Source organism: Streptomyces angustmyceticus (assembly GCF_019933235.1).
Lineage (GTDB): Bacteria > Actinomycetota > Actinomycetes > Streptomycetales > Streptomycetaceae > Streptomyces > Streptomyces angustmyceticus.
On sequence record NZ_CP082945.1, the window covers coordinates 567009 to 783472 of the forward strand.

Consider the following 216464-nt stretch of genomic DNA (forward strand, 5'->3'; position numbering starts at 1 on the left):
CTACCCGGTGTGCGTTACGGCTACAGGCTGTTGACCTGCATAGTTACCCGTTCGGTACGAGCGGCTCCCGAGGAGCTGGCCGCGCGGTGGCTGACATTGCCGCAGGTCAGGGGCCTTGGGAACCCGTACACGGGGTCAGGTGCTATACGGCCCCGATGGCCAAAAGATCATGATCATGGGATATTCCCCCAGGTGATCATGGTTATTTGATCAAGGAAAAGTTGATTTGGATCATGAAATTTCAAGCCCTATGAATCTTGATCTCCAAGATCGCTTAGCCTTTTCGATCACCACTCGACGATCTTCATCTGCCGAACTCTCAAGAACCTTGATCAGCAGTAATCGATCAAGCTCGACGATCGCAACTCACGCACAAGATGACCATGACCGCGTTGGCCTGCCTGCCCAGCCGGCACCGCACCCCATGCCCCGCCCACCCGGGTGGGGCGGCAGGTGGGGCACGCCCTGCCCTACCGCCTGCGCCTGCCTCCACCCCTCAGCGCCTTGGCGTGCTGCGAGGTGGTGGTGTCTGTGGCCTGCATGTGCCTCAGCTGGCAGTAGCCCTTGGCCCTCGGTCCCATGAACTTGGACACGGCTCGGACGCAGCGCTTCCAGTCGCCCGGCGTTCCCCATCTGATCTTGGCCGCGCCGGCTCCAGTACTCCAGTAGTTGCGGAGGGTCTGGGCGTTGCCGCCTCGACCACCGCCCTTGCTGCCTCGTCCCTTGCTGGCCACGTGGATCACTCCTGGGTGGGCTGGTCTTCGTCTGGGTCGATGCGGGTGATGGTGGCGCCGCTGTCTGCGGGGATGGCCATGCAGGGGCCGTGCTGGTCGGAGAGGACTGCCCAACCGTGGTCGAAGGAGAGGGTGAGCTCGGGGTCCTCGACGAGAACGTCTTCGCCTTTCCCCTTGGGGTGGACGACGAGGTAGGCGGGCATCGGGTCACCTCAGTGCTGGTATACGCGCCGGATGAGCTGCCCGCTCCATGTGCGCAGTTCCGTGGTATCGGCGGCGCAGTTCTTGACGAGGCAGACGGGATTCGGGCGGATGCCGCGCTCACTCTGGCGCTTGCCCATGCCGAGTTCGCGTTCGAGCTGCGCTATGCACTGGTAGTCCGGGCGTTGTGGGCTGGTCGCCATTGGTCCCCCCGTCTAGAGGAGTCCTGGGTGTTGCTCGGGTGGCCGCTTCCGTCCGGGCATTTTTCGCTTGGCGGCGTGGCCTTCGGCACTGCTCTTGTAGCGGTGGCAGTGCGGGGGTACGCGGTCGTGGGCCCAGTCGAGGTTGTCGAGGCTGTGGTCGTCGCCGGGGTTCTTGTGGTCGAGGTAGTCGCCGCCGGGCCGTCCGCATAGGTGGCAGATGTGTTCGGGGTTGCGTGCGTGCGCGGCGGGCCGGAGTTCACTGCGCCAGTTCGCGGGCAGCCGCCGCCATCGCGAGCTGCCTTGCCAGCCGCCGCTCATCAGTCGTCTCCGACTGCCCGGTAGTGGCCTTCGGTGAGTTCGAGGGCGCTGTGGAGGAGGCCCTTCTGGTTGATCCAGTCGGTGCTGTCGGTGGTGCCGATGGACATGGCGATGGTGCCGTCGGCCTGCAGAACCTTGAGGAGGACGATGCAGTCGGTGACCATGTCTTCGTCGTCGAGGTCTGCGGTGACGCCAAGGGCGTCGACGGTCTGTCCGATCCTGTGGTCAGCCATGGCGCGGGCCTTCCGGGTGGGGTGTCAGGTGTTGAGCGCCCGCTGTATGCCCTCTTCGAGGGTGACGCGGGGCTGGTAGAAGTCGAGCATCCGTGTGGGGTCGCAGACGCGGTGGTGGACGCCTTGGGGTGCGGTTGCCAGGTACTTGAGCTGCGGCGTGTAGCCGGCTTGTTTGGCGACGAGGTGGGCGAGTTCGTTGAAGCTGGTGGCCCGGCCCCAGCCGAGGTTGATCGGCCCAGTGATGCCCCATTCAACGGCCGCGATGGTGGCGCCGACGAGGTCGTCGATGTGGATCCAGTCGCGGGTGCTGTCGCCGCTGCCCCAGATCTCGAAGGGGTCCTGCCGCCGCTTCGCCCGCTGGATGAAGGCGGGGAACGGGTAGCAGTCGGCCTGGTCTTCGCCGTAGCCGGAGAACGGCCGGAGCACGGTCATCTGGATGCCTTCGGCTGCCGCGTACTGGCAGAGCTGCTCGCCGGTGAGCTTGGCGAGTCCGTAGGTGGCGTCGGGCTGGCCAGGGTTGGCGTAGTCGATGTCGGTCTCGGCGAGCCGGTGGATCTCGCCGGGCTCTTGGAGTGCGACCGGATATGCCGCAGATGAGCTGAAGAACACGGCGCGCGGAGTACCGGTGCGGACCAGCCACCGCATGTACCAGGCGTCGAGTGCGAGGTTGGTGGCGACGCCGAGGGGGCTGCCGTCGATGCTGGCCCGGCCGCCGACGATTGCCGCCGCGTGGATGGCGAGGTCGTAGTGGGTGTCGTCCTCGCGGAAGAAGTCGAGGGCGTCGCATTCGTATACGCCCGGCGTGGGCTCCAGATCGATGGCCGTGACATCGTCGCCTCGGGCGCGGAGCGCTTGGTGCAGGTGACGGCCGACGAACCCGGATGCTCCGGTGAGGAGAACACGCATGGCGCCTCCTCAGCGCTTGAACAGCACGGGCAGAGCGATCTTCAGGTGCTTCAGTCGTGACCAGCGGGCTTCGGGCTCAGCTCGGCAGTCCATGTTCAGGACGCATCCTCGGAAGAATCGCCACCGGCAGCGAATCAGGTTCGGGAGATTGCGCAGCTTGGGGAACCACCCCGGGCGCTTGCCTGTGCCGTGGCACTGGGGGCAGGTGACGAAGTGCCATCCGTCGGCGGCGTGCGACTCGGCTTCTGCCTGATTCCAGAGGGCGATCAGTGCAGGATCCATCTCGTCCTTGGGCTTGCAGATCGTGCGCCCTTGCTTCTTGAGTTCCGTGTTGACCGTCGGGCTGTCCATGAAAACGGGTACGACTCCGACGCCTTCGCACTGTCCTCGGCAGACGGTCAGGAGGCTGGGCGGTTGCATGCCGAGGGCTTCGTACCGGTCGGTGAATTGGGTGTTCATGTTGCCTCCCGAGATGGCGGAAGCCCCGGAGCTCGGGGCCTCCGGGGCTTCCTTCCTGCGGGGATCAACCGCAGGCGTTCTGGGTGGTGCGGGGTCAGATGGCCTTTACGGCCCGGTAGACGCCCCACGGCAGTTCGCTGTCGATGGGCTCCAGGCCGATCCGGGCGCAGGCGTCGGTCTGCTGCTGGCGGGTCCAGGTGGTGACGCCGATCCAGCTGTCGGCCTCTGCGGGCTGGTCGCTGACGGGCCAGTCGAGGACGAGGATCCCGCCGAGCTTGGTGGCTGCTCGGAGTGCGGTGATGATGTCGAGGCAGTCGATGTAGCTGTGGTGGATCAGGACGGCGAGGCTGTAGACGGCGTCCATGCGTCGGCGGCCGAGGTGTCTGGCGATGCCGTCGGCTGCGGCGTGCACGGTGGTGAGGTCGGGGGCGCGTTCGGTGAGCCGGTCGAGCATCTTCTGGGAGGCGTCGACGGCGGTGATCTCGTATCCGTGCTCGGCCATGGGGATGGCGACGCGGCCGTCGCCGCAGCCGAAGTCGAGCACCTTCGCCCCGTCGGGGATGACGGTGGCGAGCATCTCCGCCTGGGCCTGCCCGGACTCCCAGTACGCGTCCTCGGACACGCGGCGGAGCGGGTGGATCGCTTCAGGGTCGGCCTGGTCCCAGGCCTGGATGACAGTTTCGGCGGTCACGTCTGCCTCCTAGAGCCACATCACGGCGGCAGCGTTGATCGCGAGGTGGATCGCATTGTCGGCGATGATCATCAGCCAGACGGTCAGCCATGCAGGCGCCTCGCCCGGGTAGCCCGTTGCCGAGCACTCCGCCCAGGGCTTTCGGTACGCCTTCGGGGCAACGAGATTTTTGGCCCAAACGACGTGCCGCGCCAGCCGGTAGTGATCGATGAGCGCGTGCGTGATGACGATGGCAGCCAGCGCGATCGGCGAACGCGTAACGAGCAGGTAGGGCAACCCATAGGTCAGAGCGTGTGCCCAGGCAGGCCACCAGTGCTTTGTCTTCTCGCTAGCCATCCAGTGGGACTGGATCAGGTAGTCGCCGACAAGATGTGCGAGCAGAAGCCCAAAGGCCGTCGCCCCAGTCACGCTGCCCCCTCGACGAGCTTCCACAGTTTGGCCAGGTCGGCTTCGAGTCCGCCGTTGTCCCGGTAGTTGTAGTAGGCGGCGCTGTCGGCGGAGACCTGCTCGCTGCTGTTGCATTCCTCGTAGCCGGCGTCGACCTCGGCCTTGCCGTTGGCGGGGTGAAGGTGCTCGATGACCATGTCGTCGAGGTAGGTGATGCGCTTCATGCCCGTCCCCCAGTCGAGCCAGACAAGGTCGAGGCAGAGGTGCACCAGGCAGTCGGGCGCCATGAACCCCAGCGCGCTGACGATGTCCGCGGTCATCGCTACCGCGGTCGGCATCCGCTCCCCCATGAGGAGGTCGTTGCCGTAGACGATGCCGGGTCCGCCGCTCAGGCATTCGCGGATGCGGGCATCCCACGGCATGGCAGCGGGGCGGGGCCGGTGGTCGTCGCCCATGAACGCGAGGTAGCGGTACTGCTTGGCCGCCTTCACTGCCTGCTGGTTGAGGGTGCCGCAGAGGCGGCGCCGCTTGCCGAACGTGAACCGGATCCGCCCGTCGCCCTTCAGCTCGGCGGCGTGCTGCTTGTATTCGGCGAGTTCGGGGTCGTCGGTGTCGACGGCGAACAGCAGGTCGGCGGTGGCGCCGGTCTGGTTCCAGGCGTCGACGATGGCGGGCACGGCCTGGGGCCGGCCGCGGGTGGGGATGATGACGAGCAGGTCGTCGGCCATGGCGCGGGCTCCGTGGGTTAGGCGCGTTGGATGCTGATGGTGGGCGTCCCGGCCGAGATGACCTTGACGACGGTGCTGCCGGCGGTGGGTGGCTGTACGGTGACCGCCCCGATCGCCGCGGGCATGACGCGGGTGCTGGCGCCGCCGACGGTCGGGATGCGGCCGTCGACGGTGAAGTAGAGGGCGGCCCCGCCATCCATCGACACGATGGTGACCTCGTCGAGGTCTTCGGAGAACGTCGTCGTCTCGACGGTGTTGGCGACGAGGGTGATTGCGTGGGCTCCGAGGTCGCCCTTTGCGACGGTGTGCGTGGCCATGTCGCCTCCTATGCGGGCATGAGGGCGGTGATGGCCGCGGCGATTCGGCGGGCGAGCCCGATGTGTCCGGTGTCGGTGGGATGCACGCCGTCGGAGCTGATCCAGGTGTCCGCGATGCCTGTACCCGTCGTCGCGAGCACCTTGCCGGTGCCCGTGATCCACGGCCCCTGGGTGGTCACGAGGGCGCCCGAGGCGTCGTAGCAGGAGCCCGTGATCGGGCTGATGAACGGCAACCCGGCGGCGGCGGCCTGGGTCCGCAGGGTGGCATCAGTGTTCGTGATGCTGCCGGCCGGGGAACCGGTGGGTGACCAGCAGCCGATGACGTACATCTGGCACGCGGGCAGAGCGCTCTTCAGCGCGCTGTAGAGGCTGGCCGCCGCAGCGGCGATCGCGGACTGGCTGCCCGTGTTGTCGTTGAAACCGCCCCAGATGATCAGCCTATCCGGGGCGTAGGGGACGATGTCCAGCGCGATGCGGTCTTGGAACACCGCGTAGACAGGGCTGGTCCCAGGGCTGATGTAGCCGGTACCGCCGCGGCCCTGCTCCCAGGCGTCCGTGCTGCCCAGCAGCCGGGCCGCGCGGGCGAACCACGTGCCGGCCCCGCCACCGACGTTGCCCGCGGAGCCGTCGGAGATGCTGTCGCCAAGGACCATGAGCCGGCCACCCCGAAGAGGCACCTGCCAAATGCCGGCGCCGGGCGGGAGGTAGACGCCGCCAAAGGGGACGTTCGCAAAGTCGATGCGTACCCGGCGGGTGGCCGCCGAACCGAGGTCGATGGTCAGCAGGTGCCCGTTGCCGGTGGTCCCGATCCCTGACACCGCGGACATCAGCTGGATGAGGTCGGTGACCTTGCGTCCGTCGATGCTGAGCCGGAAGCCACTGGCCGTCGTCGACATGTACTTGAACCGCACCTGCAGCAGCTGAGTGTCGGTGCCGAACTCGATGCTCCAGATGGACTGGCCGCTGCTGTATGTGTTCGGGTACTTGCTGGTCGGGAGCACGTAGTTAGTGTCGGGCGAGGAGGCGCCGATGGTGAACGCTCCGGCGCCGGCGTACTGGAACGGGCCGGTCGAGTCACTGCCGGTGAGCGTGACGCCGGCCGGGGCGTACTTGAGGTAGCCGGTGGTCGGGGTGGTGGTCTGGGTGGCGGTGATGGTGGGTGTGGTGCCGGCGTAGAGGGAGTCGGCCAGGGCCTGGTCGGGCATGTCCCGGCGGCGCCAGGTGGTGGTGGAGAGGGCGCCAATGGCCGCGGGGGTGATGGGGTCGCTACTGCCGGTGGCGTGGCTTGCGGCGTGTGCGGTGGGGGTGCGGGAGTTGCTGAATCGGGTGTCGTCGCCGGCGGCGAGGGTGCCGTTGGTGGTGCCGATGCTGCGGGTTGCGGCGTTGCCGAGTCCGAGGTTGGTGCGGGCGTTGGTGGGGTTGGTGAGGCTGGCGAGGTTGTCGGCTTTGACGAGGGCGGTGTTTTCGACGGTGGTGACGCGGGCGGCGAGGGCGTCGCTGGCTGCGGTCGAGGTGCCGTAGAAGGCGTAGTTGGCCATGCCGCCCCCGTTCTTGTCGCTGGATGTTGTGGGTCCGCCCGGCTGTGACGAGGCAGTCGGGCGGACCGGGGGCCGAGCGCTGGGGCGCTTCAAGGTCCCCTGCCTGCCCCCACTTGGCAGGCGTTGGTCCTCGCGGGCGGGAGCGGGCCGCCACAGCCGCTCGACCGGGCCCCGCGAGGGTCTTAGGCGGCGTTGGCCGCGGGGATGGACGTGATGGGCGGTGCGGGTCCGTGTTCGACAACGTGGCCGTTCTCGTCACGTTTGGCTGCGGGGAGTTCCCACACGTCGTAGCGGATGCCGTTGCGTCGCTGGCTGTGGTCTTCGTGTCGGGTGATGCGGCCTTCGATTCCCCAGCGCCGGATTGTGGAGGCGGGGCGCCCGGTCCAGTAGGCGGCGAGGTCTTCGGTGACGAGGTGGAGTTCAGGCATGTTCACCCCCGGCATGCGAAAGGGGTCACCCAGTGGTGGGTGACCCCTTCGACGCAGCTAGATCGATCGAATCAGACGATAAGCTCATTTTGGTTCTACGGTCAAGTACTTCTCTGTCTCCGCGCGAGGTCGCTCACGCTGCTGCTCCTGTCTCGTTGGCGGCTTCCTGTGCTCGGCGAAGGTCGCGCCATGCAGCCATGTCGGACCATTCGGTGCCGCAGGTGCCGCATTGGATGCGGGGTGATCCGGCGCTGGCGGTGAGCTGATTGCCGCAGGCTTTGCCGGACTCGTCGGCCACGGGGCAGAGTCCGACGTTGACGCGGCCGGGGCGTCGTTCGCCGGTGAGGGCGGCGTCGCATTCGACGTGGAGGCGGCGGATGTCGTCGATGTCTTGGTCTATGGAGTCGTAGGCGTCGGCGGCCCACGGCAGGTTGTTGATCAGGAACCGGGTGTGCTCGGGTACGGCTTCCGCGGGCGATCCACGCCAGGGGGCGACGGTCCAGCCGAGGGCAGCGCGCCAGGAGTCTTCGATGTCGCGGAGCCGTGTGGCCACTCCCCCTGCGGCAACGAGGGACAGCACTTCGAGGCGGGGCGGGATGGGCGGCACCCGCGATCCGGAGGTGGCGGCACCGACCTTGCGGGCGCCGCGCATGAGGCTCGCCGTGGTGTTGAGCTGCCGGAAGAGGCTGGGCAGTTCAGCGAGGCGCTTGACTGTCTTGTCTTCGCAGGGTCGACAGGCTTGTCGGCCGGCTTCGCTCACCCAGAGTTCGTGTCCGCAGGCCATGCACGTGGGCCAGGAATAGTCGGCGGCGGTGTCGTTCACGGTGGGCTCCTCGTGGCAGCGCGTGGGTCTGAGGGGCTAGGCGTTACACACAGTGTGCATTGGGGTCCCGACAATCCTGGATGCGCGATCGGGTTGTCGACCTGTCGGCATGTCGCGAAATGCCCGCAACTGGGGCTGCTGGCAGTCACAATGAGCGCATGGCGACTGTTTTCACAGTGCTGGCGGATACGGAGGCCGACGCGACCGCGGATTTGTCCCGCCTCTGCCGGCTGCTGGGCCTGCAGCCGTTGGGCGCCCCGTCGGTGATCCTGGGCCGGGGCCGGTGGCTGGCCCGCGCTGTGCCCGCTGAACGGCCGGCGGAGGTCGAGCAGTCGGCCTGACTCCCATCTCGCGCATGCGAGCGCCCCGACCCGGTAGTCGAGTCGAGGCGCAGCGGCGGCCGGCGGAGCTATGCCGTCGGGGCGTGCTTGAGGCTGGGGCAGTCGAGGCTGTGGACGGTGCGGCCGCAGGTGCACCGGCTGTTGGCGGCGGCGGAGAGCTGGTCGACGCGGCGGCGGGGCGCGTTGTCGTGCCAGGGGAACGGGTCGATGAAGCCCGCGGCCTTGTGCACGCGAATGGCGGCGGACTCAGGGGCGTTGGGGCTGGGATATACCCGGCCGCCGTCGAGGGAGGCGAGCAGCCGGGCGCTGTGGTGCTCGCATCCGGTGGCGCCGGCGCCCTCGGCGTCGAGGACGGTCACGGCATCGCGCGGCCCGTCGTCGCACGGGGTCTTGTCGTCGGGGTGGTTGGCGGCGCAGCGGGCGGTGTCGGTCAACTGGGCGCGAGCCGGTCGGCGTAGTCCTGCGCGGTAACGCCGAACACGTCGGCGACGCCCATCGCCAGGTTGGCGGCGCTCACGTCGGCAGGGTCGGGCCTGCCGTTGTCCAGCTGGTCGAAGACCTTGCTGAGGGCCTGGGCTGCGGTGTCGGCGGCGTCGTCCTTGAGGTTCACGCGGGGTTCCTTTCGTGGTTCAGCGGGTGGTGGCGTGGGTGAGGGCGGGCCAGAGCTGGTTGTCCCGGCCCCATTCGGTGTCGATGAGGGCGAGGAAGGTGGCGGTACGCAGTTCGTGGAGGGCGTGTCTGCCGATGCCAGGCCATTCGGTGGCGATGAGTCGGCGGTGGCCGATGTGGTGGCCTACGCCGGTGCGGCATTCGCCGTCCGCCTCGGTGATCGGGACGTATTCGCGTGACCGGGAGCCGGGCTGGTGTGTGATGACGGTGATGCCCTGCCGCTTGGCGGCAGCCTTGATGTGTTCGAGGAGGGCCGTGTCAGTGATCCAGCCCTCCACCCAGGCCCGCTGGCGCCACATGCGGCCGTCGTATCCACGGGTGGGGGTCAGACCGGGCTGGGAGTTGGTGGTGACGTAGCCGGCGCGGCAGGCGGCTGCCAGGGTGGGAATGAGGTGCCGGGTTTCGTCGTCGGGTCGGGTGTCGCCGTATCCGGGCCAGGTGCGGATACGGCCCTGGAGCCAGTCGGCCATGAGTTGGCCGAGGTCGGCGATGGTGGTGGCGTATTTCCAGGGGTTGGCCATCAGCGCCATTCCCAGGGCTGTCGAGCCTTGGCGGCGCGGTCTGCGGCGTCGGCGAGTTCACGGGCGAGTTGCGCTCGGTCATGAGGCATCAGGCGGTGCCCTGCGGCGACCCGCAGGAGTCCGGCAATATGGGCGGCTTTCGCGGCGGGAACGGTGAACGGATCGCCAGAGCGCTTTCCGAACGCTGGCGCCATCGACCGCCAGTCGCGGGCTGGCAGGACGTATGCGAGGTGTTGGTCGAGTACGGAGATGCTCCTGTACGAGGGGCTGATCAGGCCGTTGGCTTCGGTTCCGTGCGAGATGGTCCAGCCCATGAGGGCTCCCTTCGGTCTGGGGTGGGGTGATGGTGGGGCCCGCCGTGTCGGCTCGGACGGGCCCCGGGGTGGCTAGTCCTGGGTCACGTGGCCGGGGAGTGCATCGCGCACATGCGCGGGGAGCTTGAACGCGTTGCGCACGTAGTCCTTGTCCGACAGTTCGGTGCTGCCTTCCAGCGCGCCTCGGACCCGGTTGGTGTCCATGAGGCTTCCGGCGTCGGCGACGCGCAGCCACAGTTCCTGGATGACGGCGCGCAACTGGCTCACTTCGTCGCGATACTGCTGGATTTCGGATTCGACGCTGGTCGGGGCTCTGTCGGTCATTGGTTTCCTCCTGTTCACTTGCCGGTCGGTCGCGGAGTGTGGTCGTCCTCGCAGTCGGCAGCCCAGCTCTGATGCGTCCAGCACGTTTCGCGGTCGTCGGCGTGCATGCCGGCTTCTTCACGCTGGTTGTCGCGGTCGATTGCGGCGGCGAGCTTCTTGTTCATGTCGGTCCTTTCAGTGGCCAGGGAGTTGCCGTGCGAGGGCTTCGAGGTTGGCGGCCTGCGTTTCGCGGGTGTCCATGAGCTGTTCGTATTCGCGCTGGTCGGTCTTGCTGTGCGGGGTGATGCCGTACTGCTGGCGGAGGTAGGCGATGTGCCGGTCGCGGGCGCCGGGCTGGTTGAGCTGGACGGTGTGCCCCAGCTCGTGGATGAGGGTGCGGTCGAGCTCGCCGAGGTCGCGGTGCATGGCCTCGTTGATGGCGACGAGCGCGCCGTGCGGGGTGAGTGAGGTGGCGGCGCAGGCGTGCCGGGCGTGCCAGTCGCCGATGAGACGGTCGACAGCACGGCGGCGCCAGTTGACGTGGCCGGCGAGGGAGAGGTCGGCGCGCTGCCTGGCGGCGGCTACGCCGCGCCCGTCGGTCAGCAGCACCTCGACGGCGGGGAGTCGGCTGCCGATGCGCTGTGCGGCGAGCTTCCCGGCGTGGTCGCCGATTTCCCGGATGCGGTCCTCGATGCGGCGGGTGTTCCGGCCGCGGCGATCGATGGTGATGTTCACGGGTTCCCTTCAGGTGCTAGCGGAGTTGGGCGCGATGCCAGGCGAGGCAGCGGGCGGCGGCGTACTGCTCGTTGCGGTAGGCGGTGTCGTAGATGGTGTTGAGCGTTTCGCGTGAGAGGCGGGCGACGGCGCGGAGCCAGGCCTCGTCGTCGGCGGTGTGGTCGGCTCGCTCCTTTCCCCAGATCTCTTCGAGCTGCTGGATGAGCTCGAGGTGCATGGCGGGCTTTGCGGTGATTTCCTGCGCGATGGACTGTGCGGCGCTGGCCGCGTGGCTGGCCAGAAGGGCGGTGAGTGACATGGGATTCCTCTCGGTCAGCGGCCAGCGGCGAGGGCGCGGCGCTGGCCTGCGTTGACGAGTTCGATGGCCTGCTCGGGGGTGCGGCAGACGCCCTGGTTCCAGTCGCCGATCAGCGCGTTCCAGCCCCTCCCCCGCAGCTCGGCGAGGACATAGCCGGCGGCCTGGTGGGCTGAGCCGATCGTCCCGACGCCGAGCCCGGCGACGGTGGTGCAGATGGCTCCGCAGATGCAGCGTCTGCCACGTCCGTCGCGGAGGTGGTGGGGCTTGTTCTGCCAACCCCACTTGCGCAGGATTTCGGCTGCGACGGCGAGTTGGGCGCTGGGCTTGTGCGAGAGGTCGGCGCGGGTGCGGTGTGCCCAGTCGGGCAACGCTCGGGCGATCCGGCCGGGGAGCTTCACGTCGATGGCGGGGCGGGTGCCGTGCTGGGGCAGGGAGCGGAGGGCTTCGTCGACGAGCTCGGCAGTGGTCTTGCTGACGAGGTCACGGGAGTAGCCGGCGGTAATGTCGGCCCATGCGTCGCGTTCGGGCGCGGTCAGGGTCGGGACGATGCGCGCGGCGGCCTGGTCGAGGCTTGCCGGGTCGAGGGTTGCTGTGGTCACCTGCTCGTGCTCCTTCATCTGAGGATGGGGCGGGTGGCAGGGGCGCCCGGACGCCTGGCAGCAACTGGGGTGCCCCTGCTGGTTACTTGTTTGTGGCGCGAGCGACGATGGTTCGGCCGCCCTTCAGGTGCAGCCGTCGAGGGCAGGTGACCTTGCGGGGTTGCTGCCGGCGGCCCAGGTCACCGGACCGGCGTCGGGTAGAAGTTGACGATGGTGAACCCCACACCCTTGGGAATCTTCGGCTTGATGGCTTCGATGACGTGGGGCAGCAGGTCGTCACCAGCAGCGACGGAGACGTTGGCCCCGCCGTCGAAGGTCAGCTCCTGACCTGAGCCGACGAGCTTGATGACGATGGCCCACTTCCAACGGTCCTGGTTACTCATGAGTGATCTCTCCTTCGATGCAGGCGGGTGGGGCGCTCAGCGATCCACGACGGGCTTGTCGAGGTCGCGGTGGGTGATGGTGGCGGTGATGCCTTCGTCGGCGAGTGCGGGCTTGAGGGCCATGGCGAAGGCGGCGGCCCTGTGTCGGCCTCCGGCGCATCCGACGGCCACACGGACGGGGCCAGCGCTGGGGCCGCGGGTGAAGGCGACGATCGCGTCGGCTGTGGCCTCGATGAGGGCGGGGATGCCGGGCGTGCTGCGGACTGTCTGGCGGACTGCCGCGTCGTGGGCGGTCATGTAGCGCAGTTCCGGGCTGACGTGCGGGTCCCGGAAGTGGTGGCGGAGGTCGAGGGTGAGGTGCGCGGCCGGCGGGTCGCCGTGCAGGTAGCCGAAGCTGACGAGTTCGACGGTGGGCATCAGGCGTTCACCCGGGCCTTGCCGGTGCCCTTACAGTCGGGGCAGACGACCTTGACGTGTTCGCTGCGGAAGGCGGTGAAGAGGGCGCCGATTCCGGAGCAGTGCCAGCAGAGGCCGCGAGCTCGGGCGGTGTCGGGGTGGAGGGCGCCGTTTTGGGCTTCCCACTGCTGGTCGGTCATTCCGGTTCGGGGGTTCTTGGTGGTCATCGGGGTCTCCTTCAGTGAAGGTACATTCGTGGATCTTTCGGGCATTCGTGGCCGTGATGGTGCCCGTGATGGACCGTGATTGCGCAGGTCAGGCGTGTGATGGTGGGCGTGATGGAGGCGTGATGCATCACGGGCAGATCGGCCCCATCACGCCCCCATCACGGGTGGCATCACGGCCCTGACCTGCGGCATCACGCCCGCCACATCGGCGGATCAGCCCTCTTCGGGCGCCTCTTCGCCAGCCAGCTCGGTGATCGTCGTGAGGTAGTAGCCACGCCCGCCGAGCCACTGCTTGGTCTTCATATCGACCTTGGGGGCGATCACGGCTGCCGTCTCGCGCAGTTCCTTGAGGTAGCGGCGCCGGGCCGCCTCGACCTCCTCGTCCTCCCGCGGCGCCCAGTTCTCCGGCGCGGCGTCGGCGACGTACTCGTACAGCTCCTCCGTCGTCATACGCGCCGGGTCTTCGGCGGCGGTGAACGCAGCCCTGGCGAGTTCGACCACCTCGGGCAGTTGGGCGCGGGGCTGGACGGCGTCAAGGGCATCGAAGTCGACACCGGCCAGGTCCAGGGACTCCGCATCGAACCAGGGTCGGCCAGCGGCGGCGCGCGCGGCGGCCCGCTGCTTGCCCTCCTCGTAAGTCGTGGGGATGAACTTGTGGATGAGGGGGTCGGTGGAGCCGCCGCCCATGATGTATGCCTTGCCGGCGTCTGCCGGGTCCAGGCCCTCGGCGGGGTGCAGCCGGTCGGGGCGCCAGCCGTTGGCTCCGGCTCCGGCGCCGAAGACCTGCACGATGTCTTGGTGCCGCGAAGGGCCGACGATCTTCAGGGCGATGGAGTCGGCGATGGCCGCGCCGATCGAGTCCTTCGTGGCCTCCTGGGCGGCAAGACCGACCTGCACGCGGGACTTGCGGCCGACGCGGAGGATCGCAACGACGAGGGCCTTGGCTCGCTGCGACAGCTGCGGATACTCGTCGATCAGCGTGACGATCGCCGGGTAGCGGGGCGAGGGGATCCAGTTGTCGCCCATGCCGAGCTTGCCGAGGAGCATCGCCCGAGCTTTGGCGATCTTCAGGAGCTTCTCCAGTACCGCCTCGATGATGTGCATCTGGTCGGCTCCCACAACCCGCACCCCGACCGCGGCGGCGAGGGGCTCCAGGCCGTTTCCGCCCGGGTCGAGATCGACGACGATGACGTCTTCGCAGTCGGTGAGGGTGTCACCGATCGTGCGAAACGTCACCGACTTACCGCCACCGGAGCTTGCGATGACGATGAAGTGCTGGCCGAGGAACGTCAGCATGGTGTGCTGCCCATCCATGCGCTTGGCGACCAGGGCCTTGTCGCGCATGGCGAGGCTGTTGGGCTTTCGGGTGGGCAGGGCCGGCATGTCCTCGAACGGGTCGCTTTCGACCAGGCGCAGTACGACCTGGGCGCGCTTCTGCCTCATGGGTTGGCACAGCAGCCCGTCGGTCGGCAGGTCGAGCGGGGTTTCCAGCTCGGGCGCTTTGGCGATCAGGTCGGCGGGAGTGCCCTTCTTGAGCCGGACGGTGATCTCCCAGCCCCAGGGGTAGCGGCGACCGGCCTCGATCGCGGCGACGTTGATGCCTTCGGAGACGAGGGCGCGGCGCACGCACTCGGCGGCCTCGTCGCGGGTGTTGGCGTCGGCGATCGGGAACGGGTCGTCCTCGGCGGGCTCGATGGCGATCAGCCCGCTGGTCGAGTCGGTGAACGGGGCCGCCTCGGCGCCGGGTCGTCCGTGCCACGTGCCGACGGCGTAGGTGCCGACAGCGAGCAGCACGTCGACCCATCCCCCACCGACGACCACCGCGGTGGTGAGTCCGGTGGTGCCGGCGGCGGCCCACCCGCCGGTCTTGATCCAGTGCCAGCGCCTGTGGAGCCGGTACTCGGCGCGACGCTTCTGGACGAGTTCGTGGGCGGCGGTCTCGGCTGCCGTGTCACTGGCCGCCGCCTCCCGCTCCGCCTTCGCGGACTGGATCATCTGAGGGTGGCCGTCCCGTCGAGCTTCCAGCCAGCGCCGGCCGAGGGTGCGGTAGCCGCGAACACTCCAGCCGATGTAGAGCCGGTTCTCGGCGGCGTGCTCTCGGGCGCGGGCGGCGAGCTCCTTGCCGGACTCGATCCATGCGGGCCGCAGGGTCTCGCCCTGGTGCTCGACGACCGCGCCTTCGATGGGCTTTACGAGGCTGAGGTTCGGCCGGTCGCTGGCGGTTTCGGTGCGCATGAATTCCGGGACGTCGAGGTCGTTCTGGGTGTCCGCGGAGGGGGTGTGAATAGCCATTGGTCCACTCCTCAGATGGTCTTGTTAGCGGGCTGCGTGTCGGCCTGTTCGAGGGCAGCCTGCTTCTTTGCGGCATCGCAGTACGGGAGCGCGTCACCGGCCCGCCTGAGGGGCGGCGTGCCCCCGTTGAAGCGGCGCCCATCGGGGGCCCCGGGGGCCTTCTTGGCGCCGGGTGCCTTTTGGGATCCGACCTGCGACAAGTCGCCCAACACCGGCAGCTCGGCGATGGCCTTCATTCGGGCCTGGGCAGCCCTGCTCTCAGCCTCCATCTCGGGCCGCACCCCGACCACCTTCGAACCGGTGACCCGGTACCAGGCGTCCGCCCAAATCTGCTCGGTGACGTACTGGGAACCACGCGCGGAACGCAGGGCCTCGGCAACCTCCCACACGTCCGGGTGATGCTCGCGACGGTCGGCGTCCTTGCGCTTCTGCTCTTCCTCGGCCTGCATCTGCTGCTTGGCTTTCTGTGCCGCAGCATTCGTTTCGGCCGCCGCCTTTTCCGCCTTTGCCTTTTCCCGGGCCTCGGCTTCCGCCTTCTTCTTGCGCTCGGCGTCGCGCTTCTCCCGCCACGACGGAATCCCGTCGGCCTTCTGGGCGATGCCGTGTTCGTAGGCCATGAGGACGATCGGGCCGCCGAGGGAGGCGAGGGCGCCGATGGAGCCCGCGTTGGGGCCGATGGAGTTGTCGGTGATGCCGTGCCACAGGTTGATGCCGGCAGCGATGAGCGCTGCGATCATGATGCCGACCCTGTAGGGCATGACGTCACGCCGGTGGGCGACAGCCCACGCCGCGCCGAAAGCCAGGGCCAGCGCCAGACCCTCCAGCAGTGCCGGGGCCGCGACAAGGAACGGGCGCTCCTTGTCCCAGAAGGCGAGGAACTGGATCGGGGCGGCGATCACCAGGCCGACGCCGTAGATCCCGCGGGCGCCCCACTTCCAGATGTTCTCGCTGCGCCGCTGCTCGGCAGCACGGGCTGCTTCCTTCGCCTCCGCCTCGTCTTCTGTCTTGCGCGCCTTAGCGGCGGCGGCCTCGGCGGCGTCCTTCCGGCGCTTGTGCTCGGCAATGAAGGTGGCGTGGCTGGCCTGGTCCTTCTCCAGCTTGAGGCGGTTCCGTTCGTTGGCCAGGCGCTGCCGCTCCGCTTCCTCGGCCGCCTTGATCTTCTCGGCGTCGGCCTTGCCTTCGGCTTCGATCCGGCGAGCGTCGGCTTCGGCGGCGGCGCGGGTACGGATCGCCTCCGCCTCGGCCAGGGCTACCGGGTCGAACCGCGGCTCGTCGGCAACGGGCTGGCCGTTGACCTTGGTGATGGCGGTGGTCACCGTGATCATTCCTTTCTGGGTGAGGGGCGGCGTGTTAGGCGTTGGCCATCCGGTCGAGGCTGTAGCCCTTTTCGAGCAGGGCAGCGCCGAGTGCGTCCTTGGCCTCGTCGACGGTGATGCGGATCTGATGTCGTCCCTGCACCAGGACGACTACGTCCTCGGGGCTGAGGCGAGCGGTGCGGTCGACGATCAGGCTGGGGGTGATCAGGTGGTAGGCGGCGTTCATGATCTGCCGGTGGCGGCGCTTGGCTTCGCGGATCTCGTTGTGCTTCTTGAACATGGCTGGCTCCTAGGCGGCGGTGTCGTAGCGGGTCGGCGCGGGTGCGGGGATCTTGGTGCGCTGGTCTTCGACGAGCCCGTCGGCGGCGATGCCGGCCAGGATCAGGAGGGCGATCAGGGTGCGGATGCCGATCGGGGCGTCGAGGCCGACGAACCAGGCCAGGCCGGCGATCAGGAGGGCGACCCGGGCGCGGGTGAGGCCGATGAGTAGTCCGAGCTGCATGACGGTTTCCTTCGACGGGGGTGAGGGTGGGTGCTGCGTCGGATCTCCAGGCCGCCGGTACCAGTGCGGGACCGGCGGCGTGGGCTACCGGCGCGTGGTCAGCGGCACTTGTTGCAGGTGCAGTCCGTGTTGCAGCGGGCGCGGAGCCCGCCGAGGGCGGCGGTGGCGATGGCGTCTCCGGCCCGGCCGCCTCGCTCGCCGCCGACCTTCTTGCCGGCGCGGTGGAGCTTCCCGGCGGCGGCATCGAGCTTCTCTGCGGTCTTCTTTCCGAACATGGGTTCCTCCTGGTGGCTGTTCGTGATCGGTTGGCGGACTGGGCTGCCCGTCAACGGGCGGGGCTGAGCTCTTCCGGGTAGAAGCCGGGGGTGCCCTTGACGGCTTCGGCGAGGCGGCCGTCGATGCCCTTCACGGCCATGAGGCCGGACTTGGAGCCGTCGTCGGTGACGGTGCCGGTCCGGCCGCGGAACCGGGCGTTGCCGGGGTTCGGGTTGGTGACGGTGACGCGGTCGCCCTTGCTGAAGTTCATGTGAAGTCCTCTCGGTTGGTGGGTGCTGGCCGGCTGGCCGGCTCCCTGCGGGCCCGGCGCCAGGTGGTGCGCGGTCTGGCGTTGCTCCGGGGCCACAGGCAGCGGTCAGGTCAGAGGCTGGAGGCGAGCGATGCGCTGCTGCCGTTCGGCGATGCCGTGTTCGAGCGTGTAGATCTCGGTGTCGGGCACCTGGCCGGAGGCGATCTCGACGCGCATGTTCGCGATGTCGGTCTTCCACTGGGCGACGGCTTCGCGGGCTTGGGCGGCCAGCACTTCGTTGTCCGTGTCGACGGCAGTTACGGTCATCAGCGGCGGACCTTCTCGCGCCGACTGTTGCGGACCTGCAGGATGTCGGCGGGCGTGGCATACACCTGGTCGTCGTCACACTCGAACATCGGGCGGATGTGGCGGCCGGGCTTCTCGTCGTAGACCGGCCCGTAGTTGAGGCACAGGCCCTGGGCGGACATGGAGCCGGTCATCGCCCCGCCGGTGAACATCTGGCGGTGGTCGAAGACGTAGCTCACCCAGACCTTCTCGTCGCCCCACGGGTAGGTGGCGGTCAGGACGACGTAGTAGGTCTTGCCGATCTCGACCTCGCGGGCAAACTTCTTCGCGCCGCGCTTGCTGGACTCCCATTCGGCCATGACTGTCTCCTTCGGTGGTGTGGGCTGGGGGCTGGGGCGGGTCAGGCGGCGGCGAGCTGGTGGAGTCCGCGGATCTCGTCCATCAGGCGGGGCCCGTCGGGATCCGCCTGGTCCAGGTCGATCGCGGCGAGCTGGATCTCCAGCTGGCGGGGCAGGTCGTTCTTCGCGACGGCGTGCCGGTACTCGTTCAGGTAGGCGATGCGGGTGTTCTCGGGCATGACGGTGGTCCTCTCGGAAATGTGGGCGGTGGCTGGGGGTGTTGGGGGGTGTTTCAGGCGCGGTAGACGGCCGGGCGGACGCCGGCGCGGAGTTCGCGGATGATCGAGCAGGGGCCCTTGGTCGCGCAGTACACGTCGTCGGTGTCCGGGAGAGGGTTGCTCGTCATGCCGAGGCGGTTCTTCGCTACGGCGTTGACTGCGCGCAGCATCTCGCCGCCGTTCGGCCGGCAGGAGCTGTTCTTGTCGCCGACGCCGTGGCGGTGAGCGCTCACAATGTGCTGGCGGGCCTGGCGGGCCGCCCAACGACGGCGGTCGGGGCCGGTGTTCTCGTGCACGTCGCCGCCGTGGGCCGTGTCCATGTGGCAGGCGGTGCAGTGGTAGGTGACCATCTGGGTCGGGTCGCTGTCGTGCGTCCACTTGCCTTCGAACTCGTAGACGATGACCTCGGCGCCCGGAACCTCGGTGTGCGCGAAGGCGGTGACGAGGCCGACGCCGTCCGCGATTGCTCCGCGGGCTGCCTGGTTCCAGAAGACGCGGGGCAGGAACTCGTCCCAGCCCTTGCCGTGGGGCCACTGTGCATACGTAACGCCCTGCTGGGCATCGAACGTCGCCGTGCCATCGACGTTCTCGCGCTTGTACTTCTCGATCTGCTCGATCGACCCGAAGTAGGTGGCACTGAACTCCTCGGACTCCAGGAAGATCAGCCCGTAGCCCTCGGGGCGGGTGTCATGGCCGTTGTCCTTCAGCATCTCGACCATGTCCTCGTAGCCGGGGTTTCCGGGAGCGATGGTGCCGACGAGCGGCAGCCGGTAGCGGTCGCAGCTCGTGACGTGGGCCGGGTTCGTGTCGCTGACGTTGTGCGGCGTGCCATAGGTGTTCCGGATGGTGACGCTCATGACGGCATGGCCTTTCGGCGAGTGATGCACGAATGGGGTGGAGTGGTGGCCGCGCCCGGGGCGCCGGGGGTAGTCAGCCCACGGGCGCGGCGGTCAGTGGGGAGGCTCGGTCACTTGTAGGCCTGGGCGCGGCACTTCTCGGCGTGGGCCTGGGCCCACTCGCGGGCCTTCTGCACGGCGGGCTCGGCGCCTTCCGCAAGTTCTTCGGCGTACTTCTCGGAGTCGAGCGGGACTGCGGCGGCGAGCGGCTCCTCGTGGGTGGAGTCGGCGCAGCCGTAGCCGTGGCAGGTAACGGAAGCGCCGAACTGGATCACTCGGTACTCCGGCTCGCCGTAGACCGTCCGCCCGTTACGGCTCGGGCGCTCCTTCCCGTACTGGACGATTGCTCGCACCTCGACGGTGGCGCCTGCGGCTGCGGTGAACTGGCCGACGGTCAGGCGGTCCGTCCCGTACTCGCTGTAGTACCGGCTACCGGTGGCCCCGCGGTGGTAGCTGATCGACTCGGCGACGGTCTCGATGACGGACGGGGCGGTGCTGATGTACGGCATGACGGCATGGCCTCTCGGTAGGCAGTGCACGAACAAGATGGAGGTGGGGAGCCGCGCTCGGGGGCTGGGGGTGGACACCCCGAGCACGGCGGTCAGTGGCGGCGGGGCCGCGGAATGTCGACCGGCTGCTCGGTGGCGACAGCAGCCTCAGCGAACAGGTGGCGGGCGATCTGCTGCATCCGCGCCACGTACAGCGGGTCAGCACCACGAGCCAGCAGATCCAGCACGGTGGCGACACGGTCACCGGCACGCTGCTCATGCAGAGCCGCCGACACCTCCGACTGCGCCGCACGACGAGCGGCCTCAGCGAGAGACGGATCCGAATCGCCCGGGAACGGGGCGGGAGCCGTGCTCACCGGGTCACCGCCGAACCCGCGTCGACCAGGTGCAGCAGCCCGGCCTGCTCCAGAACCTGCCGGGACTCGGCCATCGTGTCCTGCGCAAGGGCCAGCGAATCGAACTGGGCGCCGGTCATGTGCCGGGCGTCCAGCCCGGCGAGTTCCTCGACCCGCAGCGCGGCCACCTCGTAGCGAGCCACAGCACGGCTGATCTCCGGCGACACGCGGACGAACGAAGCGGCCTCGTGAGCCGCGCGGTCAGCGGCAGACATCGGGATGGTCGGGGTACTCATCGCGCACCGCCCGAGATGGCGGCGGCGAGGGCGCGGAGGGCGTGGCCGTGGGCGATGACCTGATCGGCGATCGCGGTGACGGCCTCGGGGGTGAGCTGGGCAACCTCGTCGCCGATCGCGTCGAACGCGACGAAGGGGGCGGCAGTCTCCGAGTCACCGGCGAACGGCCAGCTGGCCACGTGAGCCGTAAGCACCGACTCGATCTTCCCGTTGTAGGACGGGACGAAAAGCGAGACCGTGTCGCCGTGGTGCGACACGTCCTCCAGCGACCGGTACGCCTCGGTGTGTGGGTGGGTGCACCACGGCGGGCAGTCGACGGTGACCTGCTGGCCACGGACGAGGACGGCGGCCGTGCCGGCGGAGCGGGTGGGGCAAGCGTCGACCTGGTGGTCGGCGCCGTTGCGCTGCCCAGTAAGCTGGGATGTGGCCATCAGGATCTCCCTAGACAGGACCTGTTGGTTACGGCGGGTCGGTGCGTGCGCGATGTAGGAGTCGCAAGCGTCCGGCCCGTCTTCTTTTGTTGTGGCGTCGCCCGCGGACTGGGTCCGGTAGGAGTGGGCGGCACCTCCAAGCGCTGCTTGGAACTGCTGCTGAGGAAGACAGTAGGCCGCCATCGAGCGGGCGTCAAGCACATGCTTGAAGTGGCCAGGAATCGGCCCTACTCTCTTGGCATGACCCCCGCCATGGAAGAAGCCGTCGACACGCTGGTCGAGACCGCAACCGAGACCAGCGACCTCGTGGAGCGCTACCAGGGGATCAAGGAACTCGAGGAGGTCCTCGACGTCCGCCTGCGAGAAGCCAAGGCCGAGATCGCGAAGACCCTCTATGAAGGACGCTCCTGGCGGCAGGTAGGCGATCTGCTCGGCGTTACCGGTTCGCGGGCCGAGCAGATCTCCCGAGGGGCTAGATGAACTGCAATTCGTCATGGCTCCAGCGAACGCCCAATAGGGCGTCGCGGCGATGACGCGGCAATGAAGGAGCGGCGTGCCCAGCAGGCAGCCGCAGTGCAGATTCGGAATCACGACGGGGCGGGGCCACGTGGACGTGATCGACGTGTGGAGCGGCCGGCATGCGGTCGCCTTGCAGGCCGCGACGCGGTCAACGAATGAGGAGTTCGCCCGGACGCTGGGCGTAGCGGTCCGGACCGTGGCCGCCTGGCACGCGGACCCCGCGATCGTGCCGCGAAGAGAGATACAGCGCGCGCTAGATACCGCCCTTGAGCGGGTAACTCCCGCCGAGCAGCGCCGCTTCGGGGTCCTGTACCGGCATGCCTCCGAAGTGCAGACACAAGCGCTGCGAGTGGCTATCGCGGTGGTCGTCCGCGGGGCCGAAGTGCTGCTCGTCTGCCGGCGCGGTGAGGACTCCCTCACGTGGCAGTTCCCGGCCGGCGTCGTGAAACCCGGTGGCAGCGCCAGTGCAGTTGCAGTGCAGGAAACGCTCGCCGAGACGGCAGTTCACTGCTCTGTCCGCAAAGCTTTGGGTAGCCGGGTCCACCCGGTGACCGGGGTGCTCGCCGAATACGAGCTCTGCGATTTCCTCGCCGGTGAGGCCCGCAACCAGGACGCGGTCGAGAACCTCGACGTGGCTTGGGTACCGATCAGCAACCTGACGAAATTCATTCCGACCGGCAAGATCTATCCGCCCGTGCTGGCGGCCCTGGAGGGGACCCATGACTGAGCAGACCGCCGATCAGCCGGGCATCAGCGCCGGGATCATCGTGCAGGGCGACCGTGTCCTGATGGTTCGCCGCCGCGTGAAGGAGGGCGAGCTGATGTGGCAGTTCCCCGCCGGCGCGATCGAGGCCGGGGAGACTGCGGAGGAAGCCGCGGTACGCGAGACCCAGGAAGAGACAGGTCTGACCGTCGAGGCCGTCAAGCTGCTCGGCGAGCGGGTCCACCCGAAGACGGGCCGGCTCATGTCGTACACGGCATGCTCGCCGATCTCCGGGGAGGCGCACGTCGCCGACGAGGAGGAGCTGGCCGAGGTCGCGTGGGTGGCGCACGGGGAGATCACGGACTATGTGCCGTACCCGCTGGCGCCGATGGTGCAGGAGTACCTGGACGCCGAGTTGACGCCAGCCGAGTAGTCGCTGGACGGCACGAAGGAGCCCCCGCCCGGGATCTCTTGGGCGGGGGCTTTCGCGTGTATTCGGCTCCGGCTACTGGTCGCTGCTCTTCTTGCGCGGGGTGCGGCTGTGGCCGCGGGCGATGCCGGAGACGCGTTCGGGTTTGACGCCGAGCGTGGGTGCCATGTCGGTGTAGCTGATGCCGTCGCGCTCATGCACGGTGCGGACGACGCGTTGACGCTGCTCTCGTAGCCACTTTTGCAGGTCGGGGATGGCGGCGAGTGCTGCGGTGAGGGCGACCGCCTGGTCGAGGGTTGCATCGCCGGCGGCTAGGTCGGCGAGCTGCTCGAAGGGTGAGGGTGGCTTGTCCATGTGGCGAGGTTAGTGGCCACCCGTCGAAGAAATCCAGTGGGTACCCACTTGACGAAATTGATGGGTACCCACTAAGTTGGAGTCATCGCAAGGGCCAGACGCGGGCAGGGAGCCAGCAATGACGAAAACCACGAGCATCAAGGCCAGCACCTGGGTTCGCGTCTTCGCCGGCTTCTACAAGCGCATCGGCAGCGACGGCGCCACCGTCCTGGCGGAGATCAGCCGCGACGACAACGGGACCTGGTCCTACATGGTCAAGCCGTTCGGCAAGGCCGGCCTTGCTTGGCAGGTGACCGGCTTCGGCACGCTGACCGAGGCCAAGCGCATGGCGGAGGTCGGCTACCGCAGCTATCTGCGCGAGCACACCGCGATGAACGTCCGCAGCAGCTGACCAAGGAAAGGGAATCGACATGGCCGCCAGCTACTCCACCGTGCGGAACTACCTAGGCAAAGAGTTCCCCCTCAGCGAGACGTCCACCGGCCGCAGGGCCGGGCAGCGTTGGTCCGAGGGGGTTCAGGTACGGACCTCCCAAACCCTCGGCGTGATCGTGGACTACACCGAGTCTCACGCCGAGTGGAGGTCCGACGGATCGCTGCGTAAGGCCAAGCTGAACACGGTGCGCGAGTACCTAGAGCAGCGCTTCACCGTGGACGACCACCCGGCCCGCGACGGCCGCATGGTCGTCTCCGACTGACCGTGACAGAACAGCGGCCCCCGGCTGAAGGAAGCAGCCGAGGGCTTCTGCGTTCTCCGCACCGATGTTCACCCCCACGCACCCCTGCCGAATGAGGCGTTCCGCTGGCAGGCTGTCTCTCTTCTGACTGAGGGGGGCTCATGGCGTTGGCGTGTCCGCGGTGTAAGGGGTCGGGGCAGGTGCTGCATTTGCCGGAGTTTGTGGCGTCGTTGCCGGCCGAGTCGCCGTTGCGGGGGAAGTACGGCCAGCCGCCGGAGTACGTCATGCAGTGGCTGCTGCCGGTGGGCGCGGTCGTGGCGGGGGTGCTGCTGTTGCTGTCGGGTGCGCCGGCCGCGGGCGTGCTGCTGCTGACTGTCGGGGCTGGGCTGGGCTTCCTGTTCTCCCGGCTGGCAGCAGCCGCGGAGGAGGCGCGGGAGCGTTGGGCGCGGTCCCTGTATTGCCGACAGTGTCCGGCGACGTTCCCGCGGGAGGACGCGGTGACGGTCTGAGCGAGCGTTCGGGCCCCTGCGATCATCGCTCAAGGCCGGCTCGTCGCCGGATCTCCACTGCCTCTTCGGTGCCGCCGAGGAGGACTGTGCTGGCGGCGTCCGTGAAGGCCGTGAACGCCCGCCCCATTTCACGGCGGCTCGCATTCACCTTGCCTTGGATCTCCGCCAGCTGCGGTGAACCTCCGGCCATCGAGTGCATTCCGAGCTCGCGGTGGGCCTGCGCGTCTTCGCGACCAGCTTCGGCAAGCGGCTTCACAATGTCGGCGATGACGGGCGGGCCGAACAGTCGGGTGTTGTAGCACGCGACGTGCAGCAGGCTCTGCTGCACGTCGATGCTGTCAAGGAGTTCGCCGGTTGGCGCCTCGTCGTGGATGGCGACGCGAAGTCGGGCGAGGGTGTGGGCGAGCTGGCTGTAGGCGCGGATGACGTCGCCGTATGCCTGCCGCTGTTCTTGCCGTATCCACTGGGCACGCTCGACTGTTGCTTGATTTGCGACTTGTTCGGCGCTGGCTTTGGCGGCGATGTTGGCACTGTGGCGGGCGGCGAGGTAGCTGACGGCCGCGGTGATGAGGGTGCCGATGAAGGCCCCGATGCCGACGTAGTAAGCAGCAAGTCCCTGGTCCATGGCCTCCCCTTGGATGGTGCGTGGCGGGAGGCTATCGGCCGTAGCGGCTGTTGCGTAACCGTCCTGTTCAGGTGCCGTTGGTCAGATCATGAGTGATATGGACGATCGGCTGCTGGGTCTGGTCGATGGCGTGGCGGATGCGGATGAGCGGCGCCTTCCGTTGCTGACCATGCGGGAGGCGCAGGCGACGGTGGAGCTGTTGCAGATGCTGGCCGCGCGTGACGGCGAGGGGGCGTATGCGGCGCGGCACCTGGCGGGGAGCTTGGCGCGCCGTCTGCCGGCCGAGGGGTGAGCGCGCGAATGCCGTGCCGTGTCAGCCCTCCCGGTACCTGCGTAGGCCGCGCTTCCAACGCCAAAACTCGCCATGCGGACAGGGGTCGTACTCGGTGGGCTTGTAGGCGTGCTCAAGCTCCCGGAGATTGTTGAACTGGCCTGGGGACTCTCTGACTTCTTTCCACACTTGCTTGGTGGGCCATCGGGTGAGCCAGCCGGCCATTCGCTCAACCCATGCGTTCCAGGTGCGGTCTGAGACGTCGCCTCTTCGGCGCATCTCGCATTGGCTCTCGCAGAGGCGCAGGTAGAGGAGGCAGGCCTTCTTGAGGTCCCCGTCGATCACATCGGTGCGACAAGGTATGCAGTAGGCAAGGGCTTCGTAGGGGCAGTCGTCCAGCAGCTTCCAGTAGCGTTCGAGGTGGAACTCTTCGAACTGTCGGACGTGGACTCTGCGGGCTTCGAGGTTGTGGTGAGCCACGGCGATTATGCCCGCGACTAACGTGGCAATGACCCCTGCGATGGTGGCTGCGAGCATGGCGGACCTGCCTGGTACCTGCCGCCCCGAGTTCGTTCTTCCATTCTCTCCGCCTCGAGGCGGCGTCGCGACCCGCCGGCATGCCTCGGTCTGACGGATTACCCCCGCCGGGACGTTCCGAGCGGGGGCTCTGCGTGTCGCCAGCGGCTGGTAGCCGTCAGCCGTCGGTGTCCTCGTCGTCGACGTGCTTCAGCGCCATGCGTGCCTTGACGAGCTCGGGTCCGCTGAGTGTGTCCCAGTGGGGGTGTCCGTGGAGCTGGGGGATCAGCTCGTGGAGCCGCTGCCGCAGTTCGACAACGCGCTGCTTGTCGTCGCTGCTCCAGCCGTCCGAGGCTTCGCGCTGCCGGTCGCGCCAGTACCCTTCGCCGGGCTTGTCGCGCCAGCCGTCGACGGGTTCGGGCGGTTCGGGGTGGGCGTCGAGGAAAGCCTTGTAGTCGGCGGTGGCGGCGTGGACGTCGCGCTGCAGCTGTACGAGATCGTCGGGGAAGTCTGTGCTCACGGGGCGGATGCTACTCCGCGGGTCGAACACGCGGCCGATAGGGCGCGCCGTCAGGCCAGCCATGCTCTGCGTCACGGATCGGTCACATGGTCAGCTTGCCGTGCCGGCTACTGGGATGCTCCGGCCATGACCGACACCTCCGAACCTGACCAGGGTCCCGCCAATCCACCTGCCTCCGCCGATGCCCCACGCTCCCAGGCCCCGGCAGCCTTTGTCTGGGTGGGGGTCTTGGGTGTGGCTGCTCTAGTCCTCGGCGTGATCCTCGGCTTCTCACCTGTCGGCGACTGTGGTTCGCCGTGGGCGCCTGACACCACCAAGGTGGAAAGCGAGCAGCGCGTTGACGCGTTGACGGACGCGATGGCGGGGTTCCCCCGGGAGCAGCAGACGGATCCTGTCGTGCTCTGCGATGCCGAATACGGGTCCCGCGGGACTCTGGCTACGGGCCTGGCAGTACTCGGTGGGGCGATGGCGGCCGGCGCCGTGACGGTCAGGTACCGCGGGCAGGGGTCGGGGCCGTCGGGTAGCTAGACGTGGATGAGCCCCACCTCGGATGAGGCGGGGCTTTGTCAGCTGAGGTCGAGGATTTCGAGGACGGCGAGGGTTTTCTGGCCGTAGCTGACGAAGATCATGGCGAGTGCTCCGTCGACGCGGATTTGGCGGTTCCATTCGTCGGCGTGGCCGCGGGGTTCCGTGTATCCGATGGGGTCTTGGCAGGCGGCGTCGAGGGCAACGGTGAGGGCGTGGCTGACGGCCGGCGGAAGCTGGTCGTGGAGGGGTTCCACGCCGGGGTCGTAGATGAGCCGAAACAACGCGCTGACCTCCTACGGTCGCCTGGTCACTGGGTGAGGTCGGCGTTCAGCAGAGTATCGGATCAGCGACGGTGCGTGACCAGCTTCTAAAAGTTAGGCGGCGCCCCGGCTAGACCGGATCTTGGCGGCCTCCTGCTGGACCCATTCGGTGCGGTCAATCCACTCGCCGGGCAGCTCCTCGCCTCGCGCGTCTGCGGCGGCAAGTTCTCGACCCCGCTGTTCGGCGGCTTGGATCCGGCCGGCGCGGTCGGCCCACTTCTCGACGGTGGCAACGAGTTGGTCGACGGGCGCCTTGTTGATCTCTTTGAGGCACTTCTTTGTGAGGGCGGGGTCGCCGAGGGCTTCGCAGATGGTTTCGATGGTCCACGGCGCGGCGTCCATGCTGCCCTCCTGGTGTGGAAATGCCATTCGTGATTCGGGACGCACCTTAGCGCACTGAGCAGTACGCAACCCGAAAGAATATGCCATGGGCATGGGCCACTCCAGGCCGTGAAACCTTGGGCAGTAGGCGCAGCAAAACCCCGCCCAATCATGCTGGGCGGGGCCGGTCAGTGGCCGTCCCCGTCGGCTTGCCGCGGGATGATCGGCCACGCTCCTTCGACGACAGCGTCGGGGTTCGTCTCCCGGAAGTGGGCTTGCAGGGATGCGGCCTGCTCAGCAGCCCACCCGCTCGCCCCATGGGAAGACCCGGCAGAAGTCCTCCGGCATGCGTGCGTCCTCGGGGAGCTTGTGGTGCTCCCGGTACCGAACCCAGGCGGCGGCGACTGCCTTGTCGACCTCGGCGAACGTGGTGCCCCAGGGTTGGGGTGCGGGCACGGTGTACGTAACCCGGCGGGAGATCTCCTCGAAGGAGCTGTAGTCCGCCATCACGCCTCCTTGGCTCGGTCGAGGACCTGCTGGAGTCCGGCTTCGACGTCGATGACCTCGTCGAGCTTGGCGAGCATCCGGTCGTTGTCGGCAACGAGCCGGTCGAGCACGTCATCTGCCTCGGTGTGGGCGGTCGGATCGGTCACGGGGTCTCCTCGATGGCGTCGATGGTGGGGCAGGGGTGCGGGATATACGCCACCCACTCCTCGGTGTCCGGGCCGGTGCGGCGGCGGGTGGAGCAGGTGGTGCACCAGGTCTGTCCCATGTGTTGGGTGGGCTGGTGCAGGGCTCGCATGCGGGCGATAGCGGCCTTGGCGCTGGTCAGTTCCTGGTCGTAGCCGTCGACCTGATCCCGGGACCTGCGGATGTTGCGCTTGAGGTAATCGACCTCCTGGTTCAGCCGGTCCAGCTCGGGATGCACGACGCCGAAAACGGCGTCGGCGAGGGCTTCGGGTGTGAGCGTCCGGCAGTCGTCGATCGCCTCGCTGAGACGCTGCCGCAGGTCATCGGTCATGCGCCGCTCCAGTCGCTCCAGGATGTGGCGCTGGCGGGAAGGTCGTAGGGCGGGTTCGGCGAATCGTCGCATTCGTCGCCGCAGAAGGCGTGCTCGCCCTCGGCGTGGGCTTGCCTCCGCTCGCACGGGCCGCAGGGCTCACTATCAGTGTGCTCGCGGGGGACGCAGTCGCTGTCGGTTGTGCCGGTCATGCTTCTCCTTGTGGTGTGGGCCCGCCGCGGGATGCGGCGGGCCGGGGGTCAGTTGAAGGTGACGACCATGGCGTCGACGGAAACTTCCTCGTCTTCCTCGGGGTGCTGGGCGTCGTATCGGTCGTTGCAGGCGCGGCAAGCGAATCCGGAGGCGGCGAGGTTGGCGTTCATGTGGAGGTGGTTGCCGCAGAAGTAGCCGCCGCAGCCGTGCTGATCGCCACCCGGAGTCTCGCCGCAGAGGTGCGCGAGCCCCCGGTCGATCTGCTCGTTGCAGCTGGTTCGCTCGCAGGTGGTGGGGACGCTGTAGCCGGCCTGGATCGTCTGGCCGTTGCGGATGATCTCGTAGTGGGCGTAGCCCATGGTCACTTCTCCTTCTCGGGTGTCCAGTACGGGGCGTCGGGCCTGGCCTTGCATCCGTTGCTGCAGGTGAGGACTTGGGTGCCGGACGGGTAGCGTTCCCCGGTCGGCCGCCAGGGGCCGCGCTCGTCGCCGCAGGTAGCGCAGCGCGGCAGGGCTGGCTCGGGGCAGGGTGCGGTCACCACTGCTCCACGGGCTTGACGGTCTCGAAGTGCCACCAGCGACCGCTCTCCCACTGGTTGATGCGGATCGCGGTCGTCTCCGTCTCGCCGGCCTCGGCCTTCCGCAGCTCTTCGCGGACGTATGCGTAGGTCTTGGCCTCGCTGGTGAACTCGGCCTCCGGGCTGGGGCCGGTCGGGGCTTCGAGGACGACACGCCACGGGTGGCGGGGACGGGTGCTCATCACTGTTCCTTCGCGAGGCGAGCCAGCATGGCGGTGTGGTCGCCGCTGCTGGTGACGTAGGCGCCGGTCGGCCCGTAGCCCACCGCCGGGCCGCTGGACGGGATTAGCAGTGACCCGCAGAACCCGTCGTCGGACGGCCTGTCGCCCTTGAACAGCCACACCCGGACGCCGAGCGGGTCCATGCCGGTGGCGAGGCAATGACCCGGCGGGGTGGTGTCGTCGACGCCCGACCAGCGGACGTCCATGTTGGCGAGACGGAACTCCATCGGCTTCTCCTCGAGATGGGTGGCCCGCCCCAGACCGGGGCGGGCGTGGGGCTTAGGCGGCTTCGCGGTCGTCGTAGTCGTCGGGGTCCAGGTCGTAGCGGTCGTTGAAGTACTCGCGGTCCTCCCGGGCTATCTGGCGGAGCGATGGCTCCGGCGGGCAAGGCGCCACGTATCCACGCTCGGTAGCGTGCAGCGGGAACCACTTGATGGACTCGAACGGCACGGCGGGCTCCTTCGGGGTGGAGCTGGCGGGAAGCGGGGCCGCCCCACGGCGGGGGCTTGGGGCGGGCGGGGATGGGCGGCTGCGATTCAGGGGCTGGGCTTCCCAGCTACGTCCGAGCCGTCCGAGGGCAAGGGCATGGCGACCACCATCAGCCGATCCGCGATCGCGCGAACGTCATCGCTGGACAGGTTTGGGTCGGGCCCGCCCCTCGGCCAGATCAGCCTGAGCATCTCGTCGTACACGTCGTCTGTTGCGCGCAACCACTTGCGGTATGCCACACGGTCGACTGCCCGCCGCCGATCCATCTCCGCGCCCATGGCCTCCAACGACGCAGCACCGGCGGATGTGTGGTGGAGGTATTCCACGATGTCCCGGCCCCAGCGGTATCCAGGCTGGCGCGTCGGACGCGAGCGGGGTTGCCCCTGCTGCTTGTTAGCCTTCCACTGCTTCCAGTACACCCAGGAATACCCATCCATTTTTCGGTCCCAGGCGTCCATGCAGTCAGCGGTCAGATGCAGGGCGGCGATCAGTAGACCGAGGTCACCGCGGCGGGCGAGTCGCGCACGCCGCTGGATCCGGAGACGGGTGAGGAGTTCGGCCTTCGCGGTCGGGGTCATCTGCAGCTCCTTGCTGGTACGAGCGGGCTGGGCGGTGGAGTTGGTTTAGCCGACCTCCACGAGGCGGTGGTCGACGATGCGGTCGATGCGGAACGTGCGGTCCTCGCCCCGCAGCCGGTCAAAGCCGCGAACCGTGATAGCGCCGGTGGAGGCGACGACCAGTTCGGCCGGCTCGACGATGCGGGTGGACTCGGTGCCGTCCGCCTTCACGTAGACGATCTCCACGGCGCCGCCCGAGTCGATCGCCCGGTACAGGTCGGTAAGCAGGCGGAACACCCGGGACAGGGCGCTGCGGGCAACGCTCCAGCCGAACCCCAGGGCGGCGGCGATCGTGCGGCGGATGGTGGTGACGGTGCGGGTCATAGAGTCCCCCTCGGACGGTGCGGGTTGTGACATGGGCCCGGCCCCGAAGGGCCGGGCAGCGGGTCAGGCGGCGCGCCCCATTCGCCCGAGGAGTGCGGCTGCGACGGTCGCGGCTTCGGCAGGGCTGGTGTCGCGGAGGTAGGCGAGCATCACCGTCTCTGCGCGGGCGATCGTCCACTGGTTGGCCTTGGCGACCTCGTCAGCCTTGGCCTCGAAGGCGGCCAGGACGTCTGCATCGGTGGCGCCCTCAGCCTCGACCTCGGTCTCGGTCTCCTCGGCGGGAGCGTGGGCAGTGATGGCCGCCTCTACGTCCTCTTGGTCGACGTACATGCCGAGCCAGTCCAGGCCGTCCCACACGTGGTAAGCGGCGGGCATGCGCTCGACCTTGTAGGTCTTGGCGCCCAAGGTGACGGCCCAACGATTGGCGCTGGCGTAGGGGCGCAGTCGACGGTCAGTCTCGTCAGTCCACGTGATGGCGTTCATATCCGTCTCCCCTGCGGTTGATTCACGGCTCCCCTTGGGGCGCTGTGCATATACACAAGCTAGCAGCCGTGCATATACACTGCAACCCCTTCGCTAGACGAGATGCATATACACGTCTAACCTGGGGTCATGGCCAAACAGAGCACCGAACACCACACGCCGCTCCGACAGCTGCGCATCCCCGACGAGGAGTGGAAAGCGCTCGGTGCCTACGTAGGCGACCGGGAGCGCACCCGCGTCGTGCGCGAATTCATCCGCTGGTACCTGCACTGGCCCGGCGCCAAGGCCCCCGACCCGCCGCGCGCCAAGGAACCAGTCACCGTCGACGAGCAACCTGCCGACGCCTGACCTGCCCCGCCCGAGCCGCACGCCGATCGGGGGCGTGCGGCTCTCGCATGCCCCGGTCACGGCCGGCCGTCCACCACGGGCGCCCGTATCTCCAGCCGCACCGGATGCAGCACCGGGCCGAGCACCAGGTAGGCGAACAGGGACGCCAGCAGCGCGCATATCGCCCTCACGCCGCACCCCCATCGGACGGGTTTCTGGGGCTGTGACCTGCGACGGAAGGGTTCCACGCGCGCGGCCCGGAGGCTGACCGGTCGCCGGCTTCCTGGCCCCTACCGAGTACGGCGTCGAGCCGTCGGAGGGCGGTGTCGAGCCCGGCCGCGACACCTTCGTTGACGAGCTGGACGTGTTCGTGGCGGGCGTCTCGCGCGTTGCGTGCCGCCTGGTCGCGGTCGGCGGTGAGTTGGCCCCGGAGGTACTCGAGGACAATCGCGTCGACGGTGTGGTCAGTGGCGGTCACGGTGGGCTCCTTGCTGCCGCGGCCGATAGTCGGTGAGCGGCGGTCCGACCTGCGTGAGCGGGCATGGCGTGTCGTTGGGGCAGGGTTCGTCGCGGGCCTGCTGGCAGAGTTCGAGGCGTTGGCGGCCGGCGGTGAAGCTGAGGCCGGTCCATTCGCTGTCGGGGTTTCGGGCGACGATCCAGTCGGGGCCGACGGCTTCGATGTGGACGCAGTGGTAGTGGTCGCGGCCGAACGCCCCGTAGGCGAATCCGTGGATGGCGTCGCCGACTGCGAGGGGGCGGGCAGGGTTGGGCATGGGCACTCCAGGGTTCGGTGCCCGGCCGCGGTCGGCGGCCGGGCGGGGACAGGTCAGTTGGCGTCGTCGGCTGGCTGGGCAGAGGGCGCGATCAGGCGCAGCCGCGAGGGGTCGTGTTCGTCGTCGTGCACCCTGATGCCGTTGGGGGCGATCCAGCGCGGTTCGTCGCCGGCCGGGGCGACGCGGAGGAGGTTGCGGCTGCCGTCCCAGACGACATCGCCGGGCTGGAAGCCGGGCCGGGTCACCTCGATCTGGACGTCTTTGCTGCGGTAGGTGACGCGTGTGCCGGAGACGAGTTCGATCTCGCCGGACTGCGCGGACTGGACGATGCCCTCGCTGGTGATGCGGACGTGGGCCCCGGGGGTGGGTGGCTTCATGGGTGTCTCCTGGGGTTGGTGAGGGTGGTCAGTTGGTGCCGAGGTAGCGGTAGCCCCTGCGGGGGCGAAAACGGTGGAGGCGGACGCGGGTACGGCGTCCGGACGTTGCGCTTCCGAGGCGTTCGTGGAGTACGACGACCGCGTGGGTCTCGCTGATCTCAACGATGCGGACCGTGCGGCCATGGCTGCGCGGGTCGACGTCCTGCCAGATCTGGCCGACAGCAGGGGGCGGGTTCTCGATACGCCTCAGCGCCTCTCGTTGCGCTCGCAGCGCTCGGCCCTGATCACGTCGGCGCTCGGCCCTCTCCTGCAAGCACGTGCGGCACTGCCGGCCTTCCTTGCACCGGACCGTGTTCGCTTCGTCGTAGGGGTGGCCTTGCGGGCAATGGGTGCGACGCGCCGCGATGGCGAACGGGCTGTTGCTGCGGAGGGCGTTCTCCCGCGGCGTCACGGCTTCGAGGTGATCTGGGTTCACGCAACGCCGATGCAGGCAGCCTTTGCCCCCGGCGCATTGGGCATCCCGCGTGTGGCAGACGTGGTCCAGATGCATCCCGTCGGGTATCGGACCGGCCGTGATCAAGTAGGCGTAGCGATGCGCGTAAAAGTGCACCTTGTCGACGACGAAGCGCCCGTAGCCCTCACGGTCGAGGGGCGGGAGCCATAGCCAGCAGCTCCCCGTCCGATCGGTCTTTGCCCAGAACGCTTCTGCTCGTCGCATCAGCGCCGCGATCTCAAGCTTGCTCATAGGTGCACTCCGATGCAGTGTTGGGCGTGCACCGCCCGGATACGCCCCGGGCGGTGCGCTTGCGTGATCACGGGGTGGGGTGCAGCTGCAGCGGCGGCGTGGTGGGCTTCTTGTTCGCGCCAGGGCGCGCCTCGCCGAGCCAGCCGCGGTGCATCGGCAGCCGGCCGTTCTTCAGCGGCTTGAAGAGGCCGCGCATCCCGGATGGGCTGACGCACTTGTTGCGTGCCGGGCACAGGACGTAGCCGACGGCCCACTCCTGATCGGTGAAGCCGGTCTCCAGGGCGGTGCGCATCTGCTCCTCGCGACTGACCTGCTCGCCACTCATGGTCATCAGCTGGTCTCCTTGCCGGTGGCGCGGGCGGCTTCGGCCCGGAACCAGTCCTGCTGCTGCGGGGTGAGGTCGTCCCAGGGGCCGGTGTCTCGCTGGTGGTTGATGTGTTCGGCACCGGCCAATGCGCGGGCGAGCTCCTCTGTGCGGGCGTCTGACGGCCTGTCGCGGGTTGCGGCGTCCTGGGTGTCGTCGGCGGGCTGTTCGGCGCCCTGCGGGCGGCTGGTGGCCGTGGCGGGGGTTTCCTGCCGGTGGGTCATAGATGCGTCTCCAATACGGCTGTACGGCCGTCTCGCGGCCTCGGAAGGTGGAAGTGGGGAACGGGAGCCCCGCGGGCAATCGCGGGGCTCAGGCGGCTTGCCGCTTGGTCTTCGGCAGCTCGGCCCGCAGCCGGCTCGTGCTGACCGACGGCAGCAGCCGGGACTCCGCATCGGCGACGAGCGCCTCGACCGCGGCCAGCTGCTGGCGCATCGTGTGCATCCGCTGCTGCATGCCGCCGTTGGAGCGGCGCGCAGCGTCAAGGGCGGTGATGCCCGCCTGCAGATCGTCGAGCTCGGCCGGCAGGGCCACGCCGCGGCGGGCCCGGTCGACGAGGTGCAGGATCTGCTTGAGGGTGAGGCTGCGGCTGTCGGTCATCGGTTCCTCCTGGCTCGGGCTGCGGCACGGCGGGTGGCACGGTTCGGGCGGGGCTCCGGCCGGTCGTCGGCGACGATCTGCTCGCCGGTCCAGCGGAGTTCGGTCTCCCAGCGGGCGCCGGGCTTGCCGACGCGCTCGCCGCGGGGGCTACTGCTCGGCGCGGTCATGCGGCCACCTCCAGCTGTGCGGCCGGGGCCAGGTTCGCGGCGGCCGAGACGACGGCGTTGCCGGCCTGCAAGATTTGCTGGCCCTGCCCTCCCGCGAAGCGGAGCTCGGGTCGGAATCCTTGGAGCCGTGCGCACTCGGCGACGGTCGGCCGCAGGTGCGGTAGGTCCCGGTCGAGCCACAGCGGGGTTCCGATGTGCCGCTTCATGGCCTGCCGGGTGCCGTTGCCGAACGGCTCGGCGCCGCCGGTCGCAGTGCCACCGCCGGTGACGGTGGGGGCGGGCCGCTGGGTGTAGCCCCAGCCGATGACGTCCGCCATGGCGACGTGCGGCGGCTGGCCGAGTCCGCCGTGGGTCGGCGCCGGCAGGGCGACCTCGGCGACACGGGAGGCGACGAGCACTGCCCGCTTACGGACCTGGCCTAGCCCGTAGTCCGCCGCGTCCAGCACGCCGGTCTCCGCGGAGTAGCCCCAGCGGCCGAGGATCTCGGCGTACTGCTCCCACACGGGCAGCACTGACGGCACCTGCTCCATGCAGATCCACTCGGGCTGCAAGTCGTAGTGCCAGCGCATGGGTTCGGCGGTGAGGATGCTGCGCCAGTCCCGGCACGCCGCGTTGATTGCGGCCCGGGTGTCCTTGCCGCGGGACAGATCTTCGATCGCCTGGTGGACGAGCGGCAGGTCGAGCAGTCCGAGCTTCTTGCCGGACTTGCCGAAGCCGGGGCACGGAGGGCTGTCGATCTTCCCGCCGGTGCGACCCTTGAAGACCCAAGTCGGGTACTGGGCGACGTCGCACTGGATCGTCGCGTGCCCCGCACCAACCCGGGTCCGGCAGGCCGCCGTGTTCAACTCCAGGCCGACGTCGGCCAGGCCCAGATCACGCAGCGCCTCAGACCAGCCGATGCCAGCGAACCCATGCACGATCAGCTCGTCGCTCATGCCGCGCTCCGCTCGTCGGACGTGACTGGCAGGACCGGAGCAGCAGCCATCAGCCCAATCGGCCGAGGAGCCGACAACGTCGCCGCGGCGATCAGCTCCCGGTAGCCCGCGATGGCCTGCAGCGTGACCACCGAGTTGCCGGCCCGCTTGATCTGCTCCGTGCGCGGCATGCCTCGATGCCCGGTGATGAGTCCCTCGTCGAGGCCCATCACCCACTCCGTGAACGCCGGCGAGAGGCGCAGGTTGCCGCGCGCGTCCGGTGCCGTCGGGGCGGGCGCGGGACGGCCGAGGGCCTGCTCCCAGCGGCGGATGACCGGACCGTAGTCGCGGCCGAGTTCCGGCGCCCTCCACTGCTCGTCCAGGCGGACGGCGAGACCGGGCAGGTAGTAGTTCCCTTGGCCGTCACGCTGATTGGGCCCGCCGTTGGGGCCGTCGCTGGCCTTCGGCGTGGGCAGCAGAGGGCCGATCTTGCCGCAGGCGGGTGCTGGCGCCGGCACCTCCACCGTCACACCCCGGCCGGGGGTGGCGTAGCCGAGGAACCGGGCCCGGGGCATCGGGGCGCCGATCGACGACGCGTAGGTGATCGTCCAGTACAGGTCGTAGCCCACCCGGTTCAGGTGATCCGAGACCACGTCGAGACCGCGACGCTTCAAAGCCGCCACGTTCTCCAGGAACAGCTCGTCCGGGCGGATGGCGTCGACAGCCTGAACCACGTTCCGCCACAACCCCGAGCGTGGATCATCCAGCCCGAGCCGATGCCCGTTGTTGCTGATCCCCTGGCACGGCCAACCGGCGACCACCTTGCGCACGTTCGGGTAGCCGGCAGCCACCGCACGCCAGTCGACGTGGTCGATACCGCCCAGGTTCTCCACCCCGGGCAGCAGGCCAGCCATCACAGTCGCCGCCCACGGGTCCTTCTCCGCGTAGACACTGGTCTCGGCGCCGGTAACCGCCTCGACGGCCTTGTCGAGAGCCCCGACACCGGAGCACAAGCTGAGGATGGTCATGCGGCACTCCGGTCGGTTGAGGTGATGGGAACGGCCAGCACGGTCTCGTCGCCGGGCGCGACGATGAGCGGCAGGCCCTTGACGGAGGCCACGTATCCGGCCGGCTCCTCGCAGGCATCGGCCGCCGCCCGGTAGCCGGCCGCCGACACATGCCCGCCGTCGTCGACGTGCCGCTGCCAGCAGGCACTGCACGGCAGATGCGCGGTGACCACACCGTCACCCACCACGTGGGGGCGGCCGCGTCCGAGCTTGCGCTGCTCGCCCTGGGCCACCCAGACAAGGGTGCCGATCGGCAGGATCTGGATCATGCGACGGCTCCCGTCTGCGCCCGGTGTTCGGCGGGCAGGTCGGTGTCGCACCAGAAGCTGATGGTCAGGTGCAGGCCGTGATCTTCGACGACCTTCCACACGGTGGTGGCGGTGCAGGCGGGGCGTCCGTCCTGCTCGCGGTGGAAGTTGCTGGTGCAGTCCGCAAGGTCGCTGTAGTCGGGCAGCACCCAGCCGGTGTCATCGCGGAAGACGCGGGTCTCGGGGCCGAGCGGCTCAAGTTCGGGGTGCAGGGGCATCATGCGGCTTCCTTCCTGGTTCGGCGCTGGGCGCGGCGGGCGTGCAGTTCGGAGTAGGCGGTCAAGTCCCGGACCGTGGCCCAGGCGTGGCCGCAGCGGGGGCAGCGGTAGCCGTCGACGGTGCGGTCGCCGCGGGTGCGGGACTCGGCGGGGGCTATGTCGCGGGCCAGGCAGGACGGGCAGGAATCGTTCATGACGCCAGCGCCCCCTCGCTCTCGGGCAGCAGGCCGATCAGGTGGCTGATGGCCGCATGCCACGCCTCCTCGGTCCGCAGCTGAGGGGCGTCGGCGCCAGACCGCTTCCAGCCGACGAGCAGGGTGACGGCGGGCCGCAGGGTGTAGGACCAGTAGGCGGAGAAGGACCATTCCGGGTCGCCCTGCGCCTTGATGGCCTCGGCTCGGGCTTGCTCCTCGAGGTCGCGCAGGCGCGGCTCGGCGAGGACGAGTTCGTTCCAGGTGATCACGCTGAGCTCCTTGTCAGGCGGCGCGGCCGAGGGACCGCAGGCGGGCGTAGTGGCCTTGGAAGACCAGGGGGACGATGCGACCGGAGGCGCCGTTGCGGTTCTTCGCGACGATCAGGTCGACCTCACCGGCGCGGGGGCCGGTGTCGGTGCCGTCCTCGGCAAGCTCCCGGTGCATCAGGACAATCACGTTCGAGTCCTGCTCGATCGCTGAGCTGTCCTTGAAGTCCGAGACGATCGGCTGCCGGCCGACGGCGTTGCGGTTGAACTGGGCGAGCGCCACGACGGGGATCTCGAACTCCATCGCCAGCAGCTTCAAGTTGCGGGACAGTTCGGCAACCTCGACGGCCCGGGACTTCTCGCCGCCGCCTTTGCTGTTCTCGGGGGTGAGGAGCTGGAGGTAGTCGGCGACGACCATGGCGGGAGGCGTGCCGCGGGAGGTCATCCACCGCATACGGGCCCGGATCTTGCTGACGGTGAGGCTGGGCGAGTCGTCGAGGATGAAGTTCTCTGCGTGCTGCAGCCGCTCCGAAGCCTTCGCAATCTTCGCCCAGTCGGCGTCCTCAAGCTTGCGGCGGATGAGCCGGTCCAAATTCACGGACGCTTCGGCAGCAGTGAGGCGGGCCATGAGCTCCGAGCCGCCCATCTCCATGGAGGCGACGAGTACGGGCCGGGCCCGGGTCATGGCCACGTGCGCGGCAAGGTTCATGCCGAGCAGTGACTTGCCTCCACCGGTGGCGGCTCCAATGGTGACCAGCTGGCCGGGCTTCAACTCAACGATCTCGTTGAGGTCCTGCCACGGCGTGTCCAAGGCCCGCGGGTCTTTGCCGGCCTCCAGCTCATCGAGGAATCCAGCCCACCGGTCGCTGACGCTGAGCTTGACCTCGATCGCGGAGATACCGGTCGCCGCACCCTGCAGTTCAGCCATGGCGTCATCGACGATGTCGGAGGCTTCGCCCTGCGAGGTGTAGGCCCGGGAGGCGGCCCTGCTGGAAGCCTCGATGACCCGCCGCAGTTGTGCCTTCGCGTAGACGATGTGTGCGTAGTAGTCCGCGTTGGCAGTAGACGGCACGGTCTGCACAAGCGTGTGGAGGTAGGACGCACCACCGATCTTCTCGATGAGTCCGGCACCGGTCAGCTCAGCGGCGATGGTGATCGGGTCGATCTTCGGGTCGCGACCTCGCCCGTACACGTCGCAGATCGTGGTGAAGATGATCTCGTGGGCCGGTCGGTAGAAGTCGTCCGACTTGACGACGGGCATCACCTGGTCGATAACGCTCCTGGGGCTGAGCATCATCGCGCCCAGGACGGCCTGCTCGGCCTCGAGGTGCTGCGGCGGGATGCGCTCAAAGTCTTCGAACTCGTCGGTCATGCGGCTCGGTTCTCCTTTTGGGATGGGTGACAGTTCGGGCAGGGCACGAGGGACCTGATGCCGTTGTCGTTCTCGATCTCGCGGTAGCGGGTCTTCTCGTCGCAGTCCGGGTCGCCGCAGTGCGGCGGCTTGTCGGCATCGGCGCGGTGCTGCTGCTCGCGCTTCGACTGGGTGTCGGGGTGCCAGGGCGATCCGGGTGGCGGCGCCGAGTACTCACGCCAGATTTCGATCAGCAAGGTCCCGAAGCGGATCGGGTTGCGCGGGTTCCAGCGGGTGGTGGCGATGTTGACGAGGTACGGCACGCCGTGGCTCTTCATCAGCTGCTGGACGGTGATCCAATGCAGGTCGCTCATGCGACCCCAGCTGACGGTGATGCCCTTCATCTGGAGGGCGTCCATGAGGGGCTGCGACCAGTCCGGGATCCGACTCCCGTACTGCTGCATGCCTACGTAGTTAGAAAGCTTTGGTGGAAGTGTGCTTCCGGTCGTTCCTTCCTGACCTGCGGTTTCGTCGTTCCGTGAAGGGCCCGACCGGGTGGAAGTGTGCTTCCGGTCGGTCCGGGTGGAAGTGTGCTTCCGGTCGTTCTTCTCTGACCTGCGGGTTTGCCGGTTCTCAGGGGTGTTACCGGCGGTTGACCGACCGGAAGTGGGCTTCCGCCCGGTCGACCGACCGGAAGTGGGCTTCCAGTCGGTCGCCTGCAAAATCCGCCTCTTTTCCAAGGCCAGGTCCCATACGAGAGGCCTGCGGTCCGGGGGAAGGTGCGCGACCAGCGACTCGTCCCCGGGCCGGATGAGGCCGGCCTCCTCGAGCGCCTTGAGGTCGTTGCGAACCGCGCGGTCGCTCTTCCGGGCGTACTCAGCCAAGAGCTCCTGCGACGGGTAGGCGCCGCGACCGTGAGCATCGGCATGCCGCGCCAGTCCGAGGAGTACAGGGATCCAGTGGGGCGACACCTCAGGCGCCGATTCCACGACCCACAGCAGGGGCTCTTTGTACACAGCGGTTCCTCTTCTGGCGTTGCAACGGGTTGGTCAGGGCTGGGTGTTCAGCCCGCGGGTCCAGCGCGCGGCAGCCGCGTTCGATCTGGTGCAGGGCTCCTCTCTTCGAGGGCGTTCAGGCATGGGGAACCAGGCCCATCAGGCGGTGTCGTCAGCGCCTCTTCGACAGAAGTTCGATGAGCTGCCCGACCTGCTCGCTGGTGAGGTTGACCCGAAGCTTTTCGGCAATCGCCGGGATCTCCCGATCCAGACGGATGTGCGGAACCCTGGGGCTGGGCGGAGGCTTCGGCATGATCCGGTCGCGGACGGCATACGGCTTCCTGCTCCGTATGCACTCCTCCGCGAGTTGCAGCTCCTCCGCGCTCGGGGCGCCAAAGGCGTTGCGGTGGTAGGTCTGTGCCTGTTCGACCCACGGGAGCGAGGAGGGGCCCCATGTGGTGGTCCGATCGTGCCGAGACATCACCGCGTTGCACTTGTCGCAGAGCAGTCCGCGCACGAAGAAGACGCCACCGCCCTCGAAGTGATCTATGACCAGTGATCCGCGGACCGTCTTCTTCTCTGGCGTTTTGCAGAGCTCGCAACGTCCAGCTGCCCGGAGTCGAAGTCGGTCGTACTCGTCGCAGGTCATGCCGTACTTCATGAAGTGGGTACAGGCATTCCCCGGGGTGGCATGACGGTTCTGGGTGCGCCTGTTGGGCTTGGCCACGGGGTCCGTTTCCATGATGACGAGAATAGCGTTCGCGGTCCGCGTTCACAATGCGCGTTGGCGTAGCGCGTCCACGAGATGTCGTGGCACTATGTGCAACATGGACACCCTCGACACGGAGATTCAGGCCGCAGCCAAGAAGCGAGCTAAGGCCGAGGACGCCTTCAAGCGCGCCGACGAAGAGCTGCGAGACCTCCTGGTCAAGGGGCGGGCGGAGGGGAAGGGCCCGTCGCACATGGCGAAGCTGACCGGCTTCACCCGCGAGTGGGTCGCGAAGATCGCCCCCGATCCGAAGAAGGCCGGCTACCACGCTGCTGTCGTGCGCCGCATGAACAAGTCCGACGACTGACATCCCTCTCCCCTCCCTTCTCGCCCCGCGTTTGCCGCGGGGCGTTGGTGTGTCTAGGCGGCTGGCTTTCGGCTGCGGCGGTGTATGGCGGCGCGTTCGCGCGGTGTGGTGCCTCCTCGGACCCCGCAGCGGAGCGCGGCGGGCAATCCGCGCTCTTCGACGAGCGCCGTCTCGAGGCAAATGGCGATCACGGGACAGTGGTCGCAGACCTCCCTCAGCTCCTCGACGACGGCGGGCAGGCACACGTCGGGGACGAATTCGTCGGGGTCGTGGTGGCGGCAGAGGGCCTGGTTGCGCCAGTCGCGGGGGCTCATGCGGCGGCCTCCAGCCCGTCTTGGGGGTGTTCGCGGAGAGCCCGGTCGACGCTGAAGCGCGAGACGTTGAGGCGTTCGGCGGCTTGGTCGCGGTCGAGGCCGTTGGTGGTGATCAGCCAGTGGGCGTCCTGGGCGATGATTTCGGCCCGGAGGAGGCCGTGCATGGGCTCGAAGTCGGGGTCGTCGATTGCCCCGGGGTGCTGGTCCCAGTACTTGGGCGGGGCCCAGTTCTGGCGTGCGGCGTAGGTGCGGGTCCGCTTGGCGACGGTGCGGGTGATGCCGTTGCGTTGGGGCCGCTTGTGTCGCAGTTCGTCGTAACCGTTGGAGACGGCTTGGGCTGTGCGGCCGAAGACGGCTTCGCGGTGGGCGAGGTGGCGGGCGTAACCGGCGGCGATGCCGATGTGGCTGCCGACAGCGGCCAGGGGCCAGCCCATGGCGGCGAGGGCTTGGACGCGGCGGCGGGTGCCGGTGGCATCAACGCGACCGGGCACAAGGTCGTCGAGGCGGACGGCGAGGATTTTCGCCGCGGTGTCGGGGGTGGTGCGCTTCGTGATGCCGCGGCCTTGGCCGAGGTGGGGCTGGGTGAAGAGGCGGATGCTGCACCAGTCGATGCCGGTGATCTGCTCGATCCGGTGCGGGGTGATGCCTGCGGCGTGAAGCTCGAGGAGGTGTTCGCGGACGGGGGCTGCGTCGACGAAGGGCTTCCAGGTTCCGGCAGCAAGAGCGTGCGCTCGGGCGCGGTACCAGTCGTTGTAGCGAGTGACGCAGTCGGGGCGCCGGCAGCGGTAGTCGGTGTAGCAGGTGAGGGCGTTGTGGTGCGGGGCTTCGCGGACGGCGGTCGTCACGTTCGGGGCTCCTTCCGGGTGTTGCGGCGGCTGGCGGCGGGTGCGTGGTAGAGGGCTTCGAAGGCGGCGAGTCGGGAGTCCAGGCGGACGGGCCGGGGGCGGCGGAGGCGGGCGGCGAGCGCCCGGAGCCGGTTCATGCGGCGGCCTTCCGCGGCCGGCGGGCCTCAGCTATCACCAGGCCCTTGACCGACAGGCGCCAGACTCCGAGCCGATGCCCGTGGGTGGCCGGCGAGGTGGAGGGCACGACCTGCCCGGTGTGCTCGATGATTCCGGCGGTGCGCAGGCTGTTGATGGCGGAGCCGATGTAGCCGTGCCCCATCTCAGGCAGCAGGTCGCGGAGCAGGTTGGCGCTGAAGGTGTCGTTGGCGAGGCCGACGGCGAACACGGCCTGCTCGACGAGGAACCGGTCCCAGGTGCTGGCGGCGGCGATCTGCTCGAGGGTGGCGTCCTTGTCGGCGGCAGCGAGACGCTCTGCCGGGGTGAGGGGGCGAGGCATGCGGTTCTCCGATCAGGTGTGATGCTGGAGGGGTGGCCGGCCCGCACTGCCCGCGGGCCGGCCGGGGGTCTTACTGGGCGTTGCTGTGCGCGTCGAGTTCGGCGGCCCGCGATTCGCGCCGCCTGGTGGCGCGCTCGTTGAACTCGGCGATCCACTGGTCGGGGTCGAAGCTCAGCGCCGTGGCGATTCGGTATGTGGGGCCAGCCAGGTCGCCTCGGACGAGCGTGTCGTGCAGGTGCTCGGCCAGCTCTTCGGCGGCCTTGGGGGCGTGCCGGCGGAGCATCTCCAAGGCCAGAGCGGCGACGTAGCCGTTGACCGCTCCGTGAGTGTGGGCTTCACGGAGCCAGCGGTCATTGATGCGCTCATCGACGAGGAGGTCCGCTTCGATAGCGCTGCGGATCATCGCTTCAACGAACTCGCGGGGCTTCTTCGGCGTCTCGGGAATGGTCACGTGTGGTCTCCGATCGGTTGTGGTGTGCTTGGGTGGGGCCCCGCCCGATTTGGGCGGGCGGGGAACCCCGAGGCGTCGACTAAGCGGCGGACTTGAGCGCGGTACCGCGCTCCTTGATGTAGGCGCCGAGATTGGTCGGCTTGCCCGTCTGCGGATGCATCAGCGGCGTCGCGAGGGCACTGGATGCCTCGACCTCGCGGTAGAGGGTGAGCAGGCTGTCCGGGGTGGCGTCGGTGGCCTTGGCGGAGTCGATCCACGCGGTGGCGTCGATCTCCTTGCCGCCGTCGCGCAGCCAGTCCAGGTAGGGCTTGGCGATGTCACGCGCCCCGTTGGGCTGGTTGAGGACGAGGCCCCGGAAGGAAGGGCAGCGGGACTTGATGAAGCGGAGCCGGTTGGCCTCGTCCATCTCGGCGGCCACGCCGAACTCGAACTCGATGCCCTTGCGCTGCTCGGCGCGCATCCCCTTGTTGACCGGGGAGCCGTTCTCCAGGACCCAGTGCACGTAGGACCGCATCGTTACGACGACGTGGCCCGGGTAGGCCATGAGCGATTCGATCATTTCGTTCTGGAGCGGGGTGCCGTCCTTCCAGCCGGCGAACTTGTTGCCGCCGTACTTGGACTTGGCCTTTTCGACCTGGTCGAGGGTGCCGTCGGTGCCCTTCCAGTAGTGGGACAGGGAGTCGACCATGACGACGGGGTAGCGTGCCTGCGCTGCGGCGGCCAGGGCTTTCTGCAGGTCGCGCGGGTCGTACCGGTGCATCGGCAGGGTGTCGAAGGAGACGTCGAGGTCGTTGACGTACAGGGCGGCGGCGCCACGCTCGGTGTCGATGACGGCGAAGCGCTGGCCTTCGGCCAGGCCGCTGGCGATGGACAGCCCGGTCCATGTCTTCCCGGAGCCGGAGGGGCCCTGGATGGCGACGGTGGCGTTGAAGCCGTCCTTGGTGGCGGGCCGGAAGGTGAAGGGGCCGTCGTCGTACTCGTCGGTCTGCGGCTGCTGCTGGCGGCCGGCGCGGACGGGAGGGGGAAGCTGGCTCATGGGTGACTCCTAGGCGTACTGGCGCTCAACCCAGGTGGGGAGCGCGGTGAGAGGTGCTTCGAGATATCCGGGCCATTCGCCGGTCTCCCGGCAGTGGGCGTAGGTGTAGAGGGCCCGCTCGTTGAGGTGCCGGCCTATGTCGCGTGCGACCTGGTCGCAGGTGGTGACGACCACCAGGTACGGCGGGTCCTTCTCCTGGATCACGAACTGCATGGGCAGTTCGGGGTCGATCAGGTCGAGGGCGATCCCGCCGTCGGTGTAGAACTCCTGCTGCTGGTGGTAGCCCCAGTCGTGGAACATGCGGCCGAGGTCGTCGGGGTTCGCGGACTTGGTCGTCTTGTAGTCGACGATCTGGCCTTCGTTGCGGAGCCAGTCGAGGCGGGATCGGCGCCAGATGCCGCGGTCTTCCCAGAACAGGGACTGTTCGGCGACGCCGCTGCCGGGCTCGAGGAGGGCGGCGGCTTCGGGGTTGGCTCGGAGGGCGGCCGCCATGGCGTGGACCTGGTCGAAGGCGGCCCGCTTGAGGGGGATGTTCCCTTCGGCGCGGATCGCCGCGACCTCGGCCTTTGTGACGTTGCTGTCCCAGCGGGCGGCGTCGACGAGGACGAGTTCGGGGCCGTCGTCGAGGACGAGTTTGTGGGCGGCGGTGCCCAGTTCGAGGTTCGGCTTGGTGGGTTCGGGGTGGTCGAGCCAGTACTTGAACTTGGCGGGGCATTCGGTGGCGAGCTTGCGGGCTCCGGTGGAGGAGAGGCTGCCGCCGGGGATGGGGTCGGAGTGATACAGCTCGGCGTCGATGTCGTAGAGGCCGGGCTCCACCGCGGTCTCGGCGGCGACGGCGGTCACGACGAGGCCTTCTTGATGCAGCCTTCGCAGCGGTACGAGCCGTCGGGCCGCCGCTCGAAGGGGCCGTCGGTGTCGCCGCAGCCGGTGCAGCGGATCATGTCGTCCATCAGCTGGCCACCTTCAGGCTGGCGCGGTCGATGGAGCAGGGCCCGCAGTCGGGGTGTCCGCAGTCGTTGCCGAGCTGGTGCTCAACGGCCCGGTTCCAGGCGTAGCCGTGGTGCAGGACGACGGCGTAGCAGGTGGGGCTGTACTTGCCGTCGAGGAGTTCGACGAAGCAGGCGTTGTGTTCGGCGGCCACCTCGAGGGCGGTGACCAGGTCGGGCTGCTTGAGGACGTCGTCCGGGCCGAGGACCCACACGGCCCACTCGATCTCGGGGATTCCGACCATCTGCCGGTCTGGGCCGAAGAGGCGGATGCGGGATTGAGGCATTGCTGTTCTCCTTGGTGGTGGCCGCCCCGCACTGCCCGCGGGGCGGCCGGCGGGGTCAGGCGGCCGTGGCCTTGTGCGGTTCGCGGATCGGGATGACGAGGTACCGGTAGGTGTCGTCGCCCGGGTCGTGCAGCAGGGCCGGCTTCGCGGCGGTCGTCAGGTCCATCTCGATGCGGCCGGTCAGCGCCGACAGTCCGTCGAGGAGGAACCGCGGGTTGATCGCGAGTTCGAACTCGTCGAGGTCGCCCTCGTAGTCGGCGGGCGTCTGGAGGTTGGCGGCGCCGTTGTCGCGGGCCCAGATCGAGGCGTTGCCGCTGGTGTTGAACCGCATCCACACCGGCTTGCCTTCGCCTACGACGGTGGTGACGCGCCGCATCGTGTCGGCCATCTCCTCCGCGTCGAACCAGGCAGTCCCGGCGAACTCCTTCGGGAAGAGGCTGTCGATGCGCTGCGGGAACGTGGACGGTTCGATGAGCATCGTGGTGACCTGCCGACTGGCAGTGGCCATGCCCGCGGTGCCAGCGCCTGCGGCCGGCAATGCCAGGTGCAGTTGACCGGTGGAGAAGGCGCGGACGTTGTCGGCGAGCACCTTGCCGGGCACGACACCCATGCCGCCGGTGGTCTCGCCGGTCGGCTCCCAGGGGATGTAGGCGTCGGCGATCCGGTATCGGTCGGTCGCGGCGATCTGTAGCTGGTCGCCGCGGGCGGTGAGCCGAACCCCGGACATGCCGTAGGTGGAGCCGGTCGCCTTGGGGTCGACTGCGGCCTTCACCCGGCCGTAAGCGGCGGCGAACTCGGCGCCGTCGACGGTCCCGATCATGGCGGGCATCGGCGGCAGCGTCGGATAGCTGTACCGGTCGAGGGCGTCCAGGTTGAAGGCCGCGCCGTGGGCGGTGATCTCGGCTTGCTTGTCGGTGATGTTGAGGGTGATGTCGGTCTTGCCGAGGGAGGCGACGATGTCAGCGAACAGCCGGCCAGCCAGCACTGCGCGTCCTTCGGTTTCGACGTCGGCGTCGATGACGCTGTGGGTAGCGGTCGTCCCGTCGAAGGCGCTGACCTTGAGCCTTCCAGAGGTCGCGTCGAGGAGGAGACCGAGGAGCGTCGGATCCAGGGGCTTAGTGGGGAGCTGCCGGGCCGCCCACTGAGCAGCCTCGGCGAGCTCCGGCTGGGGAACGCGGACCTTCATCAGGCGGCGCTCCGCATCTCGTCGCTGTCGAACGGCAGCTGCTCGGCCTGCGGGGCGCCGGGCTCGTCGGCGGCGAGCACCTCGACGAGCGTCGGCCGGTCGATGGGCCAGGCCGCGCAGAGGCGCCTTCCTGTGCCGGTGACGGCGGTGTCGGGGAAGAGGGCAAGCTGGTCCATGAAGTACTCCTGTGGGGAGGTGTCGAATGTGTGCGGGTTGGGGTCGCGGATCAGCGGACGATGTGGTCGTCCATGTTTCGGACGGTGACGGTGCCGTCAGCCTCAGCCAGGTGGCGGCCGAGCAGGTGGCGATGGTGACTGCCGCAGCCGTAGCGGAGCCGCCAGCGGCCCTCGACCTGGTACCGGTACTGGTAGACGCCGTCGTGTCCGCCCCCGCCTAGGCTCCTGGTGCTGCCTGCTCCGCAGGGCCGGTAGGTGCCTGCCGGGTAGCGGGGCAGGGTGCGGCGCTGGACGAAGTGGTGGCCGTCATCGTGCTCACCGCAGTCGTCGCCGTGGGTGCGGCAAAGGAGCGTGAACTCGGGCAGCCACTCGTCGACGGTGAAGTTGTCGCCGCCGAACAGACGGTCAGGGGTGGAGTATTCGGTCAGCTCCCGCACGGCGGCGTCCCAGGTGTGCGGGAACGTCAGTACGCTCGCTGGCCCGCCGACGTTGCCCTGGAGGATCGACCAGTCCCCACTTCGCCAGCGGCCTACCCACATGGCGTGACGCCCGTTGGGTCCGTCGTAGGAGATGCGCAGGGCGTGCGCACGGGCGGCGGCCAGCTGTGTGCGGGTCAGGGTGGCGCCGGAGTGTGCCGGGGTGATGGGCCAGTCGGCCGGCAACGCCGGCTCTGGCAGTGACGGCTTCGGAATCGGAGCGAGCGCGGCGCGGGCGTCCGCGAAGAAGGCGGCGGCCTCGGAATCGTCCGTGGCGAGCAGGTCGATGCTCACTGCGACTCCTTCCGTGCGGGAGGCTGCACTGCAGGGGTTTCAGGCATGGCTGTCCCTTCAGAGGTGCGCGGTGGGGTGTGTCAGGCGGCTTCGGGGCCGCGCCGCTGAAGCGGGATGACGCGGGCGACCGGGCGTTTGAGGCCGGCGAGTTCGCGGCGGAGACGCTCGTTGTCGGCGGCCAGGTGCCGGTTCTGCTGCGCGATGCAGGCGTTGGCCCGATCGACTTCGGTGGCCCAGCCGACGGCCTGCTGCAGCTTGCCGAGGATCCGGGCACGCTCGACGTTGTGCTGCTCGATGACCGTCACGGCGTCGAGGCGCCATTCGAGTTCGACCTGCGCCTCGGCACGGAGCTCGGTGTTGGCGGCCCGCACATCGGCGATCTCCCCGTCGAGACTGTGGAGCTCGCCCTCGAGACGGGTGTTCTCCCGGCGGGCGTCGGCGAGTTGTCGGCGGAGGTGGAGCGTGAGGCGAATGTTCACTGGTCCTCCTTCCTGTTGCCTCGCTGGGAGGCGGCGATCATTGCTGCGGCGGCGATGCCGCAGAGTGCGGCGATCCATTCGGGGCCGGTCACGGGGCGACCTCCTCGACGGCCGATTCCGTGGCGTCCTGGCCGGCGGGAGTCTCGCCAATCCGGTCGCACCAGGCCTCGTAGGACTCGGTCAACCCATCGGCCAGGGACTGGGCGAAGTTCGGGTCGACGGCGCGCGGGGTGTTCATGCGGCCACGCCCTCTCGCCAGGTGCGGTAGATGCTCCGCATCAGGGCCTCGCGGTCGTGTACGCACCGGCGGCAGGGGCAGTCGTCGGGGTGCTGCGGCAGGCGCTTCCTGGCGTCGGCTGCGAGGCCGTGCAGGTAGCCGGCGGCGGACGCGAAGTCCCCGCGCACCACGTGCGTCTTGAGGACGTTGTCGGTGTCCTCGCCACGCTCCAGCGCGGTCTGCCCTTCGCGGTACGCCTGGGTCAGCTGGTCGGGGTTGGAGGTTTGGAGGGTCAGGCCGTCGTCGATCGTCACGATGTTCATGCGACCGCCGCCAAGATCCGGGCCGGCGGGGCTTCCTGCCGGTGGTGGACGGTGAGGATGATCGCGACGCCCAGCTGCGTGGTGTGGGCGGACGACACCCAGCCGCCCAGCGACAGCTGCCGCTGCTGCACAGCCTCGGGGGCAATATCCAGGGCCTGCCGCCACGCCTCGAAGCCGTCCTCGTCGCCGTGCAGCACGACCTCGACGGTCAGCATGGCGCTGAGGGAGATGTGGCCGCGGATGTGGATCTCGGGGGCGGGCAGGTCGGGGTTCTCGTCGACCAGGGCGGTCAGCGTGTGGAAGACGCGGGCCTGGTCGGATGCCTTGAGGATCATGCTGCTACCTCCGGGAGGAACGGGACGCCGGTCGCGTCCATGCACTGCTGGTATGCGTGCCACTCGTCGACGGTCCAGGTGGATTCGGGGCCGTGCTCCTCGACGAACTCGGTGTCGATCCGGGTCCGTTCGGCCTGCTCGGCGTCCTCGACGCGGACGAACCGGGCTGTCATGAGACGCCCTCGGCCCACTCGCCCCAACTGCGGAAGGCATGCGTGCCAGCCAGCAGCGCGTCGTACAGGGCGATCGTCGGTGTTGCCCGGTCGCCCAGCGGGAGGCTCACGGCATGTGCGACCGCATTGCACAGGTCACAGCAGCAGCAGTTAGGGGTGCCGTCACCTGTGAGTTCGGCCTCGAAGCGCCTGAAGTCCATCGGGTCGTACTTGAGGCACGTTCGGCTGAAGCCGTTGCCCGTCAGGCACGGGTGGTCTCTCTTCTCCTGGCCGCATCGGCAGAGCGGGGACCGCGCGCTCACGAGACGCCGCCTTCATCGGGCTGGGCGCCGATCACGTCCACGTGGGTGAGGCAGATGCCGCCGGCGTAGCCCTCGACGGACACGACAGGCTCGCCGTGGCCGAGGATCCAGGCCGGGGTGCGGGTCGTGGTCTCCAGCCGCGTGCAGGGGTCGGTGTCCCCGTAGGTGCGGCCTTCCTCGACGCGCCTCTGGTGGGCGGCTGCGACCGGATGCTCCGGCCGGATGCCGGGGTACGCCATCACACGCGTGCCGATCGGGTGGCGGGCGTTCCAGGCGTCAGCCTCGCGCTGCCCATTCTTCTTCGCCGCTTCGAGCTTGGCGCGGTAGCTGCTCATGCCGTCACCTGCTTCGCGGCGTCGTACTTGGCGATGCCGAAGAGGACGGCGTGGCAGGCGAACAAGTACTCCCACGAGTAGTCCTCGAAAGACTTCTCCCAATCGTTCGGGATGCGCAGACGGAACCCGGAGTGGTTGAACGCCGCGACCGCGTACTCAGCAGTGCCCTGGTACTCGGTGCTGTGCTCGTCCGAGTGGAGGATCTGCTTGATCACGGCCTCGACGGCGCCTGGATAGCGGGCCTCGGCCTCCGTGGCTTCGGCCAGCGCCCAGGTACGGAACAGCTCCTCGGACCAGTCGCGGACCTTCCCGGCGGTGACCTTCTCCTGCCAGTAGCCGGGGTTGATGCCGCCGCTAATCGATCCCCGGAACATGTCGAAGATGTCCTCGGTCGGGTAGATCGAAAAGCCGAAGGAGAATCCGTCACCGCGCAGGAAGGCGTTGTGCGGCCAGGTGATCAGGTCGAAGCGGTAGAAGCCGCCCGACGGATCGGCGAACTTGAGGTGCCGGTACAGGCCGTCGCCGTGAAGGACGGTCATCTGGTGCTGGGCGGTCTCGCGGGCGAAACGGGCCGCGATCTCCGGGTAGTCGTCAGCCACGGCGGGTCTCCTTCGGGGTCGTGAACTGGGCGAGCCACTCCGGGTAGTCCTCGTTCTCCGAGACCCGAACCTCCGGGTGCTGCACGAGATACAGGGACATCGAGGTAGCCGAGACGGCCGCGTCAGAGTGAGCCGGATCCGCGAGAAGCCGCTGCTGCACTTCGAGGAGGACCGCCGGATCCCCGTGCGGGGCAACGTCGCCGGCGGGAGGGGGCGGTGTCTGGGGGTTCGGGATGGGTGCAAGGATGGCGTTCATGCGCCTGCCCTTCTGTGATGTGTGGGTGGTGCGCTAGGGCCCGGTTGCCGGTGTGTGAGAGCCCGGCGGCTGGGCCCGTTGGCCGCGCTAGGCGGCGGGGGGATCAGCCGGCGAGAGCGAGCTCGGAGTCGGCCGGCTTGATAGCCGACCCGCTGCTCTTCTTTCGGGCCGCCGCGGTGCGCGCTCGACGGGCCTTGGCCAGCTCCGCAGGCTTGGCCTTCTCGCGGTTCATCGCCTTGATCTCGCGGCAGTCCTGGAGGCTGAAGCGCAGGAACCTGCCGAGGCGGTGGTGGGGGAACCCGCTGTGGTTAGCTCCGTCTCGGAGCCAACGGTCGCCGCAGCCGATGATCAGGGCGGCTTCCTTCGAGTTGAGCAGCACTTCGTCTCGTTCAAGGGCCTTGATGGCGGCCTCGATGATGACCTCGCGGTTGGCGCCAGTGGGGGTGGCCTCGGGACTGGACATGTCACCTTCTCTCTCTAGGTCTCCTCGTGGGGGACGAGGAGTTCGTCCTCTTCTGCGTGAAGCGTTCTGCGGAGTGCGGCGTATGTGGGCGGTCGCATTTGCTCTCGGATGCCGGTTTCCAGCCGTTGCCAGTAGCTGCGGCTGATCCCTGCTGCCTCTGCTGCCTCACGGATGCCGAGGCCCTGGCGTTTGCGTGTCGCCCGTATCGCCGCCCCGTTCACCTGGTAGGTGGCTGGGGGTCTGTGCATGAAGAGAATGTACGTGCTCGCACTCGTAGAAACTAGCAGTACGACGCAGTAACTTGCAGATACTTGTAACGATTGAGCGGTGAACCTTTGGCCAGAGTTACGAGAGCATCAAAGTTCCAGCCATAAGATGGGTGTTCCTGGCTGTTCCTGGGAGTTCCTGGGACCATGTGGCCATGCCTCCCCCTACAGACGACACAGCGCTCCGCCGGCTCGCCGACCACGTCAAACGCCGCCGGGTCGGCCTGGGCATGAACAAGATCGACGTGGCCAAGGCCGCCGACATCACGATCAACACGTACATGAAGATCGAGGACGGCAAGCCCCTTCGAGACCTCACCTACGGGAAGGTCGAGGCAGCGCTCGACTGGGCTGCCGGCTCATGCCAGGAAGTACTGCGCGGCGGCGAGCCCACCCCCATCCAGGGGCTCGAAGAGGGCGTAGCCACCTCTCCCGTCACCGACTCCGACCTTGAGGGCGACGTCGGTCAGGCTGTCACCAACGCGCTCATCGGCGTGGCGGACGACATGTCGGCAGCTGACATCCGGGCGTTGAAGCAGCGCGTAATCGACGAGTGGCGCGAGCTACGACGCAACAGAAGGGGGTCTTCTGGTGGGAATTGATTCCTCCAGAGGTGCAACCATTACGTTTGACCGTCCCTTTGCCTTAAATCGGCGGATCAGTCCGCCCGAACATGGTCACGAGACTCGTTCAATGTGCGACTATCGGTAGTCACTTGGGAGGTCCCTCGTCCCGAAAGGGGGGACCATGCACGACATGGTCACCGCAGATCACGGCCCCGACTTCCATGGCTTCCGGGGTCAGATCGACGGCCAGCTCGTGTGCGTAATACCCCGCCAAGCCCTGCACGAGGAAAACGAACGGCGCATCGTTCGGGGCGTCATGAGGCGACAGGGGGCAGACTGCGGTCAGTGTCGCGGCTGCGTCATCGGGCGGCACGCCGACTAGCGGCGCACGTGGGGGCCACGGCGGGGTCAAGACCCCGCCGTGCCACCGCGAGGGGAGCCCGAAGAGGGGATGCAGTTGCCACCCGCGTCCCCCGCTCCTCGACCCGGCCAAGCGGGAAACTGGGAAACCAATGGGAAAACGATCATGCAATCCTCTGCGACGTACTGCGTGAAGATGCAGCGAACTACCCGAACGTGCATGCTGCGTCGCAGGTCAGGCGATGGCCACTCCTCTGATCTGCCGCTTCCCGGCCCAGCGTGCTCTTCTGCGGCATCAATCCCGGGCTGATGACGGCGGCCACCGGCCACCACTTCGCCCGGCCCGGCAACCGTTTCTGGCCGGCCCTGCACGCCGCCGGGTTCACCCCGCGCCAGTTCCGGCCCGCCGAGCAGGAGGAACTGCTCGCCCATGGCCTCGGCATCACCAATGTCGTGGCCCGGGCGACGGCCAGGGCCGACGAGCTGACCGCCCAGGAGTACCGCGAGGGCGGCCGGCTGCTGGCCGAGAAGGTGGCCCGGCTGCGCCCACGCTGGCTGGCCGTCGCCGGGGTCACCGCCTATCGCGTCGCCTTCGACGACAAGCGCGCCGCGATCGGCCCGCAGGAGCGCACCCTGGGCGACACCCGGATCTGGGCGCTGCCCAACCCGAGCGGGCTCAACGCCCATTGGACGCCGACGGCCCTGGCTCAGGAGTACGGGCGGCTGCGCGCGGCGGCGTTCACGGAGGACGACGGCGCATAAGGTCGTCCACCGTTCGGCCGTCGGCCACCTTGAAGGCATGTACATGCCTACCCGACGGCTCTACTCTGACGCCGCCCGCGCAGCCCCCACTCCCCTACGGAGACTCCTGTGCCTGCCTCCGCGTCCCCCTCCCCCGCAGCGTCCCCCGCCTCCCCCCGCGTCCGCCGCTCCCGCCGCCGCAGAGTCACCGCGCTCGCCGGGGCGTTCGCCCTCGCCACCACCGGACTCGGCGTCTGGGCCGGCGACGGCTTCGGCGCCGAGCCGGCCGCGGCCGCCGTGCCCACCCCCGACCATGTCGTCGTGGTGGTCTTCGAGAACCACGCCTACGGCCAGGTGATGGGCAGTTCCAGCGCCCCGTACCTCAACTCCCTGGCCTCCGGCGGCGCCAGTCTGACCGCGTCGTACGCCGAGACCCACCCCAGCCAGCCCAACTACTACGCCCTCTTCTCCGGCGACACCCAGGGCGTCACCGACGACAGCTGCGTCGACCCGGGATTCAGCGACGCTCCCAACCTCGCCTCCGAGGTGACGGCGGCCGGCAGGACCTGGGCGAGCTACAACGAGTCGCTGCCGTCCGAGGGCTCCACCACCTGCAAGAGCGGCAAGTACGCGCAGAAGCACAACCCGTGGTTCGGCTTCGGCAATGTCTCCACCGCCTCGGCGCACACCTTCGACGCGTTTCCCACCGACTTCGCGAAGCTGCCGACGGTGTCGTTCGTCGTGCCGAACCTGTGCAGTGACATGCACGACTGCTCGGTGTCCACGGGTGACACCTGGCTGAAGGACCACCTGGGGAGCTACGCGGACTGGGCCAAGAGCCACAACAGCCTGCTGCTGGTCACCTTCGACGAGGACAACCGGCTGAACGGCAACCGCATCCCGACCGTGCTGTACGGCCAGCCGGTCAAGGCCGGTGCCACCTCGGCCACCACCTACAACCACTACGACGTCCTGCGCACCCTGGAGGACATGTACGGCACCTCGCACGCGGGGCGGGCCGCCGACGCCAAGGACATCAGCGGCGTCTGGGCCGGCTGACGTGTACCTAGCGGACCGCCGCGCCGCCTCCCCGCCCGCCGCCCCGCCCGGCGGCGGGCGCGCCGGAACGGACCGCCCTCCGGGCCGGCGCCGCGTCACCGCCCTCCCCTCGACGGTGCTCGTGCTGGGCGCCGTCAGCCTGATCACGGACATCTCCTCGGAGATGGTCACCGCCGTGCTGCCGCTGTACCTCGTCGCCGAACTCGGCCTGTCCCCGCTGGGATTCGGGGTGCTCGACGGGGTCTACAACGGGGTCGGCGCGCTGGTCCGGCTGGTGGGCGGGCGGCTGTCGGACCGGGGCGGCGGAGGGCACAAGGCGGTGGCGGCGGTGGGGTACGGGCTCTCCGCGCTCTGCAAGCCGCTGTTGCTGCTGGTGCACTCGCTGCCGCTGATCGGGGCGGTGCTGGCGGTGGACCGTACCGGCAAGGGGCTGCGGACAGCGCCGCGGGACGCGATGATCTCCCTGGCCGCCGAACCGGCCGTCCGCGGGCGGGCGTTCGGGGTGCACCGGGCCATGGACACCGCGGGCGCGCTGTGCGGTCCGCTGGTGGCGTTCGTGCTGCTGCGGGCGGCGGCGGAGGGTTATGACGCGGTCTTCCTGGTCAGCTTCTGTGTGGCCGTCCTGGGCGTGGTCGTCCTGCTGCTGTTCGTGCCGCGCAGGGTCGCCGCCTCGCGGGGCGCCGCCCAATGGGCCGTCGCCGCCGAACAGGCTCCGGCCGGGACCCGGACACCGGTGCGCGCCCTCCTGGGACGGCCGGAGGTGCGCCGGCTCACCGGGTGTGCGGTGCTGCTGGGGCTGACGACCCTCAGCGACTCGTTCCTCTATCTGACCCTGCAGCGGGGCCTGGAGCTGCCGACGGGGTGGTTCCCGCTGCTTCCCCTGGGCACGGCCGCGGCGTTCCTGCTGCTGGCGGTGCCGTTGGGGGCCGTCGCCGACCGGATCGGGCGCCGACGGCTGTTCCTCGCCGGGCACCTGGCGCTGCTGTGCGCCTACGGGCTGCTGCTGGTACCGCCGGGCGGCGGGGCGGCCCTGGCCGGTGCCGTACTGGTGCTGCACGGCGCGTTCTACGCGGCGACCGACGGGGTGCTGGCGGCGGCGACCGCCGATGCGGTGCCCGAGGACGCCCGCGGCAGCGGGCTGGCCGTGGTGCAGACCGGCCAGACCGCCGCCCGCTTCGTCTGCTCGCTCGCCTTCGGTGCCGCCTGGACCGCCTGGGGCGCCCGCACCGCCGTGCTGACCGCGGCCCTCGGCCTGACGCTCGCCGCGGCCGTCAGCGCCTTCCTGCTGCGCCGTGCCGTCCCGGCGCAGCCCCCGAACTCCCCCTCGGAGCCCGCGTGAACCACTCCCCCCTGAGCCGCAGCGCACGCCTGTCCCTCCTGCTCGTCGCCGTGTTCGTGCTCGGCGGGGTAGCCGTCGGCGCGACCCTGCACGCCGCGGGGCGCGCCGCCCGCTCGCAGCACCCCCGGGCCGGCGGTCCCGCGGTCGCCTCCGGAACCGTGCGCCTGGACGATCCGCGCCGCGCCCTCTTCCGCTCCATGGCCTGGGGCCCGCACCGCGACGAGATCACCGCCGTCCCCGCGGACCGTCCCGACGGGCCGCGCACCGCCTCCGGCGTCCGCTGCCTGCGCTTCCACGCCGCCGCCGGCACCGGCATCTGCCTCCAGGCCGTGCACGGCACGCTCCGCGACACCTACCGGGCGGTGGTCCTCGACCACCGGCTGCGCCCGCTGCGCCGCTACGACCTGGCCGGTACCCCCACCCGCGCCCGGGTCTCCCCCAGCGGCCGGACCGTTGCCTGGACCGTGTTCGTCAGCGGCGACTCCTACGCGGGGACCGCGTTCTCCACCCGCACCTCCGTCGTCGGCAGCGACGGACGGGGGCTGGACGCCAACCTGGAGACCTACGCGCTGACCGTGGACGGGCACCGGGTGCACGCGGCCGACATCAACGTCTGGGGCGTCACTTTCGCCGACGACACCCGCTTCTACGCCACCGCCGCCACGGGCGGGAAGACCTATCTCGTCCGCGGCGACCGCACCACCCGCACCCTGAAGGCGCTGCACCCGAACGTCGAATGCCCCTCGCTCTCCCCCGACGGCACCCGCCTCGCGTACAAGAAGCGGGTCGAGGGCGCCGACCCGGACGCGCCCTGGCGGCTGTACGTCCTCGACCTGCGCACCCTGCGCGAGTCCCCGGCGGGAGAGCACCGCAACGTCGACGACCAGGCCGTCTGGCGCGACGACCACACCCTGGTCTACTCCCTGCCGGGCGACTTCGGCGCGGACCTGTGGACCGTCCCCGCCGACGGCTCCGGCACCCCGCGCCGGCTCGCCGGCGCGGCGCTGGCGCCCGTCTTCCCCCGCTGACACCACGCCCGCTTCACCCCGCTTCCCCCACCGCCGCCAGGAGTTGGAAGGGCAGCCCGGGACCGCCCTGTCCCACGCCCACCCCGATCCACCGGCCCGGCACCCGCCAGCCGTGCATCCACGGGACGTAGCCGCACAGGGTGTCCAGCGGCGGGCGGACGGGCAGGCCCCTCGCCGTCCGCTCCAACGGGCCGGCGAGATCGATGGTGCGGGGCTCGCCCCACCGTAAGGAGAGGGCCGTCGCCAGCGCGGTCAGCTCGGCCTCGAACTCCTCCGCGGCCTCGGCCACCTCGGCGGGGTCCGCGTCCCCGAGTTCCTGACCGATCCGCAGGCCGGCTATGTGGAACCCCGGCCCGCTCTCGACCATGGCGGACCGGCCCGGAACGGCGGGGAACTCCCGCCGCCGCAGCCGGTCGATGGTGCCCAGATACGCGTCGATGGTCATGCCGTCAGTAAACCGGCCGGGTCTGACAATTGGCCCCGCCGGACCGCGCGGACCGCGGTCCGCCCGCGGCACCTGGGTCGCCGGTGCCCGTCATGTCGCCGCCGTCAGCCCGTTGATCATGCGGTCGAGCAGGCGGTCGAAGACGGCCTGCGGGGCCGGGTCGCCGCTCGTCTCCTCCAGGGCCTGCGCGAGGTGGGGCAGGTTGCCCGCGGCGGCAGCGGATCGGAGGTGGCGGGCCTGTGCGTCGAGGAGGCCGCCGGCGGCATCCCCGGCCCCGATCGCCCGCTCCTGGGCGAGTTCGTACAGGACGTGGCTGGAGACGAACCCGGTGAGCAGGCTGAAGGTCTCCAGCCGCGCCCGCGCGTCCAGGCCGGCGGGGGCGAGCGCGGCGAGGGTGTACTCCCAGACGGCGAGGGTGTTCGGGCCGATCGTCCGCTGGGCGGGCAGCGCGCCCGGCAGCCAGGGGTGGCGGTGCATCAGCGCACGCTGCTCGTGGGCGAGCTGCCGGAGGTCGGCACGCCAGTCGCCGGAGGGCCCGGACGGCAGCCGGTGGTCGCCGCTCACGTGGTCGATCATGAGCTCCAGCAGCGTCTCCTTGTTGGGGACGTAGCTGTAGAGGGACATCGTCCCCGCGCCGATCCGGCCCGCGACCGCGCGCATGGTGACGGCGGCCAGCCCTTCGGCGTCGGCGAGGGCGACGGCCTCGGCGGTGATCGCGGCGCGGTCGTGGGCCGGCGGCCTGCCCCGCCGCGGGCGTTCGGGCCGCGCCCAGAGCAGTTCGGGATCCACCCCGGCGTGACGGCCGGACGAGCCTCCAGTACGGGCCACGGCAACCTCTCCTCAGTTCTGGGGCCATCCCACCACACGCTATTCTCGTACAACGTACTGGAAATGCTGCGGAGACCGCTCCGGGAATCGAGGCACCATGACGACGGCGACGCACCACTCGTCCGCGAAGAAGCCGCCCCTGCTCACCCGCGCGCTGCGGCGCACCATGCGGGGCCTGCCGCCCGCGCGCCACGACGTCGCCCACGAGCCCGGTCTCGTGGTGCCCGCCGCCGACGGCAGCCCCCTGCTGACCGACCACTACTTCCCCCTGGCCGACGGCGACTTCCCCACCCTGCTGATCCGCTCGCCGTACGGCCGCGGCTTCCCCTGGGCGCCGATGTACGGCGTGCTCTTCGCCGAACAGGGCTTCCACGTCGTCCTGCAGAGCTGCCGCGGCACCGGGGGCTCCGGCGGCGAGTTCGCGCTGTGGCAGCACGAGGCCGCCGACGGCCTGGCCACCGTCGCCTGGCTGCGGGAACAGCCCTGGTTCCGCGGCGCGTTGGGGACGCTCGGCGCCAGCTACCTCGGCTACGCGCAGTGGGCGCTCGCCCTGGAGCCGCCGCCGGAGCTGCGCGCGATGGTGGTCCACGTCGGCCTGCACGACCTGTACGGCTACTTCTACTCCGGTGGCGCGTTCGCCCTGGAGAACACCCTCACCAGCACCATGGGCCTGACCAGTCAGCACCGCGGCACACGGCACCTGCTGCGGGCGTCCCTGCGGCTGCGGCGTCACCTGCCGGCGATCGGACGGACGCTGCCCCTGGGCGAGACGTATGTGCCCGGTCTCGGCGGCCGGGTGCCGTTCCTGGAGGAGGTGATGGCCCACCCCGACCGGGAGGACGCGCACTGGCAGGGCGTGGACGCGGGGGTGGCGGCCGAGCGCCTGACCGTACCGACCAGCCTGATCACCGGGTGGTACGACGTGGGCCTGGACCAGACCCTGCAGCAGTACGGCAGGCTGCGGCGGGCCGGCTGCGACGCCGCCCTGCTCGTCGGCCCCTGGACACACCACTCCGCCCTGCAGCAGGGCTGGCCCGAGGTCTTCGCCGAGAGCCTCGCGTGGCTGCGGGCCCACCTGTGCGACGACCCGTCCGGCCTGCGCGGGACGCGGGCGCGCGTGCACGTGGGCGGCCGGCAGGCGTGGCAGGACCTGCCCGACTGGCCCCCGGCGACGACGGACCGGCACTGGCACCTCGACGGCGACGGCACCCTGCGCACCCGGCCGCCGGAGCACCCCTGGGCGCCGGTCCCGTTCCGCTACGACCCGGCCGACCCGACCCCCTCGGTCGGCGGGCCCGTGCTCTCCGGCAAGGCCGGCTCCCAGGACAACACCGCCCTGGAGGCCAGGGACGACGTCCTGACGTTCACCACCGCGCCACTGACCGAGCCGCTCGACGTCCTCGGACCGGTGCGCGCCGAACTGCGGGTGCGCACCGACACCGGCCATGCCGATGTCTTCGCCCGGCTCTGTGACGTCGACCCCCGGGGCCGCTCGGCCAACATCTGCGACGGGGTGCTGCGACTGCGCCCCGACGACGCCGCGGACCCGGCCGGCAGCGCCCCGGCCGCGGTCACGGTGGCGATGAGCTCCACGGCCCACCGCTTCCCCGCCGGACACCGCATGCGGCTGCAGGTCAGCGGCGGCGCCCACCCCCGCTTCGCCCGCCACACAGGCACCGGCGAGCCGCCCGCGACCGCCACCCGGCTCCGGCCGGCCGAGGTCGCGCTCCAGCACCCGTCGCGGCTCGTCCTGCCAGTCGCGGACGAGACGACGGACGAGACGGCGGACGAGACGTACGCGCGCGCCGCACCGGAACGCTGACGCACCGCCGGGGCGCTTTCGCCGTCCACGGCGGCGAGGGCGCCGGGCCGCTCCCGCCGGCGCTCACCCGGTGAGTCCGACGGCCCGCCCGGCCGCCTCCCGTCGGGCTCGCCGCCCACCCCGCGACCGGCTACGATCCGCCACACACGCGACGCGAGGGAGACGGACGTTGGGGCGGCTCACCGGCGGGGATCCCTCCCTGCTGCGACGGATCAACTCCGCCGTGGTGCTGCACGCGCTGCGGGCCGCGGACTCCCCCACCCTGACCCATCTCGTCCAGGTGACGGGCCTGTCCCGGCCGACGGTCGAGGGCGTGGTCGAGGGCCTCATCGACGCCGGTCTGGTGGTCGAGGCGGCGGCCGAGGAGGGCGCGACCCGCCGTCAGGGGCGGCCGGCCCGGCGGTTCCGGTTCCGTACGGAGGCCGGCCATCTGCTGGGCATCGAGATCGGCCCGCACCGCGTCGCCGCCCTGTTGTCCGACCTCAGCGGCCGGGTGCTGGACTCCGCGCAACGCCCCGTCGCCGAGGACGCACCGGCCGACGAGCGGCTGGAGCGGGTCCGCACCGTGGTGGCCGACCTGCTGCGCCGTGCGGGCGTGCCCCGCGATTCGCTGCGGGCCGTCGGCGCGGCCGGCCCCGGCATCGTGGAGGCGGACGGCACCGTACGGCTGAGCACGGCGCTGCCGGGCTGGACGGGGCTGCCCCTGGGCGAGCGGCTGCGGCGGTCGTTCCGCTGCCCGGTGCTGGTCGAGAACGACGCGAACGCCGCCGCGGTGGCCGAGCACTGGCAGGGCGCCGCCACCGCGTCCGATGACATCGTTTTCGTGCTGGCGGGGCTCAGCCCGGGAGCCGGCTCGCTGATCGGCGGACGTCTGCACCGCGGATTCGGCGGCGCCGCCGGGGAGATCGGCGCCCTGCACCTGCTCGGCCGCGAGGCAACGCCGGAGAAGCTGCTGTCGACGACCGGCGAGCCGCTGCACCCCCTGGACGAGGCGCAGGTCGCGGCGGTCTTCGCGGCGGCGCGCAAGGGCGACGCCCAGGCCGGGGAGGCGGTCGGCCGGTTCATCCGGCGACTGGTGCACGACGTCGCGGCGCTGGTGCTGGCGCTCGACCCGGAGCTGGTGGTGATCGGCGGCTGGGCGGCCGGACTGGACGGCGTACTGGAGCCGCTGCGCACGGAGTTGGCCCGCTACTGCCTGCGTCCGCCGCGGGTCGCCCTGTCGCAACTGGGCGAGGCGGCGGTCGCCACCGGGGCCCTGCGGCTGGCCCTCGATCATGTGGAGGGCGAGCTCTTCGCCGTGGAGAGCACGGTCACGGGCCGCCGCACGAGCCCGGACGCGGTGACGGGCGGGCGCTGAAGCGGGGGCCGTTGGGGCGGTCGCTGAACCAGGGGCCGGTGCGGGCCCTCCCCGCCCGGCGGCCGCCGAGTCGCCGCCGGCCCTGTGGCCACAGCGCGGGCCGCCCGGCCCGCGGCGCCACGCGAACGGGCTCCCGCCGGAACACCGTCCGGCAGGAGCCCGTCGCACGACCGTCGGGCGGCTCAGCCCGCGAGCAGGGCGACCGCCTCGCTCTCGCCGAAGGTCAGCCGGCAGGTGTCCGCCCGGTAGGTGGAGACCGCCACGGCAGCCGGACGGCCCCCGGAGACATAGCGGGTGGTGACCACGAGCACGGGCGCGCCGGGCAGCCGGTCCAGTTGCCTGGCGTCCTCCGCACGGGCCGAGCCCAGCTCGACGGTACGGTCCTGGCCGTCCAGTTCCAGCGCCTGCAGCGCGTGCAGCACCGCGCCGGCCCGGGCCGGGTCGCTGAGCGAGGCGGCCGGCGCGCAGTCCGGAACCGCGGCCGCCGGGACGTACAGCAGCTCGGCGGCAACCGGCCGGCCGTCGGTGACCCGGCTGCGGCGCACGATGTGCACCGCCTCGCCGGGCGCCGTCGCCAGCAGGGCGGCCACCGCGGCGGGCACCGTGTCGCTCTCGACGGCGTCGACCGGCTGCCAGTCGTCCCCGGCGGCGCCGGGCCAGGTATGGCGGACGGGGTCGACGGCGACGCCGACCCGCGGCGGCGCGACCGTGGTGCCGACACCGCGGCGGCGCTGGAGTCTGCCCTCCAGCTCCAGCTGTTCGAGCGCCTGGCGCAGCGTGGCCCTGGCGACGCCGAACCGGGCCGCCAGATCACGTTCGTTGGGCAGAATCTCGCCGACCGCGAACTCCGAGTCCAGCGCCTCGCTGAGCACGGTCTTGAGGTGCCAGTACTTCGGCTCCGGCACCGTTTCGAGCTGCGTGGTCCCCACCCTGTCCTCCGCATCGGCCGTGACCGGAACTGCGCCCGCATGGGGCTCGGGCCCGCGCACGAGGCGCTGCTCCGGCGGGCCCGCCGGGCGCGCTCGATGACGAACGCTTCTTTATGAAAGGTTGTTGCAGTATCCCGACGATATGGCCGCCCCCACCCTTGGTCAAGACCAATCCGGCATGACGTACGGATCCGGACGACCCCCGCACGGCGCGGTCCCGACCGCGCCCGGCGCCGCGCCGCTCGCTACAGTCACCGGCATGCTCACGCTCCTCCATACCTCTCCCCTGCATGTCCCGGCCTTCGACGCCCTGCGCGACGAGGAGGCCCCCGGCCTGGCGCTGCATCACGTCGTACGGCCCGAACTCCTCGACCGGGCAAGGGCGCAGGGCCCCGGGAGCGTGGCGGAGGACGTCGCCGCAGAGCTCGGCGAGGCGGCCCGCGACGGGGCGCGGGCGGCGCTGTGCACCTGCTCGACGATCGGTTCGGTCGCCGAGGCGGCCGGTGCGGTGCTGGGCCTCCCCGTGCTGCGGGTGGACCGCCCGATGGCCGCGGCCGCCGTCGCCACCGGCCCGCGCATCGCCGTCCTCGTGGCCGTGGAGAGCACCCGCGTCCCCACGGAGGAGCTGCTCGCGCAGGAGGCCGACCGGGCCGGGCGCGAGGTCGAGGTGCGTACCGTGCTGGTGCCGGGCGCCTGGGAGCGCTTCGAGGCCGGTGACCGCGACGGCTATCTGGCGGCCGTCGCCGCCGCGGCACGGGAGATCCGGGACGCCGATGTGATCGTCCTGGCGCAGGCCTCCATGGCACCGGCGGCCGACGGCCTCGACCTCGACGTGCCGGTGCTGGCCGGACCGCGGACCGGCCTGCGCGCCGCGGCTCAGTCGGCGGCCGCGAGCGACCCCAGCTTCTCCGGGTTGCGGACGACATAGACCGTCTGGATCCGGCCGCCTTGGACCCCGAACTGGATGACGGTGTCCGGGACACCGTCCTGGCGCGCCAACAGCGCCATCTGGCCGTTGAGTTCGAGGAGGCCGAACTCCATGCCGGGCGGCACGGACCGGGTGACGCCGATGAGGAAGCGGGCGACCTTGTCCGCGGACTCGATGATCCGCCGCGGGGCCTTGGCCTTCCCGCCGCTGTCCCCGACCAGCCGCGCGTCGGCCGCCAGGAGGCTCAACAGCCCCGCCAGATCGTTGCCGGCCGCGGCGGCCAGGAACCGCTCGGTCAGCTCGCGCTGCCGCTGCTGGTCGACCTCGAAGCGGGGGCGGCCCTCCTCGACGTGCCGCCGTGCGCGGCCCGCCAGTTGGCGCACCGCCGCCTCACCGCGGTCGAGGACGGCGGCGATCTCCGCGTACGGATAGCCGAAGGCCTCGCGCAGCACGAACACGGCGCGCTCCAGGGGGGAGAGCGACTCCAGGACGACGAGCACGGCGAGGGTGACGGACTCCCGGAACACCGCGTGCTCCGCGGTGTCCGGAGCGGTGGACCCGATGTCGGTCGCCAGCGGCTCCGGCAGCCAGGGGCCCACGTAGGACTCGCGGCGCGACTGGACCTGGCGCAGCCGGTCGATGGCCAGCCGGGTGGTGATCCGTACGAGGTAGCCGCGCGGCTCGCGCACCTCCGCGCGGTCGGCCCCCGACCAGCGCAGCCAGGCGTCCTGCACCACGTCCTCGGCGTCGGCCACCCGGCCGAGCATCCGGTAGGCCACCCCGAACAGGACGGGGCGGTGCTCCTCGAAGACATCGGTGAGGTCGGTCACGGCATCGCTCGGCACCCCTCCATCCCACCGGCCCGCCGCCGCCTTGTCCAGCGGAATCCGCGCGGTGGGGCAGTGGGTGTGCCCGGGCGGGGCGCGGCGCGTTCGTGCGGGTGCGGCGAGGCGGGTGTGTACGGTGCCGTACCTCCCGCACTCGCCCCTGCTGCCCCGTACCACTCACCCGCCTCACCTGGCATCGTGTCAGCCCACGCCCGGCACCACCGCACCACCGCACCCCCGAGGAGTTCTGATGGCCACCCCGGTCTCCTTCGCCCGTGTCACCCCCGAGGACCGGCCGCCCTTCACGGTCGCCTACGAGCGCAAGGGCGCGGGCGATCCCGTCGTCCTGCTGCACGGCATAGGCCACCATCTCCAGGCCTGGCGCCCGGTGTGCGACATCCTCGCCGCGTCCCACGAGGTCATCTCCCTCGACCTGCCGGGCTTCGGCGCCTCCCCCGCGCTGCCCGAGGGGTCCTCCTACGAGCTGTCGTCGGTCGTCCCGCTGCTCATCGCGGCGTTCGGGGAGCTGGGCGCCGACCGCCCGCATGTGGTGGGGAACTCTCTGGGCGGCCTGCTCGCCCTGGAGCTGGGCCGGGAGCGGGCCGTCCGGTCGGTCACGGCGCTCTCCCCGGCGGGCTTCTGGACCCCGGCGGAGCGGCGGTACGCCTTCGGGGTGCTGCGCGGCATGTACGCCGGGGCGCAGGCGCTGCCCCAGCCGGTGGTGGAGTCACTGGCCCGGTCCGCCCTCGGCCGGGCGTCGCTGACCGGCACCATCTACGCCCATCCCGCCCGCCGTTCGGCGGCGGCCGTCGTGGCGGAGACCAGGGCGCTGCGCGAGGGGCCCGGGTTCGTCCCGACGCTGGCGGCCGGCCGGGAGGTGCGGTTCACCGCGGATGTGCCGGACGTCCCGGTGACGATCGGCTGGGGCAGCCGGGACCGCCTGCTGCTGCCCCGTCAGGGCGTACGCGCCAAGCACACGATCCCGGGCGCGCGGCTGGTGCGGCTGCCGGGCTGCGGGCATGTGCCGATGCACGACGATCCGGCGCTGGTGGCGCGGGTCATCCTCGACACCATGAGCCGGGGCGCTTCCTACTAGGGTCCGCCGGCCACACCCCGCCGGCCGGGGCGCGGCCCCGCCCGTTCGATGCGACGGCCCCGGTGGGCGTACCGGAGGCGTAAACGTCCCGTCCGCATCCTGGCGATCGGGCGGGGGGCTTGCGACGATGGCCCGGGTCCGGTGGGCCCCCAGGGCCCGGAACACGCTCCCGCGCGGGCGTGCCGCCGGCCGCGAACGGGCCGCTGTTCACCGTCCGTTCGGCTGCGGGGCACCGGACAGCGATACGAACGAGGCGGCAGGAAAGTCGGTCGACGCATGGAGGTTGGAGATGGCGCAGGGATCCGGCGGCGGCTTCGGACGGCGGTCGCTGCTGCAGGGCGCGGCGGCCGGCTCGGCGGCACTGGCGCTGCCCACCCTGTCCTGTGCCGCGCCGGCGCAGGCCCGCAGCGGGCGGCCGGGCGCCGACTGGGGCGTCCAGGTCGGGGATGTGACCACGTCCTCGGGTCTGGTGTGGGTCCGGTCCGACCGGCCGGCCCGGATGCTGGTGCAGACCGCGGCGACCGAGTCGTTCCGCGACGCCCGGACCTGGCACGGCCCGGTGATCGGCGCGGGGACCGACTTCACCGGCGTGACCTCGCTGCACGGTCTGCCGTCCGGTGAGCAGATCCACTACCGGGTGCTGCTCGCGGACCCGGACGACCCCCGGCGCACCGGCAGACCGGTGACCGGCACCTTCCGCACGGCGCCCGCGCACCGCGGCCCCGCCGGTGCCTCGCGGAACGCGGGGGCCGGCGGGCGGCAGGAGGGCGTCCGCTTCCACTGGTCGGGCGATCTGGCCGGGCAGGGCTGGGGCATCAACCCCGACCGCGGCGGCTACCGCGTCTACGAGGACATGCGGCGGCGGAATCCGGACTTCTTCCTGTGCAGCGGCGACAACATCTACGCCGACAGCCCGATCCCGGAGCGGGTGACACTGCCGGACGGCCGGATCTGGCGGAACGTGACGACCGAGGAGAAGTCGAAGGTCGCCGAGACGCTGACGGAGTTCCGCGGCGCCTTCCGCTACAACCTGCTGGACGACAACCTGCGCCGCTTCAACGCGCAGGTGCCGACGATCACCCAGTGGGACGACCACGAGGTGCACAACAACTGGTACCCGGGACAGCTCCTCGACGACGACCGGTACACGGTGAAGGAGACGGACGTGCTGTCCGCGCGCTCGCTGCGCGCGTTCGGCGAGTACTTCCCGATCCGTACGCTGCGGCCCGACCGGGGAGGCCGGGTCTACCGCGTGGTGCGCCACGGCCCGCTGCTCGATGTGTTCGTCCTGGACATGCGCCGCTACCGGAACGCCAATTCGCCCGGCCGGCAGACCGACGACCGGCAGGGCATCCTCGGCGCCGAGCAGCTGCGCTGGCTCAAGCGGGAGCTGTCCCGCTCGCGAGCGGTGTGGAAGGTGATCGCCTCCGACATGCCGCTGGGGCTGGTCGTACCGGACGGCAAGACCGACTTCGAGGCGCTGGCGCAGGGCGATCCGGGCGCTCCCCTGGGCCGCGAGCTGCAGTTGGCGGAGCTGCTGCGGCACATCAAGCACGACCGGGTGACCGGCACCGTGTGGCTGACGACGGACGTCCACTACACCGCGGCGCAGCACTACGCACCGGAGCGGGCCGCGTTCAAGGACTTCGCACCGTTCTGGGAGTTCGTGTCGGGGCCGCTGAACGCGGGCGGGTACCCGGCGTTGAAGCTGGACGGAACCTTCGGGCCGGAGCAGCCGTTCAGTAAGGCGCCGGACCGTGCCAACACCTCACCCGCGGAGACTCCGCAGTACTTCGGCGAGATCGACATCGACGGGGACAGCGGGGAGATGACGGTGCGGTTGCGTCAGGAGGGCGGCGAGGTGTTGTTCAGCAAGGTGCTGCAACCGGGACAGGTAGGACAGTAGAGGCTAATGCGTCGATTGCGTCTTTTACCCGTCGGACACAATGTGTTGGCGATCAGGCAACACCTGTGCGCCAGGCTTGTGTGCATGACTGAAGCATCCTCTGCCCGTTCCACCCGCCGCCACCACTGGCGGCGGGAGATCATCGAGCTGGCCGCCCTGTTCAGCGCCGTGGCGGTCGCCGACGTCCTCGCCGACTCCCTCGTCCACGGCCCGTCGGGCCCCGTCCTGCTGTGCTCCGCCGCGGTGGTCCTGCTGGCCACGGCCGGCTTCCACGCCTGGTGGTCACGACGCCACGAAAACGCCCCGCCGCCGACCGATACCGGCGCCACGGCGGCGTCCCCGTCCACCGCGGCCCCCGGGGCCGCCGGTCAGGAGACGGTGCTGTGGCGGATGCGGACCACGGTCCGGGACGAGCCCGGCAGCCTGGCCGCCCTGTGCACGGCGCTGGCCGCACGGCGGGTGGACATCCTCAACCTGCAGACCCACCCGCTGTCCGACGGCGCGGTCGACGAGTTCCTGCTGCGCGCCCCGGAGGCGCTGGCGCCCGAGGAGCTGACCCGTACGGTGGCCGGTGCGGGCGGTGCGCACAGCTGGCTGGAGCGCGCCGACGCGCACGACCTCGTCGACACCCCGACCCGGATGCTGGGCCTGGCCACCCGTACCGCGCTCGACTCCGCCGAACTCCCCCTGGCGCTGCGCCAGTTGCTGGGGCGCTGCACGATCCATTCGGTTCCCGCCCGCTCGCTGAGCGGTCAGCCGCTCGCCGAGCAGGTGCCCACGGAAGGCGTACTGGAGGAACACCGCATGAAGTTCCGCGACCCCTCCGGGGGCTCGCTCACCATCGAAAGGCCGCAATTGCCGTTCACCCCGACCGAGTTCGCCCGGGTACGCGCCCTGGTCGACCTGGACGCCAGACTCGGCCAGCGGGTGCCCCCGCGGCGTGATGTGCTGACGCTGCCCGAGGGCAACGAGATCACGGTCCGCCGCGCCGACACCTCCGACCTGGCCGCGGCTCGCGAGATGCACGACCGCTGCTCCCCGAAGACCCTGGGGCTGCGCTACCACGGCCCGGTCGGCGACGCGGACCGCTACCTCGGCCATCTGCTCAGCCCGCGGTTCGGCCGCACCCTGGCGGTGGAGACCGCCTCCGGCCGGCTGGTGGCGCTCGGCCATCTGCTGTGGGACGGCGAGGAGACCGAGGTCGCCCTGCTGGTCGAGGACGCCTGGCAGCAGCGCGGCATCGGCGCCGAACTGCTGCGCCGGCTGGTGACGATGGCGGCCGAGACCGGCTGCGAGAGCGTCTATGCGATCACCCGGGCCTCCAACACCGGCATGGTGGCGGCGATGCGCGGCCTCGGGCTGCCGCTCGACTACCAGATCGAGGAAGGCACGCTGGTGATCACCGCACGCCCCATGGGAGTGCCCGCCCGCCGGGAGTCCCTGGAGAGCGTACGGGTCCAGGACGGCAGCGGTCGCCGCTGAGCACCGCCCCGTGGTGCCCGGCCGGGCATCGCGGCCGCCGGCCGGGTGCGCCGACGCCCGGCCGGCGCCGTCGTGCGGAGGCAGGACCGTCGTACGGGGGCAGGACCGTGCGCGAGCAGGGACGCCGTCGTAAGCGGAGGCAAGGACACCGCAAAGCGACAGGAACGTACCGCCTGATGATGGTGACGCGGCGGGGCCGTTCGTACGAGGATGGCGGTATGTCCAACACCACTACTTCCGGGGGCGGTCCGCTGCCCCGCCAGGTCGCCGATGCCTACGTCGACGCCCTCGTCGAGCTGGACCCGATCACCGGCACCTTCCTCGGCGTCGCCGAGAGTTCCGGCAAGCTCCCCGACTTCTCACCGACGGGCCAGGAAGCGGTGGCCCAGCTCGCCCGTACGACGCTGGAGAAGCTCACCGAGGCGGAGTCCCGGCCGGGCGCGGAGCAGTCCGCCGAGCAGGTCTGCGCGCGGCTGCTGCGCGAGCGGCTCACCGCCGAGCTGGCGGTCCACGAAGCGGGCGAGGGCCTGCGCACGGTCAGCAACCTCAGCTCGCCGCTGCACCACGTCCGCGAGGTCTTCACGATCAGCCCGGCCGAGACCGAAGCGGACTGGACGGCGCTCGCCCAGCGGCTGCGCGCCGTACCCGCCGCGCTGGAGGGCTACCGCGCCGCGCTCGACGCCGGCCTCAAGCGCGGCCTGCCCGCCGGACCGACCCAGGTCCGCACCGTCATCGGCCAGTTGGACGAGTGGATCGGGACCGACCGCAGCTGGTTCGCCGAGTTCACCGACGCCGGCCCGGACGCCCTGCGCGCCGAGCTGACCGAGGCCGCCGGGGTGGCGACCGGCGCCCTGGGGGAGCTGCGCGACTGGTTCCGTGACAGCTACGCCCCGGCCGTCGAGGGCGCACCGGACGTGGTGGGCCGGGAGCGCTACGCCCGCCTCGCCCGCTACTTCAACGGCGCCGACATCGACCCGGACGAGGCGTACGCGTACGGCTGGTCCGAGTTCCACCGGCTGCTGGCCGAGATGGAGTCCGAGGCCGAGAAGGTGCTGCCCGGCGCGAAGACGCCGTGGGAGGCGCTGGCCTGGTGCGATGAGCACGGCGAGACGGTGGAGGGCGTCGAGGAGACCCGTGAGTGGCTCCAGTCGCTCATGGACGAGGCCATCGACGGGCTCGACGGCACCCACTTCGAACTGGCGGAGCGGGTGCGCCGGGTGGAGTCGCGGATCGCCCCGCCCGGCGGCGCGGCCGCCCCGTACTACACCCCGCCGTCGCTGGACTTCTCCCGCCCCGGCCGGACCTGGCTGCCGACGATGGGCGAGACCCGCTTCCCGACGTACGACCTGGTCTCCACCTGGTACCACGAGGGGGTGCCCGGCCATCACCTCCAGCTGGCGCAGTGGGTGCATGTCGCCGACTCCCTCTCGCGCTACCAGACGACGGTGGGCATCGTCAGCGCGAACGCCGAGGGCTGGGCGCTCTACGCCGAACGGCTCATGGACGAGCTGGGCTTCCTGACCACCGCCGAACGGCGTCTGGGGTATCTCGACGCGCAGATGATGCGGGCGGTCCGGGTCATCATCGACATCGGGATGCACCTGGAGCTGGAGATCCCGGCGGACTCCCCCTTCCACCCGGGCGAGCGCTGGACGCCGCAGCTGGCGCACGCGTTCTTCGCCCAGCACAGCAGCCGCCCGGCCGACTTCGTCGAGAGCGAGATCGTCCGCTACCAGGGCATGGCCGGCCAGGCGATCGGCTACAAGCTCGGCGAGCGGGTCTGGCTGCAGGGCCGGGAGGCGGCCCGCGCCCGGCACGGCGCGGACTTCGACCTCAAGACCTGGCACATGGCGGCCCTGTCGCAGGGCTCCCTGGGCCTGGACGACCTGCTCAGCGAGCTGTCGGCGCTCTGACCACCGCTCGGCAGCGCGGTGGCCGGCCACGCCGCGGGGTATGGCCCGCCACCGCCGTCCGCAGGGTCGGCCGGTCTGACAGCGGCCCCCGCGGCGGACCGGCCGGTTCTTGCTGTCCCCGGCGCCCCGCTGCGTCCCACTGGCGGCCGGGGACGCGGCAACGGCGGTGGCCCGGGTCCCGTACGGTGCCGGACCCGTCCGGTACCGCGGCCGGGCGGGGCGCGGCACGGCCGCCGTCACCGCCGGAAGCCTCCCTCGGAGTTGATGACCTGCCCGGTGATCCACGCCGCCTCGTCGGTCGCGAGCCAGGCGATCAGCCGGGCCGGGTCGTCGGGCGCGCCCCACCGTCCGCCCGGGAAGCGCCCGGCGACCTCCTCGCGCAGCGCGCCGACCGCGTAACCGGTGTCCACGGGGCCCGGGTTGACGGCGTTCACGGTCACCCCGAGGCCGGCGAAGGTGGTGGCCAGACTGCGGGTCGCCGAGGCCAGCGCGCCCTTGGCCAGGCCGTAGGCGATCTCCTCCGGCATCCCGTCGCCCAGGTCCTGGCCGGAGGTCATCAGCACGACCCGGCCGCCCGGCATCTCCTTCGTGCGCCGGAGCGCATAGGCCTGGGCCAGGAGGATCACCGAGCGGGTGTTCACCGCCCAGTGGGCATCGAGCATCGCCGCGTCGAGGGCGTCCAGGGGACCGTCACTGCCGCTGAGGGCGTGGTTGGCGACGAGGATGTCCAGCCGGCCGCCGAGCGCCTCGGCCGCGGTGTCCACGAGACGGGCGGGGGCGTCCGGTTCGGCCAGATCGGCGGGCCCGTGAGCCACCATCGCGCCCGGGGCGGCGAGCGCCCGCACCCCGTCGGCGACGGCATCAGGGCCGCCCGGATCCGCTCCCCAGGGCTGGCGGGCGTCGTGCGGGACATGGTGGTGCAGATAGACGCCGGCGCCGTATGCGGCCAGCCGCCGGGCGACGGCGCAGCCGATGCCGCGGCGGCGGCTCGCCCCGGTGACCAGGGCGGTGCGCCCGAGAAGCGGCAGCGGGTCGCGGCGGGGCACGCCGGAGTCCGGGGCGGTGCCGGAGGTCTCTGCGGGGCGGATGCTGTCGTAGGTCATGGCACAGCAGGCTGGTGGCCGCCCGGTGGCGGTGTCACCCGGTTTTCCGGCGGGCTGCCCCGTCAGGGCGCGGTGCCCACCGTCGTCGGCTCCTCCGCACCGCTCGCCCGCCGCCCCGCCCCGGCCGGTGGCCTGCGCCCGGCGGGCTCAGCCCCGTACGCGGTGCCGGACCGTGGATCCCGACCGGTCCTTGACGACCTCCAGCTGGGCGGGGATCCGTGCCTTGAGGTCGGCGACATGGCTGACGATGCCGACGCTGCGGTCGCGTTCGCGCAGCGAGTCCAGGACGTCCAGCACCTCGTCGAGGGTCTGTTCGTCCAGGCTGCCGAACCCCTCGTCGATGAAGAGGGTGTCGAGCCGGGTGCCGCCCGCCTCGTCGGTGACGACATCGGCGAGACCGAGCGCCAGCGCCAGTGAGGCGAAGAAGGTCTCACCGCCGGAGAGGCTGGCGGTGTCCCGTTCCTGCCCGGTCCAGGAGTCGATGACGTGCAGGCCGAGGCCGGAGCGCCGGGCGCCGCCGGCCCGTTCGTCGCTGTGGACGAGGGTGTAGCGGCCGCCGGACATCCGCTGCAGCCGGGCCGTGGCGGCCGCCGCCACCTGTTCGAGCCGGGCGGCGAGCACATACGACTCCAGGCGCATCCGCCGCTCGTTCTCCGCGGACGTGCCGGAGGCGAGTGCGGCGAGGCCGGCGATCCGGTCGTGGGCGGTGCGCAGGGGGGCGAGGGCGCGGGCGTCGGCCTCGGCGCGGGCGGAGAGCCGGTCGAGTTCGGCGCAGCGTTCCCGGGCCGCGGCGTGGCCGGCCGCGGCGGTGCGCAGCCGCGCTGCCGCGGCCTGCCGCACGCTCTGGGCGGTGGCCGGGTCGGCGGGCGGCAGCGCCGCGGCGGCGGCCGTCCCGGGGTCGGCCAGCTCCGCCTGCACAGCGGCGGATTCCGCCTGCCAGTCGTCGAGCCGCCGCTGCAGCTCCCGCCATGCGTCGTCCCGCAGCAGTGCCCCGGCGGCGTCCTGCGGGGTGTCGAACCCGGCGCGGTAGGCGGCGTCGGACAGCGCGGCGTCGGCGTCCTTGAGCCGCTGGGCGCAGCCGTCGGCGGTACGGGCCGCCTCCGCCGCCGCGGCGAGCAGGGTCACCTGCCGCTCCAGCCGGGCGGCCCGGTCGGCCACGCTCGGGCAGTCGCCGCGCGCCCGGGTCAACTCCTCTTCCAGGGCGGCCCGTTCGCGGTCCAGCGCGTCGCGGTGGGAGGTACGGGCAGCGGCCCGGCGTTCGGCCTCCTGCTGCTCGGCGCGGCGCCGTTCGTAGGCGCGCTCGGCGCTGTCGAGGGCCTCGCGGGCGGCCGGGAGGTCGGCGCCGAGCGCGCGGGCGCGGGCGAGGTCGGTGCGCAACTCCTCGACCTCCGAGGCGAGTTCACCGGCCGGGGTGTCGCCGGCCGTGGCGGCAGCGGCGGCCAGTGCCTCCTTGGCCGACTGGCGGCGCGCCTCTGCCTGTTGCCGTGCCTCCTCGGCCCGGCGGTGGGCCTCCAGTGCGGCCTCCTCGGCCGCCCGGTCCACATGACCGGCTCCGGCACGGGCCGGGTCGGGGTGCTCGGTCGCCCCGCACACCGCGCACGGCCGGCCGGCGCGCAGCCCCTCGGCGAGCTCGGCGGCGATCCCGCGCAGTCTGCGGTCCTTGAGGTCGAGCCAGTGCTCGTGGGCCGTCGCGGACCGCTCCCGGGCGGTGAGCAGCGCGCTTTCCGCCGACTCCACGTCGGCGCCGAGGCGGTCGCGACGGCGGGCCGCCTCCCACCGTTCGGCGGCGGGCTCGATCCGGGCGGCGAGCTGTTCGGCTCGGGTCGCGGCTTCCTGGGCGGTGTCGATGCGCTGCCGGTGGGCGCGCTGGGTGTCGCCCCATCCGGCGAGCCACTCGGCGGCGTCCCGCAGGGTCTGCTCGTCGGCACGGGCCGCACGGTCGAGGGCGGTGCGCTCCCGGGCGATGCCGTCGGCCCGCTGCTCGGCCCGCCGTGCCGCGGCGAGCGAGCCCAGATCCTCCCTCACCTGGCGTTCCGTCGAGGCGAGTTGATCGCACTCGGCGTCGGTGAGGCCGGCCGGCAGCGGGCTCCGGTGCTGCCGCTCGGCGCGCTGGGCGGCGTCCAGTTCGTGCCAGGCGGCGTCGCGCAGGGCGAGCGCGGGCGCGACCTCCGCGGCCGCGCGGGCCCGGTCCAGCCGCTCGCGGGTGCGCTCCCGCTCCTCGGCACGAGCTTCGAGCCGCGCGGCCCGCTGCCGGGCGTCCGCGTGGCGCTGCTGGAGCCGGTGACGCTCACGGGCCTCTTCCCACCCCTGAGCCGCCTGCTGCTCGGCCGCCTCGGCGGCGCGCTCCGCGGCCCGGGCGACGGCCAGTCGCTCCCGCGCGCTCACCCGGGCGACGGCGGCCCTGACCAGCACCGCTTCTGCGAACCCGGGCTCGCCGGGGCCCGGTGCCCGCAGGGCCTCCTCGGACGCGGTCCGGCCCGCCCCGCGTCCGGCGCCCTCCACGGGTCCGGCCTGCCCCGGTACGGTCGCCCTCCTCGCCGCCGCCGTCGCCGGGGCCCGGCCGCGGCCGCGTGCCGGTGCGCCCGGTGCCGCCTGCCCGGCCCGGTCCGGCGCGGGGACCGACGGATCGGTGAGATCAGCGCTCTCACCGGCCGCCTGCGCCATCCGGTGCACCAGCGCCAGCAGCCGTTCGTCGCCCGCCGTGACCGTGTCCGCGGCGGCCTTGCGGCGCGCGTTCAACTGCTCTTCGAGGGCCGCGAACCGCCGGGTGTCGAAGAGCCTCCCCAGCAGCCGGGACCGGGCCTCCGCATCGGCCCGCAGGAAGCGCGCGAAGTCGCCCTGCGGTAGCAGCACGACCTGGCAGAACTGCTCCTTGCTCATCCCGAGGAGCTGGCCGATCTCCTCACCGATCTCCTGGTGCGAGCGGCTCAGCGCCTTCCAGTGACCGCCCGTGCCGTCCCCGGGCCCCTCGCCGCCCGCCGGCCCGTCGCCGTCCGCCGCTCCCCCGGCGTCCGCCCCGGCCGGCACGAACTCCCGCAGCCTGCTCTGCGCCTTCTCCTTGGTCGTCCCGCTGCCCCGCTTCTTGGGGCGCGGCTGCTCGGGAAGCCGGGTGATCTCCAGACGCCGTTCGGCCACGGTCAGTTCGAGGACGACCTCGGTGAGGGTCAGCTGGTCGGCCAGATCGCTGCGCAGCGCCTGCCCGCTCTGCCGCGCCCCGGGCACCGACCCGTAGAGCGCGAAGCACACCGCGTCCAGGACCGAGGTCTTGCCCGCGCCGGTCGGGCCGTGCAGCAGGAACAGGCCGTCGCGCGACAGCCGGTCGAAGTCGATGGTCTGGGTGCCGCCGAACGGGCCGAAGGCGGTGAGGGAGAGCCGGTGCAGCCTCAACGCGCCACCTCGGCCGCCGTGTCGTCGACGCGCACCTCGTCGATCGCCGAGCGCAGTTCGCTCCGCTCCTGCTCATCGGCCGCCCGGCCGGAGCGTACGTGTTCCACGAAGTCCTCGGCGATCTCCTGGTCGCTGCGCCCGCGCAGCCGCTGCGCGTACGAGGCGAGCGAGCGGGCGGGTCCCTCGTCGGGGTCGAAGACGAGGCTGACGATGTGCGGGAAGCGCCGGGCGAGCCGGGCCATGGGCTCGTGCGGGCGGACGGCGTCGGTGAGCGTGACCTCGACCCAGGACTCCTCGTGCCGGGCGTGCTCCGGGTCGTCCAACACCTGCTCCAGCGGCCCCCGCAGACGCGCCAGCGGCCGCGGCACCGGGCAGTCCACCCGCTCCGCCCGCACCGCCCCGTCCGCGTCGAGATCGACGATCCAGGACGACTTGCGGTGGCCGGCCTCGGAGAAGGAGTAGGCGAGCGGCGATCCGGAGTAGCGGACCCGCTCGGTGAGGGTCTGGCAGCCGTGCAGATGCCCGAGGGCGGCGTAGTCGACCCCGTCGAACACGGCCGCGGGCACGGAGGCGACCCCGCCCACGGTGATGTCGCGCTCGCTGTCGCTGACCGCGCCGCCGGTGACGAAGGCATGCGCAAGCACGACGGAGCGGGTCCCCGCGGGCCGCCCGGCGAGGTCGGCCCGCACCCTGTCCATCGCGGCCCCCAGCACCTCCGCGTGGTCGGCCCGCCGCGCGCCGAGCGTGTCGCGCACCATGGCGGGTTCCAGATACGGCAGGCCGTAGAGGGCCACCGGGCCGTGGGCGTCGGAGAGCAGCACGGGGGTGCCGCAGCCGGCCGGGTCGGTACGGAGGTGGATGCCGGCCTGCTCCATCAGCCCCGCACCGACGCCCAGCCGGCGCGCGGAGTCGTGGTTGCCGGAGATCATCACGGTCGGGACGCCGAGCGCGGAGAGCCGGTGCAGGGCGTCGTCGAAGAGTTCGACCGCGGCCAGCGGCGGCACGGCACGGTCGTAGACGTCACCGGCGACCAGCACCGCCTCGATGTCCCGCGCGCGGACCGTCTCGACGAGATGATCGAGGAACGCGCGCTGGGCCGAGAGCAGGCTCACGCGGTGAAAGGACCGCCCCAGATGCCAGTCGGACGTGTGCAGAAACCTCACGTGGCGACTCCGCCCTGCATCCTCTTCCCCTCCCTCGACCACGAGCCGGCACGACCGGCACCGCCCGCGGCACGCCCCCGCTCCTTCACGGCCCTCATTCTCGCACCCGCCTCTGACATCACAGGTCCGTGGAGGGAGGCCGTGATCCACGCGCCGCCGCGGACCGCCCGACGCCCCCGGCTCCGCGCGGCGGTGACCCCGGGACCGCAGGCGGCCGCTCTGAACACAGGGACGGCCGCTCCGAACCGGGGGAAGCATCGAACGAGCGACCGACTCCGGAGGCCGGCCAGGGGCTGCAGGGGGGCGAAGGAGCCACCGGAATCGGCCCACCGCCGTTCACCGGATGGGCACACGCCTCACGGTTAGCGGCGCCAGGCTTGGGTACTGTCGGCACCCCGCCCCGCGGCCGGGCCGCACACGCCAAGGCCCCGCAAGCCGCCGACCGAGGGAAGCCGGTCCCGGAGGGGCCGAAGATCGGGCGGCACGCCAGCCCCCCTGCTCCAAACGCCACGGCATCAAACCACATTTATGCCCTGAAAGTGTGAAACGTTTGAAAATTCCCTCACGCTCCGGCCGCCCGCGCCGATGTGAAGTAACAGGAAGCGGCAGTGAGCCGCTTGGATCGATCGGGAGATTGTTATGTCACGGATGACGCGGGTGGCTGCTGTGGCCGCTCTTGCGGCCAGTACTGCCCTGGGCGGCGTTTCGGTTGCGTTCGCAGACAGTGGCGCGGCCGGCGGCGCGGCCAACTCACCTGGAGTGTTGTCGGGCAATGCCATTCAGGTCCCGGTCCACATTCCGGTCAACGTGTGTGGCAACACCGTCAATATCGTGGGGCTCCTCAACCCGGCCTTCGGCAACACCTGCATCAACGGCCTCCACCGTCAGGTGATTGTCCGCCACCACAAGGTCGTGAAGCGCGTCGTCAAGCACGTCGTGCACAAGAAGCACCACAAGAAGCACTACCCGGCCGGTGGTATCCACACCGGCGGCGGCGGTATGGCCGGCTAGATCAGGGACCGTCCCGGGCGTGGCCGGTGATCGCGCCACCGCCCGGGACAGCCACTGACCCTTCGCAGCATCAGGCCCGAGGCCGGGCCGTATCCACCGATAGCCCTTCCACCTTCATCGGAGGAGACGCCCCGGCCTCGGGCTTTCTGCTGCCTTCCGGCAGCCGGGGCCCGGCCGTCCGTGAGGCACCCGGCCGGCGCCCTCACCCTGCCGTCGGTGTCAGCTCCCTCCGGCAGCCCCCACCGTGCCCTCGATGCCCCGCTCCCCCTCGTCCCCGCCGGGGCGCTCGGCGTCCGGGTCGGCGCCGTGCAGGTACTCCTCGCTGATCCGCTTCGGGCCGAACGGCCACTCCTTCTCGTAACGGGCCCAGGCGAGGAAGGCCACGACACCCGCACCGACCCATGCCAGCGACCATTCGATGGGGTGCCGGCCGGGCGAGTTGGCGTCCGCGTAGCCGTAGATGACCAGCCAGCCCACCAGGCCCACGAGGCTGGGCACGGGGTAGAGCCACATCCGGTACGGGCGGCGAAGGCCCGGCTGGCGGCGGCGCAGCACGGTGACCGCGGCGATCTGGGCCAGCGACTGCACGATCACCATGACGGTGGTGAGCAACTGGATGATCGTGGCCAGGTCGGTGTGCCGCCCCAGGAGGAAGCCGGCGGCCATCACCGCCCCCATGGTCAGCAGGCCCAGCACGGGGAAGCGGTGACGCGGGTGGAGCGTGCCGTACGGGCGGAAGAAGACCCGGTCGCGGGCGGCGTCGTAGGGGACCCGGGAGCCGCCGAGGAGGCCGGTGAAGACGGAGGCGACGGCGGTGACGAGGATGAGTACCGTCACGGTGTCGGCGGCGCCCCTGCCCCAGGCCCTCTCCAGCACGGCGGAGGCGACGGAGGAGGACGCCGTGGAGTGCGGGTCGAGCATGTCCCTCCAGTCCACGACACCCAGGGTGCCGATCTGGAGCAGCAGGTAGATCGTCATGATGCCGGTGATCGAGGTGAGGACGGCGCGGGGGATGGTGCGTCCCGGCCGTCTGATCTCGGCTCCCATGTACGCGACGGTGTTGTAGCCGAGGTAGTCGTAGATGCCGATCGTCAGGCCGGCCGCGAAGCCGGTCCAGAAGTGACCGGACGTCAGCTCGAAGGCGTGGGCGGGATAGGTGAAGGCGCGCTCGGGGCTGAAGTGGGTGAAGGCGGCGGTGATGACCAGGGCGACGGAGGCGATCATCACCGTCCACAGCACGACGGTGAGCCTGGCGATGTTCTCCACCCGCCGCCACAGCAGCGCGAGGATGCCGGCGGTGACGACGAGGCCGACGAGGTCGCCCTGGCCCGGGGTCATGTCCGGCCACAGGTAGCCGAGGTACTGCACGAAGCCGATCACGCCGGTCGACATCCCCAGCGGGATGAACAGCATGGCCGTCCAGACGAACAGGAACGGCATCAGCTTGCCGGTGCGGTACTGGAACGCCTGCCGAAGGTAGACGTAACTGCCTCCCGCGCCGGGCAGCGACGCCCCCAGCTCGGCCCACACCAGCCCGTCCGCGAGCGCCAGGACGGCACCCGCCAGGAACCCGGTCACGGCCTGCGGCCCGCCGAATGCCGCGACCATCAGCGGGATGGTCACGAAGGGGCCGATCCCGCACATCTGGCTCATGTTGATGGCGGTGGCCTGGAACAGGCCGATCCGGCGGACGAATCCCACGCGCTCATCGAGGAGTTCAGGCATGGCGGCCCCCTTCCCGTGCCGGCACGGGCACCTGTGGCGCGGCCGGTTCCCGCCGCGCCACAGGCTGACACGATCGGCGCCCGGGCGCACCGGTGCGGGCCGGACTTTCCGCCACGGGGCGGGTCGTCCCGCCGCTCAGAGATCCCCGTACGCCTCGCCGCCGAGTGCCATCCGCGCCGTGCCGGCGGTGAGGTCCGCGAGCCAGGCGCGGAAGGCGTCGAGGTCGGCCTCCGGCAGGCCGATCTCGATGCTGACCTCCGCCCCGTAGGTGACCTCGCGCACCGCCCGGCCCGTCGTCCGCAGGTCGTTCTCCACCCGGCCCGCGCGCTGGTGGTCGACGGTGACCGTGACCAGGCGGAAGCGCTGCCGGGTGACCGTGCCCAGCGCGTCCAGCGCCTCGCCGACGACGCCGCCGTACGCGCGGATGAGGCCGCCGGCGCCCAGCTTCACCCCGCCGAAGTAGCGGGTGACGACGGCGACGACGTAGCGGACCTCGCGGCGCACCAGCATCTGCAGCATGGGCACGCCCGCGGTACCGCCCGGCTCGCCGTCGTCGCTCGCTTTCTGGATGCCGCCGTCGGCGCCCAGGACGTAGGCGAAGCAGTGGTGGCGGGCGGTGGGGTGCTCCTTGCGGATGCGCGCGATGAAGTCCTGCGCCTCGGCCTCGGTCGCGACGGGCGCGAGCGCGCAGAGGAAGCGGGACTTGTTGATCTCGATCTCGTGGACACCCTCGCGCGCGAGCGTGCGGTACTGCTCCTGCATCGGACCAGCCTATGCGGCCCCTGTGACATGCGGACACGCGCCGCCCGGCCGGACCGCGCCGCGCTGGGGTGTCCGCCGTAAGGGCGCGGGTGTCCGCCGTACGGGCGCAGTCGGCACGGCCAGGCGGCGTACCCGCCCCGTCCGCACGGTGCGTCGGTGCGACGTCCGCCCCGGCCGTGGGCACTGTGAGGTCAGTGCGAGAGCCTCGTGTTTCCGGGGCCCCGCTCGTACGTGTAGGAACGGCGGGTTTGCGGAGGGCTGCATGGAAGAGAGCACACAGTCGGCGATGACGGCGGGCGTTCCCGTGACGGGCGAGGAGATGCCCGAGCCCCCACCGGAGGTCATCGAGGCGGCACGCCAGGCACCCGACCACTGGCTGGCCATGGTGGATCTGACCTGGCAGGGAGAGGGGGCACCGCCCCTCTGGGCGCTGATCGGGCAATGGCGCTCGGACGCGGACGGCGAGATCGTCGAGTGGCGCGACAATCCGGAGTACCGGCCGTCACCGCAGATGCTGGACTGGCCGGAGCCGGCCGACGCGGTCGACGGAGCGATGCAGCTCGCCGCGACCGGCTACGGACCGGGCGAGGCCGTCTCGCAGGCGCTGGCCTGCGCGGAGGTCTCCGTCCTGGTGACCGCGACCGGTACGCCGCTGGCCGCCGCCTCGCCCGAGGGCACCCCGGTGATCCCCGTGTACACCTCGGCGGGCTACCTCGAATCGGTGGGCCGGCTGCTGTACGACCGGCGGACGGTGGCCGAGCTCGTCGAGCAGCTGCCGCCGGGCCATGCGCTGTACCTCAACCCGACCGGGCCGGTGAGCCTGCTGGTGGACACCGAGGAGCTGCGGGCCACGCTGGCCGAGACGTCCGGCGCGGCGGACGGGACGCGGGATGCCGCGGCCGTGCCGGTGGCGCCGCGCCCGGGTACCGGGGCGGGCGGCGCCGAGCCGGTGGGCAGCGGACGGGGCATCGGCAAGCCGGCCCGTGCCGCGAAGGGCAGCACCGTCGTCGGAGCCGGTATGGCCGGCAGCGGAATGGCCCGCGGCGCCAGCTGAGCCGCCGGCACCGAGAACCCGCCCCGCCCGTCTTCCCCTTCGGGCGGGGCGCTTGCCGTCCGGCGCGCGCCGGTCGCTGCACGTCGCACGCCTTGTCGGCTGCCGCGACGGGAATCTCCGGGTCGTGCCGTCCGTTGACCGCACAAGACCCTTCCAGCGCAGGAGGCAGTGCGTGTACGGCGACCCCAGCACGATCCGCAAGATCCTCACCGAGCTCGGCGACACCTGGGCCGTCGTGGGCCTGTCCAGCAACGAGCAGCGCGCGGCGCACGGTGTCGCCGAGGTGCTGCAGCGCTATGGCAAGCGGATCGTGCCGGTGCATCCGAAGGCCGAGACCGTGCACGGCGAGCAGGGGTATCCCTCGCTGGCCGCGATTCCCTTCCCGGTCGATGTGGTCGATGTGTTCGTCAACAGCGACCAGGCGGGCGGTATCGCCGACGAGGCCGTGGCGGTCGGGGCGAAGGCGGTCTGGTTCCAGCTCGGCGTGGTCGACGAGGCGGCCTGGCACCGTGTGCACGACTCCGGTCTCGCCATGGTGATGGATCGCTGTCCGGCGATTGAGATACCCCGTTTGGGCTGAGCGGCGGATGTGCGAGCATCCGGACATGATCGCGCCCCGTGCCGCCGTTCCCGAGGACGCCGCCGAGCTGGTCCGGCTGCGCCGGCTGATGTTCCGGGCCATGACCGGGCGTGCGGTGTCCGGGAGTTGGGAACGGGACGCGGAGGTGACGGCGCGTCGACAGCTGACCGGGCCGCGCGCGCGGCTGGCCGGTTTCGTGGTGCCGGGCGACGAGGCCGGTGCCCCGCACCTCGCCGCGTGCGCCCTCGGGACGATCGAGGAGCGGCTGCCGTCACCGAGCCATCCGGCGGGACGCTTCGGCTTCGTCTTCAACGTCTGCACGGACCCGCGCTACCGCGGCCGCGGCTGTGCGCGTGCCACGACGCAGGCGCTGCTGGGCTGGTTCGCCGAGCAGGGGGTCACCCGGGTCGACCTGCATGCCACGGACGACGCCGAACCGCTGTACCGGAGTCTGGGGTTCGCCGAGCACTCCACGGCGCTGTCGCTGGTGCTGCCTTCGGGCCCGGGGGTTCCGTAGGGCCCGTTCGGTCCATGGGACGACGTGTTCCACCGCCCGGGGCCGGTCGGCTGTGCGCGCCCGACACCGGCCGGGGCCCGACAGCCCCGGCGCCCCTGGCCGACACCAGCCCGCCCCGCCCGTCCCGGCCGGGAAATACGTTTGACGCCCACGGGCGCCCGGCGGTCGGATGGCGCCCCATGAGCACAGGGCAGATGCACCCCGGCGTCCATCCCCTCGACGAGGGCCTCGTACGGCGGCTGGTCGCCGGGCAGTTCCCGCAGTGGGCCGGGCTGACGGTGCGGCGGGTGCCGTCCGGCGGCACGGTCAATGCCATGTACCGGCTGGGCGACACCATGGTCGTACGGCTGCCGCTGGTGCGGGGCGGGGCCGCGGACCTGGTGCGGGAACGGGAGTGGCTGCCGCGCCTGGCGGCCCGGCTGCCCGCCGCCGTCCCGGAGGTGCTCGGGGCCGGGGAGCCCGCGGAGGGATATCCGTGGCCGTGGTCCGTGTACCGGTGGCTGGCGGGCACGAACCCCGAGGCCGGAGCACTGGACGAGGCGGAGCCGCTGGCCGGGGACCTGGCCGGGTTCGTGGCGACGATGCGCAGTCTCACTCTGCCGGGGGCGCCGGCGGCCCACCGCGGCGGCCCGGTCGCCTCGCTCGACGCGTCGACCCGGGCGGCGATCGAGGAGCTGCGCGGAATTCCGCAGGAGGACGTCGACTGCGACGCCGCGACCGCCGTGTGGGAGGAGTCGCTGCGGGCCCCGGACCACGACGGGCCGCCGGTGTGGCTGCACGCCGATCTGATGCCGGGCAACCTGCTGGTGGACGGTGGCAGGCTGACCTCGGTGATCGACTTCGGATGCATGGGGATGGGCGATCCGGCCTGCGACCTGTTCCCGGCGTGGAATCTGCTGCCGGCACCGGCGCGGCAGGTCTTCCGCGAGGCTCTCGGCGTGGACGACGCGTCCTGGGCCCGCGGCCGGGGGCGGACGCTCTCACAGGCGCTGATCGCGCTGCCGTACTACCGCGGGACCAACCCGTCGATGGCGGCGAACGCCCGGCATGTGATCCGGGCGGTCCTGGAAGAACGCTGAGGGCAGCCGCGCACCAGCGGCGTCGGCCTCGACGCGCCACCGCGCCCCGGCGCGCTAGGCGACGCCCAGCCCCTCCAGGACCGTGGCGCCGGGCAGTTCGGCCAGTGCCTTGCCGGGAACGATGAGCTTGCCACGGCGGCTGCCGCTGCCGATCAGGGCGTACGGGGTGTCCGCGACGGCCGGGTCCACCAGCAGCGGCCAGTCGGCGGGCAGACCGATCGGGGTGATCCCGCCGTACTCCATCCCGCTCTCCCCCACCGCCCGGTCCATCGGCGCGAACGAGGCCTTGCGGGCGCCCAGATGACGCCGCACCACGCCGTTGACGTCGGCGCGGGTGTGCGAGAGGACGAGGCAGGCGGCCAGGGTGGTCTCGCCGCCGCGCTTGCCGGCCACCACCACGCAGTTCGCCGACTGCTCCAGCAGCCAGGAGCCGTAGCGGTCGACGAGCAGCGCGGTGTCCGCGACGGCGGGGTCCGTGTCGACGAACCGCAGCTCCTCGACCGGTACCGACCCGCTCCAGGAGCGGATCGCGGCGGCCACCGGGTCGGACAGCAGGTCCAGGCACCGCACGGCGGGCCGGACCTCGTCGAAGGCATCCATCGGCACGGGCATGGCGCCAAGTTAACAGTCGTGACGGGGGCCGCGCGGGCCGTCTCAGCGGGTGAGCGGGATGATCACCGACATGGTCATCTCGACCGGTTCCGCACCGTCGTTGCGGTAGCCGTGCGCGACCTTGGCCTCGAATGTCGCCGAGGCGCCGGCCGGCACCGTGTGCTCCGCGCCGTCCACGATCAGCGTCAGCGTGCCGGCCCGTACGTGCAGCAGCTCCACGGTGCCGGGCGGATGCGGATCGGAGGCGCTGCTGTCGCCCGGCATCAACCGCCAGTCCCACAGCTCGTAGGGGCCGGGCGCCTCGGCGCCGACGAGGAGCGTGGTGGAGCTGCCGGCGTCGGTGGACCACAGCCGGACCGCCTCGTCCGGTGTCACGATCCGCACCTGCGGGCCCTGTTCGTAGTCGAGGAGCGTGGTGATGCTGACGCCGAGCGCGTCGGCGATCTTGACGGTGGTTCCCACGCTCGGGTTGGTCCGGGCCTGCTCGATCTGGATGATCATGCCGCGGCTGACCCCGGCGCGGGCCGCCAGCGCGTCGAGGGTGTAGCCGCGCTCGGCGCGCCAGTGCTTGAGGTTATGGGCGAGCGACTGCGTGAGCTGGTCGAGATCCGTCACGGTCCGTCCAAGTCGAAGGGCAATATATTGGATGCAGCGATGCAACCTGCTGCACTACTGTGTGGTGTACTTCAGCGTCTGGTTCACTGTACTGCGAGGTTTCACCATGACAGCGGTCTTCGCCCTGGCCACCAGCCTTCTGTGGGGGCTCGCCGACTTCGGCGGGGGACTGCTCACCCGCCGCCTGCAGGCACTGACCGTGGTGGTCGTCTCGCAGGTACTGGCCGCCGTGGTGCTGGGCGCGGTGGTGCTGGCCACCGGCGGCTGGCGGGAGGCCGGGCCGCAGCTGTGGTTCGCGGTCGGGGCGGGCGTCGTAGGGCCCGCCGCCATGCTCTGCTTCTACCGCGCCCTGGCGCTCGGCCCCATGGGCGTGGTCTCCCCGCTCGCCGCACTCGGCACCGTCCTCGTCCCGCTCGGGGTCGGGATCGTGGCGGGCGAGCGGCCGGGGCTGCTGCAGGCCACCGGCATGGTCGTGGCCGTGATCGGCGTGGTGCTGGCCGGCGGACCGCGGGTCAGCGGCGCGTCCGTGGCCCGCCAGACCCTGGTGCTGACGCTGGTGTCGGCGCTCGGGTTCGGCGCGGTGATGGCCCTGATCTCGGAGGCCTCCACGACCGTGACCGGCCTCTTCCTGGCCCTGTTCGTCCAGCGGGTGTGCAACGTCGCCGTCGGCGGCGCCGCCCTGTACGCGTCGGTGCGGCGCGGCACCCCGGCCCTGCCCGAGGGCGGCCTGCCGGCCCTCCGGAGCGCGCTGCCCGCGCTCGGCTTCGTCGGGATCGCCGATGTCGCCGCCAACGGCACCTACGCCCTCGCCGCCCAGAACGGCCCGGTCACCATGGCAGCGGTGCTCGCCTCGCTCTACCCCGTCGTCACCTCGCTCGCCGCACTCGGCATCCTCAAGGAGCGGCTGCGCGCGATCCAGACGGCCGGTGCCTCCCTGGCGCTGGTCGGCTCGGTGCTGCTCGCCTCGGGAGCCTCGGGAAACTGACGCGCAGGGGGCGGGAGATCCAGGCGGGGCAGGAGGGACGGGCGGCGCCCCGTCCATGCCCCGCGTGCTCGTCCGCACGACGGCGCGTCAGGACGTTTCGTACGCCCCCTCGGCCCCCGCGGGTTCCTCCGCCTCCTTGGCTTCCGCCGCCTGCCAGGCCCGCAGCGCGACCAGCTGGTCCGGGGTGACGTCCTCGGGGATCGGCACCGGCGCCGGCGTGCGCAGCGGCGGCTGCCAGCCCTGCCGGGCGTCCCAGCGGCGGACGATCCGGGCGGGCGCGCCGGCCACCACCGCGTGGTCGGGGACCTCGCCGCGGACCACGGCCCCGGCCGCGACCACCACGTTCCGGCCCAGCCGCGCGCCGGGCAGGATCACCGCGCCGGTACCGATCCAGCCGCCGGGCCCGATGGCCACCGGGGCGCTGCGCGGCCACTGCTTGCCGACCGGCACCTCGGGATCGTCGTAGCTGTGGTTGGTGGTGGTGACGTAGACCCCGGGGCCGAAGAAGCAGTCGTCCCCGATCGTCAGCCGGACATCCGCGATCACATGGCTGCCGCGGCCCAGCACCACGCCGTTCCCCAGCGTGAGGATCGGGTCCGGGCCGAGGTCCAGGTCCGGCATCATGCCCGCCGTGAGCGTCACGTCCTGGGCGATGATGCAGTGCTCGCCGAGCTCGATCCACGGGTCGCCGAAGACCGTGCCCTGCGGATAGGCGAGCCGGGTGCCGGCACCGATCCGCCGGAAGCGGTACGGGCCGGGGCGCTCGGCCGTGACGGCCGCGACTTCCCTCACCCAGCGCGCGCCGCGGTGGACGGCACGCGACACGGCCCGGCGCCGCCAGGCCGCGACGGATGAGAACACGTTCTGGTTTATCGGCACCCGCACACCGTACTCAGCCCGCCGGGCGGCGGACCGCGCGCCGGGCTGTGATCTTCGCCCCACCGGCCGCCGTCCCGGCCCGGCGCAGCGGCCGTCGTCTACGGTGCTGTTGGCGCGGCAGACCACGGCGAGGAGATCCAGAGATGGCGGGACGGGCGTTGATTTCACCGGTGGGCGGCAAGGAGCCGAAGGTCGATCAGGAGGCGTTCACCGCCCCGACATCCGTCGTGCTCGGCGAGGTGACCATGGCGGCGGGCTCCAGCGTCTGGTACCACGCGGTGCTGCGCGCCGACTGCGGCCCGATCGTGCTCGGCGCCGACAGCAACATCCAGGACAACTGCACGGTGCATGTGGACCCCGGCTTCCCGGTGCACGTCGGCGCGCGGGTCTCGGTCGGCCACAACGCCGTCCTGCACGGCTGCACCGTCGAGGACGACGTTCTGATCGGCATGGGTGCCACGGTCCTGAACGGCGCGCACATCGGCGCGGGCTCGCTGGTCGCCGCGCAGGCGCTGGTCCCCCAGGGCATGCGGGTGCCGCCAGGTTCCCTGGTCGCCGGGGTGCCGGCGAAGGTCAGGCGGGAGCTGACCGACGAGGAGCGCGAGACCATCAAGCTCAATGCCGTGATGTACCGGGAGCTGGTGGTTCGGCACCGGGAGGACGTGCCGGACGCCGAGGGCTGAGCCCAGGTGTCGCCCCCGCGGAGCGGACCCTGCACGGCCCGCTCCGCGGCGGCCGGCTCAGCTCCGGGCAGCGGCGGCGGTCAGCGCGGAGGACAGCAGCTCGGCGTCGAACAGGGTGGCGTCCGCCAGGCGGTTGGCGTTGGCGTAGGCGTTCAGCATCAGCTTCGCGGTCCGCAACGACGACGGGGAGCGGCGGACCAGCGGCTTGATCCACCGGGTGACGGCGCCGTCCAGCTCCGCCTCCGGGACGACCTTGTGGAGGATGGACAGCTCCTGGGCGGTGGCGGCGCCGAAGGTGTCGGCCGTCAGTATCAGCTCGCGGATCCGGGCCGCGCCCGCCTCGTGCAGCAGCCGCGGCATGATGCCTCCCCAGGCGGGCGGCACCCCGAGGCCCAGCTCCGGCAGCCGGAAGCGGCAGGTGTCCGCGCCGACCCGCAGATCGCAGAAGACCGCGAGCCCCACTCCGGCTCCGACCACGCCGCCGTGCAGGCGCGCGACGGTCACCGCGTCGGTGCTCGCGAGGGCGTCACACACCCGCCGCGCCTTGTTGCCCAGGGCGCGCAGCGCCACCCCGCTGGGGTCCTCGGCGAGCAGGGCCGGGAACTCCGCCCGGTCGCCGCCCAGGCAGAAGTCCTCCCCCGCGCCGGAGAGGACGAGGACCCTGATGCCCAACTCCTCGTCCAGAGCGCCCAGTACGACGAGGAGCTCGTCGAGGATCTCGCCCGAGATGGCGTTGCCCGTCTCGGGGCGGTTCAGCCGCACCCTGAGGACGGGCCCCTCGTGCGTCACGAGAAGGGACTTGAAGTCGTGGATCATGGCCGTTCCTTGTGGTGAAGTTCCGCTGTGCGGGAGACCGGTGCCGGGTACGTCAGACACGGACGACCGGAAGTGTGATCAGGCGGCGGAAGGCCACCCGCGGCTCCCAGCGGGGAGAGCCGCCGATCCGCAGGCCGGGCAGGCGCTCCAGCAACGCGGTGAGCAGGCAGTCGGCCTCCATGCGGGCCAGCGCGTTGCCGAGACAGAAGTGGATTCCCCCGCCGAAGCCGAGATGGGCGGGCCGGCGGCGGATGTCGAAGGTCTCGGGAGCGGCGTAGTGGGCCGGGTCGTGATGGGCGGCTCCGGCCATGAGCTGCACCATCTCGTTCTTGCGGACGGTCACCCCGGCGAGTTCGGTCTCCTCGGGGGCCACCCGGCTGATCATGTGTATCGGGGCGTCGTAGCGGAGCGCCTCGTCGATCGCGTCCGGGAGCTGCTCGGGATGGACACGCAGCCAGTTCAGCTGGCGGGGATGCTCCAGGAGCAGCCTGACGGTGCCGGAGAGCACATGCGACGTCGTCTCCAGCGCCGCCAGGAGCATGAACAGCGCGAGGGAGTACACGGCGCCGTCGGCGGCTTCGCGGTCGGGTTCCTGCGCGTCCCAGACACGGAGCCATGCCGACACCGGGTCGTTCCCGGGTCTCCTTCTGCGTTCCTTCACCAAAGCAGTGAAGTATTCGTGCAATTGTCGGCTCGACTCCTCGGACAGGGCGAGTTGACTCGGCGTCGGGAACAATTCCTGGGTGTACACCTGGTCGTGGGTGAGTGAACGCAGGAATGCGTGATCGGCCCGCGGAATCTGCAGCCATTCGCCGATGGTGATGATGGGGAGTTCTTCACTGACCAATGCGCAGAAATCCGCCGGGCCGTACGCGAGTTCCTCTTCGAAACGGTCGAGCAGCCGATGGGTCGTCCGCTCGACCGACGTCCTCATCCCGGCCAGGGAGTTGCGGTCGAAAACGTTGCCCACCGACCGCCGCACACGGGTGTGGTCCGGCGGATTGAGCATGGGCAGAGTGCCGCCCATCTGGCGTGACGCGCTCGTGTTCCAGCGGGCCGCGTCGTCCTGGCGGGCCCGCCACGCGCTGTCCGGGACCCGCCAGGATCTGCTTCGCAAAAGCTGGTGACACAGCCCGTACGACGTCACCAGGTGGCCGCCCCAGGGCGCCGGAACGACATCCCCCATCGCCCTGAGTTTCGCGTACAACAGCAAGGGATTCGACTGACCATCGGCTGTGCGGAGACGGGAGAAAACCGAAACCACACTGCGCCGGTCGACGGGGGCAGCGGCCAGAGCGGGCTGCAAGGCGACACCTTCTTTCCGAAGATCACTCATTGGTCGCCAACCCTGCATACCCCTACGACTGAACGTTCATGCGACTCCCGAACCCCTGAACTGTCGCGTGCGTCACGCCCGCCACCAGCTGAGGAATCCACTCCACCAGCTGCCTTTCTGGGACGTGCTCTGTTCTTCCCGCGCCCGGGCGTCTCCCCCGCCGGGAGTACCCGCAGATCCGGGCCGGAGACCCCGTCGCTCGCTGCGCACCGGGGTGAAGCGGGCGGGCAGGGCGTTGAGCGCCCGGTGGAACGGGCCGGGCCGCCAGGTCAGTGTGTCCGCGGGAACCCCCAGCTCGATGTCGGGCAGCGCGTTCAGCAGCTTCTCCATCGCCCGTATCGCGATCAGCAGCGCGGGGTCCTTCGCCGGGCAGGCATGCGGCCCGGCGCCCCAGGCCAGGTGGGCCCGCTTGCTGAACGTCTGGCGGCCCGCGGACAGGCTCGGGTCCCCGTTGGCCGCCGCGAAACTGATGAGCACCGGGGTCCCGGCCGCCAGCTTGTTCCCGGCGAGCTCCACGTCGTGTACCGGGTAGTGGGTGGCGTAGTTGGCGATCGGCGGGCTGTTCCAGAGCACCTCGTTGAGGGCGTCCTCGACCAGGACGTCGCCCCCGCCCTGCTGGCCGTCGGCGAACTGCTCGTCGGACAGCAGCAGCCGCAGCGAGTTGGCGATGATGTTCTGCACCGGTTCGGTGCCCGCGCCGATGAGCAGGGCGAGCTGGTGGACCATCTCCTCGTCCGTCAGCCGCGACTGGTGCTGCATCAGCCAGGAGGTGATGTCGTCGCCGGGCGTGCCGCGCTTCAGGGTGACCAGCTCGAACAGGGCGCCCGCCATCGCCTGGTTCGCCCGCTCGACGTCGACACCGTCGAAGAGGTTGGAGATGGCGCTGATCAGCCGGTCGCCGATCTCCGCCGGGCAGCCGAAGAGGTCGTTGAAGACGAGCAGCGGCAGCAGCTGCGCGTAGTCGCCGATCAGGTCGGTCTTGCCCCGGACGCTGAACTGGTCGATGAGGTACTCCGCGACGCGGTCGACGTGCCGGCTCACCCGGTGCATGTCCAGGAGCGCGAAGCTGTCCGTCACCGCCTGGCGCAGCCGCAGGTGCTCGGCACCATCGGAGAACATGCAGTTCGGCCGGTACATCATCATCGGCAGCACGGGGCTGTCCGCCGGGACCTGCCCCTCGTTCAACGCGCGCCAGCGCCGGGAGTCGCGCGCGAAGGTGTCCGGGTTCTGCAGGACGTGGAGCGCGGTGGCGTAGTCCGTGACGAGTTCGGCCTGCACGCCGGGCGCCAGCTCGACGGGCGCGCTGGGACCGTACTGCCGCAGCATGTCGTAGAAGGCGTCGGGCGCGGCGGCGAATTCCGGTCCGTGCAGGGGCACCCTTTCGCCGTCGGCGTGCGCGGGGCAGCCGGGCGGTGGAGCCTGGAATTCCGAGTGGGATTGCATGCCTGAACTCCTAGTTGAGGCGGGACTGGAGATAACGGACGAGGGCGATCAGGGAATCCGCCGAGGAACGCTGGTCCCGTGCGTCACAGGTGACAACAGGCGTCTCAGGAAGGAGGTCCAGTGCTTCCCGGATCTCGTCGAGCGAATGCGTGGGAGTCCCGTCGAAGTGGTTCACCGCGATCGCGTAGGGGATTCCGTAGTGTTCCACCAGGTCCATGACAGGGAAGGACTCGTCGAGCCGCTGGGGGTCCACGAGAACCAGCGCCCCGAGCGCCCCTCGCGTCATGTCCTCCCACACCTGCACGAAACGCTGCTGGCCGGGAGTGCCGAACAGATACAGGACCAGCTTCTCGCTGAGCGTGAGCCGGCCGAAGTCCATGGCGACCGTGGTCGTGGTCTTGTCCGGTGCGCCTTTCGGGTCGTCAATTCCCGCGCCCGCCTGGGTCATGACCTCTTCGGTCCGCAGCGGCGGAATTTCGGACAGCGTCCCGATGAATGTGGTCTTTCCGACGGCGAAGTGTCCGACCACGAGGATCTTCGCCGCGGTCTGCACTGAATTGCGCAGGTACACGCCGTCATCCAAAGCGAGCCTGGAGCCCATGCAGCACCTCCTCAAGGATTTCCCGGTCGACGAGCTGAGCGCTCGGTATGGGTGCGCGGGAATAGAGATGACCCTCCCGCGCGAGATCGGACACCAGAATCTTGACGACACCCACCGGAAGCCGGGTGTGCCCGGCTATCTCGGCGATCGAGAGGAAGCCTCCCGAACACAGCTCCAGCAGGCGGACCTTCTCCGGATCAAGAGGCTTGGTCCGGGGCGGGTCCGCGTGCACGGTGACCAGAGTGATCAGCGAGAATTCGCTGCCGTCAAGAAGATCGCGGCCGTTGGTGATGACGTACGGCCGTACTAACTCCGCTGCTTCGTGTTCCAGCTCCGGCTCGTCATCAGTGGTCATGGCTGAATATCGGCCCTCTCGCGCGGCGGGCTGGTCAGTGCCTTGCCGAGCTGACCGACGAGCTGCTGCATACGGAACGTGATCTCCGCCATGTCGACATCGGGTGACGCCGACACCGCGAGATACGCGCCCTCCCCGGCCGAAATGAGAAATACCCAGCCATGGTCGAACTCCACCAGCGTCTGCCGCCATTGCGGACGGCCGGCGGACCGGCCGCCGTGGCAGAAATCGGCGACCGTACGGCTCAGCGACTGCATTCCGCTCATCGCGGCGGCGACGGTGTCGGCGTGGTCACGGCCGACTTCCTTCGAGCGGGCCATGAGAAGGCCGTCGGCGGAGACGAGAATGGCGTGCTGCGCTTCGGGCAATTCCAGAGCACTGTCAAGCATCCACGACAGATCGTAGTTCACTGAACCTCATGCCCTTCATTGCTTGCATTAGTGGAACGACGGCCGGATTGCGTGCCGCGCTGAAACGCGCCCATGACGGACGCGGTCTGCGCGCTGTCGCGGGCCGGGGATTGGGTGCCCTCGGAATCGGTCGGCACGATGGATATCGCACCGCGGCGGCGGCGCTTGGGCAGACCGCCCGCGGTCGTCTCGGGCGCCGGCTGCCCCGCCGGCGGGGGGCCTGGGTACTGGTGCCCCGCGGCCGGGTACGCGGGGGCGGCGGGGGCCGGAGCCGGACCGCCGGGAGCCGGTTGACCAGGAGGGTTCTCGGGCGGCAACGGAGCGGAAGCGGCCACGGCGGGGCTCTCCTCGGGCTCGTGCAGGGACGTCAGCAGATCGTCGGGGAGCAGCACGACCGCGCGCACGCCGCCGTAGGGAGAGGTGGAGTCCACCGAGACGCTGAAGCCGTAGCGGGCGGCGAGCACACCGATGACGGTGAATCCGAACTGCGGCGGGTTTCCGAGACTGGAGACGCTGGCCGCATTCTCGCTCGACAGCAGCTGGGCGGCCCGCGCCTTCTCCTCCTCGTTCATCCCGACACCGGCGTCGTCGACGACGATGCACACGCCCTTGGGCACCGGGCGGATATTGATCTCGATCATCGTTTCCGGCGCCGAATAGCTGGTGGCGTTGTCCAGCAGTTCGGCGAGCACGAGTGCCACCGGTTCCACGGCGCGGCTCACGATGGCGAAATTGCTCTGCGACCGGATCTCGACGCGCGTGAAATGGCGGATACGGCCCTTCGCGCTGCGCACCACGTCGTAGAGCGAGGCGTTGTGCCGACGCCGGCCGAGCCAGCCGTCGCAGAGCACGGCGATGGACTGGGCGCGCCGCGCGAACTGCGAGTTCATGTGGTCGATGTCGAGCAGATCCTGCAGGATCTTGTGCTCTCCATACGCTTCCTGCAGCTTGGAAATCGCCAGCTGCTGCTCGCTCGCCAGACCCTGCAGCGTCCGCATGGCCGACTTCAGCGTGGTCTTGGTGGCCTCCTCCGCCCGGTCCTTGGCTTCTTCCACGGCCTCCGTGTAGCGGCCTTCAAGATTGGCGTAGTGCTGCTTGAGCTCGGCCTTTTCTTGTCGAAGTTCCGTGATCTTTTTTCGGCCGCGAACAATCGCGGTTGCGGCGACAGGGGTGCCAGCGATCAAACCCCAGAACGCTGGATCCTGGAAGTATTGCGTCATAAGACTCTCTTTGGACGACGGAGCCACCAGGTGGCGCATGTCTGGCCACGACGTGCGGAATCAATCGCGCTTCCGGACATACGTGAACGGCCACACACAGTCGCCTGCCAGAAAGCCATCGAAGGGCCGGCTAATGGCATAGTTCTCCCCGGGGTGGCGGTTTTCATAGGCCAATGCGCGGAATTTCTTTCCCGCCATATCAGGTGACTGACCCGTTGGCAAGTGCGATGATCTTAGCATCACCGCAACACCCTTCGTCCAACGGCGATCTGAACACTGGACAGATCTGAAGGAGATTCAACAAAGCCCTGTTTCGGGGCCATTGGGCGCACGGTGGAGCCCAAGGCAAGCACCTTCGGCTATTCCTGACGGGTCGTTAGCGCGTAACGGTGTGACCTGGGCCACGCGATGGGAAGGGTCTGCCGGCCTCGCGCGTCGCCCGTCCCGACACCGGGCCCCGGCCGTGGCCGCGCCCGCCGCTCGTCAGCGGTGTGGGGCGTCGTGGACGTAGGTGATCTCGCCGCCGCGGACCCGGACGACGCGTACGGTCATGCCGCGGTCGGTCCCCCGCAGGTAGTGCGCCGTGCAATGGGTCCAGGCGCCCTTGACCGCGCGCAGGTCCCTGGCGCAGTCCACCGAGCGCGGCCCCCGGGGGATCACCGGGAGCGACAGATGCCCCGAGATGGACCGGGCGACCTCGTCGCGCGGGACGGTGTCGGTCGTCCCGCGCACCTCGCTGGTCGCGTCCCGGTCCCCCAGCCACTGGCTGCCCGCCGCGAGGCTCCCCGTCAGCAGAGCCGGGCCGGCCAGCGCCAGGCCGGCGACTCGCAGTTTCCGCACGCCTCTCCTTCCCGCGGGCACACCCGTCCGGCACCGGCCGTGCCCACCGGCCGGGTTCACGGACCATTCTCACGGCCGTCGCGGCGTCGGCAACAGGAGGGCGCCGGCCGTGCGACCACCTGGGCGACAGGGCGTCAGAAGGCCGTCAGGCGGACGGCACAGGCCCCTGCATCCGCTCGCTGATCCAGTGCAGCGAGTCGGCCATCCGCTGGATGTAGGTGTGCCCGCTGTGCACACCGTCCGGTATCTCGAAGAGCGTGGAGTGGACAGGACCGCCGGTGTAGTCCCTGATGAAGCGCTTCACGTCGGGCACCGCCGCCTCTTTGCTGCCGAGTTCGAAGGCGAGGTAGACGGACAGGCCGCGCCGGGCCGCCAGCAGCCGTGCCAGGTGGCGCGGGTCGTTGGCGCGCATCTCGGCCGGGTGTCCCTGCCACATCGGCGAATCCGGCGCCGTGTCGGGGCCGTTGACGATGGCCGCCTTGAACTTCCGCGGCTCCTTGAGCACGGCCTTCAGCGCGGCGAACCCGCCGGACGAGGAGCCCATGAAGGCCCAGCCGTCGCGGCTGTCGTACGTACGGAAGTTGGCCCGCGCGAAGTCCGGGACGTCCTCGGTCAGCCAGGTGCCCATCTTCGGCTGCCCCGGGATGTCACTGCCGTCGTAGTACTTCCGGCCGGGATTGAGCACCGGCATCACGACGATGAACGGCAGCGTCTTGCCCTGCCGCGACCACTCGGCGATCCGCTCCTCCAGCGCGAAGGCGTCCCCGGCCCAGTAGTTGAACGGATAGCCGTAGGCACCCGGCAGGGCGATCAGCACCGGGAAGCCGCTCGCGGCGTACTGCGACCGGTGGTACTCCGGCGGCACCCAGGCCCAGATGTCCCCGTTGAAACCGGACTTGCGCCCGTGCCAGGTCGTCCGGACGACCGCGGTGCCGTCCCCGGTGGTGCGGAACGGGGTGAAGGAGGAGCGCGGGCCGCGCGGCGCGGCCACCCGGGGCGCGCCGTTGCGGGCGTCGGCGGCATGCGCGTGCAGCCGCGGCACACCGGAGGCGTTCACGGCGTCCTGGCCGCCGCCGCACCCGGCCAGCAGCCCCAGGGCCACCACACTCACCGCAGCACGGACGCGCAGGCACTTCATCGGGGCGTTCTCCTCGGATACTCGGACCGACCGCGGGCAGCCACGCTGCCACTGCGGCGCCGGTCGAAAGACACCACTTTAAGATCGGCGGAACGGGCCTCGGCGCCGACCCCGGCCACCTGACCTGGCAGTCCGTCGTCCCGGCACGCTCAGGGGGCCGCGCGCCACGTCAAATGCGGCGGCCGCGTTTCCCTCGTTCGATGAGCCCACTCGTTCTTAACCGGTCGGTCGGTTCTGGCAAGGTGGGTTCCCAGTTCGGAAGGGCGCGGCACTGTGCCGTGGTTGGGGATGACCGATGACCGCGTGGGCCGATCACCGGCCTCCGCCCGGCGTAGTGGGGCGGGCCGTTGAGCATGAGCAGGTGTCCGGTCTGCTGAGCGGTTCTCCGCTGGTGACGCTCACCGGGGCCGCCGGGGTGGGCAAGAGCGTGCTGGCCCATGCCGTCCTCGCGGAGCACACCGCCCGGCACGGCGGCACGGTCCTGCGGGTCGGCTGCTGGGACGGCCCGTCCGAGGGCGGTCCGGCCGAGGCGCTGCTGCGGGCGGCGGGGCAGGCGGACGCCGCGTACCGGGACACCGCACGGCCCCTCGCCCGGCAGACGGCCGAACCCGCCGGCACCCCCTCGCGGCCCGGCCGTACGCCTACCACCTCGGCGAGCGCTCCCGCGGGCGGCACGGCCATCGCGGCGCTGGCCGCGTACTGCCGGCGGCAGCGCGCGACCGTTCTGCTCGACGACTGCGACCCGGTACGCGGCGAGTGCGCCCGGCTCGTACGGCGGCTGCTGCGCGCCGATCCGTCGCTGCGCATCGTGGTGACCGCGCGAGGCCCGCTGGGGCTGGCCGAGGAACGGGTCGTCGAACTCGCCCCGCTGGCGGTGACGCTGGGCGAGGGGATCGCCGGACCGGCGGTCGAGCTGCTGGCCGCACGGACCGGAACCGCGGCGCCCGAACTCCTGGTCGCGGTGTGCCAGGCGCTGGAGGGCTCGCCGCTCGCGATCGCGTTGGCCGCGCACCAGTTGGACCGGATGTCCCTGCCGCAGCTGGCGGCGCAGGTGGACTCGGACGGCCCGCTCTTCTACTCGGGTCCCGCGGCCACCGTGCGGCACACCTCGCTGCACGCCGCGCAGGCCGCGGGCTACGCCCTCTGCTCGCCCACCGACCGCCGGGTGTGGGCGAGGCTCTCGGTGCTGCCCGGCGACTTCGACCCCTGGCTCGCCGGATGCGTCTGCGCCGGCGGCGACGTCCCGGCGGCGGCGGTCGACGGCGCGCTGGAACGGCTCCGTACGGTCTCGGTCGTCGAGCGCGTACGGGACGCGGGCGGCATGCACGAGGACACCGGCGCCGCGCTGCCGCCGCGCTTCCGACTGCCGCGCGCCGCCCGGGACTTCGGGCGCGCCCAGCTGCGCGAGGCGGGCGAGGAGTCCGCGGCGCTGCGGCGCTTCCGGCAGGCCTGCGCGGCGCTCGCGGCCGAGGCCCAGATCGCCTGGCAGGGCCCGAACCAGCAGGTGGCCGTGCGGCTGGTGGAGGACGAACAGGCCAATCTCGACGCGGCGCTGACCCGGCCGCCGCAGGACGCGGAGGACGCCCTCGGCGCACTGGAGATCGCGGTGTCCCTGTGGTTCCAGTGGGCCGCGTGCGGCTTCCGCCGCGAGGGGCGGGCCCATCTCGACCGGCTGCTGCTGCTCTGCCGCGAGGACACCGCGCTCCGGGCCAGGGCGCTGTGGCTGGCCGGCTATCTCGCCGCGCAGGAGCAGTCGCCCGCCGCCGCACAGGCCCTGCTCGACGAGGCGTGGACGGCGGCCGTGCTGCACGCGGACACCGACGGACTGGCCCGTATCGCGCACGCGCATGCCGTACGGGAGCTGTACGGCGGGGACACCGCGGCGGCCGTGGCCTGCCTGGAGGAGGCGACCCGGCACCAGGCCAGGGATCCGTGGTTCGGTCCCGGGCCCGCGCACAGCTGGGCGCTGCTCGCCATCGCCCTGGCGCCGCTCGACGCGGAGCGGGCACGGGCGGCGGCGGGCCGCGCCTGGGAGACCCGGCACTCCGACGGCGATTTCTGGCTGTACTCGACGGTCCTCTACGCCCGTGCCCTGACCGAGAGCGCCCACGGGAAGCCGACGGCGGCGCTGCGCGCCTGCCACAAGGCGCTGGAGGCCAAGAAGCTCATCGGCGACCCGCTGTTCATCGCGGGCGTCCGCCACACGCTGGCGGAGCTGCGGCGGACGGTGCGCAAGGGGCCGGCGGCGCCGGACTCCGGGGAGGAGACCCCATGGTGGCAGCGCGGCGGGCCCGGCGTACGGGCGCGGCCGTTCTTCTCACGGCTGCGGGCCGGCTCCTGAGGGCCGGGCCGTCCGCGGCGGGCCGCCGCGGAACACGCTGGGTGACGCGGCGACCGCGTTCGGGATGCGGGAGCGGGGTGCCGGTCGCATGCTGAGAGGCATGAAGCGTGCCCCCGTGATCGTGCATCCGCCCTGCACCGGCGGTCGCCGTGTGTCGCTCCACGGACAGGATCTGGGACGGGCGCTGCGGCCCGGTGATGTGGCCGCGATACTGCGCCGGGCCGGTTTCGGCACCGCGAGTTTCGTCTGGGACGACACCGGGATCTTCGAGTGGCGCGACGGCGGGCCCGATGTCTGGCTGATGACCTGACGTACGGGCCGCGCGGCGGCTCGGCGGGGGTCAGTCGACCGTCGCGGTGACCGGCGCCTGGGCCGCCTCGCGCGCGGCGGCGGCCTTCTTCGCGCGGTACTTCATCAGGAGGAAGGACCCGGCGCCGAACAGCAGGGCGGCGACCAGTCCGAGCCAGGAGAAGCGCTTGAGCCACGACTCGGCGACGATGCCCACGCTGTAGATCAGCGCGGTGGTACCGCCGGCCCAGACGATGCCGCCCAGGACGTTGGCGATCAGGAACTTCCAGTACGGCATCTTCAGCACGCCGGCGAGCGGACCCGCGAAGATGCGCAGCAGCGCGACGAAGCGGCCGAAGAAGACCGCCCACATGCCCCACTTGTCGAACTTCGCCTCGGCCATGGCGACATGGTCCGGGCCGAAGTGCTTGGGGAACTTCCGGCCCGCCCACTGCAGCAGGGGCTGGCCCCCCTTGCGTCCGATCAGATACCCGATGGAGTCACCGAAGATCGCACCCGCGGACGCGCAGGCACCCAGCACGACCGGATTGATGTGGTCCTGGGTCGCCGCGAGGATGGCCGCGCTGACGAGGACGATCTCGCCCGGCAGCGGAATGCCCACGCTCTCCAGACCGATGACCACCCCCACCAGGAGGTAGACGCTCACGGCCGGTACGGTCTCGAGCCACTCCTGGATGTGCAACGCCGCTTCCTCCGCTGATGTAGGGCCCCCGTGGGCCGTGCGCCGGCGGCCATGACAACGGTGCCGGTCGATCCCCTGGCGCGCCTCGGCACGCCCGGGAAGCGTACTCGATGGCGCCGACGGAGGGCCGAATCCGAGTGCGCCGCGCAACACTCGTTCCCGCCGCCCGGTACGGGAGCCGAGCGGCCCCTCGGAAACGGCGGCGGCCCGCCGTGCGGGGCACGACGGGCCGGGGAAACCCCGCTGTGAATCAGCTCACTTGTTGGGGCGCAGGGTCCACACGATGCTCATCTCGCCGGTGACCGCGCCGTCCTCGCGGGTGATGGCGATGTTCACGGGGAACTCCGGGCGCTCGCCGGCGTCGAGCTCGGCGACGACCTCGGCCACCGGCCGGCCCAGCTCCGCGGTGGCGGTGACCGGCCCCATGGCGAGCTTCTTGTAGCCGATCTCGGCGCGCACGGCCAGCGGCACCGCCCGGCCGAGCTGGTCGCCGAAGGCCGCCATCACGATGGCGCCGCTCGCCGACTCGGCGAGGGTGAACATCGCGCCGGCGTGCGGGCCGCCGACGTGGTTGTGGAAGTCGGCCTGGTCGGGCATGCGGACCACGGCGCGTTCGGCGGTGGTCTCGGCGAACTCGAGGTTCAGGGTGCGGGCCATCGGCACGGAGGCCGCCATCATTTCGCCGATCGACGGCAGGGTCTCGGAGGACATGGGCGTCATGTTACCTAGCGGTAGCTTAGGTGTGAAGGGGCGGGCTCGCTCCGGCCGCGGGGCCCTCTCGGACGCCGCGGCCGCACGGCAGCGCCTTTGCGCGGTTATCCCGGTGCGGCCCACGGATCGCCGTGCCTATCGTTGACGTCCATGCGGCCAGGACAACAGCACAGCGAAGACGGCGGGGTGCGGGCCCCGGCACAGCCCGTGCAGCGGGCGGCGGGCGCGCCGGGCCGGAAGCCGTTCGCCGCGGCGCCCTTTGTGCCGGTGTCCTCTTGGTAGTTGCGCCCCGCCCCCCATGGGCGGGGCGCAACTACCTGCTGCTCACCGGCGCCACGGTCATCGCGAACCTCGGCAGCTCCGGCGCGATGATCGCCGCCGCCTTCGCGGTGCTCGCAGCCGGCGGCTCCGCCACCGACGTCGGCCTGGTGGCGGCCGCGCGGACGGTCGCGCTGGTCCTCTTCCTGCTGCTCGGCGGCGCGGTAGCCGACCGGCTGCCCCGGCACCGTGTGATGGTCGCCGCGAACGCCCTCAGCTGTGTCTCCCAGGGCCTCTTCGCGCTGCTCGTCCTGACCGGCGAGCCACGGCTGTGGCAGATGGCCGTGCTGGCGGCCCTCGGCGGCATGGGGCAGGCGTTCTTCGCGCCGGCCTCCGAGGGCATGGTGCTCGCCGGCGTCTCCGGCGAACAGGCGGGGCGCGCCTTCGCCGTGTATCGCGGTCGAGGTCTTCTCGGTGCTGTGGATGGTGGCGCTGCACCAGGAGATCCCCGAGGAGAAGCTCTCCCGGGTCTCCTCCTACGACTGGTTCGGGTCGGTGGCCATGGTCCCGCTCGCCACCGCGCTGGCCGGCCCCGTACAGGACCTCATCGGCCGGCAGACCGCGCTGTGGGGCTGCTCCGCGGTGATCGTGCTGCTGACGGCGGCGGTGCTCTGCGTGCCCGACGTGCGGCGGCTGGCCCGGCGTACCGGTCCGGAGCCGACGGCCGCGGGGGCTCTTCCCCGCCCGGCCGGGGCGGCGCAACCGCACACCGCGGAGGCGGAGTGACCGGTCGTCGCGGCGTGGGTGCGCCGCCGCGGCGGGCCGTGCTCAGCCGACGCTGAACGCCCCGTCGGGCGGCAGGGGGGACGCCACCGCCTCGGCATCGCGTACGGGGACCGCACCGGCGATCAGCCGCCGCAGCGCCGCACCGTGCTCGACGCGGGCCGGGAACGCGTCGCCGGCCGTCCGCCGGGCCAGCGCGGCGATCGGGAGCGGTGCGCGCGAGGCGAGCAGCACGGCGTTGCCGAACCGGCGGCCGCGCAGCACGGAAGGCTCGGCGATCAGCGCGAGGTGCTCGAAGACGGCGGCGAAGTTGGCGAGTTGGCCGCGCAGGAAGCCGAACGGGGCGCCGTCCGCGAGGTTCGCGGCGTAGCAGCCGTCCGGCCGCAGCACCCGGGCCGCGGCCCGTGCGTACTCGACGGAGGTGAGGTGCGCCGGGACCCGTGAGCCGCCGAAGACGTCCGCCACGATGACGTCGGCGCTGCCCTCCGGCGCCGCCTCCAGGGCCGTCCTGGCGTCCTGGGCGTGCACCGTGATCCCGCAGTCGCCGGGCAGCGGCAGGTGCTCCGCCACCAGCGCGAGCAGTCCGCGGTCGGCCTCGACGACGTCCTGCCGGGAGTGCGGGCGGAGGGCGGCGAGGTAGCGCGGCAGGGTCAGCGCCCCGCCGCCCAGGTGCAGCACGTCGAGCGGCCGCCCCGGGGCGGCCGCCTCGTCCAGGACGAAGGCCAGCCGGCGCACGTACTCGAATTCCAGATGGGTGGGCGCGTCGAGGTCCACGTACGACTGGGGTGCGCCGTCCACCGTGAGCAGCCAGGCGCGCGGCCGGTCGACGTCCGGCAGGAGTTTGGCCGTGCCGCAGTCCACGGTCCGGGTGACGGGTATCGGCTCGGGTGCTTCGTCCACCGTCCCATTGTGCCGGTGCGGCCGCGGGCTCCGGACCGGCCGCCGCGGGCCCGTCCGCCGGTCCGGTCAGTCCGACCAGACCTGCCGGATCCGCGCCACGTGGGCGGCCGCCTGCCGGCGCCCCGCGCGGGCCGCGTCCGCGCGCTTGGCGGGGTCCAGGACATTGCGGCCGAACGCCGAGCGGGCCGCGCGGTCGGGGGTGAGCACGCACACCCGGGCGCCCCGGCGGGCCAGTTGCTCCCCCTGCGCCCGGGGACCGGCGATCGGCCCGCCACTGGCCGCCATCGGCGCGACGACCACCACCCGGGCGTATCCGGCGGCCACGTCGGCGTTGGCGCTGGAGTGCACCCCGCCGTCGATCCACCGGGTGCCGTCGATGGTGACCGGCGGATAGATGCCGGGGACCGCGCAGCTCGCGCCCACCGCGTCCAGCAGCGGCACCCCGCTGGTGTCGTCGAAGGCGGTCCGCTCGCCCGTCGCGGCATCCACCGCGGTGACCACCAGCCGGCGGGCCGGCCAGTCCGTCAGGTTCAGGGTCCGGGCGATCACCGTGCGCTGTTCCGCCTCGGTGACGGTACGGGCCCCGAGCGCCAGCTTCCCCATCCGCGCCCCGAACGAGGCCGTGTCACGGGAACGCAGCGCGATGGCCGCGAACCGGGCCAGCGCGGCCGGTCCCATCCGGGTGGCCGAGGCGCTCTTCTCGGGCGCGGCGAGCTGGTGCGCGTACAGCTCCTCCACGGTGTGGTGCCGGGAGGTGAGGTGGGCGCCGACGATCGACCCGGCGGAAGTACCGATGACGACGTCGGCGTCGGCGAGATCGAGACCCGCCTCGGCGAGACCGGCGAGCACCCCGACCTCCCAGCCGATGCCGGTGAGGCCCCCACCGCCCAGGACCAGTGCCGTGCCCGCCATCGGGTCTCCTTCCGTGTCCGGCCGCCGCCCGCCGCCACGGGGCCGGCCGGGGCCTCGTGCCCGTCCGTCCGGGCGTGCAGTCTCGCACCCGGGTGCCCGCCGCGACAGCGGACGGCCGCGCCCGGCACCCCGAGAGGCACCGGACGCGGCCGCGACGGCCCGCGGTTCCTACTCCTCGACGGTGCGGACCGTGCCCGCGCCGACGGTGCGGCCGCCCTCCCGGATGGCGAAGCCCAGGCCCCGCTCCAGCGGCACGTCCCGGCCCAGTTCGACCGACACCGTCACCGTCTCGCCGGGCCGGGCCACACCCCGCTCGCCGAGGTCGAGGTCGCCGACCACGTCCGCGGTGCGGATGTAGAACTGCGGCCGGTAGCCGGTGGACAGCGGCGTCCGGCGGCCGCCCTCCTCGGTGGAGAGCACATACACCTCGGCGGTGAAGCGGCGCCGCGGGGTGACACTGCCCGGCGCGGCGACCACATGCCCGCGGCGCACCTGGTCGCGGTGCAGACCCCGCAGCAGCAGCGCCACGTTGTCACCGGCCTCGGCCGACTCCATGGGCTTGCCGAACGTCTCCAGCCCGGTGACCGTCGTCTCCACCTCCGCGCCGAGCACCGCGACCCGGTCGCCTACCCGCACCGTGCCGCGCTCGACGGCCCCGGTGACGACCGTGCCGCGACCGGTGATGGTCAGCACGTTCTCCACCGGGAGCAGAAACGGCGCGTCGACATACCGCTCGGGCATCGGGACATAGGTGTCCACGGCGTCCAGCAGCGCGTCGATCGCCCCCGTCCAGCGCGGGTCGCCCTCCAGGGCGCGCAACCCCGAGACCCGTACGACGGGCACGTGCTCGCCGTCGTAGCCGTGCGCACCGAGCAGTTCGCGCACCTCCAGCTCCACCAGGTCGGTGAGTTCCGGGTCGCCGGCGTCGGCCTTGTTGAGGGCCACGACGATGTGCCGGACGCCGACCTGCTTGGCGAGCAGCACATGCTCGGCGGTCTGCGGCATGATCCCGTCGAGAGCCGAGACGACCAGGATCGCGCCGTCGAGCTGCGCGGCGCCGGTCACCATGTTCTTGATGAAGTCCGCGTGGCCCGGCATGTCGACATGCGCGTAGTGCCGGGTGCCGGTCTCGTACTCGACGTGCGAGATGTTGATGGTGATGCCGCGGGCGGCCTCCTCCGGGGCCCGGTCGATCCGGTCGAAGGGCACGAACGCCCCGCTCCCCCGGTCGCTGAGGACCTTGGTGATGGCCGCGGTCAGGGTGGTCTTGCCGTGGTCGACGTGGCCCATGGTGCCGATGTTCAGGTGCGGCTTGGTGCGCACGTATGCCGTCTTGGGCATGGTGGTCTTCCTCGCAACAGTGCGGTGAGAACGGCGACTTGGCGCCGTGGGGACCCCGGAAACCGGCCGACCCTCCCCCTGCGGGGTCCGCCGGACGATCCGGAGAGGGTCAGCTTCGTGCGCCGTCGGCCATCGCGGCGGCCGGGACGGCGACCGCGGTGGCGGTGTCTGCGGGAGCGCAGGCGGCGAGGGCCGCGAGGAGATCGACGGCAGCCTTCGGCTCGTCCGCGGCTGCGGACGGGAGCGGGAGGAAGGCGTACCGGAACATGCGCCTTATGGTGCCGGGCCCCCGGCGCGGCGTCGACTGATTTATCCGGCGCCATGTCCGGCGCCCTTTCCGGTACTTCGTCGCGACTGCCGCCCTGATCCACCGCACGGGCAGGCGCCACGGCCGCGGGATGGCGGCTGCCCGCACCCCGGTCGGTTACGCTCCCGGAATGCTCCCGCCCGCCGCGGCGCCCGCCGGCGTCGCCGCCCGCTGCACGCGCGTACTGCTCGCTCCCCGCTCCCGGCTGGTCCTGTTGCTGGCCCTGCTGGCCTGCGGCGCGGCCGTGACGCTGTGGTGGCAGCCGCAGCATCTGCTGACCGACGCCCGGCCCGCCCAGGCGTCCGGCGCCACCGCCCTGGCGGTCTTCGCGCTGGCGTACGGCGCGTGCACCGCCTTCTTCGTTCCGCGCCCGGTCCTCAATCTGGCGGCGGGCGCCCTCTTCGGCAGTCAGGCCGGGCTGGCCACGGCGCTCGCCGGCACGATGCTGGGCGCCGCGCTGACGTTCGGGCTCGGCCGGCTCCTCGGGCAGGACGCCCTGCGCCCGCTGCTGCGCGCCCGCTGGCTGACGGCCGCCGACCGGCAGTTGAGCGAGCACGGCTTCCGCTCGATGGTGGTGATCCGGCTCCTGCCCGGCCTGCCGTTCTGCGCCATGAACTACTGCGCAGCCGTCTCCCGCACGGGCTGGGTCTCCTACCTCGCCGCGACGGCGCTGGGCAGCATCCCGAACACCGCGGCCTACGCCGTGGCCGGCGCACGGGCCTCGACGCCCACCTCACCGGTGTTCCTCCTGGCCATGGGCTTCATCGCGGTCAGCGCGCTGGGGGCGCTGGTGGTGGCGTGGTACAAGCGCAAGGCGCTGCGCGGACGCTGACAGCGGCTCGGGGCCGTTCCCGGCGAGGCCGGCACGAGGCGGGCGAGGACCGTAGCCCGGCGTGGACCCTTTGGCCGCCCGGACACCTTCGAACGTTACGCTGCCCCCTGTCGGCGATGATCCGCATCCGCCGCCACCGTCCCGTTTCTCCCCATCTTGCGCAGGTCAGCGCCTGACCACCCTTGGATTGCGTAGTCTCCATGTCCTGGTTTGAATCCTTCGTCCTCGGACTCGTCCAAGGGCTGACCGAATTCCTCCCGATCTCCTCCAGCGCGCATCTCCGGCTGACCGCGGCGTTCGCCGGCTGGCACGACCCCGGGGCGGCGTTCACCGCCATCACCCAGATCGGCACCGAAGCGGCCGTCATCATCTACTTCCGCGAGGACATCGGGCGGATCATCTCGATGTGGGCCCGCTCCCTCGTCAACCGGGAGCTGCGGCACGATCACGACGCCCAGATGGGCTGGCTGGTGATCGTCGGCTCGATCCCGATCGGCGTGCTGGGCATCACGCTCAAGGACGCCATCGAGGGCCCGTTCCGCGATCTGCGGCTGATCGCCACCACCCTGATCGTCATGGGCGTGGTCCTCGGCATCGCCGACCGGCTGGCCGCCCGCGACGAGACCGGCGGCCGGCACCGGGCCGCCAAGCAGCGCAAGACCCTCACGGACCTCAGCGTCAAGGACGGTCTGCTGTACGGCGTCTGCCAGGCCATGGCGCTCGTCCCCGGCGTCTCGCGCTCCGGCGCCACCATCAGCGGCGGCCTGCTGATGGGCTACACCCGCGAATCCGCCGCCCGCTACTCCTTCCTGCTCGCCATCCCGGCCGTACTGGCCTCCGGCGTCTTCGAGCTCAAGGACGCGGGCGAGGGCCACATCGCCTGGGGCCCCACCGTCTTCGCCACTCTCATCGCCTTCGTCGTCGGCTACGCCGTGATCGCGTGGTTCATGAAGTTCATCTCCCAGAAGTCCTTCATGCCCTTCGTCATCTACCGCATCCTCCTGGGCATAGCCCTGTTCGCCCTGGTGGCGGCGGGCACCCTGTCGCCGCACGCGGGCGAGACGGCGGGCTGAGCGGGCGCCTCCGCCTCTCGGGAAGAGCGGGCGGCGACGGCGGGGCCCGAGGAGGTCAGGGGATCAGTACGCAGTGGTTCTCGATGACCCGGCCGCCGCGATCCAGACCACCGCAGACGGCCAGGCGCGGATACGCCCTGATCTCACGGTTGACGACGAACCGCCACCGTGACACCCCGGCCTTGCTGTTCCGGTAGGGGCCCACGAAGGCACGCAACGTCCCCGGCAGCCCGTCCTTCGTGGTGACGGTGATGTCCTGGACGTAGTCGCGCCCCTGATAGGCGGTGGCCACGCAGATGTAGGTGCCGCACGTGGACTTGACCTCGGCGCTCGCCGGCGCCGCGGTCGCCAGCCCCACGGCACCGACGACGGCGAGCACGACCGCGACCGTCGCCGATCGCCGCCGCGCGCCTGCCACCACGCGAGCCTTCTCCCGGTGTGCGTACCTCACGAGTCCCCCTGACTGCGCCTGCGCCGGCCGACTTGCACCACTACGCACACTGTCGCGGACCCGCCCGGATCCGACAAGTGGCGACGGCATCACGGAGCGCTACGTTCCGCCCGCCGGCGTACGAGCGCCGCACTGCACGAGAACAGAGCCTTCACGAGCCGTCGGCCGCTGGGCGCGCACCCCACTCGGAAAGCAGAGCGGCCGCCGTCAGCGATAGCCCGTGTCATCCGCCGGGAGCCCCCGGTCCTGCACCTCGACGACGTAGCGCCAGCAGTCGGGTTGGGTGCCGTCGGTGTCGGTGAAGCCGTAGAGGGGGGCGAGTTGACCGCTGGAGACGACCGCGCCCGTCCAGCGCGCGACGTCCGGGTCTGCGGCGAGGGCGACCACCGCCCGTGCGACGTAGACCGGGGACTCGGCGATGCAGAAATGCGGCACGGCGGCGGTCGCCTCGCGCCAGTTGTCCTCGGTCACGCCGAAGGCTTCGAGCATCTTCTCCGAGCGCAGCCAGCCGGGCGTCACGGCGACGGCGGCTCCCCCGTGCGGGGCGAGTTCCCGGCTCTGGGCCAGGGTCATCCGCTGCACCGCGGCCTTGACCAGGTCGTAGTAGAACCCCTCGTGGTGGCGGTAGGCGGCGTTGTACTCCGCGGTGCCGTCGGTCATCTCGATCACCAGCCCGCCGGGGCGACGGATGAGCAGCGGCAGCGCGTGGTGGCTGGTGATGGCATGGGTGTCGATGCCCATGCGCAGCATCCGCAGCCCGCCCGGGAGGTCGTGCTCCCAGAGGGTGGTGCCGAACTGGGCGTAGGTGTCGCCGCCGAAGATGTCGTTGACGAGGATGTCGAGGCGGCCGTGGTCGTGGTCGATGCGCTGGACGAGGGCGCGGACCTGATCGCTGTCGAGGTGGTCCACCCGCAGTGCCGTGCCGGTGCCCCCGGCCGCGGTGATCAGTTCACCGGTCTGCTCGATCGTCTCGGGCCGGTTGATCTCCGAGCGGCCCGCGGTGCGGCTGCTGCGCCCGGTGGCGTACACGAAGGCTCCGGCGCGGGCGAGTTCCACCGCGATCGCGCGCCCGGCGCCCCGCGTGGCACCGGCCACCAGCGCGACCTTTCCTTCGAGCACACCGGCCCTTGCCTCTTCCGTCGCCATGGCCCCGGGCTGCTCCCTTCTTCTCGTCCCCGCTCAGGACGTCCGGCGGGGACGCGTCGCCCCGGCGGGGCCGGTGAGGACCGCGAGGCGGGTTCGTACGGATCACAAGTGAGTGTGTGGCGTCAGGAACTGAGGTGGTATTGGGCCCAGGGCTGATGGGCGGGTGCGGCATCCTCGTGGGAGGGCGCGAGCGTCCCCCAGGGGGCCAGGGCGTTGTCCCATTCCGAGGCCAGGGCGGTCATGTCCGGGACGGGCTCCGCGGTCGGCATCGTTCCGGTGTGCCAGCCGGACGCCATCGGGTGCCCCGCGTGCGCGGTCGCGTTCCAGGCGGCCGTCTGCTGCGCGGGGATGCTGTATTCGGACTCGTGCACCTCCCCGGGACCGCGCCGGTGGCGTCCCGCATGGGTCTCCGCAGGGCCGGGGTAGAACCGCCCCTGCGCCGAGAGCTGCTGGGCACGGGTGACCAGGCGGGTGAGGTCCAGTCCGAATTCCGTGGCGAGTTCGCGCAGATCCACGCCGGTCTGCCAACTGCCGATGAGGACCGCGTCCATGGCCGGGGACCAGGTCTGTTCCGCCGTGGCGCCGACTCCCTCGCGGGGCAGGCCGGTGGCGCGGGTTCCGGCAGGGGGGTTCTGGTGAGAGTAATCGGCGACGGGATCCGGCGCCGGCGCGGTCTCCTCCGGTTCCCGGGGCGGCGCGGCGGCGGGAGTGGCGGTCGCCAGCAGCTCGTCGGCGACGGCGCGGGCGTCCTCCTTGCCGACCGTACGCCGGGCGATCCGCACTTCCCGCTCGTTCAGCCCGAACAGACCGGCCACCGCGCCGGTACTGCCCACCGTCACCGCGAACGCCGCCAAAACCCTTGACCGGTCCGCCTGCGCCTCGTCAAGTCTGGCCTGCGCCTCGCGCACCCGCTCATCGCCCAGACAAAACGCTTCTGCCAGCACGGCGTTGCGGTCCCACAACTCTCTAGGATCCATACCCATTCAACGGCTCTTGGGCAGAGGTGTCCCGATCTGATTCGGCAAAGCACCCAAAGGCACCCATCGAACCACCAGATGACAATCACCCCGGTGCGCCGTCCCCGACCGCCCCCGGCCTGATCGGGATGTCATATTCCCTGGTCAGACGCTCGCTCGGATACTCAACGCGGATTGTCGGTGCCGTGGGCTACTGTCATGATCGATGACACTTTCATCGTTCCATGTGCTCATGGGGGGGACCGTGACTCATTTTTCCCGTTTTTCGTCCCGCGTCACAGCGGCACTGCTCACCGGTGCCGTGCTGGGCGGTACGGCAGCCTGCACCGCGTCCGGCGGTCGCACCGCCGCGTCGGGGGACCTCCGCGCGACGCCGGTCGCCGCGGTGCAGAAGGCCGTGAACAAGGGGGCCAGGCTCACCTCCGTCTCGTACCGGCTCTCCGGCAAGGTCCCGGGGCAGGGGACGATCGACGGCAAGGTGGCGTTCAGCATCCGCCCGCGCGCCATCGACATGCGGATGAAGGCCACCGGGGGCAAGGAGGAGGGCGAGTTCTCGGTGCGGCTGGTCGGGGACGCGATGTATCTCGGCGGGGGCGGCCGAGCGGCGGCCGAGATGGACGGCAAGCACTGGATCAAGTTCGCCATGAAGGGCGAGGAAGCCGGCGGCCTCGGGGGGATGCAGCGGCAGGCCGACCAGGACCCGGCGGCGCAGGCATCCCTGCTCCCCCAGTCCGACGACGTCGAGAAGGTCGGCGAGGAGACCGTCGACGGGGTGCGGACGACGCACTACGCCGGGGTGGTCGAGGTGGCGGACCTGCTGAACAAGCGGGCCCCCAGGACCGCGCTGGACGCCGAGCGCCGCGAGAAGGTGCTGGAGCAGTACCAGCAGCTCGGGGTGAGCAAGCTGCACCTCGACATGTGGGTCGGTCCGGGCGACCGCACGGTGAAGTTCCGTGAGCGGGCGCGGGCCGCCCAGGGTCCGCTGGACCTGACCATACGGTTCTTCGACGTCAACAAGCCGGTCAGGGTCCAGGCGCCGCCCGCTTCCGACACGGTGGATCTGGCGCAGAAGCTCAAGGAGGCCGGGAAGCGCCTGGGTTAGCGGTCCGCGGGGTCGCCGCCGCCGGGCGCGGGGTCGTCGAGGTGCGGCAGGCCGATCGGGTTGGGGAACGGCAGCACGTCCGCGGCCAGGAGGCGCCGGACCAGGGGTTCGAGGGTGTGCAGCAGCTCCTCGGCCGCCGTCTCGGGCAGGGGGCGCAGCAGGCGTGCCGCCAGCCGGTCGGTCGCCACCTCGATGCGCTCGCGCTCCCGTCGGCCGTGATCGGTCGCCTCGCCCTGTGCGTCCACGAGCCCGCGGGCGCGCAGCCGGTCCGCGGCGGCGGCCCACTCCTCCTCGCTCCAGCCGCGGTCCTGCCGCATGGTGTCCCGGGGGACGCGGCCCGACGCGGCGGCCAGGACCAGCGCCTCGCAGCCGTCGAGGCCCTCGTCGGCGAGTACGGCGAGGTGTGCGTCGCCCCTGAACTCCCGCACGGTCGTGGCCAGTTGCCACAGGCGCTCGACGGGGTCGGCGTGATCGCACAGCGCGCGGTTGGCGGCGAACAGGGGGCGGGCGACGGCCGGGGCCTCGTCGACGATCGTCCGGAGCGGAGGCAGCAGTCCGGCCGCCGTGCGTTCCAGCTCGGGGTCGATCGCGCGCAGCGCGTGGGCCGCCCGGCTGCCGCGCTCGTCGAGGGCATGCGCCGGGCTGACGACGCTCCAGGCCGCGGGGAGCGCGCGGGCCACCATCCCCGGGGCGAACACCCCGAGCACGGCCGTCGCCGCCGCGGGCTCCACGGCGCCCAAGGGGGCCGTGCGCGAGGCGAAGTACCCCATCCAGAAGCCCTTGAGGCCGAGGTCCTTGCCCAGGGCCCGGCACCCGTCGTCGAAGTAGCAGACCGCGTGCAGCGGCTCGGTCAGCAGCCAGAGCGATCGCGCGTGCAGCTCCATGAACGGCACGCTACCGCCGGCGGTCGTCCGGCGCACCGACCGGAGCCCGCAGGCCGCCGTGGGGTCAGGGGGCGGCCGTCGGCGGGAGGGCGGTACGGGCGTCAGCCGTGGGTACGGCCGCCGGCTCCGAAGCCCGACTGCCAGGTCCACAGGTGGGTGCAGTTGGGGCACTGGAGATGCAGCACGCTGCCCTGGTTCGACAGGAGGTAGCGCCAGTGATCGCCGCAGGTGCGGCCGTCGAGGCAGGTTCCGCAGTCCAGGTGGTCCGCGCAGCCGGGGCAGGGGACCCAGGCCCGGCGGCCGATGTCGGCGGTGGGATCGAGGGGCAGCCGCATACTCAGGCCCGCCCGGGGCCCGGCAGCACCTCGGCGGCGACCAGCATGTCGTAGGTGGCCTGCTGCTCCGCGTCCAGGCCCGAGTAGAGGAGCCGGTACGCCTCGTCCTCGCCCTCCAGCACCGCGACGGGGTCCCAGCTCTCGCCCAGCGCCGCGAGGATCTCGGTGCGCCGCTGCGATTCGTGGGCGGCGAGGTCCAGCTCGAATATCTGGTGGTCAGAGGTGTTGCGGTCGATCATGGTGCGCGTCCTGTACCACGTGCGGATGATGCGGACGTGTTTATCAAGCGGGACGGCACTGAGGAAGCGTCAGAGGGAGGGGGCCGGGCCGGGGGGAACGGGATACCGATCGGTCGCTTACTCTGCGTGACACCGGAAAGGGGAATGAAACGCCTGGTCATTGGCATTTCGGGCGTTGTGCACCCGAGACATGCCCGGGATTGTCGGAAATTCGAGGCGTGACGTACTTCATCCCCGTGGGATCGGATCCTCCGGATCGGCGAGGGCCGCGGAGTCCGGCGGCCTGCTGGGCAGGCGGCGGACCGCGACCGCGGCGGCGTCGTCGCCGAGCCTGCCGTCGGTGTGGGCCAGGAGGTCCGCGCGCAGCCGGCGCAGCACCTGCCGCGGACTGTCCTCGCTCCAGGCGCCGGCACGCTCGGCCAGGGGGTAGAAGGTGCCCTGGTCGTCGCGGGCCTCGCTCACCCCGTCCGTGTGGAGCAGCAGGAGGTCACCCGGCTCGAAGGGGAACGTCTCGACCTCGTAGTCCGGGTCCCCGGCCAGGCCGCCCAGGCCGATCGGGAGCGCGGTCCGGGCACCGTACAAGGGGGTGGCCCGCCCGTCGCGCAGCAGCAGCGGGGGTGGGTGGCCGCAGTTGATGAGGCGCAGCACGGGCCAGCGGTCGGGGATGTCCAGCAGCACGACGGTCGCGAAGGTCTCGTCGCTGTCGGGGTCGGGGGCAGGCGCAGGACCGGGGGCCGGAGCGTCCGGGCGGGAGGCGGCGTCAGGGCCGGGATCAGGGCCGGGGCCGGGGTTCGGCCCGGCCCCCGATTGCGCCCCGGCCCCGGCGCCCGGTGCGTCGTACCACTGGCTGCTGTCCCAGCGGACGGCGCCGTCGAGGTGGACGGCCAGTCGGGGCAGGGTGGCCTGGCGGTGGGCGGCCGCCCGGAAGGCGCCGAGGAGGAGGGCGGCGTGACCGTAGGCGGGCAGCCCTTTGCCGCGGACGTCGCCGATGATCAGCCGGGTGCTGCTGGTGGTGCGCGCCGCCGCGAACAGGTCACCGCCCATCTCCGCCTCCTCCTCGGCCGCCAGGTAGAAGGAGGCGATCTCCAGGGCGCCGCTGCGCGCGGGCAGCGGCCGGAGCAGCACCTGCTGGGCGACCGCGGCCACCGAGCGGCTCTGGGTGAGCCGTCGCTCGTTGCGGTCGCGTACGACGGCGAAGAGCACGACGAGCCCGGAGACGACCACCAGCGCGGCGATCTGGGCCTGCAGGTTCGCGGTGAACAGCACCCCGCGGGCGATGCCGATGGACACCTGGGCGGCCACCGCCAGTGCGCCGATCGCCGCGGTCGGGCGGGGTCCGGCGAAGGCCGCGGTGATCGCGGGTGCCGCGACGAGCAGCGGCCCCAGGTGGATGTCGGGCGGCGCGAGCACGTCGATCACGCAGACCGCCACGATCAGCCCGACCGGGATCAGCACCAGGGCACGGCTCGGTTCCCGTCGGCCGCGCAGCTCCGTCCGCCGTGCAAAGGGCATGCCCCATGTTTGCACCCGGGCGCACGACATGCCCGGTTCGTCCCCGTCATGCCCCGGGCTGCTCCACCGCCCGCCGCAGGGCCGCGATGAGCAGGTCGAGCGCGGGCTCGACGGCCGAGCCGGCCATGGCGGGCAGGTGCTCCCGTACGCGGTGCAGGCTGGGGAACTCGTCCGCGGGCAGTTCGGCGTACCCGTTCTGCCAGGTCTGCTCGTCGGCCGCGCGCTGGGCGGGCGCCAGCCGCAGCGCGCCGGCGTCCAGGGCCGCGTGGCCGAGGGCGGTGTCGACCAGTGCGTGGTAGTGGCGGACGGCGGCGGCCTCGTCGAACCCGGCCTGGAGCAGCAGGCCGATGCCGGTGTCGACCGCGCGCTGCTCGTGCGGCCGGCCCGTGACCCGGACGGTGCTGAACACGGCGATCTGCGGGTGGCGCAGCGCGGAGCGGTAGGCCCGCAGTCCGAGGTCGCGCAGGTCGGCGGCCCAGTCGCCGGTGGACGTGAAGCCGGCCATGGACTCGCCGATGAGGCGGTCGGCCAGGGCCAGCAGCAGGTCCTCGGTGTTGCGGAAGTAGCGGTAGACGGCGGACGGGTCGGCGCCGAGGGCCGCGCCGAGTCTGCGCACGGTGAACGCCTGCGCCCCCTGCGCGTCGATCAGTTCGCGGGCGGCGTCGACGATGAGGTCGGCCGACAGGACCACCCCGGAACTCGTCGGCCGGCGCCGCTTGCGCTCGGTCGGGACGCGCTCGCTCTCCGCCACGCCGAAACCCCTCCGCTCCACTCCGCCCCGGCCCGCGGGCCCTGTCGCAGCCAGGTTAACCACGAGGTTACGTCAACACCGTTGACACAAGGTGAACAGGACGGTTTCATCGGCGGACACACCCACGGATCACCGCGGTGCCCATCCCGCACCACCCCCTTCCGTACGACGTCGCCGGCCCGCTACCCCGGTCCCGGCGCGCGCCGTCCTGCCCCGCGACCCCTCCCCCGCACCTCCCGTCCCCCTGGCCCGGCCGAGACGGTCCGGCCCGCCGTCCAAGGAGTGAGTGCCATGCCTTCCGCAGTGCAGCAGGACCCCGGCCCGGCGAGAATGCGCCGCTCGCTGGGGGTGAAGGACGGGGTGGCGATCGCCGCGTCGAGTACCGCGGCGACCACCAGCATCGGTATCGGGATGGGCACCCTGGCCGCGTACACCGGGCGGCAGACGCCCGCGCTGTTGCTGCTGGCCTTCGTGCCCATCCTCGGCATCGCGCTGTCGTACGCCCGGCTCAACCGCATCGAACCCAACTGCGGCAGCGGCTACACCTGGGTGGGCCGGTCCATCGGCCCCTGGCCCGGGTTCCTGACCGGGTGGGTGGTGCTGGTCGGCAGCGTGATCTTCATGGCGTACACGGGCGCGGTGACCGGCTCCGTCGTGCTCCAGTTCCTCAACAAGATGGGCCTGCACAGCATCGGGGGGCTCCGGCTGGATCCCGGGTCGACCGGCATCAGCACCACCGTCGGGCTGGTCGCGCTGGTCGTCGTCACGATCACCGCGATCACGGGCGTGCGGGCCGCGACCCGGCTGCAGATGTGGCTGCTGATCTTCGAGTACGCGGTCCTGCTGCTCTTCTGCGGCTATGCCCTCGCCATCGGCGACCAGCCGTTCTCGCTGTCCTGGCTCAACCCCTTCGAGATCTCCTCGCCCCAGGCGCTGGCACAGGGGATGGTGCTGGCGGTGTTCTTCTACTGGGGCTGGGACGCCGCGTTCAGCGTCAACGAGGAGACCCACAACTCCACCGACGCCGCCCGCGGCGGACTGATCGCGCTGGTGGCGATGCTGGGGCTGTTCCTCATCGGTGCGCTCGCCTTCCAGCGGGTGATGAGCACGGGCGAACTCGTCCACAACGGGCCGCAGGCGCTCACCTTCCTCGGCAGTCGACTGGCGCCGGAACCCTGGGCCTCGCTGCCCCTGGCCGCGCTGATGTGTTCGGCCTTCGCCTCGCTCCAGTCGAACGTCATCCCCACCGCCCGCGGGGCGCTGGCGATGGCTCGCGACCGGACCCTGGGCCCGGTGTGGCAGCGGGTTCACCCGCGCTACGGTTCGCCCGCCGTGGGCACCCTGCTGATCATGGCTCTCGCCGCGCTGCTCGCCGTGCTCGCGGTCGGCATTCCCAAGCTCAACGACATGATCCTGACGGCCGTCAACTCGATCGGGCTGACCGTGGCCTTCTACTACGGGCTCACCGCGCTCGCCTGCGCCGTGCGCTTCCGCGACAGCCTGCGCGGCGGAGCGGTGCGCGCCCTGCGCGACGTGATCGTCCCGGCGGTGAGCGCGCTGACGCTGTTCGGGCTCGGCGGCTACCTCGTATGGGACTACGCGACCATGAGCGACCACTTCGAGGCGAGCCCCGACAACGGCTGGTTCATGCTGCTGCTGCCCGCGCTGTTCATCGCGCTGGGCCTGGCCACCGCCGCCTGGGCCAAGTGGGTGCGCCGCGCCCCGTACTTCCGCACCGGCCGGGGCACGGACGCCGACACGATCAGCCTCCCGATGGACGCGGACACCGCGCTCCCCAGCCCGTCGGAGGGCTGACCGCACACCCGCGCCGCCGAAGGCCCGGACGACGCCGACGCGGCACATCCGTCACCACGTACACGACCCGCACCCCACCCACCTCACACATCTGGAGCGACGCCCGTATGGATCTCAGCACCACCGCGGCCCCCGAACCCACTCCGGAGGCCGTCACCGGCGACGGCCCCGCCGACCTCGTCTTCGTCTCCGGTCCCGTGCACACCGTCGACGCCGCGCGCACCCGTGCGAGCGCGGTGGCGGTACGCGGGGACCGCATCGTCGCCGTCGGACACGACGCGGACGTCCAGGGCCTGATCGGGCCGGCCACGGACGTCGTCGACCTGCGCGGCAAGCTGCTCGTCCCCGGCTTCCAGGACGCCCATGTCCATCCGGTCGGCGGGGGGCTGGAGTTGGCGCTGTGCGATCTGAGCGCGGCCGACACCGCCGAGGCGTACCGCGACCTGATCGGCGCGTACGCGGCGGCGCATCCGGAGGCGGCGTGGATCACCGGCGGCGGCTGGTCCCTGGAGGCGTTCCCCGGCGGCATGCCGACCCGGGAGTTCCTGGACGCCCTCGTCCCCGACCGCCCGGTGTTCCTCGTCAACCGCGACCACCACGGCGGCTGGGCCAACTCCCGCGCCCTGGAGCGCGCCGGGATCACCTCCCGTACCCCGGACCCGGCCGACGGCCGCATCGAGCGGGACGCCGACGGCCACCCGACCGGCATGCTGCAGGAGGGGGCCATGCAGCTGGTCGGCGACCTGATCCCGGCGGCGACGCTCGCCGAGCAGACCGCCGGCCTGCTCAGGGCGCAGCGCCTGCTCCATGCGTACGGGGTGACCGCCTGGCAGGACGCGATGCTGGGCCGCGGCCCCGGAGGCGCCGACCCCGCCCCGGCGTACACGGCGATCCGCGACGACGGGAAGCTCACCGCGCGGGTCACGGGGGCGCTGTGGTGGGAACGGTCCCGCGGCCTGGAGCAGATCCCTGAACTCATCGCCCGCCGGAAGGAGTTGACGGGGGGACGACTGCGGGCGACCAGCGTCAAGATCATGCAGGACGGCATCGCCGAGAACCACACGGCCGCCATGCTCACCCCGTACCTCACCGCCTGCGGCTGCGCCTCCGACAACAGCGGCATCTCGTTCATCGACCCCGAGGACCTGCGGACCTACGTCACCCTGCTGGACGCCGAGGGCTTCCAGGTGCACTTCCACGCCCTGGGCGACCGGGCCGTACGCGAGGCGCTGGACGCGGTCGAGGCGGCCCGGCGGACGAACGGGTGGCGCGACACCCGGCCGCACCTCGCCCACCTCCAGGTGGTCCACCCCGACGACGTCCCGCGCTTTCGCAGGCTGGGCGCGACGGCGAACATCCAGGCGCTCTGGGCGGCCCACGAACCGCAGATGGACGAGTTGACCATTCCCTTCCTGGGTGCCCAACGGGCCGCGTGGCAGTATCCGTTCGGCGACCTGTTGCGCTCGGGCGCCACCCTGGCGGCGGGCAGCGACTGGCCGGTCAGCTCGCCCGACCCGATCGCCGCACTGCATGTCGCGGTCAACCGCCGGGTGCCCGACGGGCCGCCCTCGGCGCCGGTCTTCCTCCCCGAACAGCGCATCGACCTGGGCTCGGCACTCGCCGCGTACACGGCCGGCAGCGCCTACGCCAACCACCTCGACGACACCGGCACCATCCAGCCCGGAAAGCTCGCCGACCTGGTGGTCCTGGACCGCGACCCCTTCGACGGGCCCACCGAGGAGATCGCCACGACCCGCGTCCTGCAGACGTTCGTCGGGGGGAGCCGGGTGTACGCGGCCGAGGACGCCTGAGGAGAGCGCACGGCGGCTCGCCCGCGGTCCGAGCCGTACGTGCGCGGCGGACCGGCCCCGGTGGTCGCGGGGGCCGGTCCGCCGGGCGCGCCGCTCGGCTACTCGACGACCAGCTCGACGTCGATGTTGCCGCGGGTGGCCTTGGAGTACGGGCAGAACTGGTGCGTCGCCTCGACCAGCTGCCGCCCGGTCTCGCCCGCGAGGGCGTCCGGCAGCTCGACGCGCATGACGACGGCCAGCCCGAAGCCGGTGTCGTCCTTGCCGATGGAGACCTCGGCGGTGACCGAGACGTCCTTGGTGTCGAGCTTCATCTGGCGGCCGACGTTGCTCATCGCGCTGGCGAAGCAGGCCGCGTAACCGGCGGCGAAGAGCTGCTCCGGGTTGGTGCCGGCGCCGTTGCCGCCGAGGGCCGGCGGCATGGCCAGGGCCAGGTCGAGCTGGCCGTCGGAGCTGACCGCCCGGCCCTCGCGGCCGTTGGCGGTGGCGACAGCGGTGTACAGCGCGTCCATCACAGTTCCCCTTCGGTGGCGCGGCGGCCGCTTCCCGGCCGCCGACAGGCATCACAGTGACACACATTTAAATTGCCCGCAACTCGATTGTGCACAACTAAATGATTCGGCGAGCTAACCTGGACCCATGACCTCCGCCACCAGGCCCCCGGTGCCCGACTCCGAACTGCTCCGCCTCGACCACCAGGTCTGCTTCTCGCTGCACGCCGCCTCGCGGGCCTTCGGCGGCGTCTACCGCGACGCCCTCAAGGATCTGGGCCTGACGTACCCCCAGTACCTGGTCATGCTGGTCCTGTGGGAACACGGCTCCCAGCCGGTCAAGGCCATCGGCGAACGGCTCCGGCTGGACTCCGGCACCCTCTCCCCGCTCCTCAAACGCCTGGAGACGGCCGCCCTGGTGCGCCGCGAGCGGAGCACCGAGGACGAGCGTTCGGTCACCATCCACCTGACCCCCGCCGGCGACGAGCTGCGCGAGGCCGCCCTGCCCGTCCCCCGCAGGATGCTGGCCGCCACCGGCCTGACCATCGAGGAACTCCGCACCCTCCAGGGCCTGTTGGGGCGGGTGACCAGCGCCCTCGACCGGGCCTGACGCCGCAGGCCCTCCGCAGTCCGCCGACCCGCGGCCCGTACCTCCCGCCGGTCCGCGGCGTTACGTACGTAGGTGCTCTCCGCGGCGTCCGCAGGACGAGGCGACGACTCCCTGGCCACCCCGGTGCGCTCATCACCCCATTGAGCTACCAAGGTTGGGGAGTCATCGGGACAAAGGCGTATAAAGGGTGGTCAAACCAGCCGGAGCCGCCGGTGAAATCCCGCCCACGACGCGGTTGGCAGCATCGCCTACGACAAGCGGAGGAGCGCCACGTGAATGCGGCAGAAGTTGTCAACACCTTGCTGGTCCAGCGATTCGGGGTCGCCCCGGTCGACATCGCCGAGGAGGCTCCGCTGCGCAGCCTGCGCCTCGACTCCCTGGCGCTGGAGGAGCTCCGCGTCCTCATCGAGGAACGGCTGGACATCGACCTCGACGAGGTGACGCTGACCCCGCGGAACACGGTGGGCCAGCTGGTGGCGGCCGTCGACGGCACCGTGCCGGCATGACGGCCCGCCAGGAGCCGTTCTCCGCGGCCGTGACAGGGCTGGGACTGGTGACCGCGGCGGGCGTGGGGGCGAAGGCCACCTGGCACGCCGTCACCCAGGAAACCGTGCCCGGCGGGGTGTCCCACCAAGAAGAACTCGCCGACCTGCCCTGCGACTTCATGTACACCATCACCGGCCTGGACACCACCGAACTGCTCGGTGTGGCCGCCCAGCGGCTGATGGACCGCTTCTCGCAGCTCGCGGTGATCGCTGCCCGGGAGGCCGTCGCCGACGCCGGGCTCGACCCGGAGTCCTGGGACAGCAGCCGGGTCGCCGTGGTGATCGGCTCCGCGCACGGCGGGCTGCCGTTCTACGACGAGCAGCACGTCGCCATGGCCGGGCGCGGCGCCCGCCGGGTCTCCCCCAAGCTCGCCCCGCTGACCGTCGTCAACAGCGCCGCCAGCAGCGTCTGCATGGACGTCGGCGCACACGGCCCCAGCATGGGCGTGGCCACGGCCTGCTCCTCCGGGACCGTCGCCCTGGGCACCGCGCACCAGCTGCTGCGCGCCGGGGTCTGCGACATCGCCATCGCCGGCGGGGCGGAGTCGGTCCTGTCCCGGCTGCTGATCGCCAGCGCCTGCCAGATGAAGGCGGTCTCCACCCGCCGGGACAACCCGGCCGCCGCGTGCCGCCCCTTCGACGCGGGCCGGGACGGCTTCGTGGTCGGCGAGGGCGCCGGGCTCCTGGTGCTGGAGCGGCCCGAGCACGCCAGGGCCCGCCACGCCCCGGTACGCGCCCACATCCGCGGCTACGGCGCGTCCAGCGACGCCTACGCGGCGGTGGCGCCCGACCCCGAGGGCAAGGGCATCGAGCGGGCGCTGCGCGCCGCGCTGACGGACGCCGGGGTGGCGGGCGGCGACGTCGGCCACGTCAACGCGCACGGCACCTCGACGGTCGCCAACGACCACATCGAGGCCGCCGCGCTGCAGCGGGTCCTCGGCGACCACCCCCTGGTCACCTCGACGAAGGCCATGACCGGGCACGCGCTGGGCGCCGCCGGCGGGATCGAGACCGTGCTCACCGTGCTCGCCCTGGAACAGCAGCTGGTGCCCCCGACCGCCAACCTGGAGGTGGTGGACCCGCGGATCCCCGTCGAGGTGGTCCACACGGAGGCCCGGCAGGCGGCGTTCCAGTGCGCGGTCAAGACGTCCCTGGGCTTCGGCGGGCACAACGCCGCACTGGTGCTGACCCGCTAGGCCGCGTCCGCGACGTCCCGTCTGGCCCGCCCGTTCCCGCCGGTGCCCCGAGAAGGAAATCTGACATGTCCGAGGAAACGATCCGCTCCTTGTCGGTGCGCGGAGTGTCCTACTCCTACCGGCGGCTGCGGCAGCCGGAGCGGATCACCGAGCCCGTGCTGGTGCTGGGCGGCGCGCTGCAGGGGATGTTCGGCTGGCCGCAGATGGAAGATCACGTGGGGCCGTTCGCCGATGTGGTGACCGCCGACCTGCCCGGCATGGGGAGCGCCGACCCGCTTCCCCCGGGGCCGAGCATCGATGTGGTGTGCGCGGCGATCGAGGGCATCATCGAGGATCTGGGCGTCCCGCGGATCAACCTCTTCGGCTTCTCCTACGGCGCCGGTCTGGCCTACGGATGCGCCCGCCGCTTCCCCGGACGCATCGCGCGCCTCGCCCTGGGCGGGGTTCCGGCGCACATCAGCCAGGCGCAGCGGGAGCTGTGGCGACGGGCCTCCGACCATCTCGCGCACGGCGACACCGAGACCTTCGCCACCCTGGTCGCCGAGGGGCTGATGTGCCTCGACGACCGCCGGCACGTCGTGCACCGGCGGCTGGCCTACCGCTATGTCCGGCGCTCGATGCTGCAGGCGGCCCGGAACTCCCGGCACGCCGTCGACTCGCTGCGCCGCGGGCTCTCGGACCGCCCGGACTTCTCCGGCGGCCTGACCGGCATCCCCGCCCTCGTCTTCAGCGGCGAGCACGACACGGTGACCTCCCCGGCCCGGCAGCGGGACTTCGCGGCCACCATCGCGGGCAGCCGCTTCCTGACGATTCCGGACGCCGATCACTGGGTGGTGCTCGAACGCCCCCGGGACGTGGCGGACTTGGCGGCGCGGTTCTTCACCGATGGGCCGCTGAGCTCGGCCCCCTGCCTCGCGCCGGTGGCCCGCGAGGAGACTCCGGCCGCCGATCCGGCGTGCGTATGAGCCACACCCGGCCATGATCCGCGTCCGGTGATGAGCCACGCTCGGTCATGGGCCACGCGCAGGTCATGGGCCCAGGCCAGGTCATGAGCCCGCCCGGATCACATTCCCTTGCGGTTATATAACTACAGACGCATACTGACCTCATGCCCCTACCGTTCGACGTCCTCGCGGAACCGAGCCGGCGCAGGATCCTCGACCTGCTCCTGGAGCGCCCCCGGCTGGTCGGCGAGCTCACCGAGCAGCTCGGGCTGAGCCAGCCGGGCACCTCCAAGCATCTGCGGGTGCTGCGCGAGGCCGGCCTGGTCCGGGTCCGGCAGGACGCCCAGCGCCGCTGGTACGAGCTCAGGCCCGAGCCGCTGGCGGAGCTGGACGCCTGGCTCGCGCACTACCGGCATCTGTGGACCGGGAGCCTCGACGCCCTGGAACGCCATCTCGACGCCATGGAGGACGACCCCCGATGAACCCGCACTCCGACAGCCTCACCCCCGCCGGCGACGGCCGGCACGCCCTGCGCATGGAGCGCAGACTCGCCCATCCGCCCACGAAGGTCTGGTCGGCGATCACCGACCCGGCCCACATCGGGCAGTGGTTCCCCTCCGAGGTCACCGTGGAGCTCCGGCCCGGCGGGGCGATGACCTTCACCATGCCCGGGGTGAGCGACATCGCCATGACCGGCACGGTCACCGACGCCGAGGAGCCCCGGCTGTTCGCCTTCACCTGGGGCGAGGACCATCTGCGCTGGGAGATCACACCGGACGGCGACGGCTCGCTGCTGACCCTGGTGCACACCTTCGGCGACCGCTTCGGCGGCGCGAGCTTCGCCTCCGGCTGGCACCTGTGCCTCACCGCGCTCTCGCAGCTGCTCGACGGCGCGCCGACGGCCGTGCCCCGGGACACCGGGGAGCTGCACGAGGCGTATGTGGAGCAGTTCGATCTCGGACAGGGCGTGGTGGAGGACACCCCGGACGGCCCGCTGGTGCGCTTCGAGCGCCAGCTCGTACGGCCCGCCGAGGCCGTCTGGGCGGCGCTGGCCTCGGGGGACCAACCCACGGAAGGCGCGCCCGCGCCGGCGGGCTTCACCGCGGGGCAGGCGCCGGCCGGGCCCGTCACCGAGGTGCGGGCCCCCACGGTGCTCGCCTATCGCTGGCACCCGGACGGCACGGTCCGGTGGGAGCTGGGCCGGGGCACCGGCCACGGCGCCCGGCTCGTCCTCACCCAGGCCGGCCCGCGCGATTTCGACGCGGACGCCGCGCGGAATGCGTGGCACGACCGCATCGAGCATCTCGCGGCACGTCTCCTTGAATCCTGACCCGCCCGCGCCCCTCCATCCCGCGTACGCGCGCCCCCTGTGGACTTCGCATTCCACAGGGGGCGCGCGCGTTGTCGCGTCCTTCTCCGTCATGCCCTTCCGGCATCGGCGGATTGCGGCTTCCCCGGTGTGAGCCAGGCAACTTCCAGGGGACGCGGAGAGGTCATCGCGGGCGGCACCGGGTGATGCCCGGCACGCGACGTACGTCACGTACGAGCGGGTTTAGTCGTTGCCATTCCCCGCGCTGAGCGCGAATTCCGGCATTTACAACGGACATCTCACTCCATCTCACGAAGATAGGTAGTACAAGGCACCTTTGCCTCCATCCAGGGCGCTCGCTAAGCATGTTCGGCGTAGCACCGAGAAGCGCCTGCGATCTCAGCCAGAGCGGCGAACGCGGCCACCGACCCTCGGTCTCACGCGCCAACCGAAGGCCGTCTCCCCCCGCCACCAAGCCCTGGAAGAGGTCACCTCATGCCCAACTTCACCCTGCGCCGCCCCACCCACCTCACCCGTGCACACAAGGTCTCCGCGGCAGTGGTGGCGACCGCGAGCTGCGCGGCCGCCCTGGCGTTCACCGCGGCGCCGAGCGACGCCGAGACCACCGCCGGCCACGCGTCGGCCGCGGTCAAGCCCGTCAGCGCCAACGGCCTTCCGCTCACCGCGAAGGACCGCGCCGACGACGGCAAGAAGGGCCGGCAGCTCGCCTCGTCCGTCGCCGACGGTCTCAAGGTCACCGCCGTCGAGAAGCAGGGCCACACCGCCAAGCAGGCCGCCAGCCGGTCCGCCGAGCGCAAGGTCATAGCCTCGCCCAAGTCCGCCGCCCCCAAGGCGGCGCCGAAGGCCGCCCCCAAGCGCTACGCGAACAACCTCGACGGCTGGATCCGCGAGTCGCTCGACATCATGAAGGCCAAGGGCATCCCCGGCTCCTACCAGGGCCTGCACCGCAACATCATGCGGGAGTCCAGCGGCAACCCCAACGCCGTCAACAACTGGGACATCAACGCCATCAACGGCGTGCCCTCCAAGGGCCTGCTGCAGGTGATCCAGCCCACCTTCGACACCTACCACGTGTCCGGCACGCCCAAGAAGCTCACCGACCCGATCGCCAACATCACCGCCGCCGCCAACTACGCGGCCCACCGGTACGGCTCGATCGACAACGTCAACTCGGCCTACTGAGCCGGGAAGACGCGACCGTGCGGACGGTCGTGGCGGACTGACACCGGTGCCGCGGAGCGGCACCGGAACAGCAACGGCAGTGGCCCTGCCCGCATCGCGCGGGCGGGGCCACTGCCGTTTGTGGCCTGGGCGGCCGGCCCGGGCACCGATGCCCGGCACCACACGTCACAAGCGGTCGCCGCGCACCCGGTCTCCGCCGAAGAGCGTGTCGAGGATCTGGCCTGCGATGCGCAGCCCTTCCCGCTCCCTGGGGGTGAGCGGGTGCTGGCGGTGCCAGCCGCGCTGCGGGGGTCCGTCGGCGGGCGCGGCGGCGGCAACTCCCGTGGCGAGGAAGCCGGAGACCAGAAGGCCGGTGAGAACGACGGTGAGACGACGGAGCATGAGCACGTCCCTACGATGAGTGATGACTGTGTGCGGTGTCACCTTCGTGGAGCGGGGGGTCCGTAGTCATGCGACAGCTCCGGGCGCTGCTGCGAACGGACCAGCGGCACCGCCGTATCGCCTGAGCTGCCACGCGCCGAGGGCCCGTGCGCACGCGGGCCCTCCGGGCGCCGATCCATGGATTCCGTGGCGCCGGACTCCGCACCCGCTCGTGAATCAGCGCACAATTGCCGCCCCATTGGGTCCCGGACGCAGTGCAGCGCACCACATTTGAGGATTTCCCGGCGCCGTCCCGTCGCGAAGACGCCCGGACGAACGGCCGCAGCCGGCGCCGCGGGCGGCCCCGGAGGCCGGTAATTCCGGTGTGACCCAGGCAACTTATCCGGGCCGTCGAAAGGCTTTTGCGGGCGCTCTCGGGTGACTCGGCGCACGCGACGTACGTCACTTACGAGACTGCCTAGTTGATTTCCATGCGGCCATTCCGGGCCAACGCCGCCAGAAACGCTTATTACTTCAGGGTTCCGGGTTTACCTCACGAAGATGAGTAGTATCGAGCACCATTGCCTCGATTCGGGACCGGCGTTAACCATGGATTCCGACGCACTGAGAGCGAGTTTGCGACTCACGCCCCACGGCGATCGCGACAAAGACCTCCGGTGCGGAACGCGCCGCCAAAAAGGCCGCCTCCCCGTCCCCAGTACCTGGAAGAGGTCAATCTGCATGCCTAGCTTCACCCTGCCCCGCATGACCCGCATCACCCGCACCCAGAAGATCGCCGTGGCCGTCCTGGCCGCCGCGGGTGCCACCTCGGGCCTGGCCGCCACCTCGGCTCCGGACACCGCCCAGGCGGCGTCCGCGCACGCCCCGGCCGCGGTCAAGCCCGTCGATGCGAAGGGCCAGCCGGGCAAGGCCGACGACGCCAAGACCGGCCGCGCCGTGACCGCCTCCGCCGCGGGCCACACCAAGGTCGCCGACGTCGCCAAGCAGCGCAGCGCCGAGCAGGCCACCAGCCGCTCCACCGAGCGCACCGGCGTCAAGGGCTACGCGAACAACCTCGACGGCTGGATCCGTCAGTCGCTCGACATCATGAAGGCCAAGGGCATCCCCGGCTCCTACGAGGGCCTGCACCGCAACATCATGCGGGAGTCCGCCGGTAACCCCAACGCCGTCAACAACTGGGACGTCAACGCCGTCAACGGTGTGCCGTCCAAGGGCCTGCTGCAGGTGATCCAGCCCACCTTCGACACCTACCACGTGTCCGGCACGCCCAAGAAGCTCACCGACCCGGTCGCCAACATCACCGCGGCCGCCAACTACGCGGCCGACCGCTACGGCTCGATCGACAAGGTCAACTCGGCCTACTGAGCCGACGGAGCCGATGAGCCGTCGCCGGCCCTCCCGGCCGGCCCAGGCCGACGAGGCCACGGGTAAGACGACCGCACAAGCGAGCCGACAGGCTCTGCATATGGCAGCTTGCGAAGCGGCGGAATGGCGCGTTCGCCGCTGCGCGGTGGAGCGGGTCCCGGCAGTGCCGGGGCCCGCTTCGCTCTGTCGTGCGACGCACGGGCGGCCCGAGGGGGAGCGGGCGGCCGGGTGCGGCCGCCAGACGGGTGAGATGCGGGGCCGGTCGGCGGACTGACGGCCTGTTGGGTCATAGCGTCAGGCAGTTCTGCGTATAAGTCTCTTATCGGCAGGATTCTGCTCAAAAGCTGCCGAACCTGACTCAACCGAAGGCCTTCGGAGGCATGCGATGCCCTTGCGCAGATCCGGTCCGGCCCGCCGTACAGTCCCTCTTGCGGCCGGAACTCTCGTCTCTCTTCTCTCCGTGCTCGCTCTGCCCCTCGCGCTGCCCGGCTCCGCCACGGCGTCGGATGCCAAGAGACCGGCACACCCCGAGCAGGACTGGATGGGCTCCACCATCGCGGCCCACGAGGGCAGCAGCATCCGGGCGGGAGGCCTCGCGCCGCAGTCGTCGTCCAGAAGGGCCGTGTCCGGCGTCGACGTCTCCAGCCACAACCGCAAGGTCAGCTGGCCGGCGCTGCGCAGGTCCGGGGTGCGTTTCGCATATGTCAAGGCCACCGAGGGGACCAGCTACCGCAACCCCTACTTCGCGCAGCAGTACAGGGGCTCGTACTCCTCCGGCATGATCCACGGTGCGTACCACTTCGCGCTGCCCGACCACTCCAGCGGCCGTTCCCAGGCGGAGTACTTCTCCGAGCACGGCGGCGACTGGTCCAGGGACGGCAGGACGCTGCCCGGCGCGCTCGACATGGAGTACAACCCCTACGGCGCGACCTGCTACGGCAAGAGCCACAAGGCCATGGTCCGCTGGATCCGCGACTTCGTGCGGACCTACCGGGAGGAGACCGGCCGCTACCCGGTCATCTACACGTCCACCAACTGGTGGAAGCAGTGCACCGGCAACTCCGGCAAGTTCGGCCGGACGAATCCGCTGTGGATCCCCCGCTACGGCTCCTCCGTGGGCTCGCTGCCGCGCGGCTGGGAGTACCACAGCATCTGGCAGCACACCTCCTCGGGCCACTCGGTCGGCGACCGCAACCGCTTCAACGGCACGCTCACCCGCCTCAAGGTCCTCGCGAACGGCGGCTGACCCCCCGTCCCCCTGCTCCCGGCCGGTCCCCGGCGCCCCTCCGGCGCCGGGGACCGGCCGTTGTGCCGCCCGCGCCCGCGGACCGACCGGGCATCGTTTTTCGACAACTGCGTTCGAACAAAGGGGAATTCCCCGGCCGGGTACAACCATCCACCGCCGACCACTGTCCAACACTGCGAAAGGACCACGCGACGCACTCCACCGACGGGGGTAAATTCGATGAAGCGTTCACGTGCCATCGCAGGATCCGCAGTACTGGCCGTGGCGAGTATCGCCACGATGACAGCGGCCACCACCGCGACCGCGGCCACCAAGGCCGCGTACAACGGCGCCTGCGGAAGCGGCTACAGCGTAGTGAATTCCGTACCGGTCACCGGAAAGGGGACCGTGTACCTGACGTACAGCGCGAGGACCGGAAAGAACTGTGTCGTGACGGTGCGGAACAGCCCGGGTAAGCCGGTCTACATGTACACGTATCTCACGGCTTCCAACGGCAGTTCCGACTGGGTTTACGACAGCGGGCAGTACACCTCGTACGCCGGTCCCGTCTATCTGCCCGCGAAGGGCGTCTGCGTGGACTGGGGCGGCTCGATCGAGTCGGTCAGCGTCAGCGTCTCCGGCTCCAACTGCGGCCGGATGGCGGCCGGAGTCGTCCGGCACCACTGAGCGGCCATGACGGCGGGTTTCCGGGCGGCCTCCGCCCGGAGGCCCGCCGTTCGCGCTGTCGCGGGGGACGACCCGGACCGGTACCGGCCGCCGAACCCGCTGTACCCGCAAGGCGGTTCAGGCGGGCCGGGGGTGCTGCGCGGCCGCGGCGGCGGCCGCGATGTTGCGGGCCATTCCGCCGAACACCGCGGCGTGGAACGGCGAAACGGCCCACCAGTACGCGTGGCCGGTCAGCCCGTGCGGGTGGAACAGGGCCCGCTGGCCGTAGAGCGTGCGGCCCCGGGCGTCGCGGCCGACCGTCAGCTCCAGCCAGGCCAGGCCGGGGAGCCGCATCTCGGCGCGCAGCCGCAGCAGCCGGCCCGGCACGACCTCCTCGACGCGCCAGAAGTCGAGCGAGTCACCGACCCGGAGCCGGCCCGCGTCGCGCCGGCCGCGGCGCAGCCCCACACCGCCCATCAGCCGGTCCAGCCAGCCGCGCACCGACCAGGCGAACGGGAACGAGTACCAGCCGTTGTCGCCGCCGATGCCTTCGACCACCCGCCACAGCACCTCGGGCGGCGCGTCCACGGTCCGCTCCCGCCGGTCAGTGTAGAGGCTGCCGCCGGCCCAGTCGGGGTCGGTGGGCAGCGGATCGCTCGGGGCGCCGAGCACCGCGGCGTTGGACCAGCGGGTGCTGACCTCGGCGTCGCGGACCCGGCGCAGCGCCAGTTCCAGTGCGTCGTCGAAGGCGATGGGGTGCCCCGGGGGCTCGGGGTCGGGGACGTAGCGGGTGAGGTCGTGCTCGTGGCAGACGACCTCGTAGCGCAGCGATTCGGCCAGCGGGCGGGCCAGGCCCGGGGGGACGGGGGTGACCAGTCCGATCCAGAGGCTGGACAGCCGCGGGGTGAGCATCGGGACGGGCAGGATCAGCCGTTCGGGCAGTGCGGCGACCCGGGCGTAGCGCTGCATCATGTCGCGGTAGGTGAGGATGTCGGGTCCGCCGATGTCGAAGGCGCGGCTGACGTCCTCGGGGAGGCGGGCGCAGCCCACGAGGTAGCGCAGCACGTCGCGGACGGCGATCGGCTGGATCCGGGTGCGCACCCAGCTGGGGGTGACCATGACGGGCAGCCGCTCGGTGAGGTAGCGCAGCATCTCGAACGAGGCCGAGCCGGAGCCAATGATGACGGCGGCGCGCAGCACGGCGGTGGGGACGCCGGACGCCAGCAGGATGTCGCCCACTTCGGCGCGGGAGCGCAGGTGGGGCGACAGGTCCCGCTCGGGGACGCCCCGGGGGCCGAGCCCGCCGAGGTAGACGATGCGGCGGACGCCGGCGGCGCGGGCGCGGCGGGCGAAGATCTCCGCGGCGGTGCGGTCGGTGTCCTCGAACCTGCGGCCGCTGCCCAGGGCGTGCACCAGGTAGTAGGCGACCTCGACGCCGTCCATGGCCTGGCGGACCGACGCCTCGTCGGTGACATCGCCGCGCACGATCTCGGTCTGCGGGGCCCAGGGGTGATCGCGCAACTTCTCCGGTGTCCTGGCCAGCGCCCGTACGGCGTACCCGGCCGCGAGCAGCTCGGGGACCAGACGGCCGCCGATGTAGCCGGTGGCGCCGGTGACCAGGGCGCGCGGGCGCTCCGCGGACGGCGCTGGAGCCTCGCCGTTGTCGGCCATGGGCACGGCCTCCTCCGGCTGATGGCAGCACGACGACCTGCCCGCCCAGTGTGGCACCGGCGCCGGCGCGGGGCATCACGGCGCGGGCCGTGTCGGATCCGGCCGGGCGAAGGGCGCGGGACGTCCCCGGCGGTGGCACGGTCCCGACGGCCTGCGGTGTCCGGTGGCGGCGGCTGTCCCCGGCTAGGCCCCGGGTCCGCGCGGGCGCGAGCCGGCGTCGCGGCAGGTGTCGCGGCGCAGTTCCTGCCGTCGCTCGCGCCCGGTGCCGCGCCCGGTGTGCCGGCCATGGCCCTGCGGGCGGCCGTGTGCCGCCTCGTGGTCCGGGTCGCGGCCCGGCTCCAGGCCCAGCATGTCCATCAACAACGACAGATCGTCCGCGTCCCGCGCACGGCCGGCCAGCGCCTTCCTGGCGAGCCGTCGTTCCTCGTCATCCGGCACGGCGTGCGGCGCGGCGTCATCGGCATTGCGGTGTTCATCGCTCACCGCTGCATTCTCGGCCGGGCCGCACGACCGTGCCCGTCGAACGCCGCACCGGCCGCCCGCGGCCGACCGCCGGGACCGCGCTGCTCCCTCCAGGTGAACCGGGCCCGGAGAAACCGGCCCTGGCGAGGGGAGCCCGGAGTTCCCGCCGTGCCCCTTCCGCGCCCGCCGCCGACGGCCCCTGCCGCCCGACCGGCGCCCGGAGCCGCTCCGGGCGCCGCGGTACGGGACGACGGCACCCCTATAGCGCGGACGGCGTCGAAGGGCCCGGAATCCGGTGGCCGGAAGCGTCCGGGACGGGCCGCACCACCGCCGGAGTACGCCACGAGCGGATTCGCCGTGCCGATAGCCCTGCCGGGTGGCGCGCGCCCGCCCCGTCGGGGCCCTGGCGCGCGGATGCAGATCACCTGGCTGGGGGAGATGCTGGAGTCGTGGGGGACCGTGGTGAGGAGGACCACTCATGTCCATGATGGACAAGATCAAGAGCATGCTGAAGGGCCACGAGAGCCAGACGGACAAGGGCATCGACAAGTCCGGCGACATGGTCGACGACAAGACCCAGGGCAAGTACAAGGGGCAGGTCGACACGGCCCAGGACAAGATGCGGGACCAGTTCGGCGGGCAGGGCCAGGACCGGCCGCCGCAGCCCTGAACCGACGGCTCCCGGCCCGGATTCGTCGGCACCGGGAGAGCCCGCGGCCCTCGTGCCGCCGCCCGCGGCCGACCGGGTGAGGTGAGCGGCGCCGCCGTGCACAAGGCGCCCGCCCCCGGCCGGGAACGGGCGCCCAGGGCGGGTCCGCCGGACCTACGCCAGACGGATCTTCTCCGCCTGGGGGCCCTTGTGCCCCTGGGTGACCTCGAAGGTCACCTTCTGGCCCTCCTGCAGCTCGCGGAAGCCCGTGGCATCGATGTTGGAGTAGTGGGCGAAGACGTCGGCACCGCCGCCGTCCTGCGCGATAAAGCCGAAGCCCTTCTCCGAGTTGAACCATTTCACCGTGCCGGACGCCATATCCGTCTCCTTCGTTCAAGGGGCTCGAATCGGGTTCCGCGTGCTGCGGACCCCGGAGGTGATCGCCCTGGTCCGGAGACGCGCTACACAGCAAGGACGCCCGTGCATGCGACACGGGCGCCCGGCACTTCGGAACCACGACAGCTGATCTGGACGCTACACCGAGCAACGCCCGGCATCCCGCACAACCGTGACGGACGCGTCGCCCTTCACCGGGCAAGGCCATCGCGCGTCCTCCGTATCCCTGACCGATCGGACGGATGTGCGAGGCACGGCGGCGCGGGGCACGCGCTCAGCCCGTCTCCCCGTCCGCGCGCGTCCGCGCCCTGCGACGCCGCCACCACAGGCCGGTGCCGAGCCCGGCGAGGGCGATGACCCCGGCGCCTCCGGCGGCGGACAGCAGCCACCAGTTCCGCGCCGGCGCCGCGGCGTCCACCGGCGCCGCGGCCGCTGCCCTGTGCAGCGGCACCCGGTGCCGCGGCCGGTGGAGGGCGGGCTGCGTCACGCCGCTGCCGTCGCCGCGCACCAGGGCGGGCAGCACCCCGACGGCCGCGGCCCGGGGAGCCGCCTCGAATCCCCAGTCCAGCAGGGCGCGGGTCTCCTCGTAGACGGCGTTGCGGCTGCCGGACTGCGGGTTCATGACGGTGACCAGCAGCGTGCGCCCCTCGCGCCGGGCGGCGGCGATCAGGGTGTTGCCGGCGTGGGTGGTGTAGCCGTTCTTGACGCCGATCAGGCCGTCGTACGGCTTGACGCCGTGCGAGCCGACCAGCAGCCGGTTGGTGTTCACCATGCCGAACGCGTCCGGGCCGCCCTCCTCGGGCAGTTCCGCCTGTTTCGTCGCGGCGAAGTCGGCGAAGTCGGGGTCGGTCAGGCCGGCCCGCCCGAAGAGCGTCAGGTCGTAGGCGGACGAGAACTGGCCCGGCGTGTCGAAGCCGTCGGCGGACTCCACCGTGGTGTCGCGGGCGCCGAGGCGCCGCGCCGTGTCCTGCATGTCGTCGATGGTCTTGTTCCAGCCGCCGTTCATGGCGGCCAGGGTGTGCACCGCGTCGCCTCCCGAGCGGAGGAAGACGCCGTGCCACAGGTCCGCGACGCGGTAGGGGAGGTCCTCCTTGAGGCCGGCGAGCGAGCTGCCCGGCTCGATGCCGTCCAGGTCCCGGAGGGAGACGGTGTGCACCTCGCCCTGGGAGAACTTCGGCAGCACCGTCACGGCGAAGAGCGCCTTGAGGGTGCTGGCGGGCGGCAGCGGCCGGTGAGCGTCCTTGGCGGCAAGGACCTTGCCGCTCGCCATGTCCGTCACCATCCACGACAGGGCGGAGACGTCCGGTGGCTCCGGCACGTCCGGCCGCGGCAGGAACTGCACGCCCCGGCCGTCCAGCCGGTCGGGGATCCGGGCCGGTTGGCCCGCGTGCGCGCCGGCTCGCAGGTCGTCGATGCCATGGGGGCCATCGGCGGCCGCCGGGCCGGGCACGGCCAGCAGGCTCACGGCGCAAAAGGTGGCTGCGGTAACGACTCTGACGGGGGCCCAACTCGCGCTCGACATGTGGCCCACGCTAAAAACGACCCCGGCGGCGCGCTGGCTGGCCTACGCCATCCGATGCGCGGGCGCCCCGACTGCCGTACGTGGCGCGCCGGGGCCGGCGGCGACACGCCCGCCGGCCCCGGCCCTGGCTGCCGGAGGCGGCCTACCAGATCGAGTCGACCCACTCCGGGTGGTCGATGAACGGGTTCCGGTTGTGCTGGTACTTGTCGAAGATGACCTGGTTGCGGTGCTTCTCGAAGGAGTCCGGCGGGTCCTGCTTGCTCCACTGCTTCAGCACGGAGAGCCGTCCGATGTGCGGCTGGGTGCCGTTGTCGACCTTGTCGTTGGGCTCCAGGTCGGCGAAGCCGTCGCCACCGTCGTAACGGACCGCCATGTAGAGGATCATGCGGGCGACATCGCCCTTGACCGCGTCACGCGGCTCGAAGGAGTCGTCGTCGGTGCGGCTGCCCGGCGCCCCCTCCACCTCCTTGCCGCCGTTGTCGAAGTCCTTGTCGCCGCGCTCGCTGTTGACGGACACATTCTCGGGGCGCAGGTGGTGGAGGTCGGTTCCCGGACCGGTGTCGGTACCGAAGTCGCCGTGGGACTTCGCCCAGACGTGCTCGCGGTTCCAGTCGTCGGGATTTCCGCCGTGGGAGTCCTTGCTCAGCGACTTGCCGCTGTACAGCAGAATGACGTTCGCGCTGTTGTCGGGGTCCTGGTCGGTGTCCTTGAGGGCGTCCCAGACCTGGTCGTACGTCAGCTTTCCGGTCTGGGTGGTGCTGATGATCCGGTGCAGCGAATCCTTGAGCGCCTGGCCGGTCTTGCCGAGGGCGTCTTTGTAGTACGTGTCGTCATACGACGTGACGTCATGTGCGCCGACGGATATGGACGCATGGTGGGCGGCGGACCCGGCGGCGGCAGGGTGTTCCGCGGCCGGAGCGTCCGTCGCACCGGCCGGGAGCTGCCCGACCACCACCGTCAGGACCGTTCCGGCGGCCAGGGCCAGCGCGGTCAGGGCGCGACGGTTCACGCGGTTGTTGTCCACGAAGGGTGTCCTTTCCCCGAATTGTGGCGCCAGGTCGCGAAAATGTGGGGCACGACCTGCACCGGCCGTTGGGAAATACGGCCGCAGGCAGCTTTCCATCGCAGTAATCACCACGGTGTGAACACCAGGAGAGAATTGTGTGACCACACCGTGGCAATCACCGAATTCCCCAGAAATTGCCACGCACCGCCACCCCGCGCAGCGTCCCGATTACTCGTCAGAAGTGCTGTATCCCACACGGATTCGGCTGGACGGGTGACGGATTCGGGCCGGGGCCGTCGCCCCGTACGAATGCGACGGTCCGTCAGGGGCGCGACATGCGGCCGGAGTACCTGGGGCGGCCGCCTCCCTTGGGCTCATCGGGTGAACTCTCGCCCCGTCCGCAACCGGAAGGGCACCCTCCGGCTTCCGGAGCATTGACACAGTCTTCGCCGAATCTTGGTGAACTCTTTCGGACCGCGAGTTGTGGAGGCCCTCATGTCGCCTTACCGCCCCACTCCCCCGCCGTACGGTGCGACGCCGGAGTATGTGCTCGCGCCGCCGCGCCCCGAGGAGCGCCTCGGCGCGCCCGCGCACCCGCAGGAACCGCCGCACTCGTCGTCGTGCGCGACGCACCCCTTCCTCCCGCCGCCCCGCCCGGAGGACCGGCTGCCCTTCGAGCCCGCGCAGCGCTACGACCTGACCGCTCCCCCGCGTCCCGGGGAGCAGCGGCAGGGGCCGGTGGCGATGCCCGATCGCCGGCGGCTGGAGCTGCACGCCGCCCTGACCGCGGCCGGTGTCGCGCCGGCCGACGGGGACCTGGCCGCCCTGGCGGAGATCGCGGGCCTGGACGACACCACGGTCGGCGCCGTCATCGGCTGGCTGGCCGCCGCCACGCAGGCGTCCTGGCCGCGGTCGCGCGCGGTGTGAGGGCGGCCGTCGCCCGGGTCACCGCAGGCCGGGCAGGCTGCGCAGCTCGCCTGTCCGCAGGGCCCGGGCCACGACCAGGAAGATCAGGGCCATGCTGAGTGCGCCGGCGGCCAGGCCCAGAACGGGGGTCCAGCCGGCCGGGACGGGGACGCCGGAGCAGGCGCGGGCCACGAGCCATCCGGCCGCGGCGGCCAGGGCGGCGGCCGCGGCCAGCTTGCCGTAGGTGCGGCACAGGCGGCGGCCGTCGAGACGCCCCGAGAGCCGCCGGCGCAACAGCAGCGCGGTGACCACCAGCCCGATGCCGTACGCGACGCCGTAGGCCGCCGCCATCCCGGTCACCGCCCAGCGGGCGGGCAGCAGCAGATGGCACGCGGTGGCCAGGGCGATGTTGACGGCGGCGATCGCGACGGCCGTCCAGAACGGAGTGCGGGTGTCCTCGAACGCGTAGAAGCCGCGCAGCAGCAGGTACTGGGCCGAGTACGGGATCAGTCCGAGCCCGAAGGCCTGCAGCATGTGCCCGGCCGGCGCGGCCGACGCCACGTCCACCGTGCCGTGCGCGAACAGGAGTTGGGCGGTCTGCGGGCCGAGGGCGAGGAAGAAGAACGCGGCCGGGACGATGACGACGCCGCTGACGCGCAGCGCACGGGAGAGGTCGCCGCGCAGCTCGTCCAGGCGGTTCTCGGCGACCGCCCGGCTCATCCGCGGCAGCAGCGCCGTGACCAGCGAGACGGTGACGATGGACTGCGGCAGCGTCCAGATGATCTGGGTGTAGCTGTAGGAGGTGTATCCGACGCCCGCGGTGGGGAGTTGCTGGTCCGCCGCGGTGGCGAGGTGTGTGACGACGACCATCGCGGCCAGGTTGGCGAGCACGAACAGCAGGGTCCAGCGGGCGGCCGCGACGCTCTTGCGCAGACCGGTGCCGCGCCAGTCGAAGCGCGGCCGGAAGCGGAAGCCGGCGGCCCGGACGAAGGGGATCAGGGCCAGCCCCTGCACGGCGATACCGGCGGTGGTGACGATGCCGAGGAGGTCGATCTGGCCGGGGGTGATGTCCTCGATGCGGTCGGGGCCGGCCAGCAGGCCGAGATAGAGCCCGAACATCGATATCAGGACGACGTTGTTGAGGACCGGAGTCCACATCATCGCGCCGAACTTGCTCCGGGCGTTGAGGATCTGGCCGAGGATGAAGAACAGGCCGTAGAAGAAGATCTGCGGCAGCAGGAAGCGAGCGAACACCACGGTGAGTTCGAAGGCGGCATGGTGCTCGGGTGTGTCGGGGGTGTAGACGGCGACGATCTGCGGCGCGGCCCAGACCGAGAGCACGGTGCCCACCGCCAGCACGCTCAGGACGAGGGTGACCAGGCGCTGTTCGTAGGCGCGGCCGCCGTCCGCGTGCTCGGCCCTGGCGCGTACCAGCTGCGGCACCAGCACCGAGTTCAGCGCGCCGCCGATCAGCAGGGTGTAGATGCTCATCGGGACGGCGTTGGCGGTGTTGTACGTGGTGGCGAGCAGCCCGGTGCCGAGTGCGGCCGCCTGGAGCACCTGCCGGATCACCCCGGTGGCGCGGGAGACCACCGTCCCCAGCGCCATCAGGAGGGAGGAGCGCTGCACTCCCCCGCTCCCGCCGTCCCGTCGACGGGCGGCGTGCCGGCGCCGCCCCGGGCGTGACGTCCGCCCGTCCGCTTCCCCCTCGCCGCCGGGCGCCGGGCCGTCGTCGGCCGAGTCGTCGTCAGCCCACCGGTCCGGCAGGCGCAGCGGCAGTGTGTCGTGTGATGTGTGCGGTGTCCCCTCCAGCATGCCGGCAAATCTATGCCGAACCCCGGGTGGGCCCGGGCCGATCGGGCGCGGTGGGCGCACGCGGGGATTTCCCGCGGGGCAGGGGGCGGGCGCGGCCGGGGTCGAGGAGCGGGGCGAACAGGTCGCCGTGTTCCGCGAGGCGGGGTGCGATCTCGTCGAGGAGGAAGGCGAGTTGCCGTGGGTCGGTGCACCCGGCGACCTCGTCCCAGGTGACCGGTGTGGAGACGGTGGGGCTGGGGCGGGCGCGCAAGGTGTAGGCGACGGCGGTGGTCTTGGCGGCGGCGTTCTGGGAGAAGTCGAGGAATACCTTGCCGGGGCGCAGGGCCTTGGTCATCTTGTCCACGACGAGGTCCGGGAGGGCCGCCGCGGCCTCGGCGGCGAGGGTCCTGGCGTAGGCGGTGGCCCGCTCCGAGGGGACGGGTTCGATCGGCACGACGAGGTGCAGTCCCTTGGAGCCGCTGGTCTTGGCGTGGGCCTCCAGGCCGTCGGCGGCCATCCGGTCGTGCAGCCACCGCGCCGCGGCGCAGCATTCGACGATGGTCGCCGGGGCGCCGGGGTCGAGGTCGAGGACCAGACGGTCGGCGATGCCCGGGTCCTGGCACTTCCACTGCGGGGTGTGCAGTTCGACGACCAGGTTCGCGGCCCAGACCAGGGAGGGCAGGTCCTGCAGCAGGACCTGCCGGGCGGGCCCGGACGTCGTGTGGGGGACCTCGCAGGTCTTCACCCAGGAGGGTGTGCCGGGCGGCACGTTCTTGGTGAAGAAGCACTGGCCCTCCGGCCCGTCGGGATAGCGCAGGAACGACAGCGGCCGGTCCCGGAGCTGGGCGAGCAGGGGGCCCGCGACGGTGGTGCAGTAGTGCAGCACCTCACCTTTGGTGGTGGCGGTCTCGGCGTAGAGGACCTTGTCCAGGTTGGTCAGCGAGACGCGCCGCCCCTCCACATCGGTGATCGGCGACATACCATGAGAATCCCACACAAGGGACAAAAGATGCGATCTATCTGGAATGGCTCCATATCGTTCGGCTTGGTCACCATCCCCGTGAAGACCTACAGCGCCACCGACCGCACCTCGTCGGTCTCCTTCGTGCGCATCCACGAGAAGGACGGCGCCCAGATCCAGTACCGGAAGATCTGCGAGCTGGACGGCAAGGAGGTCCCGAACGAGGAGGTCGGCAAGGGCTATCAGCCGCCGGGCGACGAGACGATCGTGCCGATCACCGACGACGACCTGTCCCGGCTGCCGATGCCGACCGCCAAGACGCTGTCGATCCTCTCGTTCGTCGACCCCGCCGAGATCGACCCGCTCCAGATGGACAAGGCCTACTACCTGGGCCCCAACGGAGCGTCCGCCGCCAAGCCGTACACCCTGCTGCGCGAAGCCCTGGAGCACCACGAAAAGGTCGCGGTCGGCAAGGTGGCGATGCGGGGGCGGGAGTCGCCGGCGATGCTGCGGGCGCACAACGGGGCGATCGTGATGCACACCCTGCTGTGGCCGGATCAGATCCGTTCCGCCGACGGCCTGGCGCCCGAGGACGTCGAACTGCGCGAGAACGAGCTGACGCTGGCCGAGACGCTGATGGACTCCCTGGGCGAGCTGGACCCCGCCGAACTCCACGACGACTACCGCGAGGCCGTCGAGGAGCTGGTCGCCGCCAAACTGGAGGGCGCGGAGCCGGCCGCCCCGGCCGCGTCGGACAGCGGAGCCCAGGTCATCGATCTGACGGCGGCCCTGGAGAAGAGCGTGCGGGCGGCCCGGGGCGGCGGGGAGAGCGGCGCGGGGGCGGAGTCGGCGTCCGTGACGCCCATCCAGGGGCGGAAGGCGGCGAAGAAGAGCGAGGCCGAGTCGCGCACCACCAAGGAGAGCGGCACTTCCGCGAAGAAGCCGGCGGCGAAGCGGACCGCGTCGGCCACCGCGAAGAAGACCTCCGCCAAGAAGACGGCGACGGCCGCGCCGAAGACCGCGGGCGGGCGGAAGAAGACCGCCGAGTCGGCGGAGAAGGCCGGCGGCAGCAAGTCCGGCGGCAGCGCCCGCACCGCGTCCGCCGGCGCCGCGAAGAAGACGGCTTCGAAGCGCACCGCCAAGAAGGCGACGGGCCGGAAGACGGGCTGAGGGCCGGCCGAGGGGGATACGTACGACGGACCGGGCGGAAGGCCGTCGCGGCGGGGTACGACCACCGCCCCCACCGCCCGTCCTGCCGCGCACCGGGCCGCAGGTTTCTCCGCGTACCGGGCCGCCCGTTCTAGAGTCTTGGTATGGCTTCAGACGAGGGGACCACCCGCATCGACAGCTGGATCTGGTCCGTGCGGCTCACCAAGACGCGGTCGCTGGCCGCGGCGGCGTGCCGCGCGGGGCATGTGCGGGTCAACGGGGAGCGGGTGAAGCCGGCCCACGGGGTGCGCAACGGCGACGAGGTGCGGCTGCGGCACGCGGGGCGGGAGCGGATCGTGGTCGTCTCGCGGCTGGTGCGCAAGCGGGTGGGCGCGGCCGTCGCCGCCGAGTGCTTCGTCGACAACTCTCCCCCGGCCCCGCCGCGCGAGGAGATCCCGGTGATCGCCGTACGGGAACGCGGCGCCGGACGCCCCACCAAGCGCGAACGCCGCGAGATCGACCAGCTGCGCGGGCTCTGAACCGGAACCGACCGCAAGCCCCGGCGGAGGGCCCGCTCGGGCGACGGTCGCGCCCCGCGGTGGCGCCCCGGGGGCGACGCCCGTGCCCGGCAGGCCGCGCCTAGACGGACGGCAGCGCGTCGAGATAGACCCACTGGCCGTCCTCGCGGACGAAGCGGCTGTTCTCGTACTGGCTGTCGGGGCGGCCGTGGAGGGTGAAGTGGGCCCGGAACTCCACGGTTCCCTCGGTGTGGAAGGCGCTGCCGCCGGTGGTGCCGAGGATCTCCAGGCCGGTCCAGCGCTGGGCGGGTTCGAGGTCGAGGCCGCCGGGGCGGGTCGTCGGGTGCCAGGTGCGCATCAGGTATGCGGTGTCACCGACGGCGAAGGCGCTGTAGCGCGAGCGCATCAGCCGTTCCGCGGTCGGGGCGGTGGCGCGGCCCTGGTGAAAGGCGGCGCAGCAGTCGCGGTAGGCGTCGGCGCGTCCGCAGGGGCACGGCGAGTCGGGGGTGACGGCGGCGGCCGGACGGCGCGGCGCGTTCTTCGGCTTGTTCGGCTTGTTCGGCTTGTTCGGCTTCGACACCCCACGATTGTGCCGGGTCGGTGGCCCCGTGCCGGGACACGCCCAGCACACGCCGGGGCGGCACGCCTCGGCACTGCGCCCATTTAGGGAATTTCCACGATAAATCACTCATTTGCAGCTTTTCCTGGCTTGATACGTACTGTGAGGCTGGAAGGACTCATGGTGTCCGTCCCCACCACCCAGGAGAGAACCCCCCATGATTCTGTCCATTTCCGGCGTCGTCCTGCTCGGTGTCATCGTCTTCCTCTTCTTCCGCAAAGACGGCCTGAAGTTGTCGCATGCACTGGTCTCCGCGCTCTTCGGGTTCTATCTCGCCAGCTCCGCCATCGCGCCCAGCATCAAGGCCGGCGGGGCGAGCCTGGCGAGCCTCCTCGGGGGGATCAAGATCTAGGGGGTGTCGTTCGGATCATGGCGGGCTCGCGGGGTCTGGCACGCACGCTCGCCGCGTTGGCGTCACTCGCCGACGCTCCGCGTCGACTCCCTCCTCCGCCTTGCGATCGCACGCACCAGACCCCGCTCCCTGATCCACCATGATCCAAACGACACCCCCTAGCCCCCGCCGCCGCCCCGCTCCCGTCCGCCCGGGGCGTCCGGAGTCCCCGACCGGTGCCGCCCCCACGGGATCCGCCCGAACGGGCCGCGCCACCTCCCGTCCGGGCGGCTCCGCGTGCGGCACGCTCCCGGCTCGCCTCCCACCGAGCCGCCCCACGACCACCGCCACGAGCAACAGGAGACGATGTGGCCCGGCGCCCCCTGCCCCGCATCCTGACCGACAGCGCACCGCTCGCCCGCATGGCCAACAGCAGCTCCCTCGCCCGCAGCCGGGAACTGGCACGGACCGCCGCCGACGGCGCCTCCGACGTGTTCCACCCGCTGATCGTCATCGGCCGGGGACTGCGCCGGCTGGGGGCGGCCGGCCGGGGCCGCTGGATGGAGACGCCCCGGGAGAGCCGCGGCCCGATGGCCTTCTTCGTCGGCGCGTGTGTGCTGGTCATGTTCCTGGTGCCGTACGGGCCGCTGCTCGCCCTGATCGCGGTGATGGGCGCGGGGGCGTGGGCGGGGCGGGAGCGCACGCCCGTGGAGACCGGCCCCGGTGAGGCCGAACGGGAGCGGCTGACGGCGCTCTACGAGGCGCTGGTGCCGTACTTCTCCGCGGAGGGCGACACCGGCCTCCTCTACGCGCACGGCGGTGACTGGGAGCGGGCCTTCACGGAGTACGCCTTCGACGAGAGCGGACGGATCGAGCGGCTGCAGCTGAAGTATCCGGCGTACTTCACCGACGGCGAGGACCAGGCCCGGGTCCGCATCGAGCAGGTGCTGTACGCCAAGGCCGGACGCGGCCGGGAGTACCACTTCGGGTGGGACGAGCTGACCAATCAGCTCACCCTGACCGCGCTCGGCGCGCTGCCCGCCGACATCGTGGCGCAGCGCTTCGTCACCTCGCCGGGCGAGACGGTGCTCGGGTTCACCGACCCGGACGCCGTCCAGCGGACCCTGCCGGTCACCGCCGGGGAGGAGACCCGGGACGCACCGCCGGTGGTCTGGCGTACCGGGCAGCGCTCCACCGAACCGCATCTGCTCGTCCTGGGGCAGCCGGGGACGGGCGCCACGACCCTGCTCCGCTCGATCGCGGTCCAGGCGCTGCAGGACGGGGACGTGCTGATCGTCGACGGCGGAGGCACCGGCGAGTACGGCGCGCTGGCCGGGCGCCGTGGCGTACTGGGCGTGGAGAGCGGTCTCGCGGGGGCGCTGGCGGCCCTGGAGTGGGCGTCCCACGAGACCGAGCGGCGGCTGATCGCGGCGAACCGGGCGCGCCAGGCCGGCCGGCCCGCGCCGGAGGACACCCGGCGGCCGCTGTGGATCATCGCGGACCGTCCGACGGCGCTGGCCCATGTCGCGGTCGCGGAGGGCCGGGAGGATCCGCAGCAATGGCTCCAGGTGCCGCTGCGGCACGGCCGGGCCGCGCTGGTCACGGTGGTGGTGGCCGACCAGTTCGAGAGCGCCGAGCTGCTGAGCGATCCCGTACGGGCACACACCAAGGCGCGGGTGGTGCTCGGCCCCGCCACGGCGGAGGAGGTACGGGCGGTGCTCGGGGCGCCGCCGCACACCACGCCGACCGCGCACGTCCCGCCGGGCCGGGGCTATGCCCGCCTGGGCTCGGCTCCGGTGCTGCGCCTCCAGGTACCGGCCACGCCGGACCCCCTGGACGACGCCACCGGGCAGCCCCTCCGGGAGGCCGTCCTCGCACTGCTGCCGGAGCGCACGGTTCCGGCCGACGACGGCGGGGCGGGCGACGAGACCGGGACGGCGCACGAGACGGTGACGGCCGACGGGGCGGGAGCGGCCGGGCCGGTGGCCGGCGGCGAGCCGGAGGGCGCGGCCGGGTCCGGGGACGCCGGCCGGCCGGTGAACATCCGCAAATCCACGACCCCGGCCCGCGCGGAAGCGGGGGCAGCAGCAGAGCCGACGCGGGCGGCAGAAGCACCGGAGCCGGCCGGCCGCCCCACGCCCGCCGGCACGTCGTCCGGGGCCGGGACGCCGGACGACGCCGCCGAGCCCGTGGGCGCGGGTGCCCGGGTGCGGACCGTCAAGGACGGCGCGTCCCGCGCGGTCAACGGCTCGCCGGAGACCGTCCGCGCGGACGGGTGAGCCCCGTGCGCGGGAAAGGGCGTGGCCGAGCGGGCGTCAGGCGACGAACGTGTGCCGCATCTCCGTGTCGAGCGGGGCGCCCGTCGCGACCAGTCGCGCTGCTCCGGCCAGCCGGACCGCGGCCTCGTCGGCGACGGCGCCGCTGACCGTGAACGGCAGCCGCACGAAGCCCTCGAAGGCACCGTCGACCCCGAACCGCGGCCCGGAGGGCACCCGCACCCCGAGCCGCTCCCCCGCCTCGGCGATCCGGGAGCCGGAGAGCCCGCCCGTCCGCGCCCACAGGGTGAGGCCGCCGCGGGGGACGCTGAACTCCCAGTCGGGGAGGTGGCGGTGCAGCGCCTCGACGATCGCGTCGCGGTTCTCGCGGGCCTGCTCACGGCGGATGCCGATGGCCGCTTCCCAGCCGCCGGTCTGCAGCAGCGAGGCGATGGCGAGCTGTTCGAGCACGGGTGAGCCCAGGTCGGAGTAGGCGCGGGCGGCGACCAGGCTGCGGATGATGTCGGGGGCGGCGCGCACCCAGCCGATCCGCATCCCGGCCCAGAACGCCTTGCTCGCCGAGCCGACCGTGATCACCGCGCTGCCGGCGGGGTCGAACGCGCAGACCGGAGAGGGCGTCGCGGTGTCCCGGTCCAGCTGGAGTTCGGCCATGGTCTCGTCGACGACGAGCAGGGTGCCGGCCGACCGCGCGGCGTCGACGAGGCGCCGGCGCTGGTCCTCGGTGGCGAGGGTGCCGGTGGGGTTGTGGAAGTCGGCGACGACGTACGCCATGCGGGGCGCGGCGTCGCGCATCACCTGGCGCCAGGCCGGGATGTCCCAGCCGGCCAGCTTGTCGGCGAGCGCGACGGGGACGAGCCGGGCGCCGGCGTCCCGCATCAGCTGGAGGATGTTGGCGTACGACGGGGAGTCGACGGCCACCCGCTCGCCGGGGCTCGTACACAGCCGGCAGATCGCGGCCACCGCGCCCATCGCGCCCGTGGTCACCATGATCTGCTCGGGCATGGTGGGGATGCCGCGGGCGGTGTAGCGGTCCGCGAGGGCCTGGCGCAGGACGGGCAGGCCGGCCGGGTAGTCGCCGTGGGTGTGGGCGTAGAGCGGCAGCTCGGCCATCGCGCCCTGGACGGCGCGGGTGAGCCACGGCTCGGGGGCCGGGAGCGCGGCACAGCCCAGGTCGATCATGGAACCGGCGGCCTCGGGGGGCAGCGGTTCCAGGCCGCGGGTCGGCAGCGGGTTGCCGGCCGGGACGGCGGTCCAACTCCCCGAGCCGCGCCGCGACTCCAGGAACCCTTCGGCGCGCAGCGCTTCGTAGGCGGCGGCGACGGTGGTGCGGCTGACGTTGAAGGCCGCGGCGAGTTCGCGCTCGGCGGGCAGGCGCGCGGCGACCGGCACCCGGCCCTCCAGCACGAGCAGCCGGACGCCGTCGGCGAGGCTGCGATAGGCGGGCAACCGGCGCCCGGCGGAGGTGAGTTGGGCGTCGCGCGGGTCCTGCGACCGGAGCAGCCGGGCGAGTTGGGGCGCGCCCACCGCTGAAGTCCACTGAGCCATGAAGATCAGTCCACCTTCCCCGAATTGGCACTACTTCCCGAGCCCGGACGTGCCACATGGTGTCATGCGTCGGTCCAATTCTGCCAGGAGGGGGAAACCATGCCCATAGTCGGGGAAAACGGCCCGCGGAGGCGGCTGCCGGTACGCAGGCTGGTCCAGCTCTACACGGGTCTGACGCTGTACGGCGTGAGCATGGGCCTGATGCTGCGGGCCGGGCTCGGCCTGGAGCCGTGGAGCGTGCTGAACCAGGGCATTTCCCGTCATACGGGTCTGTCGATCGGCACGGTCACCATCGTGTCCGGTGCGCTGATCCTGCTGCTGTGGATCCCGCTGCGCCAGCGTCCCGGCCTGGGCACGGTGTCCAATGTGGTCATCCTCGGGCTGGTGATGGACGCGACGCTGGCCTGGACGCCGCAGCTGCACGCGCTGGGCGCGCGTATCCCGCTGCTGGCGGGCGCCGTCCTCCTCAACGGCGCCGCGACCGGCCTGTACATCTCCGCCCGCTTCGGTCCGGGACCGCGCGACGGGCTGATGACCGGGCTGCACCTGCGGACCGGCCGTCCGGTGCGGCTGGTGCGGACCGGCATCGAGGTGACGGTGCTCTCGGCCGGCTGGCTGCTCGGCGGGTCCGTCGGGGTCGGGACGGTGGTGTACGCACTGGCCATCGGGCCGCTGGCGCAGTTCTTCCTCCGCCACTTCGCGATCGAGGACCGGCCCGTGACGCCGTCGCCGGTGGTGGCCCGCGGCGAGGCTTCACCCGAGCACGCGATACTGCCGGAGTGACCCCCGCGATACGCCCCCGCCACGCCTACCTCGACCACCCCGCGCCGCTCCCCTTCGCCCACCGGGGCGGGGCGGCCGACGGCCTGGAGAACACCGCCGCCGCCTTCCGCCGCGCGGTCGGCCTCGGCTACCGCTATCTGGAGACCGATGTGCACGCCACCTCGGACGGACAGCTGGTCGCCTTCCACGACGCGACCCTCGACCGCGTCACCGACAGCCGCGGCGCGATCGGGCAGCTCCCCTGGCGGGCGGTGCGCCGGGCCCTGGTCGGCGGCCGGGAGCCGCTGCCGCTGTTCGAGGAGCTGCTGGAGGAGTTCCCCGACGCCCGCTGGAACGTCGACCTCAAGGCCGAGGCCGCCCTCGCCCCGCTGCTCGGCCTGCTGCGCCGCACCAACGCCTGGGACCGGGTGTGCGTCGGCTCGTTCTCGGAGGCCCGGGTGGCCCGCGCCCAGCGGCTGGCCGGACGGCGGATGGCCAGCTCGCTCGGCACCCGCGGCGTGGCGGGCCTGCGGCTGCGGTCGTACGGCCGCGGGGTGCTGCCGCTGGACCGGCTGCTGGGCGCGGCGGTACGGCGCAGCGCGGTCTGCGTACAGGTTCCCGAGCGGCAGTCCGGCCTCCCCGTCGTCGACCCGCTCTTCCTGCGCGCCGCGCACGCGCTGGGCATGCAGGTCCATGTCTGGACGGTCAACGACGCGGGCCGGATGGCGGCGCTCCTGGACCTCGGCGTGGATGGCATCATGACCGACCACATCGACACGCTGCGGACGGTGCTGACCGAGCGAGGGTGCTGGGTCTAGGGGGAAGCCACCCGGGGCCGCGCCCCGGACGGCAGGTGCGGACGCGCTCCGGCGCCGGGACCGTCGGCCGTCGTCCGCCGCCGTGGACGGGGACGGGAAGGCGGGGGTGGGCGTGGAGGACATACGAGCCGTGGCCGGGGGCGTGGACGACGCGTCCGCCCGGCGCCGGGAACAGCGCGGCTGGTACTGGTACGACTGGGCCAACAGCGTCTACTCGACGACCGTGCTGACGGTGTTCCTGGGGCCGTACCTGACCTCGGTGGCCCGGGCCGCCGCGGACGCGGACGGCTTTGTGCACCCGGCGGGTATCGCGGTGCGCGCGGGCTCCTTCTACGCGTACGCGGTGTCCGCCTCGCTGTTGCTGTCGGTGCTGGCGATGCCGCTCGCCGGGGCACTGGCCGACCGGACCGGCCGGAAGAAGCCGCTGCTGGGCTGCTGTGCCTACACGGGCGCCGCGGCGACGACGGGGATGTTCTTCCTGGGCGGCGAGCGCTATCTGCTGGGCGGGGCGCTGCTGATCGTCGCGAATGTGTCGTTCGTGGTGTCGATGATGCTCTACAACTCCTTCCTGCCGCAGATCGCCCGGCCCGACGAACGGGACGCGGTGTCCTCCCGCGGCTGGGCGTTCGGCTACGCGGCCGGGGCCCTGGTCCTCGTCGCCAACCTGGTGCTCTACGGCGCGCACGACTCCTTCGGCCTGTCCACGGGCGCCGCGGTGCGCGTCTGCCTGGCATCGGCGGGGCTGTGGTGGGGCGCGTTCTCGGTGATTCCGCTGCGGCGGCTGCGCGACCGGCGGGCCGGCATGGCAGAGGAGACGGCCGGTGCCGGCGGTGCCACGCTCGGCCAGGGGTGGCGGCAGCTGCGGGAGACGCTGCGCACCATGCGGCGCCATCCCCTCACCCTCTCTTTCCTCCTGGCCTATCTCGTCTACAACGACGGGGTGCAGACAGTGATCACCCAGGCCTCCGTGTACGGATCCGAGGAACTGGGCCTGGACCAGACGACGCTGATCGTGGCGGTCCTGCTGGTCCAGGTGCTGGCCGCGGCGGGCGCCCTGCTGATGGGACGCCTCGCCGGACGGTACGGGGCGCAGCGGACGATCCTGGGCTCCCTGGTGGCGTGGGTGCTGACGATCGCGGCCGGCTACTTCCTGCCCGCGCGGGCGCCCGGCTGGTTCTTCGGGCTGGCCGTCGGCATCGGCCTGGTCCTGGGCGGGAGCCAGGCGCTGTCCCGTTCGCTGTTCTCCCATCTGGTGCCGCGCGGCAAGGAGGCGGAATACTTCTCCGCGTACGAGATGAGCGACCGGGGCGTGAGCTGGCTGGGACCGCTGGTGTTCGGGGTGGCCTATCAGCTCACCGGGAGCTACCGGGACGCGATCGTGTCCCTGGTGGCGTTCTTTGTGATCGGTTTTGTCCTGTTGGCGAGGGTGCCGGTGGGGCAGGCGATCGCGGCAGCCGGAAACCCGGTACCTGACCGGATTTAGTCCCGGGGCGTGCGGGCCGGTAGTGTACGCCTTTGGCTCACCAGGCGGACCGTTACTGCGCGCTCAACCATGGAAGGCGCTGGGTGACATCTGCTGCCAGATGTGACAAACCGGGCGCTGGTGGGTACAACAAGGGGCGGCACGAAGGAAGGCAGCGGCGCACAGCGCCTCCATCATGGGCGGTGGTGGGCGACGGGTGGGCGCATGTCCCGAATTTCGATTACGGGAATCTTCACCGCCGACCGGACGTTGACCGGATGACGACGACAGCGACACCTGTCCTGTGGGCGACAAGCCCGGGAGGCACGATTCATGAGTGAGCGAGCTCTCCGCGGCACGCGACTCGTGGTGACCAGCTACGAGACCGACCGCGGCATCGACCTGGCCCCGCGCCAGGCGGTGGAGTACGCATGCCAGAACGGACATCGATTCGAGATGCCGTTCTCGGTTGAGGCCGAGATTCCGCCGGAGTGGGAGTGCAAGGTATGCGGTGCACCCTCGCTTCTGGTGGATGGCGATGGCCCTGAGGAGAAGAAGGGTAAGCCCGCGCGTACGCACTGGGACATGCTCATGGAGCGGCGCACCCGCGAGGAGCTGGAGGAGGTGCTGGCCGAAAGGCTGGCCGTCCTGCGCTCCGGCACCATGAACATTGCCGTGCATCCGCGCGACAGCAACCGCAAGTCCGCCTGACGACGGACCTGCGCCAAGCAGCACGAAGGGCCGGGGCCACTGCGCAGTGCAGTGGCCCCGGCCCTTGCTGTGTCCGGCGCCAGCCGTGCTCAGCCGGTCAGCGGCGGGTCCTGGCGGCGCGGGGCGGACGGCTCGTCCTCGCGGATGACCTCGCCCTGGACGACCTTGCCGTCCGGCCGGTGCATCCGGGCCTGCTGGAAGGCGTTGCCGAGCGAGCCCTGGGCGTAGCCCGTCCGCCGGTTCAGCAGCTTCTCGGCCCGGCGCTGGATCAGCTTCGCGGTCGGCGGGAAGAGGCAGAGCAGCCCCACCGCGTCGGACACCAGCCCGGGGATCATCAGGAGCAGCCCGCCGGCCATCGGGAGCGTGTTGCCGCCCTCCTGTCCGCCCTCACCGGACGTGCCCTTGGCGGACGGGGCGGAGCGGCCGGAAGCCGCCGGGTCACCCGCCGCCTGCAGGCTCTCGGTGAGGTTGCGCCAGGCGCGGCGGCCGGCCCGCTTGACCACATAGCCGCCCGCGATCACCCCGGCGACCAGCAGGAGAAAGACCGTCAGGCCGTTGGTGGCCCCGGCGACCACGGTCAGCAGCCAGATCTCCAGGACCATCCAGGCGGCGATGCCCAGGGGGACGAACCGGCGGGCGCGCGAGCGCTGGGGCGGGCGGGGACTAGGCGGTGGCGTGGCTCCGAACGTCATGCCTCAAGTGTGCCTGGCCCCTGCCGTCACCCCCGGTGAGGGTCGCGCGCGGGGATCACCGCCGGTGGCCGGTCCGTCGTCAGCGGCCGCGGATCTTGTCCACCCGGGAGCCGACGCCCCAGGCCGTGACCCGCCACAGCGCCTCCACGACGATGTCGCGGCTCATCTTGCTGTCGCCCAGTTCCCGTTCGACGAAGGTGATCGGCACCTCGACGACGTGGTAGCCGGCCTGCACGGCACGGCGGGCGAGGTCGACCTGGAAGCAGTAGCCCTGCGAGGCCACGTCGTCCAGGCCCAGCCCCGTGAGGGCCTGCGCGCGAAAGGCCCGGAAACCGCCGGTGAGGTCGCGCAGCGGCAGGTCCAGCACCAGCCGCGAGTAGGTGCTGCCCCCGCGGGAGATGAGTTCGCGGTACTTGGGCCAGTTGACGGTGCGGCCGCCGGGCACCCAGCGGGATCCGAGGACGAGGTCGGCGCCCTTGAGGGCGGTGAGCAGCCGCGGCAGTTCCTCGGGCTGGTGCGAGCCGTCGGCGTCCATCTCGACGAGCACGTCGTAGCCGTGGTCGATGCCCCAGCGGAAGCCCGCGAGGTAGGCGGCGCCGAGCCCTTCCTTGCCCTTGCGGTGCAGGACGTGGACCTGCTCGTCGTCGGCGGCCAGTTCGTCGGCGAGCTTGCCGGTGCCGTCGGGACTGTTGTCGTCCGCGACGAGGACGTGCGCCGCGGGGACGGCGGACCGCACCCGCGAGACGATCGGCTTGATGTTCTCCGCCTCGTTGTACGTCGGAATGATCACCAACGTGGTGCCGAGCGGACCGTACCGCCGCTGCCCGTCTGTCACTGCTGCCCCTTCTCGTCCTTCGTACGCCCGCGCCGGCCGACGACTACCGCACCGGCGCAGGACAGAAGGCCCACGATAGCGATCACCCACTCCGGGGCGGCACCGACGCGGTCGGCGAGCGTCGTTTCGTCCCGCAGCGGGATCCGCGCGGAGACGACGCCCTGGGTGAACTCCGGGATCCGGTGGGTGATCGTGCCGTCCGGGGCGACCACGGCGCTGATCCCGCTGGTGGCCGCGGTGACCACGGCCCGGCCGTGCTCGACGGCGCGCAGCTTGGACATCGCCAGCTGCTGCTCGGGCTGGCCGGTGCCGCCGTAGGTGGCGTTGTTGGTCTGGATCACCAGGGCACGGGCGCCGGCGTCGACGGTGTCGTGCACGATCTGGTCGTAGGCGACCTCGAAGCAGATGACGTCGCCGAGCTTGGCGGGGCCGACGTGCAGCACGCCGGTGTGGTCACCGGGGTAGAAGTCGCGGGGCACCCGCTGGAACCGCGTGATGATCTTGCTGAGCTGCTCCCGGAACGGCACGTACTCGCCGAACGGCACCGGGTGCTGCTTGGTGTAGGAAGCGCCCGGCCCCTTCTTCGGGTCCCAGACGATGCCCTCGTTGAAGACATAGCCCTTCTTGGAGGGGTGGTCGACCAGGGCGCCGACGAGGACGGGCACACCGATCGCCTTCACGGCCTCGTCGATCCGGTCGTAGGCCTGCGGGTACTGGTACGGGTCCAGGTCCGAGGAGTTCTCCGGCCAGATGACCAGGTCCGGCTTCTTGACCCGGCCGGCCTTGACGTCGGCGGCGAGCTTCTCGGTGGCCTTGGCGTGGTTGTCGGTGATCATCATGGGGCGGCCCAGGAAGTCCATGCCGGGCTGCTGGACGTTGCCCTGGACCACCGCGATGTCCACGGTGTCGTCGGCCTTGGTGGGCACGGGCACCAGGACGCCCGCCAGGGTCACCGCGGCGGCGAGCCCGAACGCCTCCAGGGCCGGGACGGCCCGGCGCAGCGAGGGGCTGCCGCGCAACTGCGAGAGGGCGGCGGCACACGCGGCGAGCAGCGCACCGGCCAGTGCGACGGCGAAGGTCACCGACGGGGCGCCGCCGAGCGCGGCGAGCGGGGTGAACGGCGAACCGGTGTGGGCGAAGGCGAGCCGGCCCCACGGGAAACCGCCGAACGGCAGCCGGTCGCGGGCCCATTCCTCGGCGCCCCAGAGGCAGGCGGCCCACAGCGGCCAACCCGGCAGCCGGGACGTGACGGCGAGCGCCGCGCCCAGCAGCATCAGGAAGAGCGCCTCGGCGACCGAGAGGCCGAACACCGCGTCCCAGCCGACGACATGGAGCCACTTCAGCAGGATCAGGAAGAACGGCAGCCCGAACACGAAGCCCGTCCAGGCCCCTTGGCGCGCGGTGCGGCCACGGGTCAGCAGCGACAGCGCGGCGACGGACACCAGCGACAGCGGCCACAGGTCGTACGGCGGGAAGGCCAGACCGAGCGCGATGCCGAAGACGGCCGCGAGGCCGGTGCGCAGCGCCTCCCGGCGGACCAGGGCGGCGAGGCGGCGGGCCCTGCCGGGGCGCGCGGGCGTCGCCGCGGAGTCCGTCCCGGCGCGCGGCACCGGGCCGTCTGGCGAGGTGTCGCTGACGGCTTCTTCGGTGGTGTCGGAACCCGATGACACGGTCGCGGGCCTTCCTGCAGGTCGTGCGGTGGTGAGCTGACCGTACATCGGGAGGCCGGGATTGCGGTTACGGGGTGCACAAAAGGTGAAGAGGGCACTACGCGGTGCGGTGATGTGCGGTGCGGATAGGGGCCCGGTGCCCTTCGGGCCGACCTGGGACCCGCTGGCTGCGGGTCGACCGAAAGCCGTTGTCTACTGAGCGTCCGGGCCCCATCCGGGTCGCACCGTCCCCCAGGCTCTCGCGGAGCAGGGAGGGACCCCCATCCAGCCGAAACACTCCGTTGTCCCGTGCCGCTGGTGCTGGACCTGGCTCCCAGTGGCGGTGTGCCCCAGTGGCGCACCGCCCCATGGCCCAGCTGCGTTCGACGACTGCGCGGAGGTCTCCCGGTCGGACGTCCTGTGGTGGACTCGGCCGAACCTACCGGCCGCCGACCGTCTGCTGTCAACAGGTGCTCTGCCTGCGTCGTTTTCGCGTCGCCCCAGGTCAGCCGCGAGCGCCCCCAAGTGAGGCAAGGAGCGGCAAGCGGATCCCGCGTCGGCACCTGACCGCGCGATGTCACTCGTTCGGCGGCCCGAAGACCGTCCGCCCGCCGACGACCGTGGTCAGGCAGACCGGCAGGTCGTTGCCGGGAGTGAGATCGGGCAGGCCAGGGGTGCCGGAGCGGGGGTCGGTCGACCAGCGCTGCACCCGCTCGTCGGGGGCCTGGACGATCAGGTCGCCGGTGCGCCAGACCGCGTAGTCGGCCGGGGCGCCGGGCACCAGGACGCCCGCGTCGTCCCGGCCGATGGCGCGCCAGCCGCCGCGGGTGTGAGCGGTGAACGCGGCGCGGGCGGAGATGCCGTGGGCGCGGGTGCGGTGGAAGACGGCGGCGCGGACGGTGCCCCAGGGGTCGAGCGGGGTGACCGGGCTGTCGGAGCCGAGCGCGAGCGGGACTCCGGCCTTGAGCAGCGCGGCGTACGGGTTGAGGGTGGCGGCCCGCTCCGCGCCCAGGCGGGCGGCGTACATGCCCTCCGCGCCGCCCCAGGCCGCGTCGAAGGCAGGCTGGACGGAGGCGGTCAGGGCCAGGTCGGCGAAGCCGGCGATGGTGTCCTCGGTGAGCATCTCGGCGTGCTCGACGCGGTGCCGGGCGGCCCGGACGCGGGCCGTGCCCAGGCGCTCGGCGGCGGCGCGGGCCCCGGCGACGACGCTGGTCAGGGCGGCGTCGCCGATGGCGTGGAAGCCCGCCTGGAGCCCGGCCTCGGTGCAGGCGGCGACATGGGCGGCGACGGCCGCGGCGTCGAGCTGGGCGGCACCGGTGTGGCCGGCGTCGGCGTACGGGGCGTGCAGATGGGCGGTGTGGGAGCCGAGGGAGCCGTCGGCGAACAGGTCGCCCGCGGCACCGACGGCCCCGAGGTCACGGATGCGCTCCGCGTCCTTTGCGGAGGTGACGGCCTCGGCCCAGTAGCCGACGACGCGCGGCCCGTCGCCTTCCCCGGCCAGGGCGAGCAGCCCCGTGAAGTCGTCCTCGCCGGAGATGTCCGGACCCGCGCACTCGTGGATGCTGCCGATGCCGAGCGAGGCGGCGCGGGCGAGCGCGGCGGCCTGGGCCTCGGCGCGCTGGGCGGGGGTGACGGTGGCGTACGCGGCCCGGCGCACCGCGTGGTGGGCGTCGCCGGTCAGCGGGGCACCGTCGTGGAAACCCGCCCGGTCGCGGATGCCGGGGACCAGGTCCAGCAGCGCCGTGGTCACGACGGCGGAGTGCACGTCGACCCGGGTGAGGTAGAGCGGCCGGCCGCCGGTGGCCTCGTCGAGCTCGGCGCGCGAGGGCGGCCGCCCCTCCGGCCAGACGCCGGCGTCCCAGCCGTGGCCGAGCAGGATCCGGTCCGCCGGGCGGGCGTCCGCGTAGGCACGGATGCGGGCGAGCGCGTCGGAGAGCGTGCCGGTCCCGACCAGGTCGAGGCCGGTGAGTGCCAGGCCGGTCGCGGTGGTGTGCACATGTGCGTCCGTGAACGCCGGCGTGACGAGTGCGCCGTCGAGCTGGACGACCTCGTCCACACCCTCGGCGAAGGAGTCCGCCGCGCCTTCCTCGCCCACCCAGGCGATGCGGTCGCCCTCCACGACCATGGCGGTGGCGAAGGGGTCGGCGGGGCTGTGCACCTCACCACCGCGCAGCAGGACGGTGCGGGGCGGGGCCGGGCGGGAAGAGTGCTGCCGGGCCTGGTGGGAAAGGTGCTCGCTCATACCGGACAGTTTGGCCCCTGCGGACGGGCCGGCCGCGCGCAGGGGTGCCGGTTGCCGGTCAGATGCGCGGCGGGCGGGCCTCGTAGGGAGTGGAGAGCACGACCGTGGTGCGGGTCGAGACGCCCGCGAGGGTGCGGATGCGGGTGAGCAGGTGCTCCAGCTCCAGCGGGGTGGCGACCCGGACCTTGAGGATGTAGTTCTCGTCGCCGGCGACGCTGTGGCAGGCCTCCAGCTCGGGGACCTCGGCCAGGCGGTCGGCGATGTCGTCCGGCGCGCTGGGGTCGAAGGGTTTGACCGAGATGAAGGCGGTGAGCGGCAGGCCCACGGCTTCGGGGTCGACGAGGGCGGCATAGCCCCGGATGACACCGCGCTGCTCCAGGCGGCGCACCCGCTGGTGCACCGCCGAGGTGGACAGGCCGGTGGCCTTGCCCAGGTCGGTGTAGCTCATCCGCCCGTCCTTGACGAGCAGATCCACGATTTGTCGGTCCAACTCCTCCACCCGTTCAACCTACTGTGCGCGGGGGCGTGTGCGCACCGTGCGCCGGATCGTGGACACCTCCGCGCCGGTCCATGTGACCAATGCCACACGCGTGATCCGGTGCGGAGGGGGTGCCCGCGATTATGCGTGCGGCATGAAGGGAATTGCTGCTGGTGGCCGGGGCCGCCCGTCACAGGAAGTCAGCGGTACGACCGGCCCACCCGAGGGGGATGGACATCATGCGACGCCTGAAGCAGGACTCCGCTGCCGCACACATCGGCGCCCAGGAGGGCGACGATCCCGGCGGCTTCGGCGACGACGGCGCGGACGACTCGTTCGACACCTACGAGATCTACCGCGTGACGTGCCCCGACTGCCTGCAGCCGATCGCGCTGCTGGCGGACGAGGACATGCTCCCGGAGCACGCGCTGTGCGCCTCGCCGTGGGACCCGTTCGGTCTGACGGTGTGCCAGGGCTCCGGGCGGACGGCGTCGGAGGCTCCGCGGACCGCCGACACCCTGGACGCCCGGGAACAGGACGCGGCCGTGCTGCTGACGCTGCCGGAGAGCCTGGACTGGCGCCGCCAGCCGTTCTCGCACCTCGGCGGGCCCGGCACCCGTCCGGTCCGGGTGCCGCGGATGCGCCCGCGCGCCTGAACACCCCGGCCGGCGCCCGTACGGCCGGCGTCCGGCCTCACCAGTAACGGCCCTCGATCATCGCCTCCAGGGTGTCCCGGTGCAGGATCAGCGCATCGGCGTCGGCCGGGGCCGGAATCTCGCCGAAGTGGACCCGGCGGTAGGCCACGCGCAGCATCACGATGGCGTGCCGCAGGGCCGCGTAGAGGGTGTGGAACTCCATGGCGCGGGGCGGGTGTCCGGTGAGCCGGGCATAGCGGCTCTCGACGCGGTCGCGGCACAGGAATCCGGGCAGTCCCCGGTGGCCGCCGCTCTCGGCGAGGTCCTGGAAGAAGCGGTGGAGGAACACCATCCAGCCCAGGTCGAGTTCGCGGGGGCCGAGGGCGGCCATCTCCCAGTCGAGGACCGCGGCCGGCTCGAAGCCGTCGTAGACGATATTGCCGATCCTGGCGTCGCCCCAGGTCAGCACGGTATCCCCGGGGTCCCGCGGCCAGAGCTCGGCCAGCCGGGCGAAGCCGCGCTCGATCAGCGGTGAGCGGGGACGGCCGTCGACGACCCATTGGTAGTAGCCCTGTTGGTCCGTGACGTGCCTCCGCAGCGCGCTTCCGGCGCCGGGGAGGGCGAGGAAGTCGGCGGCGCCGGGCGGGACTTGGTCGTGCAGCCGGGCGAGCACGGAGACGCTGGCGGCCTCCAGCCGGTCGCGTTCGGCGTCGGTGGCGTCGTGGAGCCAATTCCCCTCGTACGTATAGGGCATGACGTCCGGTGGGACGCGGCCGGCGGCGCGGGCCATGACGAAGAACGGCGCGCCGAGCGGCGCCGGGTCCTCTTCGAGCCAGAAGACGCGGGGCACGGGCAGGTCGGTGTGGTCGGCGACCAGCCGCATGGTGCGGTACTGCCGGGCCATGTCGTAGCGCGGGAAGACGGTGTAGGCGGCGGGGTCGGCGGCGAGGCGCAGCGCGCAGGAGACGGGGTTCCGGGCGCTCGGGAGCCCGGGGGCCGGCGGTCGTGGGTGCGCGATGTCGAAGAGCAGGGTCTCGCTGGACATGCCGTTGGTGTCGGGCACGGCCGCGGCGACGGCGCGGGCGCCGGGCAGCCGGGTGCCGAGCCAGGCGGTGAGGCGGCGGGTGAGGTCCTCGGGGTCGCGGGTGGTGGTGCGGGGGCGGGGCGTGCCGGTCACCGTCCGGCCTCCGGCGCGACGGAGTCATAGCCGGTGAAGCCGCTCGGGTCGTGCCGGCCGAAGCTGCCGTGCTCGAAGATGCCGTAGCCGGTCCGGCCGTCGAGGGTGAAGCGGGCGGCGTGGTCGGTGACTCCGTAGGCGGCGAGCGGGTGGGCGGCCGGGTCGGAGAGGTCGTAGCTGCGGCGGTCGGTCCAGCCGCGGCCCCGCCAGGTGCCGTGCTGCCAGTCCTCGACGCTCGCGGGCGGGTAGCCGGCGCCCACCGCGAGGGGTGAGGAGGTGAGGATCTCGGCGGTGAGTTCGAGGGGCGTGCGGGCGGGGTCGGTGAGGTGGATGACGGCGCTCTCCGGGTGGCGGGTGCCGGGACGGTAACGGATGTCCGTGTGCGGCCAGCCGAGTTGGGTGTCGTGGGCGCCGTCGCGGACCATGGTCGCCTCGTTCAGGGTGCGGTGGCCGTCGGCGTCCTCCTGGACGATGACCATCACGAAGCGGTCGTCGAAGCGCACCGGGCACCAGATCCAGTGGAATCCCTCGGGCCGCAACTCCTCGGCCGCCCGCCCGCCGTCCTCCCCGGCGATCGGGCGGACGCCCCAGCTGCGGTCGCGGGTTCCGGTCCACTCCCCCGCCGTGACGGCGAGTTCCTGGCCGGCGGCGCGGACGGTGCCCGTGCAGGTGCCCGCCTGCACGAACCGCCGGCCGTCGAGCAGCAGCCGGTCGCCGCGGTACTGGGTGTGGTGCGGCTCCCAGGTGGCGGGGAAGGCCGCGGTCCAGGTCAGGTCGTACGCCAGGCCGTCCGGGTCGCCGGGGTCCGCGGCGCAGGTCAGCCGCAGGCGGGCGAGTGGCTCCTCGACGGTGATGGTGAGGGGGCCGACGGTGAGCGCGAGGCGGTCGTCGCCGAGGGCGTCGGAGGCCCGTACGGCGTGCAGCCGGTCGCCGAGGCGGAGGGTGGCATAGGCGTCGATGACACCGGTGTTGGGGTAGACGCCGAGTCCTGCGATCAGCAGGGCGCGGCCGGCGTGGTCCATGACGTGGAAGATGCACCGGTCGTAGGCGTTGCGGTCGCCGGTGGCGACATGCCGCATGGACAGCGGGACCTGGTGGATGGGGTACTCGTCGAGCGCGACGGGTCGGTCGGGCACGGTCTCCTCCTGGGCGCGCGGTCGGTGGGGCGCAGCCGGGTTCGGGCCCCTACGACGAGAGTTGACGGTATGTCAGTTCAAGTCGCTGACGGTACGTCAGCTCAAGACGAACGACCAGACCCGCGAAATCCGTAGGGACCAAAGTACTGCTTCACCTGTTACCTTTCGGGGTCGACACCCGACCGACCTCTGGAGCCACGGTGACCTCACGACCTCCTCTGCACTGCCTGCGCTGCGCCCGCGCCGCGGAGGGCTTCGCCGGGTGCCGGACCTGCGCCGCGGAGGGCATTGGTGTCAATACGATGCCGCCGCTCGCGGATCTGGCCGGTGTGGATCTCGCGGCGTATCCGGGCGGGCCGTGGGGCCTGCCGCAGGCACTGCCGGTATCCGGGCCGCCGGTCACGCTGGGCGAGGGCGACACCCCGTGCGTCCGGCTGCGGACGGACCCGGCCCCGGCCCACGACGGCCGGTCCGACGGTCGGGCCCAAGACGGCCGACACGTCGGGGAGGTGTGGCTGAAATACGAGGGTGGGAACCCGACCGGCTCCCACAAGGACCGGGCGATGGCCGTCGGGGTGGCCGCCGCGGTGGCGGCCGGCGCCGGCACCGTGGCCGCCGCCTCCTCCGGCAACGCGGGGGCGGCGGCCGCGGCGTACGCGGCACGGGCCGGGCTGCGCTGTGTGGTGTTCACCAACGAGAAGGTGCCGGCGGGACTGTGCGCCCAGATCGACGCTCTGGGCGCCGAGCGCCGGGTGCACCCGGGCAGCACCGCCGACCGCAACGCGGCGATGGCCCGCGCCGTCGAGGAGCACCGCTGGTACCCGCTGACCAGCTACTCCTCGCCTTCGCCTGGCGGTAATCCGTACGCCAACGAGGGCTACAAGTCGGTCGCCTACGAGCTGGCGCGGGACTTCGCCGGGCGGCGGCTCGACGCGGTGGTGGTGCCCACCAGCCGGGCGGACCTGCTGGCCGGAATCGGCCGTGGCTTCCGGGAGTTGGCGGCCGCGGGGCTGATCGACCGCGAGCCGCGGCTGGTGGCCGCCGAGCCGTCCGCCGCGGCGCCGTTCACCGCCGCGCTGCGCCGCACGGACCGCGCGGACCAGGAGCGGACGCGGATCGCCGCCCGGCCGACGGTGGCGTTCTCCCTCGGGGAGGAACGGCCCTGCTGGCAGGGGCTCGACGCGCTGTGGCGCGCCGCGGGCACGGCCGTCGCGCTGGACGACGAGACGATCACGGCGGAGACGCGGAGGCTGGCGGCGGAGGGCCTGACCCTGGAGCCGTCGTCCGCCGTCGGGTCCGCCGTGGCACGGGAGTTCGCCCGCACCCCCGGCACGCTGGTGGTCGCGATCGGGACGGCGACCGGCCTCAAGGGGCTGGCCGGCTGAGGGCGGACGGGCGGCTGCGGACCGGAGCGTTCCGGTCCGCCTCGCTCCCGCCCTCGCCCGCCCCTCCCCCGCTCAGCGCGTCTCGGGCCCCGCGAGGTGGCGGGCGATGACCATCCGCTGGATCTGGTTGGTGCCCTCGACGATCTGCAGGACCTTGGCCTCGCGCATATAGCGCTCGGCCGGGAAGTCGAGGGTGTAGCCGTAGCCGCCGAGGAGCTGGACGGCGTCGGTGGTCACCCGCATCGCGGTGTCCGTGCAGAACAGCTTGGCCATCGCCGCTTCCTTGGAGAACGGCAGACCGGCGTCGCGCAGCCGGGCCGCGGTGAGGTAGAGGGCGCGCCCCGCCTCGATCTGGGTGGCCATGTCGGCGAGCATGAAGCGCAGGCCCTGGAAGTCGACGATCGGACGGCCGAACTGCTGGCGTTCGGCGGTGTACGCGAGCGCCTCGTCCAGCGCGGCCTGGGCGACGCCGATGGCACAGGCCGCGATGCCCAGGCGCCCGGAGTCCAGGGCGGACAGGGCGATGGCGAAGCCCTGCCCCTCGTCCCCGAGGCGGCGGGAGTCGGGGACGCGGACGGCGTCGAAGTGCAGCTGCGCCGTCGGGGACCCCTTCATGCCCATCTTGCGCTCGGGCGCCGCGGCGCTGAGGCCCTCGGCGTCACCGGGCACCAGGAAGGCGGTGATGCCATGGGCGCCGCTGCCACCGGTGCGGGCGAGCACGGTGTAGAAGTCGGCGACGCCACCGTGGGTGGTCCAGGCCTTGGTGCCCTCCAGCCGCCAGGTGTCGCCCTCGCGGGTCGCCCGGGTGGTCAGGGAGGCGGCGTCGGAGCCCGAGGAGGGCTCGGAGAGGCAGTAGGCGCCGATGAGTCCGCCGCCGAGCATGTCCGGCAGGTGTTCGGCGCGCTGCTCCTTGGTGCCGTATCCGGCGAGTGCGTGGCAGGCGAGGGTGTGCACGCTGGCGCCGAGGCCGACGGTGAGCCGGGCGGCGGCGAGTTCCTCCAGGACCTGGAGGTAGACCTCGTAGGGCTGGCCGCCTCCGCCGAATTCCTCGTCGTAGGGCAGCGAGAGCAGTCCGGATTCCGACAGCAGCGTAAAGATCTCGCGCGGGAAGCGGCCGGCGTCCTCTTCCTCGGCGGCCGTCGGCCTGATCTCGCGCTCGGCGAGCTCGCGGACGAGGGTCAACAGGTCGCGGGCTTCCTCCGTGGGCAGCCTGCGGTCCACCGGCCGGGGGCCGTACTCGGTCATGGCGGCGCTCTCCTCCCTGTCGGGCGCTGCGGCGACACGCGCAGGGTGGGCGGCGGCGCCGGTTTCGTCGTGCCAGGCCGATGATCGCGTTCCGGGTCTCGGAAGGCGATGACCTGCGGCGGTGGCGCTAGGAGTATGCCCGATCGGCGGCCCCGCGTCACGGGTTGATCATCACGGACTGCGGGAATCCGGCCCGCGCGTCGACCGGCCGCCGAATTGGTCCGAACCATTGACTCACTGGTCTAGTCCTTCTACCTTCTGCTTCAACGTTCAACGCGTTCATGCCAATTCGGAACGCGGGTCAGGCTCCACCCCTCGCCCCCTCCGAGGAGACGACATGCTCAGACCGCACCGGATGCGCTCGCCCCGCAGGGTGATCGCCGCCGCCACCGCGCTGTGTACGGCGGCCCTGGCCGGCACCCTGCTCGCCGGACCGGCGGCCGCCGACCCGGCCGGCACCCCCGCCGCGCACCACCCGTCCACGGCCGCCGCGCCTGCCGCGAAGCCCGCCGCGTCGGGCGGCAAGGTCGTCGGATACTTCACCAACTGGGGCGTCTACGACCGCAATTACCACGTCAAGAACATCGAGACCTCGGGCTCGGCCGCCAAGCTGACCCACATCAACTACGCCTTCGGCAACGTCCAGGGCGGCAAGTGCGCCATCGGCGACTCCTACGCCGACTACGACAAGGCCTACACCGCCGACCAGAGCGTCGACGGCAAGGCGGACACCTGGGACAACGGGGCCCTGCGCGGCAACTTCAACCAGCTGCGCAAGCTCAAGAAGCTGCACCCGGGCCTCAAGGTGATCTGGTCGTTCGGCGGCTGGACCTGGTCGGGCGGCTTCGGCGAGGCCGCCAAGAACCCCGACGCCTTCGCCCGGTCCTGCTACGACCTGGTCGAGGACAAGCGCTGGGCGGACGTCTTCGACGGCATCGACATCGACTGGGAGTACCCCAACGCCTGCGGCCTGACCTGCGACACCAGCGGCCGGGACGCGTTCACCAAGGTGATGCGGGCGCTGCGGTCGACGTTCGGCCGGAGCAGCCTGGTGACCGCGGCGATCACCGCGGACGCCTCGGCCGGCGGCAAGATGGACGCGGCCGACTACGCGGGCGCGGCACAGTACGTCGACTGGTACAACCCGATGACGTACGACTACTTCGGCGCCTGGGACGCCAAGGGCCCGACGGCGCCGCACTCCCCGCTCACGTCGTACAGCGGCATCCCGAAGGCCGGCTTCAACAGCACCGACACCATCGCCAAGCTCAAGGGCCTCGGGGTCCCGGCGGGCAAGCTGCTGCTGGGCATCGGCTTCTACGGCCGCGGCTGGTCGGGCGTCACCCAGGCCGCGCCGGGCGGCACCGCGACCGGCGCGGCCCCGGGCAAGTACGAGGCGGGCATCGACGACTACAAGGTGCTCAAGAGCCGCTGCCCGGCCACCGGCAAGGTGGGCGGCACCGCGTACGCCAAGTGCGGTGACCAGTGGTGGAGCTACGACACCCCCGAGACCATCGGCACGAAGATGGCCTACAAGGACGCACAGGGCCTGGGCGGCACGTTCTTCTGGGAGCTGAGCGGCGACACCACAGGCGGTGAGCTGATCAAGGCGATCAGGTAGGCCCCGGCAGGCGCGGAGCGGGACGGGCGGGAGGCGGTCGGCGGCCTCCCGCCCGTCCGTCTGCGGGCCCCTCGCCTTGCGACGGCTCCTGTTGCCGCAGCTCCCGTTGCGGCTGCGCACACAGGGGCCACGGTGACACCCGTGGGTGACCCGGCGCGCCCCTGGGTGACCCCGCGTGCCCACGGGGTTTACGCCCCCGCCCCCGGCGAGCACCATCGGCCGTACGGGAGCAGGAGCCGCATCTGAAGAGGTGACACGTGGTCAACCCTTGGCTGGCGATGGAGACCGGCGCCGATCCGGTGGAGCACACCCGCACGGTGCGCCGGGCCCATGCGGCCTTCCTGACCGACGGGACCGTCGCGCCACCGGTCCGCCAGGTGGTCGCCGACTCCTGGCGCCGCTCCGCCGACGCCCGGGCCGCGGCGGACGGCGCGGCCCCCATCGACCTGGACGGGGCCGCCCTGGGCACCTACCGGGACGGGCATCCGCTGGCCCGCGCGATGCCCGTCTTCCGTGAGCTGCTGGGCAGCTTCGCGCAGGACGGGGCGCATCTGCTGGCCGTCTGCGATCCGCAGGGGCGGCTGCTGTGGGTGGAGGGGCACCGCGGGGTGCGGCGCAGTGCCGAGCGGATGAACTTCGTGGTCGGCGCCCGCTGGGACGAGCGGCACGCCGGCACCAATGCCCCGGGCACCGCGCTCGCCGCCGATCACGCCGTACAGATCTTCGCCGCCGAGCACTACAACCGGCGGGTGCAGCGCTGGACCTGCGCCGCCGCCCCGCTGCACGACCCCCGGACCGGGCGGCTGCTGGGCGCCGTCGACATCACCGGCGGCGACCACCTGGCGAGCCCGCACAGCCTGGCCCTCGTCCAGGCCACCGCCCGCGCGGCGGAAGCCCACCTGGCCGCGGACGCACCGGAGTTGGGGGTGTGCCTGTCGGCTCTTGGCCGGGACGAGGCGCTGCTGGTGGTGGACGGACAGCGGCTGCGCCTGGGCCGCCGGCACAGCGAGATCATGGTGCTGCTGGCCCGGCACCCGGACGGCCTGACGGGCGATCAGCTCTCGGTGCTGCTGTACGGCGAGCGCGAGATGCGACCGGTGACGCTGCGGGCCGAGCTGTCCCGGCTGCGCCACCTCGTCGGCACACTGCTCCACTCCCGTCCGTACCGGCTGAGCCGGCCCGTCGAGACCGACCTGTGCGCGGTCGAGGACGCCATGGACGCCGGCGAGGTGCACACCGCGGTGGGCGCGTACCGCGGCCCGCTGCTGCCGTTGTCGGAGGCGCCCGGCGTCCAGCGGCTGCGCGGTGCGCTGGAGGACCGGCTCCGGCGTACGCTGCTCGGCACCCGCGACCCCGGCCTGCTGCGGGAGTGGTCGCGCACCCCCTGGGGCGAGGACGACCTGGAGGTCTGGGAGGCCCTGGTGGACGCCCTCCCCGCGCGCTCCCCGGCCCGCAGCGCGCCGATGGCCACCGCGGACCGGCTGCGCGCGGCGTACGGCCTGCCCGGCGCGTCCGCCCGTACGGTGCACGCGCCGGCCGCCGCGCGCGTCGCAACGTTCACGCAACCTCCGCCGCCTTAGCCTGCGCACAACGCCCGTCACACGGGAGTGGCGGGCACCGCGCCGAGAGCGATTGGGAGGCCGCACCATGGCCCGTTACGCCAGCCCGGGTTCCGCCGATGCCGTCATGAGCTACCTGCCCCGCTACGACCACTGGATCGGCGGCGAGTTCGTGGCGCCCGCGCTGGGCCGGTACTTCGAGAACCCGACCCCGGTCAACGGGCAGCCGTTCACCGAGGTCGCGCGGGGCACCGCCGAGGACGTCGAGCGGGCCCTGGACGCGGCACACGCGGCCGCGCCGGGCTGGGCCCGTACGGCCGCCGCCGAACGCGCCGCCGTCCTCAACAAGATCGCCGACCGGATGGAACAGAACCTGGAGGCCCTGGCGGTCGCGGAGAGCTGGGAGAACGGCAAGCCGGTACGGGAGTCGCTGGCGGCCGACATCCCGCTCGCCATCGACCACTTCCGCTACTTCGCGGGCGCCATCCGCGCGCAGGAGGGCTCCCTGTCGGAGATCGACGAGGACACCGTCGCGTACCACTTCCACGAGCCGCTCGGGGCCGTCGCCCAGATCATCCCGTGGAACTTCCCCATCCTCATGGCGACCTGGAAGCTCGCCCCGGCCCTGGCCGCGGGCAACGCCGTGGTCCTCAAGCCGGCCGAGCAGACGCCCGTGTCCGTGCACTACTGGATGAGCCTGATCGCGGATCTGCTGCCGCCCGGCGTGGTCAACATCGTCAACGGCTTCGGCGCCGAGGCCGGCAAGCCGCTGGCGTCCAGCCCCCGCGTCGCCAAGGTCGCCTTCACCGGCGAGACCACCACCGGCCGCCTGATCATGCAGTACGCCTCCGAGCACCTGCGGCCGGTGACGCTCGAACTCGGCGGCAAGAGCCCCAATATCTTCTTCGACGACGTCTCGGCCGCGGCCGACGACTTCCACGACAAGGCGCTGGAGGGCTTCACCATGTTCGCCCTCAACCAGGGCGAGGTCTGCACCTGTCCGTCCCGGGCGCTGATCCAGCGCGGCCACTACCAGGACTTCCTGGAGGCCGGCGTGGCACGCACGGAGAAGATCGTCCAGGGCCACCCGCTGGACACCGACACCATGATCGGCGCCCAGGCCTCCAACGACCAGCTGGAGAAGATCCTCTCCTACCTGGACATCGGCCAGAAGGAGGGCGCCCGCATCCTGACCGGCGGCTCCCGCGCCGAACTCGGCGGCGAACTGGAGGGGGGCTACTACGTCCGCCCGACCATCTTCGAGGGCAACAACGAGATGCGGGTCTTCCAGGAGGAGATCTTCGGCCCCGTGGTCGCCGTGGCCCCGTTCAGCGACTTCGACGACGCGATCGGCATCGCCAACGACACGCTCTACGGCCTCGGCGCCGGCGTCTGGACCCGCGACGGCTCCACCGCCTACCGCGCGGGCCGCGCCATCCAGGCCGGCCGGGTATGGACCAACTGCTACCACGCCTACCCGGCCCACGCCGCCTTCGGCGGCTACAAGCAGTCCGGCATCGGCAGGGAGACCCACAAGATGATGCTGGATCACTACCAGCAGACGAAGAACTTGTTGGTGAGCTATTCGGCGAAGAAGCTGGGGTTCTTCTAAGAGGTGATCTCAATAGGCGTTCTGTAGGGCCGGAGGACTGCCCGGCTGGGGCTGCCGGGGGGCCGGCGGCCCCAGCCGGGGTCGGTCAGCGCTGGGTGGGTTGTGCTTGGAGGACTTCCTCGCACACCCGAGGGTCGTCGGCCTGGCCGGGCTCTGCCCATGCCTGGTGGCGTCCTGCTACCTCCCACGGGGTGAGCCGCCAGCACTCGTACTGCAAGGCGCATATCCAGCGCCTGCGCACCGCGCGGGAAAGGCCAGGCTTCAACGAGGAGAAATGGCGGCTGATGGAGAAGGCCGTCTGCACCACATCCGCAGCAGCGCAGCCCCCCGCAGCACCGCCGGCGGACGCGGTGACCGCGTCCGGAACCCGCTCGATCGCCATCGGCGGGAACAACGCCGGACCGCTCTCCACCGGCGACCAGCCCGACAGCCCGCGCCCATGAAATGCCCCTTGCGGCGACCAGGCGAACCGGAACCATCACCCGCCGGGCCCGTCACACGGGTGGAGGCGAACGGCGATCGAGCCGTCGCCGTCGGGCGCGACAACTACGCCCCCATCCTGACCGGGCACGCGCCAGGGCGGTGTCCCTGCCGCGCGAGCACTCCGCTCATCCGCCGAGGTGACGGCCCGCCACCAGTACAGCACTGCCTCCCATTTTCTGAGCGTTAGAGCAGACAGACGAAGGTGCGGGCGCCGACGGGGTGGTCGCTGCGCAGGACGCTATGGCCCAGGCCTCGTACTTCGGCAAGGAGTCATTCTTTCCATCAACCGCCTTGCATGGGTCCGGCGCGGATAAACGGATTAACAGGATCCACCGCCTTTGAATCGGTGCGCAAAGATCAGGCCACCTGTCACAGCGGCTGCTGGAGGGAAGGGCGAAATGAATGCGCTAAATTCGGGTAAAAGATGGACGGTGCGCACCAAGTCGGGCCCACGAACCAGCCAAAGCAGTTTAATCTGATTGACTGCCATCATTCCTTCATAGAGGACCCTCCCGAGACCTCATACGGGGTCGAACAGGGAGATATCGTGAGGAAAATAGGAAGAGCGATAACTTTTGGCTTTGCGAGCATGGCGCTCGCGGTTTGCAGCTTTGCCACCCCGGCAGCCGCACACAACCTTCAGGGCGAAACCGCCACCGACAATACCGGGATTGCAGCCACCGACGGCCTCACGGCCGGGCGGCCCGTAATCCACACACGCGGTGACGGGGTGAAGCCGCCCGCGGAGCTGGGTAACCCCTCTGAGTGGGGTGTGGTAAGGATCGAAGTCAACGATTCGACTGCCCGGCCGCTGGGAAATACCTGCAAAGAAGTCACTCATGGCACGTGGTGCTATGGGTGGGATTCGGCTGGTTCGAATGGGAAGAAGTGCTATTCGAACTACATCGCAGATACGGGCCACCTGACTACAGTGAGGGTTCGTAACATCGACTATTCAAGCGGCTGGGTGCCGAAGAACAAGGTCTCCTACACCAATGTAACCATTGGCCTGGCGTACACTTGCTACGCCTACTACGATAACGCTTGAATGTGACCCCCGCGTTACGGAGTGGATTCCTGCCAGGCGGGGTCGACTAGCGTGCGACCCTGGGTCCACTGTCTCCGCATGGGCTCAGACTGGACGGGGAAGAGAAATCGGAAGCTTTTCGGGCGCTCGCGCTTTGTCGCTGACAGCGCCACTCGGGGTTGGTTTGCTGCTTGGCCTACTAGGCCCTCTTGCTGGAAAATTGGATAGTCCCGCCAGTGTAGTCGTGGATGTCATTTTCTCCGGCGGGTGGTCATGGGCCTGCTACGCATTTCTGGTGGGCCATCTCCGCCAATCCAAAATTGAATCCGTCATTCTTGCACCTCTTGGACTGGCTATCGGGGTGGTTACTTACTACCTATTTAAGGATTCGATTCTTGCCGCCACTTCGGTCGGATTGCAAGCCGGCGCCTCGGGTTCAGGTTTCAAAATTGGGGTATGGGGAGTGCTGGCGTTTGTATTCGGGGCGCCTCTTGGACTCCTGGGTAACGTCGCGCGAGTGCCAGGCATCGGCGGCCTCTTCTTTCGGCTGCTTATTCCGCTCGTAGCCTTTTACGAGACCTCTATGCGCTTGGCCGGGGAGTCGCGTGGGCAAGGTTTGATTGTCACAAATACCTGGAATGCCGTTCGATTCATCGCAGTGGCTGTTGCGTTCGCTCTGGTGGGGCACACAATCTGGAGTTGGTGGCACGCTCGACGTGCTCGTTCTTCGAGGTCTGAAGAGCTTGATTGCCGACAAGCCCGTGACGTGAGCTGAGTATTAAGTCGCGGACGGCACCCTAAATCCCGGTGCTCCCGTCGGCGCGTCCAGCCGTAACTACAGGTTGCGCCGCAACGCGATAAGGGACAGCGCTTACGCATCAAGTGAACCTTCAGCTAAGCCCTTGCGGTCCTTGTTCTTCGTCCGTAGGTAGGTGCCTAGCGGCTGGGAGTGCAGGTACAAGTTCACGGCGTCGTGGCCAGAGGGGACGGTGCCCCAGCCCTCCCAGCCCATGAGGGTCAACTGTGGTCAGGCTCGGACGCATACCGCCCAGCGAATCGAACGCCCGAACCGGAGCGCCCGGAACCGCTCGGGAAGGTCAACCCCTTCCGAGCTCCCCTCTGACCAACCAAAGAATCGCCCCGGCCGTTGAGGCCGGGGCGGTTCTGCGTTGCTTCGATTACCTCAGGACACCGCAGTTCGGACAGTCGTTCCCCGGTGCCAACCCAGCTTTTCGCAGGTGGCGCCCTGCCAGAAACCCGAAATTCCATGCTTCTTGATTGAGGTCAACGAGGGGCCGTCATTAGGCTGGCATACCCTATTGCAAGATCGAAGCCTAGTATTTCACGATTTCCTTTGCGTCACCTATGTCCAGCACGAAAACGCTGGCCATTGCCGTGCATGGCGTCAGCTGAAGGCGACGGCAACGACATACGCTAGGGAGACTTCTTGAAAACGAATCTGTTCGGTGAATCCTCCGAGGTTTGGATGTAGATTCCGTCCTTGGCTCCCTTACCCATGACGTAAAGGTCATCTATGAGCGCGCGGATCTTTGGACCCGTCTTGAGACCGAGAATGATCTGCTGATCCGCCGAGGAGGTGGGCCTCTTCGGTAGGGTCCATGTACCCTCGCCGGTGATGGAACCTACGGGTGTCTCACCGACCAAGCCACCTGGAATCTTTACCGCCTCGGCCGTGCCGTCTTCATGCAGGGTTACCCGTGCCCCCCGGGGTCCGGACCAGGTACCTATCAGTTCGCTCCGCTTTGCGGAGGCACCAGTGAAGAACCCCGAGTCAATAACGCAGTAGAGGAGAAACCCTCCACCGGCGAGCGCCAGTACGACGCAGAGCACGGAAATCATGATGACTTTTTTCATCGCAAGTTCACCTCTTCTTCCCAATAAACGGTCTGATGCTTTGTTCTGAGCGGAAGATCGAACGCATCCGCAATACCGGTGAGTGGGTTACCGACATATTTCTCAATATACTTCTTGGCGGGCCCCGGCAGGTGAGTAAAGGAGGTGATAGTGGTGTCGTTATCGATCTGGATACCTATCTTGGCTTTCCCTGTCTCAGAGTCTCGCGAGATGACCTTGAATTTATAGCCGTATGAACCAATGAAGGTGGCGGTTGAGGTGCCGAACTTCCCGCCGGAGGCCCAGTTCTTGGCTGTTCCTGTCCCGCCGAGCGAGAGTACATCCGTGGCGTCCGATAGCAGTCGAGGCCAGCTCTCAAGCTTCATGACGCTATAACCGCCAACGGATTCGTCCGGACCGCCGTTCCGGATCTTCGTGACGATCTCTGCGCGGACGTAGTCCATCGAATGATCATTGCGGATTTGCTCGGTGAACTCGTCTCCGGCGGTGAAGAAGTCCACCTTGTTTCCGGTGCCGAACAGCCATTGGAATCCGAGGTCGATGGCATCCGGCTTGGGGCCTTGCCCATCCTTCCAGGCTGCGACGAGCGCTTCCCGCAGGAACTGGAGCTGCTGCCGCTCCACTTCCGAAAGGGCCTGTTCTGCCTTGCGGCGCCGTTCCTCCTCCTGGCGGCGAGCCTCTTCTTCTTCGCGCTTCTTAGTGACGTAGGTGGCGAGGGTTTGCTTGTAAGCCGTAGCGGCGGCCGCTGCGTCCTTGCCGGCGGATTCTGCTGAGGCGCGTGCTGCGTTCGCAGCAGTGTAGGCGGAGTTGGCGGAGGCGTTCGCTTGCATGGCGGAGACGGAGGCGCGTGATGCCTCGTATTCGGCCTTGTCGGCATCGCGTTCGGCTGCGTTGGCTGCCGCGTCGGCGGTGCGTGCGGACTTTGCGGCGGCGGCTGCCGATTCTTCGGCTTCCGTTGCGTGCTTGCTGGCTTGCTTGGCGTATTCGTTCGCCTGGCCGGCCGCCTGCGTTGCCTCTTTGCTGTACTTTTCAGCGTCAGCTGCGGCGTTGTTGGCCTTGGCCGCGACGACCCTTGCTTCCGCTGCGTTCTTTTGCGCGGTGGCGGCCGTTCCGGCGGCTTCAGCGATGAGTTGCTGGACTATGGCGACGTGGATGGCGGTGAGATGGTCCCGGCGCGCGGTCGCATATTGCCCGACTTGGATGAAATCATGCAGGGCCTCGGATGTTCCTTCGAGAGCGATCCGGGCCGCTGCCTTGGTCTCGTCACCGCCGCTACCTGCCAGCTGGGTGGCGCGGATCCGTTCATCGAGTTCCTGGGCAGCGTACTGGCCCTCGCTTAAGAATTCGCGGAGCTTGGCGACTGAGCCATCCCTCAACGCTGCCTGGGCGGCTTTGTTGAGCTCCGTCCCCCCGCTGCCGGCGATCCGGGTGACGAGGATGCCGTAGTCGGTCTGTGCGGCCTCATCCGCGCCGGTGCGGAGGAACTCTGTGATCTGCTTTGCGTCGCCCTTGAGTGCCTCGTCGGCCGCCTTGCGAACGTTCTCGTAAGTGCTGTTGATGGCGAGGTTCTGGGCTCGTGATCGCTCGTCCTGTTCTGCGGCCTGCTGCCAGCCGGTGCGCAGGTACTCCTTAACGGCGTCGTCGGAGCCTGTCAGTGCGGCCTTAGCGGCTGCCTGGCTCCAAGGTCCGCGAACCTTCATTGCCAGGACAGCGGCCTTGCGGCCCTTTGCCACCACGTCCTTGGCGTCGGCATCAGGCTTGGCGGCTTCAGCGACCAGGCGCCTGGCTTCGTCGTCGAGCTCCTGGGCAGTCTTGGCCTGTTTCTTTGCTTCTGCCTCCTCCAGCGTCTGGGCCTGCTGCTCGGCCCTGGCCTGCGTGATGCCGGCTTGGGTTCGGGCCTTGAGCTCCTCGGCTTCGACCTTGGTCGCGATGTTGTGGACCTTGTTAGCGGTGGCAACCGCCTCAGTTGCCTTGTCAGCAGCCCCCTTGGCTGCATCGGCATGTTCGGAGGACTCCTTGGCAGCCGTTGCTGCCTCACCCGCATGATCTGCTGCCTGCTTCGCTGCGGTCGCGGCATTTCTGGCGTGCTTGGCAGCGTCACGTGCCGCTGCCCGGGCGTCCCTCGCAGCGTCGGCGGCTTCGTAGGCGAGGTTGCGTGCTGCGAGGGCTGCACGGCGTGATTCCCGGGCCTGGCTGCGGGCGGTTGCCGCCCACTGCTTGGCCTTGGCGAACTCGGCACTTGCCGTGCCCGCATGACGGCCGGCCTCATCAGCCGCATCGGCGGCAGCATCTGCATTGCTGCTGGCGCTGGAGGCTGCGTTTGCCGCATCACCGGCCGCTCGGGCGGCGATCTCCACCTGCGCGGCGGCTTGTTCTGACTTCTCGGCGGCAGCTGCGGCGGTGTTGGCTTGCTCGGCAGCCTTACGCGCAACCGAAGCGGTGCTGGCGTCGGTCGCTGCGTTGGCAGCTGCTTCACGGGCCCGTGAAGCAGCTGCGGCGGCTGCGGAGGCCGCTGCAGCCGCCTTTGCCGCGGCGTTCGCAGCCATCCGGGCTGCGTGGTTGGCGGCTTGTGCCGCACCAATGGCATCCTGCGCGGCTTGGGCCGCTCCTTGAGCCGCGGCGGCGGCTTTGACCCCGGTCTTGGCTGACTTAGCGGCGCTCTCGCCGGCCGCCTCGCTCTCTGCCTTGGCCTGGTCTGCCAGGTCCTTCGCGTCCTGGGCCGCCCGAACAGCACGCTCAGAAGCACTCTTGGCGGCCTCAGTCTGCTGCTTGGCCTCTTCGCCAGCTTGCTTGGCCTGTTCGGCCAGCTGGGAGACCGTGGCCCGTTCCTGGTCGCGGTTACGGGCGATGTCCTGCCCCACCGCGAGGAACTCGCGGACATCTTCGATGGAGCCCCGCAGTGCGACGTTCGCGGCCTCCTTCGTGGCCGGGCCGCCAGCCGACATGATCTGCGTGGCGCGGATCCGGTCGTCCGTCTCCTGCGCTGGGAACCGCTCCTGCTCAAGGAACTTGCGGACGTCCTCGATCGAGCCCCGCAGCGCAGCCTGGCCAGCCTTGTTGACCTCAGGGCCCCCCGCGGTGGTGATCTGCGTGGCAAGGATCCGCATGTCCGTCTCGGCCGGTTCCTTCCACCCATCCTTCAAGAACTTGAGCAGATCCTCTTTCGAACCGGACCGCAGCGCCTTTGAGGCAGCCTCACGTACGGTCACGCCGCCCGTGGTGAAAATCCGTGTCGCACTGATGCTGTAGTCGGTGAACTCGGCGAAATCCTTCTCACTGTCGAGGAACGTTTGGACGTCCTCATCGGTGCCCAACAGGGCAGCCTCGGCAGCTGCCTTGACCGTGGGACCGCCCGTCGTCCACAGCTCCGCGACACGACCACGGGCGACAATACCCTTCTCCTGGAGGCCAGTTGCGGCCGCAGGACGTGCATCAAGTAGTCCTGTGAGGAGCGTCAGAGGTAACAGGCACAAGCACAGCAAGCGTATGCCGAACTCCCACCTGCCCCTAAATCTCGTCAAGCAATGGTCGTCTCGCACCGGTTGCCTTTCTCTTTTCAGTTACCTATGTGACGTCTTTCGACGCCGAGAGCATAACTGTCCAGATGGGCGACCGAGCCGAGAAATATGGAGAGGATGGCTCGATCCAAGAACGATCCGGCGAGAATGTTTCGGGCACTTAGGCGAGCCGGCTCGTGAAAGGTTGTACGCCCCGAAAAGCTGTGATCAATCTGTAACTTGGCTGGAAAGATTACTCGTTGAGTTTCGCGGGTGATAGGTTCACGGCTGACCATTCGGTTCATTTTCCCTGCGGTTTCCTGTTGTTGCCGCAGCACACATGGAAGGAACTTCTGGTGATATCTCGCGCGCGAAAGGCGCTGACTGTGGGCGTCATCAGTGGCGCCGCAGCTGTCGCGGGGGTCTTCACTCTCGCTGTTGCGCAGGCCGCGCCGCAATCCACGCATAACGCTGCCCAGCAGTCCGCGGGCGACGCGAACCCGCCGTACGCGGTGGAGACCTTTGATTACCCGAACGCGGCAAAGATTCTCAGGGAACAGGGGATCCTGCTCCGCAAGGGCGACGGCCACATCATCCTCGCCGACTGCCAGGCCCCCGATGGCCAGGACATTCAGGTCTCGACCGGCGTCAATCACCCGGGGCAGACCAAGACGGGCAGGTACTGCTTCAAGGTCACCGGAACCGGCAAGACCGGCTACCTCACACTGGAACTCCCCCAGGTCTACAACATCATGACCGGCGACGTCGCCGTTCAGGCGGACCTCACCTCGGCTGGCAAAACTCAGAGCGTCGACGTGCCCAAGAACTTCACCAAGGGTGTCGGTCCCGGAGACACCCCGCCGGCCGGTCCCACCGTTCTGGTCGAGCTCCGCGTCAAGGGTTGACCACAGACCCCAGGCTCCCGCGAACAAGCTGCCAGGCTGGCTAGTGTGGACTGTGGGCTGACCCCCGTGCGAGAGCCACGCCATTGGAGGCCGTTGCCGCCAAGCCCACTGGGACGTTCACGTCGCCGACTGGCCGGGCTTCGACTGCGACGACAGCCCAGCGCACACGGGCGGCGGAGCTGGCACATGGAAACTGGTGCCGGAAGACAAGCGCATCGGGATGGACAGCGACGTCGGATTGACCTTCAGCGGCAAGGGCTTCAAGTCTGGCTGGAGCAGTGATCGCGTTGCCCAGACCTCCAGCTTCTCAGCTGCCGGGAGCAGCCGCGCATATACCGCTCCGCTGAGGGCTTGGGCATCTGCCGTTTCCACTCAGCGCGTCCAAGTGCCGGAGGCGGCACTCACCAAGTGCCCCGGACGCCGATGCTGCGCACCAGCGCCATCGGTGCAGAGCTGCCGATCTCCCATCTATGAAATCGAAACCCAGACGAGGAAGACGTATGTCTGTCAGATGTTCGCGCGCGGCCCTGACCGCAGGGCTTCTTGCCCCCGTCATCGCGGCCGGTGTGCTCGTTGCTGCTCCCGCGGGCGCTGTTGTTGGCCCCGCCACCAAAGACGGCTCGTACCCGTTCACGGTGAAGCTGGACATCGGTGGGCAGCGCAGCTGCTCGGCCGCATTGGTCGATCAGCAGTGGCTGGTCACGGCCGCTAGTTGCTTTGCCGACAATCCCGCGGAGAGCCTGAAGGTTCCTGCTGGGGCGCCGAAGATGAAGACCATCGCCACGGTCGGCCGCACGGACCTGACGCGCGATGGCGGCACCGTGACCACCGTGGAGAAGCTGGTTCCCCGCGATGACCGTGACCTGGTAATGGCCAAACTGGCCAAGCCCGTCACGGATATCGCCCCCGTCGAAATTACTGCCAAGGCCCCACTGCCAGGCGAGGACGTCTTCGTGAGCGGCTACGGCCGCACCAAGGACGAGTGGGTCCCCGACCGCCTGCACTACGGGCGGTTCTCCGTAGGCGCTGCCAAGCAGACCTCGCTCGGCATCACTGGTAAGGACAACAGTGCCGCCGTCTGTGAGGGGGATACCGGTGCTCCTGTATGGCGTGATATTGGCGGCCGCTACGAATTGGCCGGAGTCGGTAGTCAGTCCTGGCAGGGCGGCTGCTTCGGCCATGACGATGAGACCCGCGCCGATGCCGTCGCGTCCCGCACGGACGACATAGCCAGCTGGATCCAGACGGTGCGGCTTGCGACGAAGTTCGGGGACGTCAGCGATGTGATCACCTCGGCCGACTTCAACGGCGATGGCCGCACCGACGTTGCCGCCGTCATGAACGACGGCAACCTGCACGCCTTCTACGCCACACCGGACGGCACCCTGCAGTACGGCCGTGAGCTGTGGACCCATGATGGCACCTGGAAGAGTTTCCAGCAGATCATCGGTGGTGACTTCAACGGCGACGGCCAGGGCGACATCATCGCGCGCCGCGACGACGGCCAGCTCTTCCTCTACGCCGGCACAGCCAACGGCACACTGAAGCCCAGCGTGGAGGTCTGGTACGACAAGTCCTGGAAGGGGATGCCCCAGATCGTGCGCTTCCGTGCCGATGGCTCCGGACGGGATGGCCTGGCAGCCGTGTGGGATGACGGCTCGTTGCACGCCTACACCACCAAGACCGACGGCACTCTCAGCGGAGCCAAGCGCGACCTGTGGTACGACAAGTCCTGGGACGGCATGCGCATCCTGTCCAGCGGCGACTTCAACACCGACAGCAGAGACGACATCGTCGCCACTGACTCCGACGGCGGCTTCCGCCTCTACACCGGCAACGCGCAGGGCACCGTCACCCGCGCCCCTGACCTCTGGGACGACAAGTCCTGGCGCAACATACGCGCCCTGCTCGGCGGCGACTTCAACGGGGACGGCAAGTCCGACATCGCCGCCCGCTGGAGCGACCGCAGCCTGCACCTTTACGCCGGCAACGGCAAGGGCACCCTCACCGCCGGTCCGTCCATGTGGCCCACCGCCTTGTAGCCCAAAAGTGGACACCGACACACGCCAACGGACGGAGCAGCGCGGGTCTGCCGCCAGAGCTGCGCTGAGGTCCGTCTCGCCCGCTTACGTCGCCATGTACTGGCGCACCATCGCGTGCCGGTGACCGGCGAGGGCCTGGCCGGTGACCGGGTCGGCGCCCGACCTGGCCTTTTGCCGGTCGGGCGCCTTTCGCTCGGCCCGCCTGGGGCGAGGGCCGATCGCGGCCATTGCCCCAGGGCCCGGGCTCGGGCTCGGGCTCGGGCTCGGGCTCGGGCTCGGGCTCGGCAACCAGATCTTCCGCGGGATCGCCGGTCTGGGCGGTGCGAGCACGCTCGACGAAGTACTGTCGGGGACGCTCGGAATCGTCGTCCCAGTCCTGCCGTTCGACGCCGGGTACGCGCCGATCGGACGGCTCACCATCTCACGGGGGATCCGTGGCTGACTCTGCCGAAATCGTCGGACCGACCTCCCCGACGTCCGGCGCCGCGGGCCCCGGCGGATCCGCCCGGATCAGGCGGCTGATCGAGCCGGCCTCGGGGCAGAACACCATCGGCGGCGAGGACGTCACCGGCATCAACCCCGTGGCGCTCCGCCGCACCATCGGCTACGCCATCCAGGCCATGGAGGTGGACTGATGTACCTGGCCCAGGTACGGAAAACCGTCGCGGGCGCGGGCGCCCTGCTGCTCGCCGCCGCGGGGCTGAGCGGCTGCGGACTGACCAGCGGCAGCCCGCTGGCCGACTCGGTACAGCCCGGCTCCATCGGGAAGGGGCGGCCATTAGAAGGCGCGCAACTTACCGTGACATCGAAGGAATTCACCGAGCAGATCATCCTGGGCCAGATCATGGGGCTGGTCTTCAAAGCAGCCGGCGCGGAAGTCCTGGACCGGACGAACATCCAGGGCTCGATCGGTGCCCGCGAGGCGGTCAAGTCCGGTGCGGCGGACGGGATGTACGAGTACACCGGAACGGCCTGGATCACCTACCTCGGCCATACCAAGCGGGTCGTCGACCCGCACGAGCAGTGGGACGCCGTACGCCAGGAGGACCGCCGCCACGGCATCACCTGGCTGCCCGCCGCCCCGCTCAACAACACCTACGCGCTGGTCGCGAACCAGGCGAACGCGCAGAAGTACCGGCTGCGCACACTCTCCGACGTGGCACGCCTGACGAAGAAGGACCCGGGCGCGGCGACGATCTGTGGCGGAAGCGAGTTCTCGGTGCGCGAGGACGGCCTGCCGGGCGTGGCGAAGACGTACGGATTCGCCCTCCGGCGCGGGAACTTCAAAAAGATGGACGACGGCGTCGTCTACACCCAGGTCGCCGAGGGCGCGGCCTGCGCCCTCGGCGTGGCGGCCACCACCGATGGCCGCATTCCCCAACTCAAGCTGAAGGTGCTGGAGGACGACCGGCACTTCTTCCCCAACTACAACGCGGCACCCGAGATGAACAGCGCCACAATGAGGAAGCATCCCGCCATCGCCGGCCTCCTCGCCCCGATCACCAAGCGGCTGACGGGGTCGGAGGCCCAGCGGTTGAACGCGCGGGTGGACGTGGACGGGGAGGACCCGCACGAGGTGGCGAAGGACTGGCTGGTGCGGGAGGGCTTCATCCGGGAAGGCTGACAGGCGGGAAGGCTGAAAGACGGATCCGCGCGGGCGTCCGACGAGCAGGGGGACAGCGCCCTGCCGCTCGCGCAGGCGCTGCCGTTCGGGCAAACGCGGCCGTTCGGAGGCCGGGGCACCAGATCCGAACGACGCGCCCCAGGCGCAAGCCAGCGGCCATCGCTGACAACGGTCACGATTGGCCCACCGTTGCGCGATGCGCGACCGACTTCCACGCCAGGAGCACGGCGAGCAGGTCGCCTGGAGCCGCACGGTGCGGGCCGGCACCGACGCCGAGACGATGACCGCCCTGACCGCCCTGACAGCCCTCCTGCACCACATCGCGGACGGCACCGGACCCGTCCGGGACCACGGCCGAGGGGTCATCGACAGGCACGAGCGGGGCGGATCGTCGACGCCCTGGGGCTCCGCGGCGATGCGGAGCTCACGGCCCCCTGGATGTTGCCCTCTGGGGCAGTGCCCAAAGGTCCAATACCGTCCGGCTGTTCGGAAATCTAGGGTTGTTGACGTTCGCCGGAACCACACGTCAACGGGAGGATCCGCTTGAAGAAGATAGCCACCGCAACGCTGTGCGCGGCTCTACTCATGGGAGCCGCGGCGCCCGCAGGCGCAGCCGAGCAGGCTCCCCGTCCCGGACCCGGTGTCTATGCCAGCAACGGTGACTTCGTCCATGTATCTTCGACCAAGCCTGCAACGGCCTCCGGGCACGGATGGTGGTTCAAGGTCAAGGGCCCCGGTTCCAAGGCCAAGGTGACCATCTGGCTCCAGACCAGGAAGAGGGGCGCCACGAAGTGGCACACGGTCGCCAAGGGGGCAAAGATCGTGAAGCCGAGCAAGAAGCTCAACAAGGCTCCCAGCACATGGCGAGCCAACGCCCGCAAGAAGTGCGCCAACCGCCAGGTACGCGAATGGCGCAGCGTGATCGACACTGACATCATCGGTGTCGCAGACACCCCCGAGAAGGCCGTAACCAAGGTCCGCCGGGTCAAATGCGGGGTGTGACCGAATCCGTCTGATCTGCTGATCGGAGCCGACGTTGACGCCTTCCTCCTCTCTCTACAGCACCCGCATACAGACGCAGGTGGTCCACCTGGTCCTGCGTCACCTGTCCCGCCCGGTGCACGGGAACACCTATATGCGGGGAGTGCTCCCACCACAGGGCGGGGAGGAAGCCGTCTGCGTTGCCGTCGGCACGAAGGACGCGTGTGCGCCGGACCTGAATGTCTACGAAATCCCCCTGATCCAGGACGAGATCATCATCGCCGCCGGCGAAGTCCTCCAGATCGTGCGGGCCGCCCAGACCGCGGACCCGTTCTACCGGACCTTTTACCGCGACGATGAAGGCGACCTGTCGCAGATGCCGTCCCTGGCACTCGACCTCCTCGATATCCGGGGAGGTCAGGAACAGCAGGATCAGGAGGATCAGGAGGAACCGGCTGTCCTGACCCCGGAGACGAAGCACTCGACGGACAGGGCGAATCTGGTGGGGTTCCTCCCTCTGGCGTCCGGACGGCATCGGCTGTACTGGTCATGCGGCGACTGGCCCGGAATCATCGCCTCGGACGTGGAGACCTCCAACAGCCCCGAAGCGCTGGAAGCGGTCGTCGCCCATGGCCTGCCCGATACGCGCCGCGCGCAGCCTTCAAAAGATCTCTACTGCTGGAAGATCGCCCCACTGCTGGAGTCCTAGAGTCTTTCGAACCTGAGGAGGGCGTCTGACAGGGCTCCTGCCCGTCAGACGCCCTTCGCCCGTGCCCGCCCGGCCCGCCCCCCGGAGCGAGGGCTGCGCTGGGGTGGTCAGCGGGCCAGGCCCGCCTGGGCGAGTGCGCTGCTCACCATGTCGGCGCAGTGGTTCAGTTTGTTGCGGATGCGGACCGTGGCGGCCGGGGCTCCGGTCGTGGCGGCCAGTCCCAGGCCGTTGGTCTCGGCTTCCATGACCAGCCGGTCGTCCTGGACGGACAGGCTCATGCAGAGCCTGCCGGTGAAGAGTTTGCTGCGGGCCTCGTTCTCGCCCTCGCGCACCTCTGCGCTGCTGTTGGTCTGCGGCACCCAGTGGTAGCCCTGCCGCTCCAGCGCCGCGCGGGCAACGCCCAGGGCCTCCTGCGGTGCGGCCCCCGGCGTCAGTGTGATCTCTCGATTGCGCACGAACCCTCCGTCTGCTCTCAGCTCCGCCTGCGAATTCACCCGTGCCGTGCGAGGGAACTTCTCGTGCCGGGGCGTGCGTTCCGGAGGTTTTCAGGACTCCGCGCGAACTCCGACCCGAAACCCTGTCCCGGCATCTCGGCATCCCGATATCCCGATATCCCAGCGTCCCGGCTTCCCACTCGCGAAATTCTGTACCCGGAATTCCGCCCCGCCCGTCATGCACCAACTGCCGCTTTCCGGCAGGCAGAAGAAAGCCGCCTGCGGCAAGAGCGTTCGGCGGCGCACTCCGGCACGGCGGAGGTCAGGCGTCCGATTCCCCGGTCCCGGCCGAATCACCGTGACCGGAGTTTCCGTATGCCTGCCGGCTCCTTTCGAAGCCTACGGTGCGGCTCCTAGGTGATTCCCTAAACCCGGCCGCTGGAGAAGCCGTACGAGAACGGCTTGCCCGGATTGCGCGATTCGCTCGGCATGCCTCGTCCACTGCACTGTGCGCGTGGACGCCCGGGAAGGACTCCCCCGTCAGTTCGAGGGGAGGGGCAGTTCCCGGACCTGCTGTCCGCCGACGTACCAGGCGGCGATTTGCGCGCGTGAGCTGAATCCGAGCTTGGTGAGGATGCGTTGGACGTGCCCCTCGGCCGTGCGGGGGGCGATGACCAGGCGCGTCGCGATCTCCTTGTTGGTCAGGCCCTCGGATACGAGTTGGGCGATCTGCCGCTCTCTCGGGGTCAAGTCCGCGTCCGCACCGCCCGCTTGGCGTGGCTCGCCGCCGGTCGAGGCCGCCGTCCCGAGCACGTAGCCGAGTGCTGCCTCTTCGGAGAGGTCGTAGCCGCGCTGGAAGGCGGCGTCGTACCGGTCGTCGCCCAGGGCCGCGCGGACCATGGTCAGGTGCTGCCGGTGCACGACGCCCACCGGGTCGAAGTAGTCCGGTGAGGTGCCGACCGTCCGCCACATGGCGGCGGCGGCACCGCTCAGGGTGGCCGCACGGACATGGCGCGCCTGCCGTTCGCTCACCCAGGAGAGGATCTCGAAGGCGAAGGCCATCAGGAACTTGGCGCTCACCCGGCGGCGCAGGTTCAGGGCCTCGCGCGCTGCGGCTTCCGCGTGCGCCAGGTCGTGGTCGAGTTCGACGAAGGAGAGGGCCAGCAGTGCCCAGGAGCGCCAGATCACCTCGCCGCGCTGCACGGTGAGGGCGACCGCCTCCTCCAGGAGCGCCAGGCCCCGTTCGCGCTCCCCCTGGAGTCCGAGGAGGAGCCCGTGGATGGACATCGTGAGGAGTCTGCCGCTGAGTTCGTGCCCCGAGCTGAAGCCGGACAAGGCGTCGCCGGTGAGCAGTGACGCCTCCTCGATGTCTCCCGCGGCCGCGGCCTGCATCCCCTTCACGAGCGTCACATAGGCGCTTTCCTTGGTGAGGCCGAGTTCCGCGGCCAGTTCGGCAGCCTCGGCGAGCTGCGCCTGTGCGGCGTCGACGTCGCCTTGCAGCAGCGCGACCCAGGCATTGCGACGCAACGCCGAGGTGCGCTCCGGCGAAGGTGGGGGGCTTGCCGCCAGCGCCTGATCGAGCCAGTGACGCGTCACGCTGTTGAAGCCCTGGACCCCCAGGTAGGTCCCCAGTCTGTCCGCCATGCTCAGCGCGAGGACGGCGTCATCGGGCTGGGAGAGGCAGAAGCCGAGGGCCTCGCGCAGGTTGGCGTGCTCACGTCGCAGCCGCAGGATCCAGGAGTCCTGGTCCGGGCCCATCCACTCGGCCTGGAACCGCTCCACCATGCGCAGGTACCAGTCGCGATGACGGCGGTGGACGGCACCGTGCTCGCCGGCCGCGACAAGCCGCGCCTCCCCGTACTCCCGGATGGTCTCCAGCATTCGATAGCGCACACAGCCATCGCGCTCGTCGCGGATCAGGATGGATTTGTCGACGAGGGAGAGCACGATGTTCCGTATCTCCTCCGGCGTGATCCCGTCGATGGCGCCGATGTATTCGATGCCGTCCAGATCGAAGCTGCCGGAGAACACCGACGCCCGCGCCCACAGCTGTTGTTCGGGCTGCGCGCACAGGTCGTAGCTCCAGTCGATCAGCGCCTGCAGTGTGCGTTGCCGGGTGGGTGCGTTCCGCGGGCTGACGGTGAGCAGGCGGTAGCGCTCGGACAGGCGCTCCTCGATCTGGTCGAGCGACAGCGCGCGCAGCCACACCGTGGCCAGTTCGATCGCCAGCGGGATCCCGTCGAGTGCGCGGCACAGTCGCGCGATCGCCGCGCAGTCCTGGTCACGGAGGCGGAACCCGGGCAGCACGGCGCCGGCGCGGTCGACGAACAGCCGTACCGCGTCGTACTGCGTCAGCGCGTCCGGCGACGGCACCGCTTCGGGGCTCGGTACCGGCAGCGGAGGAACCACCAGGGTCGTCTCGCCGTACACGCCGAGCGACTGCCGGCTCGTCGCCAGGATCTGCACCTTCGGGCACGCCCGGATGACGCCGTCGATGAACCGCGCGCAGTCGTCGATCAGATGCTCACAGTTGTCGAGCGTGAGAAGCACCTCGTGCGAGCGGAGGTATTCGATGATCACGTCGATGGTGGTGCACGAGGGCTGGTCGTGCAGGCCGAGTTGTGCCGCCACCGTATGCGCGAACAGCGAGGAATCGCGCAATTCCGCCAGTTCGACGAAGCGCACGCCGTCCCGGAAACTCCGTCGCATCGCGGCGGCCACATGCAGGGCGAGACGCGTCTTGCCCACCCCGCCGGGGCCGGTGAGCGTCAAAAGCCGTGCGGATGCGAGCAGTCGTTTCGCATCGGTCACCTGCTGCCGCCGGCCGACAAAACTGGTGACGTCCACCGGAAGGGTCTCGACACCCTCCAGGACGCTGGGCCGAGCCGCGGAAGTCATACTTCCGGAGATTAATCGACCCCTGAACGGGATAAAAATCTACTAGGAAGTAGTTTCGGATAGGCAGTTCGGATGCGCAGTTCGCCTTCCTGGTGGGCTCCTTCCGTGGATTCGTCGGCCGTGGTCAGCGAGTCCGGTATGCCACGGGCAATCGTGCCCAGTGGGTGGTGCCGTCCGGGTGACTGTCGGCGCCGTGTGCGGCGGCCAGGGCTTCGACGATGGCCAGGCCGCGCCCGTGTTCGTCGTGGGCGCAGGACGATGTCCAGGTCCCGCCCCGGACCGACGGGCCGCCGTCGGTGATTGCCACCCACACCCGAGGGCCTCTGTTCTCGCGGCGCAGGTGCAGGGCGAGCGGCGGCTGCGCGTGCTCCACGGCGTTCGTGACCAGCTCGGACACCACGAGCAGTACGCAGTGGGCGGCATCGTCGTCGATACGCCAGGCGTGGAGCACCGACCTGGCGACGCGACGGGCGTGGCCGACCGCTTCCGGACGGTGCGCGAGCCGACGCGACGCGTGAGCGGCGAAGCGGGGATCGCTCTCGACGAGGGCCGCGTCCCGGCCTCTGCCGCGAGGGCCGTCGCCGACAGCGGTACGCACCGGCACCGGCGTCCTCATCGCGTGTGAGAGCTGTTGCGAGGTTTCCATCGCCCTTACCCAACGTTGAACGGCGCAGCGGTCGGACACCTCACACACTGCGCGGTTCCCCGTGCGGCGAGAAGGCGGAAACTACGCGAATCGCTACGCCCTCACTACCTGCTCCTCCCTCGCGGCCTGCTCAGCCCTCGCGCTCGCCCACCACCACCGACACCGCCCCGTCGGGGTGCGTACCAGCCGTTCTTCCGTCGGCGATCCCGGAAGTCCGCCGGACAGCAGCCGGGAGTGGGTCGTGTTCTCACGGAAATCCCGTGATCCACAACGGCCTCCGGCTCGGCAGCCTTGTCTCTCGTGAGGGCAGGCCCTCCTCCTGCGCCCGCCGCCGCGTTTCCGCTGCGCGACGGCGGGTGCCCCGGACGGCCGCGAGCCGGTCGCCGGGGGCGGGGAGCGCAGGGCCGCCCGGAGACCAAAACCCTGATACGAAAAGAGAAATCGATGGTGGATGAACCAGCCGGCCTGCGAGACGGCCGTTTCGGCGCGAGGGGATCAGCCCCGGACGACGGTCTGTTGCGCTTCTCCCTGAAGCTGGACGGCACGGTGTCCGGGCTGGTCGCGGCCCTCAGCCTGGTGGGAGCCAGGATGCTGGACTCGCTGCTGGGTCTGCCGGTGTGGCTGCACTGGGCCCAGGGCGCGTTCCTCGCCGTCTACGCCGTAGCCCTCTGGTACGGGGCCACCCATCCCGCCGTGATGCGGCCGGTCGCCGTGGCAGCCGTCGTGCTCAACGTCGTGTGGGCGGTGGGCTGCGCGGCGATACTCGCCGCCGGAACGTCGTGGTTCCCGCTCACCGCTCTCGGTGGCGGCTACGCGGGCTTCATCGGTATCGCCGTGGTGGTGTTCGGTTCGATGCAGTACGCGGGACTGCGTCGGGCCGGGTAGCCGGGAGCGCACGGCGGCCCGCGGTTCACCCCCGCGGCGCCGGGCGGCGGTGGGTCCGTGTCCCGTGTTCCGGGGCACCGGCCCGCCGCCCGGCCGCAGCCGCCCGGACGGCCCCGGACCGGACGCCCCGGACCGCCGTGCCGGGGCTTCGCCCCCCGGGTTCGCCCGCCGAGGGGAACGCCCGCGCAGATGTGCCGTTCGGCGTCACGACGGTTCGTCGTCGAGCAAAGGCGCCAACTCTCGTCTGCGGGCGATGCCGAGTTTCCGGAATCCGCTGGTCAAGTGGTTCTCCACGGTCCGTTGCGTGATGAACAGGGTGTCGGCGATCTCCCGGTTGGTCAGTCCGCGGGCCGCGAGCACCGCGACGCGGCGTTCACGGTCGGTCAGCGCCGATGCCCCGACCGTGTGTGCTCGGCGGGGCCGCGCGCCGAATGCCTGGAGGCGCTCGCGGGCGAGGTCGGCAAGGCCCTCGGCCCCGCACTGCCGGGCCAGTTCCAGCCCGCGGCGAGCCGTCTCCCGGCCCAGCCGGGCGTGCCCGGCCTCGAAGCGCAAGGTGCCGTACTCGACGAGTGACCGGGCCTGTTCGAGGGTGGCTCCGGCTTCTTCCAGCAGGCCGACGGAGGTCTCCAGCTGCTTCAGGCCCTCGCGGCCGCGCACGGTCACGGCGACGGTGCGCAGGCTGATGCCGAGCGTACGAGGGGCGCCCCATGCCTCGGCCTGCTCCAGCTCCTGGTGGGCCAGGCGCGCGGCCCGGTCGGAACGGCCCAGGGCGCGGTGCGCGAGGGCGGCGAGGGACCTCCACGGAAGGAGGGCGGGGTTGTCCTGCTGCCAGGCGGTCTGGCGGCGTCCGCACTCCAGCAGGTCGTCCAGGGCGGCGGCGTGATCGCCGTCGGCCAGGCGCAGGCGGCACGGGCCTCCAGCAGGTGCGTCCACTGCCAGACGTCGCCGTACCGCTCCTGCTCGGCGAGGGCGAGCAGGGGCTCGGCCTCCTCGCGCCGGCCCGTCTCCAGCAGCACCCGCAGCACACCGGCGAGGGCGAGCGGGATCATGGGGTTTCCGTGGGAGGCCGAGGCCAGGTCGAGCCAGCGGCGCCCCGCGTCGAGGGCGGCGGCTAGGTCGACACCGCGGTAGGCGACTTCGCACCGGCCCATCGCGATCAGCGTCCGCGCGGCAGCGGCGTCGCACCACTGCGTCTGCTCGGAGAGCCGGTCGAGAATCCGCGCGGTCTCCGTCAACTGGTCGCACCACACCAGGGCGAGGACGCCCAGTGCCATCGCTCGGGTGATGACGTCGTCCTGCGGCAGCGGTCCGTCCAGGGCGTCACGGGCGTACGCGGCCGCGGTGGCGGCGTCGGCGGGGCGGCCCGCCGTCAGCGCCGACCGGACCGCCGCGACGGCCCGTTCGCGGATGCGGTCGTCGCCGGCCGGCAGCCCGGCCGTTCCCCGGCCCGTCCACGGCCGCTTGTTCAGGTCCTCCAGCTCGATCAGCACACGCTGCAGGCGCAGGCCGAACACGGCGTGGTGCAGGCCGGACGACGTGTCCTCGGGCGGCCGGTCGCCCGAGGTCAGCGAGCGGGCCTCACGGTCGAGGAGTTCGGCCGCCTGGCAGCCGCGCTGGCACCGCTCCAGGGCGTCGGCCAGGACGGGCACCACCGTCAGCCGTTCCGGGGCGGTGGTGAGCACGTCCAGTGACGCGGACAAGTGGCGGACGGCGGCTGCCGGGTACGCCGGTGCCTCGGCCCGGCCGAGTTCGGCCAGCAGGATCTCCTGCCCGGACGAAGGGGGTTCGCGCAGCGCACGCCGCAAGTAGGCCACGGCCCTCTCCGAGCCGCCGCGGGCCGCGGCCAGGCGAGCGGCGGCACGCAACGCGCCGGCCACCCAGTCCCTGCCCTCGGGCTCGGCGGCGAGCAGATGCCCGGCGACCTCTTCCAGCGGGCGGTCCTGGTCGTGGAGCAGCCGGGCGGTCCGGTAGTGCGCGTCCGGTTCCTCGCGCGTCCGGGACGTGTTGATGGCTTCCCCCTCGGATGGGCGGGCGGCCGCACCGGGCGCGGGCCGCTCGACGACCCCGGGCGGCGCTGTCCGCTCGCGGCCGCTCCCGGCTTCGCCGTGGCGTGTCGCCGGCGAGGCCGGGGCGCGTGCACAGCGAACCAGCACGGGCCATACCGGATCGGCACGGTCCAGGATCCGGACTTCCCCGGCCCGGACACCGTACGGCGGTCGTCGCGCCGTCCGGTGGTGGCTGTCACCGCCGGTGGGGGCCGCCTCGGCCGCGGCACGGCCCCCACCGGCGGTGCGTCTCAGGCGCGGTGCCGGGCGAGGAAGTCGGTGATCAGCTTCTGCCATTCCTCGGGGCGTTCCACCATCGGCAGGTGGCCGGTGGGGATCTCCGCGAGCTGGGCGCCGGGGATGGTGTCGGCGAGGTGACGGTGCAGGGCGGGGGGTGCCAGGTGGTCGGCGGTGGTGGAGATGACCAGGGTGGGGACGCGGAGGGCGGCGAGGTCGTCACGGACGTCGATCCGGCTGACGAGGTCGGCGTGCTCGACGGTGCCGTCGGCGACTTCGGCGGCGGCGTAGGTGATGGCCTCTTCCAACTGCTCCGCCGGCATGGCCTCGATGGCCTGGGGGCTGAGGGCGTGCGGGAACAGGAACTCGCTCACCAGACGGCGGTCGCCGGTGGCGGCGAGCTTGCCCCACACCTTGACGGTCAGGATCTGCTGGTTGTTGGGGTGGGCCATGGTGGCGCTCAGGACGAGGGCGGTGACGCGCTCGGGGTGGCGGGCGGCGGCGCGGATGGCGATCGGCCCGCCGAGGGAGTAGCCGTGCAGGGCGAAGGTCTCCAGGCCCTCGGCGAAGGCGGCGGCGACGAGCTGGTCGGCCACCTCGTCTATGTCGAGGGGGGTGGTGGAGCGGGGGGTCTCGCCGCTGCCGGGGTAGTCGACGGCGACCACGGTGTGGTGGGCGGCCAGGCCTTCCAGGATCGGGCCGTAGGTGTTGTTGGCGCTGCTGCCGGCGCCGTGGGCGAGGACGAGGCCGGGGCCGGACCCCAGAACGGTGCGGGCGAAGGTCGCTTCGGGCAGGGTGCGTGCTGACATGATGGTGCGTTCCATTCTTCGTGGAGTGACGAGGAGTGACGGGGTCATGTGGTTCTTCTGCGCTGCGACCAGGAGCGGATCCGCTCCAGGGCCGGCAGCAGCGCCCGGCCGTCGGTGGTGAGGGTGTACGTGGCGGGCCCGGGCGGGAGCCGGTCGTGGGTGAGGAGACCGGCGTCGAGGAGTTCGCGCAGCCGGCCGGCGAGCATCTTCACGCTGATGCCGTCGATGGCGGTGGACAGTTCGCCGAAGCGGGCGGGGCGGGTGGCCAGGGTGTGGAGGATGATTCCGTTCCACTTCTGGCCGAGGACCTCGAACGCGGCGGTGAGGTCCGCATCGGCGGTCAGCGGCGCGAGGGTGGTGCGGGCTGCCATCGGTTCTCGGTCCTTGTCCTCACTGGTGGTGTGGTGTGCGGTGGGTGGGCCGCGGCCGGCGGGGATTCGCCGGGTTGCGGCCCCGGGCGCCGCCCCGCTCCCCCGGCGGCACGAGGCGGCGCGGGCGGGGATCAGGGCAGCAGGACGGCCTTGCCGCGGTTGTGGCGCGCCTCCAGGTCGGTGTGGGCCTGCGCCGCGTCCGCCAGGGGGTAGGTGCGCCAGACCGGCACCGTGAGCGTGCCCTCGGCGGCCCTCCGCACCAGCTCGGGAAGGGAATCCCCGATCTGGCCGGCGGCCCCCGCGCTGAAGCGGACGCCGTGCTGCGCGGCGGACATGTCGGCGATGGTGATCACGTGGGCGCTGTCACCGGTCAGCGCGACGAAGTCGGCCAGCACACCGGCGCCGGAGGCGTCGAGGACGTGGTCGACTCCCTGCGGGGCTGCGGCCCGCACGCGCTCCGTCCAGCCGTCGCCGTAGCGGACGGCGGTCGCGCCGAGCGCGGTGAGGCGGTCGACGTCATGTGCGCCGACCGTTCCGACGACGGTGATGCCGCGGGCCACGGCCAGTTGCACCGCGATGACGCCTACGCTGCCGGCGGCGCCGTGGACCAGCAGGGTCTGCCCCGCCCGCACGCCCAGCTCCCCGAGGACACGGGACGCGGTCCGGCCGACCGTGACCAGGGAGGCGGCGACCTCCCAGGACAGCGCGGCGGGCTTGGCCACCGCCCGGTCGAGCAGGGCGTATTCGCCGTAGCTGCCGCCGGCCGTGGCGCCGAGGACCTCGTCCCCGACGGCCGCCTCGGCGCCCTCGCCGACCGCGTCGACGACACCGGCCGCGTCCAGGCCGGGGATCACGGGGAAGTGCGCGGGGACCTTGCCGGCCATCAGGCCGGACCGGATCTTCATGTCGAGGGGGTTCACGGAGGCTGCCCGCACCCGGATCCGGACCTGGCCCGGGCCGGGCTCCGGCGTGGCGACCGCTGACAGCTGCAGCACGTCGGGGGCACCGTAGGCGGAAAAGGTGATCGCTTGGGACATCAGAACTCCCGAAGGGGTGGGGAACCGGTCAGGGGTTCCGGTTAGGCGGAGAGGGTGGGGTAGTCGGTGTAGCCGCGGTGGTCGCCGCCGTAGAAGGTGGCCTTGTCCGGGGAGTTGAACGGGCCGCCGGCGGCCAGGCGGGCCGGGAGGTCGGGGTTGGCCAGGAACAGCGCCCCGTAGGCGACCATGTCCGCGCTGCCGTCCTCGACCAGCTTCAGCGCGTCCGGACCGGTGGCGTCCGGGTAGGTGAACGGGTTGAGGACGAACGTGCCGGGCCATGCCTTGCGCAGCCGCGCGGTCAGGGAGCGGTCCTGGCCCTCCATCAGGTGCAGATAGGCCAGGTCCAGGGTGGCGAGCCGGTCCAGCAGCGCCGCGTAGACCTCGGCCGGGTCGTCCTCGGCGATGTCGTTGTAGACGTTTCCGGGCGAGATCCGCAGGCCCACCCGGTGGCCGCCGATCGCCTCGGCCACGGCGGTGACGACCTCCACCGCGAACCGGATCCGGCCCTCGGTGTCGCCGCCCCAGGCGTCGGTGCGCCGGTTGGTGTTGGGCGCGAGGAACTGGTGGATCAGGTAGCCGTTGGCGCCGTGGAGTTCCACGCCGTCGAAGCCGGCCTCGATCGCGTTGCGGGCCGCGTCGGCGAAGTCGGCGACGGTCTGCCGGATCTCCGGCTCGGTCAGCTCCTCGGGCGTCACGAACTCCTTCGGGCCCTCGTGGGTGAACACCTGGCCCTTCGCGGCTACCGCCGACGGCGCGACCGGCACCAGGCCCTCGGGCAGCAGGCTGGGGTGGCCGATCCGGCCGGTGTGCATCAGCTGGGCGAAGATCGCGCCGCCTTCGCGGTGCACGGCGTCGGTCACCGTCCGCCACGCCCGGACCTGCCCGGACGTGTGCAGGCCGGGGGTGTCGGGGTAGCCCTGGCCGACCGGCGAGGGCTGGATGCCCTCCGTGACGAGCAGCCCCGCGCTGGCGCGCTGCGCGTAGTAGGTCGCCATCAGCTCCGTCGGCTCGGCGCCGGGCCCGAACGCACGGCTGCGGGTCATCGGAGCCATGACGACGCGGCTGGCCAGGCGCTTGCCGCCCAGGACGATCGGATCGAAAGCAGTGGTCATGGTCTCTTCCTCTGGATACGTGACGCTCTACGGCTCAGGCGCTCCGCCGCCCGCAGCGACGATTGCCTGCCCGAACAAGTAAATCACTTGTCCGAACAAGTAGATCACCCGCAGCCATTCCCGAGGCCCACCGTGAAGCACGCCACACCTGCGGCCTGGGCATACATGGAACGTAGCCCGGCGGACCCCACGAGGAAGCCGACCAGGACGTACCATTTTCTTGTCCAGGCAGGAAAATGAGGAAAAGATGACGCAGCCCACACCGGAGACCGGTTGGAGGCGCCCGGTACCGGGACAGGAGGCCACCGTCCCGGTACCGGCCGCGGCCGGCGGCGGTCCGATCAGCCACGCGATCTTCCGCCTGGCCCGGCTGCACCGCATGGTCGCGGGACAGCACCTGCGCCGCATCGGTCTCCACGCGGGCCAGGAGCTGGTCATGATGTGCCTGTGGGAACACGGCGCACAGCGGCAGACGGACCTGGTGCGACGGGTGGACTCCGACGCCGCCACCATGACCCGTACCGTCCGGCGCCTGGAGCAGGCCGGCTTCGTCCGCCGCCGCCCCTCGCTCACCGACAAGCGCGCGTCACTCATCGAACCCACCGCCGCCGGCCATGCCCTGCGCCGGGAGGTCGAGCAGAGCTGGAGCCGGCTCGAGGACCTGGCGGCCGGGAACCTCTCCGCCGACGAGCGCACCGCGGCCCTGCGCGCCCTGGCACGTCTGGAGCGCACCCTCGTCCAGGCCGCCCGCCGGTCCTCCTGCGCGGACAAGGAACGTGCCTGCCGCGACGGCGACACCGGGCCGGCCGATGGCCGGACCTGACGTCACGCTCGACGCCCGGCCCCGGCCCCGGCACCGCGGGGCGCGGGCACTCACACCGCTCCAGCACGACACAACCCATTCCCCGTACGTCAACCAGGCGCTTACGCGATCCGCCACCCCAGGTGAGCCGTCCACACGACGGCCCCTCTCCCCCGCTCCCGGCGGTCGCGGGCGCAGACACAGGGACCGGAAGCAGCGGTCCCCGTCACTCTCTCCGTCACCTCGCGGTCCTGAGCAGGGGAGAAATACGCAGACGACTACCTGTTCCGCGCGCACCCGAAGCGCCTCAGGGCGGGCGGAGCGTGGAAAGGGGCGGATGGCGGAAGGGGGCGGATGGCGGAGGCGTCGGTCCCGGGGGATTGTCCGCATTCGGCTCGGGTAGGCGCCGCATATGGTCGCTACACCTAACTTCTTGCCGGGAGCCCTGCTGCGAGGCATGCACCGCGGTCGGCGATCACGGCACACTCGTCCGGGCCGCCGACGTGGCAAGCTCCACCGCAGGCTGCTCGCCTACCGGGACGTGGTGATCTTCCACTCCCCGGCACCGGCGAGCGAGCGCGCGCAGAGTCTGCTGCTGGTCTATGTCCGCCGCGTCGTCGGGGAAGTCACCTACGAAGTGTGTGATCACTGCGCGAGCGGGGTGATCACCCAGGTCCATGTCTCCACACCATTGCAGGACAGCGGTCTGGGTACGCGTGCGGTGTCCCACCTGCGAGCCTGCTACCCCGATATCACCTGGCGCTGCAGCCTCCCCCAGCGCATGACGCGTGACCTGGCCCATCGCATGCGCCTCCCCAACCACCGCGCCGGCCTGGACTGTCCGCACCTCCAGAACGACACCGCCTCCGACAGCCGCGGGAGGAAGCGGCGGGCGAGGCGGTGAGCGGCTTACCAGAGCACCCAGCGCTGGAGATCCGCGGCGCCGGGGAGCCGGAACGACGCTCCACGGAGGGCACCAAGACGTTCGTGGCGGCACCTGCTCTTCGGCGAGGAGCGGGAACAGCCGGGTGACTGCGGCTACCGCCACGGCATGCGGCGGGCGTGCGGCGGGGTGGGGCTCGCGGTTGCGGTCAGCCGACGGGGAGGGCTGCTTCCGGCGCGGGAAACGTCCGTGTCCGCAGGGCCCAGCGGGTGAGCGGACGGGTGGCGAGTCCGCAGAGCGCGAGGACGACGCCGAGTGCCACCCAGCCGGGCTTGCCCCACTGCAGGCACAGGGCGGTGAGCACCACCGGTGCCGCGGCGCGCACCACGCCATCAGCCAGGTTGAAGGCTCCCTGGTACTGCCCCTGGCTGTGCTCCGGGGCCAGTTCGTAGCTGATCTCGAAGGCCCCTGCGGCCAGGCCGAGTTCGCCCGTGGACAGAAGGAGCACGCCGACAAGCAGCAGGAGCGTGGCGACGGGGGCGGACACCCCTGCGGCGAGCGCCAGGGCGATACAGCCGGCGAGGGACAGGAACCCCGCTCCGCGGAGCGCGGTGGACGCGGCCAACGGTCCTCTCACCCAGCGGGTCGCCTTGACCTGGAACAGGACGACCACTGCCGTGTTCACCACCAGCAGCGCGGACAGCCACCACCGGGGCGCCTCGGTGTGCGACACCAGCCAGAGCGGCAGGACCAGGGACACCACGTCGTACTGGAACCCGATGACCCCGCACAGCAGCGACAGGGCGAGGTACGGCCGGTCCCGCAGGGCCTCCGTACGTCGCGCACCCGGGGGGCGTGGCACCGGATCCACAGAAGGGATCTTGAGCAGCAGCCCTGCCGCCGCGAGGAAGCTCAGCCCGTTCGCCAGGATCAGAAGGGTGTAGCCGGTCGTCGAGTCGAGCTGGAGCGCGACGCCGGCTGCCGCGGCGCCGATGCCCATACCGAGGTTGGTGACGGCCCGGAGATGACCCCGGATGCGAGTGCGTTCCCCGGGCTCGCTGATCCGCGCGACGAGAGCGCCGCCGACCGCCTGGGCGCCGCGTTGGCCGACGGCGGCGACGGTGACCAGCACGAGGAAGGCCGCGAAGGAGTGCGTCATCGGGAAGAGGAACATCGCCGTCGCCTGGACGCCTTGGGTGGCGACGTACAGTCCCCGGGGCCCGACGTGATCGGCCACGGTGCCGAGGGGGACGCCCGACAGGATGCCGACGAGCGTCGCGAGGGCGAGGCCGGTGCTCACGCCCGACACGCTCAGTCCGACGACGCGGGTGAAGAACAGCATGCTGCCGGCGAGATAGAGCCCGCTGCCGACGGTGGTGACGAAACTGGCGGTCGTCAGGAAACGTACCGGGCCACGGATCGCCCCGGTCGTCATATTCGCCTCTGCGGGGCGCCGTTGGTTTCCTGTGTGTGCACGTGCGTTCCTTTGAATCGAGTCCTGACGCCCGCTGTGCCTGCCTGCGTCCGGGGCGGGTTCCCGGACCTCGATACGGTTCTGAGGGACGTGATTTCCGGTGACACCACCCGGTACCGACGTGGCGAAGAGCTGACGCCGGGGAAGAGGCCGGACGGCCTTCCCGGGTTGCGTCCTCTCCGGTGATTCGCCGCGGTTTCTTGTGGGGTGTTCCGGCTCCCCAACCTCGCAGGGTGCCCGCGGCTCGGCGGGCGGGCAGGCGGGCAGACAGGTGGGCGGGCGGGCAACAGCCTTCGTCGAGGAGGGCCTGCAACTGGCCGACGGTGCGCCCCGCCCCGCCACTCGGCAGAGCGGTTCTCGTCCCTCACCAACCGCTAACGGCGGACCAGTTGCTCGCGCATGGCCGACAGACACTCGCCCCGGTAGGCCGCCAGCCCTGGCGCCGCCGCCCGTTTCCTGCGGTTGAACTCCCCGGTGTTCACCCACGTGACGATCAGGTCCGCCAGGGACTCGACGTCGCTGTACCGTGCCGTCATCCCGTCGACATGGTCGCTCAACGGATAGAAGGCCGGCAGGAGCGCGGGAAGGCCGAAGCGGACCATGTCATTGGTGTTGCCCGTGACGCAGGTCTGGCCGCGCGTCTCGACGATGCCATTACGCGTGAGGGACTCGGAGACCGGCAGAATGAGGAAATCGGCTTCCGCGAGAGTCCCGTCGAATTCCTTCTGGGCGACGTAACCGGAATGGTCTCGCAGTTCGACCGAGGGAGCGACCGCCCTTCTCGCCGATTCGACGGCTGCCTTGGTCTCCTCGGTGACGTACTCCCCCAGGAATTCGATACGCAGTCGCTTCGTCAGCCGTGGGGCGGCGAGTTGCAGTGCGGACAGGACCTCGGCGTGGTCCCTGCCGGAATACACTCTCCCCGGGATGCAGCATCGCACCTCGTCCCTCACGAATTCCACGGGTGGATGCTGTGGATAGGCGATGTTGACCGCGCGGCTCCGCAGCGGGTCGCCGGATTTCATGAGCCGGAGATCCGGAAGAAGCACCTCTGCCGCGCCGTCGAGAACGAGCTTCGCGATGGCGGCGCTCGGCCGGTTGTCATCCGGCGAGGTGAACGTATGGAGGTTGTGCACCAGGCAGTGCCAGGTGGCCGACCTCGCGCTCGTATCGGAGAGCGGACCGCACAGGGCATCGACCGGGGTGACGATGAACAGGTGATCCTGTGAGGCGATCGAGGACTGGTGCGTCTCCAGGAAATCAGCGTACGGCAGCCCCGGGGGACACACACGCCACTCGGCTGCCGAAGGCTCGGGGGCCTGCGAACCCTCGGCGCAGAAGGGGTTCGTGTAGACCGTCGGTCGGGCTCCGACGTCAATGACTTGCCGTAGGAGGCTGTCGAGGACCTCGCTGTGCGCGCTGAGCTCGATCAGGCCGATCTTCATCGAGTGTCTCCGTCAGTGATGAGCGGCCCGCGGTGCCGGCCAGGACCTTCGACAGGGACGGGTGCCGTGGCACGGGTCCGGGGTTGCGGAACGCTTTTCCGCCCTGCCATGACCTGGTCTGGCCCGCCCGACCTGGCCTGGCCTGGCCTGGCCATCGTGCCGCAGGCCGGGCCGGCCGGGACATCCGGCGGTGCTCACCCGGACGGCGGGTGCTCCTCCAGAAGGAGTCCTTGCTCGACCAACAGCCGCAGCAACGGAGCGATGTCTTCGGCCGGGTCGAACTCCGGGGCCCATCCGACGGCTTCCCCGAGGGTGAACGACTCTCGGCGGAGAATATTCTCGATGAGTTCCGCAGGAGCCCCGTCCAGCGTGATCTTCTTCGCGCCGAACAGAATGCGGTGCTGCTCCGAATCGGCGTCGTAATCAACCTTGACGGGGTTGAAATGCACTTTCCGCAAGCGCGTGTCGCTGCTCGTGGAGAGCGGCTGGAAACCGGACTGGCTCGGGAGGCTGATCTCCCGGTGCCGACTGTCCTGGGTGGTCAGATGATGGGAGACGTACGCCTTCACCAACTCGTCGTCGTCGGCCAGCGCGGCGAGTCTGCCCATCAGTCCGCGTACGTGATCGGCGAGTTGGGTGGTGTCGCCGCCGACCACGGGCGGGAGGTTGCGCCGCCACTCCTCCTCGTCCATCAGCTCGTCCGCCAGCCACTTCAGCCAGTAGACGCCGGTGCGGCAGGTCACCCCCAGCGTGAGGTGCAAGGAGGGTTCGTCACCGGCCACCGCGTAGTGCCAGTGGCCCCGCGGAATGTAGAGCACGTCCCCGGGGTGGAGTTCGGTTTCGATGTACGGGGGGCCCTTGGGTTCGCCGGTGTCGTCGGAGACGTTGTTGTATTTGTCGAGCGGGTATTTGTACGTCTCCTCGGAGACGACCCATCGCTTCGTCCCCTCGATCTGCAGGATGAAGACTTCATGGTCGTCGTGGTGCTGGTCGAACCCCTGTTGCTCAGGCCAGGAGCAGTACATGTTGACCTGGCTCCGGTGGCCGATCGCCCGCTCGATCGACGATGCCAGTTCGGCGATCGCGGGAAGCCGCGCCTGCAACTGGTTGATGATGAGGGTGTAGCCGTCCTGGCAATGCCTGATCCACTCCTCGGGCGTCTCAGGCCGGCCGGGTACCTTCCTGCCCTTTGCCGCCAAGCGGATTTCTTCGCCGAAACGGAGGCGATGGAAATTGAGCAGGTGGTTGAGCTGGTCCCATGAGAAGAGCGAATGGAAACGACCCCGGTCCTGCCCGCGCAGGACGACGCCCCGGGTTGTCCAGTTCTCGCGAAGAAATTGGTCGAGAGGCATCGGGTCAAGCAGGGATTCGAGATCGAACACGCCATTCCTCACGGTCTCAAGGGGTGCCCGGTGGCTCCAGGAGCCACCGGGCGGTTCAGGACAGTGGCCGCACTCCTGCCCTTACACGTCCTTCTGGTCGACTTCGAGGTTCGGCACGCTCTTGACCTGCGCCGTCTTCACCGTCTCCACGGAGAACCCGATCCTCTTCGGACGGAGAGCCACATGGGACTCGGTCTTGGCAGCTGCGGGAACCTTGGTCATAGGTGACTCCTCAACTAGGGGACTTGCCCTTTCATTCGTACTACTTGCGGTGGCCAACTGCCGGAAACGTGTGAAAGATCACCAGGCAATGCATTGAGCCATAATCGGCAAAGCGCTTGCGGGGTCGGCGATTGCGTGGTCCGGGCAGCAGGCAAGCCCAACGGGCAAGGAAATGGCATGACGGGACCGTCGGGCTGGTGGACGGCTCGGTTCACCTTGCGGGTGATCGAGCGGGCGATGTCCGTGATGGAGCGAATCAGTCAACTACGCTTACACGCATATGAGTTGTCACCGCAGGCGGTGGAACTGACCCTGCACGAATGACGTTGAGGCAGGCATGCGGATCCCTCCGAGACGTGACGGCTCACGTCACCATCGGGGCTCAGGCATCAGTGGCCGGCTCGCCGTCGTCTCGCGCCTGGGACTTCAGGTGCCGGCGGTACCAGCTGCCCCAGGTGTCGAGCTGACCGATGATGTCCCGCAGGGTCTCGCCGATCTCGGTGAGCGCGTACTCCACCCTCGGCGGAACTTCCGGGTAGACCGTCCGCGACACGAGGCCGTCGTCCTCCAGCTCTCGAAGCTGCCGGGTGAGCATCCGCTGGGTGACCGTGGGCATGGCCTGTCTGAGTTCACCAAACCGGTAGGTGCTGGGCCCGGTCGTACACCTTCTGGGCGGTGGGTCCCATGACCTCGGCCTGCATCTCGGTGGGGGCCAGGGAGTCCAGTGAGCTGTTGACCGAGATCAGGACGCCCTTGCCGGTGGTGGCGTTGAAGTCGGCCAGCCAGGGGCCACCGCTGGAGCCGCCGCTCATGTCGCAGGGGATGGCCTGCACCCCGTGCTGCTTCTTCCTGGCCGTGCCGACACAGCGGAGGAGCTGCTCGCCGAGCTGTGGGCGGGTGGCGGAGTAGCCGAAGGAGGAAATGGTGCCGCCAACGGGGCGGTTGAAGGCGATGTCCTGGCCGCCCACGACGTCGGTGAGCTTGCGGCCGTTCTTGTCGGCGTCGACGACCAGCGTGGACAGGTCGTCGGTGGAGTCCGTCTCCCAGGAGCGCGGGGTCACGGCGGAGCGGACCGCGAACGCGCCGTAGGGCATGGTGCCCTTGCTGTAGCCGGGGACGAACACCATGAGGATGTTGGTGTTGTCAGGAGAGGCGCCCCGGCGTACGCAGTGTGCCGCGGTCATCACGGCGGAACGGTTGGCGCTCTTGACGGCGGTGGCCGTGCACCAGGTGTCGGCGCCGTTGGCGTTGATGAAGAAGAGCCGCCCGACGGTCTTCAGGGCGGTGCCCTGCCACGGCTTGGCCTTCGGTCCGGTCGGCCCGAGGTCCACGGACTTCCCGACGGCCTTGATGCGGGCGGGCGTCCAGTAGGCCAGGGCTTCCTGTCGGTCCTTGGCGGTGTATGTCATGACGGAGGTCGGGTCGGCCGCGGCGGCATGGATCCGGCCGGCCGCGGCCATCGCCGGGGTGGGGGCCGCAGCCGACGCCGGGGTCGGGGCCGGGATGGCGAAGGAGAGGGCGAGGGCCGTACCGGCCAGGGCAATTCGCACGGACCGGTCTCGGGGCCCACCGGCCACCCGGCGAATACCTCTGATCGCGGAAGTGCGTTTCTCGGACATGGAAGTTCTCTCCTCGGCTGGTACAGGTTGCGGACAGGCGCTGATGCTGGGGCTGTCAGCCCGCTCTCCAAGAGTGGGGAACTGGCTTCTTTGGTTGCGGTGTCGAGAGTCTTTGACACGAAGGCGCGGCGAGGCGATGAAGCAATGGCGTTCTGTGCGGTGTTCCTCGTGTTCGGGGTGGACAAAGGTGCGCGCCCTAGGCGCAGTCCGCACGTGGCACACATTCCTGGCCGTCGGTGCGCATCGCATCCCGGGAATGCCGAGATGGGCGGAGTGGACTTCCTGCGGAAGGAGGGAGGCGGAGACGCGTGTCCGAGTGGCGGTGAGGGGGATCGGCGTCCGGATGGCCGGGTGGCTCGGGCGCTTCGTCTTCCGTGTCCCCCGCGGTCTCTGCCACCCCGTCCCTCTTCCTCCTCCCCCACCCCGTAGTTCCGTTACGTCCCGTTCCAGCGTTCCAGGTGGCTTACGTCTCCCTGGTCACAGCGTGCTTTTGCGTTCCAGCGTCCCGGAGTGCCCGGCTTTCATAGCTGCTGGGACGGATTACGTCGCATGCTCAAGTTGCCCGGGCACCGCATCGATGCCGCCCACGGTGGTGGCGGAGTGCGTTCCGGGTCCGACATTCCCAGCAAGGAGAACTTGTGATTTCGAGAACCAAGAAGGTCGCGCGTTCCGCGGCCGTGGCGTTCGCGGCAGCCGCCGCGCTCACCGTGACCGTGCCTACCGGAAATGCATTCGCCATCGACCACGTGCCCTGCCGTGGTGGCGAAAACTTCCTGAAGATCTGGTCACACAGCGGCGGGCAGCAGAGCGTGGACTGCTATGCGAACCGCGGGAGGATCGACTTCGGCGGGTGGTGGGTCGACAAGATCTCCACCGGGAACAACGACTTAATCTACTACGACGCCAACGGTGACTCGGTGCGGGTCGACCGGTGGCACGACATCACCTACCCGAACCGTCCGCCGAAGGTCAACTCCATCGAAATTCTGTGATGAGTTGACGGGGCGGTTTCCCGGAATGGCCATGGTGGCTGCATGTTCCTTCGGGAATACCGTCACTTCGTGAGCGAGCACCGGTTTTCCGTAGCGTGAACCTCCTCGCACCGGACTCATTGATGCCGGCCACGCCTCTCGGGGCGTGGCCGGCGTCGCATGAGGGGTACGTCGAGGTGCGTCGGAGTGCGTCGGAGTGCGCCAAGCCGGCCGGCGCACACGGAAGACAGGGCCGGTGGGGTCAGCGGACATCGTGGACCGTGCGCCAGCGGCTTGGAGACAGTCCGGCCTGGCGTTGGAAGAACGTGCTGAAGTTCGCGGCGTCGTGGAAGCCGAGGTGCTCGGCGCACCGCGCGGCGGGGAGGTCGGTGTGTGCGAGCAGGCGTTTGGCCTCCAGCAGGATGCGTTGGTCGAGGAACTGCTTGGCGCCCAGGCCGGTCGCCGCGCGGGTTGCCCGGGTGAGGGTGCGCGGGTCGTAGCCGAGAGCGGCGGCGTACTCGCGTACGTGGTGGTGCCGGGTGAACTGTTGCTCCACCGCGACGCGGTAGCGGTGGAAGACGGTGTGTTCGTGGGGCTCGTCGGCCGGGGGCTCGGGCGTATCGGTGGGCAGGACGCGCAGCACCAGGGCTGAGAGAAGGTGGGCGAGTAGCGGTGGCGAGGCCAGTCGTGGGTTCGCCACCGCGGCCGTGTACTCGTGCCGTAGGTGGTCCGCCGCCAGCAGGGCTAACTCCCATGATTCTGCGTCTAGTTGCCAGCAGGTCGGGCCGAAGGTGTCCCCTGCCGCTTGCACGACGGGGCCCGGGGTGGGCGGGAAGCTCTGTGTGAAGAGGAACAGGGGGCCTTCCAGGTCGTCGACGTCGGTCCAGCGGTGCACCACACCCGGACGGATCCAGACGACGGTCCGTTCCCGCAGGGGGTGATCGACGAAGTCGGCGGTGTGGTGTCCTCCGCCCGACCGCACCAGGGCCATGACGTGGAAGTCCGGGCGCTGCGGGCGGGTTCGCCGGCGGCTGGGGTCCATGCGGCGCAGTCGCGCGAAGCTGAGGACCTCGACGTCGAACTCCGCCCGGGGAGCCGGGGCGTAGTGCAGTTGCCTGATCCCGGGAAGCTGACCGCTTTTCACAAGAAGCTCGCACCTTTCGACCGGGTCCGCGCTGCGGGGCGTCGGTAGCGTCGCTGTCGTAACTGCTGTTCAGCGCCGCGAAGTCGGGCCGCAGCGGTTCTTCGTCCACCGCTTTCGCGAGGCAACTCAGAGGTTTCCATGACGACGGTATCCGCAATCCACCAGGTGCTCGTGGCAGAGGGCTCGATCGAGGTCCGCCGGCAGGGGCGGTGCGGGCCCACGTTGGTGTTCGTGCATTACTGGGGCGGGTCCGCCGGTACGTGGGACGCGGTCGTGGAGCGGCTCCCGGCTGATCGGGACACGGTCCGCTTCGACCAGCGCGGCTGGGGCCTGTCGCGGGCACTGCCCGGCCCCTACGGGCTGGAGCAGCTCGCCGACGATCTCCTCGCCATCGTCGAGGGGCTGGGCCTGCGGACGTTCGTCCTCGTCGGGCACTCGATGGGCGGCAAGGTGAGTCTGCTCGCCGCCGCCCGCCGGCCCGCGGGCCTGGTGGGGGTGGTGCTGCTGGCCCCGGCGCCGCCGGAGCCGCCTGTCGCCGTGACCGCCGAGTACCGGAACTCCCTCTCCCACGCCTACGATTCGGCGCGGTCCGTCGGGGCTGCGCTCGACCACGCCCTCACCGCGACGCCGCTGACGGGGGACGTCCGGAGCGCCGTCGTGCGGGACAGTCTGAACAGCGGCGAGGACGCGCGGCTGGAGTGGCCGTTGCGGGGCATCGCCGCGGACGTGACGGACGCCGCCAGGGCGGTGGACGTTCCCGTTCTCGTCCTGGCCGGCGAGCACGACCAGGTCGAACCGCCGCACGTCCTGCGCCGCCATCTCCTGCCCAGCGTCCCCCGGGCCCGGTTCGCCATCGTCCCGGCCGGCGGGCACCTGCTCCCTCTGGAGACTCCCGCCGAAGTCGCGGCGGCACTGGAGGACTTCAGCGCCGGTCTGGGCTGCTGATCCCCTCCCCCGGCCGCCCGTTGCCTCGCGCGCCCGCAGGTAGCGGCTGTGCGTCCGCGTGCCGCGTCGCGCGATCGGCCTTTCGGGTGAGGTCGTAGGCGGAGTGTTGCCTTTGCCGTCACCGGAATGGGTTACTGAATCCGTCCGATTCCGGTGGGCCGCCCATCCTTTCCGGGGGAGCGGAAGGCGTCCTGCCCTTCTCGGAGCCTCGTCATGACGAGGCGGCCGCGCGCGCTCCTCCGTTGAGGCATGCAGGTCACGGCCGTGTCGGCGCCGCAGTGTGCGCCGCATGGTGCGACCGGCCCGCGAGCTGGCCTGGAGCCCTCATGCATGCAGTCCGTGCCGTCCGCACCGTGCACCTCACCGGCCCGCGTCACGCGGGCGCCCGAGGGGGCCCGCTCCCGCCACGGCCCGCCGCGTCTCCCCTGGTGCGCTGCCCGGCCGGAGCCGTCGATGCGGCCGGCAAAGCCACGACGCGAGCGAGGGCGGTCTCATGCTGACACCGGAGCACCCCAACGGGCCTTTTCTGATCACCGATCGCGACGGGAACTGCATCGCCGTCATCGACCCGGCCTCCCGCAAGGTCGTGCCCACCCTGAGCGCCCCGGTCCCGCTCGTGGCCCGTGGGGCGGGGGACGAACTGGTGCTCCGCACCTCGGTGGACCGCACGGACCTGCCGAGGGCGCTCGACAGCAACACGCTGCTGCACGCCCTGCCCGGCGCGCTGGCCCGGACGGCCGTCGCACCGCGGCTGCTGCGGCGGTCCGAGCTGACCGGGCCTGCCGGCTTCGCCGGACGGGCCGACGTGCCCGGGCTGTTGAGTCTCTCCGGGATCTTCCCCGACCAGGGGTCCTACAGCGGCGGCACCCTGGTGACCATCGTCGGGCGGCACTTCACCGGCGCCACCTCGGTGTACTTCGGCTCCCGGCAGGCGGCGAGCTTCTCCGTCCTCGACGACCGGACCATCGTCGCGGTCACCCCGGCGGGCAACGGGGCGGTCCCGGTCACCGTCACCACCCCCGGCGGCAGCGCCCGCGTCGGATACTTCTTCTACCTGTACTGGCCCAGTATTTCGCGGCTCATCCCCTCGGCCGGTCCGGTCGGCGGGGGCAATGTGGTGGAGCTGGTGGGCGCCAACCTGAGCACCGCGCTGCTGGTGCACTTCGGTGACGCGATCGCCTTCCCCACCGCGGTCTCCGAGGGGCAGCTGCTGGTGACCGCTCCCCCCGTCGCGGGGCCCGGTACCGTCCCGGTCTACGTCACCACCATCGGCGGGGTGAGCAACCAACTGCCCTACACCTACGCCGCGGCGCCGTCGGTGAACAGTGTCAGCCCGGCCACCGGGCCGATCGCGGGCGGCACCACCCTGGTGGTGCGGGGCACCGGTCTCGGCCGGGTCACCGCCGTCACCGTCGGCGGTGTGCCCGCGGTGTCCTTCCGCGCGTACTCCGACACCCTGCTGGTGGTGGTGACGCCGCCGGGGGCGCCGGGTCCGGCCGACCTCGTCATCACCACCCCGGGCGGCAGCGTGACCGTGTCCGGCGGCTTCGGCTACCAGGCGCCCACGCAGACGGCCGTCAGCTCCGCGCCCGACCCCTCCGTCGTGGGCGAAGCGGTGGCCTTCACCGCCGTGGTGACGGGTGTTCCGCCCACCACCGGCACCCCGACGGGCACCGTCACCTTCGACTTCGGGGACGGCTCGGCACCCGTGCCGGCGGCCCTCACCGACGGCGCGGCGACGGTCAGCCATGTCTACACCGCCCCGTCCGGGACACCGTACGAGGTCTCCGTCTCCTACGGCGGCGATGTCTTCTTCGTCCCGTCCAGCGGGACGGACACCCAGGTGGTCGGGGCGGCCTCGACCACCACCACCGTGCAGGTCTCCCCCGACCCCTCGCTGGCCGGGCAGGGCGTCACCCTCGTCGCGCGGGTCGCACCCGTACCGCCGGGGGACGGGGCGCCGACCGGCACCGTCACCTTCGACTTCGGCGACGGCACCCCCACCGTCACCGCCCCGCTGACCGGTGGTGCCGCCACGGTCACCCACGCCTATGACGACGCCGCCGAAGACCCCTACACGATCACCGCCGCCTACAGCGGGGATGGCAACTTCACCGCCTCGACGGGGACCGACACCCAGACCGTCCAACAGGCCGCCTCCAACACGGACCTGAGCCTCGCGCCGAACCCCTCGGTGGCCGGCCAGCCGGTGACCGCCACCGCGACGGTCATCACCGTCCCGCCGGGCGCCGGCAGCCCGACCGGCACCGTCACCTTCGACTTCGGCGACGGCACCGCGCCGGTCACCGTCCCCCTCACCGGCGGGACGGCGGCCGTGGACCACGCCTACGCCGACGCGGCCGCGACCTCGTACACCGTCACCGCCACCTACAACGGCGACGGCAACATCGCCCCGTCCACGGAGACGGCGGCACTGACGGTGGGTCAGGCCGCGTCCGCGACGGCCGTGACCGCCTCGCCCTCCCCCGCGGCGGTGGGCGAGCCGGTGACGTTCGGGGCGACGGTCACCACCGTCCCGCCGGGGGCCGGCACCCCGACCGGCACCGTCACCTTCGACTTCGGCGACGGCACGACGCCGGTCACCGTGGCCCTCACCGACGGGGCCGCCGCCACCTCGCACACCTACACCGGCGCCGCGCAGAGCCCCTACACGGTCACCGTCACCTACAGCGGCGACGCCGACACCATCGCGTCCGTGGGGACCTTCAGCCAGACCGTGCAGCCGGCCGACACCACCACCGCCGTGGTCTCCGCGCCCGACCCCTCCACGGTGGGGCAGGAGGTGACGTTCAGTGCGACGGTCACCACCGTCCCGCCCGGGGCCGGCACCCCGACCGGCACCGTCACCTTCGACTTCGGCGACGGCACCCCCACCGTCACCGCGGCCCTCACCGGCGGCACCGCGGAGGCCACCCACATCTACACCGACGCGGCCGAAGACCCCTATCCGGTGACGGCCACCTACAACGGCGGCGCCGACTTCACCGCGTCCACCGGCACCGGGGCCCAGACCGTGCAGCCGGCCGACACCGTCACCGCCCTGACCTCGACGCCCGATCCGTCCACGGTGGGGCAGTCGACGACCTTCGTGGCCAAGGTCATCCCGGAGTCGCCGGCCGGCGGTTCGCCGACGGGCACCGTGACCTTCGAGTTCAGCGACGACAGCCCGCCGGTGACGGTGCCGGTCGCGGGCGGCACCGCGACGGTCAGCCACCTCAGCCCGGAGGTGTCGGACAGCCCGTACACGGTCGCCGCGACCTACAGCGGCGACGACAACTTCAACCCCTCGGCCGGGGCGGACAGTCAGGTGGTCACCCAGGCCGTCTCGACGACGACCGTGAGCACCACCCCGTCCCCCTCGGTGACCGGGCAGTCCGTCACCTTCAGCGCCACCGTGGCGGGCGTCCCGGCGTCCGGGGTCACTCCGACCGGCACCGTCACCTTCGACTTCGGCGACGGCACCGCGCCGGTCACCGTCCCCCTCACCAGCGGCTCCGCCGGCACCACCCACGTCTACACCAACGCCTCGCAGAGCCCCTACCCGGTCACCGTCACCTACAGCGGAGACACCAACTTCACGGATTCCACCGGAAGTTCGCTGCACAGCGTCGAGCAGGCCGCCACCGTCACCACGGTCACCGCGGCGCCCGACCCGTCCGTGACCGGCGAGGCCGTGACGGTCACCGTGTCCCCCGTCGCGCCCGGCGCCGGGGTCCCGACCGGCGAGGCCACCTTCGACTTCGGCGACGGCAGTCCGGTCCTCACCGCCCGGCTCGTCGGCGGCTCGGCCACCGTCACCCACGTCTACACCAGCGCCTCCGGCAGCCCCTACACGATCACCGCCCACTACAGCGGGGACGGCGACTTCGCCCCGTCCGACGACACCATCGTGCACACCGTCGCACCGGCCGCGACCACCACCACGGTGCTCTCGTCGGCCACGCCCGCCGCGGTGGGCCAGACCGTGACCCTGATCGCGCGGGTGACGCCCGTTCCGCCGGGGGCCGGCACCCCGACGGGGACGGTCACCTTCACCTTCGGGGACGGCTCCCCGACCGTCACCGCGCCGGTCTCCGGCAACCTGGCGACGGTGACCCACGCGTGGACCAGCACCGCGGGCAGCCCCTACACCGTCACCGCGTCCTACGCCGGGGACGGGGACTTCGCGGCCTCCACCGGAACGGCCGCGCAGAGCGTGGCGATGAGCGTGTCGACCACCTCGACGACGGTGAGTTCGGCGCCCGACCCGTCCGTGGTCGGCGGGACGGTGACCTTCACCGCGACGGTCGCGGTCCTCCCGCCCGCCTCGGGCACCCCGACCGGCACCGTCACCTTCGCGTTCGGCGACGGCTCCCCGACGGTCACGGTGCCGCTGACCGGCACCACGGCGACCGCCGGCCACGCCTACCCGACCGCCGGCGCCTACTCGGTGACCGCGACCTACAGCGGCGACGCCGACTTCGCGGGGTCGTCCGGGATCGACACCCAGACGGTCGGCCAGGCCGGTACGACGACCACGCTCGTCTCCGCCTCCGACCCCTCGGTGACCGGCGAACCGGTCACCTTCACGGCCACCGTCGCCTCCGCCGCGGCCGGCGCCGGCACCCCCACCGGGTACGTCGCCTTCGGCTTCGGCGACGGTTCGGCGGTCGTCCTGGTCCCGGTCGCCGACGGGGCCGCGGTCGCCGTCCACGCGTACACCCGCACCGCCGGCAGCCCCTACACCGTCACCGCGGCCTACAACGGCGACGCGAACTTCACCGGTTCCTCGGACACCGACACCCAGACCGTGAACCCCGCGGCCACCTCCACCGTGGTGATCGCCCAGCCCCAGCCGTCGTCGGCCGGCCAGCCGGTCACCCTGACCGCGTCGATCGCCACGGCGCCCCCGGCGACGGGCGAGCCGACCGGCACGGTCACCTTCGACTTCGGCGACGGCACCCCGACCGTGACCGCCGACGCGGTGGCGGGACTGGCGACGGTGGTGCACGCGTACACCACCACGGGCGGCAGCCCCTACACCGTGACGGCCTCCTACAACGGCGACGACGACTTCAGCGCCTCCACCGGCACCACCGCACAGACCGTGGTGCGGACCGCGACCGCCCTGACGGTCACCACCGGGGGCGGTCCTTCGGTGGTGGGCGAACCGGTGACCGTCGCGGTGACGGCCGCCGCGGTGCCGCCGGGCGCGGGGGTGCCCGACGGCACGGTCACCGTCGACTTCGGCGACGGCACGGCTCCCACGACGGTGGCGCTGGCCGGCGGGGCCGCCCTTGTCACCCACACCTACACCACCAGCCTGGGCAGCCCGTACGCGATCAGCGTCGTCTACAACGGCAGCGGCGACTTCACCACCGCGGCGGCCACCGCCACCCAGACGGTGCTGCCGGACGCCACGACGACCACGGTGACCGTCGCGCCGGAGCCGTCCGTGGCCGGTCAGCCGGTCACCTTCACCGCGGCGGTGGCGCCGGCGGCTCCGGGTGCCGGCGCGCCGACCGGCACCATGACGTTCGACTTCGGCGACGGCACCGACCCGGTGGCCGCGCCCGTGGTGGCCGGGGTGGCCACCGCCGCGCACGCCTTCGCCGGTACCGCCGGCAGCCCCTACACGGTCACCGCCACCTACGGCGGCAACACCGACTTCACCGGCTCGGCCGGCAGCACCGGCCATGTCGTGAACCGGGCGTCGGCCGACGTGGTGATCACGATGGCGCCCGACACCTCGGTGTCGGGCCAGCCGGTGACCGTGACCGCGACGCTCAGCGCTTCCGCACCGGGCGCCGGCACCCCGACCGGCACCGTCACCGTGGACTTCGGCGACGGCACGGCGCCGGTCGCGGTGCCGCTCACCGGCGGGGCCGCGACCGTGACCCACGCCTGGGCCGGCACCGCCGGCAGCCCGTACGTCGTCACCGTCGCCTACGGCGGGGACGCCGACTTCGGACCCACGTCGGCGACCGGCTCGCACACCGTCACCGCGGCCGCCAGCACCACCTCCGTCAGCTCCGCGCCGGACCCCGCGGTGCCGGGCCAGCCGGTCACCGTCACCGCGACGATCGCCGCGGTCCCCCCGGGGGCCGGCACCCCGACCGGAGCCGTCACCTTCGACTTCGGCGACGGCACCCCGCCGGTCACCGCCCCCGTGACGGACGGCACCGCCACCGCCACCCACGCCTGGACCGGGACCGCCGGCAGCCCCTACGCCCTGACCACCACCTATCAGGGCGACACCGACTTCGCCCCCTCCAGCTGCACCACCCTCCAGACGGTCGGACCGGGCGCGAGCACCACCACCGTCAGCGGTCTGCCCGAGCCGTCGGTGACGGGCGCGCCGGTGACGTTCTTCGCGCGCGTGACGCCGGACGCCCCGGGGGACGGCACCCCGACCGGGACGGTGACCTTCGACTTCGGCGACGGCACCGCGCCGGTGGTCGCGACCGTGTCCCAGGGCCTGGCGACCGCCGTGCACACCTTCACCGGCGCGGCCGGCCCGTACACGGTGACCGCCGGCTACAGCGGCGACGACGACTTCATCGCCTCGGTGGGGTCCGCGACCCACACCGTGCAGCAGGCGCTGACGACGACGGTGGTCGACTCGTCGCCGGATCCGTCGGTGTCCGGGCAGGCGGTGGCGGTGACCGCCACGGTCGCGGCGGTGGCGCCGGGCGCCGGGACGCCGACCGGCACCGTCACCTTCGACTTCGGCGACGGCTCCGCACCGGTGGCGGTGCAGCTGGCCGGCGGCACCGCCACCGCCCCGCACACCTGGACCGGCACCGTCGGCAGCCCCTATCCCCTCACCGCCACCTACAGCGGGGACGCGGGATTCTCCGCGTCCGCCGGGACCGGCACCCAGGCCGTCACCACGGCGGCGACCGGCACCACCCTCACCTCCTCCCCCGACCCCTCGGTGCCGGGCCGGTCGGTCGACCTCACCGCCACCGTGGCGCCCGTCGCCCCCGGGGCGGGCACCCCGACCGGGACCGTCACCTTCGACTTCGGCGACGGCACCGCACCGGTCACCGTGCCGCTGGCCAACGGCACCGCGACCACGCCCCACACCTGGACCACCACCGCCGGCAGCCCCTGCTCCCTCACCGCCGCCTACAGCGGGGACGGCGACTTCGACCCGTCCACCGGCAGTGACACCCAGACCGTGGGCCCGGCCACCGCGGCGATGACGCTGACCTCGTCCCCGGAACCGTCCACCGCCGGGCAGAACGTCACCTTCACCGCGCGGGTCTCGGCGGTCCCCCCGGGCGCGGGCGCCCCCACCGGGACGGTCACCTTCGACTTCGGCGACGGCACCGCACCGGTCACCGCCCCGGTCCTGAGTGGGGTCGCGACCACCGACCACGCCTACGCGACCACGACGGGCAGCCCCTACACCGTCACCGCGACCTACAGCGGGGACACCGACTTCACCACCGCCACCGCCACCGCCGCGCACACCGTGACGGCCGCCGCCGTCACCACCGCGACGACGGTGACCTCCTCGCCCGACCCCACGGTGACCGGCCAGCCGGTGACCGTGACCGCCGTCGTGGCCCCCACGCCGGCCGGCACCGGGGTGCCCACCGGCACCGTCACCTTCGACTTCGGGGACGGCACGGCGGCCATCACGGCGCCGCTGTCCGGCAGCACCGTGACCGTCGCGCACACCTACACCAGCGCGACCGGCAGCCCCTACCGCATCACCGCCAACTACAGCGGGGACGCCAACTTCAGCTCCTCGGCGGGCAGCGACACCCAGACCGTGCTGCCGGCGGCGACCACCACCACGCTCGCCACCGCCCCCGACCCGTCGGTGACCGGCCAGCCGGTGACCCTCACCGCGACGGTGGCGCCGGTCGGTCCGGGGGCCGGCGTGCCGACCGGCTCCGTCACCTTCGACTTCGGCGACGGGACCCCGACGGCCTCGGCCTCACTTTCCGGCGGGGTGGCCCGGATCAGCCACGCGTACACCAGCGCGGGCGGTCCGTACACGGCGACCGCGAGCTACGAAGGGGACGCCAGCTTCACCGCGTCGAACGGCACCGACACCCAGACCGTCGGCAAGGCCGCCACGACGACCGTCGTGGTCTCCTCGCCCGACCCCACCGTGGTCGGCCAGCCCACCACCCTCAGCGCCACCGTGGCCGCCCAGGCGCCCGGGGCGGGCACCCCGACCGGGACCGTCACCTTCGACTTCGGCGACGGCAGCCCCACGGTGACCGCGCCCCTCAGCAACGGTCTCGCCACCACCACCCACACCTACACCGGCACCGCCGGCAGCCCGTACGCCCTCACCGGCACCTACAACGGCGACGCCAACTACACGGCGTCGAGCGGCACCGACACCCAGAGCGTCAGCAAGGCCGCCACGACGACCGCCGTGGTCTCCTCGCCCGACCCCACCGTGGTCGGCCAGCCCACCACCCTCACCGCCACGGTGGCCTCCGTCGCCCCCGGGACGGGCCCCCCGACCGGCACCGTCACCTTCGACTTCGGCGACGGGACGAGCCCGGCCACGGCCACCCTCTTTGGCGGGGTCGCCACCGTCACCCACACGTTCGCCGGCACCGCCGGCAGCCCGTACACGCTGACCGGCACCTACAACGGCGACGCCAACTACACGTCCTCCCACGGTGCCGACACCCAGACGGTCGGCCGGGCGACCACCACGACGTCCCTGGTCTCCGCCCCGGACCCCGGCGTGGTCGGCCAGCCCATCACCCTCACCGCCACCGTGGCACCGGTCGCCCCCGGGGCGGGCACCCCCACCGGAACCGTCACCTTCACCTTCGGCGACGGCACCGGCTCCGCCACGGCCACCCTCTCCGGCGGAGTGGCCACCGTCACCCACACCTGGACGACCCGCACCGGCACCCCGTACGCCCTGACGGCCACCTACAACGGCGACGCCGACTTCACCGCCTCCAGCGGCACCGACACCCAGACCGTCAACAAGGCCGCGACCACCACCACCGTGACCTCCGCCCCCGACCCCTCCGTCACCGGCCAGAGCGTCACCCTCACCGCCACCGCCGCACCCGTCGCCCCCGGCGCCGGCACCCCCACCGGCACCGTCACCTTCACCTTCGGCGACGGCACCACCGCCACCACCGCCACCCTCTCCGGCGGCACCGCCACCACCACCCACACCTGGACCACCCGCACCGGCAGCCCGTTCCCGATCACCGCCACCTACAACGGCGACACCAACTACGCGACATCGAGCGGCACCGACACCCAGACCCTCAGCAAGAGCACGACCACCACCACCGTCACCTCGACCCCGGATCCCTCCGCGTCCGGGCAGTCGGTCACCATCAGGGCGACGGTGTCCGCCGCGTCCGGCACGCCCACCGGCATCGTCACCTTCACCTTCGGCGACGGCACCGCCTCGGCCACCGCGCCGGTGTCCGGCGGGGTGGCGACCGTCACCCACACCTACACCGGCACCACGGGCAGTCCGTTCACCATCTCGGCCGCCTACGGCGGGAACGACAGCTTCGCGGCGTCCAGCGGCACCGACACCCAGACCCTCAACAAGGCGACCACCTCCACGGTCGTGGTGTCCACGCCGAACCCCTCGACGACGGGCGACCCGGTGACCGTCACCGCGACGGTCACCACGGTGGCCCCCGGAACGGGCACCCCCACCGGAACCATCACCCTCGCGATCACCGGGCGCACCCCGCAGACCGTGACCCTGGTCAACGGCAGGGCCAGCGCGGTGTTCAACCCGCTGCCCAAGGGCACCCACCTCGTCACCGCCAACTACAACGGCGACGTGAGCTTCGCGGCGTCCAGCGGGACCACCACCCAGACGGTCAACAACTGAGACCCCGCACCCGGCCGTCGGCCCCGTGGCCCGTGCCACGGGGCCGACGGCCGCTTTCCGGTCACGCTCCGGGGCCGGCCGAGCCGGGGCGGCGCCGCCCGGCCCCCGCCCCTTCCCCTGCTGTGACGCGCCTCACGCGGGGGCCTCCCGGGTGGCCGACGAGCAGCATGCGGGAGACGAACGGGCCGTGGGCCCAAGCGCGTTGGCCCCGCGCCCGTGGTCTGCCGGGGCGGGTGCGTGCGGCGCTCCGGCAGGACGGCGGCGCTCCCGCCATGTGGCCGGAAATAAGGTGGTCGGCGGCAGACGACAGCGGCCCCTGCGACAGCGCGGGGCATGCGCACCACCAGGACGGACGACACATCCCATGGACATGAGCGCGGGCGAGCGCAAGGGGCTCAGCCTCTTCGCCCTCATCATGATCGGCATAGGTTCGATCTTCGGCTCCGGCTGGCTCTTCGGGGCCGGCTCCGCCGCCCAGGTGGCGGGCCCCGCGGCGGTGGTCGCCTGGGTGATCGGCGTGATCTTCATCGGCATGATCGCGATGTCGTACGCGGAGGTCGGCTCGGCCTACCCGATCCCCGGCGGCATGGCCCGCTACGGGCACCTCTCGCACGGTCCGGTCCTGGGCTTCCTCACCGGCTGGGCGGTGTGGATCGCGACCGCCTCGCTGATCCCGATCGAGTCGATCGCGGCCACCCAGTACATGACGTCCTGGAGCTTCGGCTGGGCGCAGGGCCTGGTCGACCCGGCCACCCACCAGCTGACGCTCTCCGGTACGGCGGTGGCACTGGTCCTGACCCTCGCGCTCTGGCTGACCTGCTTCTGGTCGGTGCAGCTGCTGGCCCGCGCCAACACCGTGCTCACCCTGGTCAAGTTCGCCATCCCGGTGCTGGCGGTGCTCGCCCTGATCGGGTCGGGCTTCCACCCCTCGAACTTCACCGCGCACGGCGGCTTCGCCCCGTACGGCTGGCCGGCCGTGCTCACCGCCGTCACCACCTGCGGTGTGGTCTTCGCCTTCAACGGCTTCCAGGCCGTGGTCAACCTCGGCGGGGCCGCCAAGAACCCGGGCCGGGCCATCCCGCTCGCCCTGGTCGGCGCGCTCTCGCTGGGCCTGGTGATCTACCTGGCGCTGCAGGTCTCGTACCTGGGGTCGGTGCCGCCGGAGCTGCTGGCGCGGTCCGGCGGGTGGCAGGGCGTGAACCTCAACTCGCCGTTCGCCGACCTGGCGGGGCTGCTGATGCTGCACTGGGTCGTCACCATGCTGCAGTTCGGCGCGTTCATCTCGCCGGCCGGGTCCAACATCGCCAACGTGGCCTCGGCCGCGTACATGGTCACCAACCTCGCCGAGACCGGGTTCTTCCCGCGGAAGCTGGCGGCCGTGCACCCGCGCTACGGCACCGCCCGCCCGGCGATGTGGCTGAACCTCGCCTTCTCCGTCGTCCTGCTGGTCACCGTCGGCCGCAGCTGGCAGGCGCTGGCCGGCGTGGTGTCGGCGGCCATGGTCATCTCGTATCTGATCGGCCCGATCGCGGTGGGCGTGCTGCGGCGGACCCGCCCGGACCTGCCCCGTCCCTTCCGGCTGCCGGCCGCCGGGGTGCTGTGCCCGGTCACCTTCGCCTTCGCGGCCTGCGCCCTGTACTGGTCGAAGTGGCCGGAGACCGGAAAGATCACCGTGCTGACGCTGGTGGCCGCACCGGTCGCGGCGCTGGTGCTGCGGCGCCGGGCCAGGAGCGCGAGCGGCGGGCGGCAGGCGGGCCTGCTGCGACAGTTCGCGCCGGCCTGGTGGATGATCGCCTTCCTGCTGTGGACGGCCGCGGTGTCCGCGCTGGGCGGCAAGGACTTCGGCGGCCGGGACGTCCTCCCCGGCGAGCTCGGCACCGTCCTGATCGCGGTCACCGCCCCGCTCTTCTACTTCTGGGCGGTGCGCTCCGGGGTCCGGGCCCACGCACAGGGCCTGACCGGCGACCCGACCCCCGCCGAAGCCGCCCCGGCGCCCGCGGCCACCGACGACGACGCACGCCCGATGGCCTCCGTCTAGGACACCGTGCCGGGCTCCGGGGCACCCCCGGAGCCCGGCACAGGGATCGCTTCGCCGCCGGCGTGGCACAGCGGGGCCCGCAACGCCCCGCCCCCGCTCAGGCGCGTTCCGCCGCCGGTACGGAGTCCTCGGCCGGCGCCGCGGGAGCGGGTTCGGTGTGCGGCGTCCGGCTACTGCGGTTGAAGACCGTGATCGAGGCCATGATCACCGCGAAGCCGATGATCTCCGACGCGGTCGGGCGCTGGCCGAGCACCGGCCAGGCGATCAGTCCCGCCGCGATCGGGACGCCGTAGAAGTACGACGCCACCCGGTCCGCGCTCTCCGATCGCATCAGGACGAACAGCAGGCTGAGCGCGCCGATCGACACACCGACCGACATCCACAGTTCCGACAGCACGAACTGCGGTGTCCACCGGATGACGCCCTTCTCGAAGACCAGTCCGCCCGCGAGCATGACGACGGCCGACGACCCGGACTGCACGAAGCCATTGATCAGCAGGTGTGCGCCCGGGTTCTTCCGCTGGAAGGCGAACTGTCCGGTCGACACTCCCACCAGGCCGAGAACGCCGAAGGCGACATTGGTCGGGGTGAGCCCGGAAGAGGACTCCAGGCCCCGGTAGACCGTGATGGCGACGCCGACCAGCCCGCCGAGCAGTGCCAGCACCGACAGCGGCCGGACCTTTCGCGCGGTCACGACGGAGACCATCAGCCACACCAGAAGCGGTTGCAGCGCGATGATCAGTGCCGAGACGGCGGGGGTCATGCCGTGGTGGAGCGCGTAGAACACCCCGACGGAGAACACCCCCTGCAGCAGGATGCCGCTGAGCATGAGGTGGAGGTAGCCCGAGCGCGGCCAGGCGACCCGGAAGCAGAGGATCAGGACGAACAGGATGACCGCGGTCGCGCCGAACCGGATGGCCAGGTAGAAGAAGGGCTCCGCATAGGGCAGGCCGTACCGGCCGCCCACAAATCCTGATCCGTAGAGGATCACGAACGTCAACGCGATGAGCGAAACCTTGAGGTTCTTGGTCCCGCCGGGCACTAGCGCATTCCCACCTTGGAGTCGAAGGTGACCACGGAGCCGTGCGGCCGCAGCGCGCCCGGCAGTGCCTGCGCGCCGACGAGCCTGGCGGTCAGCTCGTACTCGTTCACCAGGCCGACGATCTCGTTCTTCAGCACCGCGATCGCCTTCGCGTAGTCGGCGTCGTCCACGGCGAGCCGCGCGCTGGGCGCCGCCGTTCGGGACGCCTTCTGCAGCGCGCCGATTCCGTAGATCCTGGACAGGATGCGGCCCAGGATCACGATCCGGTCCTGGGACGGCGCGTCGGCGAGATGGCTGAGGTTGATGTCGGTGAGGTGGAAGAACGCGTCTTCCAGATAGCCGAACCGGCCGAGGAACTCCAGCGGCGACCGCAGCCCGGACTCCTGGAAATGACGCAGGAAAAGATGGGCCAGGTGCTGGCAGAGCAGGTCGTTGGTGCCGTCGAATACGGTGTAGACGCGCGCATCGAGCAGGGCGTGGGCGGCGATGTTGTCCGGCGCGCCCTTCCGGTAGCCTTCGCCGCCGCACAACTGCTGGTAGTCGAGGGCCGATTCCAGCATGAGTTCGGAGGCCAGCACCTTCGTCGCCAGGGAGGCGAACATGCTGTTCTCCAGGTCCGTGGAGTAGTCCTCCGCCAGCATCAGGTGCCGGTACAGCGCATTGCAGGCGACGTAGTTCTGCCGGATGCGACTGACCTTGTAGCGCACATAGCCGATGTCGTGCAGGGTGCCGTCACCGATCTTCCGGGTGTTGACCTGGCGCAGCGATTCGGTGCTGAGCCGGCGCAGGAATCCGCTGGCCATGGCGGCCTTGCTGAAGCGGGACGCGCACAGGATCTCGGCGGCGTCGCCCAGGCCCTCCCTGGTTTTGGTGAGCCGGTAATGGCGGGGCACCCGCAGGTCCAGGGTGTTGAGCCCGTATCCGAGGTTCTTCAGTCCCAGGCTGTCGTAGACCTCGGTGGTCACGAATCCGCCGTCCGAGCGCCGGTGGGCGAAGTAGCCGAACTCCTTGCGCTCCGGGTGCTTGGCGCAGATGATCCACCAGTCCGCCTGCTCGCTGAACGCCTGCCAGTGCTTGGTTCCGGTGATCCGGTACGCGTCACCGTCGTCGTGGTAGGTGGTCTGCATACGGGCGAGGTTCGAACCGCTCCCCGGTTCGGTGAAGGCGAGGCCGCCGATGACGGGATGGTGCGCGAAGTCGTCGAAGACCTCTTCCTTCAGGGCCTCATCGCCGCTTCTCGCCACATTGCGGAGGAAGAGGACGGTCACGATCATGGTGTACATGCCCATCGGCAGATTGCGCTCGGACATGATCTCGATGATCTCGCACATCTCCCGATGGCTTTCCCGGCCACCGTACGCGCGCGGGATGGCCGGTAAGTAGATGCCTAACTCCACGAGCTTTCGCAGACCCTCCCGGGACAGCGGCTCATGGGGAAGCCGGGCACTGTCGAACGCGTCGATGCTGCCCCGGAAATTATCCAGGAACTCGGTCGAATCAAGGTCGGCCAGGGGGTTGCGCGGCATACTCAAGACAAGTGTCCCATCTGGGCTGGCGGATTGGCTTCGGCGTTGGTCGGTGTCATTCGGCGTCAGAGGGCGGCCAGTTCGGTGCGCAGGTGGTCGGGAATGCCGGCGGTGACGTCCCTCTCGTAATCGAAATGGACCATCACACAGGTACCGTGGGCGACCTCGGCGCCGTCCTGTCTGGCGATCTGCTCGATGGTGATCGAGGTATTGCCGACCTTCGCCACGGTGGTCTCGACGGTGACATCGACGGATGCGACGATCTGCCGGGTGAAGTCGATCTCGTAACGTCGCAGAATGAGCGCGAGGTCGCGCATGTTCGCTTCTTTGCTGAACAGCCGGAAAATCGGTAACCGGCCGTGCTCGAACCAGACCGGCACCGCGGAGTTGGTGACATGGCCGAGCACATCGACCTCGGAGAAGCGCGGTGAAATCGTCACCTTCACGTTCTGCCCCCAATTGGTACAGCATTTCGACTTTTTGACAGTGTCCCATCATGATCCTCCGGACACGCCAGGAACCACACGGGTGTGACGTGTGTGACACAAGTGACTGGGAGCCTCAACTGCCGTACTCCGGTGCGGAGTTGAGTATTCCGCGGCCGGGAATCGCGGCCGCGGCGGCTCGGGGTGTGACACTGCCCGTCACTGGACGGAATGTCCGTCGCCCACCGAGCGGGAGACCGTTGATGAACGAGGCCGTCGCACCACTGCTGGATCCGATCGCGGAGCTGTCCCGGCAGGGCGCCGCGTACGACTGGGCGGCCCACGGGACGCTGACGCTGGACGGGCGCTATCGGGAACGGCAGTTGCCTCTCCTCGACGACCGGGCCAGAGCGCCTCTCGGGCCCGACACCGGCCCGGCCGAGTACTGGCCGCCGATCCGCTCGGCGGTGATCCCGCTCGACAGCCGACGGCTGACGGCCGACGCCGGCCTCGCGTCCTTTCTCGCCGCTCTCCGCCGTAGCGACGCCGGCCCGCTGGTCTGGTGGCCGGGGCTGGCCCTGCGGGCCGACCGCCTGCACGCCACGCTCGCCGGAGGGCTCGAAGGGGGCCGGGAACTTCCCGCACCACCGCAACTGGCCCCTCGCATGGACATGGTGGTCCGCGGGCCGTGGATCGGACGCTTCAACACCGGGCGGATCTACCTGCCCGTCCAGGCGGCCGACGTGGCGTCCGCGACCGCGCTCGCGCAACTGCGCACCCGTCTCGGCGCGGCGCACCGTCCGCTCCTGGCCGGGTACGTCCAGTTCACCGGCGAGGTCACCGGCGACGCGTACCGGCAGCTCCGGGAGCTGGTCGCCACCCACCAGAGCCGTATCGCGGTGCGCATGCCGCTGTCCGCGCTCTGGCTCATGGACACCATGGACGACCTGGTACTGCGCTCCCGGGTGGTGGCCCGGGTCCCGCTGCGGAACGGGGCGGCCCCCGTTGCGGAGGAGATCCCGTCCTGATCACGGGGAGGAGCGCCCGGGGCGGTGAACCGTCCGCCCGGGGCGCTCCCGGAAGTCGGCTACGGCGCCGGCACATCAGAGGCCGGCGCGGGGCGTCAGGGCCGGTACGCCTGGCGGAGGGCGCAGGTCCAGATGACGGCGCGGGTGGTCGATGTGGCGTCGGCCGCGGAGCCGCCGACGCGCTGGTCGTCGCTGACGGCGTGGGCCTGGGCGTCGCCCTCCGGGGAGAGCCTGGGCAGGGCCAGCAGCGGACCGGTGCCCGGCCAGATCTGGGCCTGTAGCGGGGGTGCCGTCTCGGGCGGGAACGGCCCGACCATGTGGCTGTCGAGAGCGGTGCCCACGCTGATGTTGGTGGTGGGGCTGATGGCCTCGAAGGTGCCGCTGGTGCGTTCGCCGAGGAGTCCCGGTTCGGTCTCGGTGGTGTACGGCGGGAGCCACTGGGTGGGCGTCAGGGTGTCCAGCCGGGTGTAGTCATGGGTGCCCACGATCCGTCCGGCGCTGTCGATGTCCCGCGGGTACCAGTAGTCGTAGGGGACTCCCCCGGGCCAGTAGCGCTGGAGCGGTACGGGCGCGGCTCCCGGCCCGGCGGGCCAGGTGAGGCCGGCCGACCAGGACTCGTCGTCCTTGAAGGCGTCGCCCGAACCGGCGATCTGCCCGGCGTTGTTGATGGTGGTCACCGAGGTGAGCGAGTATCCGGCGGGCGGGGCGAGCCGGCGGACGATCCGGGTGCCGTCCCATACGAGACCGGTGAAGGCGCCGCTCTTGGTTCCGTCGCCGACGATCAGTCCCCGGTCATTGACGTCCGCCGCGTGGGCCCCCTCGGGCAGGAGGGTCACCGTACGGGCCCCGGCGCGGAAGCTGAAGGCGGCGGTGCGGCCCGCGCCCTGCAGGGTCCCGACCATCAGCCCCTTCGCGTTGACCGCGGCGGCCTCGCCGCCGGTGAAGCCGGCGGGCAGCGGTACGCGGTGCACCCTGGTTCCGGTCCAGTACACGGGCAGACCGCGCGAGGCCCCTACCGCCAGGGCGTTCGGCCCGAGCCCCTTGACCTGGCTGCCTCCTGATCCGGGCAGGGAGGCCAGGACCTGGAGGGCCGGGCGGCAGTCCGCGGGCGGACGGGCGCCGTCGGCGTGCCGGGCCGGCGAGGCGGGCGCCGGGCTCGCCGTCAGCAGCGGGACGAGGAAGGCGGTCGCGGCCACCGTCACCGCGGCGCGGAGATGTCTTCGCATCATGGGTCTCCGTTTCCGACGACGCGGGAAGCGGCCCGCGCCGTCAGGGGAAGGGGCCGGTGGGTGCCGCGGAGGAACCGGCGGCACCGGAGGCGAGCCGTCCGGCCGGGTGCGCGGAGCGTCCCCAACTCGCCGGAAAACCGCCCGACTTCACGGTGCTGTCGTGGCTCACGCGGACCGTCCCGGCTCCGTTGCGGGAGGTCAGGAAGGAGCAGGACCGGAAACCGGACGACCGCCCGTTGGGGGAGTTCCGCGGACCGGCCCCTTTCCTACCCCTCCCCCAGGCCCCTGCGGGACGGCCGGGACGGCCAATGGCCGGAAGTCGTCCGGGACTGTCCGGGTCCGTTTCGAGGGGCGGATCGGGCGTCCCGGGCCCCCGGGACCTGGGCAGCCGTCTCGCGGGCAGCGCCGCACGCGGGGGCCCGCCGCCGTGCGGGGCGAACGCAGCATGCCGCCAACACGGCTATTCTGGAGGGACGTTGACCACAGCACCCGACCCCGCGGGGTCTTGGGCATCGCACGTTCGGGCGAGCTTCCCGGTGCGGGCAACATCAGGAGCTGCCACCTAGCCATGGAGTCACAGAACCCTATGGGGTCCGAATCCACCCCGTCGCTTCTGGGCACCCGCCCGCGTACCGAGGTGCTCCGGGCCAGCGCGGCGCTGGCCCAGGTCACCCACGATCTCTCGCAGACCGGCCGCAGTGCCCTGGGCGCGCTGGCCGCCTACCGCTGGGCGCTCGGGGACGGGGCGGCCGCGCCCATCACGGGCTTCCGCACGGAGGGCTGCCCCACGGTTCCGGCCCTGACCGCCGAGGTGGACGCGGCCGCCGTGCAGTGGGAGGGCACCCGCAAGGGGACGGCCGCGCACGACTACCTCCGCGGCGTGCACACCGCACTGTCATGGATCTGCGGATACACCGAACGGCGGCCGTGACGGCGCCCGTTCACGGACAGGGCCCCTGCCAGCGCAGATAGAGGGCGGCGATGTCATCGGCGTCGCCGGGGACGGGGGCCGGCAGGCAGACCTGCTCGATGTGGGCCAGCAGCGCGCTCTCGGGCACCGAGCGCAGCCCGGAGCCGAAGACGGTGAGGAGCTGTCGGGTGCCGGTGTCCAGGTCGAGCCCCGGTCGTTCGACGAGCCCGTCGGTGTACAGCAGCAGGTGCGAGCCGGGCGCGAGGGTCACCGTCGTGGTGGGGAACACCGCGTCCGGTTCGATGCCCAGCGGGAGTCCGCCGTCGACGGGAAGGACGGCGGGCTGCTTCCCGGGACCCGCGTGGAGGGGTTGCGGGTGTCCGGCGCGGCACAGGGACAGTCGGCCGGTGGCGGTGTCGAGGTGGGCTATGACACAGGTGGCGAAGAGGTCGTAGTCCGGGTCGGTGGAGGACTGGGTGAGCAGCGCGTTGGTGCGGTGCAGGACGTCGGCCGGCGAGTGTCCCTCGGCGCTGTAGGCGCGCACCGCCGTGCGCAGCCGGCCCATCACGGCGGCGGCCGCGGTGCTGTGGCCCTGTACGTCCCCGACGACGAGGGCGAGTTCACCCGAGGGCGTGTACCAGGCGTCGTACCAGTCGCCGCCGACGGCGGCGCCCTCCGCCGCGGGCCGGTAGTGGGTGTGCACCGTGGTGTTGCGCAACTCCGGAAGGGCCCGCGGGAGCATGCCCTGCTGGAGTTCGACGGCCCGCCGGTGTTCCCGGTCGTGGATGCGCGCCCGGTCCATCGCCTGGGCCAGCAGGGCCGCCACGACGGTGAGCAACGACCGCTCGGCGGGGGCGAATTCGTGCGGGGCGGAGAAGCCGATCAGGCAGGCGGCGCGGCCGTCCTGCGCGGTGGGCAGGGGCAGGACGGCCCAGGACTGGCGCTTGGTGGCGTGGGCGAAGTCGACCAGGGAGGGGTAGCCGGCCAGGCCCTCCCGCAGCGAGCCGGCGAAGGTGGGGGTGCCCTGGAGCAGTGCGTCCCGGAAGGGGGTCGAGGCGTGGAGTGGGAATCCCTCCGTGGCGGTCTCCTCCGCCGGGCCGTAGCCCCAGGAGGCGATGACCCGGAGGCGGTCGCGTTCGGTGTCCACCACGAGCAGCCCGTCGGCGCCGAACGCCCGCAGGGCGGTGCCGGTGGCGTTGGCCACGTCGTCGAGGCTGGCCGCGCTCACCAGATGCGCCGCCAGGTCCCGCAGCCGGCCCGACTGCTCGGCCTGGGACGACAGCAGGCGCTGGTTCAGCTGCTGGCGGTCGCAGGCCACGGTGATGTCGGCGACCAGGCCGTCCATCTTCATCGGGTGACCGTCCGCGGCCGGATGCGCCCGGCCGCGGGCTTCGAGGGTGCGCAGCCGGCCCGTGGCGTCGTACGCGCGGTAGCGGACCTGGTAGTCCGCGCAGCGCTGGGCGATGTGGCCGAGGCTCTGGCGTAACGCGGGCAGGTCCGTGGCGGGCACCTGGGAGAGGAACTCCTCCAGGGTCAGGGGCGGATCGGAGCGTGGCGCCAGGCCGTGGAGGCGGGCCAGGGCGTCATCGCCCTCGACGACGCCGGTGTCCAGGTGCCAGACGAACGTCCCCAGCTCCATGGTGCCGCTGGCGTCCGCGGCCACGTCCTCGTCCTCCGGCCCGCCGTGGTCGAGTTGGCGTCCGGTCAGCGCGGCCAGGGCGGGCCCGGCGTGGTCGGCGAGGCATCGCAGGAAGGCCCGCTCGACGGGGGAGAACCCGGTCTCGTGCTGCCGCAGCACGGTCAGTACGCCGATGACGGTGTCGTTGTCGATCAGCGGCAGGGCGCCCGTCACCAGGTCGACGGGCAGCCGGTCGACCAGGCCGGGATAGCGCGTCTGGCGCTGGGCGAAGGAGTTCAGCCAGACCGGGCACGCCTTGCGCACCGCGTCGGTGACCGAGAGCTCCTCGTCGATGCCGATGGCCTCCATGGGGAGGGCCACGTCGGCGGGCAGCCCCTGGGAGGCGACCAGGAACAGGTAGCGGCCGGACGCGTCCAGCAGCAGGAGGGCACCGCCCAGGTCGCCCAGCAGCGGAGCGGCCGCGTCCAGGGCACCGGCGAGCAGCTCCCGGGCGGTGCGCGAACGCGCCGCCTTCGCGGTCGCGCCGTGGACGGCGGACAGCCATACGGCGGGATCGGACGGGGGACGGCCCGCGGGGCCGACAGTGCGAACCGCCAGGGTGAGGCGACCGGGTTCTTCCATAGGCGAACCGTAGAAGGACCGGATGACCCGCGAGAGGAATGTCAAAATTTGAACGGTTCCGGTTGCTGCTGCCCGCGGATGCCGGTCTGGCGCCCCGCGCGGGCCCGGCACCGCCACGCGGGACGGCGCCGCCGAGGCGGCGCGGTGGTCAGTTCCCCTTGGGGTGCGGGTTGCCAACGGCTCGCCGGCGTCGCACTCCTCCTTCGTCTCGTCGGTGTTGAAGAAGCTGCTGACGGAGGGGGCCCTCCCGGTCGGCGTGGACGAGCCTGTCGTCCTTCCGCACGCGGGGCCCGCCGGGGGATCCGGCGGGTGGCGGGAGCGGCCGGAAACGCCTCCCACGTCCCCGCGCGGCGTTCCAGGAGAGGGTCGTTTCAGCAGGTCAGAGGCGGTGTGAACGTTCCGGCGTCCCGGGCTTCACGGCGGTCGTGGCGGCTGGGACGGACCGCGTCGCAAGCTCGGCACCGCAAGCAGCGA

Annotated in this window: 251 protein-coding genes and 4 pseudogenes; 82 read left to right on the top strand and 173 right to left on the bottom strand. The window is 71.1% G+C overall.

All coding sequences use genetic code 11. The features are described from left to right. Nucleotides 1–470: 470 nt before the first annotated feature. From K7396_RS02625 to K7396_RS02690, 14 genes are all read right to left on the bottom strand, one after another. Complete coding sequence (locus tag K7396_RS02625) at nt 471–734, bottom strand: hypothetical protein (protein ID WP_223659584.1); 264 nt, start codon at nt 732–734, stop codon at nt 471–473. A gap of 5 nt (nt 735–739) precedes the next feature. Beyond that, nucleotides 740–937: a hypothetical protein gene (locus tag K7396_RS02630; protein WP_086718677.1), complete on the bottom strand. Its 198-nt coding sequence runs from the start codon at nt 935–937 to the stop codon at nt 740–742. A gap of 9 nt (nt 938–946) precedes the next feature. Beyond that, a complete protein-coding gene (locus K7396_RS02635; protein WP_086718678.1) occupies nt 947–1138 on the bottom strand; it encodes a hypothetical protein in 192 nt (63 codons plus the stop codon). A 12-nt stretch (nt 1139–1150) separates the two neighbouring features. Next, the gene (locus K7396_RS02640) at nt 1151–1456 is read right to left on the bottom strand and encodes a hypothetical protein (RefSeq protein ID WP_086718679.1); all 306 of its coding nucleotides are present in this window, start codon (nt 1454–1456) and stop codon (nt 1151–1153) included. Next, nucleotides 1456–1689 carry a hypothetical protein gene (locus K7396_RS02645; protein ID WP_086718680.1) on the bottom strand — a complete coding sequence of 78 codons (234 nt, stop codon included), beginning with the start codon at nt 1687–1689 and terminating at the stop codon, nt 1456–1458. The genes K7396_RS02640 and K7396_RS02645 overlap by 1 nt, the downstream gene beginning before the upstream one ends. A 24-nt stretch (nt 1690–1713) precedes the next feature. After that, a complete protein-coding gene (locus K7396_RS02650; protein WP_086718681.1) occupies nt 1714–2595 on the bottom strand; it encodes an NAD-dependent epimerase/dehydratase family protein in 882 nt (293 codons plus the stop codon). A gap of 9 nt (nt 2596–2604) precedes the next feature. Beyond that, nucleotides 2605–3054: a hypothetical protein gene (locus tag K7396_RS02655; RefSeq protein ID WP_086718682.1), complete on the bottom strand. Its 450-nt coding sequence runs from the start codon at nt 3052–3054 to the stop codon at nt 2605–2607. A gap of 94 nt (nt 3055–3148) precedes the next feature. Next, the gene (locus tag K7396_RS02660; RefSeq protein ID WP_086718683.1) at nt 3149–3745 is read right to left on the bottom strand and encodes a class I SAM-dependent methyltransferase; all 597 of its coding nucleotides are present in this window, start codon (nt 3743–3745) and stop codon (nt 3149–3151) included. A 9-nt stretch (nt 3746–3754) separates the two neighbouring features. After that, nucleotides 3755–4153, bottom strand: coding sequence for a DUF3307 domain-containing protein (locus tag K7396_RS02665; RefSeq protein ID WP_086718684.1), 399 nt, complete (start codon nt 4151–4153; stop codon nt 3755–3757). After that, complete coding sequence (locus K7396_RS02670) at nt 4150–4860, bottom strand: glycosyltransferase family A protein (protein ID WP_086718685.1); 711 nt, start codon at nt 4858–4860, stop codon at nt 4150–4152. Before K7396_RS02670 ends, K7396_RS02665 begins: the two co-directional genes overlap by 4 nt. Before the next feature lie 17 nt (nt 4861–4877). Further along, a complete protein-coding gene (locus K7396_RS02675) occupies nt 4878–5177 on the bottom strand; it encodes a hypothetical protein (RefSeq protein ID WP_086718686.1) in 300 nt (99 codons plus the stop codon). 8 nt (nt 5178–5185) lie between these two features. Then, complete coding sequence (locus K7396_RS02680; RefSeq protein ID WP_086718687.1) at nt 5186–6715, bottom strand: SGNH/GDSL hydrolase family protein; 1530 nt, start codon at nt 6713–6715, stop codon at nt 5186–5188. Between the two features lie 182 nt (nt 6716–6897). Then, a complete protein-coding gene (locus tag K7396_RS02685) occupies nt 6898–7149 on the bottom strand; it encodes a DNA-binding protein (protein ID WP_143589123.1) in 252 nt (83 codons plus the stop codon). Nucleotides 7150–7276: 127 nt separating this feature from the next. Beyond that, a complete protein-coding gene (locus K7396_RS02690) occupies nt 7277–7966 on the bottom strand; it encodes a hypothetical protein (RefSeq protein ID WP_086718689.1) in 690 nt (229 codons plus the stop codon). Between the two features lie 158 nt (nt 7967–8124). On the opposite strand from K7396_RS02690, the gene K7396_RS02695 reads away from it, so the two are divergent. Then, nucleotides 8125–8307, top strand: coding sequence for a hypothetical protein (locus tag K7396_RS02695; RefSeq protein WP_086718690.1), 183 nt, complete (start codon nt 8125–8127; stop codon nt 8305–8307). A 68-nt stretch (nt 8308–8375) separates the two neighbouring features. On the opposite strand, the gene K7396_RS02700 is transcribed toward K7396_RS02695, so the two are convergent. The 26 genes from K7396_RS02700 to K7396_RS02820 all read right to left on the bottom strand — a co-directional run bounded on the left by K7396_RS02700 (nt 8376) and on the right by K7396_RS02820 (nt 20756). Next, complete coding sequence (locus tag K7396_RS02700) at nt 8376–8741, bottom strand: hypothetical protein (RefSeq protein WP_174886810.1); 366 nt, start codon at nt 8739–8741, stop codon at nt 8376–8378. Continuing rightward, nucleotides 8738–8917, bottom strand: a complete 180-nt coding sequence (locus K7396_RS02705) for a hypothetical protein (RefSeq protein ID WP_086718691.1) — start codon at nt 8915–8917, stop codon at nt 8738–8740. Before K7396_RS02705 ends, K7396_RS02700 begins: the two co-directional genes overlap by 4 nt. Nucleotides 8918–8936: 19 nt before the next feature. Then, a complete protein-coding gene (locus tag K7396_RS02710) occupies nt 8937–9497 on the bottom strand; it encodes a DUF6919 domain-containing protein (protein WP_143589124.1) in 561 nt (186 codons plus the stop codon). After that, the gene (locus K7396_RS02715) at nt 9497–9811 is read right to left on the bottom strand and encodes a DUF7739 domain-containing protein (protein ID WP_143589125.1); all 315 of its coding nucleotides are present in this window, start codon (nt 9809–9811) and stop codon (nt 9497–9499) included. Before K7396_RS02715 ends, K7396_RS02710 begins: the two co-directional genes overlap by 1 nt. Nucleotides 9812–9883: 72 nt before the next feature. Further along, the gene (locus K7396_RS02720) at nt 9884–10135 is read right to left on the bottom strand and encodes a hypothetical protein (protein ID WP_086719321.1); all 252 of its coding nucleotides are present in this window, start codon (nt 10133–10135) and stop codon (nt 9884–9886) included. 14 nt (nt 10136–10149) lie between these two features. After that, entirely contained in the window at nt 10150–10299 is a 150-nt protein-coding gene (locus tag K7396_RS02725) for a hypothetical protein (protein ID WP_167392794.1), read from the bottom strand. A gap of 10 nt (nt 10300–10309) precedes the next feature. Beyond that, nucleotides 10310–10849 carry a hypothetical protein gene (locus K7396_RS02730; protein WP_086719320.1) on the bottom strand — a complete coding sequence of 180 codons (540 nt, stop codon included), beginning with the start codon at nt 10847–10849 and terminating at the stop codon, nt 10310–10312. A gap of 16 nt (nt 10850–10865) precedes the next feature. Continuing rightward, on the bottom strand, nt 10866–11066 hold the full coding sequence (locus tag K7396_RS02735; protein WP_143589155.1) for a hypothetical protein: 201 nt from the start codon (nt 11064–11066) through the stop codon (nt 10866–10868). A 95-nt stretch (nt 11067–11161) separates the two neighbouring features. Further along, a complete protein-coding gene (locus K7396_RS02740) occupies nt 11162–11746 on the bottom strand; it encodes a DUF6197 family protein (RefSeq protein WP_086719318.1) in 585 nt (194 codons plus the stop codon). 179 nt (nt 11747–11925) lie between these two features. Next, on the bottom strand, nt 11926–12129 hold the full coding sequence (locus tag K7396_RS02745) for a hypothetical protein (protein WP_086719317.1): 204 nt from the start codon (nt 12127–12129) through the stop codon (nt 11926–11928). Nucleotides 12130–12165: 36 nt separating this feature from the next. Continuing rightward, entirely contained in the window at nt 12166–12546 is a 381-nt protein-coding gene (locus K7396_RS02750; protein ID WP_086719316.1) for a RapZ C-terminal domain-containing protein, read from the bottom strand. Next, nucleotides 12546–12752, bottom strand: a complete 207-nt coding sequence (locus K7396_RS02755; RefSeq protein ID WP_086719315.1) for a hypothetical protein — start codon at nt 12750–12752, stop codon at nt 12546–12548. Before K7396_RS02755 ends, K7396_RS02750 begins: the two co-directional genes overlap by 1 nt. 213 nt (nt 12753–12965) lie before the next feature. Beyond that, complete coding sequence (locus K7396_RS02760; protein WP_223659586.1) at nt 12966–15044, bottom strand: hypothetical protein; 2079 nt, start codon at nt 15042–15044, stop codon at nt 12966–12968. A gap of 11 nt (nt 15045–15055) precedes the next feature. Then, nucleotides 15056–16360 carry a hypothetical protein gene (locus K7396_RS02765; protein ID WP_086719314.1) on the bottom strand — a complete coding sequence of 435 codons (1305 nt, stop codon included), beginning with the start codon at nt 16358–16360 and terminating at the stop codon, nt 15056–15058. Between the two features lie 34 nt (nt 16361–16394). Then, nucleotides 16395–16640, bottom strand: a complete 246-nt coding sequence (locus tag K7396_RS02770; RefSeq protein WP_086719313.1) for a hypothetical protein — start codon at nt 16638–16640, stop codon at nt 16395–16397. A gap of 9 nt (nt 16641–16649) precedes the next feature. Continuing rightward, nucleotides 16650–16862: a hypothetical protein gene (locus K7396_RS02775; protein WP_086719312.1), complete on the bottom strand. Its 213-nt coding sequence runs from the start codon at nt 16860–16862 to the stop codon at nt 16650–16652. A gap of 98 nt (nt 16863–16960) precedes the next feature. After that, a complete protein-coding gene (locus K7396_RS02780) occupies nt 16961–17137 on the bottom strand; it encodes a hypothetical protein (RefSeq protein WP_158101150.1) in 177 nt (58 codons plus the stop codon). Between the two features lie 50 nt (nt 17138–17187). Beyond that, a complete protein-coding gene (locus K7396_RS02785) occupies nt 17188–17388 on the bottom strand; it encodes a hypothetical protein (RefSeq protein WP_086719311.1) in 201 nt (66 codons plus the stop codon). A 105-nt stretch (nt 17389–17493) separates the two neighbouring features. Continuing rightward, nucleotides 17494–17694: a hypothetical protein gene (locus tag K7396_RS02790; protein WP_086719310.1), complete on the bottom strand. Its 201-nt coding sequence runs from the start codon at nt 17692–17694 to the stop codon at nt 17494–17496. Then, nucleotides 17694–18032: a hypothetical protein gene (locus K7396_RS02795; protein WP_086719309.1), complete on the bottom strand. Its 339-nt coding sequence runs from the start codon at nt 18030–18032 to the stop codon at nt 17694–17696. Before K7396_RS02795 ends, K7396_RS02790 begins: the two co-directional genes overlap by 1 nt. Before the next feature lie 41 nt (nt 18033–18073). Continuing rightward, nucleotides 18074–18250, bottom strand: a complete 177-nt coding sequence (locus K7396_RS02800) for a hypothetical protein (RefSeq protein ID WP_158101149.1) — start codon at nt 18248–18250, stop codon at nt 18074–18076. A gap of 53 nt (nt 18251–18303) precedes the next feature. Continuing rightward, the gene (locus K7396_RS02805; RefSeq protein ID WP_086719308.1) at nt 18304–19146 is read right to left on the bottom strand and encodes a hypothetical protein; all 843 of its coding nucleotides are present in this window, start codon (nt 19144–19146) and stop codon (nt 18304–18306) included. Between the two features lie 110 nt (nt 19147–19256). After that, nucleotides 19257–19694 (bottom strand): hypothetical protein, encoded by a 438-nt coding sequence (locus K7396_RS02810; RefSeq protein WP_086719307.1) that lies wholly within the window; start codon nt 19692–19694, stop codon nt 19257–19259. Between the two features lie 92 nt (nt 19695–19786). Further along, nucleotides 19787–19921: a hypothetical protein gene (locus K7396_RS35595; RefSeq protein WP_263295733.1), complete on the bottom strand. Its 135-nt coding sequence runs from the start codon at nt 19919–19921 to the stop codon at nt 19787–19789. A gap of 125 nt (nt 19922–20046) precedes the next feature. After that, the gene (locus K7396_RS02815; protein ID WP_143589154.1) at nt 20047–20232 is read right to left on the bottom strand and encodes a hypothetical protein; all 186 of its coding nucleotides are present in this window, start codon (nt 20230–20232) and stop codon (nt 20047–20049) included. 89 nt (nt 20233–20321) lie between these two features. After that, nucleotides 20322–20756, bottom strand: coding sequence for a DUF6907 domain-containing protein (locus K7396_RS02820; RefSeq protein ID WP_143589153.1), 435 nt, complete (start codon nt 20754–20756; stop codon nt 20322–20324). Nucleotides 20757–20996: 240 nt separating this feature from the next. Here K7396_RS02820 and K7396_RS02825 point away from each other — a divergent pair, with 240 nt between their 5' ends. The 3 genes from K7396_RS02825 to K7396_RS02835 all read left to right on the top strand — a co-directional run bounded on the left by K7396_RS02825 (nt 20997) and on the right by K7396_RS02835 (nt 22411). Beyond that, nucleotides 20997–21236, top strand: a complete 240-nt coding sequence (locus K7396_RS02825; protein ID WP_143589152.1) for a hypothetical protein — start codon at nt 20997–20999, stop codon at nt 21234–21236. A 127-nt stretch (nt 21237–21363) separates the two neighbouring features. Next, nucleotides 21364–22002, top strand: coding sequence for an NUDIX hydrolase (locus K7396_RS02830; protein WP_086719322.1), 639 nt, complete (start codon nt 21364–21366; stop codon nt 22000–22002). Further along, on the top strand, nt 21995–22411 hold the full coding sequence (locus tag K7396_RS02835) for an NUDIX hydrolase (RefSeq protein WP_086719302.1): 417 nt from the start codon (nt 21995–21997) through the stop codon (nt 22409–22411). The genes K7396_RS02830 and K7396_RS02835 overlap by 8 nt, the downstream gene beginning before the upstream one ends. Before the next feature lie 72 nt (nt 22412–22483). On the opposite strand, the gene K7396_RS02840 is transcribed toward K7396_RS02835, so the two are convergent. Further along, a complete protein-coding gene (locus K7396_RS02840; RefSeq protein ID WP_086719301.1) occupies nt 22484–22762 on the bottom strand; it encodes a hypothetical protein in 279 nt (92 codons plus the stop codon). A 118-nt stretch (nt 22763–22880) separates the two neighbouring features. Here K7396_RS02840 and K7396_RS02845 point away from each other — a divergent pair, with 118 nt between their 5' ends. The 3 genes from K7396_RS02845 to K7396_RS02855 all read left to right on the top strand — a co-directional run bounded on the left by K7396_RS02845 (nt 22881) and on the right by K7396_RS02855 (nt 23945). Further along, entirely contained in the window at nt 22881–23153 is a 273-nt protein-coding gene (locus K7396_RS02845; RefSeq protein WP_086719300.1) for a hypothetical protein, read from the top strand. Nucleotides 23154–23172: 19 nt separating this feature from the next. Continuing rightward, entirely contained in the window at nt 23173–23457 is a 285-nt protein-coding gene (locus K7396_RS02850; protein ID WP_086719299.1) for a hypothetical protein, read from the top strand. 188 nt (nt 23458–23645) lie between these two features. Continuing rightward, nucleotides 23646–23945, top strand: a complete 300-nt coding sequence (locus K7396_RS02855) for a hypothetical protein (protein WP_152104215.1) — start codon at nt 23646–23648, stop codon at nt 23943–23945. Between the two features lie 22 nt (nt 23946–23967). Here the strand turns inward: K7396_RS02855 and K7396_RS02860 are convergent, their stop codons facing one another. Further along, complete coding sequence (locus K7396_RS02860) at nt 23968–24570, bottom strand: hypothetical protein (protein WP_086719297.1); 603 nt, start codon at nt 24568–24570, stop codon at nt 23968–23970. 97 nt (nt 24571–24667) lie between these two features. Between K7396_RS02860 and K7396_RS02865 the strand changes: the two genes are divergently transcribed. Next, the gene (locus K7396_RS02865) at nt 24668–24862 is read left to right on the top strand and encodes a hypothetical protein (protein WP_086719296.1); all 195 of its coding nucleotides are present in this window, start codon (nt 24668–24670) and stop codon (nt 24860–24862) included. Nucleotides 24863–24883: 21 nt separating this feature from the next. On the opposite strand, the gene K7396_RS02870 is transcribed toward K7396_RS02865, so the two are convergent. The 16 genes from K7396_RS02870 to K7396_RS02950 all read right to left on the bottom strand — a co-directional run bounded on the left by K7396_RS02870 (nt 24884) and on the right by K7396_RS02950 (nt 30970). Beyond that, on the bottom strand, nt 24884–25378 hold the full coding sequence (locus tag K7396_RS02870; protein WP_086719295.1) for a hypothetical protein: 495 nt from the start codon (nt 25376–25378) through the stop codon (nt 24884–24886). Nucleotides 25379–25535: 157 nt separating this feature from the next. Further along, nucleotides 25536–25877 carry a hypothetical protein gene (locus K7396_RS02875; protein WP_086719294.1) on the bottom strand — a complete coding sequence of 114 codons (342 nt, stop codon included), beginning with the start codon at nt 25875–25877 and terminating at the stop codon, nt 25536–25538. A 566-nt stretch (nt 25878–26443) separates the two neighbouring features. Next, nucleotides 26444–26686 (bottom strand): hypothetical protein, encoded by a 243-nt coding sequence (locus tag K7396_RS02880; protein WP_086719292.1) that lies wholly within the window; start codon nt 26684–26686, stop codon nt 26444–26446. 93 nt (nt 26687–26779) lie between these two features. Beyond that, a complete protein-coding gene (locus tag K7396_RS02885; protein WP_086719291.1) occupies nt 26780–27067 on the bottom strand; it encodes a hypothetical protein in 288 nt (95 codons plus the stop codon). Nucleotides 27068–27340: 273 nt separating this feature from the next. Then, nucleotides 27341–27553, bottom strand: coding sequence for a hypothetical protein (locus K7396_RS02895; protein WP_086719290.1), 213 nt, complete (start codon nt 27551–27553; stop codon nt 27341–27343). Beyond that, a complete protein-coding gene (locus K7396_RS02900; RefSeq protein WP_158101148.1) occupies nt 27553–27699 on the bottom strand; it encodes a hypothetical protein in 147 nt (48 codons plus the stop codon). The genes K7396_RS02895 and K7396_RS02900 overlap by 1 nt, the downstream gene beginning before the upstream one ends. Continuing rightward, nucleotides 27696–28067, bottom strand: coding sequence for a hypothetical protein (locus tag K7396_RS02905; protein WP_086719289.1), 372 nt, complete (start codon nt 28065–28067; stop codon nt 27696–27698). The genes K7396_RS02900 and K7396_RS02905 overlap by 4 nt, the downstream gene beginning before the upstream one ends. Further along, complete coding sequence (locus tag K7396_RS02910) at nt 28064–28258, bottom strand: hypothetical protein (protein WP_143589150.1); 195 nt, start codon at nt 28256–28258, stop codon at nt 28064–28066. Before K7396_RS02910 ends, K7396_RS02905 begins: the two co-directional genes overlap by 4 nt. Nucleotides 28259–28306: 48 nt before the next feature. After that, nucleotides 28307–28618, bottom strand: coding sequence for a hypothetical protein (locus K7396_RS02915; protein WP_086719288.1), 312 nt, complete (start codon nt 28616–28618; stop codon nt 28307–28309). A gap of 2 nt (nt 28619–28620) precedes the next feature. Then, nucleotides 28621–28797: a hypothetical protein gene (locus K7396_RS02920; RefSeq protein ID WP_158101147.1), complete on the bottom strand. Its 177-nt coding sequence runs from the start codon at nt 28795–28797 to the stop codon at nt 28621–28623. Next, nucleotides 28794–29018, bottom strand: coding sequence for a hypothetical protein (locus K7396_RS02925; protein WP_086719287.1), 225 nt, complete (start codon nt 29016–29018; stop codon nt 28794–28796). The genes K7396_RS02920 and K7396_RS02925 overlap by 4 nt, the downstream gene beginning before the upstream one ends. After that, nucleotides 29018–29284: a hypothetical protein gene (locus K7396_RS02930; RefSeq protein WP_086719286.1), complete on the bottom strand. Its 267-nt coding sequence runs from the start codon at nt 29282–29284 to the stop codon at nt 29018–29020. Before K7396_RS02930 ends, K7396_RS02925 begins: the two co-directional genes overlap by 1 nt. 52 nt (nt 29285–29336) lie before the next feature. Beyond that, the gene (locus tag K7396_RS02935; RefSeq protein ID WP_170314247.1) at nt 29337–29507 is read right to left on the bottom strand and encodes a hypothetical protein; all 171 of its coding nucleotides are present in this window, start codon (nt 29505–29507) and stop codon (nt 29337–29339) included. Nucleotides 29508–29593: 86 nt separating this feature from the next. After that, on the bottom strand, nt 29594–30124 hold the full coding sequence (locus tag K7396_RS02940; protein WP_086721890.1) for a hypothetical protein: 531 nt from the start codon (nt 30122–30124) through the stop codon (nt 29594–29596). A gap of 45 nt (nt 30125–30169) precedes the next feature. Next, a complete protein-coding gene (locus K7396_RS02945; RefSeq protein WP_158101213.1) occupies nt 30170–30487 on the bottom strand; it encodes a WYL domain-containing protein in 318 nt (105 codons plus the stop codon). A 63-nt stretch (nt 30488–30550) separates the two neighbouring features. Beyond that, nucleotides 30551–30970, bottom strand: coding sequence for a hypothetical protein (locus tag K7396_RS02950; RefSeq protein WP_152104214.1), 420 nt, complete (start codon nt 30968–30970; stop codon nt 30551–30553). A gap of 129 nt (nt 30971–31099) precedes the next feature. On the opposite strand from K7396_RS02950, the gene K7396_RS02955 reads away from it, so the two are divergent. Next, nucleotides 31100–31318 (top strand): hypothetical protein, encoded by a 219-nt coding sequence (locus K7396_RS02955; protein ID WP_086721603.1) that lies wholly within the window; start codon nt 31100–31102, stop codon nt 31316–31318. 166 nt (nt 31319–31484) lie between these two features. On the opposite strand, the gene K7396_RS02960 is transcribed toward K7396_RS02955, so the two are convergent. The 18 genes and pseudogenes from K7396_RS02960 to K7396_RS03045 all read right to left on the bottom strand — a co-directional run bounded on the left by K7396_RS02960 (nt 31485) and on the right by K7396_RS03045 (nt 40378). Next, the gene (locus tag K7396_RS02960; protein WP_152104213.1) at nt 31485–31775 is read right to left on the bottom strand and encodes a hypothetical protein; all 291 of its coding nucleotides are present in this window, start codon (nt 31773–31775) and stop codon (nt 31485–31487) included. Beyond that, nucleotides 31762–32070 carry a hypothetical protein gene (locus K7396_RS02965; RefSeq protein ID WP_086721602.1) on the bottom strand — a complete coding sequence of 103 codons (309 nt, stop codon included), beginning with the start codon at nt 32068–32070 and terminating at the stop codon, nt 31762–31764. The genes K7396_RS02960 and K7396_RS02965 overlap by 14 nt, the downstream gene beginning before the upstream one ends. Before the next feature lie 53 nt (nt 32071–32123). Further along, a complete protein-coding gene (locus tag K7396_RS02970; RefSeq protein WP_152104212.1) occupies nt 32124–32447 on the bottom strand; it encodes a hypothetical protein in 324 nt (107 codons plus the stop codon). Between the two features lie 28 nt (nt 32448–32475). Further along, complete coding sequence (locus K7396_RS02975; protein ID WP_174886809.1) at nt 32476–33192, bottom strand: DUF6354 family protein; 717 nt, start codon at nt 33190–33192, stop codon at nt 32476–32478. A 67-nt stretch (nt 33193–33259) separates the two neighbouring features. Then, nucleotides 33260–33523: a hypothetical protein gene (locus K7396_RS02980; protein ID WP_086717163.1), complete on the bottom strand. Its 264-nt coding sequence runs from the start codon at nt 33521–33523 to the stop codon at nt 33260–33262. Further along, the gene (locus K7396_RS02985; RefSeq protein ID WP_086717164.1) at nt 33523–33780 is read right to left on the bottom strand and encodes a hypothetical protein; all 258 of its coding nucleotides are present in this window, start codon (nt 33778–33780) and stop codon (nt 33523–33525) included. The genes K7396_RS02980 and K7396_RS02985 overlap by 1 nt, the downstream gene beginning before the upstream one ends. A gap of 88 nt (nt 33781–33868) precedes the next feature. Next, nucleotides 33869–34156: a hypothetical protein gene (locus tag K7396_RS02990; protein ID WP_086717165.1), complete on the bottom strand. Its 288-nt coding sequence runs from the start codon at nt 34154–34156 to the stop codon at nt 33869–33871. Next, nucleotides 34153–34323, bottom strand: coding sequence for a hypothetical protein (locus K7396_RS02995; RefSeq protein WP_167392738.1), 171 nt, complete (start codon nt 34321–34323; stop codon nt 34153–34155). Before K7396_RS02995 ends, K7396_RS02990 begins: the two co-directional genes overlap by 4 nt. Next, a complete protein-coding gene (locus K7396_RS03000) occupies nt 34320–35258 on the bottom strand; it encodes a DNA cytosine methyltransferase (RefSeq protein ID WP_223659588.1) in 939 nt (312 codons plus the stop codon). The genes K7396_RS02995 and K7396_RS03000 overlap by 4 nt, the downstream gene beginning before the upstream one ends. Then, on the bottom strand, nt 35255–36265 hold the full coding sequence (locus K7396_RS03005) for a DNA cytosine methyltransferase (protein WP_086717166.1): 1011 nt from the start codon (nt 36263–36265) through the stop codon (nt 35255–35257). The genes K7396_RS03000 and K7396_RS03005 overlap by 4 nt, the downstream gene beginning before the upstream one ends. After that, complete coding sequence (locus tag K7396_RS03010; RefSeq protein WP_086717167.1) at nt 36262–36573, bottom strand: hypothetical protein; 312 nt, start codon at nt 36571–36573, stop codon at nt 36262–36264. Before K7396_RS03010 ends, K7396_RS03005 begins: the two co-directional genes overlap by 4 nt. Further along, complete coding sequence (locus K7396_RS03015) at nt 36570–36833, bottom strand: hypothetical protein (RefSeq protein ID WP_143589071.1); 264 nt, start codon at nt 36831–36833, stop codon at nt 36570–36572. Before K7396_RS03015 ends, K7396_RS03010 begins: the two co-directional genes overlap by 4 nt. After that, nucleotides 36830–37024, bottom strand: a complete 195-nt coding sequence (locus tag K7396_RS03020) for a hypothetical protein (protein WP_086717169.1) — start codon at nt 37022–37024, stop codon at nt 36830–36832. Before K7396_RS03020 ends, K7396_RS03015 begins: the two co-directional genes overlap by 4 nt. Continuing rightward, entirely contained in the window at nt 37021–37293 is a 273-nt protein-coding gene (locus tag K7396_RS03025; RefSeq protein ID WP_086717170.1) for a hypothetical protein, read from the bottom strand. Before K7396_RS03025 ends, K7396_RS03020 begins: the two co-directional genes overlap by 4 nt. 13 nt (nt 37294–37306) lie before the next feature. Beyond that, nucleotides 37307–38662: a replicative DNA helicase gene (locus K7396_RS03030; RefSeq protein ID WP_086717171.1), complete on the bottom strand. Its 1356-nt coding sequence runs from the start codon at nt 38660–38662 to the stop codon at nt 37307–37309. Next, nucleotides 38659–39105, bottom strand: a complete 447-nt coding sequence (locus K7396_RS03035) for a hypothetical protein (RefSeq protein WP_223660462.1) — start codon at nt 39103–39105, stop codon at nt 38659–38661. The genes K7396_RS03030 and K7396_RS03035 overlap by 4 nt, the downstream gene beginning before the upstream one ends. A gap of 357 nt (nt 39106–39462) precedes the next feature. Further along, nucleotides 39463–39657: pseudogene (locus K7396_RS35880) on the bottom strand (helix-turn-helix domain-containing protein); the annotation flags it as partial. A gap of 151 nt (nt 39658–39808) precedes the next feature. After that, the gene (locus tag K7396_RS03045; RefSeq protein WP_086717173.1) at nt 39809–40378 is read right to left on the bottom strand and encodes an endonuclease domain-containing protein; all 570 of its coding nucleotides are present in this window, start codon (nt 40376–40378) and stop codon (nt 39809–39811) included. A gap of 85 nt (nt 40379–40463) precedes the next feature. On the opposite strand from K7396_RS03045, the gene K7396_RS03050 reads away from it, so the two are divergent. Continuing rightward, nucleotides 40464–40712 carry a hypothetical protein gene (locus tag K7396_RS03050; RefSeq protein WP_143589072.1) on the top strand — a complete coding sequence of 83 codons (249 nt, stop codon included), beginning with the start codon at nt 40464–40466 and terminating at the stop codon, nt 40710–40712. 53 nt (nt 40713–40765) lie between these two features. On the opposite strand, the gene K7396_RS03055 is transcribed toward K7396_RS03050, so the two are convergent. The 20 genes from K7396_RS03055 to K7396_RS35885 all read right to left on the bottom strand — a co-directional run bounded on the left by K7396_RS03055 (nt 40766) and on the right by K7396_RS35885 (nt 50989). Next, a complete protein-coding gene (locus K7396_RS03055) occupies nt 40766–41026 on the bottom strand; it encodes a WhiB family transcriptional regulator (protein ID WP_086717175.1) in 261 nt (86 codons plus the stop codon). Continuing rightward, the gene (locus K7396_RS03060; RefSeq protein WP_086717176.1) at nt 41023–41871 is read right to left on the bottom strand and encodes a hypothetical protein; all 849 of its coding nucleotides are present in this window, start codon (nt 41869–41871) and stop codon (nt 41023–41025) included. The genes K7396_RS03055 and K7396_RS03060 overlap by 4 nt, the downstream gene beginning before the upstream one ends. Continuing rightward, nucleotides 41868–42008 carry a hypothetical protein gene (locus K7396_RS03065; protein WP_158101106.1) on the bottom strand — a complete coding sequence of 47 codons (141 nt, stop codon included), beginning with the start codon at nt 42006–42008 and terminating at the stop codon, nt 41868–41870. The genes K7396_RS03060 and K7396_RS03065 overlap by 4 nt, the downstream gene beginning before the upstream one ends. Next, the gene (locus tag K7396_RS03070) at nt 42005–42367 is read right to left on the bottom strand and encodes a hypothetical protein (protein ID WP_086717177.1); all 363 of its coding nucleotides are present in this window, start codon (nt 42365–42367) and stop codon (nt 42005–42007) included. The genes K7396_RS03065 and K7396_RS03070 overlap by 4 nt, the downstream gene beginning before the upstream one ends. A gap of 70 nt (nt 42368–42437) precedes the next feature. Continuing rightward, nucleotides 42438–42818: a hypothetical protein gene (locus K7396_RS03075; protein ID WP_086717178.1), complete on the bottom strand. Its 381-nt coding sequence runs from the start codon at nt 42816–42818 to the stop codon at nt 42438–42440. Nucleotides 42819–42897: 79 nt separating this feature from the next. Continuing rightward, on the bottom strand, nt 42898–43854 hold the full coding sequence (locus K7396_RS03080; protein WP_086717179.1) for an AAA family ATPase: 957 nt from the start codon (nt 43852–43854) through the stop codon (nt 42898–42900). Between the two features lie 9 nt (nt 43855–43863). Continuing rightward, entirely contained in the window at nt 43864–44697 is an 834-nt protein-coding gene (locus tag K7396_RS03085) for a PD-(D/E)XK nuclease-like domain-containing protein (RefSeq protein ID WP_086717180.1), read from the bottom strand. 106 nt (nt 44698–44803) lie between these two features. Continuing rightward, complete coding sequence (locus tag K7396_RS03090; RefSeq protein WP_086717181.1) at nt 44804–45127, bottom strand: hypothetical protein; 324 nt, start codon at nt 45125–45127, stop codon at nt 44804–44806. A 55-nt stretch (nt 45128–45182) separates the two neighbouring features. Continuing rightward, nucleotides 45183–46313: a DNA polymerase III subunit beta gene (dnaN, locus tag K7396_RS03095; protein WP_086717182.1), complete on the bottom strand. Its 1131-nt coding sequence runs from the start codon at nt 46311–46313 to the stop codon at nt 45183–45185. Continuing rightward, entirely contained in the window at nt 46313–46489 is a 177-nt protein-coding gene (locus K7396_RS03100) for a hypothetical protein (RefSeq protein ID WP_158101107.1), read from the bottom strand. Before K7396_RS03100 ends, dnaN begins: the two co-directional genes overlap by 1 nt. Nucleotides 46490–46539: 50 nt before the next feature. After that, a complete protein-coding gene (locus K7396_RS03105; protein ID WP_086717183.1) occupies nt 46540–47259 on the bottom strand; it encodes a hypothetical protein in 720 nt (239 codons plus the stop codon). A gap of 80 nt (nt 47260–47339) precedes the next feature. Continuing rightward, the gene (locus K7396_RS03110; protein ID WP_086717184.1) at nt 47340–47738 is read right to left on the bottom strand and encodes a hypothetical protein; all 399 of its coding nucleotides are present in this window, start codon (nt 47736–47738) and stop codon (nt 47340–47342) included. Between the two features lie 88 nt (nt 47739–47826). Next, nucleotides 47827–47976: a hypothetical protein gene (locus K7396_RS03115; protein ID WP_158101108.1), complete on the bottom strand. Its 150-nt coding sequence runs from the start codon at nt 47974–47976 to the stop codon at nt 47827–47829. Then, a complete protein-coding gene (locus K7396_RS03120; protein ID WP_143589073.1) occupies nt 47973–48269 on the bottom strand; it encodes a hypothetical protein in 297 nt (98 codons plus the stop codon). Before K7396_RS03120 ends, K7396_RS03115 begins: the two co-directional genes overlap by 4 nt. A 5-nt stretch (nt 48270–48274) precedes the next feature. After that, a complete protein-coding gene (locus K7396_RS03125; protein WP_086717186.1) occupies nt 48275–48613 on the bottom strand; it encodes a hypothetical protein in 339 nt (112 codons plus the stop codon). Then, nucleotides 48610–48786, bottom strand: coding sequence for a hypothetical protein (locus K7396_RS03130; RefSeq protein WP_158101109.1), 177 nt, complete (start codon nt 48784–48786; stop codon nt 48610–48612). The genes K7396_RS03125 and K7396_RS03130 overlap by 4 nt, the downstream gene beginning before the upstream one ends. A gap of 298 nt (nt 48787–49084) precedes the next feature. Further along, entirely contained in the window at nt 49085–49423 is a 339-nt protein-coding gene (locus K7396_RS03135; RefSeq protein ID WP_086717188.1) for a hypothetical protein, read from the bottom strand. Further along, a complete protein-coding gene (locus K7396_RS03140; RefSeq protein WP_086717189.1) occupies nt 49420–50022 on the bottom strand; it encodes a hypothetical protein in 603 nt (200 codons plus the stop codon). The genes K7396_RS03135 and K7396_RS03140 overlap by 4 nt, the downstream gene beginning before the upstream one ends. A 359-nt stretch (nt 50023–50381) precedes the next feature. Beyond that, nucleotides 50382–50741: a MerR family transcriptional regulator gene (locus tag K7396_RS03145; protein ID WP_086717191.1), complete on the bottom strand. Its 360-nt coding sequence runs from the start codon at nt 50739–50741 to the stop codon at nt 50382–50384. 14 nt (nt 50742–50755) lie between these two features. Further along, on the bottom strand, nt 50756–50989 hold the full coding sequence (locus K7396_RS35885; RefSeq protein ID WP_086717192.1) for a helix-turn-helix domain-containing protein: 234 nt from the start codon (nt 50987–50989) through the stop codon (nt 50756–50758). A 173-nt stretch (nt 50990–51162) separates the two neighbouring features. On the opposite strand from K7396_RS35885, the gene K7396_RS03155 reads away from it, so the two are divergent. The 5 genes from K7396_RS03155 (at nt 51163) to K7396_RS03175 (ending at nt 56100) form a co-directional block, all read left to right on the top strand. After that, nucleotides 51163–51609, top strand: a complete 447-nt coding sequence (locus K7396_RS03155; protein WP_086717193.1) for a helix-turn-helix domain-containing protein — start codon at nt 51163–51165, stop codon at nt 51607–51609. A gap of 603 nt (nt 51610–52212) precedes the next feature. Then, nucleotides 52213–52695: a G/U mismatch-specific DNA glycosylase gene (mug, locus tag K7396_RS03160; protein ID WP_223659590.1), complete on the top strand. Its 483-nt coding sequence runs from the start codon at nt 52213–52215 to the stop codon at nt 52693–52695. A gap of 108 nt (nt 52696–52803) precedes the next feature. Then, the gene (locus K7396_RS03165; protein ID WP_152104210.1) at nt 52804–53733 is read left to right on the top strand and encodes an alkaline phosphatase family protein; all 930 of its coding nucleotides are present in this window, start codon (nt 52804–52806) and stop codon (nt 53731–53733) included. Nucleotide 53734: 1 nt separating this feature from the next. Beyond that, nucleotides 53735–55072, top strand: a complete 1338-nt coding sequence (locus K7396_RS03170) for an MFS transporter (RefSeq protein ID WP_152104209.1) — start codon at nt 53735–53737, stop codon at nt 55070–55072. 11 nt (nt 55073–55083) lie between these two features. After that, nucleotides 55084–56100, top strand: a complete 1017-nt coding sequence (locus K7396_RS03175; RefSeq protein WP_152104264.1) for a TolB family protein — start codon at nt 55084–55086, stop codon at nt 56098–56100. Between the two features lie 13 nt (nt 56101–56113). On the opposite strand, the gene K7396_RS03180 is transcribed toward K7396_RS03175, so the two are convergent. Both K7396_RS03180 and K7396_RS03185 read right to left on the bottom strand, forming a co-directional pair. Next, nucleotides 56114–56545, bottom strand: a complete 432-nt coding sequence (locus K7396_RS03180) for a hypothetical protein (protein ID WP_086719553.1) — start codon at nt 56543–56545, stop codon at nt 56114–56116. Nucleotides 56546–56635: 90 nt separating this feature from the next. Then, nucleotides 56636–57373 carry a TetR/AcrR family transcriptional regulator gene (locus K7396_RS03185; RefSeq protein WP_373866865.1) on the bottom strand — a complete coding sequence of 246 codons (738 nt, stop codon included), beginning with the start codon at nt 57371–57373 and terminating at the stop codon, nt 56636–56638. 97 nt (nt 57374–57470) lie between these two features. Here K7396_RS03185 and K7396_RS03190 point away from each other — a divergent pair, with 97 nt between their 5' ends. Both K7396_RS03190 and K7396_RS03195 read left to right on the top strand, forming a co-directional pair. Beyond that, nucleotides 57471–59195 carry a CocE/NonD family hydrolase gene (locus tag K7396_RS03190; RefSeq protein WP_086719555.1) on the top strand — a complete coding sequence of 575 codons (1725 nt, stop codon included), beginning with the start codon at nt 57471–57473 and terminating at the stop codon, nt 59193–59195. A 169-nt stretch (nt 59196–59364) separates the two neighbouring features. Next, entirely contained in the window at nt 59365–60552 is a 1188-nt protein-coding gene (locus K7396_RS03195) for an ROK family transcriptional regulator (RefSeq protein WP_086719556.1), read from the top strand. A 182-nt stretch (nt 60553–60734) separates the two neighbouring features. On the opposite strand, the gene K7396_RS03200 is transcribed toward K7396_RS03195, so the two are convergent. Continuing rightward, a complete protein-coding gene (locus K7396_RS03200; protein ID WP_086719557.1) occupies nt 60735–61481 on the bottom strand; it encodes a GntR family transcriptional regulator in 747 nt (248 codons plus the stop codon). A 259-nt stretch (nt 61482–61740) separates the two neighbouring features. Here K7396_RS03200 and K7396_RS03205 point away from each other — a divergent pair, with 259 nt between their 5' ends. Continuing rightward, nucleotides 61741–62409, top strand: a complete 669-nt coding sequence (locus K7396_RS03205) for an aspartate/glutamate racemase family protein (protein ID WP_086719560.1) — start codon at nt 61741–61743, stop codon at nt 62407–62409. On the opposite strand, the gene K7396_RS03210 is transcribed toward K7396_RS03205, so the two are convergent. Continuing rightward, nucleotides 62358–63254, bottom strand: a complete 897-nt coding sequence (locus K7396_RS03210) for an RNA polymerase sigma-70 factor (RefSeq protein ID WP_086719558.1) — start codon at nt 63252–63254, stop codon at nt 62358–62360. The two genes, K7396_RS03205 and K7396_RS03210, sit on opposite strands and share 52 nt — an antisense overlap. A 232-nt stretch (nt 63255–63486) precedes the next feature. On the opposite strand from K7396_RS03210, the gene K7396_RS03215 reads away from it, so the two are divergent. The 4 genes from K7396_RS03215 (at nt 63487) to K7396_RS03230 (ending at nt 69633) form a co-directional block, all read left to right on the top strand. Then, nucleotides 63487–64332 (top strand): alpha/beta fold hydrolase, encoded by an 846-nt coding sequence (locus tag K7396_RS03215; RefSeq protein WP_086719559.1) that lies wholly within the window; start codon nt 63487–63489, stop codon nt 64330–64332. A gap of 289 nt (nt 64333–64621) precedes the next feature. Beyond that, nucleotides 64622–66238 (top strand): alkaline phosphatase D family protein, encoded by a 1617-nt coding sequence (locus K7396_RS03220; protein WP_152104208.1) that lies wholly within the window; start codon nt 64622–64624, stop codon nt 66236–66238. 84 nt (nt 66239–66322) lie between these two features. Beyond that, nucleotides 66323–67720 (top strand): GNAT family N-acetyltransferase, encoded by a 1398-nt coding sequence (locus K7396_RS03225; RefSeq protein ID WP_086720554.1) that lies wholly within the window; start codon nt 66323–66325, stop codon nt 67718–67720. A 218-nt stretch (nt 67721–67938) separates the two neighbouring features. Further along, nucleotides 67939–69633 (top strand): DUF885 domain-containing protein, encoded by a 1695-nt coding sequence (locus tag K7396_RS03230; RefSeq protein ID WP_086720556.1) that lies wholly within the window; start codon nt 67939–67941, stop codon nt 69631–69633. A 236-nt stretch (nt 69634–69869) separates the two neighbouring features. On the opposite strand, the gene K7396_RS03235 is transcribed toward K7396_RS03230, so the two are convergent. The 3 genes from K7396_RS03235 to K7396_RS03245 form a co-directional block, all read right to left on the bottom strand. Beyond that, nucleotides 69870–70736, bottom strand: a complete 867-nt coding sequence (locus K7396_RS03235) for an SDR family oxidoreductase (protein ID WP_086720553.1) — start codon at nt 70734–70736, stop codon at nt 69870–69872. A 147-nt stretch (nt 70737–70883) separates the two neighbouring features. Then, a complete protein-coding gene (locus tag K7396_RS03240; RefSeq protein ID WP_086720552.1) occupies nt 70884–74123 on the bottom strand; it encodes an AAA family ATPase in 3240 nt (1079 codons plus the stop codon). Continuing rightward, the gene (locus K7396_RS03245; protein WP_086720551.1) at nt 74120–75286 is read right to left on the bottom strand and encodes an exonuclease SbcCD subunit D; all 1167 of its coding nucleotides are present in this window, start codon (nt 75284–75286) and stop codon (nt 74120–74122) included. The genes K7396_RS03240 and K7396_RS03245 overlap by 4 nt, the downstream gene beginning before the upstream one ends. Nucleotides 75287–75925: 639 nt before the next feature. Here K7396_RS03245 and K7396_RS35890 point away from each other — a divergent pair. Further along, nucleotides 75926–76159: pseudogene (locus tag K7396_RS35890) on the top strand (chaplin); the annotation flags it as partial. A gap of 357 nt (nt 76160–76516) precedes the next feature. Here K7396_RS35890 and K7396_RS03255 read toward each other — a convergent pair. Both K7396_RS03255 and K7396_RS03260 read right to left on the bottom strand, forming a co-directional pair. Continuing rightward, nucleotides 76517–78022 (bottom strand): APC family permease, encoded by a 1506-nt coding sequence (locus tag K7396_RS03255; protein ID WP_086717711.1) that lies wholly within the window; start codon nt 78020–78022, stop codon nt 76517–76519. A gap of 135 nt (nt 78023–78157) precedes the next feature. Beyond that, entirely contained in the window at nt 78158–78784 is a 627-nt protein-coding gene (locus K7396_RS03260; protein ID WP_086717713.1) for a YigZ family protein, read from the bottom strand. Nucleotides 78785–79046: 262 nt separating this feature from the next. Here K7396_RS03260 and K7396_RS03265 point away from each other — a divergent pair, with 262 nt between their 5' ends. From K7396_RS03265 to K7396_RS03280, 4 genes are all read left to right on the top strand, one after another. After that, the gene (locus K7396_RS03265; protein ID WP_086717715.1) at nt 79047–79838 is read left to right on the top strand and encodes a type VII secretion system-associated protein; all 792 of its coding nucleotides are present in this window, start codon (nt 79047–79049) and stop codon (nt 79836–79838) included. Between the two features lie 172 nt (nt 79839–80010). Further along, nucleotides 80011–80418, top strand: a complete 408-nt coding sequence (locus K7396_RS03270; RefSeq protein ID WP_086717716.1) for a CoA-binding protein — start codon at nt 80011–80013, stop codon at nt 80416–80418. Between the two features lie 25 nt (nt 80419–80443). Beyond that, a complete protein-coding gene (locus K7396_RS03275; RefSeq protein WP_086717768.1) occupies nt 80444–80935 on the top strand; it encodes a GNAT family N-acetyltransferase in 492 nt (163 codons plus the stop codon). 179 nt (nt 80936–81114) lie between these two features. Next, nucleotides 81115–82014 carry an aminoglycoside phosphotransferase family protein gene (locus K7396_RS03280; protein WP_208629114.1) on the top strand — a complete coding sequence of 300 codons (900 nt, stop codon included), beginning with the start codon at nt 81115–81117 and terminating at the stop codon, nt 82012–82014. A gap of 54 nt (nt 82015–82068) precedes the next feature. On the opposite strand, the gene K7396_RS03285 is transcribed toward K7396_RS03280, so the two are convergent. Continuing rightward, on the bottom strand, nt 82069–82626 hold the full coding sequence (locus K7396_RS03285) for a YbaK/EbsC family protein (RefSeq protein ID WP_086717720.1): 558 nt from the start codon (nt 82624–82626) through the stop codon (nt 82069–82071). Nucleotides 82627–82668: 42 nt separating this feature from the next. Further along, nucleotides 82669–83241, bottom strand: coding sequence for a helix-turn-helix domain-containing protein (locus tag K7396_RS03290; RefSeq protein ID WP_086717722.1), 573 nt, complete (start codon nt 83239–83241; stop codon nt 82669–82671). Nucleotides 83242–83347: 106 nt separating this feature from the next. Here K7396_RS03290 and K7396_RS03295 point away from each other — a divergent pair, with 106 nt between their 5' ends. Next, nucleotides 83348–84226 (top strand): DMT family transporter, encoded by an 879-nt coding sequence (locus K7396_RS03295; protein ID WP_086717770.1) that lies wholly within the window; start codon nt 83348–83350, stop codon nt 84224–84226. An 87-nt stretch (nt 84227–84313) separates the two neighbouring features. Here the strand turns inward: K7396_RS03295 and K7396_RS03300 are convergent, their stop codons facing one another. Then, nucleotides 84314–85105: an acyltransferase gene (locus K7396_RS03300; protein WP_086717785.1), complete on the bottom strand. Its 792-nt coding sequence runs from the start codon at nt 85103–85105 to the stop codon at nt 84314–84316. A gap of 143 nt (nt 85106–85248) precedes the next feature. On the opposite strand from K7396_RS03300, the gene K7396_RS03305 reads away from it, so the two are divergent. Continuing rightward, nucleotides 85249–85788: a gamma carbonic anhydrase family protein gene (locus tag K7396_RS03305; RefSeq protein ID WP_086717724.1), complete on the top strand. Its 540-nt coding sequence runs from the start codon at nt 85249–85251 to the stop codon at nt 85786–85788. A 57-nt stretch (nt 85789–85845) separates the two neighbouring features. Here the strand turns inward: K7396_RS03305 and K7396_RS03310 are convergent, their stop codons facing one another. The 9 genes from K7396_RS03310 to K7396_RS03350 all read right to left on the bottom strand — a co-directional run bounded on the left by K7396_RS03310 (nt 85846) and on the right by K7396_RS03350 (nt 93947). Beyond that, complete coding sequence (locus K7396_RS03310; protein ID WP_086717725.1) at nt 85846–86604, bottom strand: enoyl-CoA hydratase/isomerase family protein; 759 nt, start codon at nt 86602–86604, stop codon at nt 85846–85848. A gap of 52 nt (nt 86605–86656) precedes the next feature. Beyond that, nucleotides 86657–87940: a cytochrome P450 gene (locus tag K7396_RS03315; protein WP_086717727.1), complete on the bottom strand. Its 1284-nt coding sequence runs from the start codon at nt 87938–87940 to the stop codon at nt 86657–86659. A gap of 72 nt (nt 87941–88012) precedes the next feature. Further along, nucleotides 88013–89383, bottom strand: coding sequence for a cytochrome P450 (locus tag K7396_RS03320; protein ID WP_086717729.1), 1371 nt, complete (start codon nt 89381–89383; stop codon nt 88013–88015). 10 nt (nt 89384–89393) lie between these two features. Further along, nucleotides 89394–89984, bottom strand: coding sequence for a GTP-binding protein (locus tag K7396_RS03325; protein ID WP_086717731.1), 591 nt, complete (start codon nt 89982–89984; stop codon nt 89394–89396). Further along, complete coding sequence (locus tag K7396_RS03330; RefSeq protein WP_086717732.1) at nt 89959–90339, bottom strand: DUF742 domain-containing protein; 381 nt, start codon at nt 90337–90339, stop codon at nt 89959–89961. Before K7396_RS03330 ends, K7396_RS03325 begins: the two co-directional genes overlap by 26 nt. Continuing rightward, nucleotides 90336–90749: a roadblock/LC7 domain-containing protein gene (locus tag K7396_RS03335; protein WP_086717734.1), complete on the bottom strand. Its 414-nt coding sequence runs from the start codon at nt 90747–90749 to the stop codon at nt 90336–90338. Before K7396_RS03335 ends, K7396_RS03330 begins: the two co-directional genes overlap by 4 nt. Next, nucleotides 90746–91969: an ATP-binding protein gene (locus K7396_RS03340; RefSeq protein WP_086717736.1), complete on the bottom strand. Its 1224-nt coding sequence runs from the start codon at nt 91967–91969 to the stop codon at nt 90746–90748. The genes K7396_RS03335 and K7396_RS03340 overlap by 4 nt, the downstream gene beginning before the upstream one ends. 483 nt (nt 91970–92452) lie before the next feature. Continuing rightward, a complete protein-coding gene (locus K7396_RS03345; protein WP_086717738.1) occupies nt 92453–92809 on the bottom strand; it encodes a DUF4333 domain-containing protein in 357 nt (118 codons plus the stop codon). A 145-nt stretch (nt 92810–92954) separates the two neighbouring features. Continuing rightward, nucleotides 92955–93947: an alpha/beta hydrolase gene (locus K7396_RS03350; RefSeq protein ID WP_086717740.1), complete on the bottom strand. Its 993-nt coding sequence runs from the start codon at nt 93945–93947 to the stop codon at nt 92955–92957. Between the two features lie 295 nt (nt 93948–94242). On the opposite strand from K7396_RS03350, the gene K7396_RS03355 reads away from it, so the two are divergent. Together K7396_RS03355 and K7396_RS03360 are read left to right on the top strand one after the other, a co-directional pair. Further along, entirely contained in the window at nt 94243–96288 is a 2046-nt protein-coding gene (locus tag K7396_RS03355; protein WP_373866864.1) for an ATP-binding protein, read from the top strand. A gap of 100 nt (nt 96289–96388) precedes the next feature. After that, nucleotides 96389–96598 carry a hypothetical protein gene (locus tag K7396_RS03360; protein ID WP_167392750.1) on the top strand — a complete coding sequence of 70 codons (210 nt, stop codon included), beginning with the start codon at nt 96389–96391 and terminating at the stop codon, nt 96596–96598. Nucleotides 96599–96628: 30 nt separating this feature from the next. On the opposite strand, the gene K7396_RS03365 is transcribed toward K7396_RS03360, so the two are convergent. Then, a complete protein-coding gene (locus K7396_RS03365) occupies nt 96629–97279 on the bottom strand; it encodes a DedA family protein (protein ID WP_086717744.1) in 651 nt (216 codons plus the stop codon). A gap of 255 nt (nt 97280–97534) precedes the next feature. After that, a complete protein-coding gene (locus K7396_RS03370) occupies nt 97535–97990 on the bottom strand; it encodes a DUF4442 domain-containing protein (protein WP_086717747.1) in 456 nt (151 codons plus the stop codon). Between the two features lie 275 nt (nt 97991–98265). Between K7396_RS03370 and K7396_RS03375 the strand changes: the two are divergent. Continuing rightward, nucleotides 98266–98989: pseudogene (locus tag K7396_RS03375) on the top strand (MFS transporter); the annotation flags it as partial. A gap of 87 nt (nt 98990–99076) precedes the next feature. On the opposite strand, the gene K7396_RS03380 reads toward K7396_RS03375, so the two are convergent. From K7396_RS03380 to K7396_RS03395, 4 genes are all read right to left on the bottom strand, one after another. Beyond that, nucleotides 99077–99931: a spermidine synthase gene (locus K7396_RS03380; protein WP_086717749.1), complete on the bottom strand. Its 855-nt coding sequence runs from the start codon at nt 99929–99931 to the stop codon at nt 99077–99079. Nucleotides 99932–99997: 66 nt separating this feature from the next. Beyond that, nucleotides 99998–100843 carry a patatin-like phospholipase family protein gene (locus K7396_RS03385; protein ID WP_086717751.1) on the bottom strand — a complete coding sequence of 282 codons (846 nt, stop codon included), beginning with the start codon at nt 100841–100843 and terminating at the stop codon, nt 99998–100000. 168 nt (nt 100844–101011) lie between these two features. Beyond that, nucleotides 101012–102184 carry an elongation factor Tu gene (tuf, locus tag K7396_RS03390; protein WP_086717753.1) on the bottom strand — a complete coding sequence of 391 codons (1173 nt, stop codon included), beginning with the start codon at nt 102182–102184 and terminating at the stop codon, nt 101012–101014. Nucleotides 102185–102293: 109 nt separating this feature from the next. Beyond that, complete coding sequence (locus K7396_RS03395) at nt 102294–102452, bottom strand: hypothetical protein (RefSeq protein ID WP_167392751.1); 159 nt, start codon at nt 102450–102452, stop codon at nt 102294–102296. Between the two features lie 169 nt (nt 102453–102621). Between K7396_RS03395 and K7396_RS03400 the strand changes: the two genes are divergently transcribed. Then, the gene (locus K7396_RS03400) at nt 102622–103323 is read left to right on the top strand and encodes a TVP38/TMEM64 family protein (protein ID WP_086717790.1); all 702 of its coding nucleotides are present in this window, start codon (nt 102622–102624) and stop codon (nt 103321–103323) included. Nucleotides 103324–103523: 200 nt separating this feature from the next. Beyond that, nucleotides 103524–104396, top strand: coding sequence for an undecaprenyl-diphosphate phosphatase (locus K7396_RS03405; RefSeq protein WP_086717755.1), 873 nt, complete (start codon nt 103524–103526; stop codon nt 104394–104396). 55 nt (nt 104397–104451) lie between these two features. On the opposite strand, the gene K7396_RS03410 is transcribed toward K7396_RS03405, so the two are convergent. From K7396_RS03410 to K7396_RS03420, 3 genes are all read right to left on the bottom strand, one after another. Next, nucleotides 104452–104847, bottom strand: a complete 396-nt coding sequence (locus tag K7396_RS03410) for a hypothetical protein (protein ID WP_223659595.1) — start codon at nt 104845–104847, stop codon at nt 104452–104454. Between the two features lie 207 nt (nt 104848–105054). Then, nucleotides 105055–105993, bottom strand: a complete 939-nt coding sequence (locus K7396_RS03415; protein WP_086717757.1) for an SDR family oxidoreductase — start codon at nt 105991–105993, stop codon at nt 105055–105057. A gap of 122 nt (nt 105994–106115) precedes the next feature. Next, nucleotides 106116–106976, bottom strand: coding sequence for a hypothetical protein (locus tag K7396_RS03420; RefSeq protein WP_223659597.1), 861 nt, complete (start codon nt 106974–106976; stop codon nt 106116–106118). Between the two features lie 238 nt (nt 106977–107214). On the opposite strand from K7396_RS03420, the gene K7396_RS03425 reads away from it, so the two are divergent. Next, a complete protein-coding gene (locus K7396_RS03425) occupies nt 107215–108072 on the top strand; it encodes a hypothetical protein (RefSeq protein WP_223659599.1) in 858 nt (285 codons plus the stop codon). Here the strand turns inward: K7396_RS03425 and K7396_RS03430 are convergent. From K7396_RS03430 to K7396_RS03450, 5 genes are all read right to left on the bottom strand, one after another. Continuing rightward, nucleotides 108069–108956, bottom strand: a complete 888-nt coding sequence (locus K7396_RS03430) for an SCO6745 family protein (protein ID WP_086717795.1) — start codon at nt 108954–108956, stop codon at nt 108069–108071. The two genes, K7396_RS03425 and K7396_RS03430, sit on opposite strands and share 4 nt — an antisense overlap. Before the next feature lie 101 nt (nt 108957–109057). Next, nucleotides 109058–109291, bottom strand: coding sequence for a hypothetical protein (locus K7396_RS03435; RefSeq protein ID WP_086717761.1), 234 nt, complete (start codon nt 109289–109291; stop codon nt 109058–109060). A 2-nt stretch (nt 109292–109293) separates the two neighbouring features. Beyond that, nucleotides 109294–109530 carry a DUF6400 family protein gene (locus tag K7396_RS03440; RefSeq protein WP_086717764.1) on the bottom strand — a complete coding sequence of 79 codons (237 nt, stop codon included), beginning with the start codon at nt 109528–109530 and terminating at the stop codon, nt 109294–109296. A 228-nt stretch (nt 109531–109758) separates the two neighbouring features. Beyond that, nucleotides 109759–111042, bottom strand: a complete 1284-nt coding sequence (locus K7396_RS03445) for a PP2C family protein-serine/threonine phosphatase (RefSeq protein ID WP_170314246.1) — start codon at nt 111040–111042, stop codon at nt 109759–109761. A gap of 46 nt (nt 111043–111088) precedes the next feature. Further along, complete coding sequence (locus tag K7396_RS03450; protein WP_152104207.1) at nt 111089–111793, bottom strand: TetR/AcrR family transcriptional regulator; 705 nt, start codon at nt 111791–111793, stop codon at nt 111089–111091. A 291-nt stretch (nt 111794–112084) separates the two neighbouring features. On the opposite strand from K7396_RS03450, the gene K7396_RS03455 reads away from it, so the two are divergent. After that, the gene (locus K7396_RS03455) at nt 112085–113608 is read left to right on the top strand and encodes an APC family permease (RefSeq protein ID WP_223659601.1); all 1524 of its coding nucleotides are present in this window, start codon (nt 112085–112087) and stop codon (nt 113606–113608) included. Between the two features lie 107 nt (nt 113609–113715). After that, complete coding sequence (locus tag K7396_RS03460; RefSeq protein WP_086721397.1) at nt 113716–115419, top strand: amidohydrolase; 1704 nt, start codon at nt 113716–113718, stop codon at nt 115417–115419. A 98-nt stretch (nt 115420–115517) separates the two neighbouring features. On the opposite strand, the gene K7396_RS03465 is transcribed toward K7396_RS03460, so the two are convergent. Then, entirely contained in the window at nt 115518–115928 is a 411-nt protein-coding gene (locus K7396_RS03465; protein WP_086721398.1) for an organic hydroperoxide resistance protein, read from the bottom strand. A gap of 127 nt (nt 115929–116055) precedes the next feature. Here K7396_RS03465 and K7396_RS03470 point away from each other — a divergent pair, with 127 nt between their 5' ends. The 7 genes from K7396_RS03470 (at nt 116056) to K7396_RS03500 (ending at nt 121714) form a co-directional block, all read left to right on the top strand. Beyond that, nucleotides 116056–116517: a MarR family winged helix-turn-helix transcriptional regulator gene (locus tag K7396_RS03470; protein ID WP_086721399.1), complete on the top strand. Its 462-nt coding sequence runs from the start codon at nt 116056–116058 to the stop codon at nt 116515–116517. Nucleotides 116518–116789: 272 nt separating this feature from the next. After that, nucleotides 116790–117023: an acyl carrier protein gene (locus tag K7396_RS03475; protein WP_086721400.1), complete on the top strand. Its 234-nt coding sequence runs from the start codon at nt 116790–116792 to the stop codon at nt 117021–117023. Further along, a complete protein-coding gene (locus tag K7396_RS03480; protein ID WP_086721401.1) occupies nt 117020–118258 on the top strand; it encodes a beta-ketoacyl-[acyl-carrier-protein] synthase family protein in 1239 nt (412 codons plus the stop codon). Before K7396_RS03475 ends, K7396_RS03480 begins: the two co-directional genes overlap by 4 nt. 65 nt (nt 118259–118323) lie before the next feature. After that, on the top strand, nt 118324–119223 hold the full coding sequence (locus K7396_RS03485; protein WP_086721402.1) for an alpha/beta fold hydrolase: 900 nt from the start codon (nt 118324–118326) through the stop codon (nt 119221–119223). A 143-nt stretch (nt 119224–119366) separates the two neighbouring features. Continuing rightward, the gene (locus K7396_RS03490; protein ID WP_086721403.1) at nt 119367–119684 is read left to right on the top strand and encodes an ArsR/SmtB family transcription factor; all 318 of its coding nucleotides are present in this window, start codon (nt 119367–119369) and stop codon (nt 119682–119684) included. Next, nucleotides 119681–120532, top strand: coding sequence for an SRPBCC family protein (locus K7396_RS03495; RefSeq protein WP_086721404.1), 852 nt, complete (start codon nt 119681–119683; stop codon nt 120530–120532). Before K7396_RS03490 ends, K7396_RS03495 begins: the two co-directional genes overlap by 4 nt. A gap of 474 nt (nt 120533–121006) precedes the next feature. Continuing rightward, on the top strand, nt 121007–121714 hold the full coding sequence (locus K7396_RS03500; protein WP_086721405.1) for a transglycosylase SLT domain-containing protein: 708 nt from the start codon (nt 121007–121009) through the stop codon (nt 121712–121714). Nucleotides 121715–121879: 165 nt separating this feature from the next. Here the strand turns inward: K7396_RS03500 and K7396_RS03505 are convergent, their stop codons facing one another. Further along, nucleotides 121880–122095, bottom strand: a complete 216-nt coding sequence (locus tag K7396_RS03505; RefSeq protein WP_086721408.1) for a hypothetical protein — start codon at nt 122093–122095, stop codon at nt 121880–121882. A 720-nt stretch (nt 122096–122815) separates the two neighbouring features. Here K7396_RS03505 and K7396_RS03510 point away from each other — a divergent pair. The 3 genes from K7396_RS03510 to K7396_RS03520 all read left to right on the top strand — a co-directional run bounded on the left by K7396_RS03510 (nt 122816) and on the right by K7396_RS03520 (nt 125372). Then, entirely contained in the window at nt 122816–123460 is a 645-nt protein-coding gene (locus K7396_RS03510) for a transglycosylase SLT domain-containing protein (protein ID WP_174886808.1), read from the top strand. 385 nt (nt 123461–123845) lie between these two features. Beyond that, nucleotides 123846–124706, top strand: a complete 861-nt coding sequence (locus K7396_RS03515) for a lysozyme (protein ID WP_086721406.1) — start codon at nt 123846–123848, stop codon at nt 124704–124706. A 219-nt stretch (nt 124707–124925) separates the two neighbouring features. Beyond that, nucleotides 124926–125372: a spore-associated protein A gene (locus K7396_RS03520; protein WP_086721407.1), complete on the top strand. Its 447-nt coding sequence runs from the start codon at nt 124926–124928 to the stop codon at nt 125370–125372. A 117-nt stretch (nt 125373–125489) separates the two neighbouring features. Here K7396_RS03520 and K7396_RS03525 read toward each other — a convergent pair whose 3' ends face one another. Continuing rightward, nucleotides 125490–127022, bottom strand: a complete 1533-nt coding sequence (locus K7396_RS03525) for an SDR family oxidoreductase (protein ID WP_152104206.1) — start codon at nt 127020–127022, stop codon at nt 125490–125492. Between the two features lie 183 nt (nt 127023–127205). Beyond that, nucleotides 127206–127505, bottom strand: a complete 300-nt coding sequence (locus K7396_RS03530; RefSeq protein WP_086721657.1) for a hypothetical protein — start codon at nt 127503–127505, stop codon at nt 127206–127208. A gap of 457 nt (nt 127506–127962) precedes the next feature. On the opposite strand from K7396_RS03530, the gene K7396_RS03535 reads away from it, so the two are divergent. Next, entirely contained in the window at nt 127963–128154 is a 192-nt protein-coding gene (locus tag K7396_RS03535) for an antitoxin (protein ID WP_086721658.1), read from the top strand. Between the two features lie 153 nt (nt 128155–128307). Here the strand turns inward: K7396_RS03535 and K7396_RS03540 are convergent, their stop codons facing one another. From K7396_RS03540 to K7396_RS03550, 3 genes are all read right to left on the bottom strand, one after another. After that, nucleotides 128308–128511 carry a cold-shock protein gene (locus tag K7396_RS03540; protein WP_006601696.1) on the bottom strand — a complete coding sequence of 68 codons (204 nt, stop codon included), beginning with the start codon at nt 128509–128511 and terminating at the stop codon, nt 128308–128310. Between the two features lie 292 nt (nt 128512–128803). After that, nucleotides 128804–129994, bottom strand: a complete 1191-nt coding sequence (locus K7396_RS03545) for a D-alanyl-D-alanine carboxypeptidase family protein (protein ID WP_425275763.1) — start codon at nt 129992–129994, stop codon at nt 128804–128806. A 199-nt stretch (nt 129995–130193) separates the two neighbouring features. Beyond that, complete coding sequence (locus K7396_RS03550; protein ID WP_223659603.1) at nt 130194–131075, bottom strand: endonuclease I family protein; 882 nt, start codon at nt 131073–131075, stop codon at nt 130194–130196. Nucleotides 131076–131552: 477 nt separating this feature from the next. Here K7396_RS03550 and K7396_RS03555 point away from each other — a divergent pair, with 477 nt between their 5' ends. Next, a complete protein-coding gene (locus K7396_RS03555) occupies nt 131553–131984 on the top strand; it encodes a hypothetical protein (RefSeq protein WP_143589290.1) in 432 nt (143 codons plus the stop codon). 18 nt (nt 131985–132002) lie between these two features. Here the strand turns inward: K7396_RS03555 and murJ are convergent, their stop codons facing one another. After that, nucleotides 132003–133778, bottom strand: a complete 1776-nt coding sequence (murJ, locus tag K7396_RS03560) for a murein biosynthesis integral membrane protein MurJ (RefSeq protein WP_086721661.1) — start codon at nt 133776–133778, stop codon at nt 132003–132005. A gap of 10 nt (nt 133779–133788) precedes the next feature. Beyond that, nucleotides 133789–134736 (bottom strand): non-homologous end-joining DNA ligase, encoded by a 948-nt coding sequence (gene ligD, locus K7396_RS03565; protein ID WP_152104205.1) that lies wholly within the window; start codon nt 134734–134736, stop codon nt 133789–133791. Between the two features lie 30 nt (nt 134737–134766). Here ligD and ku point away from each other — a divergent pair, with 30 nt between their 5' ends. Both ku and K7396_RS03575 read left to right on the top strand, forming a co-directional pair. Then, the gene (gene ku, locus K7396_RS03570; protein ID WP_086721662.1) at nt 134767–135888 is read left to right on the top strand and encodes a non-homologous end joining protein Ku; all 1122 of its coding nucleotides are present in this window, start codon (nt 134767–134769) and stop codon (nt 135886–135888) included. 143 nt (nt 135889–136031) lie between these two features. Continuing rightward, complete coding sequence (locus K7396_RS03575) at nt 136032–136406, top strand: RNA-binding S4 domain-containing protein (protein ID WP_086721663.1); 375 nt, start codon at nt 136032–136034, stop codon at nt 136404–136406. A 100-nt stretch (nt 136407–136506) separates the two neighbouring features. Here the strand turns inward: K7396_RS03575 and K7396_RS03580 are convergent, their stop codons facing one another. After that, nucleotides 136507–136965 (bottom strand): YchJ family protein, encoded by a 459-nt coding sequence (locus tag K7396_RS03580; protein ID WP_086721664.1) that lies wholly within the window; start codon nt 136963–136965, stop codon nt 136507–136509. A gap of 196 nt (nt 136966–137161) precedes the next feature. Here K7396_RS03580 and K7396_RS03585 point away from each other — a divergent pair, with 196 nt between their 5' ends. Together K7396_RS03585 and K7396_RS03590 are read left to right on the top strand one after the other, a co-directional pair. Then, nucleotides 137162–137356, top strand: a complete 195-nt coding sequence (locus K7396_RS03585) for a hypothetical protein (protein ID WP_018092434.1) — start codon at nt 137162–137164, stop codon at nt 137354–137356. Between the two features lie 347 nt (nt 137357–137703). Next, nucleotides 137704–139614 (top strand): ATP-binding protein, encoded by a 1911-nt coding sequence (locus tag K7396_RS03590; protein ID WP_086718326.1) that lies wholly within the window; start codon nt 137704–137706, stop codon nt 139612–139614. Nucleotides 139615–139650: 36 nt separating this feature from the next. On the opposite strand, the gene K7396_RS03595 is transcribed toward K7396_RS03590, so the two are convergent. After that, on the bottom strand, nt 139651–141156 hold the full coding sequence (locus tag K7396_RS03595) for an SCO1417 family PLP biosynthesis transcription factor (RefSeq protein WP_086718327.1): 1506 nt from the start codon (nt 141154–141156) through the stop codon (nt 139651–139653). 99 nt (nt 141157–141255) lie between these two features. Here K7396_RS03595 and yczE point away from each other — a divergent pair, with 99 nt between their 5' ends. From yczE to K7396_RS03615, 4 genes are all read left to right on the top strand, one after another. Next, nucleotides 141256–141939, top strand: a complete 684-nt coding sequence (gene yczE, locus K7396_RS03600) for a membrane protein YczE (protein WP_086718328.1) — start codon at nt 141256–141258, stop codon at nt 141937–141939. Further along, on the top strand, nt 141936–142736 hold the full coding sequence (locus K7396_RS03605; RefSeq protein ID WP_174886807.1) for a glycerophosphodiester phosphodiesterase family protein: 801 nt from the start codon (nt 141936–141938) through the stop codon (nt 142734–142736). Before yczE ends, K7396_RS03605 begins: the two co-directional genes overlap by 4 nt. Nucleotides 142737–142848: 112 nt before the next feature. Next, on the top strand, nt 142849–144219 hold the full coding sequence (locus K7396_RS03610) for an MFS transporter (protein ID WP_373866863.1): 1371 nt from the start codon (nt 142849–142851) through the stop codon (nt 144217–144219). Nucleotides 144220–144531: 312 nt separating this feature from the next. Then, a complete protein-coding gene (locus tag K7396_RS03615; RefSeq protein ID WP_026170122.1) occupies nt 144532–144909 on the top strand; it encodes an RNA polymerase-binding protein RbpA in 378 nt (125 codons plus the stop codon). Nucleotides 144910–144998: 89 nt separating this feature from the next. Here K7396_RS03615 and fxsA read toward each other — a convergent pair whose 3' ends face one another. From fxsA to K7396_RS03640, 5 genes are all read right to left on the bottom strand, one after another. Beyond that, nucleotides 144999–145601 carry an FxsA family membrane protein gene (gene fxsA, locus K7396_RS03620; protein WP_086718330.1) on the bottom strand — a complete coding sequence of 201 codons (603 nt, stop codon included), beginning with the start codon at nt 145599–145601 and terminating at the stop codon, nt 144999–145001. A gap of 79 nt (nt 145602–145680) precedes the next feature. Further along, on the bottom strand, nt 145681–146436 hold the full coding sequence (locus tag K7396_RS03625; RefSeq protein WP_086718331.1) for a polyprenol monophosphomannose synthase: 756 nt from the start codon (nt 146434–146436) through the stop codon (nt 145681–145683). Further along, a complete protein-coding gene (lnt, locus tag K7396_RS03630; protein WP_373866862.1) occupies nt 146433–148154 on the bottom strand; it encodes an apolipoprotein N-acyltransferase in 1722 nt (573 codons plus the stop codon). Before lnt ends, K7396_RS03625 begins: the two co-directional genes overlap by 4 nt. Before the next feature lie 508 nt (nt 148155–148662). After that, nucleotides 148663–150327: an amidohydrolase gene (locus K7396_RS03635; protein ID WP_086718333.1), complete on the bottom strand. Its 1665-nt coding sequence runs from the start codon at nt 150325–150327 to the stop codon at nt 148663–148665. Nucleotides 150328–150385: 58 nt separating this feature from the next. Next, complete coding sequence (locus K7396_RS03640) at nt 150386–150826, bottom strand: Lrp/AsnC family transcriptional regulator (protein ID WP_086718334.1); 441 nt, start codon at nt 150824–150826, stop codon at nt 150386–150388. Nucleotides 150827–151035: 209 nt separating this feature from the next. Here K7396_RS03640 and K7396_RS03645 point away from each other — a divergent pair, with 209 nt between their 5' ends. Continuing rightward, a complete protein-coding gene (locus tag K7396_RS03645) occupies nt 151036–151461 on the top strand; it encodes a hypothetical protein (RefSeq protein WP_107421188.1) in 426 nt (141 codons plus the stop codon). A gap of 37 nt (nt 151462–151498) precedes the next feature. Here the strand turns inward: K7396_RS03645 and K7396_RS03650 are convergent, their stop codons facing one another. Together K7396_RS03650 and K7396_RS03655 are read right to left on the bottom strand one after the other, a co-directional pair. Beyond that, on the bottom strand, nt 151499–152617 hold the full coding sequence (locus K7396_RS03650) for a phosphotransferase family protein (protein ID WP_086718335.1): 1119 nt from the start codon (nt 152615–152617) through the stop codon (nt 151499–151501). Beyond that, the gene (locus K7396_RS03655; RefSeq protein WP_086718336.1) at nt 152614–153753 is read right to left on the bottom strand and encodes a DUF7064 domain-containing protein; all 1140 of its coding nucleotides are present in this window, start codon (nt 153751–153753) and stop codon (nt 152614–152616) included. Before K7396_RS03655 ends, K7396_RS03650 begins: the two co-directional genes overlap by 4 nt. Nucleotides 153754–153953: 200 nt before the next feature. On the opposite strand from K7396_RS03655, the gene K7396_RS03660 reads away from it, so the two are divergent. Then, the gene (locus K7396_RS03660) at nt 153954–155138 is read left to right on the top strand and encodes a pyridoxal-phosphate dependent enzyme (protein WP_223659604.1); all 1185 of its coding nucleotides are present in this window, start codon (nt 153954–153956) and stop codon (nt 155136–155138) included. A 72-nt stretch (nt 155139–155210) separates the two neighbouring features. On the opposite strand, the gene K7396_RS03665 is transcribed toward K7396_RS03660, so the two are convergent. Beyond that, nucleotides 155211–156383, bottom strand: a complete 1173-nt coding sequence (locus K7396_RS03665; RefSeq protein WP_086718450.1) for an acyl-CoA dehydrogenase family protein — start codon at nt 156381–156383, stop codon at nt 155211–155213. A gap of 337 nt (nt 156384–156720) precedes the next feature. Between K7396_RS03665 and K7396_RS03670 the strand changes: the two genes are divergently transcribed. The 6 genes from K7396_RS03670 (at nt 156721) to K7396_RS03695 (ending at nt 163460) form a co-directional block, all read left to right on the top strand. Further along, complete coding sequence (locus K7396_RS03670; protein WP_086718451.1) at nt 156721–158004, top strand: glycoside hydrolase family 18 protein; 1284 nt, start codon at nt 156721–156723, stop codon at nt 158002–158004. A 257-nt stretch (nt 158005–158261) separates the two neighbouring features. Next, complete coding sequence (locus K7396_RS03675) at nt 158262–159584, top strand: helix-turn-helix domain-containing protein (protein ID WP_086718452.1); 1323 nt, start codon at nt 158262–158264, stop codon at nt 159582–159584. A gap of 67 nt (nt 159585–159651) precedes the next feature. Next, on the top strand, nt 159652–161175 hold the full coding sequence (gene exaC / locus K7396_RS03680; RefSeq protein ID WP_086718453.1) for an acetaldehyde dehydrogenase ExaC: 1524 nt from the start codon (nt 159652–159654) through the stop codon (nt 161173–161175). A gap of 191 nt (nt 161176–161366) precedes the next feature. Continuing rightward, on the top strand, nt 161367–161618 hold the full coding sequence (locus K7396_RS03685) for a hypothetical protein (RefSeq protein WP_143589109.1): 252 nt from the start codon (nt 161367–161369) through the stop codon (nt 161616–161618). A 464-nt stretch (nt 161619–162082) separates the two neighbouring features. Beyond that, the gene (locus tag K7396_RS03690) at nt 162083–162706 is read left to right on the top strand and encodes a hypothetical protein (RefSeq protein ID WP_143589110.1); all 624 of its coding nucleotides are present in this window, start codon (nt 162083–162085) and stop codon (nt 162704–162706) included. Nucleotides 162707–162929: 223 nt separating this feature from the next. Continuing rightward, entirely contained in the window at nt 162930–163460 is a 531-nt protein-coding gene (locus K7396_RS03695; RefSeq protein ID WP_223659606.1) for a hypothetical protein, read from the top strand. A gap of 659 nt (nt 163461–164119) precedes the next feature. On the opposite strand, the gene K7396_RS03700 is transcribed toward K7396_RS03695, so the two are convergent. Together K7396_RS03700 and K7396_RS03705 are read right to left on the bottom strand one after the other, a co-directional pair. Beyond that, on the bottom strand, nt 164120–164560 hold the full coding sequence (locus K7396_RS03700) for a hypothetical protein (RefSeq protein ID WP_143589111.1): 441 nt from the start codon (nt 164558–164560) through the stop codon (nt 164120–164122). Further along, nucleotides 164557–168099 carry a hypothetical protein gene (locus K7396_RS03705; protein WP_086718454.1) on the bottom strand — a complete coding sequence of 1181 codons (3543 nt, stop codon included), beginning with the start codon at nt 168097–168099 and terminating at the stop codon, nt 164557–164559. Before K7396_RS03705 ends, K7396_RS03700 begins: the two co-directional genes overlap by 4 nt. A 344-nt stretch (nt 168100–168443) precedes the next feature. Here K7396_RS03705 and K7396_RS03710 point away from each other — a divergent pair, with 344 nt between their 5' ends. The 7 genes and pseudogenes from K7396_RS03710 to K7396_RS03740 all read left to right on the top strand — a co-directional run bounded on the left by K7396_RS03710 (nt 168444) and on the right by K7396_RS03740 (nt 174318). Beyond that, nucleotides 168444–168962, top strand: coding sequence for a hypothetical protein (locus K7396_RS03710; RefSeq protein WP_174886806.1), 519 nt, complete (start codon nt 168444–168446; stop codon nt 168960–168962). Nucleotides 168963–169462: 500 nt separating this feature from the next. After that, a complete protein-coding gene (locus K7396_RS03715; protein ID WP_086718455.1) occupies nt 169463–171004 on the top strand; it encodes an FG-GAP-like repeat-containing protein in 1542 nt (513 codons plus the stop codon). A 202-nt stretch (nt 171005–171206) separates the two neighbouring features. Further along, nucleotides 171207–171446: pseudogene (locus K7396_RS03720) on the top strand (hypothetical protein); the annotation flags it as partial. Continuing rightward, nucleotides 171439–171639 carry a hypothetical protein gene (locus K7396_RS03725; RefSeq protein WP_086718456.1) on the top strand — a complete coding sequence of 67 codons (201 nt, stop codon included), beginning with the start codon at nt 171439–171441 and terminating at the stop codon, nt 171637–171639. The pseudogene K7396_RS03720 and the gene K7396_RS03725, both read left to right, overlap by 8 nt. Beyond that, on the top strand, nt 171639–172628 hold the full coding sequence (locus K7396_RS03730; protein WP_086718457.1) for a glycine betaine ABC transporter substrate-binding protein: 990 nt from the start codon (nt 171639–171641) through the stop codon (nt 172626–172628). Before K7396_RS03725 ends, K7396_RS03730 begins: the two co-directional genes overlap by 1 nt. 543 nt (nt 172629–173171) lie before the next feature. Next, nucleotides 173172–173630 (top strand): hypothetical protein, encoded by a 459-nt coding sequence (locus K7396_RS03735; protein WP_143589113.1) that lies wholly within the window; start codon nt 173172–173174, stop codon nt 173628–173630. Between the two features lie 79 nt (nt 173631–173709). Continuing rightward, complete coding sequence (locus K7396_RS03740; protein ID WP_143589114.1) at nt 173710–174318, top strand: hypothetical protein; 609 nt, start codon at nt 173710–173712, stop codon at nt 174316–174318. Nucleotides 174319–174425: 107 nt separating this feature from the next. On the opposite strand, the gene K7396_RS03745 is transcribed toward K7396_RS03740, so the two are convergent. The 3 genes from K7396_RS03745 to K7396_RS03755 form a co-directional block, all read right to left on the bottom strand. Then, entirely contained in the window at nt 174426–174773 is a 348-nt protein-coding gene (locus K7396_RS03745; protein ID WP_086719425.1) for a hypothetical protein, read from the bottom strand. 519 nt (nt 174774–175292) lie between these two features. Beyond that, nucleotides 175293–177650 (bottom strand): ATP-binding protein, encoded by a 2358-nt coding sequence (locus K7396_RS03750; protein WP_107421211.1) that lies wholly within the window; start codon nt 177648–177650, stop codon nt 175293–175295. Nucleotides 177651–177774: 124 nt separating this feature from the next. Further along, nucleotides 177775–178248 carry an ATP-binding protein gene (locus K7396_RS03755; RefSeq protein WP_223659609.1) on the bottom strand — a complete coding sequence of 158 codons (474 nt, stop codon included), beginning with the start codon at nt 178246–178248 and terminating at the stop codon, nt 177775–177777. A 492-nt stretch (nt 178249–178740) separates the two neighbouring features. Here K7396_RS03755 and K7396_RS03760 point away from each other — a divergent pair, with 492 nt between their 5' ends. Next, a complete protein-coding gene (locus K7396_RS03760) occupies nt 178741–179181 on the top strand; it encodes a hypothetical protein (protein ID WP_143589160.1) in 441 nt (146 codons plus the stop codon). Nucleotides 179182–179385: 204 nt separating this feature from the next. On the opposite strand, the gene K7396_RS03765 is transcribed toward K7396_RS03760, so the two are convergent. The 6 genes from K7396_RS03765 to K7396_RS03790 all read right to left on the bottom strand — a co-directional run bounded on the left by K7396_RS03765 (nt 179386) and on the right by K7396_RS03790 (nt 184792). After that, the gene (locus K7396_RS03765; RefSeq protein ID WP_158101154.1) at nt 179386–179844 is read right to left on the bottom strand and encodes a helix-turn-helix transcriptional regulator; all 459 of its coding nucleotides are present in this window, start codon (nt 179842–179844) and stop codon (nt 179386–179388) included. Continuing rightward, on the bottom strand, nt 179841–181334 hold the full coding sequence (locus K7396_RS03770; RefSeq protein ID WP_158101153.1) for a hypothetical protein: 1494 nt from the start codon (nt 181332–181334) through the stop codon (nt 179841–179843). Before K7396_RS03770 ends, K7396_RS03765 begins: the two co-directional genes overlap by 4 nt. 143 nt (nt 181335–181477) lie before the next feature. Then, nucleotides 181478–182272 carry an alpha/beta fold hydrolase gene (locus K7396_RS03775; protein WP_086719429.1) on the bottom strand — a complete coding sequence of 265 codons (795 nt, stop codon included), beginning with the start codon at nt 182270–182272 and terminating at the stop codon, nt 181478–181480. Nucleotides 182273–182316: 44 nt separating this feature from the next. After that, the gene (locus K7396_RS03780) at nt 182317–182643 is read right to left on the bottom strand and encodes a winged helix-turn-helix transcriptional regulator (protein WP_086719421.1); all 327 of its coding nucleotides are present in this window, start codon (nt 182641–182643) and stop codon (nt 182317–182319) included. Between the two features lie 131 nt (nt 182644–182774). Beyond that, nucleotides 182775–183680, bottom strand: coding sequence for an NADP-dependent oxidoreductase (locus K7396_RS03785; protein ID WP_086719420.1), 906 nt, complete (start codon nt 183678–183680; stop codon nt 182775–182777). Nucleotides 183681–183721: 41 nt separating this feature from the next. Beyond that, nucleotides 183722–184792, bottom strand: coding sequence for an alkene reductase (locus K7396_RS03790; protein ID WP_086719419.1), 1071 nt, complete (start codon nt 184790–184792; stop codon nt 183722–183724). Between the two features lie 247 nt (nt 184793–185039). Here K7396_RS03790 and K7396_RS03795 point away from each other — a divergent pair, with 247 nt between their 5' ends. Beyond that, on the top strand, nt 185040–185615 hold the full coding sequence (locus K7396_RS03795; RefSeq protein ID WP_086719418.1) for a MarR family winged helix-turn-helix transcriptional regulator: 576 nt from the start codon (nt 185040–185042) through the stop codon (nt 185613–185615). A 436-nt stretch (nt 185616–186051) separates the two neighbouring features. After that, nucleotides 186052–186498, top strand: coding sequence for a hypothetical protein (locus K7396_RS03800; RefSeq protein WP_223659610.1), 447 nt, complete (start codon nt 186052–186054; stop codon nt 186496–186498). Nucleotides 186499–186685: 187 nt separating this feature from the next. On the opposite strand, the gene K7396_RS03805 is transcribed toward K7396_RS03800, so the two are convergent. The 4 genes from K7396_RS03805 to K7396_RS03820 form a co-directional block, all read right to left on the bottom strand. Then, nucleotides 186686–187912 (bottom strand): MFS transporter, encoded by a 1227-nt coding sequence (locus K7396_RS03805; protein WP_086719417.1) that lies wholly within the window; start codon nt 187910–187912, stop codon nt 186686–186688. A gap of 413 nt (nt 187913–188325) precedes the next feature. After that, nucleotides 188326–189396, bottom strand: a complete 1071-nt coding sequence (locus K7396_RS03810; RefSeq protein ID WP_086719416.1) for a hypothetical protein — start codon at nt 189394–189396, stop codon at nt 188326–188328. A 194-nt stretch (nt 189397–189590) separates the two neighbouring features. After that, nucleotides 189591–190778, bottom strand: coding sequence for a cupin domain-containing protein (locus K7396_RS03815; RefSeq protein ID WP_086719415.1), 1188 nt, complete (start codon nt 190776–190778; stop codon nt 189591–189593). A gap of 81 nt (nt 190779–190859) precedes the next feature. Further along, nucleotides 190860–191000 carry a hypothetical protein gene (locus K7396_RS03820; RefSeq protein ID WP_158101152.1) on the bottom strand — a complete coding sequence of 47 codons (141 nt, stop codon included), beginning with the start codon at nt 190998–191000 and terminating at the stop codon, nt 190860–190862. Nucleotides 191001–191177: 177 nt separating this feature from the next. On the opposite strand from K7396_RS03820, the gene K7396_RS03825 reads away from it, so the two are divergent. After that, nucleotides 191178–191324 carry a hypothetical protein gene (locus K7396_RS03825; RefSeq protein ID WP_158101151.1) on the top strand — a complete coding sequence of 49 codons (147 nt, stop codon included), beginning with the start codon at nt 191178–191180 and terminating at the stop codon, nt 191322–191324. Between the two features lie 58 nt (nt 191325–191382). On the opposite strand, the gene K7396_RS03830 is transcribed toward K7396_RS03825, so the two are convergent. Both K7396_RS03830 and K7396_RS03835 read right to left on the bottom strand, forming a co-directional pair. Further along, nucleotides 191383–191616, bottom strand: a complete 234-nt coding sequence (locus tag K7396_RS03830; protein ID WP_086719414.1) for a winged helix-turn-helix transcriptional regulator — start codon at nt 191614–191616, stop codon at nt 191383–191385. A 13-nt stretch (nt 191617–191629) separates the two neighbouring features. Continuing rightward, a complete protein-coding gene (locus tag K7396_RS03835; RefSeq protein ID WP_223659611.1) occupies nt 191630–192550 on the bottom strand; it encodes a trypsin-like serine peptidase in 921 nt (306 codons plus the stop codon). Between the two features lie 707 nt (nt 192551–193257). Between K7396_RS03835 and K7396_RS03840 the strand changes: the two genes are divergently transcribed. Then, nucleotides 193258–193611: a beta/gamma crystallin domain-containing protein gene (locus K7396_RS03840; protein WP_086719413.1), complete on the top strand. Its 354-nt coding sequence runs from the start codon at nt 193258–193260 to the stop codon at nt 193609–193611. A gap of 241 nt (nt 193612–193852) precedes the next feature. Here the strand turns inward: K7396_RS03840 and K7396_RS03845 are convergent, their stop codons facing one another. After that, nucleotides 193853–194734: an AraC family transcriptional regulator gene (locus K7396_RS03845; RefSeq protein WP_223659613.1), complete on the bottom strand. Its 882-nt coding sequence runs from the start codon at nt 194732–194734 to the stop codon at nt 193853–193855. Between the two features lie 138 nt (nt 194735–194872). On the opposite strand from K7396_RS03845, the gene K7396_RS03850 reads away from it, so the two are divergent. From K7396_RS03850 to K7396_RS03875, 3 genes are all read left to right on the top strand, one after another. After that, nucleotides 194873–195679, top strand: a complete 807-nt coding sequence (locus tag K7396_RS03850) for an alpha/beta fold hydrolase (protein ID WP_167392798.1) — start codon at nt 194873–194875, stop codon at nt 195677–195679. 493 nt (nt 195680–196172) lie between these two features. Further along, the gene (locus K7396_RS35605) at nt 196173–205532 is read left to right on the top strand and encodes an Ig-like domain repeat protein (protein ID WP_263295761.1); all 9360 of its coding nucleotides are present in this window, start codon (nt 196173–196175) and stop codon (nt 205530–205532) included. Between the two features lie 364 nt (nt 205533–205896). Next, entirely contained in the window at nt 205897–207570 is a 1674-nt protein-coding gene (locus K7396_RS03875; RefSeq protein WP_086715537.1) for an APC family permease, read from the top strand. Between the two features lie 97 nt (nt 207571–207667). Here K7396_RS03875 and K7396_RS03880 read toward each other — a convergent pair whose 3' ends face one another. From K7396_RS03880 to K7396_RS03890, 3 genes are all read right to left on the bottom strand, one after another. Continuing rightward, nucleotides 207668–208612: a DMT family transporter gene (locus K7396_RS03880; RefSeq protein WP_107421135.1), complete on the bottom strand. Its 945-nt coding sequence runs from the start codon at nt 208610–208612 to the stop codon at nt 207668–207670. Continuing rightward, nucleotides 208612–210138 (bottom strand): acyl-CoA dehydrogenase family protein, encoded by a 1527-nt coding sequence (locus K7396_RS03885; protein ID WP_086715535.1) that lies wholly within the window; start codon nt 210136–210138, stop codon nt 208612–208614. The genes K7396_RS03880 and K7396_RS03885 overlap by 1 nt, the downstream gene beginning before the upstream one ends. 65 nt (nt 210139–210203) lie before the next feature. Next, nucleotides 210204–210584 (bottom strand): acyl-CoA thioesterase, encoded by a 381-nt coding sequence (locus K7396_RS03890; RefSeq protein ID WP_086715533.1) that lies wholly within the window; start codon nt 210582–210584, stop codon nt 210204–210206. Between the two features lie 242 nt (nt 210585–210826). Between K7396_RS03890 and K7396_RS03895 the strand changes: the two genes are divergently transcribed. Then, entirely contained in the window at nt 210827–211591 is a 765-nt protein-coding gene (locus tag K7396_RS03895) for a hypothetical protein (RefSeq protein WP_086715531.1), read from the top strand. Between the two features lie 95 nt (nt 211592–211686). On the opposite strand, the gene K7396_RS03900 is transcribed toward K7396_RS03895, so the two are convergent. Next, nucleotides 211687–212817, bottom strand: a complete 1131-nt coding sequence (locus K7396_RS03900) for a hypothetical protein (protein WP_143589019.1) — start codon at nt 212815–212817, stop codon at nt 211687–211689. Nucleotides 212818–213406: 589 nt separating this feature from the next. On the opposite strand from K7396_RS03900, the gene K7396_RS03905 reads away from it, so the two are divergent. Further along, the gene (locus K7396_RS03905; protein ID WP_158101075.1) at nt 213407–213751 is read left to right on the top strand and encodes a hypothetical protein; all 345 of its coding nucleotides are present in this window, start codon (nt 213407–213409) and stop codon (nt 213749–213751) included. A gap of 10 nt (nt 213752–213761) precedes the next feature. Here the strand turns inward: K7396_RS03905 and K7396_RS03910 are convergent, their stop codons facing one another. After that, complete coding sequence (locus K7396_RS03910) at nt 213762–215990, bottom strand: SpoIIE family protein phosphatase (protein WP_086715527.1); 2229 nt, start codon at nt 215988–215990, stop codon at nt 213762–213764. Between the last annotated feature and the right edge of the window lie 474 nt (nt 215991–216464).

What these genes read in the sequence shown, in the direction of transcription:
- K7396_RS02630 (WP_086718677.1), bottom strand. Translation starts at nt 937, where the DNA reads ATGCCCGCCTACCTCGTCGTCCACCCCAAGGGGAAAGGCGAAGACGTT.
- K7396_RS02635 (WP_086718678.1), bottom strand. Translation starts at nt 1,138, where the DNA reads ATGGCGACCAGCCCACAACGCCCGGACTACCAGTGCATAGCGCAGCTC.
- K7396_RS02640 (WP_086718679.1), bottom strand. Translation starts at nt 1,456, where the DNA reads ATGAGCGGCGGCTGGCAAGGCAGCTCGCGATGGCGGCGGCTGCCCGCG.
- K7396_RS02645 (WP_086718680.1), bottom strand. Translation starts at nt 1,689, where the DNA reads ATGGCTGACCACAGGATCGGACAGACCGTCGACGCCCTTGGCGTCACC.
- K7396_RS02650 (WP_086718681.1), bottom strand. Translation starts at nt 2,595, where the DNA reads ATGCGTGTTCTCCTCACCGGAGCATCCGGGTTCGTCGGCCGTCACCTG.
- K7396_RS02655 (WP_086718682.1), bottom strand. Translation starts at nt 3,054, where the DNA reads ATGAACACCCAATTCACCGACCGGTACGAAGCCCTCGGCATGCAACCG.
- K7396_RS02670 (WP_086718685.1), bottom strand. Translation starts at nt 4,860, where the DNA reads ATGGCCGACGACCTGCTCGTCATCATCCCCACCCGCGGCCGGCCCCAG.
- K7396_RS02675 (WP_086718686.1), bottom strand. Translation starts at nt 5,177, where the DNA reads ATGGCCACGCACACCGTCGCAAAGGGCGACCTCGGAGCCCACGCAATC.
- K7396_RS02680 (WP_086718687.1), bottom strand. Translation starts at nt 6,715, where the DNA reads ATGGCCAACTACGCCTTCTACGGCACCTCGACCGCAGCCAGCGACGCC.
- K7396_RS02695 (WP_086718690.1), top strand. Translation starts at nt 8,125, where the DNA reads ATGGCGACTGTTTTCACAGTGCTGGCGGATACGGAGGCCGACGCGACC.
- K7396_RS02710 (WP_143589124.1), bottom strand. Translation starts at nt 9,497, where the DNA reads ATGGCCAACCCCTGGAAATACGCCACCACCATCGCCGACCTCGGCCAA.
- K7396_RS02715 (WP_143589125.1), bottom strand. Translation starts at nt 9,811, where the DNA reads ATGGGCTGGACCATCTCGCACGGAACCGAAGCCAACGGCCTGATCAGC.
- K7396_RS02720 (WP_086719321.1), bottom strand. Translation starts at nt 10,135, where the DNA reads ATGACCGACAGAGCCCCGACCAGCGTCGAATCCGAAATCCAGCAGTAT.
- K7396_RS02725 (WP_167392794.1), bottom strand. Translation starts at nt 10,299, where the DNA reads ATGAACAAGAAGCTCGCCGCCGCAATCGACCGCGACAACCAGCGTGAA.
- K7396_RS02735 (WP_143589155.1), bottom strand. Translation starts at nt 11,066, where the DNA reads ATGCACCTCGAGCTCATCCAGCAGCTCGAAGAGATCTGGGGAAAGGAG.
- K7396_RS02745 (WP_086719317.1), bottom strand. Translation starts at nt 12,129, where the DNA reads ATGAGTAACCAGGACCGTTGGAAGTGGGCCATCGTCATCAAGCTCGTC.
- K7396_RS02750 (WP_086719316.1), bottom strand. Translation starts at nt 12,546, where the DNA reads ATGCCCACCGTCGAACTCGTCAGCTTCGGCTACCTGCACGGCGACCCG.
- K7396_RS02755 (WP_086719315.1), bottom strand. Translation starts at nt 12,752, where the DNA reads ATGACCACCAAGAACCCCCGAACCGGAATGACCGACCAGCAGTGGGAA.
- K7396_RS02760 (WP_223659586.1), bottom strand. Translation starts at nt 15,044, where the DNA reads ATGGCTATTCACACCCCCTCCGCGGACACCCAGAACGACCTCGACGTC.
- K7396_RS02770 (WP_086719313.1), bottom strand. Translation starts at nt 16,640, where the DNA reads ATGTTCAAGAAGCACAACGAGATCCGCGAAGCCAAGCGCCGCCACCGG.
- K7396_RS02775 (WP_086719312.1), bottom strand. Translation starts at nt 16,862, where the DNA reads ATGCAGCTCGGACTACTCATCGGCCTCACCCGCGCCCGGGTCGCCCTC.
- K7396_RS02780 (WP_158101150.1), bottom strand. Translation starts at nt 17,137, where the DNA reads ATGTTCGGAAAGAAGACCGCAGAGAAGCTCGATGCCGCCGCCGGGAAG.
- K7396_RS02785 (WP_086719311.1), bottom strand. Translation starts at nt 17,388, where the DNA reads ATGAACTTCAGCAAGGGCGACCGCGTCACCGTCACCAACCCGAACCCC.
- K7396_RS02790 (WP_086719310.1), bottom strand. Translation starts at nt 17,694, where the DNA reads ATGACCGTAACTGCCGTCGACACGGACAACGAAGTGCTGGCCGCCCAA.
- K7396_RS02795 (WP_086719309.1), bottom strand. Translation starts at nt 18,032, where the DNA reads ATGGCCGAATGGGAGTCCAGCAAGCGCGGCGCGAAGAAGTTTGCCCGC.
- K7396_RS02800 (WP_158101149.1), bottom strand. Translation starts at nt 18,250, where the DNA reads ATGCCCGAGAACACCCGCATCGCCTACCTGAACGAGTACCGGCACGCC.
- K7396_RS02805 (WP_086719308.1), bottom strand. Translation starts at nt 19,146, where the DNA reads ATGAGCGTCACCATCCGGAACACCTATGGCACGCCGCACAACGTCAGC.
- K7396_RS02810 (WP_086719307.1), bottom strand. Translation starts at nt 19,694, where the DNA reads ATGCCGTACATCAGCACCGCCCCGTCCGTCATCGAGACCGTCGCCGAG.
- K7396_RS02820 (WP_143589153.1), bottom strand. Translation starts at nt 20,756, where the DNA reads ATGGCCACATCCCAGCTTACTGGGCAGCGCAACGGCGCCGACCACCAG.
- K7396_RS02825 (WP_143589152.1), top strand. Translation starts at nt 20,997, where the DNA reads ATGACCCCCGCCATGGAAGAAGCCGTCGACACGCTGGTCGAGACCGCA.
- K7396_RS02835 (WP_086719302.1), top strand. Translation starts at nt 21,995, where the DNA reads ATGACTGAGCAGACCGCCGATCAGCCGGGCATCAGCGCCGGGATCATC.
- K7396_RS02840 (WP_086719301.1), bottom strand. Translation starts at nt 22,762, where the DNA reads ATGGACAAGCCACCCTCACCCTTCGAGCAGCTCGCCGACCTAGCCGCC.
- K7396_RS02845 (WP_086719300.1), top strand. Translation starts at nt 22,881, where the DNA reads ATGACGAAAACCACGAGCATCAAGGCCAGCACCTGGGTTCGCGTCTTC.
- K7396_RS02850 (WP_086719299.1), top strand. Translation starts at nt 23,173, where the DNA reads ATGGCCGCCAGCTACTCCACCGTGCGGAACTACCTAGGCAAAGAGTTC.
- K7396_RS02860 (WP_086719297.1), bottom strand. Translation starts at nt 24,570, where the DNA reads ATGGACCAGGGACTTGCTGCTTACTACGTCGGCATCGGGGCCTTCATC.
- K7396_RS02865 (WP_086719296.1), top strand. Translation starts at nt 24,668, where the DNA reads ATGGACGATCGGCTGCTGGGTCTGGTCGATGGCGTGGCGGATGCGGAT.
- K7396_RS02870 (WP_086719295.1), bottom strand. Translation starts at nt 25,378, where the DNA reads ATGCTCGCAGCCACCATCGCAGGGGTCATTGCCACGTTAGTCGCGGGC.
- K7396_RS02885 (WP_086719291.1), bottom strand. Translation starts at nt 27,067, where the DNA reads ATGGACGCCGCGCCGTGGACCATCGAAACCATCTGCGAAGCCCTCGGC.
- K7396_RS02895 (WP_086719290.1), bottom strand. Translation starts at nt 27,553, where the DNA reads ATGGCGGACTACAGCTCCTTCGAGGAGATCTCCCGCCGGGTTACGTAC.
- K7396_RS02905 (WP_086719289.1), bottom strand. Translation starts at nt 28,067, where the DNA reads ATGACCGATGACCTGCGGCAGCGTCTCAGCGAGGCGATCGACGACTGC.
- K7396_RS02910 (WP_143589150.1), bottom strand. Translation starts at nt 28,258, where the DNA reads ATGACCGGCACAACCGACAGCGACTGCGTCCCCCGCGAGCACACTGAT.
- K7396_RS02915 (WP_086719288.1), bottom strand. Translation starts at nt 28,618, where the DNA reads ATGGGCTACGCCCACTACGAGATCATCCGCAACGGCCAGACGATCCAG.
- K7396_RS02925 (WP_086719287.1), bottom strand. Translation starts at nt 29,018, where the DNA reads ATGAGCACCCGTCCCCGCCACCCGTGGCGTGTCGTCCTCGAAGCCCCG.
- K7396_RS02930 (WP_086719286.1), bottom strand. Translation starts at nt 29,284, where the DNA reads ATGGAGTTCCGTCTCGCCAACATGGACGTCCGCTGGTCGGGCGTCGAC.
- K7396_RS02940 (WP_086721890.1), bottom strand. Translation starts at nt 30,124, where the DNA reads ATGACCCCGACCGCGAAGGCCGAACTCCTCACCCGTCTCCGGATCCAG.
- K7396_RS02945 (WP_158101213.1), bottom strand. Translation starts at nt 30,487, where the DNA reads ATGACCCGCACCGTCACCACCATCCGCCGCACGATCGCCGCCGCCCTG.
- K7396_RS02950 (WP_152104214.1), bottom strand. Translation starts at nt 30,970, where the DNA reads ATGAACGCCATCACGTGGACTGACGAGACTGACCGTCGACTGCGCCCC.
- K7396_RS02955 (WP_086721603.1), top strand. Translation starts at nt 31,100, where the DNA reads ATGGCCAAACAGAGCACCGAACACCACACGCCGCTCCGACAGCTGCGC.
- K7396_RS02965 (WP_086721602.1), bottom strand. Translation starts at nt 32,070, where the DNA reads ATGCCCAACCCTGCCCGCCCCCTCGCAGTCGGCGACGCCATCCACGGA.
- K7396_RS02970 (WP_152104212.1), bottom strand. Translation starts at nt 32,447, where the DNA reads ATGAAGCCACCCACCCCCGGGGCCCACGTCCGCATCACCAGCGAGGGC.
- K7396_RS02975 (WP_174886809.1), bottom strand. Translation starts at nt 33,192, where the DNA reads ATGAGCAAGCTTGAGATCGCGGCGCTGATGCGACGAGCAGAAGCGTTC.
- K7396_RS02980 (WP_086717163.1), bottom strand. Translation starts at nt 33,523, where the DNA reads ATGACCATGAGTGGCGAGCAGGTCAGTCGCGAGGAGCAGATGCGCACC.
- K7396_RS02985 (WP_086717164.1), bottom strand. Translation starts at nt 33,780, where the DNA reads ATGACCCACCGGCAGGAAACCCCCGCCACGGCCACCAGCCGCCCGCAG.
- K7396_RS02990 (WP_086717165.1), bottom strand. Translation starts at nt 34,156, where the DNA reads ATGACCGACAGCCGCAGCCTCACCCTCAAGCAGATCCTGCACCTCGTC.
- K7396_RS02995 (WP_167392738.1), bottom strand. Translation starts at nt 34,323, where the DNA reads ATGACCGCGCCGAGCAGTAGCCCCCGCGGCGAGCGCGTCGGCAAGCCC.
- K7396_RS03000 (WP_223659588.1), bottom strand. Translation starts at nt 35,258, where the DNA reads ATGAGCGACGAGCTGATCGTGCATGGGTTCGCTGGCATCGGCTGGTCT.
- K7396_RS03005 (WP_086717166.1), bottom strand. Translation starts at nt 36,265, where the DNA reads ATGACCATCCTCAGCTTGTGCTCCGGTGTCGGGGCTCTCGACAAGGCC.
- K7396_RS03010 (WP_086717167.1), bottom strand. Translation starts at nt 36,573, where the DNA reads ATGATCCAGATCCTGCCGATCGGCACCCTTGTCTGGGTGGCCCAGGGC.
- K7396_RS03015 (WP_143589071.1), bottom strand. Translation starts at nt 36,833, where the DNA reads ATGATGCCCCTGCACCCCGAACTTGAGCCGCTCGGCCCCGAGACCCGC.
- K7396_RS03020 (WP_086717169.1), bottom strand. Translation starts at nt 37,024, where the DNA reads ATGAACGATTCCTGCCCGTCCTGCCTGGCCCGCGACATAGCCCCCGCC.
- K7396_RS03030 (WP_086717171.1), bottom strand. Translation starts at nt 38,662, where the DNA reads ATGACCGACGAGTTCGAAGACTTTGAGCGCATCCCGCCGCAGCACCTC.
- K7396_RS03035 (WP_223660462.1), bottom strand. Translation starts at nt 39,105, where the DNA reads ATGCAGCAGTACGGGAGTCGGATCCCGGACTGGTCGCAGCCCCTCATG.
- K7396_RS03045 (WP_086717173.1), bottom strand. Translation starts at nt 40,378, where the DNA reads ATGGAAACGGACCCCGTGGCCAAGCCCAACAGGCGCACCCAGAACCGT.
- K7396_RS03050 (WP_143589072.1), top strand. Translation starts at nt 40,464, where the DNA reads ATGGACACCCTCGACACGGAGATTCAGGCCGCAGCCAAGAAGCGAGCT.
- K7396_RS03055 (WP_086717175.1), bottom strand. Translation starts at nt 41,026, where the DNA reads ATGAGCCCCCGCGACTGGCGCAACCAGGCCCTCTGCCGCCACCACGAC.
- K7396_RS03065 (WP_158101106.1), bottom strand. Translation starts at nt 42,008, where the DNA reads ATGAACCGGCTCCGGGCGCTCGCCGCCCGCCTCCGCCGCCCCCGGCCC.
- K7396_RS03070 (WP_086717177.1), bottom strand. Translation starts at nt 42,367, where the DNA reads ATGCCTCGCCCCCTCACCCCGGCAGAGCGTCTCGCTGCCGCCGACAAG.
- K7396_RS03080 (WP_086717179.1), bottom strand. Translation starts at nt 43,854, where the DNA reads ATGAGCCAGCTTCCCCCTCCCGTCCGCGCCGGCCGCCAGCAGCAGCCG.
- K7396_RS03090 (WP_086717181.1), bottom strand. Translation starts at nt 45,127, where the DNA reads ATGCCTCAATCCCGCATCCGCCTCTTCGGCCCAGACCGGCAGATGGTC.
- dnaN (WP_086717182.1), bottom strand. Translation starts at nt 46,313, where the DNA reads ATGAAGGTCCGCGTTCCCCAGCCGGAGCTCGCCGAGGCTGCTCAGTGG.
- K7396_RS03100 (WP_158101107.1), bottom strand. Translation starts at nt 46,489, where the DNA reads ATGGACCAGCTTGCCCTCTTCCCCGACACCGCCGTCACCGGCACAGGA.
- K7396_RS03115 (WP_158101108.1), bottom strand. Translation starts at nt 47,976, where the DNA reads ATGAACACCCCGCGCGCCGTCGACCCGAACTTCGCCCAGTCCCTGGCC.
- K7396_RS03125 (WP_086717186.1), bottom strand. Translation starts at nt 48,613, where the DNA reads ATGATCCTCAAGGCATCCGACCAGGCCCGCGTCTTCCACACGCTGACC.
- K7396_RS03130 (WP_158101109.1), bottom strand. Translation starts at nt 48,786, where the DNA reads ATGACAGCCCGGTTCGTCCGCGTCGAGGACGCCGAGCAGGCCGAACGG.
- K7396_RS03135 (WP_086717188.1), bottom strand. Translation starts at nt 49,423, where the DNA reads ATGAGCAGCTACCGCGCCAAGCTCGAAGCGGCGAAGAAGAATGGGCAG.
- K7396_RS03145 (WP_086717191.1), bottom strand. Translation starts at nt 50,741, where the DNA reads ATGTCCAGTCCCGAGGCCACCCCCACTGGCGCCAACCGCGAGGTCATC.
- K7396_RS35885 (WP_086717192.1), bottom strand. Translation starts at nt 50,989, where the DNA reads ATGCACAGACCCCCAGCCACCTACCAGGTGAACGGGGCGGCGATACGG.
- K7396_RS03155 (WP_086717193.1), top strand. Translation starts at nt 51,163, where the DNA reads ATGCCTCCCCCTACAGACGACACAGCGCTCCGCCGGCTCGCCGACCAC.
- K7396_RS03180 (WP_086719553.1), bottom strand. Translation starts at nt 56,545, where the DNA reads ATGACCATCGACGCGTATCTGGGCACCATCGACCGGCTGCGGCGGCGG.
- K7396_RS03190 (WP_086719555.1), top strand. Translation starts at nt 57,471, where the DNA reads ATGACGACGGCGACGCACCACTCGTCCGCGAAGAAGCCGCCCCTGCTC.
- K7396_RS03205 (WP_086719560.1), top strand. Translation starts at nt 61,741, where the DNA reads ATGCTCACGCTCCTCCATACCTCTCCCCTGCATGTCCCGGCCTTCGAC.
- K7396_RS03215 (WP_086719559.1), top strand. Translation starts at nt 63,487, where the DNA reads ATGGCCACCCCGGTCTCCTTCGCCCGTGTCACCCCCGAGGACCGGCCG.
- K7396_RS03220 (WP_152104208.1), top strand. Translation starts at nt 64,622, where the DNA reads ATGGCGCAGGGATCCGGCGGCGGCTTCGGACGGCGGTCGCTGCTGCAG.
- K7396_RS03225 (WP_086720554.1), top strand. Translation starts at nt 66,323, where the DNA reads ATGACTGAAGCATCCTCTGCCCGTTCCACCCGCCGCCACCACTGGCGG.
- K7396_RS03230 (WP_086720556.1), top strand. Translation starts at nt 67,939, where the DNA reads ATGTCCAACACCACTACTTCCGGGGGCGGTCCGCTGCCCCGCCAGGTC.
- K7396_RS03235 (WP_086720553.1), bottom strand. Translation starts at nt 70,736, where the DNA reads ATGACCTACGACAGCATCCGCCCCGCAGAGACCTCCGGCACCGCCCCG.
- K7396_RS03255 (WP_086717711.1), bottom strand. Translation starts at nt 78,022, where the DNA reads ATGCCTGAACTCCTCGATGAGCGCGTGGGATTCGTCCGCCGGATCGGC.
- K7396_RS03260 (WP_086717713.1), bottom strand. Translation starts at nt 78,784, where the DNA reads ATGCAGGAGCAGTACCGCACGCTCGCGCGCGAGGGTGTCCACGAGATC.
- K7396_RS03265 (WP_086717715.1), top strand. Translation starts at nt 79,047, where the DNA reads ATGGAAGAGAGCACACAGTCGGCGATGACGGCGGGCGTTCCCGTGACG.
- K7396_RS03275 (WP_086717768.1), top strand. Translation starts at nt 80,444, where the DNA reads ATGATCGCGCCCCGTGCCGCCGTTCCCGAGGACGCCGCCGAGCTGGTC.
- K7396_RS03280 (WP_208629114.1), top strand. Translation starts at nt 81,115, where the DNA reads ATGAGCACAGGGCAGATGCACCCCGGCGTCCATCCCCTCGACGAGGGC.
- K7396_RS03285 (WP_086717720.1), bottom strand. Translation starts at nt 82,626, where the DNA reads ATGCCCGTGCCGATGGATGCCTTCGACGAGGTCCGGCCCGCCGTGCGG.
- K7396_RS03295 (WP_086717770.1), top strand. Translation starts at nt 83,348, where the DNA reads ATGACAGCGGTCTTCGCCCTGGCCACCAGCCTTCTGTGGGGGCTCGCC.
- K7396_RS03305 (WP_086717724.1), top strand. Translation starts at nt 85,249, where the DNA reads ATGGCGGGACGGGCGTTGATTTCACCGGTGGGCGGCAAGGAGCCGAAG.
- K7396_RS03310 (WP_086717725.1), bottom strand. Translation starts at nt 86,604, where the DNA reads ATGATCCACGACTTCAAGTCCCTTCTCGTGACGCACGAGGGGCCCGTC.
- K7396_RS03315 (WP_086717727.1), bottom strand. Translation starts at nt 87,940, where the DNA reads ATGAGTGATCTTCGGAAAGAAGGTGTCGCCTTGCAGCCCGCTCTGGCC.
- K7396_RS03320 (WP_086717729.1), bottom strand. Translation starts at nt 89,383, where the DNA reads ATGCAATCCCACTCGGAATTCCAGGCTCCACCGCCCGGCTGCCCCGCG.
- K7396_RS03325 (WP_086717731.1), bottom strand. Translation starts at nt 89,984, where the DNA reads ATGGGCTCCAGGCTCGCTTTGGATGACGGCGTGTACCTGCGCAATTCA.
- K7396_RS03330 (WP_086717732.1), bottom strand. Translation starts at nt 90,339, where the DNA reads ATGACCACTGATGACGAGCCGGAGCTGGAACACGAAGCAGCGGAGTTA.
- K7396_RS03340 (WP_086717736.1), bottom strand. Translation starts at nt 91,969, where the DNA reads ATGACGCAATACTTCCAGGATCCAGCGTTCTGGGGTTTGATCGCTGGC.
- K7396_RS03350 (WP_086717740.1), bottom strand. Translation starts at nt 93,947, where the DNA reads ATGAAGTGCCTGCGCGTCCGTGCTGCGGTGAGTGTGGTGGCCCTGGGG.
- K7396_RS03355 (WP_373866864.1), top strand. Translation starts at nt 94,243, where the DNA reads ATGACCGCGTGGGCCGATCACCGGCCTCCGCCCGGCGTAGTGGGGCGG.
- K7396_RS03360 (WP_167392750.1), top strand. Translation starts at nt 96,389, where the DNA reads ATGAAGCGTGCCCCCGTGATCGTGCATCCGCCCTGCACCGGCGGTCGC.
- K7396_RS03370 (WP_086717747.1), bottom strand. Translation starts at nt 97,990, where the DNA reads ATGTCCTCCGAGACCCTGCCGTCGATCGGCGAAATGATGGCGGCCTCC.
- K7396_RS03385 (WP_086717751.1), bottom strand. Translation starts at nt 100,843, where the DNA reads ATGGCGGGCACGGCACTGGTCCTGGGCGGTGGGGGCCTCACCGGCATC.
- tuf (WP_086717753.1), bottom strand. Translation starts at nt 102,184, where the DNA reads ATGCCCAAGACGGCATACGTGCGCACCAAGCCGCACCTGAACATCGGC.
- K7396_RS03395 (WP_167392751.1), bottom strand. Translation starts at nt 102,452, where the DNA reads ATGTTCCGGTACGCCTTCCTCCCGCTCCCGTCCGCAGCCGCGGACGAG.
- K7396_RS03400 (WP_086717790.1), top strand. Translation starts at nt 102,622, where the DNA reads ATGCTCCCGCCCGCCGCGGCGCCCGCCGGCGTCGCCGCCCGCTGCACG.
- K7396_RS03405 (WP_086717755.1), top strand. Translation starts at nt 103,524, where the DNA reads ATGTCCTGGTTTGAATCCTTCGTCCTCGGACTCGTCCAAGGGCTGACC.
- K7396_RS03415 (WP_086717757.1), bottom strand. Translation starts at nt 105,993, where the DNA reads ATGGCGACGGAAGAGGCAAGGGCCGGTGTGCTCGAAGGAAAGGTCGCG.
- K7396_RS03420 (WP_223659597.1), bottom strand. Translation starts at nt 106,976, where the DNA reads ATGGGTATGGATCCTAGAGAGTTGTGGGACCGCAACGCCGTGCTGGCA.
- K7396_RS03430 (WP_086717795.1), bottom strand. Translation starts at nt 108,956, where the DNA reads ATGGAGCTGCACGCGCGATCGCTCTGGCTGCTGACCGAGCCGCTGCAC.
- K7396_RS03435 (WP_086717761.1), bottom strand. Translation starts at nt 109,291, where the DNA reads ATGCGGCTGCCCCTCGATCCCACCGCCGACATCGGCCGCCGGGCCTGG.
- K7396_RS03440 (WP_086717764.1), bottom strand. Translation starts at nt 109,530, where the DNA reads ATGATCGACCGCAACACCTCTGACCACCAGATATTCGAGCTGGACCTC.
- K7396_RS03445 (WP_170314246.1), bottom strand. Translation starts at nt 111,042, where the DNA reads ATGCCCTTTGCACGGCGGACGGAGCTGCGCGGCCGACGGGAACCGAGC.
- K7396_RS03455 (WP_223659601.1), top strand. Translation starts at nt 112,085, where the DNA reads ATGCCTTCCGCAGTGCAGCAGGACCCCGGCCCGGCGAGAATGCGCCGC.
- K7396_RS03460 (WP_086721397.1), top strand. Translation starts at nt 113,716, where the DNA reads ATGGATCTCAGCACCACCGCGGCCCCCGAACCCACTCCGGAGGCCGTC.
- K7396_RS03465 (WP_086721398.1), bottom strand. Translation starts at nt 115,928, where the DNA reads ATGGACGCGCTGTACACCGCTGTCGCCACCGCCAACGGCCGCGAGGGC.
- K7396_RS03470 (WP_086721399.1), top strand. Translation starts at nt 116,056, where the DNA reads ATGACCTCCGCCACCAGGCCCCCGGTGCCCGACTCCGAACTGCTCCGC.
- K7396_RS03480 (WP_086721401.1), top strand. Translation starts at nt 117,020, where the DNA reads ATGACGGCCCGCCAGGAGCCGTTCTCCGCGGCCGTGACAGGGCTGGGA.
- K7396_RS03485 (WP_086721402.1), top strand. Translation starts at nt 118,324, where the DNA reads ATGTCCGAGGAAACGATCCGCTCCTTGTCGGTGCGCGGAGTGTCCTAC.
- K7396_RS03490 (WP_086721403.1), top strand. Translation starts at nt 119,367, where the DNA reads ATGCCCCTACCGTTCGACGTCCTCGCGGAACCGAGCCGGCGCAGGATC.
- K7396_RS03495 (WP_086721404.1), top strand. Translation starts at nt 119,681, where the DNA reads ATGAACCCGCACTCCGACAGCCTCACCCCCGCCGGCGACGGCCGGCAC.
- K7396_RS03500 (WP_086721405.1), top strand. Translation starts at nt 121,007, where the DNA reads ATGCCCAACTTCACCCTGCGCCGCCCCACCCACCTCACCCGTGCACAC.
- K7396_RS03505 (WP_086721408.1), bottom strand. Translation starts at nt 122,095, where the DNA reads ATGCTCCGTCGTCTCACCGTCGTTCTCACCGGCCTTCTGGTCTCCGGC.
- K7396_RS03510 (WP_174886808.1), top strand. Translation starts at nt 122,816, where the DNA reads ATGCCTAGCTTCACCCTGCCCCGCATGACCCGCATCACCCGCACCCAG.
- K7396_RS03515 (WP_086721406.1), top strand. Translation starts at nt 123,846, where the DNA reads ATGCCCTTGCGCAGATCCGGTCCGGCCCGCCGTACAGTCCCTCTTGCG.
- K7396_RS03520 (WP_086721407.1), top strand. Translation starts at nt 124,926, where the DNA reads ATGAAGCGTTCACGTGCCATCGCAGGATCCGCAGTACTGGCCGTGGCG.
- K7396_RS03525 (WP_152104206.1), bottom strand. Translation starts at nt 127,022, where the DNA reads ATGGCCGACAACGGCGAGGCTCCAGCGCCGTCCGCGGAGCGCCCGCGC.
- K7396_RS03535 (WP_086721658.1), top strand. Translation starts at nt 127,963, where the DNA reads ATGTCCATGATGGACAAGATCAAGAGCATGCTGAAGGGCCACGAGAGC.
- K7396_RS03540 (WP_006601696.1), bottom strand. Translation starts at nt 128,511, where the DNA reads ATGGCGTCCGGCACGGTGAAATGGTTCAACTCGGAGAAGGGCTTCGGC.
- K7396_RS03555 (WP_143589290.1), top strand. Translation starts at nt 131,553, where the DNA reads ATGTCGCCTTACCGCCCCACTCCCCCGCCGTACGGTGCGACGCCGGAG.
- murJ (WP_086721661.1), bottom strand. Translation starts at nt 133,778, where the DNA reads ATGCTGGAGGGGACACCGCACACATCACACGACACACTGCCGCTGCGC.
- ligD (WP_152104205.1), bottom strand. Translation starts at nt 134,736, where the DNA reads ATGTCGCCGATCACCGATGTGGAGGGGCGGCGCGTCTCGCTGACCAAC.
- ku (WP_086721662.1), top strand. Translation starts at nt 134,767, where the DNA reads ATGCGATCTATCTGGAATGGCTCCATATCGTTCGGCTTGGTCACCATC.
- K7396_RS03575 (WP_086721663.1), top strand. Translation starts at nt 136,032, where the DNA reads ATGGCTTCAGACGAGGGGACCACCCGCATCGACAGCTGGATCTGGTCC.
- K7396_RS03585 (WP_018092434.1), top strand. Translation starts at nt 137,162, where the DNA reads ATGATTCTGTCCATTTCCGGCGTCGTCCTGCTCGGTGTCATCGTCTTC.
- K7396_RS03595 (WP_086718327.1), bottom strand. Translation starts at nt 141,156, where the DNA reads ATGGCTCAGTGGACTTCAGCGGTGGGCGCGCCCCAACTCGCCCGGCTG.
- yczE (WP_086718328.1), top strand. Translation starts at nt 141,256, where the DNA reads ATGCCCATAGTCGGGGAAAACGGCCCGCGGAGGCGGCTGCCGGTACGC.
- K7396_RS03615 (WP_026170122.1), top strand. Translation starts at nt 144,532, where the DNA reads ATGAGTGAGCGAGCTCTCCGCGGCACGCGACTCGTGGTGACCAGCTAC.
- fxsA (WP_086718330.1), bottom strand. Translation starts at nt 145,601, where the DNA reads ATGACGTTCGGAGCCACGCCACCGCCTAGTCCCCGCCCGCCCCAGCGC.
- lnt (WP_373866862.1), bottom strand. Translation starts at nt 148,154, where the DNA reads ATGTACGGTCAGCTCACCACCGCACGACCTGCAGGAAGGCCCGCGACC.
- K7396_RS03635 (WP_086718333.1), bottom strand. Translation starts at nt 150,327, where the DNA reads ATGAGCGAGCACCTTTCCCACCAGGCCCGGCAGCACTCTTCCCGCCCG.
- K7396_RS03645 (WP_107421188.1), top strand. Translation starts at nt 151,036, where the DNA reads ATGGACATCATGCGACGCCTGAAGCAGGACTCCGCTGCCGCACACATC.
- K7396_RS03665 (WP_086718450.1), bottom strand. Translation starts at nt 156,383, where the DNA reads ATGACCGAGTACGGCCCCCGGCCGGTGGACCGCAGGCTGCCCACGGAG.
- K7396_RS03670 (WP_086718451.1), top strand. Translation starts at nt 156,721, where the DNA reads ATGCTCAGACCGCACCGGATGCGCTCGCCCCGCAGGGTGATCGCCGCC.
- exaC (WP_086718453.1), top strand. Translation starts at nt 159,652, where the DNA reads ATGGCCCGTTACGCCAGCCCGGGTTCCGCCGATGCCGTCATGAGCTAC.
- K7396_RS03690 (WP_143589110.1), top strand. Translation starts at nt 162,083, where the DNA reads ATGGACGGTGCGCACCAAGTCGGGCCCACGAACCAGCCAAAGCAGTTT.
- K7396_RS03700 (WP_143589111.1), bottom strand. Translation starts at nt 164,560, where the DNA reads ATGAAAAAAGTCATCATGATTTCCGTGCTCTGCGTCGTACTGGCGCTC.
- K7396_RS03715 (WP_086718455.1), top strand. Translation starts at nt 169,463, where the DNA reads ATGTCTGTCAGATGTTCGCGCGCGGCCCTGACCGCAGGGCTTCTTGCC.
- K7396_RS03730 (WP_086718457.1), top strand. Translation starts at nt 171,639, where the DNA reads ATGTACCTGGCCCAGGTACGGAAAACCGTCGCGGGCGCGGGCGCCCTG.
- K7396_RS03750 (WP_107421211.1), bottom strand. Translation starts at nt 177,650, where the DNA reads ATGACTTCCGCGGCTCGGCCCAGCGTCCTGGAGGGTGTCGAGACCCTT.
- K7396_RS03760 (WP_143589160.1), top strand. Translation starts at nt 178,741, where the DNA reads ATGGTGGATGAACCAGCCGGCCTGCGAGACGGCCGTTTCGGCGCGAGG.
- K7396_RS03775 (WP_086719429.1), bottom strand. Translation starts at nt 182,272, where the DNA reads ATGTCAGCACGCACCCTGCCCGAAGCGACCTTCGCCCGCACCGTTCTG.
- K7396_RS03780 (WP_086719421.1), bottom strand. Translation starts at nt 182,643, where the DNA reads ATGGCAGCCCGCACCACCCTCGCGCCGCTGACCGCCGATGCGGACCTC.
- K7396_RS03785 (WP_086719420.1), bottom strand. Translation starts at nt 183,680, where the DNA reads ATGTCCCAAGCGATCACCTTTTCCGCCTACGGTGCCCCCGACGTGCTG.
- K7396_RS03790 (WP_086719419.1), bottom strand. Translation starts at nt 184,792, where the DNA reads ATGACCACTGCTTTCGATCCGATCGTCCTGGGCGGCAAGCGCCTGGCC.
- K7396_RS03795 (WP_086719418.1), top strand. Translation starts at nt 185,040, where the DNA reads ATGACGCAGCCCACACCGGAGACCGGTTGGAGGCGCCCGGTACCGGGA.
- K7396_RS03800 (WP_223659610.1), top strand. Translation starts at nt 186,052, where the DNA reads ATGCACCGCGGTCGGCGATCACGGCACACTCGTCCGGGCCGCCGACGT.
- K7396_RS03805 (WP_086719417.1), bottom strand. Translation starts at nt 187,912, where the DNA reads ATGACGACCGGGGCGATCCGTGGCCCGGTACGTTTCCTGACGACCGCC.
- K7396_RS03810 (WP_086719416.1), bottom strand. Translation starts at nt 189,396, where the DNA reads ATGAAGATCGGCCTGATCGAGCTCAGCGCGCACAGCGAGGTCCTCGAC.
- K7396_RS03820 (WP_158101152.1), bottom strand. Translation starts at nt 191,000, where the DNA reads ATGACCAAGGTTCCCGCAGCTGCCAAGACCGAGTCCCATGTGGCTCTC.
- K7396_RS03825 (WP_158101151.1), top strand. Translation starts at nt 191,178, where the DNA reads ATGACGGGACCGTCGGGCTGGTGGACGGCTCGGTTCACCTTGCGGGTG.
- K7396_RS03830 (WP_086719414.1), bottom strand. Translation starts at nt 191,616, where the DNA reads ATGCCCACGGTCACCCAGCGGATGCTCACCCGGCAGCTTCGAGAGCTG.
- K7396_RS03850 (WP_167392798.1), top strand. Translation starts at nt 194,873, where the DNA reads ATGACGACGGTATCCGCAATCCACCAGGTGCTCGTGGCAGAGGGCTCG.
- K7396_RS35605 (WP_263295761.1), top strand. Translation starts at nt 196,173, where the DNA reads ATGCTGACACCGGAGCACCCCAACGGGCCTTTTCTGATCACCGATCGC.
- K7396_RS03875 (WP_086715537.1), top strand. Translation starts at nt 205,897, where the DNA reads ATGGACATGAGCGCGGGCGAGCGCAAGGGGCTCAGCCTCTTCGCCCTC.
- K7396_RS03885 (WP_086715535.1), bottom strand. Translation starts at nt 210,138, where the DNA reads ATGCCGCGCAACCCCCTGGCCGACCTTGATTCGACCGAGTTCCTGGAT.
- K7396_RS03895 (WP_086715531.1), top strand. Translation starts at nt 210,827, where the DNA reads ATGAACGAGGCCGTCGCACCACTGCTGGATCCGATCGCGGAGCTGTCC.
- K7396_RS03900 (WP_143589019.1), bottom strand. Translation starts at nt 212,817, where the DNA reads ATGCGAAGACATCTCCGCGCCGCGGTGACGGTGGCCGCGACCGCCTTC.
- K7396_RS03905 (WP_158101075.1), top strand. Translation starts at nt 213,407, where the DNA reads ATGGGGTCCGAATCCACCCCGTCGCTTCTGGGCACCCGCCCGCGTACC.
- K7396_RS03910 (WP_086715527.1), bottom strand. Translation starts at nt 215,990, where the DNA reads ATGGAAGAACCCGGTCGCCTCACCCTGGCGGTTCGCACTGTCGGCCCC.